We start from the raw sequence: 218,922 nt of genomic DNA on the forward strand, positions 1-218,922 counted from the left end.
CGCCACCTTACGGACAAGACGGTCTTTAGGCACGAGTTGTTCGAGACTTATCATCTCGAGCTCATATTGGGGAGAGGTGGTATTTTTGAGCATAGGCATTTCCTTTTTTGAGATGCCTATTAGATCAAACCTCTAGAAAGATGTCTAGAGGTTTGTCAATGGTCTGAGATAAACCGCACTTTTAAAGTGCGGTTTATTTTTTATGTTTTTATGAAACTCGAAATTAGTAGAGGCTAAAGGCTTTAATATAAGGTAGTTTTCCTCTTTTAAGCATATCCTCTATACCACTTTTGTGGTCTGTTGGGGATAGACCACGTAATTCAAAGTTGACACTAAAGCTATTATCATAAAGTACTTCATCGGCACTTTGATTAGCTTTACTTGTTACATATCGTCTAGCGCCAACACCAACAGACCAACAGCAAGTGTTGTATTGAACACCTAAGTATTGCTCAACTGGTTTTTTGAGAGCCAAGTCTTGGTAATAACGACCCACTACAGCCCAATTATTATTTAATTCCCAAGCCGCAGCTATTCCTAACTGTTTGATGCTTTGACCATAAGTGTTTTTGCCAGCCAGGTTTTGATCAATATAATCTTGGCTTACATAACGATAACTTAGTTGTACTAAGTTATTATTTTCTGGATTATATTCTAGAACAGTATTTGCCAAAGAAGTTTTGTTTAAGCGAGTATCATATTGATAGCTTCCACGCCAGTTCCATTTCTTATTAATTCGCCAGTTACTTTCTAATGCCCAAGATGATGAGCTTCCTTGTGTACTATTTTGTTGGTTATTATCGATACGTGAATTTGTGATGTAATAGATCTGACCAATGGATAAATTGAAACGTTCGTTACTCTTTTCATCATAGAATCTGGTTGTTCCCCCAATGGTAAATTGATTAGCAGATGCAATACGATCTAAACCACTATAGCGACGATCACGGAATAACGAGAAGTAATCCTGTTGTAATAAGGTTGAGTCATAACCAAAACCTAAATAATCATTATTATTTTGTTTTATACCTATATCTGATTGATCTTTATAAGGGCGGTATAAATATTGAAGTCTTGGCTCTAATGTTTGTGTATAGCCATCGATAAAGCTCTGTTTATTGGCTAAGACAGTTTGAAAATCAAGTTTAACTTGTGGTAGTACACGATTAACTTTTTTCTTCACATCTTCTGCATTCTCGCCCTTACCGCGTTTTTGCTGATAGCGAGTAGCATAAAGTTTAGTTTCAATATTTAAACTACCATAGCGATTAGCAAGTGGTAAGGATAAGCTTGGTTCTATATGGAAACGCCAAGCAGTAGGCATTAATGCACTGTCATTATCAAAATGAACGGCTTGTGAAAATAGACTAAAGTCAATTGGGCTATTCAGTATTTCATTGCGATGATAATTAAAGTCAATTTGTGGTAATGCACGATAAGGTCCAACATCTACTTCATCAAAAACTTGGAATTGTTTTACTGCAATAGAAATATTGTAGTTAGGCTGGTAATAAGCAATACGTGCATTTTGATCTGCATAGCCATCTGTACTATTCCCATATCTAGAGTCAAAATCATTGAAGTAACGTTTATCGCTTACTTTCGTATAGTTTACATTTAAACGCCAATCTTTTAGGAAACTAGAATTATGCTCCCAGTACAATAGATGACGATCTCTATCTGTCTCTAAATAATCGGAATAGCGATCCGTGTTTAAATATTCAGCTGCGATTTTACCTTCAACAATACGAGTTAAATAACGCGTTTCTGCATTTAATTGCCAGCCACGATGAGACATATATTTTGGCGTAAATGTAGCATCAAAGTTCGGTGCAATATTCCAATAAAATGGTTGAGCATACCAATAGCCATCACGACTAGAAATTCCTGCATTTGGAATAAGCAATCCAGAACGACGGCGATCGCCTATTGGTAATTGTAAATAAGGTGTGTAGAAAACAGGAACACCAGCGATTTTAAAGCGAGCATGCCACATTTCAGCGTACTCTTCTTTGATATATTGGCGCATTTCTTTGGCATCAATAGACCAAGAATTATCATTTGGTAAACAAGATGTGAAAGTGGCATTTTTCATTAAACGATAATTTTCTCGTAACTCAACTTCTTTTGCAGTACCTCGACCTTGTCGTCCAACTAATTGATAGTTTGCATCTTGAATATTGGCATCTTTACTATTTAGATGGATCTTCGCATTGTTTCCATCTAAATTAATTAAATTGTCTTTATAGTCAAAGCCATTTTTTGCATAAGCATAACGTTGAGTGCTTTTGTCTTTACCTGCTTGCTCAATTTCAATCATACCTGCTGTTAGATGACGATTGCCTTGTTTTACATTTACATCGCCTTCGTAGCGAGCTACGCTCGATTGTTCGAGCTCAGCCTTATCAGCTTCAATATAAACAGGCAAATCATTGGGATTGCCCTGAATGATTTCACCATTGAAATGAGGCACGCCTACTAAGCATTGTTGTTGTAAACTTGCTTGGGAAGATAAGCTATAAAGTGCGGTAAAAATTGAGAGAGAAAGTAGGGTATAAGTCTTTTTCATTGTTGTGCTATTTTGTTTGCCGAAAATTAGCCAAGATTATAAATAAAATTGCGCTAAAAAGCATTATAAATAAGGCGAAGAATGTGCTTATTCTTATTTTAAACTCTGCTTTTAAAATCAAAATAATGATTTCATAATTTCCAAGATATGCTATTGTATGCCAGTTCAATTCTGTATAGATAAACAAAAGGAAAAACTATGACAACACAATTAGATGCTTTACGCGAAATGACAGTAGTCGTTGCAGATACAGGTGATATTGAAGCAATTAAAAAATATCAACCACAAGATGCAACCACAAATCCATCTCTAATTTTAAGTGCATCATCATTACCACAATATGCATCGTTAATTGATGAGGCAATTGCGTATGCAAAAGCAAAAAGTGCGGATAAAGCACAGCAACTAATTGATGCTGAAGATAAATTAGCGGTAAATATTGGTTTAGAAATTTTAAAAATTGTACCGGGACGTATTTCAACTGAAGTGGATGCGCGCCTTTCTTATAATACACAAGCTACTGTAGAAAAAGCACGTAAACTTATCGCACTGTATAACGAAGCAGGTATTAGTAATGATCGTATTTTGATCAAAATCGCATCAACTTGGCAAGGTATTCGCGCAGCAGAAATTTTGGAAAAAGAGGGCATTAATTGTAACTTAACCTTGTTATTCTCCGAAGCTCAGGCTCGTGCTTGTGCAGAAGCTGGCGTTTACTTAATTTCTCCTTTCGTTGGTCGTATTCTTGACTGGTACAAAGCAAATAGCGATAAGAAAGAATATGCACCAGCTGAAGATCCGGGCGTGATTTCTGTAACGAAAATCTATAATTACTACAAACAATATGGTTATAACACCGTGGTAATGGGCGCAAGTTTCCGTAATGTTGGCGAAATTACTGAGTTAGCAGGTTGCGATCGTTTAACTATTGCTCCAGCGCTATTAAAAGAATTACAAGAAAATACCACCGCACTTGTGCGCAAATTGGAATTCAAAGGCGAGGTTCAAGAAAAACCACAAGCATTAACTGAAAGTGAATTCTATTGGCAACACAATAGCGATCCAATGGCAGTGGAAAAATTAGCAGACGGTATCCGTAAATTTGCCGCTGACCAAGAAAAATTAGAAGCGATGTTGCTAGCAAAATTCTAGTTTAGTATTAAATAAAATTAAGGACGAAAATTTTCGTCCTTATTTTTTGAGCTTAATTTGTTGTTCACAATTGTATTGAATTTATTATCCCCTTGGATGAAATCTTGCATGTAAATGTTTTAATCGCTCTTTTGCCACATGAGTATAAATTTGCGTAGTGGATAAATCGCTGTGTCCCAACAACATTTGCACCACACGCAAATCTGCGCCGTGATTGACTAAATGGGTGGCAAAGGCATGGCGTAAAACATGGGGCGAAAGTGCGGCGGTATCAATTTCAGCCAATACCGCATAATATTTCACTCGATGCCAAAAAGTTTGGCGGGTCATTTGTGTACCTCGGCGACTTGGAAAGACCACATCAGAACTTTGCCCATCTAACAGAAAAGCACGCCCATATAAGACAAATTGGCGAACCCAATAGCTCGCCTCCTCTCCCATAGGCACAATACGCTCTTTATTGCCTTTACCGATAACTCGTACAACACCCTGATTGATATTGATACTATCAATAGTCAAGCTGACCAATTCTGTGACACGCAAACCCGTAGCGTACAATAATTCCAACATGGCTTTATCTCTTAACTCTAAGGGAATTTCTGTGTTTGGCGTATTGAGCAAGTCGGTTACCTGTTGTTCCGTGAGATATTTGGGTAAGCGACTTGGTAATTTAGGCGAACTTAGCACCGCACTTGGATCATCTATACGATATTTTTCCCGATACAAATATTGAAACAGTTTGCGCAAGGCGCTTAACATTCTGGCGGTGCTGGTAGCTTTATAACCTTGAACTAAACGCTCGCCTAAAAATGTTTGTAAATCCACTGCATCAAGGGTTTCAAAGCCCAGCCCTTGAGGTTCTAGCCATTGCGAAAGTGCGGTCAGATCCAAGCGATAAGATTGGATTGTATTTTCAGATAATCCCTTTTCTAACCATAATTCATTTAAGAAAAGCTCGATTAATGCGTTGTCTTTCATTCTTCAACTCTAGTGATAACGGTTTGACGAAATGCACTGATATTTCTTGGAATAATCGGGATAGCCAGCACTGCAATAAGCATCATAGTTAAGAAAGTATAAAACGGCGAAATTGGGTAAATTAAGCTCGATAGTCCAGCTAACAAACCAATCGCAATACAGGCTGCCAGACTGTTATATAAGCCTTGTAACTTGGCAATAGCTTGATGCGGCTGAGTTGAAATATAGCGGATCATGGCATAATGACTAGTGGCAAAAGTGATGCTATGTAAAAGTTGGATAAAAGCAATCATGGCGATATTGTCCGCAATACTTAAACCGCCCCAGCGCACAACCGCCCCTACAGCAGCGAGGTAAAATAATGAGCTTACTTTCCAATTACTAAACCATTTGGACGAAAAGAAAAAGAGTACAATTTCTGCCACAATACTTAATGCCCAAAGGCTGCCAATGGCTTGTAGCGGAATATTCAATTCTTGCCAGTATAAAACGCTGTAAGAATAATAAGCCGCATGAGAACCATGAATAAGTGAAATGGCAATAAGCAAGCGTAATGTTACTTTGTTTTTTAGTAATTGCGCAAAACTAAAATGGGCATTTTCTATATCTGTATTTTCTTGTTGGGTTGGCTTAATCGGATCCACTGGTGGATGGGTTGGAATTGCCATTTGCCCCAATGCATAAAGGACTAAAAGTGCGGTCAAAATCCACACAATATTTTCCGCATCAATCATTTCAATCACATAGCCGAAAATCACCACACCAGCGGCAAAAGCAATGGAGCCAATCATACGTGCTTTACCATAATCAACGCCTTGTTGTTGCTGCCAAGTGGTAGAAAGGGTATCCATTAAAGGTATGCCCCCTGAATTTGCCATGGAAAAAAGCCCGACTAAGATACAAAGTAACCAAAAATGCGGTGCAATAAAGCCTGCGATAAACATCAAAGCACAAGTTGCCCAAGCTAAATAGCGTAAACCGCTAATGAGTTGCGAAGGAAGTTTAACTAAAGAAGAAAACCAAATTCCGCCTAAGGCACGGAAAAAGTAAGCGCTAGCTAAGATTAAACCAATGGTGGTTTCATCGTATGACTGAGATTTTAGCCACACGGGAAAATAAGGCACAAAAACGCCGTAAGCAAAGAAATAGCCAAATAAACAAATAGCCAACCAGCTAAAAGGTGAAACTCTCATTAAAATAAACTCTCCATTTCTTGTGAACGTTGCACGCAGGCTTGCATTGCTTGCTTGATTGTTTGTGTCATATTTTTTTGCTCAAAAACCGCTAAGGCAGCCGCGGTTGTTCCGCCTTTTGATGTGACATTTTCTCTCAGAGCTGATAAGGCTGTCTGTGGATTGTCAATCACCATTTGTGCTGCCCCTAATGCAGATTGTTGTACTAATAAGCGAGCGGTTTGCGGATCTAGATCCATTTCTACTAAGGCTTGTTGCATAGCTTCCATAAATAAAAAGAAATAAGCTGGGCTACTTCCTGAGCCTGCGGTCACTGAGTGCATGTCTTGCTCTTGTTCAAGCCAACAGATTTTTCCTACCGCACTTAATAAGTCTTGAGCAAATTGTTTTAATGCGGTTGGTACTTGCTCCGTAGCAAATAAGCCAGCCATGCCTTGTGAAACTAATGCTGGCGTATTTGGCATAACACGAATAATATTTTTTGCGCTTGGTAAAAGCGCAGTTAATCTTGCGGTAGAAATCCCTGCCGCAATGGAAATCACTAATTTATTGGAAAAATCCACCGCACTTAATGGCGCACAAACGTCAGCCATAATTTGCGGTTTGACTGCGAGTAAAATAACTTCAGCATCTTGTATGGCTTTAACATTATCATCACTCACTTGTGTTCCTTGCGCACTGAATAAATCTCGGCGATGCTGGTTTGGATCACAAACACAAATAAGCTCGGCAGGATAGCCCTGTTTTAATAAGCCAAAAACAATAGCTTGCGCCATATTTCCGCCACCAATAAAGCTAATTAATTTATGTTGCATATTTTTATCTCGAATAAGTTACAATAACGCCATATTGTACATGAAAACCCTTGAGGAAGAACGATGTTTTGGTTTAAAAATGCCCTAGTTTATCGCTTGACGAAATCTCTTGATTGGTCAGCAGAAAATTTACAATCCCAGTTGCTACAATGTGCATATCATCCTTGCCAGCAATCCGATATGAGTAAATTTGGTTGGTCTGAGCCTTTGCGTGAAAGTGAGTTATTATATTTTTCTGTTGGCAAGCAAATATTGCTCGTTGCGCATAAAGAAGAAAAGATTTTGCCCGCACAAGTCATTAAACGTGAGTTGGATGAACGTATTGAGCAACTTGAACAAAAAGAAAATCGAAAGCTGAAAAAAATTGAAAAGCAGGCATTAAAAGATGATGTGATAGCCACTTTATTGCCACGGGCATTTAGTAAAAATCAGCACACTGCTATGTGGATTGATGCGGAAAAAAACTTAATTTACATTGATACCGCCTCAAGCAAACGAGCCGAAGATTGTTTAGCTTTGCTGAGAAAATCTCTAGGTTCTTTGCCTGTTGTTCCTTTGGCTTTTGCTAATGAACCAAGTTTGATTATGACCGATTGGGTCAAGGGAAATGAACCTCAATGGCTGACCGTATTGGAAGATGCAGAATTGCAAGGCAGTCAAGATCAAGCGGTAATTCGTTGTAAACAGCAAACCCTTGATAGTGAAGAAATTTTAGGCTTATTAAATTCAGGCAAATATGTGACCAAATTATCACTGGATTGGGACGAGCATTTGAGTTTTACCCTGAATGAAGATGCAAGTTTAAAACGCTTAAAATTTGCTGATCAAATTCGTGAACAAAATGATGATATTTTGAAAGAAGATTTTGCTCAACGCTTTGATGCGGATTTTGTCTTGATGACGGGCATACTGGCTAAATTAACCGACAATCTTTTAGATGAATTTGGTGGAGAAAAAGAGCGGTTGTAAAAGAGAAAATTTTGCTCTAAAAAAACGGCGTAACTAAAAATTACGCCGTTTTGTCATTTATAGGTTGATATAACTTAAATGAAACTCATGGGATAAAATCCGTTTTGTCCTACAGTTTCGTAATAGTGACGAGCTATTACTGATTATATTCAACGTTCATATACAAAAGGGTATCCGTATATGAAAAACAATGATAAAAAATAATAATAAAAATAAAATGAGGAACTGGATTATAACTTCTTTTTACCAATTGCGATACAATTTTTCACATATTACCTGCCCTACAGTATATAGTGGCGAGTGTTTTGCTATTGCTGTTGGTTGCGTTGGTTGTGCTTGTTTTATTGTCGATAAACCCTCTCCCCAAAATTCAGAATAAAAAGTTTGTTGATTGTGAATCAAAATATAATTTTCACAGTTAAGTGTTTTATGCTTACGGAGAGATTTTGCGTAGGTATCAGGTTGCTCTTTGTAAACAAAAGCTGCTGTTGATAAATTCGTTACAACATCGAGATGAACTAAGCGTTTATTTGATTTATCTACCTGTACTGAATTTGTATCAATATATTCTTGGCTATTTTGATATAAAGGAATAAGGCCAGATTTAATTATATCTGGAGGGGATAATTTGAGATCATTTGTCGTTTGTTGGGCGCAAGCCGATAATAAAATAGCGCTAAAAATAAGGCCTAGTTTTTTCACTTTTAACTCCTTGAATTTTGGATACTTTAGCGACGAATTATTTTGTCACAATTTTTCTTGAAGATCTAATTCCATCATAAAAATAAATGAAATAAAATTTCTTTATAAAATCTATCGCAAACGATTGCGTGAGCGTGTTACAATAGCGCCCGTTTTCATTAACAATACTAATTTTTAGGATACAATCGTGAGTAAACAATCATTAAGTTATAAAGACGCAGGTGTAGATATCAATGCTGGAAATGCATTAGTGGAACGCATTAAATCTGATGTAAAGCGCACAACTAGACCAGAGGTTATTGGTGGTTTAGGCGGTTTTGGTGCTTTGTGTGCTTTGCCAACGAAATATAAAGAGCCTGTGCTTGTGTCTGGCACTGATGGTGTTGGGACTAAATTACGTCTTGCGATTGACTTGAAAAAACATGACACCATTGGGATTGATTTAGTGGCTATGTGCGTAAATGATCTTGTGGTGCAAGGTGCAGAACCGTTATTTTTCTTAGATTACTATGCAACAGGAAAATTAGAAGTGGATGTTGCCGCTGATGTGATTAAAGGGATTGCCGATGGTTGCGTACAATCTGGTTGTGCCCTAGTTGGTGGTGAAACTGCAGAAATGCCGGGAATGTATCATGCTGGAGATTATGATTTAGCTGGTTTCTGTGTCGGTGTTGTTGAGAAATCCGAAATTATTGATGGCTCCAACGTTAAAGTGGGAGATGCGTTAATTGCCCTCGCTTCAAGTGGACCTCATTCTAATGGTTATTCCCTAATTCGCAAAGTGATTGATGTGGCTGGAATTGATCCTGCAACAGAACAATTAGCTGGTCGCCCATTAGCAGAGCAAGCCCTTGCGCCAACCAAAATTTATGTGAAATCCGTTTTACAATTAATTAAGCATGCTGATGTTCATGCTATTTGTCATTTAACCGGTGGCGGTTTCTGGGAAAATATCCCTCGTGTGTTACCAGCTTCGGTTAAGGCTGTGATTGATGAGAAAAGTTGGGAATGGCAGCCTATTTTTAAATGGTTGCAAGAGCAAGGCAATATTGACCGTCATGAAATGTATAGAACCTTTAACTGCGGTGTCGGTATGATTATTGCTCTTCCACAAGAAGATGTGGAAACAGCATTAGCATTATTGCAGCAAGCCGGTGAAACCGCATGGGTAATTGGTAAAATTGAGCATGCTAATGCCGATGAAGAACAAGTTGTGATTGGCTAATGAAAAAGATCGTTGTTTTAATTTCTGGTGAAGGATTGACATTACAGGCATTGATTGATGCCTGTAAGTGCGGTCGCATTTCAGCTGAAATTTGCGCCGTAATAAGTAATAAATCCTCTGCATTTGGTTTACAAAGAGCAAAACTAGAAAATATTCCTACCCAAACATTCTTACGCAAAAATTTTGTCGATAATCAGGCAATGGATCAAGCGATTGGCGATTATATCCAATCGATTAATGCTGATTTAATTGTTTTGGCTGGTTATATGAAAATTCTAACTGCAGAATTTACTCAGCGTTTTGTGGGGAAAATTTTGAATATTCATCCTTCTTTGTTGCCTAAATTTCCTGGTTTAAATACTTATCAACAGGCATTGGATGCTGGTGAAACTGAGCATGGTACAACCGTGCATTTTGTGAATGAAGAAGTTGACGCAGGTGCGGTGGTATTACAAGCTAAAGTACCTGTTTTCCCTGCAGATACTGTGACAGATATTGAGCAACGAGTGAAAACGCAAGAATTACGCATTTATCCTTTAGTGGTGCAATGGTTTGTCAGTGATAGGCTCAAATTAATTAACGGAAGTGCTTATTTAGACGGAGAACAATTACCATCACATGGCGCAAGTTATTGATTCAAGGGGCTTTCGCCCCTTTAAACTAAAGAGAATTGATAAAAATAACTAAGATAATGATAGGGATAATATACTTCACATAGTTAAACCAAATATTAGTGAATTTTTCACCTGCTCCTAATTCTTTTTTCGCTTCATCTTTTAATACAAATCCAACGAAAATAGCGCTACCAAGTGCGGTTAAAATAAATAAAATATTTCCACTCACATAATCGAAAGCATCGAAAATACTCATTCCCATAATAGAGACATTGCGCCAAACGTTATCTCCTAAAGTAGAGGGGACATTGCCTAATATAAAGATTGCGCCCAGAGTTAACGCAATAGCTTGTTTACGGTTTAGTTTGGTTTTTTCTTGTAATGCTGTGATTAACACTTCATAAATAGTCAAGGACGTTGTTAAGGCTGCAATCACTAATAAACTAAAGAAAATCGTCGCAAAAACACCACCAGCCCACATATGTGAAAACACAATAGGTAAGCTTTGGAATACAAGAGTTGGTCCTGAGTTTGGTGATACATTGAAAGTAAATAATGATGGGAAAATCATAAAGCCTGCTGCTAAAGCAATCAGCGTATTGACAACGCCTGTAATAGTTGCTGTTTTGACTAAATTCTCTTTTTTATCTAAATAACTAGACAATGTGATTAAAACACCGAAACCTAAGCTTAATGCAAAGAAAACTTGACCTAATACAAAGACAAAAAGCTTACCTGTGATTTTTGAAAAATCAGGAATCAGGTAGAATTTAATTCCTTCCATTGCTCCCGGTAAAGTTATATTTCTAACGATCATCACTAATAGAAATATAAATAATAATGGCATCAAATATTTAACCGATCGTTCAATTCCATTGACAACGCCTTTGACCAAAATAATGTAGTTTGCTAACACAAAAAGTGCGGTATAAATCAGAATAAGCGTCGGGTTATTTTGAATATTGTCAGTAAAAAATTGTGATGTTGTATCAATTGTTACAGGATTAGAAAGATCAAGATTACCAGAAATAAGACTACCGATATAGGTTAATACCCAACCCCCTAGAACCATGTAATAAGCAAGAATACCAAAAGATCCTAGTAGTCCCATGTAACCAAGAAGTTTCCAAGTACGGTTGATTTTTTTGCCATTTGCACTCCCTCCAAAAGCATCCACGCTATTGATTTGCATACGACGACCAATCACATTTTCTACCAAAATCATGGGGATACCAATAACGATCATGGCAAGGCAAAACAGTAAAACATATGCCCCACCACCATTTTCTCCCACGAGATAAGGGAATCGCCAAGTTGCACCAAAACCAATCGTCGCACCAGCTACAGTAAGAACATAAGCCAGTCGACTTGACCAAGACTGTCGTTTTTCTTTTGTTGTCATAATTACCTCAGAATAGTTAAGCACAATCTTGCTAAAACCCTTCTAGGCTTTAGCAAGATTTAGTGGGTGGATAATACTGAAAAAGAAACCATTAAGCTAGTACAACTTCAGGTGGGGTATATTCTAGTCCAAATGCTTCGCTTACACCTTTGAAAGTACATTTACCATTATAAGTATTTAAACCTTGCAATAGTGCTGGATCTGATAAACATGCTTCTTTTACACCTAGTTTAGCGATTTTAAGTCCATAACTGAGCGTTGAATCTGTAAGTCCTAATGTTGATGTACGAGCAACACAACCGGGCATATTGGCAACACAGTAATGGATGACTCCATCGATTTCATAAGTAGGATTATTGTGTGTGGTTGGCTTTGAAGTTTCAAAACAGCCACCTTGATCAATAGCAACATCCACCAAAACAGAACCTTTTTTCATCAATTTTAGGTCTTCACGGCGTAATAAGTGCGGTGCTTTTGCGCCAGGGATTAATACTGCACCAATTACAACATCTGCTTCAGGTAATAAATCTAAGATATTACCTCTTGAACTAGTGCGAGTTTTAATTTTCATTCCGAAGATTTGATCTATATAAGCTAGGCGTTCCGCATTAATGTCTAGAATAGTTACATCTGCGCCAATGCCAACGGCAACTTGTGCCGCATTCAATCCTACCACACCAGCACCAAGAATCACGATTTTGGCTTTAGGTGTGCCAGCGGTTCCACTCAATAATATACCCGCTCCACCAAAAGTTTTTTGGATATATTTTGCTGATTCAAGAGTCGCTAAGCGACCTGCAATAGCGCTCATTGGTGCTAGGCAAGGTAAGCCAGTTGGGGTTTTAATGGTTTCGTAAGCAATGGATTGAATTTTTTTATTCAGAAGCATTTCAGTGAGAGGTTTATCTGCAGCAAGATGAAGATAAGTATAAAGTGATTGGTTTTCTCGGAAATAATGGTATTCTTCCTCAATAGGCTCCTTAACCTTAATAATTAAATCACTTTTAGCAAAAAGTGTTTCTTTGTCTGCAATAAGCGCACCAGCCTTTTGATAGGCTTCATCGCTAAAACCAATTTCTGCACCAGCATGGGTTTCAATATAAACAGTATGCCCAGCCTCCACATAGGATTGAACATTGGCAGGAGTTAGACCTACACGATACTCTTGAACTTTAATTTCTTTTGGACAACCAATAATCATTTTATTTTCTCCTGAGTATGTTTGAATTGACCATTTTTGTAACCAAAAATGATGTAAATTGTTACAATATATTTCAAATGTTAACAACTTATTAACATTGTATTGTTTTTAAAAGATTAAAAATGCGAAATGCTTCACACTTTTAGCAAAAATATCTAGTTGTTCGAAATGGTGACATTTACATTGCACTTTCTTTTACAAAAAGTGCGGTAATTTTTCTGCGAGTTTTTAGATTTGTTTGCTATAGTAAGCACAATTTTTTGATGAGCGTTTTAGGATAAAAAATGGCAGAAAAAATCATTATTGCTGAAAGTCAATTCATGCGCACAATTTCTCGCATTTCCCATGAAATTATTGAAAAGCATCAATCTTTAGATGATGTGATAATTGTTGGGATTAAGCGTAGAGGTGCTGAAATCGCAGAATTACTAAAGCGAAGAATTGCTGAGTTGAGTAACATTGAGTTGCCTTCTATTGATTTGGATATTACTTTTTATCGTGATGATTTAGAGTATGCAGACCAACAACACCAATTGCCCGTTTATAGTGGCGCATCAAATTATATTAATATCCAAAATAAAACCTTGATTTTAGTGGATGATGTATTGTTTACGGGGCGCACAATTCGCGCCGCACTTGATGCTTTGGTTGATTTTGGTCGGGCTGCGAAAGTGGAGCTAGTGATTTTTGTTGATCGTGGGCACAGAGAATTACCTATTCGAGCCGATTATGTTGGGAAAAATATTCCAACCAGTCGCAGTGAACAAGTGCAAGTTCGCACAATGCAATTTGATGGGCGTTACGAAGTAGCATTATTGACAAAATAAGGTTTGTGAACCTTTTGTAAAATTGCTACTCTAAGGAACGGTTTTACAAACTTATCGTGGAATAACAAAGCGGAATAAAAAATGAAAGTATTCAATTTAAAAACAGTTTTATTTTCAATCGTTGGATTATTTAGTGTTGCAACAACTGCACAAGCACGTGAAAGAGTTGTGGCTGCAGTGGATGGCAATCCAATTTTAGAAAGCCAAGTGAAAAGAGCATTGGGCAAACGTGCAAATAACGAAGCTAATCGTCAAGCAGCTTTAGAGAGCGTCATTGATGATTTATTGGTACAAAAAGCGATTCAGCAATCAGCTGTAAAGGTAAGCCAAGCTCATATTGACCAAATTATTGAAGGGATTGCTGCTCAAAATGGCTTAACTTTCGGACAGCTTCTTGATGCTTTAGATTATCAAGGCATTAATTATCAGGCTTATCGCAAACAAATTGCTAATCAAATCATCATGGGTGAAGTTCGTAATCAAGCAATTGGAAGCAGCGTTGATGTCACTCGTGAAGAAGTTCAGGCTCTAGGAAAACAGCTACTTGAGCAAGCTAAGTCACAAGGAAAAGAGAAAAAAGTAACCGCACCTGAATACAATGTGCGCCATATTTTATTGAAATTAAATCCGTTGTTAAATGATGCACAAGCGAAAGCACAATTGACACAAATTCGCTCAGATATTTTGGCAAACAAAATTTCTTTTGCGGATGCTGCGTTAAAATATTCTAAAGATTACCTTTCTGGTGCAAATGGTGGAAGTTTAGGTTTTATGTTCCCTGATGCGTATGCGCCACAATTTGCAAAAACTATCCAATCTACTAAAAAAGGCGTGATTTCTGCACCATTTAAAACTGAGTTCGGTTGGCATATTTTAGAAGTGACAGATGTGCGTGATGGCGATAGAACTCAAGATGCTTATATGCAAGAAGCATATCAGCAAATTGTCAATCAACAATTAAAAGAAGCATCTGGCGACTGGGTAAAAGCCCTACGTAAACGTGCTAATATTCAATATTTCAATTAATCATCAGATCCCGGCGCAAAGTCGGGATTTTTGTTTTATAATACCGCCAATTTTTACCATTCAAATTTTCACTTATGAATTCAAAAAAACATTTAGGACATACCGCGCGTAAGCGTTTTGGGCAAAATTTCTTGCATGATAATAATGTTATCCAAAATATTGTGATGGCAATTTATCCACAAAAAGATCAATTTTTACTTGAGATTGGACCGGGTTTAGGGGCATTGACAGAACCAGTGGCAGAAAAAGTAGAGCGCTTAACTGTTGTTGAACTGGATCGTGATCTTGCTGAACGTTTACGTCATCATCCATTTTTACATCAAAAGCTCAATGTCATTGAACATGATGCGATGCAATTTAATTTTGAACAGCTTTATATTGATGAAAAACTCGCTGAGAAAAATCAGAAATTGCGTGTTTTTGGTAACTTGCCTTACAACATTTCCACACCTTTAATGTTTCATTTATTCAAGTACCATGCAATTATTCAAGATATGCACTTTATGTTGCAAAAAGAAGTGGTAAAACGCCTTTGTGCTGCTCCTAATAGTAAAGCCTATGGACGCTTAACTATTATGGCGCAATATTTTTGCCAAGTATTACCAGTGTTAGAAGTGCCACCAAGTGCCTTTAAACCAGCGCCTAAAGTGGATTCAGCGGTTGTACGTCTTGTGCCACATAAAGAATTGCCACATCCTGTAAAAGATTTGTATTGGTTAAATCGAGTGACTACCCAAGCCTTTAACCAGCGCCGAAAAACCTTACGCAATGCCTTATCAACTTTATTTTCCGCTGAACAATTGACCACACTTGATATTGATTTAAATGCACGAGCAGAAAACCTCTCTATTGCTGATTATGCAAAATTGGCTAATTATCTCGCTGATAATCCGCCAGCAGACAAGCAAGAGATAGGCGAAGATGAGATTTTGTTAGATTTAGAATAACCAATAAATAGCAACATTATGGCAACTTATTTAGTCGGTGATTTACAAGGCTGCTATGACGAATTACAGCTTTTATTAGAGCAAGTTCAATTCAATCCTAAACAAGATAAGCTTTATCTGGTAGGCGATTTAGTTGCTCGTGGGGATAAATCTTTGGACTGTTTGCGCTTGGTAAAATCCTTAGGAACATCAGCACAAACTGTTTTAGGCAACCATGATTTGCATTTAATTTCCACCGCACTTGGTATCAAAAAAATTAAGCCTAAAGATCGGGTCGATGAGATTTTTGCTGCCCCAGATTTTGCCGAACTTATTGATTGGTTGCGTCAGCAGCCATTACTGGTTCATGATGAAAAATGTGATTTTGTCATGACTCACGCAGGCATTTCGCCAGATTGGGATTTAGCTACTGCGAAAGCTTGTGCTAAAGAAGTAGAAAATGAATTACAAAATGGCGATTATCATTATTTAATCAGTAATATGTATGACAATCAGCCTGATCGTTGGTCTACGGATTTACAAGGATTAGCACGCTTACGTTATAGCATTAATGCTTTTACGCGTATGCGTTTTTGCTATTGGGATCATCGTTTAGATTTTGATTGCAAAGCTCCTGTGGATCAAGCACCACAAGAACTTACTCCTTGGTTTAATTTGAATAATCCATTATTTAAAACACAAAATCTCGTTTTTGGGCATTGGGCGAGTTTAGTGGATACGCCAACACCTAGCAATATTTATGCGCTCGATACGGGCTGTGTTTGGGGCAATCGTATGACAATGTTGCGTTGGGAAGATAAGCAATATTTTGTACAAAGAGCGGTAAAAAATTATGCTGAATAGTAAGGTACAACTTATTGCACCTTACAATCTATTGATTAAAGATAATGACTGCGAAAGTCTTCAATTTGTTTTCCTATATTTTCAAAATGTGTTTTATCTAGGCGTTGAAGACAGCGAACAATGAGTTTTTTTCCTTCTGTGACTGCTAAAGCGTAGTTATCAGCTTGCCATTGCTCTTTAGTAAAGCCGCTCACTTCTTCTTGACACTGAAAATCAGTATTTTGAAAATAGAATTGGGAGCTGTCTTTCAAATTGTCCTTTTGGAAACGTACAGCAATAGCGAATTGTACCGCTAATTTATAATGCTCATTATCATAAACAAGATAATTATCGCCATGAACGAAATAGAGTGGAATTTGACTGTAATTTATTGGCTTACTGAAAACAATATTTTGCTTTAATAATTCCTTATATTTTGGATAAGCATAGCTGATACTGATATTTTGAATTGGCGTAATTTCGCCCATTAAATCTTCTTTTGAATGAGTATAAATCTTGGCTCTACAAGCTCCAATTAAGTTAAAAAGTGAGAAAGGGTTACAAAGAATTGTTTCCGCAACATCGCCAGCTACCGCACTTGCATTATGCCCTCTTGTAATAATGCGAAGATTTTCGACTCGTTTTGGTTTAAGTTTCAATGATGTTAATTGAAATGTACTGTGATTAGCCAAAGTAATGGTATCTTCAATACCAACAACTTCCTTTGAACTTGATGAACAAGCGGTTAAAACAACCGTTGCTAACATTGTCAAAAATATATTTTTTGCCATTTAGATTATCCTTTAATAAAGTTGATATCCTTGTTTTTGCAATGCATCAACTTTTTCTTGCCATGCTTTTTTGTCTTCTGGATAAACTTGCCAGCGGAAACCATCAGCGATCATACAGCTATGGATTAATGAGATTTCCCCTGAGGGATCAACTTTATTCATTCCAACATCATATTTGCATTTTGCCAATTTTGTGCTTGCATCTCGTGCGGTTGCTCCTTCTTTATACCAGTATGGCTCAGGTTGAGGAGGATAAGGTCGCATCATTAAGCAGCCAGCTAAGCGAAAAGATAGGCTAAGTAGTACAAATCTTTTCATTTTAATTCCCTTTTGAGTTGTAAATTATAGTTGATACTCATTAGTTGAGTATATTTTGAAATATACAACATCAAAACAATCAACTCAAGAGTATAAATGGGAAAAATATCATTCATTGAATATTTTTACGGGTAAGAGAATGAGTAGATTTGTTGCTGTTGAAGTAGATGTTGCTATTGGAAGAAAAATTCAACAAAGAAGAAAAGAATTAGGTTTAACCGCAGAAAATTTAGCAGAGCAAATTGGCGTTTCTCAACAACAATTTTCGCGTTATGAACGTGGTGCGACAAAAATTAATGTTGCTCATTTGGTCAATATTGCCGTGATTTTGGATACCCCAATTAGCTGGTTTTTTGCAGATAGCAAAGCAGATAATTTAACTTTTTCTTCGCAAGAAACCTATGTTCCATTAAGGAATGACGCACTAAAATCTAGATTGGATTATCATTGGGCAAAACTATCTAATGAACAACGTAGAAATTTAATTAATTTTTTAGACGTAATGAATAAATAATTCACTGACGAGTTCCATTGAGTCAACAGTGTTATCAATAATTTTCCTATCAATTTTAGCCATTTTCGGCTATCCTATACCACATTTTCTATCTTCAATTTAGACCGCACTTTTTACTTCTTTTGAGGCATTCCACACCAAAAGTGCGGTAGGTTTTCATATAAAAGGTAATATTATGCAAGAACAATACCGTCCTGATCTTATTGAATCAGAAGTACAAAAATATTGGGCTGAAAATAAAACATTCAAAGCTATCAAAGATCCTTCCAAAGAAAAATATTATTGTCTCTCGATGTTCCCTTATCCCTCTGGTCGTTTACACATGGGACACGTTCGTAACTATACCATTGGCGATGTAATCTCTCGTTATCAACGTATGAATGGTAAAAACGTGTTACAACCAATGGGGTGGGATGCTTTTGGTTTGCCTGCGGAAGGGGCTGCGGTGAAGAATAAAACTGCACCAGCAAAATGGACTTATGAAAATATCGAATACATGAAAAATCAGCTCAAAATTTTGGGTTTTGGTTTTGATTGGGATCGTGAAATTGCAACTTGCAAACCTGAATATTATAAATGGGAACAATGGTTCTTTACTGAGTTGTACAAAAAAGATTTAGTGTATAAAAAAACCTCAACAGTAAACTGGTGTCCGAATGATGAAACTGTATTAGCGAATGAGCAAGTTCATGAAGGTTGCTGCTGGCGTTGTGATACACCTGTGGAACAAAAAGAAATCCCTCAATGGTTTATTAAAATTACCGATTATGCGGAACAATTATTAGGTGGCTTAGACCAACTTCCTGAATGGCCAGATATGGTAAAAACCATGCAACGTAACTGGATTGGTCGTTCTGAAGGGGTTGAGATTACTTTTAAAGTCGATAACTCAGACCAAAACTTAACTGTTTACACCACTCGTCCAGATACATTCTATGGTGTTTCTTATCTAGCGGTTGCCGCTGCACACCCATTAGCTGAAAGTGTGGCTCAAAATAATCCAGAATTAGCAGCCTTTATTCAAGAGGCTAAAAATACCAAAGTGGCTGAAGCTGAACTTGCTACCATGGAGAAAAAAGGCATGGCAACAGGTTTGTATGCTGTTCATCCAATTACGGGAAAATTGTTGCCGATTTGGGTGGCAAACTTCGTATTAATGCATTACGGCACAGGTGCAGTAATGGCAGTTCCAGCTCATGACCAACGTGATTATGAATTTGCACAAAAATATCAATTGCCTTTATTCCCTGTGATTAAACCAGCGGATAATTCTGAATTAGATCTTTCTAAACAAGCTTATACTGAATATGGCATTACGATTAACTCAGGTGAATTTGATGGTCTAGATTTTGACCGCACTTTTAATGGCATTGCCGATAAACTTGAGCAAATGGGCGTAGGAAAACGCCAAGTCAATTATCGTTTGCGTGACTGGGGGGTTTCTCGTCAACGTTATTGGGGAGCACCAATTCCAATGTTGACCTTAGAAAATGGCGATGTGGTGCCAGCACCATTACAAGATTTGCCAATTGTATTACCTGAAGATGTGGTCATGGACGGTGTGAAAAGTCCAATTAAAGCCGATCCTGAATGGGCAAAAACCACTTATAACGGTCAACCAGCACTAAAAGAAACGGATACTTTTGATACCTTTATGGAATCTTCTTGGTATTACGCTCGCTATACTTCGCCACAATTCCAACAAGGTATGTTAGATGCTGACGAAGCAAATTATTGGTTGCCAGTGGATCAATATATCGGCGGAATTGAGCATGCAACCATGCACTTATTGTATTTCCGCTTCTTCCACAAATTGTTGCGTGATGCAGGCTTTGTGACTTCTGATGAGCCAAGCAAAAAATTGTTGTGTCAAGGAATGGTGCTTGCAGATGCATTCTATTACACCAGTCCAACTAATGAACGTATTTGGGTATCGCCAACCAAAGTGACTTTAGAACGTGATGAAAAAGGGCGTATTATCAAAGCTGTTGATGATGAAGGGCATGAGCTTGTACATAGCGGTATGACCAAAATGTCTAAATCTAAAAACAACGGTATTGACCCACAAGAAATGGTGGAAAAATATGGTGCGGATACCGTGCGTTTATTTATGATGTTCGCTTCGCCAGCAGAAATGACCTTGGAATGGCAAGAATCTGGCGTTGAAGGGGCAAACCGTTTCTTACGCCGTTTATGGAATTTAGTGTTTGAATACAATAAAAATCCAGCGGAAACTGCCCTAAATCCAACCGCACTTTCAGCAGCACAAAAGGCTTTACGCCGTGATGTACACAAAACTATTGCTAAAGTGAGTGATGATATTGGCCGCCGTCAAACCTTCAACACTGCGATTGCGGCTGTGATGGAGTTAATGAACAAACTGACTAAAGCACCGCTTGCGGAAGAACAAGACCGTGCAATTATGGCAGAGGCATTGAGTGCAGTTGTGCGTATGCTTTACCCAATTACACCACACATTTGTTTCCAACTTTGGCAAGATTTAGGCAACGAAGGTGCTATTGATTTCGCCCCTTGGGTTGTAGCTGATGCAGATGCAATGATCGAAAATGAAAAATTAGTGGTGGTGCAAGTGAATGGTAAAGTTCGCAGTAAAATTACCGTACCTGCTGATATGGCTGAAGAAGACATTAAGCAAGTGGCTTTAGCTGAAGAAAATGTACAAAAATTCTTAAATGGTTTAACCGTCGTTAAAACCATTTATGTACCGGGTAAATTATTTAGCTTTGTGGCGAAATAAGATAAAAATACAACCGCACTTGTAAAAGTGCGGTTCAATTTAAGGGAATTTTTATGTTCAAAAAAATTAAAACGGTTTTACTTGGTGCAAGTATTTTGGCTATTAGCGCCTGTGGATTTCATTTTCAAAATGGTGAGTTAATCCCAAATGAACTCAGAACACTTGTGTTAGAAAGTAGCGATCCTCATAGCGATATGTCAATTGCACTACGTCGCCAATTACAAGCTAATAACGTGAATATTGTTGAAAGCCAATCGAATATCACTGTTTTACGCTTAAATAGCACTAAAATGAGCGATCAAGTTGTGTCTATTTTCAAACGAGGTCATGAGGCAGAGAAAATTTTAATGTTAGAAGTGCAGGCGACAGTACGTTTGCCAAACAAACAAAGTTATCCAATTAGTGCAAATGTGAACCACACTTTCTTTGATAACTCTCGTGCTGCATTAGCAAAATCTGTGGAAAAAGAGGTTATTTGGAATGATATGCGTGAACAAGCAGCACGCCAATTAATCAGCCAAATGATTGCATTACAAGCGCAGTTACAAGGTAAATAATGAACCGTATTTTTACGGAGCAACTTCCAACGTCACTCAGTAAAAACTTGTCTTCCATTTATTATTTAGTAGGGCAAGATCCTTTGTTGCTGGTGGAAAGCCGTGATGCCGTTGTACAAGCAGCAGCATCACAAGGATTTGACGAAAAGTTAGAAATCAATGTAGATAATTCTACTGACTGGGAAGCTATTCTAGAACAAGCTCAATCCATGGGCTTGTTTTTTCAACGCCAAATCTTAGTGCTAAATTTACCTGAAAATCTGACCGCACTTATCCAAAAAAACTTACAAGAACTTATCTCTTTACTTCATTCTGACCTGCTTTTGATTTTACAATTAGCCAAACTCACTAAACCAATGGAAAAGCAGGCTTGGTTTGAGTTAGCTAATCAACAAAATCCTCATGCTGTGTTAGTGAATTGCCAGACCCCAACCCTTGAGCAATTGCCTCGTTGGATAACACAACGGGCGTACAATATGAAATTAGAGATTGCGCCAGAAGCAATAAATTTACTTTGTTATAGCTATGAAAATAATTTGCTTGCGCTAAAACAGGTGTTGCAATTGCTGGATTTGCTTTATCCAGATCATAAGTTGACCTTAAATCGAGTAAATTCTGTGGTTGAGCAGTCTTCTGTTTTCACTGTATTTCAATGGGTAGATGCCTTATTAGAAGGAAAATTAGGACGAGCAGAGCGAATTTTACAAGGCTTAAAAGCTGAGGACGTACAACCCATCATCTTATTACGCACCTTGCAACGAGAGCTGCTGACTATCTTGCAACTGACCCAGCAACAGCAGCGTATTGAGAATATTGATATTCCCTTACCAAGTGCGCAATTAAAAGATCAATTTGATCGCCTCAAAGTATGGCAAAACCGCCGCACTTTTTTTGTGCAAGCGATACAGCGCATGACTTACCGAAAATTATATTCAATTATTCAACAACTTGCCGATCTTGAGCGCATGGTTAAATTAGAATTTAGTGATAATGTTTGGGATAAATTGACAGACTTATCAGCAAAAATTTGCCACTAAGATTTTTTCTCAGTGGCAATTTTTCGATATTATATAGCAATGTATTTGTAGGGACGCCACGCTGGCGTCCGAATAAAGATTTTAAAATTCTCTGTAAAATCAAGCAATTGTACTGATATTTAAAACGGATGCCAGCGTGGCGTCCCTACTTTTCTTATCTCTTTAAGGTTTTGTGCATTTGCTACATAATGTCGCAATTTTTTATCTTAATTTTTCCCTTAATTCTTCCGCACTTTGACAAGTTTTAATGTGTTCAAAAAGTGCGGTGGCTTCTGAGTATTCTTTTTTCAAATATTGTAGCCATTGTTTAATTCGAGCGATGTGATAAAAACCACTATCGAATTCGTTTTCAACATAAGCATATTTATACAAAATTGGCATTACGCCTTGTTGCCAATCAAGTTTTTCAGCATTGAATTTGATCACATGGCTTAAATTAGGAATATTTAACGCTCCTCGCCCGATCATTAAATCTTGGCAACCCGTAATCGCTAAACAATTTTGCCCATCTTGCCAATGCCAAATTTCACCATTAGCGATCACAGGAATACGCAATTTCTTTCTCACTTCAGCGATTTTATGCCAATTAATCCGATCTGCACGATAACCATCCATTTTGGTACGTCCATGAATAGTGATTTCCGTCGCGCCTCCTTGTTGCACAGCGTCCGCAATTTCAAAGGCTTGTTCAACATTGTCCCAACCTAACCGCACTTTTACGCTAACAGGCTGCGCCTTAGGAACCGCTTGGCGAATAGCTTTAGTGGCTTGATAGATCAGCTCTGGTTGTTTTAATAAAGAAGCGCCGCCATGACTTCCATTGACGGTTTTGGAAGGACAACCACAATTCAAATCAACCCCCTGAGAACCTAATTCAATGGCGCGTTGTGCATTTTCTGCAAGCCATTGTGGATATTGTCCCAAAAGTTGTACACGAACAGGCGTACCAGAAGAAGTAAAGCCCTGATTGTGCAATTCAGGGCATAAACGATAAAAAACTTTGCTTGGTAGAAGTTGATCAACAACGCGTACAAACTCAGAAATACAGAGGTCGTATTCATTGACCTCTGTTAACAATTGACGCACAAAAGGATCAAGCACGCCTTGCATTGGCGCTAAAATAACTCGCATTAGGTTATTTCCAGCCTTTCGCTTTGCAAATTAAATCATAAGCGGCTTGAATTTGTTGTGCTTTTTCTTTTGCCATTTCGAGCATTTCGGGTGGTAAGCCTTTAGAAACCAATTTATCTGGATGATTTTCGTTCATCAAACGGCGATAGGCACGTTTGACGGTTTGTTGCTCATCAGTGGCAGACACACCAAGGACTTTATAAGCATCATCTAAAGTTGGGCCTGATTGCTGATAGCTATTTTGATATTGTCCTTGCTGTTGGTAGCCTTGATAGCTCCCTTGTTGATAAGAACCACTTTGTTGATAAAAACCACCACGACTAAAGTGGCGAGCAGCTAATTCCATAGCGAGCATTTGCTCAAATTGGAAACGAGATAATCCCAATTCTTCTGCGACAATTTGTAAGACCTCTTTTTCTGCCATTTGCAGTTCATTGTCCATAAAAGCTGCTTTGACTTGTACGCTTAAAAACATGCGTAATAGATCCGCTCTTTGTCCACAGCCTAAACGGAATTCACGAATAACTTGGCGTAAAGGGAAATCCGCTTGTTTACCACGATTAAAGGCTTCTTGTGCTAAACGTCTGCCAGCATCATCGAGATTGAGCTGTTGCATGAGGCTTGTAGCTAATGCAATATCGTCTTCAGTAACTCGCCCTTTGGCTTTGCTTAGATGGCCTAATACCGCAAAAGTGGTTTGCATAAAGAGTGATTGGCGAGTCAGTTTATTTTTGAAAAAAGTGGAGTTCACACTGCCTAGCTCATAGAGCTTTTTATCGGCAAGGTGCCCTAAAATTAAACCAGCAATGGCGCCAAAAAAACCGCCAAAACGCCAGCCAACAATAAAACCGATCATTTTTCCGAAAAAGTTCATTTTAGCTCCTGTAGTTAAACACCATATTCATCACGATATTGCTGCATGGCAGGAATATATTGATTGTATTGGGGATCTTGCTTGATAAATTGCATGAGGTCATCTAAATCAATAATGGATAAAACGTGGCATTGATAATCTCGTTCCACTTCCTGAATTGCAGAAAGTTCACTTCTTCCACGCTCTTTACGATTTAACGCAATAACCACCGCACTTAATTGGGCGTTATTAGCTGAAATCAAGTCCATTGCCTCACGAATAGCCGTCCCAGCGGTAATCACATCATCTACAAGTAATACTTTATTTTGCAATGGGCTACCAATTAAATTTCCACCTTCGCCATGATCTTTGACTTCTTTGCGATTAAAACAAACTGGCTTATCTAAGTTAAAACGGTTAAATAGGGCAATTGATACCGCACTTCCAATTGGAATGCCTTTGTACGCAGGGCCAAATATCACATCATAATCCAGTTGATTGGCTTGAATGGCTTGCGCATAAAAATCGCCTAAACGTGCTAAATCTGCTCCCGTATTAAACAGCCCTGCATTGAAAAAATAAGGGCTTTTACGGCCTGATTTTAGAGTGAACTCACCGAATTTTAGCACTCCGCGACTAAGTGCAAATTGAATAAATTCAATTTTGTAATCTTGCATAAATGCTCCTTATTCCGCTAATGCGGCACGTTGCGCTACAAATATTTGTTCACAACCTTGTTTAGCCAGATCTAATAAAGTCAGTAGTTCTGCGTGACTAAATGGTTCGCCTTCTGCGGTGCCTTGTACTTCAATCATGCGACCATCTTCCATCATCACCACATTCATGTCGGTTTCCGCAGCACTGTCTTCGACATATTCTAAATCACATACCGCTTCGCCATTGACGATGCCAACAGAAATCGCCGCAACTAATGATTTAATTGGATTGGTTTTCAATGTACCGTTTTGCATTAGCACATTAATTGCATCAATTAATGCCACACAAGCACCTGTGATTGATGCAGTTCTTGTTCCGCCATCCGCTTGAATAACATCGCAGTCTAAAGTAATTGCACGCTCGCCTAAGGCATCAAGATCAACCATCGCACGCAATGAACGAGCGATTAAGCGTTGAATTTCCATCGTGCGACCGCCTTGTTTGCCTTTTGCTGCTTCACGTTGCATACGACTATGAGTTGAACGAGGAAGCATGCCATATTCCGCAGTTACCCAGCCTTTGCCTTGACCTTTTAAAAAGCGTGGTACGCTATCTTCAACCGTTGCCGTACAGATAACTTTAGTGTCGCCAAACTCCACTAACACTGAACCTTCAGCATGTTTGGTGTAATGGCGAGTGATTTTAATTGGGCGTGGTTGGTTGATTGCTCTTGCATTTGGACGCATGACATATTCCTTCAAATTAAGTTAAAAAAGTGCGGTCATTTTATCACGCAAACTGACATAAACGAAATTTAACAGTACAATAGCGGCGGTAAATTGATATAGAAGATGAGGATAAAAATATGATTTACAGTATGACTGCTTTCGCTCGTGTTGAAATTAAAAAAGAATGGGGCGATGCTGTATGGGAAATTCGTTCCGTTAATCAGCGTTATTTAGAAAATTTTTTTCGTTTGCCTGAGCAATTTCGCGGCTTAGAAAATACCTTGCGTGAGAAATTAAGACAAAAGCTCACCCGTGGCAAAATTGAATGTAGTTTGCGTATTGATACAAAAAAACAAACGGCAACGAGCTTAAATCTTAATCAAGAGTTAGCCAAACAAGTGATCCAATCTTTGCAATGGGTCAAAGAGCAAGCGGGCGAAGGCGAAATCAATCTTATGGATATTTTGCGCTATCCAGGCGTTGTAGAAACGCCAGAGCAAGATTTAGATAGTATTAGCCAAGATTTATTACAAGCATTTGATGATTTACTTGTTGAATTTATTGCGATGCGTGCGCGTGAAGGTGCAAAAGTACAGGAGTTAATTGAACAACGCCTTGTGGCAATTGCTACCGAAGAGCAAAAAGTGCGGTCTTATATGCCAGAGGTTTTACAATGGCAACGTGATCGTTTGCGACAGCGTTTTGATGAAATTCAATTACAAGCGGATCCACAACGTCTTGAACAAGAAATGGTGCTGTTAGCACAACGTATTGATGTGGCGGAAGAATTAGATCGTTTGCAATTACACGTCAAAGAAACCCAAGCTATTTTACGCAAAGGCGGAGCGGTTGGGCGCAAACTTGATTTTATGATGCAAGAACTTAATCGTGAGAGTAATACCCTTGCTTCCAAATCGATCAATGCCGATATTACTGCATCTGCTGTTGAGTTAAAGGTGTTAATTGAACAAATGCGTGAGCAAATTCAAAATCTTGAATAAGGACAAAACATGTTAATTAATCTTCAACAATATCGCCTTGTTTGTGTAGAGGGCGTTGATGCCGAGAAATTCTTACAGGGGCAATTAACCTGTGATGTGACTAAATTAGCCATTGGCGCATCAACTTTAACCGCACATTGTGATCCGAAAGGCAAGGTCAATTCCCTATTCCGTTTATTCCGCCAAGCGGAGCAACAATTTTATCTCTTAATCCGCCAAGATTTAGTTGAAAACGGTTTAGCTCAGTTAAAAAAATATGCGGTGTTCTCTAAAGTCACTTTTAGCGAAAAAAATTGGACAATTGTCGGTGTGGCTGAAAATGCACTTGAAAAGTGCGGTGCAATTTCGCCACAAATTCGCATGGATTTAGGCGAACGCCAGATTTTATGTTTGGAACAAAATGTTGAGTTGGACTATACGCAAAGTGCGCAATATTGGGATTACTTGGATATGCAACAAGGTTTACCCATTTTAAGTGCAGCAGGACAGGGCGAATTTATTCCACAAGCACTGAATTTACAAGACATCGAACAAGCGATTTCTTTCCAAAAGGGTTGTTACATCGGACAAGAAACCGTTGCTAGAGCCAAATATCGTGGTATCAATAAACGAGCGATGTATTTATTACAGGCAAACACCACTGCACTTGTGGAAATCGGCACTGAAATTGAAATGCAATTAGAAAATACTTGGCGTAAAACGGGCCATGTTTTAAGTGCGGTCAATTTTGGCGAAGTTTTATATTTGCAAGTTGTGATGAGCAATCAGTTAGAAGAAAATCAACGCTTTAGATTGCCTGTTGAAGAAAGTGAGTTGGTGATTATATAAGCCGAGTTTTTCACTTTTGTATTTGAACAACAATGTTTGAGAATTAAAAATATTATAAAAAAGGACGCCAAAGTGGCGTCCTGACAATCTTTAGATTTTATTGTTTAAAGAATATCCAACAATTCCACTTCAAATACTAATGTGCTAAATGGTGGAATTGATGCGCCAGCACCACGTTCGCCATAAGCTAAGTTATGTGGGATAGTTAATTTCCATTTTGAGCCAACCGGCATCATAGATAATGCTTCAACCCAACCAGCAATTACACCACTTACTGGGAATTCCGCAGGTTGTCCACGTTTTACTGAGCTATCAAATACAGTACCGTCAATTAAAGTACCTGTATAATGAACTCGCACTTGGTCTTGGCGAGTTGGAACTGCACCAGTTCCCTCTGCTAATACTTCATATTGCAAGCCTGTTTCAGTGACTTTTACGCCTTCTTTTTGCGCATTTTCTGCAAGGTATTTTTTGCCTTCTTCTTCAATTTGTTTAAATTGAGCTTGTGCTGCTTCCGCAGCTTGTTGCTGTAATTCTTGTAATGCTTGCGCAACTTCATTTAACTCTAACGCAGGTGGATTTTGATTAAGCGCATCATAAATCCCTTTGGCAACAGCTTCAGCTTTTACTGCTAATTTGCTATCAACTAATTGTTTACCAATTTGTAAACCAATCCCGTAACTGCCTTTCGCAGAAACATCATCTAATGCAATTTGTTCAAAAAATTGTTTTGTCATTGTTTTTCCTTTGTTTTGGTTGAAAATTATTTTTTATAAGCTAACACTTCGCCAACACGCACAGGCACATCAACGGCTAAATGGCTAGCAAGCTCGACTTTATTTGCTGGGAATAAATTAATCACAGTCGAACCTAGTTGGAAAGCGCCCATTTCTTGTCCTTTGCGTAATTGCACCGCACTTTCGCCACTATAAGTCCATTCTTTTACTTCTTTGCTACGAGGTGGATTAATCACGCCAGCCCAAACTGTGCTCATACTTGCGGTAATGGTTGCGCCTACTAAAATCTGCACCATAGTGCCAAATTCTGTGTCAAACACACAAATCACTCGTTCATTGCGTGCCAATAAGTTTGGGATATGTTCATTTAAAAATGGATTAACGGAAAATAAATCGCCCGGTACATAAATCATCTTACGCAATGTGGCATCGCAAGGCATATGCACACGATGATAATCACGCGGGGAAAGATAAGTAGTGGCAAATTCGCCATTTTCAAATTCTTTGGCTAATTCCACATCGCCAGCTAATAAATCCACTAGGCTAAAACTATGGCCTTTGGCTTGTAACAAGGTTTGTTGTTCAATATGGCCACATTGGCTAATCCGCCCGTCCGCAGGCAAGCAAAGTGCGGTAGGATTTTCATCAATTTTTCTCGCTTCCGCTTTTAATGGACGAATAAAAAACTCATTAAAACTAGCGTAATCTTTAAATTCTGTTTTCTCCGCTTCTTGCATATTCACATTATATTTTTTGGCAAAAAGTTTGATGATGAAATGGGTTACTACGCCCCATTGTTGCTTCGCCAGCCAGCCAGCCGCTAAGGTTAAATAAAGTTGCGGCATCGCATATTGAAAAGCAATTTTCAAACGTTGCCAATAAGTTGGTTGTTTCTTTTCAGAATTGTACATAACACTTTCCTTTATAAAAATTGAGCGAAGGATTATAGCAAGTTATTTGGGTTGTGTAATCAGCAGATCTTTTTTAGTTGCCATTCTGGAGCCATTCCATTTCTATTTTGGTTTATACAAATAATATAGAACAGCAACTTAAGAAAGGATATGAAGTGACTTAAAGGCGACTACTACACAACTTGTGTCATATTTAATCCTATTGTGGAATAAGCTCATATAATAGCTTAGTTAACGGTCGGGTATATTTGTTATGTTAAGCATGCGAGCGCTAAAAGTCCTTACTCAAGGAAATATAGAGTCTCAATTTAATTTAGTTTTGATGTACGACAAAAGGAGAGGTTATTCCTCAAAATATTGGAAAAGCAAAATGAGGTTTAACAAAGCTTGTTATGAAGTTTTTCAGTAGGATTGTGATATATCATCAATTGTATTCAAAGGCTAAAAGGCGGTGTTTCCACCGCTTTTTTGTTAGCATTAGAAAATAATACGATCTCGATTTTTTTCTAATGTTGCTTTGCCAATTCCTTTGACTTCAAGCAACTGCTCAGCGGACGTGAAATTGCCGAATTTCTCACGATATTCAACAATTGCCTCTGCTTTTTTACTACCAATTCCCACTAAAGCCTGTTTAATTTCCTCCGCTGTTGCCGTATTAATATTGAGTTTATCGCTAATAATCACTGGCTCCACTTGTTGCGTAGCTTGGGGTGGGGTGGTAGGTTGCGTTGGCGTTTCAGCCAAGGCATTAAAGGCGCTGAGCGCCGTACTTAACATCAACAAAGATTTGAAAAAAGAGGTTAATTTTTTCATTTTGTTTTCCTTACATTAAATTACACTAAGAGTTGAATAATTGAGCTAAACTGTTGAACTTGAGTCAACAATGGCTATTTTGCCAAAACAAGGAAAACTCTTGAAAAAATCACCGCACTTTTACGATCAAGATCGCAAAAATAATAAAATGTTTGAGTAAAAGGGGAGTTTTTTCAATGAAAAAACGAGTATCAACCCAAAAGCTCATACTTGTTTAAAATTAGTAATTATTTACGCACAGCAATAGCTTCGATTTCAATACCCACATCTTTTGGTAAACGAGCCACTTCAACACAAGAACGTGCAGGGAAATTTGGATGATTGTTTTCAACAAAGAAACGTTCATATTCAGCATTAACTGTAGCAAATTGATTTAAGTCTTTGACAAAAACCGTTGTTTTCACAATATCCGCAACTGTTAAACCCGCTTGTTCAAGAATTGCTTTCACATTTTCTAAAGATTGGCGAGCTTGTGCCACAATATCAGCTGGCACTTCACCTGTTGCAGGATTTACTGGAATTTGACCTGAAGTTAACACCAAGTTGCCTAAATCTACAGCTTGAACATAAGGGCCAATTGCTGCAGGTGCTTTTTCTGTGTGAATAATTTTTGTCATTTTTTTCTCCTTATTCAGTGACATTATCACGCCAAATATTGTACGCCTTTAAAAATAAACTTAAAGCCCATTCATTGCATTTATCAAACGAATTTCTTCATATTGCGCGAGATCATCGAATAAAATTTCCCTTGCGATAATTTTCTTTTCTAACAGTAGTTTCGCTCGTTGAGTCCCTTCTAATAAAGGCTCAATTGGCGTGAACCATTGATTATTTTGCCGAAAAATTAAATTACCAATGGAGCAATCTGTTACTTTACCTTGACGAATAATCATAATCTCATCACATTCGGCTTTTTGTTCCAATAGCTGATTGAGCAAAGTGCGGTCTGTAAATTTCAAACTGTAATCAATATGGTCACAAAAAACGGGCTGAAAAGTTCGATAGATTTTACGTTGGTAAGGAAAACATTGGATAGCATAATTTTGCTGATCATAGTCAATACGGCAACGAATTAACGGCTCTGAGGTGTAAAGTGCGGTATGTTTTGCCAAAATTTCCGCCAAGTTAAATGTTGTTACCTTTAAATGAGGATAAAACTTCAACAGTGTTTTTTCATAACGTTGTTGGTGATAAGACAAATTTTTAGCCAATCCTTTCTCCACGCAAATGGTTTCAAATAAAGGGAATTGCTGCATTTCATTCACCTATTTGATTAGAGGTAAATACACTTTGGCACAAAGTTCATCATATTCATCTTGCACATCACTTTGAATGGTAATGCCGCCACCACTACGAAAATAATAGTTATCGCCTTGTTTTTCAATAAAACGAATAGCCACCGCACTTTGTAATGTTTCGCCATTAAAAATACCAAAGATCCCTGTATAGTAACCCCGAGGTTGTTGTTCTGCTTGCTGAATAATTTCCACCGTTTTTTCTTTTGGTGCACCACTAATTGAACCTGCTGGCAACAGTGCAGCTAAAATATCCCCAATATTACTTTGCCAATTTTCTGCCAACTCCCCACAAATCTCTGAGCTAGTTTGTAAAATTGCCCCTTTTTCTGTGTGAATTTTTTCAACATAGCGAAAACGCTTCACTTCAATATTTTTAGCCACAATTGCCAAATCATTACGCATTAAATCGACAATAGTGTAATGTTCACGCAGTTCTTTTTGTGAATTGAGTAATGTTTGCTCAGCATTTTCTATATTCGCATCTATCGTGCCTTTCATTGGATAGGTATAAATTTTATTCTCATAAATTTGAATAAAAGACTCAGGAGAAAAACAAACAAATTCATTCTTAAACAATAACTTATAACTGGCTTTCGTTTGTTGAAATAATTGCATTAAATTGTAATTTGTTTGAATTTTACTTGGATAAGTGAGATTTAATAAATAGGAATTGCCCTTTTGTAATTCATCCTTAACCAAATTAAATCCTCGTTGATAATCCTCGAATTTCATCGGTTCAGAAGAAAAATGGCAATTTTCTGTTGGTAAATTAACAGACCAATTTACATTACTTTTAGTACCTTGCGGTTGCGAAATTGCAAAAAAGATCTGTTCTTTTTCAGCTTGTTCAATAGGCAAAATAATTGGCTTTTGCTGCTCAAAATCAATGAGAAAGAAAAAAGGTTCTTTATGTTGACCAAAATGATTTGCTTGCTGGATAAAATCGAGGAATTGGCTTGGGTTATTCAATGACATCATGATGAGAAATCTAGTAATATATGCAATCCGCTGATTTTAGCCTAAGATGAAATATGAATACAAATTTATTGATTATCAATAATCATGACTCTTTTACTTATAACCTTGTGGATCTTATTCGACGTTTAGACGTTAACTTTACAGTGATTAATGTTGAAGATTTATCTCATGTGGAAATCGAACATTTTTCTCATCTGCTCATTTCTCCCGGCCCTGATGTTCCTGAAGCCTATCCCCAACTTTTTGCCATGCTAGAAAAATATCATCAATCTAAATCTATTTTAGGAGTTTGTTTGGGACATCAAACGTTATGCCAATTTTTTGGTGGCAAACTATATAACTTGCCAAAGGTTCGCCATGGGCAAGCAAAACAATTAAAAGTGCGGTCGAATTCAAAATTATTTCACAACTTACCCTCCAGTTTTCAAATTGGGCTTTATCATTCTTGGGCTGTTAGCTTAGAACACTTTCCTGAATGTCTTGAAATTACAGCAGTTTGTGAGGATGAAGTCATTATGGCAATGCAACATAAAACCTTGCCTATTTACAGCGTACAATTCCACCCTGAATCTTATATTTCAGAGTTTGGTAAGCAGCTCATACAAAACTGGCTAAGCTAATTGATAATAATTTTCAATTTGGAAAATCTATCAAGATTTATGTTTTAATAGTTTTTAACGATTGATTTTATCAAAAATATCCATTTTATTTGTACGGGATTTTTGTTTATCATATAACCAACAAAAACATCAACAAACATAAATAGGAGAAAACGTATGACTACAACTATTGGCTTAGATCGCAATACATCAGAACAATTAGCAACAGAATTAAATAATTTATTAGCGACTTATCAAGTATTCTATATGAATGTGCGTGGTTATCATTGGAATATTAAAGGAGTTAACTTCTTTGAGTTACATGCCAAATTTGAAGAAATTTATGATGACTTAGTTGTAAAAGTAGATGAAATTGCAGAACGTATTTTAACTTTAGGTTACACCCCAAGTAATGCCTTCAGTGAATATTTGAAAAAATCGTTAATTCAAGAACATGTTAATGCCACTAAAGCACAAGATTGTTTAAATGGCACATTACAAGGCTTTAAAACCCTATTAAAACAACAACGTGATATTCTTGCGATTGCCTCAGATGCAAATGATGAAGGTACTGCATCACAAATGAGTGATTATATTAAAGAACAAGAAAAATTAATTTGGATGTTCAGCGCTGCTTGTGAAACTTGCCACGCTTAATTTATTTAAATATTTAATAATTTTTTAACCTAAGGAACTAACAAAAAACCTCTAGCACTCACTAGAGGTTTTTTATTGGTCAAAATTCAGTAATATTTTTACTTACCAATACAGAAAGAACTGAAAATATTGCCTAACAAATCATCGGAAGTAAACTGTCCAGTAATTTCGCTGAGATGATTTTGTACCATACGTAATTCTTCAGCAAGTAATTCTCCAGCATAAAACTCTGTTAATTGAATTAACCCAGCTTGTAAATGAATATCAGCTTGTTCTAAGGCCTCTAAATGCCGGCGGCGAGCTAAAAATCCGCCTTCAGTTCCAGCTTGATAGCCCATAGATGCTTTTAAATGTTCACGTAATAAATCAACGCCTTTTTGTGTTTTGGCAGATAAAGAAATCACTGTTAAACCATTTTGTTCATTAAGAACTTCAGCCTCGCCACTTAAATCCGCTTTATTTCTGACAATAGTTAAAGGAATATTGGTTGGTAATTTTGCCATAAATTCAGACCGCACTTTTTCCAATTCAGTAGGCTCTTCTGTACTGTCCAACATTAATAAAATTCGATCCGCTTGTTCAATTTCATCCCAAGCACGACGAATACCTATCTTCTCAACTTCATCCGTTGCATCTCGTAAACCTGCCGTATCAATAATATGCAAAGGCATGCCATCAATATGAATATGTTCACGTAAAACATCACGAGTTGTACCAGCAATGTCAGTAACAATTGCAGCTTCACGTCCAGCTAGCGCATTTAGCAAACTTGATTTTCCAGCGTTTGGGCGGCCAGCAATAACAACCTTCATTCCTTCACGCAAAATCGAACCTTGTTTTGCTTCGCTTTTTACTTTTGCCAATTGCGCAATAATATCACGCAAGTGAGTTTCTATTTTGCCATCTGCCAGAAAATCAATTTCTTCGTCAGGAAAGTCAATTGCTGCCTCTACATAAGTACGCAAATAAATAACTGAATCTACTAATTGATTGATTTTATTTGAAAATTCACCTTGTAAAGATTTTAATGCGGAACGTGCAGCCTGTTCAGAACTTGCATCAATTAAATCTGCAATAGCCTCAGCTTGAGCCAAATCTAGTTTATCATTAAGAAAAGCTTGTTCAGAAAATTCTCCTGGTCTAGCTAAACGTACTCCATCAACTTGCAGAATTCGTTTGAGCAAGAGATCCAGAATAATTTGCCCACCATGTCCCTGTAACTCCAGCACATCTTCACCAGTAAAGGAATTTGGCGCTTTAAAATAGAGCGCAATACCTTGATCTAAAACAGTCCCATCAAGATCTTTAAACGGAAGATAATTTGCCATTCTAGGCGTTAATGTTTTGCCGAGCACTTGTTCAGCTACTTGTTGAGCTAAAGGCCCTGACACACGTAAAATTCCAACGCCACCGCGCCCGATAGGTGTGGCTTGAGCGACAATAGTATCTTTAATCATAATTTGTTCCCAAAAGTGCGGTCAAAAATTGCGGAGAATTATAACAAAAAAGGCATCATTGAAGATGCCTTTCTTTTTTATTTATTAAGGGTTATTTTTTCACTCTGGTATGTAAGCCTTTCTTCTCTAAGCCACGGTAAATCAACCATTGTTGTGCAATAGTAATAAGGTTAGACACTAACCAATATAGCACTAGACCAGCCGGGAAGAATAAGAAGAACACCATGAAAATTAATGGCATAAATGTCATAACTTTTTGTTGCATTGGGTCTGCAACTGGGGTTGGTGACATTTTTTGCAACAAGAACATGGAAGCGCCCATTAAGATCGGTAAAATGAAATACGGATCTTGAGCAGATAAGTCTTGTACCCAACCGAAGAATGGCGCATGACGTAATTCAACCGCTTCCATGAAAGTCCAATATAAAGCGATGAAAATTGGCATTTGTAGAAGAATTGGTAAACAACCACCAAGTGGGTTTACTTTTTCTTCTTTATACAGTTTCATCATTTCTTGGCTCATACGTTGACGATCTTCGCCAAAACGCTCACGCATTTCTTGCAATTTCGGTTGCAACATACGCATTTTCGCCATTGAAGTGTATTGTGCTTTTGTTAATGGATATAAAATTGCTTTTACGACTAAAGTTACCCCAATAATTGCTAGACCCCAGTTTTGTACTAGAGATTGAATTAAAGTAAGTAATTTAAATAGCGGTTTTGCAATAAACCAAGCCCAGCCATAATCAACAGTTAAATCTAAGTGATTAGCAACTTCTGCCATTTGATCCTGTAATTTAGGACCAGTCCATAATTGAGTATGAATAGTTTCACTTGCACCACTTGCCACCATCACTGGAGCAGAACGATAACCAATAGAACCTAAACGTTTTTTAGTATCAGTTAAGGTATATAGTGTATTATCTCCATCTTGGTTAGGAACCCAAGCAGAAACGAAATAATGTTGTAATAGAGCCACCCAACCAGCTTTAGTATTAATATCTAAATTTGCTTTTTCCATATCTTCAAAACTATATTTTTTGTAGTTTGTTTCTGAAGAAGAATAAGCACCACCAGTATAAGTTGGCATCGCCATGCTACCTGAGCTTTCAACTAAGGTGTGAGTTAATTGCGCATAAGGGGCAACTTCAACCGCTTGTGAACTTTGGTTATCAATTTCAAAGTTTACATCTAATGCATAAGAACCTGCTTTTAACACAAAGACTTTACGATAGATCACACCATCTTGTTCAAAAGTTAAAGGTACGCGTAATTCTTGTTGACCTTCTGCTAACTTAAATACATCGCCTTCCACTTGGTAATTTGCACGACCAGCACGGCTATCAATACCATTTTTTCCGACCAAGCCACTTTGTGCAATATACACTTTATCCGCACTATTCTGTAACAATGCGAAAGGTGTTGAAGAATTTAATTCTGCATCATATTTCAATAATTCAGAACTAATCACATCGCCGCCTAATGTATCTACTTTCAAACGAAATACATCATTTTCTAAAGTAATAACACGGCCTTTAACTTGTGTGTCATTAGCGATAGCTGATGTTGCTGAAAGTGCGGTTGATTGTACGTCTGAAACTTGAGCTTGTTCAGTTACTTCTGGCTTAGGCGTGTTATAGTCTAATTGCCATTGTTGATAAACAAGAAAGGAAATGAAAAGAAGTGCCATAAATAATAGGCTGCGTTTAGAATCCATTATTCGTTCTCTTTGTTGTTATTAATCTTTGGGGGTACAGGATCGTATCCACCCGCATTCAAAGGGTGACATTTTAATATACGTTTCACTGTAAGCCAACTACCTTTTACTGCACCATGGGTTTTTAATGCTTGAATACCATAACTAGAACAGGTTGGTGTAAAGCGACAACGAGGTCCAATCAATGGGCTAATAAAAAGTTGATAAAACCTAATTGCACCAATTAGGATTTTTGCGCTAAACGAATGTGGCGTTTCCATAGCTTATCCAAAGTTTGAAATAACTGTGCGTTATCTAAATTACCAATCCCTTTTTTTGCCACTATGACAAAATCATAGTTAGGTAATTGTGCCTGTAACAAACGGAAACTTTCACGAGAAATACGCTTAATGCGATTACGATCATGGGCTCGTTTTAAATGTTTTTTAGCAACAGTTAAACCAAGGCGAGAGTGTTCAAGGTTATTTTTGCGAGCAAGAATGGTAATTTCAGGGGTGCTAGCACATAGCGGGTCTTGAAAAACGTATTTGAAATGAATGGGAGTTAACAGACGTAACTCCCTAGAAAAGCCTAGCTTAATCACAGCAAATGGCTGGATTATGCTGATAAACTTTTACGACCTTTAGCACGACGACGAGCTAAAACTTGACGGCCGTTTTTAGTTGCCATACGAGCACGGAAACCATGAGTACGGCTACGTTTTAATACAGAAGGTTGAAATGTACGTTTCATTATAATCTACCTAAATCAAAAATTGTTACATCATTGCTTCTACAAAGCTGAAAAACAACGATCATTCAAACAAGGGTTACCAAAATAAGGAACGGAATTGTAATCTTAAATTCAACGTTCGTCAAACGAGAATAGGCAAAATTGAAGAATAAATCTTCTTTTTCCCAGTCAAAGAGCATAAAAGCGGTTCGGATTATACGTTTTTTTACAAAAATCTCAAGCAACCTTTTTCAGTTTTTTTGATCCTTTTCTAAAGATCTTTAAGACAGTTTATTGTAAAATTACCCCTCAATTTCTTACCGCACTTTTTAGATTATTTTTCAATTACTTGATTTATAAAAGATAAATAAAATGAGATCCACTATTTCAACCCTTTGGCAAGATTGCCTCTTACAATTACAAGATCAAGTATCTTCAAACGACTTTACGACTTGGCTACGCCCATTACAAGATGATGTTATTGATAACACCATGATCCTTTATGCGCCTAATGTCTTTATTAAAAGCTGGGTCGAAAATCATTATCTTGAACAAATAATGAAACTAAGCCAACAATTGTTAGGAAATGATCAGTTTGTGGTAAAAATACAAGAAGGGATTAGATCTTCTACTAATAGAACGGTAGAAAAAAATAAGAGTATTGTAAGAAATGAAACTTTCAGTGGCGCTGATGAAAATAACAATGATGAAATAAACTCTCAGCAAAACTACCGCACTTATCTTAACACAAACCATATTTTTGATAACTTTGTTGAGGGTAAATCAAATCAGCTTGCAAGAGCGGTAGCACAAAAAGTAGCGAAAAACCCAGGGGAGCAGAGTGCTAACCCATTGTTTTTATATGGAGGAACTGGTCTAGGTAAAACTCACTTATTACATGCCGTAGGAAATGGTATTTTGGCCAATAATCCTAATGCAAAAGTGATTTATATGCACGCAGAGCGCTTTATGCAATCTTATGTCAAAGCCTTAAAATCTGACAAAATGGATAGTTTCAAACGATTTTATCGTGCGGTTGATGCTTTACTTATTGATGATATTCAATTTTTTGCTGGTAAAGATGGTACACAGGAAGAATTTTTCCATATTTTTAATTCTTTGTTTGAACGTGGTCGCCAAATTATTTTAACCTCAGATCGCTATCCGAAAGAAATTGAAAAGATTGAGGATCGTTTGAAATCTCGTTTTGGTTGGGGAATAAGCGTTGCTATTGAACCACCAGAATTAGAAACAAGAGTGGCTATTTTGCTCAAAAAAGCAGAAGAAAAAAATATGCTTTTACCGCAAGAAGTGGCTTTATTTATCGGACAAAAACTCAGAACTAATGTTCGAGAGTTAGAGGGGGCGCTAAACCGAGTTCATGCGCATGCTGAATTTACCGGAAAAGCGATCACAATTGATTTTGTACGAGAAACCTTAAAAGATATGCTTGCACTGCAAGACAAGTTAGTAACGATTGAAAATATTCAAAAACTTGTTGCCGACTATTACCGCATTAAAGTATCAGACTTAAAATCCAAAAGTCGTTCACGCAATGTAACTAGACCTCGCCAACTAGCTATGGCGTTGGCAAAAGAACTGACTAATCGCAGCTTGCCAGAGATTGGTAAAAATTTTGGTGATCGTGATCACACAACGGTTCTGCACGCATGTAAAGCCATAGCAAAACTCAGAGAAGAAGATAATAGTATCCAAGAAGATTGGTCAAATTTAATCCGCACATTATCTGTATAAGGGAGCAGACTATGCAATTTATTGTTTCAAGAGAACATCTATTAAAACCATTACAACAAGTTTGTGGTGTATTAAGTAGTCGCCCAAATTTTCCTGTATTTAGCAATGTATTATTGCAAATTCAAGGCAATACTTTGCGTATTACAGGGACAGATCTTGAGGTTGAACTTTCAACTCAAGCACAATTAATTCAGTCTTCGCAAGACGGTAGCTATACTATTCCAGCAAAAAAATTCTTGGATATTTGCCGCAGTTTTCCTGATGATGCAGAAATTACTGTTACTTTTGAAGAAGAACGTGCTTTTGTGAGATCGGGACGCAGTAAATTTAATTTAACGACGTTACCAGCAGAGGAATATCCTAATTTAGCTGACTGGCAATCAGAAGTTGATTTTACTTTAGCCCAAAGCACATTACGTCGTTTAATTGACGCAACGCAATTTTCTATGGCAAATCAAGATGCCCGTTATTTCCTCAATGGCATGAAGTTTGAAACTGAGGGTAATTTACTACGAACAGTGGCAACCGATGGACATCGACTTGCAGTTTGTACAATTCCACTAGAACAAGATTTACACACACATTCCGTTATATTGCCACGAAAAGGTGTATTGGAATTAGCCAGATTACTAGAAAATAGCGATCACTCAGCCCAAGTGCAGATTGGTATAAATAATTTACGCATTGATCTAGGCCATATTGTCTTTACCTCAAAATTAATTGACGGACGTTTCCCTGATTACCGCAGAGTGCTACCAAGAAACGCAACACATATTATGGAAGGCAATTGGGAATTGCTCAAACAAGCCTTTGCTCGTATGGCGATCTTATCCAGTGACAAAGTTAAAACTGTCCGTTTGCAATTAACCACAAATCAGCTAACCATTACTGCAAGCAACCCAGAGCAAGAAGTTGCTGAAGAGATTTTAGATGTAGTGTATAACGGTGCTGATATGGAAATAGGTTTTAATGTCAGCTACATTTTAGATGTTCTGAATGCCTTGAAATGCCAACAAGTGCGGTTACGTCTTACAGATGCCTCATCAAGTTGCTTATTAGAAGATATTGATGATGAAAGTGCAGAATATGTCATCATGCCAATGCGTCTCTAAATAATGGCAATTTCACGCTTAATCATTGAAAATTTCCGCAATTTAACAGCCGTAGATCTTGAATTTGATCACGGCTTTAACTTTATTATTGGCAATAATGGAAGCGGCAAAACCAGCTTACTCGAAGCTATTTTTTATCTAGGTCATGGGCGCTCTTTTAAAAGTGCGGTAGCAAATAGAATAATTTCTTATGAGCAACCGCACTTTGTCTTGCATGGAAAAATTCAAGAGCAACAACATCAATGGTCAGTTGGCTTACAAAAACAGCGCCAAGGTAATACCCTGATGAAAATAAATGGCGAGGATGCGAATAAAATTTCTGACCTTGCTCATTTATTGCCAATGCAAATCATTACCCCTGAAGGTTTAACTCTATTAAATGGTGGCCCGAGTTATCGACGATCTTATTTAGATTGGGGATTATTTCATCATCATCCCTCTTTTTATAATGCTTGGAGTAATTTAAATCGCCTACTTAAACAACGAAACTCCGCTTTACAACAAGTACATTCTTATGCAGAATTGAAAATTTGGGATATTGAATTAACTAAATTAGCTTACCAAGTGAGCCAATGGCGAGAAGAATATGCGGAAGCCTTACGCCCAGAAATAGAACAAACTTGCCAGCTATTTTTACCTGAATTAGACATTTCTGTTAGCTTTCATCAAGGCTGGGATAAAAATACAGATTATGCCGACCTCTTACAGCAAAATTTTGAACGTGATCGTGCCTTAGGTTATACCTTTTCAGGTCCGCAAAAAGCGGATTTCCGTTTTAAAGCTAATAGTTTACCTGTTGAAGATATTTTATCTCGTGGACAATTAAAATTATTAATGTGTGCATTACGCTTGGCTCAAGGTGAGCATTTGATGCAACAAAAAAATCGTCATTGTATCTTTCTTATCGATGATTTTGCTTCCGAATTGGATCAATATAAACGTGCATTACTTGCAGAACGCTTACAAAAAAATGGCTCTCAAGTTTTTGTTACTGCAATAACGCAAGAGCAATTACAGCAAATGCAACCAGAAAAGCACCGCTCTTTTTATATAGAAAATGGTGTCATAAAATAATAGATAAAAAATAAGCCTGACGATTGTCAGGCTTATTGTAATTTAGTCTGCAACTACCTTGTTCCATATACAACAATGGTTTTTCCATGGGCAGAAATCAAATGCTGATCTTCTAACATCTTCAAAATACGTCCCACAGTTTCACGTGAGCAACCCACCATTTGACCAATTTCCTGACGGGTAATTTTAATTTGCATACCGTCTGGATGTGTCATTGCATCTGGCATTTTAGCTAAGTTTAATAACGTCTGAGCAATACGCCCTGTGACATCTAAAAATGCAAGATTACTCACTTGCTTAGAGGTATTTTGTAAGCGGCGTGCTAATTGTCCTGTCAGATACATCAAAATTTCTGGATTAACCTGAATTAATTGGCGAAATTTTTTATAAGAGATTTCAGCAATTTCACAAGATGTTTTAGCTTTAACCCAAGCTGAACGAGGTTGTGTTTCATCAAACAAACCAGCTTCGCCAAAGAAATCGCCTTGACTTAAATAGGTCAAAATCATTTCTTTGCCTTCCTCATCTTTTACCATTACAGCCACAGATCCCTTAATTAAGTAGTATAGGGTTTCAGCCTTTTCTCCGGCATGAATAAGGGAACTTTTCGCTGGGTATTTGTGAATATGGCAATGAGATAGGAACCACTCCAATGTCGGATCCATAGGTTGTGATTGCTGTCCTTGTTGTTCTAACATAAAATCCCCCGATTATTTTCCATTAAAAAAATCCATTTTATCTTTAATATCAATGGATTGATGTAACTCAGACCAAACGAGCACCGCCTTCCCTTGACGAATACTGTTGAATAGATTTTCTCTTTTTTCTGCTAAAGAAAGTTCAGTACTGCCATAATCTGTACCTTCACGCAAAATAAAACTTTCCAAAATATTAAATAAGGTTTGCTTTTCTAATTTTTCCCATGGAATAAGCATTTCAAATTTGCCCGATCTTACCTAAAATTTTTTATTATGCAAATAAACTTTCAATCAGTTTCCATTGCTGCTCAAAGCCTTGATTTGGTATATGTCTAAAATTAGTTCTCACATAACGCATAAACTGCCCTTCGCACATAGTGACTAAATGAGAAGCGATAATTTTTTCATCAAGATTAAAAGCTCGCCCTTCTCTTAATTTACGCATTTGTAGAATATTCACAAATTGTAATTCTAAACGATCAAAAAATTGAGCCACTCGTGCTTGTAATTGGCTATCTTCAAACATTAAAGCATGACCGGTTAAAATTCGAGTAAGCCCTGGATTTTTTCTCGCAAAATCAAAAATAGTTTGCAAAATATCTCGCACACGATTCATCGTATTAGTTTCGTTTTTAATCGAATGATTAATTCGACTGAACAAGGTACTCTCGATATTATCCAATAATGCTTCAAACATTTTGGTTTTACTCGGAAAATAGCGATAAAGTGCGGCTTCAGACACGCCCACTTCTTGTGCTAAACGAGCTGTTGTCATACGCTCCATTCCTCTTTCAGAATGTAACATATGAGTTAACACCGTTAAAACTTGCTGACGGCGCTCTTTTACTGTACGTTTTTCAATTTTTGGCGTTTTTTGTGTAGATTCCACAATCTCTACATCGCCAATATCTAATTGCTGTTGTTCCATTATTTCTTGCCCGAGTGCCCAAAACCACCTTCACCACGATCTGTCTGCACAAATTCTTCTACAATATTAAATTCAGCTTGTACCACTGGCACAAAAACCAACTGTGCAATACGATCACCCACTTCAATTTTAAAAGGCTTATCGCTTCTATTCCAAAGAGAAACCATAAGAGGCCCTTGGTAGTCTGAGTCGATTAACCCCACTAAATTTCCTAGCACAATCCCATTTTTATGACCTAAACCTGATCTTGGTAAAATTACCGCTGCTAAATTGGGATCAGCGATATAAATAGATAATCCCGTTGGAATAAGTTTGGTTTCGCCCGGCTGAACTTCAAATCCTTCTTCAACCAAAGCGCGTAAATCCAGTCCTGCTGAGCCTGTAGTTGCATAGTTTGGCAATGGAAATTCTGTTCCAATACGCTTATCTAAAATTTTAACATCGATTTTTTTCATTTTCTTTTCCTTCCAATTTCCATTTATAACGTCCAATGATTTTATCTACTAATTGCTTCGCTAAATCATGTTTCTGACTTAAGGCTAAACTATCTTGCCCATCTCGCCAAAACAGTTGTAAAGCATTTTGTTCCGCATTAAAGACTTGCTCACCTGAAACATCATTGGCACAGATCATATCCAAATTTTTACGCTGTAATTTGTCTTGTGCATATTGAGCTAAATTTTGTGTTTCCGCAGCAAAGCCTACAACAAAAGGGCGATTTTCCGTTAAATTAGCGACACTTGCAATAATGTCTGGATTTTTGACCAATTTTAATGTCATCTCATCCTTATCTGCGGTTTTCTTGATTTTTTGTTCGGCAATTTGCTCCACACGATAATCCGCCACCGCAGCACAGCCAATAAAAATCTGATTTTGTACCGCACTTTGCATAGCTTGCTCATACATTTCCTGAGCAGAAACCACATCAATACGTTGTACATTCTTTGGGGTCGCTAAATTAACAGGTCCACTAATTAAGGTTACTTTTGCACCTCGTTGAGCAAAAGCATCGGCAATAGCAAAGCCCATTTTACCTGAGCTGTGGTTACTAATATAACGTACAGGATCAATGGCTTCTCTGGTTGGTCCTGCGGTAATCACAACGCTTAAATCAAGCAGATCTTGTGAACGTAAAAAATACTGGCAAAGTGCGGTGACAATTTCGCTTGGTTCAGACATTCGCCCTGCGCCCACATCGCCACAAGCCTGTTCTCCGCTATTTGGACCGATGAATTGAATACCTCGAGCAATAAGTGCGGTGATATTTTGCTGAGTTATTTGTTGTGCATACATTTGTTGATTCATTGCGGGTGCAAGAAAAATCGGTGCGTTGGTAGTTAAACAGATAGTGGATAATAAGTCATTTGCCATACCTACTGTGATACGAGCCATGAAGTCCGCACTCGCTGGTGCAATCACAATAAGATCTGCCCATTTCGCCAGTTCAATATGCCCCATGGCTAATTCAGCTTGTGGATCTAATAAAGATTGTGATACGGCATTACCTGAAATGGCTTGCAAAGTTAGGGGAGTGACAAATTCCGCTGCCGCACTTGTGAGTACAACTCGAACTTCAGCTTGTGCTTTGCGCAATAAACGAATTAATTCAATGGTTTTGTATGCGGCAATACCACCAGTAATTCCAACGACAATACGTTTTCCTTGAACAAGATTTTGCATTGTTAGTCCTTAATCACAACAAAAAGTGCGGTCATTTTACTGCAATTTTTCAGAAGAAAAAGTTTTATTTTTCGATCTTGCTCGCAAATTAAAAAATATCGCATTCCAAATTTCAAGAAATTACTTCATCTTTATCGCAAGTGATTTTTCCGTCGTTAAAAATAGCCCTATGACAAAACAAAATTCGACTTTGATGCCAAGAGAAAAACTACTGCAATATGGCGCATCATCCCTTGACGATAAAGAACTTTTAGCCATTTTCTTACGTACAGGTATAAAAAATTGCCCTGTGATGCAATTGTCTGAGCAAGTACTTTCGCATTTTTCATCATTACGAGGCTTAATCAATGCTGATCAAGAGCACTTTTGCCAAATGAAAGGCTTAGGTATTACCCAATTTGTACAATTACAAGCCTGTACTGAAATGACTAAGCGTTATTTATTACAAGAATTACAGTTTGCTCAAGAATTTACCAGTCCTGACACGGTAAGAATGTATTTACAAACCGAATTAGAAAATAAGGATCGAGAAATTTTTATGGTGCTGTTTTTAGATAATCAGCATCGCTTAATCAAAAAAGAAGAAATGTTTTTAGGGACCATTAATCAGGCTAGCGTTTATCCCCGTGAAATTATTAAAACAGCATTGTTTTGTAATGCCGCCGCACTTATTCTTGCACATAATCATCCCTCTGGTGTTTCAACCCCAAGCGCATCAGATCGAAAACTCACAGATAATATCAAACAGTTGTCGGAATTAATGGAAATTCGAGTTTTAGATCACTTTGTGATTGGCAAAGGCAACTATTTTTCCTTTGCTGAGCAAGGTTGGATCTAGGATCCAGCAATAAATTTTTTGCATTATTTGCTTAATTTTTTATCATTTATTGAGGGAATTTATTTATTTAGGCTTGAGAATAAGAGATAAAGGTCGTATAATTCACGACCTTTAATATAGCGGGTCGGCTATGCGACCTGACGAGGTAGCCTTCAAAGTCCTTGATTTTGAAGTAGTCCGAACCCTAAGCTCGAGCTTATATTTTTTATTGGAGATTAATATGTCTAGAGTCTGTCAAGTAACAGGCAAGCGTCCAGCAGTTGGTAACAACCGTTCGCACGCATTGAATGCGACTCGTCGTCGTTTTCTTCCTAACTTACACACTCACCGTTTTTGGGTTGAGAGTGAAAACCGTTTCGTAACTTTACGCTTAACAGCGAAAGGTATGCGTATTATTGATAAAAAAGGCATTGATGCAGTATTAGCTGATATCCGTGCTCGTGGCGAGAAAATCTAAGGAGCTAAAAAATGGCAGCTAAAGGTGCTCGTGAAAAAATCCGTTTAGTATCAAGTGCTGAAACAGGTCACTTCTATACTACAACTAAAAACAAACGTAATATGCCAGAAAAAATGGAAATCAAAAAATTTGATCCAGTTGTGCGTAAACACGTTATCTATAAAGAAGCTAAAATCAAATAATTTAGTTTTCAATAAAAAAGCCCGACTTGTTCGGGTTTTTTTATTTCTCAAATATTACTTTTTACCATAAGATAGCCAAAGGAATTAATCTAGGAAAAAAGAAAAATATGCCTGAATTACCAGAAGTTGAAACAGCCCTAAAAGGTGTAAGTCCTTATTTAAAAGAATTTATCATTGAAAAAATTGTGGTGCGTAATCCTAAATTGCGTTGGGAAGTTAGCCCTGAACTTACCACATTTGAACAAGTTAAAATTATTGATTTAACTCGCCGTGCGAAATATCTCATTATCCACACAGAACAAGGCTACATTATCGGGCATTTAGGTATGTCTGGCTCAGTGCGTATTGTTCCACATGATAGCCCTATCGATAAACATGATCATCTCGATATTGTGATGAACAATGGTAAATTACTACGCTATAACGATCCTCGCCGCTTTGGTGCTTGGTTGTGGACAAATAATCTGAATGAATTTCATCTTTTTCTTAAGTTGGGGCCAGAGCCTTTATCGGAAGAATTTAACGCCACTTATTTATTTAAAAAATCTCGCCAAAAAACCACCGCACTTAAAACCTTCTTAATGGATAATTCTGTGGTTGTGGGTGTTGGCAATATTTACGCCAATGAAACGCTATTTCTCTGCGGGCTTCACCCACAAAAAAGAGCAAAAACCTTAACTAAGGCACAGGCAGAACAAGTTGTAGCAACAATTAAACAAGTGCTTACTACTGCGATTGCACAAGGTGGCACAACCCTTAAAGATTTCTTACAACCTGATGGGCGCCCAGGGTATTTTGCACAAGAGCTTTTAGTCTATGGCAACAAAGATAAACCTTGTTCAAAGTGCGGTAGTAAAATAGAAAGTATTATTATTGGACAAAGAAATAGCTTTTATTGTCCAACGTGCCAAAAAAAGTAAAAATAATTGCTTTTCTTTTCAAAAAAATATGCTATATCTCAATAAGTCTTTTTATTTTAACAATAAGCAAACACAAAGGAATATTTAATGAATGGAGCAAATTTAGTCGTAGAATGCTTAAAAGCTCACGGAGTGACTTCCTTATTTGGCTATCCCGGTGGGGCGATAATGCCAGTTTATGATGCAATTTATGATTCGGGTTTAGATCATTTGCTATGCCGTAATGAACAAGGTGTGGCAATGGCTGCTATTGGATATGCAAGATCAACGAATAAAGTGGGCGTCTGTATTGCCACTTCTGGACCGGGTGCAACAAACTTGGTGACAGGTTTAGGCGATGCCTTAATGGACTCTATTCCAATTGTCGCTATTACAGGGCAAGTTGCATCAAATTTTATTGGTACAGATGCTTTCCAAGAAGCTGATGTTTTGGGCTTATCTCTTGCTTGTACCAAACATAGTTTCATTGTGCAAAATATTGATGAATTGCCAGAAATCATTGGCAAAGCCTTCCAAATTGCACAAAGCGGTCGCCCAGGTCCAGTACTAGTGGATATACCAAAAGATGTACAATTTGCACCAACCTCATTAAAACCTGTTGTCTATCCAAAAGTTGCAGTTTCTCCACAAAATCCAACCGCACTTGAGCAAGCCAAAACGCTACTTTCTCAAGCGAAACGCCCTGTGCTTTATGTTGGTGGAGGTGTAGGCATGGCGCATGCGGTAAATGGTGTACAAGCAGTTCGTACTTTCCTCGACATCACCAATATACCCTCTGTATCCACATTAAAGGGCTTAGGCACAATTCCACCAAAACACCCTCTTTATATGGGCATGATTGGTATGCACGGTACAAAAGCGGCAAACTATGCGGTGCAAGAATGTGATTTACTTATCGCTTGTGGCGCAAGATTTGACGACCGAGTTACAGGGAAGTTAGATACTTTTGCACCACATGCCAAAGTCATTCATATTGACATTGATATTGCTGAAATTAATAAATTGCGCAAAGCAGATGTAGGCTTGCAAGGAGATCTAGCACAAGCAATCGCTAGCCTTGCGCAGCCATTAGATATTGATCCTTGGCGCAAAGATGTTGAGCAATTAAAAGTAAGTTTCGATTTCAGCTATGTTGAAAATAGTGAAGATAAAGAAATCGATCCATGGGCATTGCTTCATACTTTATCAGAACGCAAGCCAGAAAATGCGGTTGTCACAACAGATGTAGGACAACATCAAATGTGGTCAGCACAACATATGCAACATTATGCACCAGAAAATTACATTACTTCCGCAGGTTTCGGCACCATGGGATTTGGTTTGCCAGCTGCTGTTGGTGTTGCAAAAGCTCGTCCACAAGATCCTGTGATTTTAGTGACTGGCGACGGTTCATTAATGATGAACATTCAAGAGTTTGGTTCCATTAAACGTGGAAACTTGCCAATCAAAATTTTACTACTTGATAACCAACGTTTAGGGATGGTTCGTCAATGGCAATCACTCTTTTTCCATGGTCGCCACAGTCAAACCATTTTGGACGATAACCCTGATTTCGTCACTCTTGCTTCTGCCTTTGGTATTGCAGGTGAACGTATTGAAAAGGCTTGCGAAGTTTCCGATGCTATTGACCGCTTGTTAAATGCAAAAGATGCGTACTTGCTGCACGTTTGTATTCCTGATGAAGAAAATGTCTGGCCACTCGTACCACCAAATGCATGCAACAGCGATATGATTGAAGAAGATATTGGGGTGTAACAATGAAAACTTATTATTTAACTATTCAAGCCAACAAACGCCCTGAAACTTTAGAGCGTTTATTAAGAGTTATCCGCCATCGTGGCTTTGAAGCCATTGCATTAAATAGCGAAACCAAAGGCGATGTGATTGAGCTAAAAGCCACAGTTCAGAGTGAACGAGCCATTGAATTGTTGGTTCATCAGCTTGTGAAATTGCCTGATGTAGTTGAATTAAAGTAACAATCAATGCGTAGGGTGGCTTTAGCCCCCTACCATTTGTAAATGAGTTTATTAGTAGTAAGGCGACAGCCCATTGCCGTTTTTTGATACCGCACAACTTCACACTCAATTTGCGACTAACTTTATTCTTGGTAATTAATAACTTGTAATGAAGGCAAAACTATCCACTGTGCGGATAGAATTGGACTAAAAAATAAAAATTTTTAATAAGTGACTTATCTTTTAGGTGAAAATGAAAAATAAATTTTTTGAAATCAATCAATTAGCTGATATTGAAATACTGGTTGAATGTGAAGAAATTGAATTTAAACTTGCTTCAGGGAAAGAGGGGCAAGGGGAATTACCGAAAGATTTTTGGAAAACTTATTCAGCTATGGCAAATAGCAAAGGCGGTTGGGTTATTCTTGGTATTAAAGAAGAAAATAATCAATTTAAGATAGCTGGCATTAGTAACATTGAAAAAGTTAAACAAGATTTATTTAATTTATTAAATAACCGAGATCATATTAGCTGTAATTTACTTGTTTCAGAAGAGCATATTCAGTCGCTAATTATTGATGATAAAAATGTACTGGCAATCTATATTCCTGCTGCAACGCGTAAACAGAAACCTGTTCATTTGACTAAAAATCCCTTTGGACACACTTATTTTCGCTTATATGATGGTGATCGTTTGTGTGATGATGAACTAGTAAAGAAAATGTTAGCAGAACAAATCACGGATAGCTTTGATAACGAAATATTATCACCACATTTTACCTTTGATGATGATATTGAATTAGATAGTTTGAAAGCCTACCGAAATCGACTTTCGGCCCACAAACCGCATCACCCTTATTTAGATCTCGATCTCTTTTCTTTCTTTAAGAAAATTGGTGGTTGGAAAAAAGATCGAAGCTCTGGTAAAGAAGGGATAACAGTGGCGGGTTTATTAATGTTCGGCACATTTGACGCTATTATTTCACATTTTCCGCACTATTTTCTTGATTATCGTGAACCCTCTGATAATCGTTGGGAAGAACGCATTGTACCTGATGGCACTTGGTCAGGTAATCTTTATGACTTTTATCGAAAAGTTTACCTTCGTTTAGTAGAAAATTTAAAAATTCCTTTCAACTTAAAAGAAGATCAGCGTATTGATGAAACTGTGGCTCACGAGGCTTTGAGAGAAGCGCTAATCAATACCTTAGCACACGCTGATTATTCAGGTAGGACGCCAATTCTTATAGAAAAACATCCAGACAAGTTTTTATTTCGTAACCCAGGAAATTTACGTTTATCTAAAGACGAAATTTTGGAAGGTGGTGTACATGATTGTCGAAATTCATTGTTACATCAAATGTTTCTTTTAATTGGATTGGGGGAAAAGGCAGGATCTGGAATGCCCAAGATTTTAAAGGGCTGTCATTGGGCACATTGGGCAGAACCTAATCTAGAAGAAAAAGCTGAACTACCTCAGTTTGTTACACTCACAATTTTAACAAGCGCTTTAATTTCTGATGAAATCTATCAGCAGCTCTTACGAATTTATGATGATAAGCTAGAAAAGCTGTCATCTTTAGAGTTAGATATTCTTGCTACCATTTGTTTAGAAAATCAGGTGACTCATAAAAGGTGCAGTGAATTAACGAGTTTACATTCTCGAGATGTTACTCTTGCATTGCAACGGCTTTTGAAAAACGGCTTTATTGAATCCTACGGTGAAATGAAACAGAAAATTTATTTCATTCCTGATCAAATGGGATCAAGTCAGGAGCAAGCTAGGAGTAAGTTGGGACTAAGTCGGGACCAAGTAGGGTCTAAGTCAGAACTAGATTCTCAACAGCTTGATCATTCAGTTGAATTAACACAGGAACAACAACTTATTTTTACTCATTTATTACAAAAGACATTATCTATCACAGAAATGGTTCAACTGGTTGGCAGATCCAACCGCTCAAAATTTAGAGCGAACGTGCTTGCTCCTTTAATTGAATTCGGATTGGTTGAGATGACTATTCCTAATAAGCCGACGAGTTCAAAGCAGCGTTATCGGGTAGTAAAAAAATGATGTATATTTATAACCGCCACTCATTTTTCGGTAGTTTTTTAATCTATGCCACTTAATGACTACCACAAGCGGTCAGATTTTTCCTATTTTTTGCAAAAACAAATGATGAAATTGAATTCAGAACACACCGCCAGTATCGGTTTAGTTATTGGCTGTATTCTTTTTGGCTTAGGTAGTTTGATTGTGGCTTATGTGCCAGTTGGTGCCTATGCTATAGCCTTTTGGCGATTATTGGTGGCGGCAAGTATCTTTTATACCTTAGCTAAAATTTTTAAGCAGTCTTTCCCAAGTAATAAAAAAGCAACAATATATGCCCTCACTTCTGGCGCATTTTTAGGGTTAGATCTTGCCTTATGGCACGAAAGTATTTATGCCGTTGGCCCTAGGATTTCAACATTGCTCAATAGCCTACAGATTTTTTGGCTGTCAGCGATAGGTTTCTTCTGGTTTCACGAAAGACAAACTAAATTACAGATCTGTAGCCTGTGTCTTGCTATTGTTGGTGTTGCCTTAATTGCTAGTCCTGAGTTTGAATATAATAGCAATGCGGGTTGGGGCTTTATTTCAGGGATTGTTTCTAGCTTGATGCTAGCGTTGTCCATGATTTATATTCGCAAAACGCAACAAACCGTAGCAACTCCGATCTTTCCACTGATGTTTAAAATTAGCCTCGGTGGAGTGGCAATTTTAGTGCTTCCTGCCTTGTGGCTAAATAGCCATAATTTATACCCAACTAACTGGGAGCAGATCGGGCTAATCATCCTTTATGGGGCGGTAATGCAATGTTTTGCGTGGGGCTTGATTGCTTATTCTATTCCCTTGTTATCGCTCAGTTTGACAGGGCTTTTATTGCTTTCTGAGCCTGTTGCCGCACTTATAATCGACTATTTACTATTAGATAAGCAAATCAATCTAATGCAATGGATAGGGGCAATTTTAACTATGATAGCGATCTATTTAGGATCATTAAAAACAAAGAAATAAAAAGGATAAATTTATGACAAGTCAACAACAAAGAGCAGAACTCCAACGCCGTATTTGGCAAATCGCTAATGAAGTGCGTGGTAGCGTGGATGGTTGGGATTTTAAACAATATGTCTTAGGTACGCTGTTTTATCGGTTTATCAGTGAGAATTTTTCTGCTTATATTGAAACGGGGGATGAGAGTGTCAATTATGCCCAGTATGCCGATGACGACCCAATTTTGGAACATATTAAAATCGATACCATCAAAACCAAAGGCTATTTTATCTATCCAAGTCAGCTTTTTTCCAATGTTGTTAAAACCGCTAACACCAATGACAAACTAAATACCGATTTAAAAGAGATTTTTACCGCTATTGAAGCGTCCGCCAATGGTTATAAATCAGAACATCGCATCAAAGGCTTATTTGCTGATTTTGATACCACCTCTAGCCGTTTGGGTAATACCGTTACCGATAAAAACAAACGCTTGGCAGCAGTGCTAAAGGGCGTAGCAGAGTTGGATTTTGGGAAGTTTGAAGATAATCAAATTGATCTGTTTGGCGATGCGTATGAGTTTTTGATTTCCAACTATGCCGCCAATGCGGGCAAGTCAGGGGGAGAGTTTTTCACTCCACAAAATGTGTCCAAATTGATCGCCAAACTTGCCTTATATGGGCAAAGTGCGGTCAATAAAATCTACGATCCTGCTTGCGGTTCAGGTTCACTACTGTTACAAGCTAAAAAGCAGTTTGATGATCATATCATTGAAGGAGGTTTCTTCGGGCAAGAAATCAATCACACCACTTACAACCTTGCTCGTATGAATATGTTTTTGCACAATATCAATTATGCCGACTTCAACATTGAACTTGGTGATACCCTAATTGAGCCAAAACTTAAAGATGATAAGCCTTTTGATGCTATTGTTTCCAATCCGCCTTATTCGATTAAATGGATTGGTTCAGATGATCCAACTTTAATCAATGACGACCGTTTTGCCCCTGCTGGCGTACTTGCACCAAAATCTAAGGCGGACTTTGCCTTTATTATGCACACCCTTAATTACTTATCTGCCAAGGGACGAGCTGCTATTGTCACTTTCCCCGGCATTTTTTATCGTGGCGGAGCAGAGCAAAAAATCCGCCAATATCTGATTGATAATAACTATGTGGAAACGGTGATTTCTCTTGCCCCTAATCTATTTTTTGGTACGTCCATTGCGGTGAATATCTTAGTGCTATCAAAATCCAAAGCAGACAACAATACCCAGTTTATTGATGCCAGTGGTATTTTTAAGAAAGAAACCAATAACAACGTGCTGACCGATGAACATATCGCCGAGATTTTGAAACTCTTTGCCGATAAAACCGATGTAGAGCATCTAGTTAAAATGGTGGATAAAGAAACCATTGCAGAAAATGACTACAATCTGGCGGTGAGTTCTTATGTAGAAGCCAAAGACACCAGAGAAGTGATTGATATTGATGTGCTCAATGCCGATATTCGCCAAACTGTCGCCAAAATCGACCGCTTGCGAGCCGAGATTGATGATATCGTGGCGGAGATTGAGGGGTAATAAAAATGAATAAACCACCCAAAAGTATGGTTATTTTTAAATCTATCGATGGGCTAATTTCAGTTAATGTACAATTTGATGAGGATACGGCTTGGCTATCTTTAGATCAGATGGCAAGTTTATTTGATAGAGATAAATCAACGATTTCTCGTCATATTAACAACATTTTTCAAGATGGAGAATTAGAGAGAAATTCAGTTGTTGCAAAATTTGCAACAACTGCAGCAGATGGAAAAACGTATCAAGTTGATTATTTCAACTTAGATGTGATTATTTCTGTGGGTTATCGAGTGAAATCTTTACGTGGCACACAATTTCGTATTTGGGCAACCAAAGTGCTAAAAGAATATATGCTTAAAGGGTTTGCCTTAGACGATGAGCGTTTAAAACAAGGTAATCAGGTTTTTGGTAAGGATTATTTTCGTGAGCTTTTGGATCGAGTACGTTCTATTCGAGCAAGCGAAAGACGTATTTGGCAACAGATTACGGATATCTATGCCGAATGTAGTAGCGATTATGATCCCAATGCTGCGGTTACAAAAGCGTTTTATGCGATGGTGCAAAATAAATTTCATTTTGCAATTACAGGACAAACAGCGGCTGAAATCATTTATACCCACGCAGACCATCATCAGCAAAATATGGGGTTAAAAACGTGGAAAAATGCGCCTGATGGTAGAATTTTGAGCCAAGATGTTATGGTGGCAAAGAATTATTTAAATGAAAAACAAATCCGACAGTTAGAACGTGCCGTTACAGGTTATTTTGACTATATTGAAGACCTAATTGAACGTGAAAACTTATTTGATATGCAGCAGTTTGCCAACAGTGTCGATGAATTTTTGGCATTCCGCCGTTATGATATTTTGCCAGATAAAGGCAAAATTTCGAGTGAAGCAGCTAAAGAAAAAGCTAAAGCAGAATATGCAATTTTTAACCGCACTCAAAAAATTGTCTCTGATTTTGATAAAGTAATTCAGAAATTGAATGAGAAATAAAGATGAAAACCAATATTTTAAAAATGATTGAACAGGCGGAAGTGGAGTGGAAGCCGTTGGGGGAAGTGTGTTCTATGATTACAACGGGAAAATTGAATGCAAACGCAATGGAAGATGATGGTATATACCCCTTTTTTACTTGTAATGAAAACCCGTACAGAATAAATGAATATGCATTTGATATGGAGGCTATTCTTATTTCAGGGAATGGCAGTCAAGTTGGACATATTAATTACTATTCTGGGAAATTTAATGCATATCAGCGAACCTATGTATTAGGTCAGTTTATCTCAGAAATAAATATAATTTATCTAGTACATTATTTTAAATTTTGCTTGAAAGAATATATTTTAGTTAATTCTAAAAAAGGTTCTGTTCCTTATATTACCTTACCTATGCTCCAGAATTTTCAAATCCCAATCCCACCACTCGAATTACAAAAAGAAATTGTAAAAAGACTTGACATTTTGACAGAGCTGGAAGCTGCGCTGGAAGCTGCGCTGGAAGCTGCGCTGGAAGCTGAATTATCCCTGCGGAAAAAACAATATCAATATTATCGAGATTTGCTCTTGACCTTTGATGATATTTCCGATAGGGGGGGGGTACAAGACTAACCCATTCTTCAGCAAAGACGTGGTTTGGAAGAGTTTGGGAGAGGTTGCTAAAATACAACGAGGAGCATCTCCACGACCTATTTCACAATATCTAACAGATGATAAAGATGGAATTCCTTGGATTAAAATTGGTGATGTTGCTGTTGGTGCTAAATATGTGGATAAAACAGAGCAAAGAATAACTTATGAAGGTTCTCTAAAATCAAGAGTTCTTAAAAAAGGCGATTTTATAATGTCAAATTCAATGAGTTATGGCAGACCATATATTTTAAATATTGATGGAGCAATACACGATGGTTGGGCTTCAATTAGTGAATTTCAAGATAAAATAAATTCTGATTTTTTATACTATTATCTTTCATCTGACACAGTGCAGTCCTATTGGGCTGGAAAAATCAATAGTGGCTCAGTAAGTAATTTGAATTCAGATATAATAAAATCTTTATTAATCCCAATCCCCCCACTGGAAACCCAAGCCAAGATTGTCAAAATTTTGGATAAATTTGACCGCTTGACCAATTCCATCAGCGATGGCTTGCCAAAGGAAATTGAATTAAGACGTAAGCAGTATGAGTATTATCGGGAGCTGTTGTTGGGATTTGCTAGGGTCTAAGATGAGGTTTAAATGACGGATTTGATTATTTATAACACAGAAGACGGAAAGTCTAATGTTGCTTTATTGGTTTCTAATGGCGAGGCTTGGCTTACGCAAAATCAACTTGCAGAACTTTTTGACACCTCTGTAGCAAATATCGTCACGCATATAAAAAACATATTACAAGACAATGAGTTAGATGAAAATTCAGTTGTTAAGGATTATTTAATAACTGCCAAAGATGGGAAAAATTATCAAGTTAAACATTATTCTTTGGCGATGATTTTGGCGATTGGTTTTCGAGTTAGAAGCGTTCGTGGGGTACAGTTTCGAAAGTGGGCAAATACGACATTACAAACCTATTTAGAAAAAGGATTTCTGATAGATAGCGATAGATTAAAAAATCCACAAGGGCGGTTAGATTATTTTGATGAGTTACTTGAACAAATTCGAGAAATCCGAGCTAGTGAAATGCGTTTTTACCAGAAAGTTAGAGAGTTGTTTAGCTTGTCTAGCGATTATGATAAGTCTGATAAAGCGACACAGATGTTTTTTGCCGAAACTCAAAATAAATTAATCTATGCAATAACCCAACAAACTGCAGCAGAATTGATCGTTAAACGGGCTAAATCGTCGTTACCTAATATGGGATTAACCTCGTGGAAAGGTAAAGTTGTGCGTAAGGGGGATGTTGTTGTAGCAAAAAATTATCTTAATAATGATGAGCTTGATTCCCTTAATCGTTTGGTGATGATTTTTCTTGAAAGTGCGGAACTAAGAGTCAAAAAGCAAAAAGATTTAACCTTGGCATTTTGGCGAAATAATGTTGATAGCTTATTAGAGTTTAATGGTTTTCCTGTCCTTGAAGGTTTGGGAGATTATTCCCATAAACAAATGGAACAGCTTGCACATCAGGAATATGAACAATTTAATTATTCTCGAAAACAGCTAAAACAAATGCTTGCTGATGCGGAGGATTTGAAAGAGTTGGAGAGGCTAGAAATTAGTCTAAAAAATAACTCATAAAAACTCTAAAATATAGGAGAGAGTCACAATGATTATTGATCTTACTGGTAATGATTTATTCAACTTCAATGAAATCACATTTGACAAAAAAGTTAATTTTATTTTTGGTAAAAATGGTTGTGGGAAATCTACAATCACTAAATTAGTAAAAGAGCAATGCAATAACTATGATGTCAAAATATTTCAAGGATTTGAGAGTGTTGTTAGTGAAAATAATACTCTAGATACTGTTATTCTAGGAGAAGAAAATACTGAAATTAATCAAATAATATCCGAAGAAGAAAGTCGAATAAAGGAAATCGAAAAGAATATAGAATCCATCCAGAATAATCTCATTGATAATGGGACAGAAAATTTATGGAAAGAGCATGAGGTAAAAGAAAAAGATGTAGCAAATATAAAAAATGAGATTGATAATTTTTGTAGGAATAAAGCAAGAGAGATAAAAAATCGTGATTTGAAAATTTCTTCAACATCATATGATATTGGAGCATTTAAAAACGATATAATATGTGCTAAAGGCTTGGAAACACAAGAGATTGAAAAACTTGAATCATTACTGAGGTCTGAAGTCAAGTCAGCTCAAATAATAAATAAGCTAAACATCAATCTAAAAAATGAAGTAACGGATGTTAATACCTTACTTCAACGAAAAGTTGTAGAAAGAACGAGGTTAAGCCGTTTAGATGACAACTCTGCTAAAAGAGATTTTGCCGAAAAAGGATTGGTCCTACATCAAGAAGGAGAACATTGTGCCTTTTGTAATCATATTGTTTCAAAAGAAACATTAGCAGAACTAGAGAATTATTTTTCAGCAGATGAAGTGAGAAATTTTAAATACGAGATAAAAAATAAAATTGGAAAATTAAAATCTTATATCACCGATATTCAAAACATCAGTATAGATAGCTCCAACTTTTATGCTGACTATCAATCTAAAATTGATGAAATCAATCCTACTTTAGAAAATGCAAAAAACGAATATCAAAAATTTTTAAATGAATTAATTTCCAAATTAGAGAATAAGTTGGCTTATCTATTTGAAGAGTGTGAAAAACTCACTCTGTCTTGTACTAATGATATTGATTCCATTATTGATTATTACAATCAGATTGTAGATGACAATAACCGTAGCGACTTAACAAAAAAACAAAATGATGCTCGTGATGCCCTACGTTATCACTTTGTGAAAGAGTATTGTGATGGATTTCAATACGAAGTGAGAAAGTCTAACTTGGAAGTACATCAGAAACTACTTCAAGATTTAAAAAATAAAGTTGATGATGAAAAATCAAAAATTAAAATATATCAAAATAATATTAACCAAATTGAAGAAAATATCAAAAAATTATTGGAAAGTACAAAAAATGAAAAGATTCTGGTTGAGAGAATCAATAAAAAATTAAAGCTTTATGCTAGTTTTGAGCTGATTCATCAGGAGATAAGTAATGATTATCAAATCAAGTGCTTAAGAACTTTAAATATAAGAAGTGTTCAAGAACTATCTACAGGGGAGAAAAATCTGATTGCTTTCTTATATTTTATTGAGAAATTAGATGAATTGAGTGATAACTCTAATTTAAATAAAAAGTGCATTATTTTTGATGATCCAATGAATTCCAATGATGATGCCGTTCAATATTTGATTATTGAAGAATTACAGAGATTAAAAGATAAGAATGTTCGTGATGATGAGAGATTTATTTTACTAACACACAATACTCATTTTTATTTAAATGTAAAATATGCTTGTAATTATAAAGGCAACAATTTTTATCATTTAAGAAAAGTTAAAAATAGTGTTAATTTACTTAAAATAACTAATCCAGAAGATGATTTTAAAACAAACTATGCCGCACTTTGGCAGGAGTTAAAGTTTCTTTTCAATCAAAATAATGTTAGTCCAAGTATGCTTTTAAATCCCATTAGGAGGATTATTGAAACTTATACTAAATTTAATGGATTGCATCAAAGTGATTTTTTTGAAAATATACCTGGTGCAAGAAAGTTATTTAATGTGAATTCCCATTCTATAGATGATTTAGAAGCTGAATTAAATGGAAAATCAAAACAAGAAATTATTGACTTATTTAAACGTTGTTTTGAACAAAATAATGCAATAGCACATTATAAGAAATTTTTCGGAGATAAATGATGAAAAATCAAACTACCCTCATCACCGAAACCAATCATTTTATCATTTTGGATAAATATACGCCCCTTGAGCAATCGGCGAATTATCAAACGGAAAGCGATTTGGAGCGTGAATTTATCCAAGATTTGACCAATCAAGGCTATGAATATCGCACTGATTTAAACAGCCAAGAGAAGCTACTTGCCAATGTGCGTGAGCAGTTGCAAAGGCTAAATCATGTGGTTTTTACCGATGGAGAATGGAGGCGTTTTGTTGAAGAATATTTGGATAAACCATCAGAGAATTTATTGGATAAAACCCGCAAAATTCATAATAACCATATTTATGATTTTGTGTTTGATACGGGGCGTATTCAAAATATTTATTTGCTTGATAAGAAAAATATTGCCAATAATAAATTACAAGTTATTAATCAATTTGAACAAACTGGCATACACGCCAATCGCTATGATGTCACTATTTTGGTCAATGGTTTGCCTTTGGTGCAGGTTGAATTGAAAAAACGTGGGGTGGCAATTCGTGAAGCCTTTAACCAAATTCATCGTTATAGCAAAGAAAGCTTTAATAGCGAAAATTCTTTGTTTAAGTATTTACAAGTTTTTGTCATCTCAAATGGCACAGACACTCGTTATTTTGCCAACACCACCAAGCGGGATAAAAACAGCTTTGATTTTACGATGAACTGGGCGAAATCCGATAACAGCTTGATTAAGGATTTAAAAGATTTTACCGCAACTTTTTTCCAAAAAAATACTTTGCTGAAAATCTTGATTGATTATTCGGTGTTTGATGTCAGCGATACTTTGCTGTTAATGCGTCCTTATCAGATTGCGGCGACCGAACGGATTTTATGGAAAATTCAAAGTGCTTATCTGAATAAAAACTGGAGCAATGTGGAGAGCGGTGGTTTTATTTGGCATACCACAGGTTCGGGCAAAACTTTAACCAGTTTTAAAGTGGCTCGTTTGGCGACCGAATTGCCTTTTATTGATAAGGTGTTTTTTGTGGTGGATAGAAAAGATTTGGACTATCAAACGATGAAAGAATATCAGCGTTTTTCCCCAGACAGCGTCAATGGTTCAGAAAGCACTGCAGGCTTAAAGCGTAATTTGGACAAAGAAGATAACAAAATCATTGTTACCACTATTCAAAAGCTCAACAATTTGATGAAATCGGAAGAGAATTTATCGATTTATCAAAAACAGGTGGTGTTTATTTTTGATGAATGTCATCGCTCTCAGTTTGGCGAAGCTCAAAAAAATCTCAAGAAAAAGTTTAAAAAGTTCTGCCAATTTGGTTTTACGGGGACACCAATTTTCCCTGAAAATGCTTTAGGCTCAGAAACTACTGCCAGCGTCTTTGGGCGAGAATTACATTCTTATGTGATTACCGATGCGATTCGTGATGAAAAAGTGCTGAAATTTAAGGTGGATTACAATGATGTACGTCCAACCTTTAAAGACATTGAGCAAGAAAAAGATTTAGAAAAACTGACCGCACTTGAAGCCAAACAAGCCTTTTCACACCCTGAGCGTATTCGAGAAATTACCCAATATATCTTGGATAATTTCAAATACAAAACTCACCGTATCAATGGGGGAAAGGGCTTTAATGCCATGTTTGCAGTCTCTAGTGTGGAAGCCGCTAAGCTGTATTACCAAGCCTTTAAACGACTACAGCAAGGGGTAGAAAAACCACTAAAAGTTGCCACTATTTTCTCGTTTACCGCCAATGAAGAGCAAAATGCGGTGGGCGATATTATCGATGAAAGTTTTGATACTGATGCCATGGACTTGACGGCTAAAGAGTTCTTGGCGCAAGCGATGGTAGATTATAACCAGCATTTTAAAAGTAACTTTGGCATTGAAAAATTCCAAGAATATTATCGTGATTTAGCTAAACGAGTGAAAAATCAAGAGATTGATTTACTGATTGTGGTGGGAATGTTTTTGACAGGCTTTGATGCCCCAAGATTGAACACGCTATTTGTGGATAAAAATTTGCGTTATCACGGCTTGCTACAAGCCTATTCTCGCACCAACCGTATTTTTGATGCGACTAAAACCTTTGGCAATATCGTTACTTTCCGAGATTTAGAGCAAGACACCATTGATGCCATTACCTTGTTCGGCAATAAAAACACCAAAAATGTGGTGCTAGAAAAAAGCTATCAAGAATATATGCAGGGCTATGAGGACAAACTAACTGGCGAATTTTGTCGAGGTTATTTGGCGGTGGTGAAAGAATTGCAGGAAAAATTCCCTGACCCAGCGAATATTGAAACCGAAAAAGACAAAAAAGCCTTTGTTAAACTTTTTGGCGAATATCTGCGTATTGATAATGTGCTACAAAATTATGATGAATATACCGAGCTAAAAAAACAGGTGGAAAACATACCGCACAATCAAGCTCAAGAACAAGCTGGGGAGTATAACGCCAAACCTATTTTAACCGAGCATAAAGTGCAGGATTATCGTTCAACCTATAATGATATTCGTGAATGGCTACGCCAACAAAAAGCAGGAAATGAGCCTAAAAAACTAACGATTGATTGGGATGATGTGGTGTTTGAGGTGGATCTTTTGAAATCTCAAGAGATCAACTTAGACTATATTTTAGAACTAATTTTTGAACAGAATAAAAAATCCAATAATAAAGAAGCTTTGATTGCAGATATTCGCCGCACCGTTCGGGCAAGCCTTGGTAATCGTGCCAAAGAAAGCTTAATTGTAGAATTTATTGAGCAAACGGATCTTAATCAATTTGAACATAAAGCGGATATTATCGAAGCCTTTTTCAAATATGCTCAAAACAAGCTACAAACAGAAGCCAACGCTTTGATTGATGAAGAAAAATTGAATGTGGAGGCCGCTAGACGATATATTAGCAATTCTTTAAAACGGGAATACGCTAGCGAAAATGGTACAGAGTTAAACGATATTCTGCCGAAAATGAGCCCACTTAATCCAAAATATTTAACCTTAAAACAAAGTGTTTTCCAAAAAGTGTCGGCTTTTGTGGAGAAGTTTAAGGGAATTGGACGTAATTTATAATTCTTTTAATATGCAGTTAAATTTCTATGGAAATTTGCAAAATTTTCTGAAAAACTAACCGCTCTTATAACAAACACAACATTATTTACTTGGAGAGATTATGCCTAAATTACGTTCAGCGACCAGCACACAAGGTCGTAATATGGCAGGCGCACGTGCTTTATGGCGTGCAACAGGAATGAAAGAAAATGATTTCGGTAAGCCGATTATTGCGGTGGTGAATTCATTTACCCAATTTGTACCGGGGCACGTTCACTTAAAAGATATGGGGCAATTAGTTGCTGCAGAAATTGAAAAAGCGGGTGGGGTGGCGAAAGAATTTAATACCATTGCCGTTGATGATGGCATTGCCATGGGGCATGGTGGCATGCTCTATTCTTTGCCAAGCCGTGATTTAATTGCCGATAGCGTGGAATATATGGTCAATGCACATTGTGCTGATGCCATGGTGTGTATTTCTAACTGTGACAAAATAACCCCGGGAATGTTAATGGCTGCATTGCGTTTGAACATTCCAACGGTGTTTGTGTCAGGTGGACCGATGGAAGCGGGCAAAACCAAGTTATCCGATCAAATCATCAAATTAGACTTGGTTGATGCGATGATCCAAGGGGCAAATCCGAATGTTTCAGACGAAGTAAGCCAACAAATTGAGCGTTCTGCTTGCCCAACTTGTGGTTCTTGCTCAGGTATGTTTACCGCTAACTCAATGAACTGTTTAACGGAAGCCCTTGGCTTGAGTTTACCGGGCAATGGGTCTTGCTTAGCCACCCACGCTGACCGCAAACAGCTTTTCTTAGATGCTGGCAAACAGATTGTTGAGCTGTGCAAACGTTATTATGAGCAAGATGATGCTTCTGTATTACCACGCTCAATTGCGACTAAAGACGCTTTCGACAATGCCATGAGTTTGGATATTGCTATGGGCGGTTCAACCAACACCGTTCTGCATTTATTAGCAGCCGCACAAGAAGCAGAAGTCGATTTCACTATGGCAGATATTGATCGCCTTTCTCGTGTTATGCCTTGCTTGAGTAAAGTGGCCCCAAATACGCAAAAATACCACATGGAAGATGTGCATCGTGCTGGCGGTATTATGGCGATTTTGGGTGAGTTAGATCGTGCAGGCTTGTTGAATAACCAAACTCGCACCATTTTAGGGATGAGTATTGGCGAACAGATTGCCAAATACGATATTAAATTGACTCAAGACGAAGCCGTTCACAAATTCTTCCGTGCTGGCCCTGCGGGTATTCGCACTACGCAAGCCTTCTCGCAAGATTGCCGTTGGGATAGCGTTGATGATGATCGTGAAAATGGTTGTATTCGTAGCAAAGAATTTGCTTATAGCCAAGACGGTGGCTTAGCCATGTTATCGGGCAATATCGCTTTAGATGGTTGTATCGTAAAAACTGCTGGGGTTGATGAAAGTATCTTAAAATTCAGCGGTAAAGCCATTGTGTTTGAAAGCCAAGAAGATGCCGTAGCTGGTATTTTAGGTGGCAAAGTACAAGCAGGGCACGTTGTGGTTATTCGCTACGAAGGTCCAAAAGGCGGACCAGGTATGCAAGAAATGCTCTATCCAACCAGTTATCTAAAATCTATGGGCTTAGGCAAAGCCTGTGCGTTATTGACAGATGGACGTTTCTCTGGTGGCACATCGGGTTTATCTATCGGACACTGCTCACCAGAAGCAGCCGCAGGTGGTTTAATTGGCGTGGTCAAAGACGGCGATACCATTGAGATCGATATTCCAAATCGTAAAATTGAATTGGTCGTGCCTGAAGCCGAATTAGCACAACGTCGGGCAGAGCAAGATAAGCGGGGTTGGAAACCTGCAAACCGTCAGCGTGAAGTTTCCTTTGCCTTAAAAGTTTATGGACATTTCGCCACTTCAGCGGACAAAGGGGCGGTAAGGGATAAAACGAAAATCTAAAGATGAAAAGTGCGGTGGTTTTTTACAGAGTTTTCTTTAAAATGCAAAACAATGATAAAAACAACCGCACTTTTGTTTATGGTGAATAATATGATGAATAACTTAACCAATCAGCCCACAGGCGCTGAATATCTTAAAGCAATTTTAAGCTCAAAAATCTATGAACTAGCGCAAGTCACTCCCTTGCAACCTATGGTCAAACTTTCCGAACGTTTGGGCAATACTGTTTTAGTTAAACGTGAAGATCGCCAGTTAGTACATAGTTTTAAATTACGTGGTGCCTATGCCATGATTGCTGGCCTTAGCCAAGCACAAAAAGATGCTGGTGTGATTACCGCATCGGCTGGAAATCATGCACAAGGGGTTGCACTCTCTGCGAAAAATCTAGGGCTTAAAGCCTTGATCGTGATGCCACAAAATACGCCGCGCATTAAAGTTGATGCCGTGCGTGGCTATGGTGGAGAAGTGCTTTTACATGGTGCAAATTTTGATGAAGCAAAGGCGAAAGCGATCGAACTTTCCGAAAACAAAAATATGACCTTTATTCCGCCTTTCGATCACCCCGCAGTGATTGCTGGTCAAGGTTCTTTAGCTATGGAACTCTTGCAGCAAAACAGTCACATTGATCGCATTTTCGTTCCCGTTGGTGGTGGCGGTCTTGCAGCTGGTGTAGCAGTTTTAATTAAGCAATTAATGCCTGAAATCAAAGTTATCGCCGTTGAAAGTAAAGATTCTGCTTGTTTGCATGCTGCCTTAAATGCAGGTCAGCCTGTGGATTTAGAGCGAGTGGGTTTATTTGCCGATGGTGTTGCGGTAAAACGTATTGGCAACGAAACTTTCCGTGTTTGTCAGCAATATATTGATGATGTTGTACTAGTGGATAGTGACGAAGTTTGTGCTGCAATGAAAGATATGTTTGAAAATGTGCGTGCTATTGCAGAGCCTTCTGGGGCGGTTTCATTAGCTGGTTTGAAAAAATATGTGAAAGAGCACAATATTCAAGGCGAAACTCTAGTGAATATTTTGTCTGGTGCAAATTTAAACTTCCATACCTTACGTTATGTTTCCGAACGTTGCGAAATTGGGGAAAAACATGAGGCTATTTTTGCGGTGACTATTCCTGAAGAAAAAGGCAGTTTCTTGCGTTTCTGTCATTTATTAGGGGAGCGTCCTGTAACCGAATTTAACTATCGCTATGCGGATAAAGAACAAGCCTGTATTTTTGTAGGTGTGAGAATTGGTAGCGAAGAGGAAAAATTAGAAATTATCCAACAGCTTGAGAAAAATAATTATAAAGTGATGGACCTCTCGGATGATGAAATAGCCAAAACCCATATTCGCTATATGATTGGTGGGCGTACTACGAGTAACAGCAAAGAGCGGTTATATAGTTTCGAGTTTCCTGAGCAAAAAGGCGCACTATTAAAATTCTTGATGATGTTAGGTACGCATTGGAATATTTCCTTATTCCATTATCGTGCTCATGGTGCAGATTACGGCAATGTTTTAGCTGGTTTCCAACTCGATGAACATGATGAAATTCGTTTCAATGGACACTTAGAGGAACTGGCTTATACTTATCAAGATGTGACAAATAGCCCTGCTTATAAATATTTCTTAGGATAATCATAAAATAGGATAATCATAAAAAATGCCACATCAACATGTGGCATTTTCTCTATTCAACCTCTTTAATTCGTAGCTCTTTCGGCACTTCAAAAACTGTATTTTCTTCGCAACCTTCAAGTTCTTCCACCTCATCAACGCCTAACTCTTTTAAGCGGGTAATTACCGATTGAACTAGCACTTCTGGCGCAGATGCACCAGCGGTTAAGCCAATAACTTTAACATTCTCTAACCAGCTCACATCAATATCATTAGCATCATCAATTAATTTCGCCGTCACTCCCATTCTGGAAGCTAATTCAGCTAAACGATTGGAATTAGAGGAATTTTTTGAACCTACAACAATCACTAAATCCGATTGTTCTGCTAGTTCACGAACTGCCTGTTGACGGTTAGTTGTGGCATAACAAATATCGTTTTTGCGAGGCCCTTGAATAGCAGGATATTTTTGTTTCAATGCCTCAATGACATCAGCCGTATCATCAATAGATAACGTGGTTTGAGTCATAAACGTAATATCTTCATCATCTCGCAAAGCAAGTTTGGCAATATCTTCCACATCTTCTACCAAATAAATACCGCCCTCATTGTTATCATATTGCCCCATTGTGCCAATCACTTCAGGGTGACCTTCATGGCCAATAAGAATAGCTTTGGTTCCTTTACGACTTGCACGAGCGACTTGCATGTGCACTTTGGTTACTAAAGGACAAGTGGCATCAAAGACTTTCAAATTACGATCTTTGGCTTCTTGGCGAACAGCTTGAGATACACCATGGGCAGAGAAAATCACAATAGCCCCGTTTGGTACTTCATCTAATTCCTCCACAAAAACCGCCCCACGCTCACGTAAACCGTTCACGACAAAACGATTATGTACGACTTCATGGCGGACATAAATTGGTGCGCCATGAATTTCTAAGGCAAGCTCCACAATGCTGATCGCACGATCTACACCAGCACAAAAACCACGTGGATTGGCTAAAATTATTTTCATATTAATTTAGATTCATCACTCATAAGCATCGCATAATAATTAGCGATTTTGTTTTTTAGGATCATTTTTGAAAGCATCTATTGCTAATAAAGTTGCACCAATACAAATAGCAATATCTGCAACATTAAAGATTGGATAATGCCAATCCTTCCAATAAAAATCAAAAAAATCTACTACAAATCCATGATAAGCACGATCTGCTGCATTGGCTAATGCCCCACCAATAATCATTGCATAAGCCGTATTTTGTAAACGTTGCACTATATTATTTTTGTATAGCGAATAAATGAGAAAGACAGAAATAAGTAAGGCTAAAACAATAAAAAAGTACTTCTGCCAGCCTGCATGATCGGCTAAAAAGCTAAATGCCGCACCAGTATTACGAGCATAGGTTAAGTTAAAGAAAGGTAAAATATTAATACTTTCGTATAAAGAAAAGTTTTGCACTACCACAAATTTAGTTGCTAAATCAACTAAAAAAGCCACCGCACTTATCCAAAGAAATGAAAGTCCTGTTTTTGATAAATTCATAGGGTTTCCAATAGATGAAAAATGGGCGTAGTATAACGCCCTATTTGAGTGAATAACAGTAAAATTCAAAAAATAACTGATCCATAAATTCTATAAAAAATTGGGGTTACTTTAGTAAAACTACTGCAATTTTGTTTTAATCAAGTGATAAACCATTTCTAATACCTGTTCAAAAGATTTATCACTATTTTTCAGCAATAAGTCTGCCAAATTATGATAAGAGCTTAATGCTCGGATAATGGCTTTTTTTACTGCATCAGGCAATTTACCATATTTCGCTATTTCAAAAGAGTTTGCTTTAATTTGAGCTAAAAGCTCGGCATCTTGCTCTAATTGTTCCACTAAATGATTGATAAATTGCACAATATCATCTTCAGGGGCAATATCCCCAAAAGTGGCTGATATTTGTTTAATAATTTCTCGCAAATAATCCAAATGTGTTGGCTCGCCCTGAATATTACTCTCTGGCAACGGACGAATAGGTTTCGGTTCTTCCACTTTATCATCAGGCTTAGCAATAGGCTCCGTTGGATATTTGTTGATCCTATAACCGCTCAATACTAAGCCTGAAATATCCACCTCATCAGGCGGCACGCTATCCAACAGTTTTGCCAATAATTTACTGAAAGAGGCAAAATTCTCTAGTTCACCATCATTAAAATCAATGAGTTGAGCAATATAAGAATAGATACGACTAAACTTAGCTAAATTAGATTTAAACTGAATTAATGTTTTTAACTGAATATCCGCTTCAACACGGTTGAGCTCTGCCAAATTTTTACCATTTTCATCATTAAAACTGACCGCTCTTTCATATTCATTTTCCCAATATTTAACGTCTTTTTTTAATTGCTCTAAACGTTGATTAAATCTATTTTTAGGTGCTTGCATGACCTGATATAAAGCTTCATGCTGTTGAATGTTATAGCGGTTTTTTTGCAATAAAAGCTGCGTATCAAATTTTGCTTTTTTATATTTAGCTAAATCTTGCGCATCATAAATTTCTACTTTGTCTAATTCATCTCGTAAGTTATAGACAATGTTTGGATCTTGAATATTCTCAATCACCGCTCCCTGATCATATTTCAAAAAAGCCGCCTTAACGACTTCTGGCTTATTGACAAAATCTACAATAAAAATCTGATCTTTTCCTGCAAAAGTGCGGTTTAATCTGGAATAAGTTTGCACAATTTCTACTTCATTAGCGATTTTCTTATCCACATACATCGCACAAAGTTTAGGTTGGTCAAAACCTGTTTGGAATTTATTCGCCACCACCATCACACGATATTCATTGCGATCAAAAACCTTACGTAAATCATTGTGAGGCAAATTCAAATTCATCGAACTTTCTGAAAACTCTGTTTCATCTGAAAAATCAAACAACTCTGGCATATTATGATCATCATTATGGCGAACTTCTGAGCCTGTCAATTTGCCAGAAAAAGCGACTAAAGTGCGGTAGTTTTTGTATTCATTGTTTCCCTCTAGCAACTTATCTAACGCCAATTTATAACGCACCGCAGCAGGACGAGAACTCGTCACTATCATCGCTTTTGCCTCGCCATTTAACAAATGTGCCACGTTATGATGAAAATGCTCCACAATAAACCGCACTTTTTGTGTCACATTGGTAGCGTGTAAATTTGCCCAACGAGCCAAAGTGCGTCTTGCTTGCTTCGCATTAACACGATGAGAGTTATCAACTTGATCACCACTTAATTTATAAGCGGTTTCATAAGGTAAGTAACCTTTCAACACATCTAAAATAAAGCCTTCTTCAATAGCTTGTCGCATAGTGTATTTATGGAAAGGTTGTGGTTTACCTTCTGAATCAGGACGACCAAATAAAGAATAAGTAGAATGTTTTGGTGTCGCAGTAAAGGCAAAATGGCTGATATTTTTTGATTGCACTCGAGATTGCTGAATTTTTTCCAATAATTGCTCAACAGTAAGATTTTCCATTTCCTCATAAGATTGCATCGAAAGTGTCGCTTGCAATTTAGAGGCAGTAGAACCTGTTTGCGAGTTATGGGCTTCATCAATAATCACGGCAAAGCGACGTTGTTGTAAACTCGTATTAGTTAAAATCGCTTCCATTACAAAAGGAAAAGTTTGAATAGTCACAATAATAATCGGGCTTGCCCCCAATAATGCCTCTTCAAGTTGCAAGCTTTTCGATTTACCCGCCTGTTCTTTATCTTCACGATTAATCGCCGCAATTAATCCTTGCTGATGATCTAATTGCTTAATGGCATCTTGTAGTTGAGCATCTAGCACTGTGCGATCTGTCACTACAATTGCCGAGTGGAAATAAGGCTCACCATTGGGATAACGTAATCGCACTAAACTATGTGCTGTCCAAGCAATGGTTGAGGTTTTGCCCGAGCCTGCACTATGTTCAAACAAATAATTTTTTCCCACACCTTGCAAACGACAATCTTCCAACATCTTAGTCACCGCATCAAACTGATGATAACGAGGAAAAATCAGGCGTTTCACCTTGGTATAACGGGAAAGACTATCCACTTTTTGTTTTTCCTCCCAATAAACAAAGGAATGGAAAATACGCAACCAATTTTTTGGCTTACAAACATATTGCCAAAAGTAAGCGGTAGGATATGGCTGATTTTCTGCAAAAGTCGGATTGCCTTTATGCCCATTATTGCCCTGATTAAACGGCAAGAAAAAGGTATTGTTACCGTCTAATTTTGTGGTCATCTCAATTTCTTCTTCCGTCATCGCAAAATGCACGATAGCCCCACGTTTTTCCGTAAGCAAAGGCTCCCGATGACGAGCTTTATCCACAGGCAAACGAGTTTGTCTATATTGCTGTTTTGCATCTTCCAAACTTTGGGTAAAAACGGATTTTAATTCCACTGTCGCAACGGGCAAACCATTGATAAAGAACACCAAATCAATACGATTTAACGCCTGATTATCAGCAAAGTGCGGTGCGTTTTCTGCGGTTTTTACTGAATACACCAACTCAGGCACAACAGTTAAGCGATTTGCCTTAAAATCAGCACAAACTTTCTCATTTCGTTCATCTTCAGGCTCCGCCTGACTTACCGTAATATTACCCACGCCTGCGAAATTGAAGCCTTTGCGTAAAATCTCCAAGGTGCCTTTATTTTCTAATTCCGCATCTAAACGTTTCAACACATCTTCATGCCAATTCGCCCCACGGCTTTGCAATCGGTTCCATTTATCCGCTTGTGTTGTTTCAATCCAAGCCCAAAAATCAGGCTCATAAATCGCAAACTTCTTATTGTACTCACTGCTTTTCCCCACAAGCCAACCTTGCTTTTTCAACTGTTCAACAATATGAAATTGGAAATCTTTTTCTTGAGGATCTGATTGCATAGCCATAGTTTCTTCCTTAACTGATTAAATGACGCACATCAATTTTTCCCGTTACGGCATGAGAAATAATGGAACTTCGATATTCTTTCAACTTTTCAATAAGTGCGGTTTGTTTTTGGATTAATTGATCAATTTTTTTATTTTCTGTTTCAATAAAATTGATGATTTGTTGTTGTTCTGATTTTTCTGGAACTAAAATTAACATTCTATTTAATTCGCTCATCTTTAATGATTGTCTCATTCCATCGCCCATAGAATAAAATACTTTCATTAAGTCATAAGTCCTAAATAAATAAGCATAATAATTCATATCAAGATTATCTGTTTTACTACTTACACTAATATATGCAGAAGTAATAATACCTTTAAACTTTGAAATAGCACTTCTTAAACTTCTTTTATCATTTTGTAAATCAGTAAATCTAAAAACAATATCATTAGGATAAATTATTTGGTACGTTTCAAAATTCTCAGGAACAAGACCTTTTACATTATGAATATCTTTTTCAATAATCTTTCCGTAACTTAGCGATAATAGATTATCTGAAAGCATTCCTTTATTTTTTCTTTTGTTTTCTATGAAAATGGAAGAAAACCTATGAATACCCCAATGCTCAGGCACTTCCCCCAACCATTCCACACCACTGTCTTTCATTTTCGCATGAGGATCAATGCCCTTTGTTACCGCATGAGAAATAATGGATTTACGTTGCTCTTCCAATAATTCAATCAACTTTTCTTGCTTCAAAATTAAATTATCGATCTTTTGCGTTTCTTGATCGAGATAAGTAGCGATTTGGGTTTGTTCAGCAATATTAGGGAATGGAATATTCACTTTTTTTAATAAATGAAATTTTATTTGTCGTTGAATTGTTCCAACACTTAAGGAACAGTTCATAAATTCACCTACAATATATTTATCTCTTAATAAATAGTTTAAATACTTTGGCATTAATTTATAGTGATCAGGAGTAAATACAAGATATGCAGGACTAACTATTCCTCGATATTTAGATATACCAACCGAGCCTCTCCAAGCTTGTTGATTATTCATTACAAAATCATTAACTTCTACTAATTGATATTTTTCTAGGCTTTCTGATGGTTTATGGACGAGCCCGCCTCCTTCAGAATAAGGAATAACACCTCTATCTAAATATACGGAGAGTAGTTTCTCTTGAGGGCAATTTGCTATTTCTTTCTTAGTAAATAGTCTGTTGAACTCTAATTCATTCCAATGGACAGGTATGTCAATATGACCAATATTTTTATATTTTTGGTAGGGTTTAAACATCTGTAAAAATCTCTTAAAATCCGACCGCTCTTTATTCAAAGTGATCGTAGGGACGCCATGCTGGCGTCCGCAAAAAATTTGTAAAAATTAATGAAAAATCAACCGCTTGTGCTGATATTTAAAATGGACGCCAGCGTGGCGTCCCTACTGTTCAGGTTGAACTAAAATTCTGTAAAATTTTAAATTCCCCCACTCAAAAAAACTTGCTTATTTTCCCTTAAAACTTGCTTAATAAAACAATATATTTATAAATCAATAGGTTATAAAAATATCTTAGCCTTGCTTAGCAAGGGGGAAAACTTGCTTAATCTTTCTTTAAAGAATATTTGGCATTGAGATCACGCTGTTTATCACTATGACGCTCGATGATTCCTTTATCCATAAAGCCATTTATATAGGATCTCACAGAATTTTTATTAATTTGTATGTGTTCTGTAAGATCAGTAATGGTTGCAGAACCATTAATAAATAGATAATTTAAAATGGCTTTCTGAGTATCATTAAAGTCCAACCAATTATCTTCAATATATAGCATAAGATCTGCTGATATGGTTTTTTCATGTGAACTTACTCGGTTACGCAAAGTAAGATAAACATTTCCATTCTGTTCACGATATTCTGGTTTTGCCAACAGCGACTTTTCCATTGACTCATAAATACGTGAGACACCTTCATTTAGCTGGCGGACATAGCCTAAGTCTTCTAGCACTCTGGCAATACGAGGATTACGAGCAAAACGTTCAGTTTTAATATTCTCTACGGTAACTTGGGCTGGCAAAGGTCCGCTATTACTAATTTCTAAGCGATCATCAAATTGCTTGATATAAATGACATTACCTTGAACATTATAAGAGCGGTGACAAAGTGCATTTACAATTCCCTCAAGCCATGCCTCTTCAGGATATTCTGGCACTTTTTTAAATTTACCTTGTTGAATATCCAGAAAATAATAATCACGCAATGATGCTCTAAGGAAATAACTCAGTTCTTCAATCAAACGAGGAATATTATTCTCAAATCTTTGATCTTTAACGACATTATGTTCTACACCTGTTTTTGCTGTAATCCCTTCATAGCGTACATAACGTACTGATGCAGAGGGAATATAACGTTCGGGATCTTGGGAGAAAAGTAAAATAGCAGATTTCTTAAATTTGTATTCATCACCCTGCTTAGCAATTAAGTTGCGTTTATATAACAAAGACAAAATATCATCTGATTTAAAATTTAGTTTTTGTTTGTAGCTATTTAATAAATCCTGATCTAGATCGAGAGGATCGAAATCTTCAACAACTTCATCTTCAAATAAACGAATATTTTTATCATATTCTAGCTTTTTTATTTGTTCACGATTTAATTTTCTATTGCTATCTGCAACACGTAAAAAAACTTCTTCATTATCTTTACGAGAGAATATTCTTTCTAAATCTTGTTCCACATGAAAAAGAAAAATTAACTTTCCATCAATAAAAATTTCTTCTAGCTGAATATGGCAAGGGGGAGTTATAAATTCAAATATCAATGTTCGATATGAATTAAGCTTATCAGAAATAAGATTAAGATCTTGAATTTCCCCTTTATCTGAAACACCAAAAACTAAAACACCACCATCGGCATTTAACATACCTATTAATTCTTCTGCAATTTTACTTGCTTTTATGTCTTTATCTCCTAAACCTTTACGCTCAAAATATTGATTTTCAGGTTGGTTTTGTAAATAAGACTTGGTAATTATTGTGTTAATTGTAGATACAGGCGTATTCATTATATTTCCTTGCTTATTTCTCTATAAAACTTGCTTAATAAAATTATATCTTCATAAATCAATAATTTATAAAAACTTCTTAGCCTTGCTTAACAAGGGGAAAAACTTGCTTATTTTCCCCTAAAACTTGCTTATTAAAATTATCTCTTTATAAATCAATAGATTATAAAAATTTCTTAGCCTTGCTTAACAAGGAGGAAAACTTGCTTAAGTTTTTCTATTCTAGCTTAAAGTATTAAATTTCCCCTAATAGCTCTGCCACTTCTGCGGATAATACTTTAATTTCCGCAAGGATTTCGTTCGGGTGGCGAGGTTGTTCAAACTGGTAGAAATATCGATTGAAATTAATTTCATAGCCTACCTTGCCTAACTCACCGTCTTTTGCATCTTTTTCTGTTGGGTCAATGATTGCATCTGCGGCATGAGGTAGCACTTCTGTGGCAAAGTAATCTTGCACATCTTGGAGTAATGGCACTCGTTCAAAGTCGGCTAATTCAGGATCAAATAAAACCTCGCCATCAAGTACCGTTGGCGGAGCCGTAGGATCTTTTACGCCAAAGGTTTTAATGAGTAAATTTTTTAACCCTTTGCTCATTCTTGGCACTGGTAATAAAGCCACAATTTGCGATAAGAATGTTTCAAAACTGTATTCACCAAAATGGGAAATTAAGTAATTTTCTACCGCACTTTGCACTTCCACTGCTAATTTTTGAAACTCTTTGCTTGCTTGAAATTGCTCAAGTGCGGTTGGATTTAGTTGCATTTTATAGCGTAATGGGCGTTGGATTTTGATTTTACGGTAGCCAAATTGTTGATAATCAAAAATTTTGCTGATGTCATTTGTTTCAAAATCTACATAAATTTGGCAAATGCGATGAATGGAATCATCATCAATAAATTTTGATTTTTTCCCTTCGTTTTTACGCATTGATGATGCCATTGATGTGGCATCAATAAGCTGAACTTTGCCTTTACGTTGCTGTTCTTTGCGGTTAGAAATAAGCCAAATATAAGTGCCGATACCTGTGCGGAAGAAAATATCGGTAGGTAAAGCTACGATGGCTTCAAGCAAGTCATTTTCTAGAATAAAACGACGAATTTCACTTTCACCAGAGCCAGCATCACCATTAAATAAAGGGGAGCCTGAAAGTACAATCGCACCACGCCCACCGCCATTTTCGACTCGTTCTAATTTGGCAACTAAATTTTGTAAAAATAACATTGAGCCATCGCCCACATTGGGTAAACCAGCTGAGAAACGTTGACCTTCGGCAGTTTCTTTTTGTACTGCTTCCGCATCTTTGCCCCAACTCATACCAAAAGGAGGATTTGAGCATTGATAATGAAAACGTTGGTTAGCAAATTGGTCATTAGATAATGTGCTGCCTAGCTTGATATTGGCGGATAAATCTTGATCTGGATTACTTTCAACTTTCTTTAATAGCATACTGCCTAATGCAACGGCATAGGTTTCTGGTTGTAATTCTTGCCCGTGAGGAACTAAAGTTGGTGCAATTTTATCTTGCTGTTTAAAACTATTTACATAGTTCATCATATCAGTGAGAAAGCCTGCGGTTCCGCAAGTTTGGTCATATAGGGTGCGAACTAGCCCTTGTTCTTGGCTAAATAGTTGATCATCAGGTGAAAGCAATAAAGTTGCCGCAAGATGAACCACATCACGAGGAGTCATAAAATCTTCTGCACCAGTACCTACTTCTGAACCGAATTTAGCAATCAAATGTTCATACACATTACTCATTGTGCGGTCTGGCACAACATTGGGGTGTAAATCAATGTTGGCGAAATTTTGGCAGATTTGAAATAAAAGATTGGCTTTATCAAGTCGAGCAATAATGTTATTAAATTCAAAATGGGTAAAAATCTCTCTCGCATTTTCTGAAAATTTACTGATGTAATCTTCTAAATTGGATAAGGTCTGGGTTGCCCCTAAATTCGCAAGGCTGTATTGAGAGAGGTTATAAAAAGGGTTTTGACTCGCTTCTTTGAGTTGAACAGTACGATATTCATCTGGCAATGAGTTCACTTTTTCATCTGATGCTGTATCCAGCACTGCTTGACGAGTTGGCTCAAGCACACATTCTAAACGACGTAAAACTGTGAAAGGTAAAATAATCTTCCCCATATCGGTATGTGGAAAATCACCCCATAGATCATTTGCATTTTTCCAAATAAAACTTGCAAGTGTGCTTTCGTTACTACTTGATTTTTGCTCCATTTTCTCCCTCCTTTATAACCTTATTACCCTTGTAAAATAATGCTTTTGTTGATTTCGCTTTTCTTCATAAACTTTTAGCTCATACAAAAGTGCGGTGAAAAATCACCGCACTTTTTAACTTTATGGCTAAAAGATTAAGCAAATTGACGAACTTCACCAATGCCTGTCACGTTTTCAACACAACGTCCGCAGATATGTGAGTGCTCTGCATTTGTGCCAATATCTGTAGAGAAATGCCAGCAACGTGGGCATTTTTCGCCTTCAGTACGTTCTACTTTCACCGCTAATCCTACTAATTCGCCCTCGACAACATCAGCTTCTGATAATGGTTTCACAATAGCTTGCGAAGTAATTAACACGAAGCGTAACTCATTGCCAAGTTGCTCAAGTAATGGGCGAATTTCATCGTTGGCATAAACGGTTACTTTCGCTTCAAGACCAGCGCCGATTAACTTGTCGTTACGAGCTTGCTCTAAAACACGATTCACTTCCGCACGCACTTTGAGCAACTGTTGCCAGTACGCATCGTCTAATTTATCGCTGTCGCCTAATTCGAATAAGCCATCATAAAATTCTTCGGTAAAGACAAACTCGGCTCGATTATCTAGCTTCGGCAAGTAACCCCAAATTTCATCGGCAGTGAAAGATAAAATTGGTGCAATCCAACGCACAAGGGCTTCTGAGATATGCCATAAAGCTGTTTGACAGCTACGGCGAGCAAGGCTATCCGCTTTAGTTGTGTATTGGCGGTCTTTGATAATATCTAAATAGAATGAGCCCATTTCGATAGAACAGAAACGCATTAAACGTTGCACAACCGTATGGAATTGGTAGTTATCGTAGGCTTCTTTAATTTCGTTTTGTGCATCTAAGGCACAGCTTACCGCCCAACGATCAAGAGAAATCATCTCTTCTGGTTTAACCAAGTTTAGTTTTGGATCAAAACCGTTTAAGTTTGCTAATAAGAAACGTGCGGTGTTACGGATACGGCGATAAGTGTCGCCTGCACTGTTTAAAATTTTATGCGAAACAGCAATTTCACCTGTGTAGTCCGTTGAAGCTACCCATAAACGTAAAATATCAGCACCATTTTTGTTCCAAACTTCACTTGGTACAATCACATTACCAAGGGATTTTGACATTTTGCGACCTTTTTCATCAACGGTGAAACCATGAGTAAGCACTTGATTATAAGGTGCTTTATTGTTGGTTGCAGTAGATAACATTAATGAAGACATAAACCAGCCACGATGTTGGTCTGAACCTTCTAAATACATATCCGCAGACTTACCGTTAAATTCAGGGCGTTGTTCCACGACAGACGCATAGGTTGATCCCGAATCGAACCATACATCTAAGGTATCTGGCACTTTATGGTAGGTTTTTGCATCTTCGCCAAGTAATTCAGCAGGATCAAGATCCCACCAAGCCTGAATACCTGCTTTCTCAATGCGTTTTGCCACTTCTTCAAGAAGCTCTAAAGTGCGTGGGTGCAGTTCTTCTGTTTCGTTATGCACGAACATGGTCATCGGCACGCCCCAAGTACGTTGGCGAGAGATACACCAGTCTGGGCGGTTTGCCACCATTTTATCAATACGTGCTTCGCCCCAGCTTGGGATCCAGCGTACTGATTTAATTTCACTTAATGCTTGTGGACGTAAACCTTGCGTTTCCATGCCGATAAACCATTGTGGCGTAGCACGGAAAATAATCGGGGTTTTGTGGCGCCAGCAATGTGGATAGCTATGTTTGATACGCTCTAATTTAAGCAATGCACCTGTTTCTTTTAATTTTTCGAGCACTAAATCATTGGCTTCAAACACGCCTTTGCCAGCAAAGAATGGCGTTGATGAGATAAATTTACCGTCATTTGCCACTAATCCAGCCATTTCTAAGCCATATTTTTTTGATACCACAAAGTCGTCTTGACCATGATCTGGTGCGGTATGTACTAAACCTGTACCACCATCAACAGTAACGTGATCGCCTAAAATCACAGGCACAGAAAAATCGTAGAATGGGTGGTTAAAACGAATAAGTTCTAAATCTTGACCTTTTGCCGCCCCTAAAATTTCTACATTTTCAATTTTTAACGCATTTTGCACCGCTTGTACTAATTCCGCAGCTAAAATCACACGCTCATCGCCAAGTTGAACAAGTTGATATTCTAACTCTGCATTGACTGCAATAGCTCGGTTAGATGGTAATGTCCAAGGGGTTGTTGTCCAAATCACAGCTGAAAGCGAACCTTGACCTTTACCAACTGCATTGAATTTCGCTTCCACTTCAGCCGTATCCACAGCGGTAAAACGCACATAAATTGAAGGTGAAATTTTATCCTCATATTCCACTTCGGCTTCTGCTAAAGATGAGCCGCAATCTAAGCACCAATGCACTGGTTTTGAACCTTTGTAAAGGTGACCATTTTTAATCACTTTACCTAAAGTGCGGATAATTTCTGCTTCGGTATCGAAGTTCATTGTCAGGTAAGGATTATCCCAATCCCCTAACACGCCCATACGGATAAAGTCCGCTTTCTGCCCTTCAACTTGTTCTTTCGCATAATCACGACAAGCCTGACGGAATTCCGCCGCTGAAATTTTCTCGTTTGGCTTACCCACTAAGCCTTCCACTTTTAGCTCAATCGGCAAACCATGGCAGTCCCAACCCGGCACATAAGGCGTATCAAAGCCAAGTGCGGTCTTGGATTTCATAATAATATCTTTCAGGATTTTATTAACCGCGTGACCAAGGTGGAGCGTACCGTTCGCATAAGGAGGGCCATCGTGCAAAATAAAGGTTTTCTTACCTTTAGATGCTTCACGTACTTTTTGGTATAAATTTTTGTCATACCAATTTTTCAACATATCAGGTTCACGCTTGGCAAGATCACCGCGCATTGGGAAACCTGTTTCAGGAAGGTTTAGGGTGTTTTTGTAGTCTGTCATATTTATTTCTCAATTTTATAATGAATCTAAGATGGTTTTAGAGTTGGAATATACGAGGAGAATCCATTGATTTAGTGAATGAACTAAACGGATCTGTCCGTTTAAAAATTCCACCATCCAATGATCTGTAAAGTCAACATTACATGCTTGATTTGCTCTCTCATAATCTGCACCACATACTAATTTAGTAGGGTTTCCATATTTTTGCGCTAAGCCATTTAAAATATCTTTTACTTCCTGTACTTCATGGGGAAGCGGCTTTCTCTCTTGGTTGTAACTTAAAATATCAATGGCAATACTATTAAATGCTTGGCCATTAAAATAAGCATTTGCTTCACGTGGACTACCATTAAATAAAAACTGCTTACATTTGTAAGAATTTAGCGGTTGGTAATATTCCCAAGAACTACATAATTTAGAATTGGAGATCTGTTGATAAGTCATTCCAAATTTAAGATCTTTATAACCATCTAAAGCCACGCTTTGAGCGAAACTCAAAAATGGAAAAAATGAACTTAAAATTAATAGCAGTTTTTGTAATTTTTTCATGAAATATCCTAACAAAATTATTCTGCATCAAGGCGCGTTATTTGCCTTAAACAAATAAACAAAGCGACTTAGCATTATACGCATAAATCCTTAGCGGTCAAAGGGTTGCGGCTTGTTGAAAATACTTTTTAGCCACTAAAACATCATTCTCAATTTGTTTTTTCAGTTCATCAAAGGAAGGGAATTTAATTTCATTGCGAATTTTATGGCAAAACTCAATTTGCAAGCTTTTTCCATATAGATCTCGATTAAAATCAAACAAATGCACCTCCAACAGTTGTTTTACTCCATTAATTGTTGGGCGCTTACCAATGTTAGCGACACCTTGAAAAATTTCCTCATTTTTTAACCGCACTTTTACTGCATAAACTCCTTTAACAGGATTAACTTGGCGGTGTAAATGAATATTTGCGGTTGGAAAACCAATTGTACGTCCAAGCTTGTTACCATGAGCAACTCGTCCATAAATTCGATATGGCTTACCTAATAGTGTTTCGGCTAAGACTAAATTATCTTCAGCTAAGGCTTGGCGAATAGCGGTGCTACTAATACGTTGATTATCTAATTGCAAACTACAGTTATCTTCGACTACAAAACCTTGTTGCTTTGCCATTTTTTGCAACAGTTGGAAATCGCCTGCTCGATTTACGCCAAAACGAAAGTCATCGCCAATGCTTAAAAACTTCACATTCAGATGCTTAACTAAATAATCTGTCACAAATTGCTCGGCACTTAATTGGGCAAAAGTGCGGTTGAATTTAACATAGAAAACGTAATCAACCTCTAATTCAGCTAGATAGGCAAGTTTATCTCGTAGGCGCATTAATCTTGCTGGAGCATTTTCTCCTTGAAAATATTCGCAAGGTTGGGCTTCAAATAACATCACTACGACAGGTAAATTCAAGGCTTGTGCTTTTGTTTTTAGGTGTTGCAAAACGGCTTGATGCCCTAAATGAACACCATCAAAATTACCAATGGTTAAAGCACAACCTTGTTGTTTTAAATGCGGGGGTAAATTATGAAAACCACGAATAAGTCGCATGAAATTGCCTAAAAATAAAAATTGCTAAAAAAAGTGGCGCACATTATACGCATAAATATGCAATGGTAAAAGGATGCGTCCTCTGCTTATTTATGCTTGCTTTCTGCTTAAAATTAAAAAACGACAGTCATAGGGATTTTTGTCATCGGCAAGGCGATGTTGCTCAAATTCGATCCTCCACTCTTGCCAATTAAACTGTGGAAAAAAAGTATCGCCTTCAAGTTCAGTTTGGATTTCTGTTAAATATAATTTATCTGCTTGAGAAAAGTATTGTTTAAACAGCTCGCCACCCCCAATCAGCATAATTTCTTCGTGATTTTCTTGCACAAAATCCACCGCACTTTGCATACTCTCTTTCCAAATTACGCCCTCATGTTCATAAGGTGAGCGAGACAACACAATGTTAATTCTATTCGGCAAAGGGCGACCGATACTTTCAAAAGTTTTTCGCCCCATAATCACTGGTTTTCCGCTGGTATTCTGGCGAAACCACGCAAGATCTGCTGGTAAATGCCAAGGCATTTGGTTGTCCTTACCAATTACATGATTTTTTGTCATTGCAACAATTAAACTTAATCCCATTCAGTTTCCTTTTTTGTTAATACACAGCGTTATCCGCAAAGTTGTCTATACTACAGGTTTGTGACGATAAAACAATAAGCCCGGCAAAGCTAAACCAAAAACAAGTGCACCGATAATAAAGCCTGTTTTAAGAAAATATTCTGTCATTTGTGCTACACGTTGTTCATTAAAACCATAATGATGTAAATGCACAATGGCAATCATCGCTTTATAAGCAAATACGCCTGGAATCATGGGAATGATGGCAGCGACGGTAAATACTTTTGGGTGAGCTAAATAACGATGAGATAAATGCACGCCTATAAAACCGATAACACTAGCGGCTACAAAGGTTGAAAAGACTAGTGGAATATCGAAATGCACTAAGAAAGTTCTTGTACCATGCCCCAATGCGCCCAAAATTGCACAATATTTTAAGGCGCTTTTAGGTACGTTAAATACAAGCGCAAATCCCACTGCGGGAATAGACGCAAAAAACATATCATCTAATAAATTTACGATAAGATCCATGATTAACGCCCCCAACTCGCAATATGTAAAAGACTCAAGGCAAAAACAATTCCCAAACAAGCACCAAAAGTCAGTACTGTTGCTAATGTCCAACGAGCAATCCCCATGTTGATATGCCCTTTTAAAATATCAGCGAGAGAATTAATGAGTGGAAAACCTGGAACTAGTAACAACACGCTTGATGCCAAGGCAATTTGTGGGTCATTACCTAATTCATATTTAATTGCTAAACCTGAAACCATAGAAGCAACAAAGGCTGTGATAGCAAAAACAATAAGGGGATTATAATGACGTACTGCCAAACTTTGACGAATAAACATGGCAATAGAAGAGGCAAGGAATGTAATTAAAGCAATAACCGTATCTCCACCAGATAAATGTGCAAAGCAAGCACAAGAAAGTCCGATCATTGCAACTACTAAATAGCGATTATATTTTAAAGGCTTGATGTTATCTAATTTATCCCGAATATGGTGTAAATCGTAAATCCCTTTTTCTGCCATAATGACTAAGCGTTGAACCTCGGTGACCACTTGCATATTAATGCCTTTATCAAGGTTTTTTCGCACGGTAGTAATACAATTGTGATTGCATAATGTGGTAATGATAACGGCATTTGGTGTTAATGCACATTCCACGCTATCAACTCCCAATGCAAAGCCTAGACGTTGGGCCATTTGTACAATCAATGTACTTTCTGCACCATGTTGCAATAACATTTGAGCAACTTGTACACAAGTCCTTGTTATTTCTCGTTGCCGGAATGAATTATTATCCTCCGTAGTATCCATAAAACACCTCATAATAATAAAAAAATAAACTGCACTTATTATATTACCTTCTTATATATTGACTTTGTTTTAAATCATGAAATAGCGATGGAAATCACATGATTTTTCTCTACTTTAATGGTAATTTATGGAAAATTTTTTTCAGGTAAAAATAGCTATGGAAACACAAAAACCAAATAAAACTATTGTTGTCAAATTTGGCACCAGTACTTTAACGCAAGGATCGCCAAAATTAAATCGTCCACATATGATGGAAATCGTGCGTCAAATCACTCAATTGCATCAGGCAGGTTTCCGCGTGATTATCGTAACATCTGGAGCAATGGCAGCAGGGCGACATTATCTCAATCATCCGCAATTGCCACCTACTATCGCCTCAAAACAATTACTTGCAGCCGTTGGACAAAGCCAGCTTATTCAAACTTGGGAACAACTTTTTGCTATTTATGATATTCATATTGGCCAAATTCTTTTGACGAGAGCAGATATAGAAGATCGTGAACGTTTTCTCAATGCAAGAGATACACTACACGCTTTATTGGATAATCAAATTATTCCAGTCATTAATGAAAATGATGCCGTTGCTACCGCAGAAATTAAAGTGGGGGATAACGACAATCTTTCCGCATTAGTCGCTATTTTGGCACAGGCAGAACAACTCTATTTGTTAACGGATCAACAAGGATTATTTGATAGCGATCCCCGCAAAAATCCTCAAGCAAAACTTATTCCAGTGGTGGATAAAATTACTGATCATATTCGTTCTATTGCAGGCGGTAGTGGCACCACATTAGGCACTGGCGGAATGTCAACCAAAATTACTGCTGCAGATGTAGCAACTCGCTCTGGCGTAGAAACAATTATTGCCCCAGGAAATCGTGAAAATGTGATTGTTGACTTAGCTTATGGCAAAGAAATCGGTACTAAATTTATTGTACAAACAGATCGTTTAGAAAGTCGTAAACAATGGCTTTTTGCCGCACCAGCAGCAGGCATGATAACCATTGATGAAGGCGCAGAAAGTGCGGTCTTAATTCAACACAAATCTTTATTACCGGCTGGCATTATTAAAGTTGAGGGACGTTTCTCTCGTGGTGAAGTGGTTAAAATTTGTAGCGCCAATGGCAAAAAAATCGCTTTAGGCGTTCCTCGTTATAACAGCGATGCCCTTGAACAAATAAAAGGAAAAAAATCACAAGATATTGAACAGATCCTAGGTTATGAATATGGCTCTGTTGCTATTCATCGTGACGATATGATCGTCTATTGATTGGAAAATTAAGATAATGAAGTTGTTTCAATTTAGCTTAATTTTAAGCGGTATATTATTAGTCGCTTGCAACAATATGAATAAAATAAATTCATCTGAAAAAAGGACGATGTTTAATGTTAATCAACAAAATAAAAGGATTAATACGGCAGAATGCCAAGATATTGATGATTGGTATTTAGATGGTTTTCGGATTGGTAAATCATTCCCTGAATATAAGCAAAAAATGTTACAACAACGCATTGCGTTTTGTGAAAACTTCACTGCTATGAAGGTATCTAATACGTTGATTAATTCTTGGGAAGATGGGTTTAATAACAATAAATCCAATAGAATAAAATAAAACAGGCATCTGAATGATGCCTATCTTATTCACCTGAAAAACAAGGCGGTTATAAAACCGCCTTATTTCTATTATTGATTATTTTGAACGTAATCAATTGCTGCTTGAACTGTTGTAATTTTTTCAGCTTCTTCATCTGGAATTTCAATATCAAATTCTTCTTCTAAAGCCATTACTAATTCAACTGTGTCTAAAGAATCTGCACCTAAATCTTCAATAAATGAAGCTTCAGATTTAACATCTTCTTCTTTAACACCTAATTGTTCAACAACAATTTTCTTTACGCGTTCTTCAATGCTCATTTTGCTTTTTCCTATTATAGTTAGCGACAAAAATAATGGTGATAGTGTATGTATTTTTTACTAAGTTTCAACCTATTTTTACAAGGTCAAACCACAATTACAATCAAACTTAAATACATAATATAAATGAGTTACGTTAATCTGTTAACGCAACAGCCAACGTAACTCGCTTATTCCATAGCTACATTGCTAGTCGGGGATTTTAGCATTAAGACATCTTTTTGGCTAGCCAAAAATCCCTATTAGCCCTAAGCTAAATACATTCCACCATTCACATGTAATGTAGTACCTGTAATATATGCAGCATCATCAGAGGCTAAAAAAGCAACAGCTTTCGCAATCTCTTGTGGTTGACCTAAGCGACCAGCAGGTACTGCAGCTAAAATATTGGCTTTTTGCTCATCAGTTAAAATATCCGTCATATCCGTTGCAATAAAACCAGGTGCTACAACATTCACAGTTACGCCACGAGCAGCAACTTCTTTTGCTAAAGATTTGGTAAAACCTACTACACCTGCTTTAGCTGCACAGTAGTTAGTTTGCCCTGGATTGCCCATTGAACCAACCACTGAACCAATATTAATAATACGGCCACCTTTTTTCATCATTGGACGTAACACAGCTTTGGATAAACGATAAATCGACGTCAAATTAGTTTGCATAATATCAAACCAATCTTCGTCTTTCATACGCATTAACAACCCATCACGAGTAATGCCAGCGTTATTCACTAAAATTTCAACATCGCCAAATTCAGCTTTAATTGTCGCTAATACGCTTTCAATAGACTCTTGATCTGCTACATCTAATACCAAACCTTTACCTTGTTCAGCTAAATAAGCCGAGATACTTTCTGCACCTTTTTCACTTGTTGCAGTACCAATAACAAAAGCGCCTTTTGCAGCTAATTCTTCTGCAATCGCACGACCAATCCCACGTGTAGCGCCTGTTACTAATGCAATTTTTCCTTGCATAATAAACTCCTAAATAAAAAATGGGCTATTCAGTACTAGCACATTATCATAAATATTAAACTAAACTTTCTTCCACCATATTCAATGAAGATAAATCATTGACTGATTTCGCACTCAATTCTTTAACAATGCGACTTGTTAAACCTGTGAGCACTTTATTAGGTCCGATTTCAAGTAAAAGTTCAATCCCATTTTGTGCCATTTTCTCAACGGTTTCTGTCCAACGTACTGGACTATAAAGTTGACGTACAAGTGCGGTACGAATTTCAGCAGTTTCATTCTCCGCTGTCACATCAACGTTATTTATGACAGGAACTTGTGGTGCTTTAAAAGTGATATTTTCTAAGGCTACTGCTAATTCTTCAGCAGCGGGTTTCATTAATGCACAATGAGAAGGCACACTTACAGCTAAAGGTAATGCACGTTTTGCTCCAGCCTCTTTACAAGCAACTGCCGCTCGTTCTACTGCCGCTTTAGCGCCAGCAATAACTACTTGCCCAGGTGAATTAAAGTTCACAGCAGAAACCACCTCGCCTTGTTCTGCCTCTTTGCAAGCTTTAATGATACTCTCGTTATCTAAGCCAATAATGGCGTACATCGCACCAGTGCCTTCTGGCACGGCTTGTTGCATAAGTTTGCCACGAAGTTCGACCAATTTGATAGCATCTTGGAAATCAATCACGCCAGCACAAACCAATGCAGAATATTCCCCTAAACTATGTCCAGCCATGACTTCAGGTTTTAGTTCTGGGTATTTTTGCTGCCACACTCGGTAAATAGCCACAGATGCCGCTAAAAGTGCGGGTTGAGTTTGCCAAGTTTTATTTAACTCTTCCGCTGGACCTTGTTGCACTAATTGCCACAAGTCGTAACCCAAAACAGATGAGGCTTGCTGAAAAGTTTCTTCAACAACAGGATATTCTGTTGCTGACTCTGCTAACATACCAACAGCTTGTGAACCTTGTCCTGGAAAAACCATTGCAAATTTTTTCATTTATATTTCCTACTCAATAATTATATTTAATCGTTTTGTTAAAAATTAGAAACGGACTAATGCAGAGCCCCAAGTCCAACCACCACCGAATGCTTCTAATAATAAGAGTTGTCCACGTTTAATACGACCATCACGCACAGCTTCATCTAATGCCACTGGCACGGTTGCCGCACTTGTATTGCCATATTTATCTAAAGTAATCACCACTTGATCCAAAGACATATTCAATTTTTCTGCCGTTGCGGTAATGATGCGTAAATTCGCTTGATGAGGTACTAGCCAATCTAAATCCGCTTTATCCAAATTATTTTCACGCAATGTTTCTTCTACTACATTAGATAATTCTCTGACTGCAAGTTTGAAAGTAGCGTTACCTTGCATTTGAATATAGCCAGATTGCGCTTCGCCACGCTGTGCCTGTGGAAGAACTAAAGCATTGCCTTTATCTGCAGCAGCATGTAAATGAGTAGAAATCACGCCTTCAGTTTCACTATTTTCTAAAATGACAGCACCAGCACCATCACCAAATAAAATAACTGTACTGCGATCAGTTTCGTCTAATTTACGAGAGTTAAGATCCGCACCAATGACTAACGCTTTTTTTACTTTACCAGTTTTAATAAATTGATCAGCAACACTTAACGCATAAATAAATCCAGTACAAGCCGCTGCTAAATCAAAAGAAATGGCATCATCAATATCTAACATCCCTTGAATTTGGCAAGCAGCGCTAGGATAAGCATGAGAATGGCTCGTTGTTGCAACCAAAATTAAATCAATGTCGTTAGGATTAAGATTAGCTAACTCAAGGACATTTTTTGCTGCTTCAAATCCCATTGTGGCAACTGTTTCATACTCGCCAGCAATACGGCGCTTTTTAATACCAGAGCGAGTAGTAATCCATTCATCAGATGTATCTACCATTTTTTCTAAATCAGCATTCGTTCTGATATTAGCCGGTTTATAACTACCGGTTGCTAAAATTCTACTATACATAATTATCTCATTAATTCACTTCTTAATATTTATCTAAGCCTGCAAGTATTTTCTGTGGAATTTCTTGGCGAGCTTGTAATGCCGCATCTTCTATTGCATAAGCGAAACCATCAATATTCGCTGAGCCATGGCTTTTGACCACCACTGCGGTTAATCCAATTAAAGATGCACCATTATATTGATCTGGATTAATTTGTTTTAGGCGTTGAAAACTCCCCTTGAGGAATAATTTTTTGACTAACCACGCTAACAAAGGCTTACAAATATGGTTAGTTTTATTTAAAGTTGCATTACCTTTGACTAAAGAAATCACATTTTTGGCAGCACCTTCAAGGGTTTTTAATGCAACATTACCCGCAAAACCATCATTTACAATCACATCGGCTTTGCCATTTAATAATAAGTCGCCTTCAATAAATCCAATGTAATTAAGTGCGGTATTTTTTTTCAATAATTGTGCCGCATCTCGAATGGATTTATGGCCTTTGATTTCTTCAATCCCAATATTTAAAAGGGCAATTCGTGGATAGACTAAACCTAACTGATATTCAGCAAAAATAGATCCCATCAGTGCAAACTGATACAAATTTTCAGCACTGCAATCAATGTTTGCGCCTAAATCTAGCATGACACTACGTTCACCAGTCATGGTCGGAATAACAGAAATCAGGGCGGGACGTTCGATGCCATGTAAGGGTTGCAAGATAATTTTTGCCAATCCCATTAACGCTGCCGTATTTCCAGCGCTGACACAAGCTTGAGCCTCGCCTTTTTGCACTGCCTCAATAGCTAAACGCATTGATGTACCTTTGCTATGACGTAAGGCATAAGATAGCCCCTGTGTATTTTCAATAACACGAGAACAATGACAAACAGTTAAACGATTTTGAATATCGGTAGGAAGATTTTGTAGTAAGGGGAGAATTTGTTGGCTATCACCGAACAATAATAAGGAGAGCATTGGATCTTTTTCCAACGCTTTTATTGATGCGGGGATAGTAATACGGGGACCTATGTCCCCGCCCATCACATCTAACGCAAGAGTTAGACGACTCAAGTGATTACCTTAAATAATCAATAATATTTATTAATCACTTTACGACCACGATAGTAACCATCTGCAGTTACGTGGTGACGTAAATGAGTTTCACCAGTTGTTTTGTCAACTGATACTGCAGCAGTAGTTAACGCATCATGTGAACGACGCATATCACGACGTGAACGAGATTTTTTATTTTGTTGAACAGCCATTGGCTATACTCCTAAATTTACTTTTTCTTTAAACTAGCTAATACAGCGAACGGGTTCGGTTTTTTTGCCAGTTCTTCTGGCAATTCGCCAAAAACCTGTTCAGCCACGGACACTTCACAGTGTTCAGATGAATGCATCGGAACAATTGGGAGAGCAACAATAAGTTCATCTTCAATTGTACCAATTAAATCTATTTCCCCGAATTGATTAAACTCTATCGGTTCATAAATCTCTGGTAATTCATCGATCTTATCTAAATTAGACACTGGGCTATAAGTGAACTCACATTCCAATGTTTGCTTGAAAGTTTCACCACAACGCTGACATTCTAATTCAACATCAACGCTCGCTTTTCCTTTCATTACAGTTAATTTTTGTGGATCAATGAAAAACGATAATGTTACCTGCGCATCGCTGAGCACTTTGACTACTGACTCCGCTAAACGAGTAAGCTGATCAGCGGCATAATAGCCTTGATAATCTAATCTGCGTTGAGCGTCTTTTACTGGGTCAGTAGTGAGGGGTAGTTTTACCTTTTGCATAGGGCGGCAATATTACCTTTTGATCGTCAATTAGTCAAAGGAAATTATCACTTTTTATGCTAAAAGTTATCAATAAACTGACAAAGCCAACTAATCAATAATTGATAAGATTTCAAATTGTGCATCAGGAAAATGCTCGGCTAAATATTGTTGCAAATAGCGTTCCGTTTCTCTGTTGATAATTTCATCGCCAAGAGGATAGCGATTATAAATAAGGCTATGTAATGGAATCCCATTCTGCTTACAAGCTGCCAAACTTAACAAAGTATGATTAATACTACCTAACTTTCCCGAAGTCACTAAAATCAAAGGATAGCCACAATCTTTCAGATAATCTAAAGTTGTATACTGTTCATCATAGGGAACACATAATCCGCCAGCCCCCTCTAACAAAACATAATCATATTTTTGTGCTAACTCTGTGGTTTTTTGTTGAATAAGTGCGGTGGAAATTTGACGATTTTCCAAACGAGCGGCTAAATGAGGCGAGCAAGGATAGCTAAAAACATAAGGGCAAGTTAAGCCTTGGTGATCCTCTTCAGTGAGATCTATTTGCATTATTTTGCGATGTTGCACAATATCTTCCGCCATGCCTTTACAGCCCGTTTGCACCATTTTTTGCGTAATCACCTTAAAGCCTTGTGCCATTAATTGCTTGGCATAAATGCCTGTTGCAATAGTTTTGCCTACATCTGTATCTATGCCTGATACAAATAAAATCTGTCCTGCCATAATTAAGTTCTCTTTCTTGCCAAAATAAAAATTGGCTGATAAGTCAACCGCACTTTGCCTTGTCCCAAAGCATAAAGACGCTGATAATCGCCAATAAATCGCTGTAATTTTGCCTTATTCCAATGCCCTTGGCTTAATGCAGTTACACCTGTTTGTTTCAAATGCTGCAACACTTGCAGGGGGGAATTAAACGCCAGTTCAATTTGTTGCTGATGCAAATGTAAAATCTCAAAATCCCTATGTAATGTCTGTTGCCATTGTGCCAAGTTGGGATAATTTAAGCCTACGCCTGTTAATTGACGAATTTCCAATAAATTTTCTGGGGCGAAAGTAGCGAGCAACAAATAGCCTTGAGAATTCAATTTGTCCGCAGATCTTTGCACGAAGCCAAGTGGATCATTAAACCATTGCAATGTGGAAGCGGAAACAATGAGATCATATTTAGTGGGGAAATGATGATATTCCGCATCAACTTGAAAAAAATCATAGGATTTGCCAGCCAAAATCTCACCAATCTTTTCTTTAACATCACAAAGATCATTCAAATACCAATGAGCAATGTTTAAATGTTGTGCTAATAAACTGGTTAGCTGTCCTGTGCCACAACCAATTTCCAACACATCAGAAAAATCTACTTTCCCTTGTTTTACTAACAAAGCGACTAAGTATTCATTAATTTGTTGTTGAGCAAAGGCTTGTTGATCGTAGGTGGTTAAGGCTTGTGAAAAGCAATGGGCAACTCGCTGTTTATTTATCTCTTGCACACCAATCCCCCTTTAGTTAAAGAGAAAATAATTCTTCCCAACAGCTAAAAGCAGCAAAGGGATAATGAGGTAAGGATTTTTGCACAATTTTATCTTGTTGTTGCGCAAAATAATCTTGCCAATAGGCATTTTGATTTTCTATGGGAAAAATGCGATCTTGTTGTCCAATAATGGCTTTTGTCCATTGAATTTTTTGCTGAGGCTGTTTTTGCATTTGCTGATAAAGAAAAGCTAATTCTCGGTGATTTTCCACCGCACTTCGTTGCCCATCAAGCTGTTGATATTGAGTAAAAAGCTGTTTATCGCCACAGATCCTACGCTGAAATTTAGCTAAATTAGCTTCGTCTAAATTTTGCAAGGTACCAACAAAAATAGCCTGAGGAATACCAAACACATCATCGCAAGGCTTGCCTGTGCCATTAATGGCAACAGCAGAACTCAATTGAAGATGAGGGAAATCTTGCATCACTTGATCCGCCACCCAAACGCCCATTGACCAAGCCACTAAATGAATTTGCTGGTAAGAGGAAAAATCGAACTCAAGCTGTAAATTCTGATAGTTATAACAAATCAACAAATCTTCATTTGGCGATAATGCTAAATGTTCTACCGCACTTGTAGGACTGCCCCAGCCTGCAAAATACAGTACTAAATTTTCCCCTTGATTATTAATCCATTTTGTTTGCATAAAAATCCTATTTATCAAAAATGCTATTTCTTAAACAGTCCACAAAAGCCGCCAATTCTTGCATATTCATATCTGCCGTTAAGGACAAACGAATTCTTGCTGTATGTTGCGGCACTGTGGGTGGACGAATGGGTAAGCAATAATAGCCCTGTTGTTGCAAGTTCAATGCTAATTCTACGGTTTTTTGGTTATCGCCAATAATATAGGGTTGAATACAACTTTGGCTAAGATGAGCTTGTCCACACATAGCAAGTTGCTCACGCATATAATCTGTAATCTGAGCTAAATATTGACGGCGAGCTTGGAAGGTCGGCAATTTTTCAAATAAAAATGTTGTCCACGCAATATTCAGTGGCGGAAGTGCGGTGGAAAAAATCAGCGGACGCATAGTGTTGACTAAATAATCTTTAATCACTTGATCACAAACTAAATAAGCACCCATAGAAGCCAAGGCTTTGCCAAAAGTCCCCACTAAAAAATCAATATCGTCAAGACATTGCTGTTGTTCGGCAATGCCTAAACCGGTTTCGCCATAAGCACCTATGGCATGTGCCTCGTCAACATAAAGGAACACATTATCAAATTGTTGCTTTAACGTCACCAAAGCCTTGAGATCCACAATATCCCCGTCCATGCTAAACAGGCTTTCTGTCACAATAATAAACCGCTGATATTTGCCCTGATGTTTTTTCAACAAGCTCAATAAATGTTCATGATCATTATGGCGATAACGCACAAAATCAGCACCACTTAAACGAATACCGTCAATCATGCTGGCATGAACTAATTTATCCGCCAGAATTAAAGTTTGTTTATCGGCTAAAGCAGGCAAAATACCAATATTAGCGTGATAGCCGCTATTAAATAACAAGGCGTTTTCACGTTGAAAACGCTGAGCCAAAAGATGTTCTAATTGTTCATATTCAGGAAATGAACCTGTTAATAAGCGTGATGAAGAAGAAGTGAATGGAGGAAAAGCGCTAAAGTGCGGTGCTTTTTCGCTATATTTTTGCCAAAATTCTTGCTGTAAATCCAAATCGCTCGCCAAGCCTAAATAATCGTTGGAAGACATATTCAGCATAAGTCGTCTATCTTTTTCAATATATTTGCCATGATGTATTAATTGTGGCAAGGTGCGAAATTGTCCTATTTGCTTTAAATTCGTTAAATGCTCGGTAAAGTTAGCAAATTTATTCACCATAAACCTCCTTGATAACTGCTAAGGTAGCTGACGTTAATTGAGATAACTGTGCAGGCTCAATAATAAAAGGTGGCATCATATAAATTAATTTTGCGAAAGGGCGTAACCAGATACCCTTTTCCACAAACTTAGGCTGTAACAATTTGAGATCCACACTTTCTTTCATTTCAATGACACCAATCGCCCCTAAAACTCGCACATTTTGCACCGCACTTAGCTCTGCGGCAGGGGCAAGCTCTCGTTTTAATTGTTGCTCGATTTGCTTCACTTTATGTTGCCAATCGCTCGCCAATAATAAGTCAATAGAGGCACAGGCAATGGCACAAGCCAGCGGATTTGCCATAAAAGTTGGACCGTGCATAAAACATTTTGCCTCGCCAGAACAAATAGTTTGGGCAATATGAGCGTTGGTAATAGTGGCAGATAAGGTTAAATAACCGCCCGTCAATGCCTTACCCAAACAAATAATATCAGGCTTAATATTGGTGTATTCCGTAGCAAATAATTTTCCCGTCCGTCCAAATCCTGTGGCAATTTCATCAAAGATCAACAGTACGCCATATTGATCGCAAAGCTTTCTCGCCTTTTGCAAATAAATAGGCGAATAAAAATACATACCGCCAGCCCCTTGCACCACAGGCTCTAAAATTAATCCCGCAATCTCACCGCTCTTTTCTGCCAACAAAGATTTTAACGGCTGAATATCTTCCTCTTGCCAAGGCTCGCCAAAAGCGGTTTTGGGTTGAGGGAGAAAATATTGTAAAGGCAAACGTTGAGCGAATAAATTATGCATACCAGTAATAGGATCACAAACAGACATCGCATGCCAAGTATCACCATGATAGCCAGATCTGATGCTGGCGAATTTAGTACGCTGACTTTCGCCTTTGGCTTGCTGATATTGAATAGCCATTTTCATCGCCACTTCCACCGCAACAGATCCACTATCGGCAAAAAAGATCTTATCCAAACCATCAGGCAATAATCGCACTAAACGTTGAGCCAGCTCCGCTGCAGGATCATGCGTAAAGCCACCAAACATAATATGGCTCATTTTATCCAACTGTGCTTTTGCCGCTTGGTTAAGAACTGGGTGATTATAACCATGCAAAGCCGCCCACCAAGAAGACATGCCATCAATTAAAGTGCGGTCGTTTTTTAAGGTAATTTCCACCCCCTCCGCACGCTCCACCGCATACATCGGCATATCAGAATTAATCGCCGCATAAGGATGCCAAATATGCTGTTTATCTAATTCAAGTAAAGTCTGCTCGTTCATTTTTACTCCCACTAAAATATATTACTTGAAATAAGCAACATTCCACCTAAAACACATAATAATACGCCGATACAACGATTTACTATCATTTGCTTGGCTAACAATTTTTGACGAATTTGCGGACTGGAAAGTAGTGTAGCAACAATGGCGAACCAAACTAAATGAGCTAAGGAAATAAAAGCACCATAACCTGTTTGTATGATTAAAGACGTATCGGGTTGGACAATTTGCGTAAAGGTGCTGAGAATAAATAGAGTTGTTTTCGGGTTAAGGGCATTAGCAAAAAAGCCTGTTTTAAAAGCGGATAAAGCTCGAAGTTGAACTTGGCTTTCTTGTAAATCCATTTTAATTTCTTTATGGCGATAAGTTTCGATACCAATATAGATTAAATAGCAAGCACCAAAAATTTTAATGATGTGAAATAACATTGGAAATTGAATTAACAACATACTTACACCCAAAAGCGTATAAATAATATGAATCCATACCGCACTTGCAATCCCTAACGCCGTCCAAATTCCAGCTTGTTTTCCATAAAGATAGCTATTTCTTGTGACCATCGCAAAATCGCCACTGGGACTAATCACTGCCAGTAAAGTAATGCTCATTACGGCAATTAGTTCATTCATTTTTTCTCCTTTAATATTAAGTTTCCGCATATTATGCTTACCGAGATGAATGATTCAAGATTTATATCTATTTTATGGAAAACAATAAAAAGTACATACTTACTTGAGCGTAGTTTATGTGGAGCGCTTTGTTGTATGCCTTGTTATTATCCAATTTTCATACTTTGTTCTTTCCACAATATAAATTAAAGGTTTGTAATAGGTCTGATATAATCGCAGAATTATCAGTAAAAGGGTCGATAAAAGACTTATTCACAGAGAAAGGAGCAATGATGAAACAGAAAATTGTGCTTGCCACTGGCAATCAAGGCAAAGTAAGAGAAATGGCGGATGTGCTAGCTGAATTTGGCTTTGAGGTCGTCGCACAAACGGATTTAGGCATTGATAGTCCTGAGGAAACAGGTTTAACTTTTGTAGAAAATGCCATTTTAAAAGCACGTTACGCTGCTCAAAAGTCAGGATTGCCTGCGATTGCAGATGATAGTGGTTTAGTTGTTTCAGCCCTTAACGGCGCACCAGGATTATATTCTGCGCGTTATGCTGGAATTGAAGGGGAACATGCTGATGCAAAAAATCGAGAAAAATTATTAGCAGAATTAGTGAATGTGCCAGTCAATGAACGTCATGCTAAATTTGTTAGTTGCATTGTTATGTTGCAACATGAAACGGATCCATCGCCAATTATTGCTGAGGGCGAATGTCATGGCACAATCGCTTTTTCCGAAAGTGGAGCCAATGGTTTTGGTTATGACAGTTTATTTTTCTATCCTGAAACAAGTTGCACTTTTGCCGAACTAGAAACCTCGGAGAAAAAGAAAATTTCACATCGTGCTAGAGCGCTTGCTGTATTAAAAGAGCGGTTGAAATAATGACTGAATTTTCTGCCGTACAATTATCTGCCATTCAGCTACCGCCATTAAGTTTGTATATTCATATTCCTTGGTGTGTACAAAAATGCCCTTATTGTGATTTCAACTCTCATGCACAGAAAGGGTTTATTCCTGAGGTGGAATACATCACGCATTTACTCGCTGACTTAAAGCAAGATTTACTTCGTTATCATTCATCAATAGCCAAGCGAAAATTACATTCGATTTTTATTGGTGGTGGGACACCGAGCTTATTTTCTGCACAAAACATTGATTATTTATTAAATCAAATTAAGCAGCTTATTCCCTTTGAGAAAGACATTGAAATTACTCTTGAGGCTAATCCTAGTACCGCTGAAAGTGAGCGTTTTATGGGGTATGTTCAGGCCGGCGTAAATCGCATTTCAATGGGTATTCAAAGTTTTAGCGATGAAAAATTACAAAAGCTAGGACGTATTCACAATGCTATTGAAGCGAAAAGTGCGGTGGTATTTGCGAGACATTCTGTATTAAATAGCTTTAATTTAGATTTAATGCATGGTTTGCCTAATCAATCTTTAGCGCAAGCCTTAGATGATTTGCAACAAGCCATTGAGTTAGCACCTCCACATCTTTCTTGGTATCAACTTACGATTGAGCCAAATACCATGTTTGCCTATCGTCCGCCAAAATTACCTGATGATGACGAGCTTTGGGATATTTTTGAGCAGGGTCATCAATTGCTCACAAAAGCGGGCTATCAGCAATATGAAACTTCCGCTTATGCAAAAGAGGGGTTTCAATGTCGGCATAATTTGAACTATTGGCGTTTTGGCGATTATCTCGCTATTGGTTGTGGTGCGCATGGCAAGCTGAGTTTTACTGATGGGCGGATTGTACGTTTTTCCAAAACTAAGCACCCTAAAGGTTATATGCGAGGTGAATATTTGTATGAGGAAAAAAATATTCCTGTTGCAGAACGACCCTTTGAATTTTTTATGAACCGTTTTCGCTTGCTAGAACCAGTTGAGAAACAACAATTTGAGTTTTTGACTGGGTTGGCACAAAGTGCGGTGCAAAAACAAATAGATTGGGCATTGGAGAAAAAATATTTGTCAGAAACACACCGCACTTGGCAAATTACTGAACAAGGCAAACTTTTCCTCAATGAATTATTAACAGAGTTTTTACCTGAATAACTTGTTTATTTGGGCGAATAGTTTTAAAGTAACGAGCTTATACGCAAACGTTTACTTGATGTTAAATAAGTAGAAAATTATAGACAAAGGATAAAAAAATGGATCAATTAAGCATGAAAAAAATGGCCGCACAAGCTGCTCTACAATATGTTAAACCTTACAGTATCGTCGGCGTAGGCAGTGGCTCAACGGTGAATTGTTTTATTGAGGCATTAGGTATAATCAAAGATCAGATCAAAGGCGCAGTTGCTGCATCAAAAGCCTCAGAAGAATTATTACGCAAACAAGGCATCGAAGTTTTTAGTGCAAATGATGTATCAGGTTTGGATATTTATGTTGATGGTGCAGATGAAATTAATCCACAAAAAATGATGATTAAAGGTGGTGGTGCGGCATTAACACGTGAAAAAATTGTGGCTGCATTAGCAAAAAATTTCATATGCATAGTGGATAGTTCTAAACAAGTTGATGTGTTAGGCTCAACATTCGCCTTACCCGTTGAAGTTATTCCAATGGCTCGCTCACAAGTCGCTCGTAAATTAGTCGCTTTGGGTGGTTCGCCTGAATATCGTGAATCCGTGATAACAGATAATGGCAATGTCATTTTAGATGTTTATAACTTCAAAATCATGAACCCAGTAGAAATGGAAAAAGAATTGAATAATGTTGCTGGTGTAGTAACAAACGGTATTTTCGCTTTACGTTCTGCGGATATTGTGATTGTTGGTACACCAGAGGGTGCCAAAATTATTGAATAATTATTTAAAATAAAAATACACAGGAGAGCAAATATGACAACAAAAGTATCACTGGATAAATCAAAAATTAAGTTTTTGCTTTTAGAAGGTGTGCACCAAAATGCACTAGATGTATTAAAAGCTGCAGGTTATACCAATATTGAATATCATCAAAAGGCTTTAGAGCCTGATGAATTAAAAGCGGCTATCAAAGATGCACATTTTATTGGTATTCGTTCCCGCACTTTTTTAACGGAAGATGTGTTGGCGGAAGCAACTAAGTTAATTGCCATTGGTTGTTTTTGTATTGGCACAAACCAAGTTGATTTAGATGCAGCGAAAGCGCGCGGTATTCCTGTTTTTAATGCGCCATTTTCTAATACCAGATCTGTGGCTGAATTAGTGCTTGGTGAAATTTTGTTACTAATGCGCAACGTGCCACAAGCGAATGCGGATGTACATCGTGGACTATGGAATAAATCAGCCGCTGGTTCTTATGAAGTGCGTGGCAAACGTTTAGGCATTGTAGGCTATGGTCATATTGGTTCTCAGTTAAGCATTATTGCTGAGGCGCTAGGTATGAACGTGTATTTCTATGATATTGAAACAAAATTGCCTTTAGGTAATGCGCAACAAATCAACAGTTTAGAAGAATTATTACGCACGAGTGATGTGGTTTCTTTACATTTGCCTGAAAATGCCTCAACTAAAAATTTAATGAATGCACAGCGTATCGCTCAATTAAAACCAGATTGTGTATTTATTAATGCAGCTCGTGGCACAGTGGTGGATATTGATGCTTTAGCACAAGCTTTGGAAAGCAAAAAAATTCGTGGTGCGGCAATTGATGTATTCCCAGAAGAACCAGCTTCAATTGAAGAAGAGTTTATTTCGCCATTGCGTGCCTTTGACAATGTTATTTTAACTCCACATATTGGTGGTTCAACCGCTGAGGCACAAGAAAATATTGGAACAGAAGTAGCCAATAAATTTGTTAAATATTCCGATAATGGTTCAACCCTTTCTGCTGTGAATTTCCCTGAAGTTTCTTTACCAGAACATAGTGGCACCAAACGTTTGTTACATATTCACCATAATCGCCCAGGTATTTTAACCAAAATCAACCAAGTGTTTGTGGAGCAAAATATCAATATTGCAGCTGAATATTTACAAACTGATGCCCAAATTGGTTATGTGGTAATTGATATTGAAACTGAAGACACTGCGCCATTATTGGCTAAACTTAAACAAATCGATGGCACTATTCGTGCAAGAGTATTGTTCTAATCTGATATTGACAAGCAAAGGGCTGATAATTCAGCCCTTTTCAGTTTTGTGTTATGCGTAATTTTATTTTTAATATAAAACTTCTGATTCTGTTATTGCTGCCAAGTTTTCTCTCTTTATCTACTCAAGCTAAAGATTGCATGAAAACGTATTCAAAAAATGACTATATTCACATCAGCCAGATTAACTTATCTTGTAAAAACATTGAGCTAGTTACTACAAATCCAAAAGATCAAGGGTTAACCGTTTCGGAATTTGCAGAAAAGTATCAAAGTGCGGTGGCAATTAACGGTAGTTTTTTTCGTAAAGACGGTTCGCCCATTGGTATGAACATTAGTCAATATAGACCATGGAGGAATGCTAGAGATACAAGATCTCGCTCCTTCTTGGCTTGTGACAAAGATAACAAATGTATTATTGATCCAAAGAATCATGCGGCAAAAATCAATCCTAAATGGCAGTTAGCTATTGCTGGTTGGCATTACTATGATCATAAATCCAAAAAATTTAGTTGTGCCCCACAAGATAAAGTTGGTTGCAGCCAATCTATTTTCAGTGATAAACATCCTCGCACCATGGTTGGTTTAGATGAAGGCCAGAACTTACTTTATTTAGTCGTGGTGGAGGGCAGACAACTTACTTATCGTGGTATGACTTTAGATGAACTTGCGGATCTCGCCACAGACTTAAAATTAACGAAAGCAATTAATTTAGATGGTGGTGGTAGTTCGGTCATGGTTGTGGATCAAAAACGTATTTCTGATTTACCTCTGTTGCAAGGAAATGAAAGGAAGGTCGGAAACCATTTTGGTGTTAGAGTGAAATAATTTTATCTCGTACAGAAAAGTAGTTTTGTGGACAATGCTATTATCGAGGCGTAAAATGCCCTCAATTTGACTAAGGTTTCTCAGTTTAATTCACGTCAGAAACTTTTTATCTAAATTAACTAAATATTAAGTGGAAATAACATGAAAAATAGAAGTTTTTATCTTGGATTAGGTTTCATAGCTTTATTAACCACCATTGTAAGTTGGTTAGCAAGTACACAATTTGCACATCAAGCTAAAATCAGTGCATTAACCATAGCCATTTTGCTCGGTATTTTTATTGGCAACACATTTTATCCCGCACTTTCAAGCAAATTAGACAAAGGGGTGCTATTTGCGAAAGGAACATTGTTACGCATCGGAATTGTGCTATATGGCTTTCGTTTGACTTTACAAGATATTAGTCATGTAGGCGTTAATGCTATTGTGAGCGATGCCATTATGCTCACTTCTACCTTTTTTCTCGCCATTGCCTTAGGCATTTATTGGCTGAAAATGGATAAGCAGACAGTATATTTAACCGCTGGTGGTTGTAGTATTTGTGGAGCAGCAGCCGTCATGGCAATGGAGCCAGTGACTAAAGCTGAATCCCATAAAGTCTCTGTTGCAGTTGCGGTTGTAGTAATTTTCGGCACCATTGCCATGTTCTTATACCCGATCAGCTACAATTATTTACAACATTGGCTAACTGATCATCAATTTGGTATTTATATTGGCTCGACCGTTCACGAAGTGGCTCAAGTCTATGCCGCAGGCGGCAATATTAGCCCGACAGTTGCGGATACAGCAGTCATCACCAAAATGATTAGAGTGATGATGCTTGCTCCTTTTTTATTAATTTTATCTTGGGCGTTATCCAAACAAAAATCAGATAAAAGCAAAATCAATATTCCTTGGTTTGCCTTTTTATTTATCCTAATGGCAGTGTTCAATTCCTTCGATATTTTGCCAAAAAGTGCGGTTAAATTTATCGTAGATTTAGACGGTTTATTGCTAATCGCTGCTATGACAGCTTTAGGACTAACTACTCATGTCAGCGCCATAAAAAAAGCAGGGGTAAAACCCTTGTTGTTAGGAGTAATGCTTTTTGTTTGGTTGGTTTTTGGCGGATTAGCAGTTAATTTATTTATGCAAAGTATTTGATAGATGAAATTACATTAAAATATGTGACTAGGGATATCAATCTTAAGTTTATGAGCTGATTACAAAACAACTATCGAATTAACACCCTATTATTGATAATCATCTTTACTTTTATCTACCTAATAATTAGTATACCGCGAGGTAGAAATTGTCTACCTAATTTTTTATTTTATTATTACTACAAATGGAATGTGATTATGAAAATTAACAAACTATTTTTAACTGTGTTATCGGTTTTACCTGCTTTCGCAATTGCTCAAACTAGTGGGTTTAATTTTTATGGTAAGGCTGGGATTGATTTAACTTCTCGTTTTGAGTCATTCCAAATCATTGGTGATAAAGATATTAACGCACCAAATGGACCATATATTCCAACTCCATCGAAAAAGAATACCTTTTCTCCAAGTGTATTTTTAGAGACTACCTATAATGTTTTTCCAAAAACAGAGCTTGGTCTTGGTATTGGTTATATTAAACGGAAAGGATTTAAAACTACCACAATTTATGATGGAAATAGTCAAGGTGAATATCAACCAAATGTTCATGAATCTACTATAGTTGGAACTTACAACGTCAATCGTTATTCCTCTCTACCCGTCTATTTAATTCTTAAACAAAATTATCCTCTTAATCAAAATACGAATCTTTATTTTAAAGGGAATTTAGGTTATTCATTTAATAAAATTCGTGATACACAATATGATCATTTTACTGATCAAATGCAAAGAGGGACTTTAAGAAAAGAAGATGGAAGTAGCTACCTTAGTGATCTTAAAACTAAAAACGGTCTTTATTTAGGTTTGGGGATTGGGATTGAATATAAATCTTTCTTAGTAGAACTAGGTTATTATCATACTAATTCAAAAATCACTTACCAAAACTCTACTAAACAAGGATTACGTTATACAAGTACTTCATATAATAATGATGCATTACGTCTCTCCGTTGGTTTTAAATTCTAATAAATAATATTTGATCAAAGCCGCTTGATAGCGGCTTTTTTATGTCTGGAATTTAATATATAAAACGTATGTGACAAAACTATTATCCTAGCTTGAAAATAACTTCTCGAATAAAAAATCTACCCAATAATCAGTTGCAAAACTAACAAAATAGACTCTATCATGATTATTCATTTTATATTTCCTATTCATACTCATTCTCCTTTTTAAAATAAAGAAATTTTCGATATTATGTAGCAGTTGCACAACGATTAAATAGCAGAGTATTTGTAGGGACGCCACGCTGGCGTCCGTTTCAAATACCAGCGTAATTGTTTAATTTTAAAAAGAATTTAAAAATTTTTATTCGGACGCCAGCGTGGCGTCCCTACAATCACATTAATTGAGAGAGAAGATGAAAACCAATATTTTAACAATGATTGAACAAGCGGAAGTGGAGTGGAAGCCGTTGGGGGAGGTTGTTGATGTTAAAACTGGTCAATCTATTAATAAACAAAAAATAGAAAATAACCAAGGTATCTATCCAGTGATAAATAGTGGTCGTGAACCCTTGGGTTATATTAATGAGTGGAATACTGAAAATGATCCTATTGGTGTTACTACTCGTGGAGCTGGAGTTGGTTCTATTACGTGGCAAGAAGGAAAATATTTTCGTGGGAATTTAAATTATTCTGTTACGATTAAAGATAGTGATGAGTTAGATGTACGCTTTTTATTTCATTTGCTACTACATTTCCAAAAGCAAATTCATAGTCTATGTACTTTTACGGGAATTCCAGCTTTAAATGCAAGTGAATTAAAAACTCTCTTAATCCCCGTACCTAAATTAGAATTACAAAAAGAAATTGTAAAAATACTGGATATTTTGACGGAATTAAACACCGATTTAACAACCGCACTTGAAACTGAACATATCTTGAGAAAAAACAATATCAATACTATCGGGATTTGCTATTGTCTGAAAGTGAATTGGCAAAGGTGGGGTTTGAGTGGAAGACTTTGGGGGAGGTAGCATCTTATTCCAAAAGTCGTATCAGCTTTGAGAAATTAGATGAAAGCAATTATGTTGGTGTGGATAATTTATTACAAAACAGAGCTGGTAAAACCTTATCCAATTATGTACCAACATCAGGCAACTTAACCGAGTTTATCAAAGATGATATTTTGATTGGTAACATTCGACCGTATTTAAAGAAAATTTGGCATGCTGACTGTATGGGTGGCACAAATGGCGATGTTTTAGTTATTCGTGTTATGAGTCAAAAGATTAATCCAAGATATCTTTATCAAGTTTTAGCAGATGATAAGTTTTTTGATTACAACATGAAGCACGCCAAAGGGGCAAAAATGCCAAGGGGAAATAAAGAAGCTATTTTGAACTATCAAATCCCAATCCCATCACTTGAAACTCAAGCCAAGATTGTCGCCATTTTGGATAAATTTGACCGCTTGACCAATTTCATCAGCGATGGCTTGCCAAAGGAAATTGAGTTAAGACGTAAGCAATATGAGTATTATCGGGAGATGTTGTTGAACTTTCCAAATTCGTAGGATGGGTTTAGCCCATACATAAAGAAACTCACGGCAAACTAAAAAGTGCGGTATAAAAACCGCACTTTTGTGCTTTCTTAGAGAACCACCCTCGCATTCCTAAACATTCTCATCCATGCACCATCTTCGTTCCAGTCTTCTGGATACCAAGAGTTACTCACCGCTCTGAATACACGTTCTGGGTGTGGCATCATAATGGCGACACGTCCGTCTGCGTTGCCGATGGCGGTGATGCCAAGAGCTGAGCCGTTAGGGTTAGCAGGGTAGGTTTCCGTTGGTTGGAGATTATTGTCGATATACTGAGCAATGATCAAGTTTTGATCCTGTAAATTGTGAAGTTGCTCACTATTTTTAAATTCTACCTGCCCTTCACCATGAGAAACCGCAATCGGCATATGGCTACCTGCCATGCCTGCGAACCAGTGGTTGTTGGTATCGTTGATACGCACTAAGCCAACACGCGCTTCAAAGCGTTCGGATTTGTTACGGACGAAGCGAGGCCAGTTTTCTGTGCCTGGGATAATTTCCGCTAAGTTAGACACCATTTGGCAACCATTACATACCCCTAATGTAAGTGTGTTCGGGTTAGCGAAGAATTGGCTGAATTGGTCACGCAACATTGGGTTGAATAAGATTGATTTCGCCCAACCGCCGCCTGCACCTAATACGTCGCCGTAAGAGAAGCCGCCACAAGCCACTAGCGCATTGAAATCTTTTAAGTTTCTGCGACCGCTCATTAAGTCGCTCATATGCACGTCAATGCTGTTGAAACCAGCTCTGTCAAAGGCTGCTGCCATTTCGTAATGGCTGTTTACGCCCTGTTCACGTAAGATCGCAATGGTCGGTTTCACGCCTTTATTGATATAAGGTGCCGCAATATCTTCGTTGATGTCGTAAGTTAAATGTACCGATAAGCCTTTGTTATTTGGATCTTTTTTCGTTTCAAACTCTTGGTCTGCACATTCTGGGTTATCACGCAAACGTTGCATTTGGTGGGTTAATTCCGCCCAAATACCACGCAATTCTGAGCGTTTTTCACTGAGTAATTTGCGAGTGCCACGACTAATTTCAAACAGATCGCCTTCAACCACCGCACCAAGTTCTTTGGTGATTGGTAATAGATTATGTGCATTTAAGATCTCACGCACGTTGTTTAATTCGCTGTCGGAAATTTGGATAACTGCCCCTAATTCTTCATTGAATAACACTGCTAAGTCGTTGTCGCCCAAGGCAGAAATATCCACTTCCACACCACAGTTGCCCGCAAATGCCATTTCCGCAAGGGTAGCGATTAAACCACCGTCTGAACGGTCGTGGTATGCCAATAATTTTTGTTGTGCCACAAGGGCTTGCATTGCGTTGAAGAAGTTTTTGAGGGTTTCTACATTCACGACGTCCGCAGGTTTGTCGCCTAGTTGCTTGTAAACCTGGGTAAGTGCGGTTGCACCTAGACGATTTTTGCCTTCGCCTAAGTCGATCAACAATAAGCGAGTTGTACCTTTATCGGTGCGTAATTGTGGGGTAACGGTTTTGCGAACATCTTCCACACGAGCGAAAGCAGAAATCACTAAGGAAAGTGGTGCAGTAACGGCTTTTTGTTCGCCGTTTTCGTTCCAAGTGGTTTTCATCGACATAGAGTCTTTACCCACAGGAATGGTGATGCCTAGGGCTGGGCAAAGCTCTTCACCCACCGCTTTCACTGCTTCGTATAAGCCTGCATCTTCCCCTTCGTGACCTGCTGCGGACATCCAGTTAGCAGAGAGTTTAATACGCTTGATGTCGCCGATATTGGTTGCCGCAATGTTAGTGATGCTTTCTGCAACGGCGAGGCGTGCTGATGCACCGAAGTCAAGCAAGGCAACTGGCGCACGTTCGCCCATGGACATCGCTTCGCCATGGTAGCTATCTAAACTTGCAGTCGTTACCGCACAGTCGGCAACAGGAATTTGCCAAGGACCGACCATTTGATCACGAGCTACCATAGCGGTCACTGAACGGTCGCCGATGGTAATTAAGAAGGTTTTTTCTGCGACGACGGGTAAACGTAGCACACGATGCAAGGCTTCTTTGAGCTGGATTTCATCCTGTGCAAGCGGTGCATTTTCTACCGTTTTTGACAACACATCTCGGGTCATTTTTGGGGTTTTGCCAAGTAACACATTCATCGGCAAATCAATCGGCTTGTTGTCGAAATGGCTGTCGGAAAGGGTTAAATGTTTTTCTTCAGTGGCTTCTCCGATCACTGCAAAAGGGGCACGTTCACGCTCACAAAGTGCGGTAAATAATTCAAGTTTTTCAGGGGCTACTGCTAACACATAGCGCTCTTGCGATTCGTTACACCAAATTTCTAACGGCGACATCCCTTTTTCATCGCATAAAATCGAACGTAAGTCGAACTTACCGCCACGCTCACCGTCGTGAACTAATTCAGGCATTGCATTAGATAAACCGCCTGCACCCACATCGTGAATAAATAAAATCGGGTTGTCTTCGCCTAACTGCCAACAACGGTCGATCACTTCTTGGCAACGGCGTTCCATCTCAGGGTTTTCACGTTGAACAGAAGCAAAATCTAAATCTTCTTTGGATTTACCCGATGCCATTGATGAAGCTGCACCACCGCCTAAGCCGATATTCATCGCAGGGCCACCAAGCACGATTAACTTCGCCCCTACTGGAATTTCACCTTTTTGCACGTGTTCTGCACGAATGTTGCCGATACCACCTGCAAGCATAATTGGCTTGTGGTAGCCACGTACTTCTTCTCCTGCAAAACTGTTTACTTTTTCTTCATAAGTACGGAAATAACCAAGCAAAGCTGGGCGACCAAATTCATTGTTGAACGCTGCCCCACCAAGTGGACCTTCGATCATAATATCTAACGCCGAAGCGATACGGTTTGGCTTAGAAAGCGGATTTTCCCAAGGTTGTTCAAAGTTTGGGATCACAAGGTTAGACACCGAGAAGCCCGTTAAACCTGCTTTTGGTTTTGCCCCACGTCCTGTTGCACCTTCATCACGAATTTCACCGCCCGAACCTGTCGCTGCGCCTGGGAATGGCGAAATGGCAGTTGGGTGGTTGTGAGTTTCCACTTTCATTAAGATGTGGGCATCTTCGTTGTGGTAGCGATATTGCCCGTCTTGATCAGGGAAGAAACGCCCCACTTTTGAGCCTTCCATGACTGCGGCATTATCTTTATAGGCAGAAAGCACATAGTCAGGGGTTTTCTCAAAGGTATTTTTAATCATTTTGAACAGGGATTTATCCTGTTTTTCGCCATCAATCACCCAGTCGGCATTGAAGATTTTATGGCGGCAATGCTCCGAGTTGGCTTGGGCGAACATATACAGCTCAATATCGTTCGGGTTGCGTCCAAGTGCGGTGAAATTTTCCACTAAATAATCAATTTCATCTTCCGCTAATGCTAAACCTAAATTCACATTGGCATCTTCCAAGGCTTTACGTCCTCCGCCTAATACATCAACCGTAGTAAATTCCTTCGGCTGCTGTTGAGCGAAAAGTGCCGCCCCTTCGCCTTCATTGCTTAACACCGTTTCAAGCATACGGTCGTGCAGCAAGCCTTTTAAGGTCGCAAGTTGCTCATCAGTCGGTTGGGCTGAAAATTCAAAATAGTACGCCAAACCACGCTCAATACGGTTGATTTCCGCTAAACCGCAGTTATGAGCAATATCTGTTGCCTTTGAAGACCAAGAGGAAATCGTGCCAAGACGAGGGGTAACAATCAGACAAAAACCTGTTGGGCTGTGTTCTTCAAGGGTTGGACCATAATGCAAGAGGGCTTTGAGCTTGTCTTCCTGCTCCGTTGCAAGCGGTGCATTTAGCTCCACAAAATGCAAATATTCCGCATAAACAGATTGCACAGGCAGTTGATGTTGTTGGAATTTTTGTTGAAGTTGGTTTAAACGAAATTCAGAAAGGGCTGGTGAGCCACGGAAAACTTGTAACATAAACTTTTTGACCTTGGTATATAAATAAAAAATCGGCGCTATTATAAAGTAAATTTTTCAAAACGAAAACGTTTGCGTGAACGCTTGGAGAAGATAAATAAAGAAGTGCGGTAGCTAAAATTAATGTTTTATCTTATTTCGGACTGGATTTTAAAGCTGCACAATAAAGGATTGTAAACAAAGATTTTTATTTTTGGTGTATGAATTGAATTTCCCTTATTCTAGGTTATTATATCGCCCCGATATTATTTGCTATTTTGAAAAATCACATGATCCCTGAACTTGGTTTTATTGCATTACTTATTGCTTTTATTTGTTCCTTATTACTTGCGATTGTGCCACAAATTGGCATTTGGCAAGGTAAGATAAATTTAATGGCAAGCGCTCGTAATTTAAGTTATTTGTTCGCTATTTTTACCACCCTTTCTATCGGTATTCTGGCTTATTCTTTCGCAGTTGATGATTTTTCTTTGGAATATGTTGCAGCCCATTCGAATTCACAATTGCCTATTTTCTTCAAAATTGCAGCTACTTGGGGCGGTCATGAAGGGTCAATGTTGTTCTGGCTATTTGCTTTAAGTTTATGGGCAATGGCATTTGCTTTTTTTAGTCGCAAAATAGATCCTATTATTGCAACGCAAGCTCAAGTTATTTTAGGGCTGATTTGTGCTGGTTTTGCTTTTTTTATTATCTTCTTTTCTAATCCTTTTATTCGTATTTTCCCTGCGCCATTAGAGGGGCGAGATCTTAATCCTATGTTGCAAGATATAGGACTAATTTTTCATCCTCCTTTATTGTATTTGGGCTATGTTGGTTTCGCAGTAAATTTTGCCCTGACCGTTGCAGCTTTAGTAAGTGGACATTTAGATGCGGCTATTGCACGTTGGACAAGATCTTGGGTTCTAGTTTCTTGGTTTTTTTTAACCTTGGGCATTATGTTAGGTTCATGGTGGGCATATTATGAATTAGGCTGGGGTGGCTGGTGGTTTTGGGATCCTGTGGAAAATGCTTCTTTAATGCCATGGTTATTAGGACTTGGCTTATTACATAGCTTGTCTGTCACTGAACAACGGGGCATTTTCAGCTACTGGACGATTTTATTTTCCCTCTTTGCCTTTGCTTTTAGCTTGCTTGGAACATTTATTGTTCGTTCGGGTGTGCTCACTTCCGTACATGCCTTTGCTATGGACGGTGAGAGAGGAATTGCGTTATTAATGCTATTTTTCCTATTAACTGTCAGTTCAATGACTTTATTTGCCTTAAAAGCAAATGTGCAATCAAGTGCGGTACGTTTTCGTTTAGTTTCAAAAGAAAGTGTCATGTTGCTAGCAAATATTTTGTTTACAGTCGCAACGGCGAGTGTTTTCCTCGGCACTTTTTATCCGATGCTATTTAGTACTTTGGGCTGGGGTTCTATTTCTGTTGGTGCGCCTTATTTCAATACTATTTTTATTCCTTTATTAATTATTGCTTTGTTGGCAATGATTTTAGTTTTGGCAACATTTTGGCAAAAAATAAAAGCAACTGCGCTGCGCCGTTCTTTATGGTTGTTATTGCCTGCTTTGATTTTGGCTTACATCATCATTGCCTACACAATTCAACAAAACGATGCTTTGCAATTTGAACCTATTGCCTTGATTTTTATGACCTTGGCTTTATGGCTATTGTTTACAACCTTGTGGACAAATTGGTTCAAGTTATCGCTAAAACATTTTGCCACGATACTAGCCCATGGTGGCGTGGCAATTACTGTTATTGGTGCGACAATGTCGAGCTATTTTGCGAGTGAAATTGGTGTGCGCTTAGCACCAAATGATCGTCAAGAACTCAATGGCTATGAGTTCCATTATTTAGGATTTACCAATGAAATAGGGCCAAATTACACGAGTGAAAAAGCTCATTTTGAGATTTACAAAAATCAGCAAAAAATTACCGCACTTTATCCCGAACGCCGCCATTATGATGTGCGTACAATGAATATGTCTGAAGTTGGTTTGCAATGGGGTTGGTTTGGCGATTTATATATTGTGATGGGCGATAAACTTGGTGTGGGGGAATTTACTTTCCGCTTGCATTATAAACCTTTTGTCCGCTGGCTTTGGGTTGGGGGTATTTTAATGGCACTAGGTGCTTTACTTGCGATGTTTGGAGTGCGTAAAAAATGAGCCGTAAATTAATGTTTATTCCGCTTATTTTGATTTTAGCGGTTTGTGCCATGTTGCTTTTGGGCTTACAACAAGATCCAAAGAAAATCGCATCGGCGTTAATTGGTAAGCCTGTACCCGAATTTTCCCAAGCAGATTTGTTTAATCCGACTAAGCAGTTAAGCAATCAAAACCTTCCCAATGAAGTTTTTCTCATTAATGTATGGGGTTCTTGGTGTGAATATTGTAAACAAGAGCATCCGATTTTAATGGAATTAGCACAGCAGGGCATCAAAATTGTGGGCTTAAATTATCGTGATAAGCCACAAAGTGCGGTTGCAATGCTTGAGAGAATGGGAAATCCTTTTGTATTAGTTGTGAATGATAGTAAAGGTACATTGGCGATGAAGTTAGGTGTCGATGGTGCACCAGAAACTTATATTGTGGATAAACATGGCGTGATTCGTTATCGCCATTCGGGCGCTTTTGATCCTGAGCTTGTGCAAAAAGTGATTTTGCCTGAATTAGCAAAATGGAAATAGAATTGTGAGATGTTGTGAATGAGAAGATTAGTATTATTGTTATGTTTTTTGTCTGCATTTTCTTTTGCGGAAATGGTGGATACTTACCAATTTAAAAATAACGATGATCGCAATCGTGCTGTTGCTTTAGCAAAATCTTTGCGTTGTCCACAATGTCAAAATCAAAATCTGGTGGAGTCAAATTCCCCTATTGCCTATGATTTGCGCCTTGAGGTTTATCAAATGGTCAATGAAGGGAAAAGCAATGAACAAATTGTGGCTACTTTAACGGATCGATTTGGTGATTTTGTGCGCTATGATCCGCCATTCAAAAGCACTACTTTGCTGTTATGGGGATTGCCTTTTGTGTTACTGATTTTGTCAGCTTGTGCTAGTTGGTTTTATCTTAAAAGACGAGATAAGTCAGGCTCACAACTCAATTCGCAACTTAACTCTCAGCTCAGTGTGGAGCAACAAGCTGAGTTAAAAAAATTATTAGAAAAAGTGGAATAAAAAATGACAATATTTATTTTGGGCTTACTGATTTTTAGCATAATTGGCTTGTTGATTTTTGTTCCCTTTGGTCAAAAAATTGATTGGCAAAAGAACTATCGCCAACAAGAAAATATCCGACTTTACCAGCAACAAGTGCAGCATAATATTGCGCCAGAACTTGCCGATGAATTTGCTCAACGTTTATTGGCGGATGAAAAACAGTTACAGAAACAAGATCGTTCTCAATTACTTATGAGTAAAAGTGCGGTCGGTTTTTCCTTTATTTTGTTCTTCCTTTTATTGTTATTGCCGAGCGCTTATTATTTTTCCCTTAATCGTTTTACCCATGCGCAACAAGGCGAACAAATGATTTTGGCTCGAGAGCAAGAATTGGCACAAGCTACCACAGAGCAAAAAAATGATGACTATATTACGCGTATTCAAAATCGTTTAAGACAGGATCCGAATAATATTGAACATTGGGTCGAGCTTGGTAAGGCATATATGTTGAGCAATGAATTTAGCAATGCCTTAATTGCCTATTCTAACGCAGAACGTTTAGGCGGAAGTTCGCCCGCACTTTTAGGTTTGGCGGCTACCGCACTTTATTATCAAAATGGTCAGAAAATGAATGCCGATATTCAGAAATTGATCGATGCTGCTTTACAGCAAGATCCGCAAGAGGTTTCTATTTTATCCTTGCAAGCTGGAGAGGCATTTTTAAAAGCAGATTATGCTTTGGCATTAAGTTTATGGCAGAAAATTTTGGATAGTGGCAAATCTAATGTTGAGCGCCGTAGTATTATTCAAAATATGCAAATGGCAGAAGTATTACAACAGGCAAAAAGCCAATAAAAACAGAGATATACAAGGATATTATTTTGAACAATTTAACTGAAGTTTTTACCCTTGAACCGCAAGATAATGCTCGCTTACAATCCCTTTGTGGCGCATTTGATGAGCACTTACAGCTAATTGAAAGTAGTTTTAATCTGGTTATTTCAAGACGTAATTTTACCTTTACTTTGCAGTCGGCAGAGGAAGAAGAAAAGGCGCATCATGTTTCTTTGCTAAAAAGTGCGGTGCAATTAATTCAGAATTTGTATGCTGATACGGCACAAATTCGTGGCAAAGTGAAAGAACTTGATTTGGAAGATGTTCATTTGGCAATTCAAGAAAGCCGAATGTTATTACAAGACAATCCACAGGCAGAGCGTGAGGAAAGTAAGGTTTATAGCACCACGATCAAAACTAAGCGTGGTCTCATTAAACCGCGAGGTAAAAATCAAATTGAATATCTCCATAATATTTTGACCCATGATATTAGCTTTGGTATTGGCCCTGCAGGAACGGGGAAAACATTCTTAGCAGTGGCTGCAGCAGTTGAAGCATTGGAACGCCAAGAAGTGCGCCGTATTTTGCTGACTCGCCCAGCGGTTGAAGCAGGCGAAAAATTGGGTTTCTTACCCGGTGACTTAGGGCAAAAAATTGAGCCTTATTTACGTCCTCTTTATGATGCGTTATTTGAGATGTTAGGATTTGAGCGTGTGCAAAAGTTAATGGAGCGTAATGTGATTGAAATTGCGCCATTGGCTTATATGCGTGGGCGAACTTTAAATGATAGCTTTATTATTTTAGATGAAAGCCAAAATACCACTGTTGAACAAATGAAAATGTTTTTAACCCGAATTGGCTTTAATTCTAAAGCAGTTGTTACGGGCGATGTGACGCAAATTGACTTACCTCGTAGCCAAAAATCTGGCCTTCGCCATGCTATTGAAGTGTTAGAAAATGTGTCTGAATTAAGTTTTAATTATTTTGATAGCAAGGATATTGTGCGTCATCCTGTTGTGGCAAAAGTGGTACAAGCTTACGATGCGTGGGAAATTCAAGATGAACTTCGCCGCCAGCAATTAGCTGAACAAAAACAAAAAGAGCGGTTAGAAAAAGCGCAAGAACAGGCTCCGAAAATGGAATTGCACGAAATAACTTTATACAAAGGTTAAAAAGGTTAACACCATGAAAAATGTGATTATTGATTTACAAATAGCCAGCGAAAATACAGAAAATTTACCCACAGCAGAGCAAATTCAGCAATGGGCAAATGCAGCAATTCGAGCTGAAAATTTAGAGCCAGAGATGACCGTACGCATTGTTGATGAAGAAGAAAGTCATCATTTGAATTTGACTTATCGTGGTAAAGATAAGCCGACCAACGTGCTTTCTTTTCCTTTTGAATGTCCAGATGAAGTTGAGTTAGCGTTACTGGGCGATTTAGTCATTTGTCGCCAAGTGGTAGAACGAGAGGCAGAAGAGCAAGAAAAGCCTTTAATGGCGCATTGGGCACATATGATTGTGCATGGCAGTTTGCATTTGTTAGGCTATGATCATATTGAAGATGATGAGGCTGAGGAAATGGAAAGTTTAGAAACTGGCATTATGCTTGGGCTCGGTTTTGCGGATCCCTATATTGCCGAGAAATAGCGTAATTAAAATGCTGCCACATCGTCATGTGCAAATTATTATTACCCCGAATTTGCAAGATTTTTCACCGCACTTTTTATCCCCTCATTCACCTAATCAGGATATTCTCTGGTTAGGTTGGGAAAGACCTACCTTTAATATGAATTTTTGCCCTGTGCAAAAAGCAAAAAATTTACTTGGGCAAGAATTTGCCAATGTGATTTTTGATGCTCGTCAGGGCTTTCATTTAGAAAGTTTGGCGATTGTTGCAGGGACATTAAAAGCTGGTGGCACGCTAAATATTCTACTTAATCATTGGCAATTTTTAGCGCAACAAGAGGATATTGATAGTTTACGTTGGGCGGGGGTAGAAAATGTCATTTCAACACCGCACTTTATCCAACATTTCCAACAACTTGTTCAACAATTTCAGTTTGCTATTAGTTATTCCATAGCCCCAATTCTTACGCAAAATAGCCAACCTGATTGCCTTTTTTCAGCTCAACTTTCTACACCAATAGAGGCAAACGAGACACAGCAAAAAATCATTCAGCAAATTTTGCAGCAACAAGCCGATATGTATTTTTTAACGGCAAAACGTGGGCGAGGGAAATCCGCTTTATTAGGTTTACTCTCTCAGCAATTAAAGCAAAAAGTGTATCTCACCGCTGCGAATAAAAGTGCGGTGGATATTTTGCAAAAATTTGCGCATCAAGCTGTTACGTTTATTGCGCCCGATGAATTGGTGCAAAATTTGACAGAAAATCCACTGCAATATGAAGACGCTTGGTTATTGGTGGATGAAGCAGCTATGTTGCCTGTGAGTACGCTCGATTGTTTTAGTGCTCATTTTCAACATATTGTGTTTAGTACCACCATTCATAGCTATGAAGGGACTGGGCGTGGTTTTAGCTTGAAATTTAAGCAACGTATTTTGCAGCAACAACAAAGAAAAAGCCTTGAGTTTGAATTAATTGAGCCGTTGCGCTGGCATAATGATGATAAGTTAGAACCTTTTATTGATGCGCTTTTATTGCTCAATAGCGAAGATGATTTTCCTCAATCAGATTATCAACCAGATAAGCATATTCACATAAAATCACTCAATCAACAGCAATTATCAACGCAATTAGCCGATTTTTACGGCTTACTCTCTTTGGCGCATTATCGTACTTCTCCCGTTGATTTACGCCGTTTATTCGATGCACCAAAACAACGTTTTTACTTGGCGGAAAGCGAAAAGAAATTACTTGGTGGAATATGGGCATTAGAAGAAGGCGGATTATTTGAGCAAGAGCTTATTAGCGCAATTTGTCGAGGGGAACGCAGACCTAAAGGCAATTTAGGTGCGCAATTATTGGCATTTCAATATCTTAATGCACAGGCTTGTGAATTGCGTTCTTTGCGCATTTCTCGTATCGCATTGCAACCAAATTGGCAAAGAAAAGGCATTGGGCAAAAGCTCATTGTTATGATGAAAACAGAAAAGGATATTGATTTTTTATCGGTCAGTTTTGGTTACAGCACTGAATTATCAAATTTTTGGCAAAAGTGCGGTTTTAATTTGGTGTATTTAAGTGAACATAAAGAAAGTAGTAGTGGCGCTTATAATGCGCTGGCGATTTGCCCCTTGACTGAGGAAGGAAAAGTCTTTTCTCAACAATGTATTAACCAATTTAAACGCGATTTTGTTTTGTCTGATCACGCATTGTTAAGTGAAGTTATGCTAAATCAAGTTATTGAGGAAGAATTGACGCCCTTTGATTTATATTCGCTACAAAATTTTGCGTTTTACCACCGCACTTTATTTGCCGCTCGACCTGCTTTATGGCGCTTGTTGAAGAAAGTAAATGCTTCTGATTGCCCAACTTTAAGAAAACATTTCGCAGGAGAAAAGGATTTTTCATTTTGCGCTGGTTATCGCCAAGGTTTAGTTATTTGCCGTCATGAAGTAAAAGAAATGTTGCAAAAATATGAAAATTTTCTATGATAGAGCGATTTTTATACCAGAAGGAGAATTGTAATGTCGGAGCAATCTGAAAAGAAAGGTTTTTTTCGTCGGATGTTAGATGCTTATAATCAATTTTGTGACGAAATGGAAGTAGATCAAGGTGCTTGTAGAAGTTGTGTACCTGTCGTTAAATTTGATGAAGATGCAAAACAAGATACGAAAAAAAGCGGTCAATAAATCAGCATAATTGTGAACTGCTTCACATAATAGAAAAGAAGTGTAACAAATGCATTAACCTTAGTTTACTTAAGTATAACAAACAAATCTCTAAAATATGCCAGCTTTACTTAGGTGAGGCTGGCATATTTTTTTATATTATCCTTAGGTGACTATTATGTTATGGTTTTTCTTTTGTGTGGCTCTATTATCTATTAGTGTTAGGATATTTCACATACGGTAAATTTATTGAGAAAGTATTTGTTATCAATCCAAACAAAACGACTCCAGCCTATTCTATGACAGATGGCGTTGACTATGTTCCAATGTCTAAAAAGAAAATTTGGCTAATTCAATTATTGAATATCGCAGGTACTGGTCCAATTTTTGGTCCTATCATGGGAGCGTTATATGGACCAGTAGCAATGTTATGGATCGTGTTAGGTTGTATTTTTGCTGGTGCAGTACATGATTATTTCTGTGGAATGTTAAGTGTGCGTAATGGTGGAGCTTCAATGCCTACTCTTGCTGGACGTTATTTAGGCGCTCCAGTTAAAGCCTTTATTAACGTTCTTGCGGTAGTTCTGTTATTCCTCGTTGGTATTGTGTTTGTAACCAGTCCAGCGCAATTATTAAGTACGATTACTTTAGATGTTTTTGGTACTGCAAGCACAGTAGCTGCTAATGCTCAAGATGTGGCAAGTGCGGCGCAAAATGTGAGTGAAATTCGTGTTTGGGGTATGGACAAACCAACGGTCGTCGCAGTATGGACTGGAATTATTTTCTTTTATTACATTGTGGCAACATTATTGCCAATTGATAAAATCATTGACCGCATTTACCCATTATTTGGTGGATTATTATTATTCATGTCTGCGGGTATGGTGTATGGCTTAATTTCTAGTCATTTAAATGGCGCAGATCCTATCGAGTTTTTCCGTTCTGTTGATGGCATGAGTTTTGAAAAATTCTTACAAAACTTTGAAACTCGCAAAGAATTACCATTATGGCCATTACTCTTCTTAACAATTTCTTGTGGTGCGCTTTCTGGTTTCCACGCGACTCAAACACCATTGATGGCACGCTGTGCTGAAAATGAAAAAGAAGGTCGTTTCATTTTCTATGGTGCAATGATTACAGAAGGTATTATTGCGTTAGTTTGGTGTGCAGTTGGCTTAAGTTTCTATGATAATTTAGGAGACTTACTCTTGGCTACAGACAAGGGCTCTCCATCTAAAGTTGTATATGATTCTTCAATTTACTTCTTAGGCACCATTGGTGGTATCTTTGCAGTGTTAGGCGTTGTTGTGTTACCTATTACCTCTGGTGATACAGCGTTCCGCTCTGCTCGTTTGATTATTGCTGAATTCTTCAAAATTGAACAACGCACTTTAGCTAAGCGCTTGCTTATTGCGGTACCACTATTTGCAGTCGGTTTCTGGATTATTGCCTCGGATGTTAAGTTTGGTATTTTATGGCGCTACTTTACTTGGGCAAACCAAACAACCGCAATGGTAATGTTATGGACAGCAGCGGCTTATTTATATCGTTATAATAAATTCCACTGGGTTTGTACTGTTCCAGCAGCCTTTATTAGTACAGTATGTTTCACATATTTAGCCTATAATAAAATTGGTTTTGGTTTAGACTATCAAACATCAGTGTATATTGGCTTTGGTTTAACTGTATTATGCTTAGTTGCTTTCTTTACGTTATTGAAACCATTAGGTGCGAAAGATCCTGATGCTTTTGTAAATGATGCTGCATAATTTATAAACAATAGCGAAAAACCGTTTAAGGAAACTTGAACGGTTTTTTATTTGTGAAAATCTTTACTTTTCTTTACATATTATTTGAATAAAAAACTTGCAACCCTGTGTTACTGGTAATACACTTATTTTGTGGTGAAAAGTGGAATTTTGTGGAGAAATCTGTCATAATCTCCCCGATTTACCTACAAGTAATAATTTTTGTGATTAAAGTAAGGAAACAGTATGTTTCGAGGGGCATCGGCGGTTAATCTTGATACTAAGGGAAGAATTGCTATCCCGACACGTTATCGCCCTGAAATTCTTGAAACTAATCAGGGGAAGATGGTTTGTACAGTTGATATCCGTCAACCTTGTTTATTACTTTACCCTTTAGAACAATGGGAAATTATTGAGCAGAGATTATCAAAGCTATCAAATTTCAACCCAGCTGAGCGGAGTTTACAGAGAGTAATGCTTGGTTATGCTACAGAGTGTGAACTTGATAGTTCAGGGCGAATTCTTATTAGTGCGCCTTTACGTCAACATGCTAAATTAGAAAAATCAATCATGTTGGTTGGGCAACTAAATAAATTTGAGATTTGGAGTGAGTCAGAATGGCAAGCTCAAATTGAAAAAGATATGGCGTTAGCTGCGAGCGGACAATTGACAATGTCTGAGGCATTAAGCGCATTATCCCTATAATAAAAAAAGATACGTTGTGATGAGCAACGGTACTAGCAAAGATAAACGGTATATTTTGTTGTTATACCGTTTATTTTCCCTAATTTTACTTATTTTTTCCTAGGTTACTGCAAATGAGTATGCAAGATACATTTTCTTCACCTGAGCACTTCACTGTTTTATTAAAAGAAGCAGTTGATGGTTTGGCGTTGAAAGAAAAAGGTATCTATATTGATGGTACCTTTGGGCGTGGTGGGCATTCTCGTTTTATCCTTTCTCAGCTTTCAAAAGATGGTCAATTAATTGCAATTGATCGTGATCCTCGAGCTATCCAAGTTGCACAAAATATTCAAGACCCTCGCTTTCATATTGAACATAACAGTTTTTCAGCTATCCCAAGTATTTGTGAAAAATTAGGATTAGTAGGCAAGATTGATGGCATTTTGCTTGATCTTGGTGTGTCCTCCCCGCAACTTGATGATGCTGAACGAGGTTTTAGTTTTATGAAAGATGGTCCTTTAGATATGCGTATGGATACTACGCAAGGACTATCAGCAGCAGAATGGTTGCAACAAGTTTCAGAACTGGATTTAGCTTGGGTTTTGAAAACCTTTGGTGAAGAGCGTTTTGCTAAACGCATTGCACAAGCGATTGTGAGTTATAACAAAAGTGCGGTGCAAAATGGAAAAGAACCTTTAAATCGAACTTTACAATTGGCAGAGCTAATTGCTCAGTCGGTGCCTTTCAAAGATAAACATAAACACCCAGCGACAAGAAGTTTCCAAGCTATTCGTATTTTTATTAACTCAGAGTTGGATGAATTAGAGAAGGTTCTGAATGGTGCTTTAAATGTTCTTGCGCCGAAAGGTCGTTTATCCATTATTAGCTTCCATTCTCTAGAAGATCGTATGGTGAAACATTTTATTCGCAAACAAAGTAAAGGCGAGGATTTACCAAAGGGATTACCATTGCGTGAAGATCAAATCCAGCGGACCCAGAAATTAAAAGCTATTGGAAAAGCGATTATGCCAACGGAACAAGAAATAGCGATTAATGCTCGTTCAAGAAGTGCGGTATTACGTATTGCGGAGAGAATGTAATGGCTAGAGATTTTGATCGTTATCCTTTACATAAAGTGATTTTAGAGGATTTAGTTTCGGCAAATAAGTTATTAATTATTTTAATTATACTCGTTGTATTAAGTGCCTTAGGGACGGTTTGGCTTACTCATCAAACTCGAATTTTAATTTCTGAAAAAGGAAATTTAATTCTTGAGAATCAATCACTTGAACAAGAGTATCTAAATTTGAGATTAGAGGAAAAAACTTACAGTCTTCATTCACGAATAGAGTACTTAGCAACTCAAGAGCTCAAAATGAAACTAGTTCCGGCAGAGCAAGAGGTTCTTATCATTGAATAATGAGAGATATTAGGCGGTTGTAATGGCACATAATAAGACAAATCGAAAAAATAAACGAGTAGTTGAAAGCGGAGCAAAACGTAATCAACCTAAAAAAACTTATGAGCATAGTTTTTTAAAATGGCGCTTTCGAGTAGTCGTTAGTTTTATTATTTTGATACTGACAGCGTTAATTGCTAGAGCCGCTTATGTACAAATGATTAATTCAGATATGCTGTCTTATGAAGCCGATAAACGTTCTTTGCGTAAAGAAGAAATTTTATCCATGCGTGGCTCTATTGTTGATCGTAATGGTCAATTACTATCAGTTAGTGTACCTATGTACTATATTTCAGCTGATCCAAGAGATATTTTAAGTAAAGATGGCTTGCAAGATAAAGAACGTTGGAATGCACTCGCTAAAGCATTGGAGATACCTTATAAAGATTTAGTGAAAATAATTGAAAAAAATCCTAAATCTCGTTTTGTCTATTTGGCTCGCCAAGTATCACCGACAATTGCAGAATATGCTAAAGAATTAAAATTATATGGAATCAAAGTAAAAACAGAATCACGTCGTTTTTATCCTAAGACTGAGGAAACAGCACATTTACTTGGTTATACCAACATCGATGGTGAGGGAATTGAAGGGGTTGAGAAAAGTTTTAATTCATTTTTAGTTGGAAAGTCTGGTTCAAGAACATTTCGCAAAGATAAGTATGGCAAGGTTATTGAGGATATCTCCGATCTTAAAAAATATGATCCGCAAAATGTCATATTAAGTATTGATGAAAAATTACAATCCATCGTTTATCGTGAGATCAAAAAAGCCGTAGAGAAACATAATGCGGAATCAGGTACTGCTGTACTTGTTGATATTCGTACAGGTGAAGTGTTAGCAATGGCGAATGCGCCTTCTTATAATCCAAATACACGAACTGGTCTAAAGGCAGAATTTATGCGTAACAGAGCTATTACGGATACTTTCGAACCAGGCTCAACAGTCAAGCCTTTTGTGATTTTAACCGCACTTGAGAGAAAAGTTGTACGACGTGATGAGGTTATTGATACGGGGCGTTTAGTTTTAGATGGGAAAGAGGTGAAGGATGTTGCTCCTAGAGATCGTCAGACATTAGAGCAAATTTTGGAAAACTCCAGTAACCGAGGCGTGAGTCGCTTAGCTTTGCGTATGCCGGCTAGTGCCCTTATGGATACATATAAAAAAGCAGGATTGGGACAGCGAACAGAATTAGGTTTAATTGGGGAGCAAGCAGGTTTATTGAATGCTGATCGCAAAAAATGGTCAGATATTGAAAGAGCTAATGTGTCGTTTGGTTATGGTATTAATGCTACACCATTACAAATAGCAAGAGCTTATGTGACCCTAGGTAGTTTTGGTATTTATCGTCCTTTATCAATTACAAAAGTGGATCCTCCAGTGATTGGACAACGAGTATTTTCCGAGAAAATAACTCGTGATGTGGTTAATATGATGGAGAAGGTTGCGATAAAAAATAAAAGAGCAATGGTTGAGGGCTATCGAGTTGGAATTAAAACAGGGACGGCCAAAAAAATAGAAAATGGTCGCTATGTTGATAAATATATCGCGTATACAGCAGGCATCGCACCAATTAGTAACCCTCGTTATGCTTTAGTCGTCCTAATTAATGATCCAAAAGGTAGTGAGTATTATGGTGGGGTCGTATCAGCACCTATATTTTCCAATATCATGGGCTATGCGCTAAGAGTAAATAATATTCCCCCTGATAGTAGCAATTATACAAAAACGGTCAGACGAACAGTTTATCTCAATGGTCAAGAAAATAACAAAATGAAAGCCAATTAATGCTCAGGTAAATTATGAAAAAATTAACTGCACTTTTGGGTATTGATGAACAATTAGCTCATCTTCACAAAGAAATTGAATTGCAAGAAATGACTTTAGACAGCCGATTAGTAAAGACCGGCTGTCTTTTCGTTGCAATTAAAGGGCATCATGTTGATGGTCGAGAGTTTATTGCACAAGCCATTAAAAATGGAGCAAGTGCGGTTCTATTTGAAGCAGATTTTGCAACTCAACATCTACAAGTCAGTTTCGAGCAAAATATTCCATTGATTGCCTATTATGAATTGAGCAAAGATCTTTCTTTAATTGCAGATCATTTTTATGCCTCACCTTCAAAACGTTTAACACTTGTAGGTGTAACTGGCACCAATGGCAAAACAACCATAGCGCAATTACTTGCACAATGGACGCAAATTTTAGGGTACACAAGTGCGGTTATGGGTACCATTGGAAATGGCTTATTTGGACAAGTCAAAGAGGCTACAAACACCACAGGTTCTGCGATAGAAATTCAGTCTTCCTTAGATAAGTTTATTCAACAAGGTGCAGATTTTGCAGCTATTGAGGTTTCTTCTCATGGCTTAGTGCAACACAGAGTAGATGCATTGAGTTTTCGTGCTGGCATTTTTACTAATCTTAGTCGTGATCACCTTGATTATCATCACACGATGGAAAATTATGCGCAGGCTAAAAAACGCTTGTTTAGTGAACTAAATTGCCAACATAAAATTCTCAATGTTGATGACCCAATTGGTGTGCAATGGCTTAAGGAATTAAGCAAAGAAAACATTGAAGTTGTTGCTGTTAGTTGCCATGCAGATTATCAGCCAAGCACAAAAAATTGGCTAAAAGCCACCGCACTTCATTTCCATAGTAAAGGCGCGACTATCGAATTTGCATCAAGTTGGGGAAATGGTACTTTAAATAGTGCATTAATCGGTGCGTTTAATGTAAGCAACTTATTACTTGTGCTCGCTACCCTTTTATCGCTTGGCTATGAACTAGATAAATTGCTTGTCACAGCGCAACAATTAACGGGTGTCTGTGGGCGCATGGAAATGTTGAGTGTGGAACATAAGGCTACCGCTATTGTTGATTATGCCCATACGCCAGATGCCTTAGAGAAAGCATTACAAGCGGCTCGAATGCATTGTCAGGGAAAACTTTGGTGTATTTTTGGTTGTGGGGGTGATCGTGATAGGGGGAAACGACCTTTAATGGCATCTATTGCAGAACAGTTTGCTGATTATGTGATTGCTACTGATGACAATCCTCGCACAGAAGATCCAGAGCAAATTATACAAGATATTTTAGCCGGCTTTGCGCAACCAAGTGCGGTACAAATTATTCATCAACGTGAGCAAGCTATCCAAGTGGCGTTGCAAAGTGCGGTAGAAAATGACGTCGTTTTGATTGCAGGCAAAGGTCACGAAGATTACCAAATTATTGGTACCACTAAATATCATTTTTCAGATCAGGAAATAGCACGAAAATATTTGGCTACTGAGAAATGATTAAATGAGAAATAAGAATAAAAATGATTAAATTATCAACAAAAGAATTAGCTGATATATTATCCGCACAATTGATCGGTGCGGATAATATTTGGGTGGAAAATGTCAGCACTGATACAAGAAAGCCTTGTTCTGAAGGCTTGTTCTTTGCATTAAAAGGCGAGAATTTTGATGCTCATCATTATTTAGCAAAAGCTGTTGAGCAAGGTTGTGTGGCTGTTGTGGTTGAGCGTGAATGTGATGTTGATGTGCCACAGTTAATTGTCTCAGATACACGTCTTGCTTTAGGACAATTAGGTAAATGGCTAAAAGCCAAAATTAATCCGAAAACGGTAGCGATAACAGGTTCTTCAGGCAAAACCACAGTAAAAGAAATGACCGCCTCAATTTTGCAACAAATGGTGCAGGAACCAGAGGAAGTTTTGTTTACTCATGGCAATTTTAACAATGAGATTGGTGTTCCTTTGACTTTATTACGCCTTGAGCCAAAGCATAAATTTGCGGTGATTGAGCTAGGGGCAAATCATCAAGGCGAAATTGCTTACACGGTAGATTTAGTTCAACCAGATGTAGCTTTAATTAATAATGTTGCCGCAGCACATTTAGAGGGTTTTGGCAGTATTGAAGGCGTTGCACAGGCAAAAGGCGAAATTTATCAAGGCTTAAAAGAGAATGGAATGGCCATTATGGAAAATGCACATTCTGCTCGTTATTGGCAAAAATATTGGCATGCACAAATTGGCAAGGTCAAAACAAGTGTGTTTTCGAGCTCAGAAACTACATCAGATTATTATGCAAAAGACATTGAGTTAACAGAAACTGGATCTCAGTTCAAATTATGCATAGCCGATGTTGGAGGGATAGAGATTAACTTGCCTTATTTAGGGGCGCATAATGTTAGCAATGCAGTTGCAGCTGCTGCTTTGGCTTTCAATGTCGGTGCTAGCCTAGCGCAAATTAAAGCGGGATTAGAACAAAAGTCTCAAGTAAAAGGTCGCTTATTTCCAATTCAAGTGCATGAAAATTTGTTGCTCTTAGATGATACCTATAATGCCAATGTTGGCTCATTACAGTCCGCTATTCATGTGTTGCAGCAATATGATGCATTTCGTATTTTTGCTGTTGGGGATATGGCGGAATTAGGTGAAAATTCTGAATTTTGTCATCAACAAGTCGCCAATTTTGCGCAAGCTGCCAAGTTAGATTTAGTAGTGAGCTTTGGGGCGCAAAGTGCGGTTATTTCTAGCGCTTGTCATGGTAAACATTTTATGGATAAAGCGGAACTTGTAGATTATTTAAGTCCAATTATTCAACAGCAACAAGAAACGCAAAAAGTGGTGTTATTAGCGAAAGGATCGCGCCGTATGCAAATGGAAGACGTAATTAATTTAATAAAGGATAAATTTCAATGTTAGTGTGGTTAGCTGAATATTTACACAAATATTATAGTGGATTTAATGTTTTTTCTTATTTGACAGTCCGTGCAATTCTTGCTCTTTTTACCGCACTTTTATTGTCATTATGGATTGGTCCTAAAGTTATTCGTCGCTTACAAATTTTAAAATTTGGGCAAGAGGTACGTAATGATGGACCAGATAGCCATTTAAGTAAAAAAGGCACGCCAACCATGGGCGGCATTATGATTTTATTTGCTATCAGTGTAAGTACTTTATTATGGGCAAATTTGGCAAATCCTTACATTTGGTTTGGTTTGTTTGTGTTATTGGGTTATGGTGCGGTTGGTTTTGTGGATGATTACCGCAAAATCACTCGCAAAAATACTGATGGTTTGGTGGCTCGCTGGAAATATTTTTGGTTATCACTTATCGCATTAATTGCAGTGTTTGGTATGTACGCTGTAGGCAAAGATACTGATGCAACACGCTTGGTCGTGCCTTTTTTCAAAGATGTGATGCCGCAATTAGGCGTGTTTTATATTGTCCTAGCTTATTTTGTGATCGTCGGCACCAGTAATGCTGTCAATTTGACCGATGGATTAGACGGCTTAGCAATTATGCCAACGGTTTTCGTTGCCGCCGCTTTCGCTTTGATTGCATGGGCAACAGGAAATATTGAATGGTCAAAATATTTATACATTCCATATATTAAGCATACTTCAGAATTAGTCATTTTCTGTACTGCGATTGTAGGGGCAGGTTTAGGTTTCTTGTGGTTCAATACTTATCCAGCCCAACTTTTTATGGGCGATGTTGGCTCATTAGCCTTAGGCGGTGCATTGGGTACAATTGCTGTTTTAGTTCGCCAAGAATTTTTATTAGTCATTATGGGCGGTGTGTTTGTGGTGGAAACCCTATCGGTTATTTTACAAGTGGGCTCTTACAAACTTCGCAACGGTAAACGTATTTTCCGTATGGCGCCAATTCATCATCATTATGAGCTTAAAGGTTGGCCTGAACCTCATGTGATTATCCGCTTTTGGATTATCTCGCTCATGCTCGTGTTAGTCGGATTAATTACCTTGAAATTACGTTAAGGCAAGCTATGAATAATCAATATCAAAACAAAAATATTTGTGTCATTGGATTAGGTAAAACAGGATTATCTTGCGTTGATTTTTTGTTAGCGCAACAAGCAAATGTACGAGTAATAGATACGCGTAAACAACCTGCGGGTGCAGAGCAATTACCTAAGAATGTACCTTTACATACAGGCGGTCTAAACCAACAATGGCTACTTGAGTCTGATTTAATTGTAATCAGTCCAGGGCTTGCAGTGAAAACACCTGAAATTCAGACTGCACTTCAAGCAGGCGTAGAAGTCGTTGGCGATATTGAATTATTTTGTCGTGAAGTGACTAAGCCAATTGTGGCAATTACTGGGTCAAATGGCAAAAGTACGGTTACTACTTTAGTGAATGAAATGGCGAAAGCCGATGGCTTAAAAGTTGGCATGGGCGGCAATATTGGTATTCCAGCCCTTGAGTTATTGCAACAAGATTATGATCTTTATGTTTTAGAACTATCTAGTTTTCAGCTAGAAACCACTTATAGCCTACGAGCAGCAGCGGCAACGATTTTAAATATTAGCGAAGACCATATGGATCGCTACGTTGATCTTGAGGATTATCGCCAAGTTAAATTAAAAATTTATCATAACTGTCAAAGTGCGGTGGTAAATGCAGAAGATCTGTTAACAACAAGCAAAGATTTAGAAGCCATTACTTTCGGCGAAAATCAAGCAGATTACTGGTTAAAAACAGAAAATGGTCAACAGTGTTTAATGGCTGGAGAGCAACTGATTTTGCCTTGTGATCAAATGCAATTAGTGGGACGTCATAATTATATGAACGCACTAGCAGCGACAGCACTTGCTCAATCTGTTGGTATTAGTTTAAGTGCAATTCAGACCGCACTTCGCCAATTTACTGGCTTGCCTCATCGTTTTCAATTAGCACATCAAAGCAATGGTATGCGTTGGATTAATGATTCTAAAGCAACAAATGTGGGGAGTACCGTTGCGGCACTAACTGGTTTGTATGTTGCCAATAAATTACATTTATTACTCGGTGGGGACGGCAAAGCGGCTGATTTTTCTGACTTGGCAGCCTTAATTAATCAGCCACATATTTATTGTTATTGTTTTGGGCAAGATGGTGCACAGCTTGCAGCATTATCAGTGCAAAGTCAGCTATTTGATACTATGGAACAAGCAATTGAAGCTCTTCGCCCAACTTTACAGCCAGGTGATATGGTGCTTTTATCCCCTGCTTGTGCAAGTTTGGATCAATTTAAATCTTTTGAGCATCGTGGCGATGTATTTACTGAGTTAGCTAAGTTGGAACAAGGTTAAAGATAGATAAAAATGGAACAAAATAATCTGAAGCAACATCTTGATCGTTGGTTACGAGTAACGCCAACAACTGCGCTATATGATCGTGCATTGCTATGGTTGTTTATTATTTTATTGTTTGTCGGCTTAATTGGCGTTTCCTCTGCATCCATTCCTATTAGTACTCGGTTATTAAATGAGCCTTTTTTCTTTGTGAAAAGAGATATTTTATATGTCTTTTTATCTTTTGCTGCTTGTGGCTTTTTTATTCGTGTGCCAATGAGTGTTTGGCAAAAATATAATGTTCACTTATTTTGGCTCGCAGTTCTTTTATTATTAATCGTACTTACTGGAATTGGTAAAGATGCTAATGGTGCAAAGCGTTGGATTCCGTTAGGTTTATTTAACTTTCAACCTGCTGAATTTACCAAGCTTGCATTGATTGGTTATTTGTCTTGTTACTTCACTCGTCGCTATGATGAAGTTCGTAGCAAGAAATTGAGTGCATTTAAACCACTTATTGCAATGGGGATTTTTGGTGGATTGCTAATATTGCAACCTGATTTCGGTAGTACGGTTGTTCTGTTTGTGATTACTTTTGGCTTGCTTTTTATTGTCGGTGCAAACTTCTGGCAGTTTGTTGCTTTCGGTGTGTTAGCGCTTTTGCTATGTGCATGGTTGGTTGTATCTGCATCTTACCGTTTGAAACGTTTTACAGGCTTCCTAGAACCTTTTAAAGATCCTTTAGGTTCAGGTTATCAGTTGACGAATTCTTTAATGGCATTTGGTCGAGGTGAATTTTGGGGCGAAGGATTAGGAAATTCTGTACAAAAATTAGAATATTTACCCGAAGCGCATACTGACTTTATCATGGCTGTGATTGGTGAAGAATTTGGATTTGTTGGCATTTTAGTCGTTATTTTACTTTTGGGATTATTGATTTTTAGAGCTATGAAAATAGGTCGAGAGTCACTTCTGTTAGAAGAGCGTTTCAAAGGTTTTTTTGCTTTCGGCATTAGCTTTTGGATTTTTTTCCAAGGATTTGTAAATTTAGGAATGGCGTTGGGTATGCTACCCACTAAAGGATTAACATTTCCACTTGTGAGTTATGGTGGTTCAAGTTTACTTATTATGTCAATTAGTGTCGCAATTTTATTGCGTATAGATTATGAGAATAGAGTTGCTCGAGCTGGTAGTGCTCGATTAAGAGATGATTAGAGGGAAATACTGTGTCACAAAGAAAAAAATTATTAGTGATGGCTGGCGGAACAGGAGGTCATGTTTTTCCTGCTATTGCTGTTGCACAATATTTGCAAAAACAAGGCTGGGATATTTGTTGGTTAGGTACTCAGGATCGTATGGAAGCACAGTTAGTGCCTAAACATGGTATTCCTATTGAATTTATTCAAATTTCTGGTTTACGAGGCAAGGGATTATTAGCTCTATTGAAAGCGCCTTTTGCTATCCTAAGAGCCGTTTTACAGGCAAGAAAAATTATCAAAAAATATCAGCCTGATGCAGTACTTGGCATGGGTGGATATGTTTCTGGACCTGGTGGTATCGCGGCAAAACTTTGTTGTGTACCAGTGATTTTACATGAACAAAATGCTGTTGCAGGTCTAACAAATACATGGTTAGCCAAAATCGCAACAAGAGTATTACAAGCATTTCCAAATGCGTTTCCTGATGCTGAGGTGGTTGGTAATCCTGTGCGTCAAGCGCTTTTTTCTATGCCAGAACCACAAGAACGCTTTGCCAGTGCATACGAAAAACTCAAGGTTTTAGTGGTTGGTGGTAGCCAAGGAGCACGTATATTAAATACTACCTTGCCAGAAGTTATAGCTCAATTACCTGATCGTTTAGAGCTTCGTCATCAAGTTGGTGCAGGTTCTGTGGAAAATGTTACCGCACTTTATAAAAGCAAAGTGAATCTTGAGCAAGAATCAGTACAGATTACCGAGTTTATTGATGATATGGCACAAGCTTATACTTGGGCTGATATTGTGATTTGTCGTTCTGGGGCTTTGACAGTGTGTGAACTCGCTGCTGTTGGTGCTCCAGCCATTTTTGTACCATTTCAACATAAAGATAAACAGCAATATTTAAATGCTAAGTATTTAGCGGATGTTGGAGCCGCTTATATTATTGAGCAAAATGACTTGAGCGCAGAAAAAATCGTTCAATTGTTACAAAACTTAGATAGAACCAAGTTATTAACAATGGCAGAAAAAGCGAAAGCGATGTCAACGCCATTGTCAGCACAACGTGTTGCTGAAGTTATTATGGATATTGTGAAAAGTTAATTGGTTAAGATGAATAGCACATCTTGATATAAAAATGAATGAAGGAATAACCAATGCAAGAATTGAGACAACGAATTAGACAGACTGTACCTGAAATGCGCCGTGTAAAACAAATTCATTTTGTTGGCATTGGTGGTGCTGGAATGGGCGGGATAGCTGAAGTGTTATTAAATGAAGGTTACCAAGTGACAGGTTCAGATATAGCTGAAAGTGCGGTGACAAATCGCTTAATTTCTTTAGGTGCAAAAATTTATTTTTCTCATCAAGCTGAAAATATTGAAGGCGCTAGTGTTGTGGTAGTTTCTAGTGCGATTAAATCGGATAATCTTGAAGTAATTGCTGCACATGAGCAACGTATTCCCGTTATTCAACGTGCACAAATGTTAGCGGAAATTATGCGTTTTCGTCATGGAATTGCAATTGCAGGAACCCATGGTAAAACAACCACGACAGCAATGGTTGCGATGATTTACGCACAAGCTGGCTTAGACCCTACTTTTGTTAATGGCGGTTTAGTGAAGTCTGCGGGTACAAATGCTCATTTAGGTTGTAGCCGTTATTTAATTGCAGAAGCAGATGAAAGCGATGCCTCATTTTTACACTTACAACCCATGGTATCTGTAGTGACCAATATTGAGCCAGATCACATGGATACTTATCACGGGGATTTTGAGGAAATGAAACAAACTTATGTCAATTTCCTACATAATCTACCTTTTTATGGGTTAGCTGTGATGTGTGCAGATGATCCTGTTTTAATGGAGTTATCGCCAAAAGTTGGGCGCCAAGTGATTACTTATGGATTTAGTGCTGATGCGGATTATCGTATAGAAGATTATCAACAAACTGGATTTCAAGGGCATTATACCGTTGTGACCCCAAATGGCGAGCGTATTGATGTTCTGTTAAATGTGCCGGGTAAACACAATGCTTTAAATGCTACTGCTGCTTTAGTTGTTGCAAAAGAAGAAGGCATCGAAAATGATGCGATTTTGACCGCACTTGCTGAATTCCAAGGGGCTGGTCGTCGCTTTGATCAATTAGGTCAATTTATTCGTCCAAATGGCAAAGTGATGTTAGTGGATGATTATGGGCATCATCCTACCGAAGTCGGCGTAACTATTCAGGCGGCTCGACAAGGTTGGGAAAATAAACGTATTGTGATGATTTTCCAACCGCATCGTTATTCGCGTACTCGAGATTTATTTGATGATTTCGTGCAAGTATTATCGCAAGTTGATGCACTTATTATGCTCGATGTGTATGCTGCTGGTGAACAAGCAATTGCTGGTGCAGATAGTCGTTCTTTGTGTCGCTCAATCCGTAATTTAGGCAAAGTGGATCCAATTTTGGTATCAGATCATACGCAATTAGCAGAAATTCTCGATCAAGTTATTCAGGATGGTGATTTAATTTTGGCACAAGGTGCGGGCAATGTGAGCAAACTTTCACGTGAATTAGCTTTAACTTGGAGCAATGCATAATAGCTCTGAGATTTACAAAATAAAAAAGAAGTAGGATATAAAATGACTAAACCATTAAAACAACAAAAAATCGCAGTCTTATTAGGTGGTACTTCAGCGGAGCGTGAAGTATCGTTAAACTCAGGAAACGCCGTATTAAACGCATTACGCAACCAAGGTTTTGATGCCCACCCAATTGATCCAAAAGAATGTTCAGTAGCGACTTTGAAAGAGCAAGGTTTTGACCGCGCCTTCAATATTTTACATGGACGTGGAGGAGAAGATGGTACGATGCAAGGCTTGTTAGAACAAATTGGCTTGCCTTATACCGGTTGTGGTGTGATGGCTTCTGCTTTGACTATGGATAAAATGCGCACAAAAATGTTGTGGAAAGCCTTTGGTTTACCTGTTGCAGATATGGAAGTTGTGACTCGGACTACTTTTTCTCAATTAAATCCACAAAATGTCGTGGAAAAATTGGGCTTACCTTTAATGGTTAAACCTTCTTTAGAAGGCTCAAGCGTAGGTTTAACGAAAGTTAAATCTGTTGATGAGTTAAAAAGTGCGGTCGAATTTGCCCTTAAATATGATGAAACTGTGTTGATAGAAGAATGGCTTGCTGGAGATGAATTGACAGTACCTGTACTGGATAATGAAGTTTTACCTTCAATTAAGATTGTGCCAGAAGGCGAGTTTTATGATTATGAGGCAAAATACATCTCTGATAATACGCAATATTTTTGTCCGTCGGGTTTAAGCGAAGAACGTGAACAAGAGCTCCGTCAATTAGTTAAACAAGCTTATGATGTTGTGGGTTGCCGAGGTTGGAGTCGTATTGATGTCATGATGGATAGCAAAGGTGATTTTCGTTTAGTCGAAGTTAATACTAATCCAGGAATGACAAGCCATAGTTTATTTCCAAAGTCAGCAGCAACAGTTGGTTATTCGTTTGAGCAATTAGTCGTTAAAATTTTGGAGCTAAGTCTTTAAATGATAATAAAGCATAAAGTAACTGAAAGCTTAAAAATGAAGGAGCGGAAAGTCTTTCGCTTTGTCAAAATTAAGTTGGTATTTATGTTATTATTTACTGCAATATTGAGCGTGTTGTTTATTAATCGTCAGGTATTGCTAGAGAAATTAGATAATGGCCCAATTAACTCATTTGCAATTGTGGGAACAACTGATTTCACGGATGATAATGATATTCGTGAGATTTTATCCTCAATGCTAGAGAATGAAGATTTAAAGGGCTTTTTTGGGCAAGATATTAATCTGATCAAACAGCAAATAGAATTGATTCCTTGGATTAAATCTGCTGTTGTGCGCAAAATCTGGCCAAACCGATTAAGTATTTGGATAACAGAGTATTCTCCTATTGCTAGTTGGAATGATACTGAGTTTCTGTCTTCAGAAGGCGTGATATTTCAATTGCCAGTGAATAAGTTGAAGGTATCTGATTTACCTCGTTTAGCAGGACCTAACAACAAAAGTAATCAGGTATTAGAGGCTTGGAATAGAATTTATCTTGATTTAAAGAGAAAGGATTTAACCTTGAAGAAGGTTTCTATTAATGAACGAGGCTCTTGGCAAATTGTATTAGATAATGATGTAATATTGAAATTAGGCCGTGGAGAATGGCAAGAGAAATTAGATCGTTTTGTAACAATTTATCCGCAAATTGAAATACCAGAGAATAAAAAACTATCTTATGTTGATTTGAGATATGGCGTTGGTGCTGCTATTGGTATAGTAGATGCTAACTGAATTTAACTTGAAATATGTGAAGTGACCAAAATGGCTAGAATTATAGAAGATAAGATATTCGTAGGTTTAGAGGTTGGAACCTCAAAAGTCGTTGCAGTGGTAGGTGAACTATTGCCAGATGGTGTCGTCAATGTCTTGGGTGCTGGGAGTTGTCCATCAAAAGGTATTGACAAAGGAAGTATTACCGATCTCAATGCTGTAGTCACCTCAATTCAGCGTGCAATAGATGCAACCGAAGCCGTTGCAGATAGCCAAATATTTAGTGTAACACTAGCTATTACAGGTGAGCATATTCAAAGTTTAAATGAAAATGGATTTGTTCCCATTGCTGAAGGTGAGGTTACTCAAGATGAAATTGAGGCAGCAATGCATACTGCTAGTTCAGTTCGTATTGGCGATGGATTGTCATTATTACATGTCATTCCTCAAGAGTTTGCGGTAGATAAACAAGTAAATATAAAAGATCCGTTAGGATTGCAAGGTGTTCGCCTAACGGCTCAAGCGCATTTAATTGCTTGTCATCAAGATTGGCTAAATAATTTGAAGAAAGCAGTTGAGCGTTGTAAGTTGAAAGTGAATAAAGTTGTTTACTCTGGATATGCATCATCTCAAGCTGTACTAACGGAAGATGAAAAAGAATTAGGCGTTTGCTTAATTGATTTTGGTGCGGGTACCATGGATATTGTAGTTTATACAAATGGATTTATTCGTTTTAGTAAAACTATTCCTTATGCAGGTAACAGAGTAACTGATGATATCGCTTATGCTTGTGCTACTTCAAGAGCAGAGGCAGAAAGTATCAAGGTTTCTTATGGAAGTGCGGTCAATCCACCATTAATTCCTTTAGATAAAAAAATTGAGGTTGCAAGCATTGGCGGTAGAGCTCCGAGAGTTATTGGGAAAGAGCATCTTTCTATTATTACTTCTGCTAGATATACAGAATTACTTGGTGTGGTGAAATCTGAACTAGATCAATTGAAATATGAATTAGAACGCAAACAGATGAAATTTGAACTTATCGCTGGTGTTGTGATTACTGGTGGTGGTGCTCAAATTGAAGGGCTAAGAGAATGTGCAAGCCAAGTTTTTGGTTCTCAAGTTCGGATTGGTAGTCCGCTAAATATTACAGGGCTGACTGATTATGTTAACAAACCGCAATATTCAACTGTTGTTGGTTTATTGCATCATAATAATGAGCTTGAGGATATTTTATCTGATGATGGCACTGAAACTGACGGAGTTGGTAAGAAATTTTGGGGTATTTGCAAGAAAGTTATAAATAAAGTGCGGTCAGAGTTTTGAGAATTTGATTTTTTAATCTACAATAGTCAGAATTTAGGTTTTTATTGATGCTAGGTTAGGATTAGCATTTACGGAGAATAAATATGTTTGAACCAGTTGTTGATTACGATGATATGAGCTCTGGCGCGGTTATCAAGGTCGTTGGTGTCGGTGGTGGTGGCGGTAATGCAGTGAACCACATGGTTTCCAATATGATTAATAATGATATTGGTGACACATTAGGTGTTGATGAATTAGCGCGTCTAGAGAAGAATGAATTAGAATTTCTAGAGATTAATGATCTTAACAACGTTAATGATAGTCATGGAAAAATTCTTTTCTATGCAGTAAATACGGATGCTCAAGCGTTGCGTAAAAGCAAAGTTCGAGAAACAGTGCAAATCGGCCAGCAAATAACAAAAGGGCTAGGGGCTGGAGCTAATCCAAACGTTGGTCGCAAAGCAGCTGAAGAAAATCGTGAATCTATCGAAGCTATGTTAAAGGGCGCAGACATGGTCTTTATTGCAGCTGGTATGGGCGGCGGTACAGGAACTGGCGCAGCTCCAGTTGTTGCTCAGATCGCAAAAGAGTTGAATATTCTTACAGTTGCAGTTGTGACAAAACCATTCTCTTTTGAAGGTAGAAAACGCATGCATTTTGCTGAATTAGGGATTAAAGAGCTATCTAAATATGTAGATTCCCTTATTATCATTCCTAATGAAAAATTATTAAAAGTATTAGGTAAAAATATTAGCTTACTGAATGCTTTTGCTGCCGCAAATGATATTTTACGCAATGCCGTTACTGGTATTTCAGATATGATAACCTCACCAGGTTTGATTAATGTGGACTTTGCTGACGTTCGCACAGTCATGTCTGAAATGGGGCGTGCGATGATGGGATCTGGCGTGTGTCAAGGTACTCCAGCGGATGGGCGAGCTGAAAAAGCAGCTCAAGAGGCAGTTGCAAGTCCATTATTAGAAGATGTTGATTTATCAGGGGCAAGAGGCGTTTTAGTTAACGTAACTGGTGGTGCTGATTTAGGTTTAGAAGAGTTTACAATTGTAGGAGAAACTATTCGCTCATTTGCTTCGGAAGAAGCAACTGTGGTTGTAGGCACAACATATATTCCCGAAATGGAAAATGAAATTCGAGTAACAATTGTGGCAACAGGAATTGGTGATCCTGAGAAACAAGATGTTCAAATTGTGCCAACATCTCCATTAGGAAATCAGGAAACGTCTAATAAACTAGCAGTGAATAATTCAAACCCTCGTTTTGTAGCTGAAGATAAAAATAAAACAAATATTTTAGATACCCCAATTACTGATAGATTAAGGGACTTTAAAACTATAGATCCTACAAGTTTCTCTCGTGATTAATAAATTTATCTTGTTGTTTAACAATAAGGTCAAAAAAAGATGATTAGACAAAGAACATTAAAACAAAGTATAAAAGTGACAGGTGTGGGACTACATAGTGGGAATAAAGTGACATTGACTTTACGCCCAGCTATGCCAAATACTGGTGTGATATATTGCCGAACAGATGTTAATCCTCCAGTCACTTTTCCAGCAAATGCCAATGCTGTACGTGATACTATGCTTTGCACGTGCTTAATTAATGAGGAAGGTGTTCGTATCTCTACTGTTGAGCATTTAAACGCAGCTTTAGCTGGATTAGGTATTGATAATATTATTATTGAAGTAGATGCGCCAGAAATTCCAATTATGGATGGAAGTGCGAGTCCATTTATTTATTTGTTATTAGATGCTGGTATTGAAGAACAAAATGCAGCGAAGAAATTTATTCGTGTTAAAAAAACAATTCGTGTAGAAGATGGTGATAAATGGGCTGAATTTAAACCTTATGATGGTTTCCGTTTAAATTTCACAATTGATTTTGAACATCCAGCGATCAGCAAAGATGTGCGTAATTACGTGATGGATTTTTCAGCTCAAGCTTTTGTGCAGCAAATTAGCCGAGCAAGAACTTTTGGTTTCATGAAAGACATTGAATATTTACAATCTCAAGGTCTTGCCCTTGGCGGAAGTTTAGATAACGCTATCGTTTTAGATGATTACCGCATCTTAAATGAAGACGGTTTGCGCTTTAAAGATGAGCTAGTTCGTCATAAAATGCTTGATGCCATTGGTGATCTTTATATGTGCGGTTATAACATCATCGGGGATTTCAAAGCTTATAAGTCAGGACATGGTTTAAATAATAAACTGTTAAGAGCCTTACTTGAACACCAAGACGCATGGGAATTCGTTAGCTTTGAAGATAAAGAAGAGATCCCACAAGGCTACGTTTCTCCAGCACAAGTTTTTATCTAAATTAAAATATAAAATAAAAAGCTATATTTCTAGTGAAGTATAGCTTTTTTTATAGCTATAATTTTCTACTTGTGCCATATTGCTTACCTACTTAGAAAAATATTTAAGTCATTATAGGAACTTCATATGTCGTTAGATTTAACTGAAATTCGCCAACAAATTACTCAAATTGACCGCAGTTTATTAAAGCTACTGTCAGAGCGCCATCGCTTAGCATTTGATGTGGTGCGTAGTAAAGAAATTACGCAAAAAGCTTTGCGTGATGTGGAACGTGAACAGCAATTATTGAAAGAGTTAGTGCAATTTGCGGAAAATGAAAATTATCAGTTAGAGCCACAATATATTACCCAGATTTTCCAAAAAATAATCGAGGATTCCGTACTCACACAACAAGTATATTTGCAGAAAAAATTAAATGAGCAAAGAGAACAAAATATCCATATTGCTTTTTTAGGGAAAAGAGGTTCGTACTCTCATTTAGCAGCAAGAAATTACGCAACTCGTTATCAAGAGCAATTGATTGAGTTAAGTTGTGACTCATTTGAGGATGTATTTACCAAAGTACAGAATGGCGAAGCGAATTATGGAGTTTTACCCTTAGAAAATACAACTTCTGGGGCGATAAATGAAGTGTATGATTTATTGCAACATACGGATCTTTCTCTAGTAGGTGAGTTGGCATATCCGATTAAACACTGTGTTCTAGTAAATGCTCAAGATGATTTAGATAAGATTGATACTTTATATAGCCATCCGCAAGTTATTCAGCAGTGCAGCCAGTTTATTCGTACATTAGAGAGAGTTCATATTGAATATTGTGAAAGTAGTTCACACGCAATGCAGATTGTCGCCAGCTTAAATAAACCAAATATTGCTGCTTTAGGTAATGAAGATGGTGGTAATTTGTATGGCTTAAGAGTATTAAAGTCTGATATAGCCAATCAAGAAAATAACATCACGAGATTTATTGTGATTGCAAAAAATCCGATTGCAGTATCACCACAAATTCATACGAAAACATTGCTATTAATGAGCACAGAACAAAAGGCTGGGGCGTTGGTTGATGCCTTATTAGTCTTTAAAAAATATAATATCAACATGACAAAGTTAGAGTCTCGCCCAATTTATGGTAAACCATGGGAAGAAATGTTCTATTTGGAAATTGAGGCTAATATAAACAATCCTATCACTCAGCAAGCTTTTGTAGAACTACAAGAGTTTAGTAATTACTTAAAAATTCTAGGTTGTTATCCTAGTGAAATTATAAAGCCTGTAGAGGTGTGACAGTGATGTAATGGACAAAAATCCTATATTTTGTCCATTACACTTATTATTCAAGTTTAGCAAAGACTATGCATCAGAATTCATCATTTCCTTAAAATGCAATCGACATACTGATAGATAACTATCATTTCCACCTATTTGAATTTGTTCGCCATCTTTCACAACTTTACCTTGTTCATTTAAACGTAAAACAAAATTAGCTTTTCGTCCACAATGGCAAATGGTTTTCAGCTCTTCCAATTGATCTGCCCAAGCTAGCAGATATTTACTGCCTTCAAATAATTCAGCTTGAAAGTCTGTACGAAGTCCATAGCATAATACGGGGATATTAAGTTCATCTACAACATTACTCAGCTGATAAACTTGTGCTTTGGTAAGAAATTGCGCTTCATCAACTAAAATACAATGTAATTTTTGTTGTTCAGTATGCTGTGCTATTTCAGCAAAAAGATCTGTATCTTTGTGAAATAAATTGGCTTCCTTATGAATACCAATGCGTGAGCTCACTTTACCAGCACCAAAACGGTCATCAATAGCAGCGGTATAAATCAGCGTATTCATATCACGCTCACGGTAGTTATAATCCGATTGTAATAACGTAGTAGATTTACCTGCATTCATAGTGGAATAATAAAAATAAAGTTTAGCCATTATTTTAATACCCAGCGCCAGAAATAATACATCATTGCTCCACTTAAAGGTGGTAGTGCGGCAACAATAAATACACCAACAGTTGTTCCTTGCCCTACTAATTCACCGATAAAAGTAAGATAATCAATTAGTGTTTGGCTAGGCAAAACAAATGCCATAATGCCAATTAATGCTAATACTATAAAACAAGTTATTCCTGCTGCTCTCATAGCTTGAAGTCTGATTTTCTCCATTTTGTTATCCTAAATTGCATTAAGTTCAGTCATCGCCCAACGAGGCTTAACCTCAATTTCTAAAGGGGAATGTTCGCCTTGTTTTAGACGTAAAAATCCGGTGTACGCAATCATTGCGCCGTTATCTGTACAAAATTGAGGTTGTGGATAAAAAACCTCTCCTTTTAATTGTTGCATCATTCCCGCTAAAGATTGGCGTAATTGTTTATTGGCACTCACACCACCAGCAATGACTAAACGTTTAAAGCCTGTTTCCTTTAGAGCTCTGCGACATTTAATAGCTAAAGTATCAACTACAGCTTGTTGGAAAGCATAGGCGATGTCTGCTTTGGTTTGCTCGGTCAGCTCGCCTTCTTGCTTAATTGCTTGGTTAATAGTGTTAGCGGCAAAGGTTTTTAGTCCTGAAAAACTGAAATCTAACCCAGGACGATCAGTCATTGGACGAGGGAAAACAAAGCGTTCCAGATTGCCTTGTTCTGCTAAACGAGAAAGTGCTGCGCCACCGGGATAATCTAAGCCTAATAATTTGGCTGTTTTATCAAATGCTTCCCCAGCAGCATCATCAATACTTTCACCCAATAATTCATATTGTCCCACGCCATCTACTCGCACCAGCTGAGTATGCCCACCAGATACTAATAGCGCAACAAAAGGAAATTGTGGAGGATTGTCTTCTAACATAGGCGCAAGTAAATGCCCTTCCATGTGGTGTACGCCAATTGCTGGAATATTCCAAGCATAAGCAAGGGAGCGCGCAATAGTTGAGCCGACTAAAAGGGCGCCAACTAAGCCCGGTCCACAAGTGTAAGCAATACCATCAATATCTTCTGCTTGTAAGCCTGCTTGTTGTAAAGCGGCTTGGATTAATGGCGTCGTTTTGCGAATATGATCACGAGATGCTAATTCAGGCACAACGCCACCGTAATCAGCATGTAAGGCAATTTGTGTATAAAGCTGATTGGCAATCAGCCCTTTTTCTTCATCGTAAATGGCAACTCCTGTTTCATCACAAGATGTTTCTATGCCTAGAATACGCATGTTATTTCTCTTCTTGATTAGATTTTTAGTGGCGTAGATTTTACCTTTTTTACTGAGATTAAACTAGGGCATTGATTTGTTATAAGAAAAAGTGCGGTATTTTTTTAGAATTTTTTTATTTTCTCGACTGAGTTCACAAAATGCGTTTCCTTGTCCTCTAAATTGCTGTCCGGCGTATTAAGCTTTATCTATTTAATCAGCGGACAACAGGAAATATATGAATAATCAGAATGAATTGTTATTACGCCTGTTACAAGTGCCCAAATTGGGAGCTTCAGGCATTACTCAGCTTTTATCGCAAATCGACTTACAAATATTAGAAGATTATGATGATGCCGAGTTTCATTATTTGGGCTGGAAACCAGAGCAGATAAATAAATGGTTTCACCCAGATCCTAGATATATTGAGCCTGCATTATTTTGGGCAAGTAAAAAAGGTCATCATCTGCTTAATTTCTATCAAGATAATTATCCTTATTTATTAAAGCAAACCATAGGTGCACCGCCTCTGTTATTTATCAAGGGAAATCCTGACATACTGGCGCAACAACAAGTGGCGATTGTTGGTAGCCGACAATGTTCCCATTACGGTGAGTATTGGGCGAAATATTTCGCAACAGAACTATCACTTGCAGGCTTTGTGGTAACGAGTGGATTAGCTTTAGGTATTGATGGTTTTTGTCATCAAGCGGTTGTCGATATTCAGGGAAAAACTATTGGCGTATTAGGTGGTGGCTTGGAAGAATTATATCCAAAACAACACAAAAAATTAGCACAACAAATGATTGATTGTGGTGGCGCATTAGTTTCAGAATTTTTACCACATCAGCCGCCAAAACCTCAGCATTTTCCGCAACGTAATCGTATTATTAGCGGTTTGTCGAAAGGTGTTTTAGTTATCGAAGCAACAGAAAAGAGCGGTTCACTTATTACGGCACGTTGTGCGTTAGAACAAAACCGAGAGGTTTTTGCCCTACCGGGACAAATTCAAAATGAGTATAGCCAAGGTTGTCATAAGTTAATAAAAGATGGCGCTTGGCTAGTAGAGAATGTGGCAGATATTGTGGAAAATTTGTCGCCTTTTACTCATTACGAACGTCAACTGACATTAAAACAAATTGAAAGCCAATTTCCGCCAGCTTATAAGATACCCGCTACGCCAACTTACCCCGAACTTTATGCACATATCGGTTATACACCTGTAGGACTTGATGAATTGTCGGAAAAAAGCGGGTTAAGTGTAGATACCTTGTTAATACAGCTGTTAGAACTTGAACTACAAGATTTAGTGATTGCCGATCAAGGATTATATCGACGAACCTAAATTTTGATATAAACGATAGCTTACTTGCCCAGTGGTTTTTTCTTTTAATAATTGCCAATTATTAGGCACTGTTAGCAACTTTTCTCGCTCTGTTTCCACATAAATAAGTGCGTCATTATGGAGCCAATTATGTTGTGCTAACAAATGAATTGTCTGTTCAGCAAGATTAAAATGAAAAGGGGGATCAATAAATACCACATCAAAGTGCGGTGTGTTTTGCGCTTGATTTAGATAAGTCAACGTATTTTGGTTAATAACCTGTGCATTTGTGCATTTTAATGTCGTTAAATTTTTATTGAGCTGGCTAGCAATAGTTTTATCTAATTCAAGAAATGTCACAGCTTTAGCTTGGCGTGAAAGCGCCTCAAAACCAAGAGAACCACTGCCCGCAAAACAGTCTAAACAACGAGCGTCAACAATATAAGGCATCAGCCAATTAAATAAGGTTTCTTTTACACGATCACCTGTTGGTCGTAAGCCTTCAGAATTTAACACAGGTAATTTTCTGCCACGCCAAAGCCCTGCAATAATTCTAACTTCGCCTTTGTTTTTCTCTTGTGCACTATGTCTTTGATTTTTTTTCATTAAAAATTAATTATGATAAACTAAACGCCGTTTTGCGATTTTAACAGAAAAATGAGTCATTTATGTCAGAAGAAAAGAAAAAAGGTGGATTTTGGTCTTGGTTAGGATTAGGAAAGAAAAAAGAAGAAACACAAATTAATTCCCTGCCAGAACCACAAGAGCAAGTTATTGCTGAACAAGCGTTTTTAGATGTTGAGCCAGAGATAGAAAGTCCAGAACCACATATTGAAGAAACGCTATCAAGTTCAGTTGAGACTGTTTCAAATGAGGAAGTGATAGAAGAGCTTGCTCATGAACTAGAGCATACAGAAGATACAACGCAAGAAACAGAAAGTGCGGTTGAAATCTCAGAGGTTTCTGAAGAAGAAACAATAGAAATTTCTGTGGAAGAAGCCAATGAACAGTCTCTTGAAAATGAAATTTCTGCCGAACAACAAGAAGATGCAGAGATTAATGAAATTCCAAAAACTGTCGTTCAAGAACAAGAAAAACCAAGCGAAGGTGGTTTTTTTAGCCGTTTAGTGAAAGGGCTATTAAAAACAAAACAAAATATTGGTACGGGGTTTCGTAGTCTATTTTTAGGTAAGAAAATTGATGATGAGTTATTTGAAGAATTAGAAGAACAATTGCTGATTGCAGATATTGGCGTATCTACAACCACAAAAATCATCAATAACTTAACTCAGCACGCAAGCCGCAAGCAATTGCAAGATGCGGACTTACTTTACCAACAACTAAAAGTAGAATTGGCGGATATTCTTAAACCTGTAGAACAACCTTTACAGCTGGATAGCAGTAAAAAACCTTATGTGATTTTAATGGTAGGCGTAAACGGGGTTGGAAAAACCACAACCATTGGTAAATTAGCACATCAATTCCAAGCACAAGGTAAATCGGTGATGTTGGCGGCTGGAGATACATTCCGTGCGGCTGCGGTTGAGCAACTGCAAGTTTGGGGTGAGCGCAATAATATTCCTGTGATTGCACAAAGCACAGGTTCAGATTCGGCGTCTGTTATTTTTGATGCAATGCAATCCGCTGCTGCTCGTAATATTGATGTACTTATTGCTGATACAGCTGGACGCTTGCAAAATAAAAATAACCTTATGGACGAGTTGAAAAAAATTGTGCGAGTGATGAAGAAATATGATGAAACGGCACCTCATGAAATTATGCTCACACTTGATGCTGGAACAGGGCAAAATGCTATTAGCCAAGCAAAATTATTCAATGAGGCTGTGGGATTGACAGGTATTAGCTTAACCAAGTTAGATGGAACTGCAAAGGGCGGTGTTATTTTTGCCATTGCTGATCAATTTAATCTACCAATTCGCTATATTGGTGTTGGTGAGAAAATTGATGATTTACGCCCATTCCAAGCGGATGAATTCATTGATGCGCTTTTTGTGCAAGAGGAAAAATAGACTTGCGCAAGTAATTAGGATTTAATCATAAGTCTAAAAGCTATGTTTGATATTGTATTGAACATAGCTTTTTCTTTTTGTCTTATTCTTGTTAGAAAGATAGATGCTGGAAATAAAAAAGCTGTGCCTTAATAACTTAGAGAGCACAGCTTTAGCCTGTTTAGAAAAATGTAATTTATTCGTTAGTATCAAAATCTTCTAAATCTAAAGGTTCTTGAGAAAGGATAATACCTGTTAGATCAGCATAAACATAATCTTCTGGGAAGAAGGTTACACCGCCAAAATTAACAGGAACATCAGTTTCGCCAATAGTTTGTTCGTCGGCACCAACAGGGATTGGTGCAAGAGCTTGAATACCAATATCTATATTTTCTAATTGTTGTAATTGACGAACAGCACCATATACAATAATGCCTTCCCAGCCGTTATCAGCAGCTAATTGTGCTAAATCTGCATCAATTAATGCGCGGCGAACTGCACCACCACCGTCAATTAATAGTACTCGACCTTCTCCATTTTCTTCTAGTGTTTCACTGATTAATCCATTGTTTTCAAAGCATTTGATCGTGGTAATTTTTCCAAAGAAGGCGCTTTTGCCGCCAAAGCTAGAAAAAATAGGCTCAACAACATCAATTTGATCAAGATAAATATCGCAAAGTTCAGAAGTATCAATATACATAGGATTTCCCTTCTATATTTTAGACATTAGTGGCTAAGTATAACCAATCTTAGTTTACAAGCAAGCCCAAACTAAATAATAGATTAGTGAGCAAAGCAAGTAAGGACATTTGTGCAAGCATTGGACGTAAATTTAGCGGATCTTTATTTTGATAAACAAAATATGCATGTTTAATCAGCAATGGAAAAGCAAGGATAAAGAGGAAATTGGACCAATGAGTAAATGTGTAAAAAGTAAAAATAATGTAGCTTAGTGCACTAGTCGCTAAGAGAATACAATGATAAATACGCGCATTTTCAGCGCCTAAACGTACTACAAGGGTATTTTTCCCAGCTTTTCGATCTTGCTCAATATCCCGCAAATTATTGATATTTAATACCGCAGTTGCCAATAATCCCGTTGCAATAGCTGGTAGAAAAATAAGCCAATTCAGTTGATGAGTTTGTAAATAGTAAGTACCGCCTACACCTAACAAGCCAAAGAAAATAAGCACAGATATATCGCCTAAACCCAAGTAGCCATAGGGTTTTGTGCCAACGGTATAAGTAATAGCAGCAAGAATAGCGAGTAGTCCTAAAAGAGCAAACGCAATTACATCGCTGATAGTTTGGTAAGCGCTGATGATGAGTAATCCGCCAGAAATTAAGCTCAAAAATACAACAAGAATAAGTCCTTGTTTTAATTGTTTGACATTGATTGCACCTTGTTGAATAGCACGCAAAGGACCAATTCGCTCTTGTGTGTCCGAGCCTTTTTGGTGATCACCATAATCATTGGCAAAATTGGATAAGATTTGTAATAGCAAAGTAGTTAATAAACAAAGTAAAGTTGTTGTCCAACTAAATTGTTGCGACCAATAAGCTAATGCTGAGCCTGTAATAATTGAGGCTGCCGCCAAAGGTAAAGTTTTGGGTCTAGCTGTTTCAAACCACATTTTAACGCTATTATTTGTCATAATATCCACATTATAATTGATACAGAAAATACAATTTATGCCCTGCTTGAGCCTAAATTTGCGTTATTCTACTGTTTTATTTATGAGTTTTTAACTGTTTTAAGGAAAATATGTCTGATTTTTCACTTCATCTTACGCCAGTCGCCATTATTCATACGCCGTACAAAGAAAAATTCTCTGTTCCCCGTCAAGCCAATTTAGTGCAAGACGGTACTGGTATTGTTGAGCTTCTTGCGCCATTTAATAGCCCAGAAGCTGTGCGAGGGCTAGAGCAGTTTTCTCATTTATGGCTGATTTTCCAATTTGACAAAGTGCCAACAGGGAAATGGCAGCCCATGGTTCGCCCTCCTCGTTTGGGTGGCAATGAGCGTATCGGTGTGTTCGCCTCTCGAGCAACTCATCGCCCTAATCCTTTAGGTTTATCCAAAGTGGAATTACGCCAAGTCGAATGTAAAAATGGTAAGGTCTTATTGCATCTTGGGGCAGTAGATTTAGTTGATGGCACGCCAATTTTTGATATTAAGCCTTATATTGCTTATGCTGATAATGAACCTAATGCAAGATCAGGCTTTGCTCAAGAAAAGCCTGAGCCAGAGTTACAAGTGGAGTTTAGCTCTGAGGTTCAAATAACTTTAGCAAAACTTGAGAAAAACCGACCGCACTTGAGCCGTTTTATTCGAGAGGTTATTCAACAAGATCCTCGCCCAGCTTATCAGAAAGGCAAGTATATAGATAAAGTTTATGGTATTAGCTTATATGAATTTAATATTTGTTGGAGGATTAAATCTGATGATTTTACAGTGGCTGAGGTCGTGGAAATCCAGTTAATATGATCTTCAATTGAAATAAATTTTTTGATCCACTTCACACTTTTACAGTTTTCTTTTTTCTTTTATGTATTTTTTCCATTAAACTTTTCGCAAATTTCATCGAAACGTTTCGATGAGTAAAAATAAAGATTTACTCTGAATTATTTCAGATAAATATGGAGAAAATTAATATGAAAAAAACAAGATTGTTAAATGCGTCTTTATCCCATCATATTGCAACTTTAGGTCATACAGATAGCTTAACGATTTGTGATGCTGGCTTGCCTATTCCGAATTTTGTTGAGCGTATTGATTTAGCCTTAGAAGCTGGCGTACCGAGTTTTTTACAAACTTTTGATGTTGTGACCGATGAAATGTTTGTTGAACGTGCAGTTTTAGCGGAAGAAATTAAAGAAAAAAATCCACAAATTCATACCGCACTTTTAGCTGCATTAGCAAAATTGTCAGAACAACAAGGTAACAATATTGCTATTGAATATATTACCCATGAAGAATTTAAAGTATTAAGTTTTGACAGCAAAGCTATTGTGCGTACTGGCGAATTTTCTCCGTATGCCAATATTATTTTATATTCTGGTGTGCCGTTTTAATCGAAAGAGAGGTATTTATGCAAGCGGAAACCTTGCTCAAAATTACTGGCGTAGATAAATCTTTCCCAGGCGTGAAAGCACTGAATAATGCTTGTTTATCTGTTTATGCAGGACGAGCAATGGCGCTGATGGGAGAAAATGGCGCCGGTAAATCAACCTTGATGAAAGTGTTAACTGGGATTTATAGCAAAGACAGTGGTTCCATTGAATATTTAGGTAAAGTTGTTAACTTCAAAGGCCCTAAGGATTCTGAAACTGCAGGAATTAGTATTATTCATCAAGAGCTCAATTTAGTCGCTAATTTAACGATTGCCGAAAATATTTTTTTAGGGCGTGAATTTACTACGCCTTGGGGTGCAATTGATTGGAAAAAAATGCACCAAGAAGCAGATAAATTATTGAAGCACTTAGGTGTACCTTTCCGTAGTAATCAACTTTGTTCTGAGTTATCTATTGGCGAGCAACAAATGGTTGAGATTGCCAAAGCACTTAGCTTTAAGTCAAAAGTAATCATCATGGATGAGCCAACAGATGCTTTAACTGATACGGAAACTGAAACCTTATTTAAAGTTATCCGTGAGTTAAAAGAGCAAAATTGTGGCATTGTCTATATTTCACATCGTATCAAAGAGATTTTTGAAATTTGCGATGATGTTACCGTCTTGCGTGATGGGCAATTTATTGGCGAAAGTGCGGTAAAAGATCTGACAGAAGATCGTTTGATTGAAATGATGGTTGGACGTCGTTTAGAAGAACAATATCCACATATTGAACAAGAGCAAGGCTCTATTCGCTTAGAAGTAAATCAGCTCTCAGGTAGTGGCGTGTATGATGTGAGTTTCAAACTATATAGCGGTGAGATTTTAGGTGTGTCAGGGCTAATGGGCGCTGGCAGAACGGAATTAATGAAAGTGCTATATGGTGCATTGCCAAAAGAAAGTGGAGATGTGCGGTTAAATAATCAAGTGATTTCTAACAATTCTGCTCAAGATGGTTTAAGAAATGGCATTGTGTATATTTCCGAAGATCGCAAGGGGGACGGCTTAATTTTAGGCATGTCAGTAAAAGAAAATATGTCTTTGACTGCGTTAGATCATTTATCTAAAGCTGGACGAATTAATCATCAAGCGGAAAAAATGGTGGTAGATGATTTTATTGAGTTATTCAATATCAAAACCCCAAGTCGTGAACAACAAATAGGTTTACTTTCTGGCGGTAACCAACAAAAAGTCGCCATTGCTAAAGGGCTGATGACGCACCCTGATGTGCTTATTTTAGATGAGCCAACTAGAGGTGTTGATGTTGGTGCGAAAAAAGAAATCTATCAGTTGATTAATAAATTTAAGCAAGAAGGCTTAAGTATTATTTTAGTTTCATCTGAAATGCCAGAAGTGCTAGGTATGAGTGATCGTATTTTAGTTATGCATGAAGGTCGAATTAGCGCTGAATTTAGTCGTGAAGAAGCAACACAAGAAAAATTACTTGCTGCGGCTATCGGGAAACATAATTAAGGGGATTATATGAATTCATCATCATTTAAATTAGGTAAATTTTTATTAGAACAACGTTCTATTATTGCGTTGTTGGTACTCATTGCGATTGTGTCAATGATTAACCCTGACTTTTTTAGTATTGATAATATTCTTAATATTTTACGTCAAACATCCGTAAATGCGATTATCGCAGTGGGAATGACCTTTGTAATTTTAATCGCAGGGATCGATTTGTCCGTTGGTTCTATTCTTGCCTTGACTGGTGCTGTAGCAGCATCATTAGTGGGTATGGAATTATCAGTGTTTGTCGTTATTCCGCTAACCTTATTATTTGGTACGTTATTAGGTAGTGTCAGTGGTTTTATTGTGGCGAAAGGTAAAGTTCAAGCCTTTATTGCTACCTTAGTTACCATGACTTTATTGCGTGGTGTCACCATGGTTTATACTGACGGTCGTCCGATTAGTACAGGCTTTTCCGATGCAGCAGATAGTTTTGCTTATTTAGGTACTGGTTATTTATTCGGTATTCCTTTACCTATTTGGTTAATGGCAATGGTGTTTGCTGTAGCTTGGTATGTGTTAAAACATTGCAAAATTGGTCGTTATATTTATGCCTTAGGCGGCAATGAAAATGCTACTCAGCTATCAGGCATCAATGTAACTAAAATCAAAATCTTTGTGTTCGCTGTTAGTGGTTTCTTATCTGCATTAGCTGGTTTGATTGTCACTGCTCGTTTATCTTCAGCACAACCAACTGCGGGGGTATCTTATGAATTAGATGCTATCGCTGCGGTAGTTGTGGGCGGAACCAGCTTAATGGGCGGTAAAGGTCGTGTAATGGGCACATTAATTGGGGCATTAATTATTGGTTTCTTAAATAATGCACTGAATTTATTAGATATTTCATCTTACTATCAAATGATAGCAAAAGCGTTGGTTATCTTAGTTGCTGTTCTTGCGGATAACTATTTAGGCAGTAAAAAAGCATAAACTTACACTTACATCTTTAAGGAGATTAAAAATGAAAAAATTCACAACAATTGCATCAGCAGTAATGTTAAGTCTTGCGTTCAGTGGCGCAGCAATGGCAAAAGATACTATCGCATTAGCAGTATCCACTTTAGATAACCCATTCTTTGTTGCATTGAAAGATGGTGCACAGAAAAAAGCTGATGAATTAGGTTACAAATTAGTTGTTTTAGATTCGCAAAATGACCCTGCAAAAGAACTTGCGAATGTTGAAGATTTAATGGTTCGTGGTGCAAAAGTATTATTAATTAACCCAACTGATAGCGAAGCTGTTGCAAATGCGGTTGCTATTGCTAATCGTAGCAATATTCCTGTTATCACATTAGACCGTGGTGCTGCAAAAGGTAAAGTAGTGAGCCATATTGCATCAGATAACGTTGCTGGTGGTAAAATGGCAGGGGATTTTATTGCGCAAAAATTAGGTGCAAATGCAAAAGTTATTCAACTTGAAGGTATTGCCGGTACATCAGCAGCTCGTGAGCGTGGCGATGGCTTCAAACAAGCGATTGCCGAACATAAATTTGATGTATTAGCAAGCCAACCAGCTGATTTCGACCGCACTAAAGGCTTAAACGTAATGGAAAACTTATTGGCAAGTAAAGCGGCAGTTCAAGCTGTATTCGCGCAAAACGATGAAATGGCATTAGGTGCATTACGTGCAATCAGTGCGGCGAATAAAAAAGTATTAGTAGTTGGTTTCGATGGTACTGATGATGGTGTTAAAGCGGTTAAAAGCGGTAAATTAGGTGCAACTATCGCACAACAACCAGAACTTATCGGTAGCTTAGGTGTTGCTACCGCGGATAAAGTACTTAAAGGCGAAACTGTTGCAGAAAAAATTCCTGTTGACTTAAAAGTTATCGCTGAATAATGAGATTGGGGCACGATGTTGCCCCAATTTCTCTTAATCTATAGATAAATGCAAAGCAAAAAATTATTCTTTTCTAAGTATCCTTTAACTCTTTTTGTTTTTCTGACAAGGATAAATTATGAGTAAAATTCTTACTGTTCTCGGTAGCATTAATGCAGATCATGTGATTTCGGTACCGCACTTTGCTAAACCGGGCGAAACCTTAAGTGGTAAACAATATCACATTGCCTATGGCGGAAAAGGGGCAAATCAAGCTGTAGCTGCCGCTCGTTTAACTGATTTTAGCCAAGACGCAAAAGTAAACTTCATTGGTTGTATTGGCGATGACGATATTGGGCAAGCGATGAAAAAAGCCTTTGCTCAAGACGGTATTAATGTGGCAACAATTACTGAAATCCCAAATGAAATGAGTGGGACTGCAATGATCCAAGTGGCAGATAGTGGCGAAAATAGTATTGTGATTTCTGCTGGGGCAAATGCACATTTAAGCACAGATGTGGTAGAAAAGTTTGCCACTGAAATTGAGCAAGCGGATTATTTGCTGATGCAATTAGAAACGCCACTTGAGGCTATTTTAGCTGCGGCTAAATTAGCAAAACAACAAGGGGTAAAAGTGGTATTAAACCCTGCACCAGCTCGTCAATTACCTGACGAATTGTTAAGTTTATTAGATATGATTACGCCGAATGAAACAGAAACAGAAATTCTCACTGGCGTAAAAGTTATTGATGAACAAAGTGCGGTGCAAGCGGCGAATGTTTTTCATCAAAAAGGCATTGAAACTGTGTTGATCACCTTAGGATCAAAAGGGGTTTATGTAAGCCAAAAATCATCAATGCAAGAACAAGCTACAGGCGAAGTCGTTGCTGGATTTAGAGTAAATGCTGTCGATACAACTGCCGCAGGCGATACTTTTAATGGCGCATTTTTGACCGCACTTTTAGAAGATAAACCACTTGCTGAAGCTATTCGTTTTGCTCATGCGGCTGCGGCGATTAGTGTGACACGCAAAGGTGCTCAACCCTCTATTCCAACTCGTCAAGAAACATTAGACTTTTTGGCTCAACATTAATTGAAACAAGGACGTTAGATATGGCTACAATGAAAGATATTGCTCGAATTGCACAGGTATCAACGTCCACAGTTTCTCATGTGATCAATAACTCACGTTTTGTGAGTGAAGAAATTAGACAAAAAGTGATGGCGGTAGTGGAGCAGCTTAACTATACGCCCTCAGCTCTCGCACGTAGTCTGAAAGTCAAAGAAACCAAAACGATAGGTATGCTGGTTACTACCAGCGATAACCCTTTTTTCGCTGAGGTTGTGGCGAGTGTGGAGCGTTATTGTAGCCAGCATCACTATAATTTAATTTTATGTAATACCAATGATGACAGCGTTTGTTTGCAAGAAAATTTACAAAATTTAATTCGTAAACAAGTTGATGGGCTGTTATTAATGTGTACAGATAGCACTTTCCAAGCAAATCCGCTCAATTTAACTATCCCTACGGTGATCATGGACTGGTGGCCAACAGAGCTAAGTGCGGATAAAATTTTTGAAGATTCTGAGTTAGGTGGATATTTAGCAACAAAAGCCCTTATTGAACATCAGCATCAAGATATTGCGATTATTACGGGGAATTTGAAAAAGCTCCTAGCTCGCAATCGTTTGAAAGGCTATAAGAAAGCCTTGCAAGAATATGGCATGCCGATTAGAGAAGAATGGATTATAGAAAGCCATTTTAATTTTGACGGTGGAATTAAGGGAATGGAGCAATTGTTAGGCTTAAAGAAACGACCAAGTGCGGTGTTTGCTTGCAGTGATACTATTGCGGTTGGCGCCTATCAAGCAGCTTGGCGACAAGGTTTATCTATTCCTGAGGATATTTCGATTATTGGCTATGATAATATTCATTTAGCTCAATATCTTTCGCCGCCACTGAGTACTATTCATCAGCCCAAAGAGGAATTTGCACAGCTGGCAGTGAATACGTTATTACAGCGGATCAAAAATCCCGCTGAAAGTTACCGCACTTTGACGCTAAAACCTGAATTAATATTACGTCAATCTATTCTTACTAAATAACCGTATTACTTGTTCATCCAAAGTGGCAGTTTTATTGTAACTTTTAATCCACCTAAATAGCTTTTACTTGCCCATACAGCACCTTGATGTTCATGTACAACATTATGTACTATGGCTAATCCTAGCCCCGTGCCTCCAGTTTCTCTTGTTCTTGCCTCATCAACACGATAAAAAGGCTGAAAGATTTTTTCATATTCAGTTTCAGGTAAGCCTTCTCCATCATCATCTAAAGCAATAAATAGAAAGTTATCTTTAATATTGATGGTAACTTCAATACTGGATTTAGTGTATTTTAGAGCATTGCGCACAATATTCTCTATCGCACTGGTTAATAAGCTTTTATTTCCATTGATGTATAACTGTTCAAGTTTATTTTGTATATTAATGGATAGATTAAGATTTTTTTGTTCTGCTTCAAATTTCGCATCTTCTAATATATCTTTCCACAGAAATTTTATGGGAAATATATCTCTTTCTCGGTGACTATTTAATTGATGTCGAGCAAGAAGAAGTAAGTCGTTGATCATTTTTTCTAATAAAAGTGTTTCTTTCTGGATTCGGTTTATTTCACTTGTTTCGCCAAATTTGCGGCGTAATAGTGCAAGTGAGAGTTGTAGGCGGGTTAAAGGCGTTCGTAATTCATGTGAAATTGAGGATAATAGTTTCTGTTGATGAGTAAGTAGTTCATTTAATGCTAATGTCATCCGATTAAAGCTTTGCCCAACCTGTCTTAGTTCAATCGTACTTTCTTTTTCTAAATCAGCATTAACTTGAAAATTACCTAGCGCAACAGCATTTGCTGATTTTTGCAGGTTTTTCAGTGGCTTACCTATACTTTGAGCTAACCACCAAAGCAATGGCGTAGAAATTAACATAATCATTGAAATTAACATCCAAGGATTGTTAAAAATTTTCGTCACGATTTCTAATTGTGGGTTTACCTTGCTTATAAAAAATAATTCGTAAGGATCTTTTTCAGAGTCAATAAACGGTGAAAGGGCCTGCAATTTTTGTGTCATAAAAGGTTTTTTTTCTTGGGGCTGAAACATCATGAGATTGTTCACTGAACTTTTGGATATAGTTTTTTTCTTCTTCATGAGCGCCTAAAATGATGCCATTCTTATCGATTAGAACTGGTCGGACACTATCAAACTTATCAAATGTAGTCACTATATTGTTATTGATAATATGAGTAAGTCTATTATGGTGTACCGCATTAGCGATTTCGCCATGATAGGTATTTAATTCGCTTTGTACTAATTCGGAATAAAGTCGAGCGTCTAAAAATGGTAATGAAAGGCTAATCGCTAATAACGAGCTAAAAGATAACCAGAAAAGCGCAAATATGCGGAATGATAGGGTATTAAGGGCAATAGATTTTTTTAGTCGTATCATTAGAGTTTTGTGTCTACATAAGAAAGGGACCTCAGTCCCTCTTGATTGTTTAGTTAATCATTAGCAATAAATAAGTAGCCTTTGCCACGTAATGTTTTGAACCAACTATGTTCATCATCAATAATAGGAAGTTTTTTACGCAAATTTGACATGTGCATATCAATTGCACGATCAAAAGGCGTCATATTTTTGCCTAATACGGTTGTTAAATATTCTCTAGACAAAATCGTTCCTGGATTTTGCATCAATATTTGTAATAAAGAAAACTCGGTTCCAGTTAAGTTGAGATTTTCTCCATTAAAATACGCCTCCATTTTTTCAAGATCTAAAGTCAAACCATAGGCTTCATAGTATGAGGTTTCTTTATCCTGTTTTGTTCTACGCAAAATAGCTCTAATGCGTGCAAGCAATTCTCTGTCGTTAAAAGGCTTTGGCAAATAATCATCCGCCCCTAACTCCAAACCGACCACTCGATCGATATCCTCTCCACGAGCGGTAAGCATAATGACAGGTGTATTGGACTGCTGTCTAATTTTTTTCAAGGTTTCAAAACCATTTAATTTTGGCATCATGACATCAAGTAAGACTAAATCATGAGATTGATCTAGCTTTTCTAGTGCTTCTAGCCCATTCATTGCGGTATCAATATCAAAACCTTCATAAGCGAGTAATTCAGATAATAGATCAACTAACTCTTTATCATCATCAACAATTAGAAGTTTAGTCATCAATACTCCTTAGTTAAAAAAGATTTAGAAAAAGACCGCAAGTGCGGTCTATTATTCATTTATTTATTCCCAAAACTTCCACCAACTTGCTCTTTTGGCTTCAGGGCCTTGGATAATTGCGTTATTAATATATTCTTTTTGTACATCTGGTAACGGTTTATCCAAATTGACGTCTGTTACAATGCCTCGTTGATCGAAGTTAACGACGAATGTATGTTGTTCAGGAGCATTGTAAGCTTTTTGTTGTAAAAAGACGTAATACCAAGTCTGATTATTAAATGGATCTATAAGCATTGGTGTTCCAAGTAAATATTGTACTTGCTGTGCATGCATACCAGCTTTTACTTGTTCTACGGTAGCGGACTCTAAGTAATTTCCTTGTGGAACATCGATACGATAAACGACTTTTTGAACGCTAGAACAAGCTGTAACACTTAATCCTAAAATGATGGCAGGAATAATAGATTTTAGTTGCATATATTGTTTACCTTGAATTGTGCAAATAATGTTAAAGATGATACCTAAAGTTAGTAAAATTGCCAAATTATTCTTTTGTTTGGCGTTGTAGTTGATCTCGTAAATTTGGTGGTAAACCTTTAATAGTTAGACTATCTGTAGCTTCATCCCAAAATATACGGTTATTTAACAGCTCAGCGTCAAAGCTTAAAGTAACTCCTTTTCCTGAACCAGAAAATTTTGTCAGGCCTTTTAGTACTTTACTAACTGGTGGAATATTTTCCTCTAAACCATAATTTTGACTGACCGTAAAATCAGCAAAAGGCTGTTCGTTTAGAGTTGGTATATTTGCAGAAAGTTCCGTGATGGCAATTTCTTCGCCAGCATTTATTTGTCCTTTGCAATAATTAAAAACTTGCTTTTTAACAGATTGCGTTTGCTCTTTACTTAATTCTGCTTGTTGACAATAGTCGCTCACTGCTTGTAATAAACATTGATTTTGTACTTGAGGATTTAAACCTTCCTCTGCGCCTAAAAAATCCATAAAAAAGTCAGCAATTTTGCGCCCAACTCTGCCTTTTATAAAGGTTAAATAACGATTTGATTTAGCATCTAAATGTAACTCAGTTAAATTAATACGGCAGGCGATATCAAATTGGGTAATGTCTAAATAATGTGTTTGTTTTATTTCTAGATTTTCATCTACTAGCATACTATGACGGCTGTCTAATAAGGCAATGAACAAATAATCTGTGGCGAGAAAATTGTATTGACACAAAATCAATGTGCCGTTATTCGCAAAACTGTATTTGCCTAATTCTTGGCATAATAATTCTGTTGATTGATGGCTAAATGCCAAAAAATCAATGTCATTTTCCAACACTCGATTAAGTATTTGGGCAAAATTTGAGGTTTCTTGAAATATACCGTAAGCTTTTGCTTTATTTTGGTAGCCTTGATGTAGTTGTAACATCATTTGCTCTGTTTCAGTAGTAATCGGCAATAACTCATTACGTAAGTGAGTCTTCAGCTGCACTGTATTTTCGTCTTGTGATGTTTTAACCAGTTGATGTAAAACGATTTGACTGACCGTAATACTCATATTGTTTTAATCCTATTTGCGCTAAAAAATTCTCAATATTATAACCGCACTTTTGGGAAAATATGCTAGTATGTGCGCAATTATTCATTCTGTTCATTGTATAAAAATAAAATGGCAACAAATTCAAAATTTCAAGATAAACAAGTTGATGCAATATTAAATGATATGATTTCTGTGCTAGAAAAACATCAGGCACCAGTAGATCTTTCTTTAGTGGTATTAGGTAATATGGTTACTAATTTGCTAAATAGCAGTGTTGGCTTACAACAGCGTATTGCTTTAGCAGAAGCATTTTCCAAGGCTTTAATTAATTCGGTACAAAATAGTAAATAATATGTTTAGCATTAAAACAAGCAAACAATATCGTGACGAATTATCCCGTAAGATTACTTGGGGTCATTGGTTTGCTTTTTTTAATATTCTGTGGGCAATTTTGATTGGTAGTCGTTATGCCTTTATTATTGATTGGCCACATACTTTATTCGGTAAAGTCTATTTCTTTATTAGTTTATTTGGACATTTTAGTTTCATCGTTTTTGCCCTTTATCTATTAATTCTCTTCCCTTTCAGTTTTATCATAAAAAATGAGCGCACTTTTCGTGGTGTTAGCGTTATTTTAACTACTATCGGTGCGACACTATTGCTTGTTGATACGGAGGTTTTTTCTCGTTTCAATTTGCATCTTTCCACGCTAGTTTGGAATTTATTGGTTAATCCAGATAATGGTGAACTCTCTCGTAATTGGCAAATCTTTTTTGCGCCAATGCCTTTTATCCTGTTGGTGCAAATGCTTTTTTCTCGTTGGGCTTGGTATAAATTACGTAGCTTGGAACGGCAAAAATGGATTAAAGGTGTGGCAATATTTTTTGTTTGTACTTTTATCTCTACTCATATTATTTATGCATGGGCGGATGCTTATATCTATCGTCCTATTACCATGCAAAAATCGAATTTCCCACTTTCTTATCCAATGACAGCTCGTTCATTTCTCGAAAAACATGGTTTCTTAGATAAAGCGGAACATGAACAAATGTTGAATGAGCAAGGTCGTCTTGATGCATTAAAAGTAAATTATCCAAAGCAGCAACTGAGTTTTGCGGATGAATTACCAAATACGAATATTGTGTTTATAACAATTAGCGGATTGCGTCATGATGCGATTCAACAAAACACGATGCCAAATTTATTTACATTTGCCGAAAACTCAACAGAATTTACACATCATTACAGTTCTGGAAATGCCCTTAATCAAGGACTAACAGGGTTGTTTTATGGGCTAAATGCGAATTACGCAGATAGCTTACTCAATAATAAAACAGCACCAGTTTTACTTGAGCAACTAAAACAAGGAAAAGTGCGGTATGAATTGGGCGTGTTTAGTCAGAATTTATCTCAGAATGCTTTACTGAAGAAAAGTATTTTTGCTAATGAAAAAATCAAGAATTATGGTAAAACATCTACTCAACATTTTGTGGAGTTTGTGAATAAACAACGCCAACAGCAAAAATTATTTTTTGCTTATTTGAATTATTCCCTAGACCATAATTTAACTATTGAGCAATATTATAAAAAGTTAGCTGAAATTGATGCCGAGATTGGTATTGCGCTTAGTTCAATAGATTTGAGCAATACGCTGGTGATGGTTACTTCTGAATATGGCTATAGTTTTGAAGTTCCTGATGAAAAATCGCAAAAAAATTATTTTGCTAGAGAGTTAATTCAAGTCCCAATGATTATACATTGGAAGGGATTGCCTGTAGGAAAAGTGGATAAATTAACTGGCCATACAGATTTAATACCAGCGCTGATGAAGCATATTTTCAAAGTAAAAAATCCTGTGAGTGATTTTGCTCAAGGTCAAGATTTATTTAATTTAAAAGAAAATCGTAGTTGGGTATTGGCTGGAAATTATCCATGGAATGTGATTATTACCCCTGATGATTCACAGTATCACATTGATCGTCGAGGACATTATCAAAAATATGGTCAAAATTACCAAAAAGTTTCATCAACACAACCTCCATTAGGATTGTTTTTAGACGTGTTCTCACAAGATGCGGCTTTTCTTGAAAAATAAATTTATTTTTTGTTATTAACCTCTTATACTAAGACCTTGCTAGATAAGGACTAGATATAATGTTATTAATTAAAAATCTGAGAATTTTTCATAACATTTTAACTTTCTCAATCAATGTTGTTTCATTGAATATTTTGGCTTTTCTATTAATAACTAAATCCCTTAATTGGGATTTTTTTATATCTATTTTTCCTATCAACTTTTTAGTTTTTAACATATTTAAGCGGAGCCACTATGAGAAATCATGTTCGTAGTTTTAAAACCTATATTCGAGATGAAATTATTAAAAAAGGAGGGTGGGTTAATGCTCACGCCCACGCAGACCGAGCTTTTACAATGACCCCAGAGAAAATAGGAATTTATCATACAAGTAATTTGCAGCAAAAATGGGATTTGGTTGATGAAGTAAAGCGTAACTCGACAATTGAAGATTATTATGCTCGTTTTTGTCAAGCAATTGAATTAATGATCTCTCAAGGTGTAACCGCTTTCGGTACTTTTGTCGATATTGATCCGATTTGTGAAGATCGTGCAATTATTGCCGCACATAAAGCAAGAGAAATGTATAAACATGATATTACGCTTAAATTTGCCAATCAAACTTTAAAAGGAGTTATAGAGCCGACCGCTAAGAAATGGTTTGATATAGGTTCTGAAATGGTCGATATGATAGGGGGATTACCTTATCGAGATGAGCGTGACTACGGAAAAGGAGCTGAGGCAATGGATATTTTGCTCGATAAAGCAAAATCTCTTGGCGTTATGTGTCATGTGCATGTAGATCAATTTAATAGCCCAACGGAAAAGGAAACGGAACAACTTTGTGATAAAACGATTGAGCATGGAATGGAAGGGAGAGTCGTTGCTATTCATGGAATTTCTATTGGGGCACATTCTAAAAAGTATCGTTACAAGCTATATGAAAAAATGCGCCATGCTCAAATGATGATGATTGCTTGTCCTATGGCATGGATTGATAGTAATCGAAAAGAGGATTTAATGCCTTTTCACAATGCTTTAACCCCTGTTGATGAAATGATTCCAGAAGGAATTACAGTAGCGATTGGAACCGACAATATTTGCGATTATATGGTGCCTTTATGTGAAGGAGATATGTGGCAAGAATTGAGCTTATTGGCTGCTGGCTGTCGTTTCCCTGATTTAGATGCGATGGTAAATATCGCTAGTATTAATGGTCGTAAAGTTCTCGGATTAGATTAAGAATATAACTATGCAATTTGGGGAATAATGGCGAGAGCTTTCTCATCATTTTTATCCAATTTAATTCATATAAAAATGTAGCATAACACCAATAAAATACCACGAAATAGGTATAATCTGTAATATTAACAATTATTCTTAATTTTTAGTTAACTTATTGAAATAACATTAATTAGAATACCTCAAAAGAGGTATTAATTGTATATTGAGATGTTATTTATTTGTCCATAAAAGAAAAACATTGATCAAACTCAATAAAGTATAAAATACCCCTGAAAATTACTGGGGTATTTGCTATTTTACTCGCCCGAGTAACTCTCTTTTCATTTATTATCGTATTGTTTTTAATGATAAAAATTCTCATTAAGTCTTATGATGATATTCTCAAGTTTATTTATTTTGTACGTACAAACTATTAGTCTTTTAGTGGAGTAATTATCGTGAACATAGTAAGAAAAACTCTCTTATCTCTAGTTGTTGCAGGATTTGGGCTCTCTGTTGTTCAAACTGCGGTTGCAATTGATAACAGTGTCGCAGAAAAACGTGCGCCAACCAAAGAAGAATTAGCTAAACCAACTAACGTTGTTATTGAAGCAAATAATAGCTTATTTGCAGACAAATACCCTAAGCAATATGAAAGTTGGGCAAGTACAGCTAAATCCACAGAAATTGTTCCTGCAATTGAAGTAGATCCTAGATTGATCGTAATGTGGGGCGGATATGCTTTCTCGAAAGAATACAATAAGCCTCGTGGTCATTTTTATACAGTAACTGATGTGCGCAATATTTTGCGTACGGGCGGTCCTTTAGATGCAAATAGTGGTCCACAGCCAATGGCTTGTTGGACATGTAAAGGTCCAGATGTTCCTCGTTTAATTAATGAGTGGGGTGAAGAAGCTTACTTTACGGGTAAATGGGCAAAAGGCGGGGCTGAAATTGTTAACTCAATTGGCTGTGCAGACTGTCATGACACAACATCAAAAGATTTTGCCGAAGGCAAGCCAGCATTACGTATTGCTCGCCCACATGTTTTACGTGCTTTAGCAAATATTAATAAAGAATTCGCTGGTTTAGATAAAACCGATCAGCGTGCAGCAGTGTGTGCAAATTGCCATGTGGAATATTATTTTGATAAGAAAAATGTAAACAATGTTGTATTCCCTTGGATGAAAGGTGTAGATGTAGATAGTATTGAAAAATATTATGATGAAACTGAATTCTACGATTGGATCCATTCTATTTCTAAAGCTCCAATGCTAAAAGCACAACACCCTGACTATGAAACTTGGTTACAAGGTACTCATGGTAAAAATGGTGTGACCTGTGTGGATTGTCATATGCCGAAAGTACAAGGCGCTGATGGCAAAGTATATACTGATCACAAAATCGGTAACCCATTTGATGCCTTTGAACATACTTGTGCAAATTGTCATGATCAAAGTAAAGAAACTTTACAAAAAGTAGTAGAAGGTCATAAAAAAGACATCAAACAAGTTATGTTAAAACTTGAAGATCAAATTGTGAAAGCACACTTTGAAGCAAAAGCTGCTTGGGATGCAGGTGCAACAGAAAGTGAAATGAAAGAAGCGTTAAAAGCTATTCGTCATGCGCAATGGCGTTGGGATTACTCCGCTGCAGGACATGGCGGTCATATGCACTCACCTGACATTATCTTAAAAGTAATTGCAACTGGTTTAGATCGTATTGCTGATGCTCGTACACAACTGGCAATTATTTTAACTAAACATGGTGTACAACAACCGATTAAATACCCTGATGTTTCAACTGCTGAGAAAGCATGGAAAGTAATGGGCATTGATATTGAAAAAGAACGTGCAGATAAAGAAAAATTCCTCAAAGAAATTATTCCTCAATGGAATAAAGAGGCGATAGAGAAAGGGTTAATTCCAGAAGCTCCGCCAGCAAAATAAAGTGAAAAGTAACCGCACTTTTTGACCAAGCAGATATTAATTTAACCAGAAAGTGCGGTTCATTTTGAACAAGAAATTGAGGTAATTAAAATGAACACTGTATTAAAGAAAATGGCGAAGTTAGTCGGAGTACTGGGCGTTGCGCTATTAGCTTTTTCTGCTCAAGCAAACACTGAACTAACTTATGAACCAAGTTTAGAAAATCAGCGTAATCCAAATGAATATTGTGCTAAATGTCATAAATTAGAGAACAATGGCGAACAAGCTGGTGGAGATTTACATTTTGGTAAATTCCACGGTACGCATTTATCAAAAGTTAATCCAAGCACTGGAAAACCTATTACTTGTGTAAGTTGTCACGGCAATATTACTGAAAATCACCGCCGTGGTGCTAAAGATGTGATGCGTTTCCAAAGTGATATTTTTAGTGATAAGAAACCAATGTATTCTGTGCAAGAACAAAATCAAGTCTGTTTTTCTTGTCACCAACCAGAAAAATTACGTGAAAAGCTCTGGGCACATGATGTTCATGCAATGAAAGCACCTTGTGCTAGCTGCCATACCTTGCATCCTAAACAAGATAAGATGAAAGGTATTGATAAAAAAGCACAAGTTAAACTTTGTGTAGATTGTCATGGTGAACAACAGAAACGTAAAAACCAACAACTTCCTAAAGATCACCCTGTTATTGAGAAGGATAGAAAATGACCGCTTGCTCACGCCGAAATTTTGTTTCTGGCATGGGAGCGTTAATTCTCATGACGGGAACAACAATAAAATCAGTGGCACAGAGTGACAAAAAGCAGAAACCTATTCGCTATGCAATGTTACATGATGAAAGTGCATGTATCGGTTGTACAGCTTGTATGGATGCTTGCCGAGAAACAAACCAAGTGCCAGAAGGAGTTTCACGCCTTGAAATTATCCGTAGCGAACCTTACGGCGATTTCCCAGATGTGAAATACGAATTTTTCCGCCATTCTTGTCAACATTGTACTAATGCACCTTGTGTATCTGTTTGCCCTACTGGCGCTTCTTACATTGATGTATCAACAGGAATTGTTGATGTAAATAAAAATCTTTGTGTGGGTTGTCAGTATTGTATTGCGGTTTGTCCTTATCGTGTTCGTTTTATTCACCCAGTTTATAAATCTGCTGATAAGTGCAACTTCTGTCGTGATACGAACTTGGCAAAAGGAAAACAGCCTGCTTGTGTTGAGGCTTGTCCTACAAAAGCATTAACTTTTGGTGATACCAATGATCCACAAAGCGCGATTTCATTGAAACTGAAAGAAACGCAAACATACCGCACAAAAGTTGAGTTAGGTACAGATCCTAACTTATATCATGTGCCAGCAAGACCAGGGGAGATTAGACGATGAATAGTCCATTCCATTTCCCTTCATTAGTATGGGATCACAGTATTGCAATTTATCTCTTTTTGTTAGGGGTATCTGCTGGCGGTAGTATGTTATCCGTATTATTGAAACGTTCGGGCCTCGCAGGTGAACGCCCTGATGAAAATAATATTTTACGAGTGAATGCATTATTAGCGCCAATAAGCATAACAATCGGCTTGTTATTATTGATTTTTCATTTAACTAAGCCTTGGACATTTTGGTATTTGATGTTTAATTATAGCTCGACATCAATTATGTCCGTAGGGGTTATGTTATTCCAAGTGTATATGGCATCCTTAATATTATGGTTGGTAATTATTTTTAAATCTGTTGTATTAGGTTTACTCAATCGTTTCCTACCAAAACTCGCAGGCTTAGCAGACAAAATTATTCGCATTGCAGCGAAATTTACGAATGTAATTGAGCTAGTTGTTTTATTAACAAGTATTGCATTAGGCGCTTATACAGGCTTTTTATTATCTGCCTTAGTAAGCTATCCAATGTTAAATAATCCAGTATTGCCAATTTTGTTCCTTGCATCAGGGACTTCATCTGGTATTGCAGCACTGATTTTATTTACTTTGCTATGTACAAAAGAAAATACCCATTCAAAATCTTTGGCGTTTTTGCACAGATTTGAAACACCTGTCGTGTTAATTGAAGCCTTTTTACTCTTTGCTTTCTTCTTTGGTTTATACCTTGGTGGTGGGCAAAAAACTGTGGCATTTAAGACCGCACTTTTAGGTGGCTTTTGGTCCAATGTATTTTGGATTGGCGTGGTAGGAATTGGTATTGTGTTACCGCTATTGCTCAATGCAGTTGCAAAAGATGCGCTAAAACATAATAAAGTCTTTATGATGTTAGTGGCTATATTGGGATTAATAGGTGTCTTTAGCTTACGTTATTTTGTTCTTTATGCGGGACAGATGACATTGGCTTAATAGGCAAGAATATTTAAGATTTTAATCTGCACCTAAAGTAACAAATAACGGCTTTAGGTGCATATTATATTTTGAGTGATTAGTTTATCTTGTCGACAATTGGAAAATCATTGTTTCTGCTTGGCAGCTAAACGTAAATTTCGCATCAAGTTGATAGCCACCATTCACTTCTTTAATTTCACTGCTAATTTCGCATGGATCAGTTTCCGCCTCTCTTGCTTTTGCCGTTAAGTAAGCTAAAGCCTCTTGCGCTGCTGTTTCGCTTTCATATACTTGAGAAAAATCTACGCTAAGCTCTGAATTATCTATAATCGTACCTACATCAGCACAACAACATGAACATTCATTGCTTTCTTCTGTATTACATTTTAATGCTTTCTCTGACATGGTCATTTCCTTATTTCTAATAATTAAAAAATTGCCGAGATTTTAGCATTGTTACTATCCTACGCCAAATTTAACCGCACTTTTTATAGGAAAAAAATTAAGCATTGCATGCAAACTTTAATTTTAACTGGTCGGAACACTTGGTATAAATTATAAATTTATTTGCTCATATATTAGCCCTGCATTAGAATTCACACAATTTTTTACTTATAAAAACAAGGTAACCTAATGAAAAAATCTATTTTTACTCAATCCTTAATTGCATCTGCATTAGCATTATCTGCAACTTATGCCAATGCGGCGGCATTCCAATTAGCTGAAATATCAACTTCTGGCTTAGGTCGTGCTTATGCAGGTGAAGCAGCGATTGCTGAAGACGCATCCGTAGTAGCAACTAACCCTGCTTTAATGACGAAATTTAAACAAAATGAATTCTCTGTGGGTGGAATTTTAGTTGATGCTAAAGTGCATTTAGAGGGAGAGACTTTTGTGTATGAAAACGGAAAAGTTCCTGGAAAAGATATGCCCAGAGCTGGAGATTCAGCAGATCAACGTGATGTGATTCCTCGTGCTTTTGTACCTAATTTATATGTGGTAACGCCAATTAATGATCGTTTTGCGATTGGTGGAGGAATGAATGTAAATTTTGGTATGCGAAGTAAATTTGATTCTGATTATAGTGCGGGTATTTATGGGGGAAACACAAAATTAACTGCTGTTAATCTTAATTTAAGTGGCGCATATCGTGTTACTCAGGGGTTAAGTTTTGGTTTGGGATTAAATGCGGTTTATGCAAAAGCAAAATTGGAGCGTAATGTAGGTTTATTAGAGCTAATCCCTCCATTTAAGGACAAGCAGGCTAAAGTTGATACATTAGTAGCTCGTTTACAAGATAATAATGCATGGGGCTTTGGTTGGAATGCTGGTTTAGTGTATGAATTTAATGAAAATAACCGTATTGGTGTAGCTTATCATTCACATGTAGATATTACCTTTAAAGATGGTGCAGCATATACTTTCCCTAGCAAAACTAAAGCGGCTTCTTTAGAATTAAATCTTCCAGCTTATTGGGAAATTTCTGGTTATCATAAAATGACTGAGCGATTTGCCATGAGTTATAGCTTGAAACGTACGCTTTGGAACCGTTTTGAGAAATTACAGGCAACCTTTAATGATGGAGTTCCAGCCTTATATAAACCAGAATATTTCCAAGATAGTACGCGTATTGCCTTAGGCGCAAGCTATGATGTAAATGAGGCTTTAACATTGCGTACTGGTATTGCTTACGATGAAAGCCCAATTGTTGCACCTTATAAATCCGCTTCTATTCCAGATACCGACCGCACTTGGTATAGCTTAGGGGCGACTTATAAAGTGACTCAAAATCTTTCTGTGGATTTAGCCTATACCCATATTAGAGGTAAAACGATTAGTTTCGTTGAACAAGAGCTAGGCAAACCAATTAGAGTGGAATACACTTCAAGATCAAAAGCAAACTTATTCGGTTTAAATCTTAACTACCGTTTCTAATAACTATCTATTATAATCAGGCGTATTTTTTAATACGCCTTTTTGTTTTTTATGCAGCCTATTTTTTATTGCTATTATCATTCACCTATTGGGCGATTATTGATGTTGTCACAAGATAATCAACTCACCAATCTTGATTTTGACATCGAACAGATTAAGCCAAATCCTCGTTGGATTCTTAATCAAAATCTACCGCTCTTTTTACAAGTAAAATCCGCATTAGATCGTTATTTTAGTGGAAAAAAAGAAGATTTTTCCGCTATTCCATTAAATCCACAAGGCACAGAGTTTCAGCAAAAAATATGGCAAGTGTTACGCCATATTCAATATGGGCAATCTAGTAGCTATGGCGAGTTAGCTAACTTAATTGATCACCCTAAGGCGGTAAGAGCGGTTGGTGGTGCGGTAGGACGAAATCCAATTAGCATTATCATTCCTTGTCATCGCATTTTAGGAAAAAATCGTCAACTCACAGGTTTTGGCGGAGGATTGCCAACAAAACGTTATTTATTGCAATTAGAAAAAATTGACTATGTTGACCAAGGCGTTGAATATGTGAAACCCAAATTACTTAAAAAATACAAAATTTAGACCGCACTTATGATTCCCAAAAATGAAACAGAACTGTTGCAACGAGCAAAATCTATCGCAGGATTAACCTTTGCTGAATTGGCAAAAGAACTGCATATGCTTGTTCCGCCTGATTTAAAGCGTGATAAAGGTTGGGTTGGAACGTTAATTGAAACTGCATTAGGAGCAATGGCAGGCAGTAAAGCAGAACAAGATTTTAGCCATTTAGGCATTGAGTTAAAAACAATCCCCATTAATCAACAAGGTTATCCTTTAGAAACGACTTTCGTCAGCCTTGCGCCTCTAACACAAAACAGTGGGGTTACTTGGCAATCATCTCACGTTAAGCATAAACTCTCAAAAGTGCTTTGGATTCCTATTCAAGGAGAACGACAAATTCCCCTTGCAGAACGCTGTATCGGCGCACCAATTTTATGGCAACCTTCGCCTTCACAAGAACAACGCTTACGTCAGGATTGGGAAGAATTAATGGACTACATTGTGCTTGGTAAACTGGATCAAATTACTGCTCGTATTGGTGAAGTCTTGCAACTACGTCCCAAAGGTGCAAATAGTCGCTCTTTAACTAAAGGCATTGGAAAAAGTGGCGAGATCATTGATACCTTGCCTTTAGGTTTTTATTTACGCAAAGAATTTACCGCTGAAATTTTGCAGAATTTTCTAACAGATTAATTGAATTTAACAAAAAACTCGTTAAGATGACGAGCTTTCACTTTTTATATAAGGAACCTTTATATGTTTGAATGGCTATCAAGTCCAGAATCTTGGATTGCATTATTAACTCTAGCATCGTTAGAGATTGTACTAGGTATTGATAACATTATTTTTATTAGTATCTTAATTGGCAGATTACCTAAACAACAACGTCAATCTGGGCGTTTAATCGGTTTAGGATTAGCAATGGGCATGCGTATTTTACTATTGCTTTCATTATCTTGGTTAATGAAATTAACAACCCCTTTATTCACTATTTTAGGCAATGAAATTTCTAGGCGAGATTTAATTTTGTTAATAGGTGGATTATTTTTGGTTGCTAAAAGTACTCATGAAATTCATCATGCTATGATGCCTGCAGAAAGCGAAGAGCAAACTAATGCAAAAGCGGCAAACTTCTTTAGTATTTTAGCCCAGATCGCTATTTTGGATATTGTTTTCTCTTTAGATTCAGTCATTACTGCGGTTGGTATGGCGGATCAAATTGAAGTTATGATAGTTGCTATTATTTTAGCGGTAAGTGTAATGATGATTGCGGCTAAACCTATTGGCGATTTTGTAGAAACTCATCCTACGTTGAAAGTATTAGCGCTATCTTTCTTAATTTTGGTTGGCGTTGCCTTGATTGGCGAAAGTTTAGATTTCCATATTCCGAAAGGTTATATTTATTTCGCTATGGGCTTTTCAGTCGTAGTTGAAATGATCAATATTAGAATGAGAAAAAAATTAATTCGCAAGCCATAAGCAGAAAGAGCGGTTATTTTTATCTCTAAACTTCTTTAAGCAATCGAAAAAAAGGCTGAGTCTAATTAGAACTCAGCCTTACTATTTTAATCTTTTATAGAATTACTTCTTAAACTGATAACTTCCATCAGCTTGGCGGATAAAACGCGCCCCATTAGACAAGCGTAGCTCATTAACACGACCTTGGCTATTTAATGATACTTGTACTTTATCGCCTGGCTTAAAGCTGCTTAATGCGTTACCAGCACCACTTGCTTTTGTCATAGCATTTACATCCGAAATATTTAGATTGTTATTGCGGAATACTTGCATTAATGAAGTTCCTTGTGGCACAACAAGGGTTTTACTCGCTTTATTTGTTTGCGCTACAGGCTTTTGAGATTTTGCTGTGTTAGCTGGCTTAGCATCAATAACTGGTGCACCTTTTTTCTCTATTTTAGATTTTTCGCTATTTTTAGGTTTTTCTACTGGTTTTGTTTTCTCTACAAATTTAGGCTTTTCTACCGCTCTTGGTTTGTTTTGTGCTTTGGGTTGTTCTGCGGCAGTTTCGCTAATTACTTTTGGGGCTGGCTGAACTGTTGCAATATTTTTTTCTTGCTCAACTTTTGTTGGCTCTACTTTTTCTTGCTCAACGATGCTTGGTGTTTGGCTTGGTGCTTTCACATTTGGCATTATTGTTTGAGTAGTAGCTTGCTCCGTTGCTGGAGAAACTATAACATCAGTTTCTTTTGTCTCTGTCGGAGTAGGAGTATTTGTTTCTGTAGTCGTTTCTGACGTCGTTGCAACTTTTGTTTGAGGTTGAGGATTATTTAGTTTATCTAAAATCGTTGGTTCAGCAGGTTGAGATTGATCCAATGATTGAAATTGAGTTGGAATGGTATTGCCCTTAGGCTGTTCAAAAGATTGCACCACATCACTACTTGGTTTTAACCATGAAATGATAAGTAGGACAAGAACAGCAATTAATAAGGCAATAAAAATACGACGATATTTAGGTGGTAGCGCACCTAATACAGACCAATTCTCTGGTTTTGTTAAATTTTCTTGAACCGTTTTTATGGGTTCTTCTGATGTACTTTGAGCTTCATTTTTTTCAGCATCTGTGGTTGTTTTTTGTTCTTGCGTTTCAGGTATCATGATATTTTGTTCGTTTCCAATAGTAATAACAGGAATTGCAGTTTCTTGTGTTTTTTGCTCTGTTTCAATATTTGTTGTTTGGGATGCAATAGTAGGTTCTTTACGCATACTAAAATTTGTTTCATTAGTGCTACTTTTTTTACCTAATCCACTAAAGATGCTTTTGGACTTTTCTAATAAGGTGGGTTTGGGGGTTGGGTGTCTTTTAGGAGTAATGGGTTCCATATCAAGTTCTAATTCTTTCTGTACAGGGGCTTGTCCAGAGCTTTCAATTTTATTTTGTTCAGTTGTCACAATAGTACCTTAGTCTAAAAAAGTGATAGTTAAAGATACGCACAAAGTGCGGTTAAATTTCTGTGTATTCTAAAGGATATTTGTCCTTTTTCCTATGCTGTATATAAAGTTTTGTTGGGTTCTCCGGCAATTTCACGAGCCAATTTAGGCACTAAAAATCCTGAAGTAATGCTTTGTAATTGCTTGTAAATTGCTAGTGCTTTTTCGTCTTCAATATAGAAATGACTTGCACCTTCAACTTTATCCAATAAATGTAAGTAATAAGGCAAGATGCCGATGTGAAATAACTTGTCACTTAATGCTTTCAAAATGAGTGCGTTATCGTTGATGTTTTTGAGTAACACAGATTGATTAAGCAAGGTGACATTAGCTTGTTTTAATTGTTGCATTGCTTTTGCCAAATGATCATCAATTTCATTGGCATGATTAATATGGGTAACAAGGACAATTTGTAAACGAGAGTTTTTGAACATTGTACATAGCTCTGTCGTAATTCTCTGCGGAATAACAACCGGCAGTCTGGTATGAATACGCAAGCGTTGTAAGTGCGGTATGTTTTCCAAATGTTTGATGAGCCAACTTAATTCTTTATCTTTTGCCATTAGCGGATCACCGCCAGAGAAAACAACCTCCTCAATTTCGGAATGTTGTTGAATATAGGCAAGTACTTGTAACCAATTCTCTTTGCTCCCTTTATTTTCCGCATAAGGAAAATGACGGCGAAAGCAATAGCGACAATTAATAGCACAGCTATTTTTTACCATAAATAACAATCGGTTATGGTATTTATGCAAAATATTAGGCGCTGGATTTTTTTGTTCATCTAAAGGATCTTTGCTAAAACCGACCGCACTTATAAACTCTTGTTGCGAAGACATGGCTTGTAAAAATAATGGATCTTGTGGATTACCTTTTTGCATTTTAGTAACAAAAGGAAGTGGAACGCGTAAGGCAAATAATTTGCGTGCCAGAATATCTTCAGCAAAATCTTGTTCAGCTAATTCTAGAATATGAAGGAGTTGTTTTGGATCTGAAATCGCTGTTGCAAGATAATCAATCCAGTCTTCTGTTTGAATTTGTTCTTCTCTAATCGGGATATTTTGAGTTAAAATAGACACTTTTAAAAACAATCTCTTTTATTTTGAGGATAATATGGCTACATATACTACCAGTGATTTCAAACCAGGTCTAAAATTTATGCAAGATGGTGAACCTTGCGTAATCGTTGAAAATGAATTTGTTAAACCAGGCAAAGGTCAGGCTTTTACTCGCACACGTATTCGTAAATTAATTTCAGGTAAAGTATTAGATGTAAACTTTAAATCTGGTACTTCAGTAGAAGCTGCTGATGTAATGGATCTCAACTTAACTTACTCTTACAAAGATGATGCGTTCTGGTATTTTATGCACCCAGAAACATTTGAACAATATTCAGCAGATGCAAAAGCAATTGGTGATGCAGAAAAATGGTTGTTAGATCAAGCTGATTGTATCGTAACTTTATGGAATGGCGCGCCAATTTCTGTAACGCCACCAAACTTTGTGGAATTAGAAATTATTGATACTGATCCAGGCTTAAAAGGTGATACAGCAGGAACAGGCGGTAAACCAGCAACATTAAGCACTGGCGCTGTAGTTAAAGTGCCTTTATTCGTACAAATCGGCGAAGTGATCAAAGTAGATACTCGTTCAGGCGAATATGTTTCTCGTGTGAAATAATGTCTGAATTAAGAAATTAGAAAATGGTGTATAACTCAAAGTTATACGCCATTTTTTATATCTTTTGTTAAAAAGTGCGGTGCTATTTGGCTTTTTTTTCGGGGCTCCCCATTTTTGAGCAAAAGATCCGCTATAATGTGGCGCGAAAAAATAGATCGAATTTGTAGGACAAGAAATGATACGTTTTGAAAATGTAAGTAAAGCCTATTTGGGAGGGAAGCCAGCGTTACAGGGGCTAAATTTTCATTTGCCCATAGGTAGCATGACTTATGTCGTGGGGCATTCTGGCGCAGGGAAAAGTACCTTATTGAAATTAATTATGGGCATGGAACGGGCAAATGGCGGGCAAATTTGGTTCAATGGGCATAATATTACTCGCTTATCAAAATATGAAATCCCTTTTCTACGCCGTCAAATTGGTATGGTGCATCAGGATTATCGCTTAATTACTGAGCGTACTATTGCGGAAAATGTGGCTCTTCCTTTGATTATTGCTGGTATTCATCCGAAAGAAGCAGAAACAAGAGCATTTGCAGCATTAGATCGTGTGGGTTTGCGTGAGCGTGCGAAACATTTCCCTATTCACTTATCTGGCGGAGAACAACAACGCGTAGATATTGCTCGTGCTATTGTACATAAGCCTCAATTATTATTAGCCGATGAACCTACGGGAAATTTAGACGGTAAATTATCTTTAGGGATTTTTAATTTATTTGAAGAGCTTAATCAGTTGGGTATGACGGTACTAATTGCGACCCATGATCTAACTCTTGTTCAACAAAAACCAAAACCTTGTTTAGTTTTGGAGAATGGTTATTTACGTTAAGGAAAGATTATGGCACATCGTCCTATTTACGCCTCTTGGGCTGTGCAAGTAAGTTATGTACTCAAAGCTGTTTGGGCTGATTTACTCAAGAAAAAATATTCAACTTTAATTACGATTTTGGTTATTGCTGTTTCGTTGACTATTCCTACGACGAGTTATTTACTGTGGAAGAATTTACATCATGCTACCACACAGTTTTATCCTGAAACTGAATTCACTTTATATTTGCATAAAAACTTATCGGAGGCTGATGCGAATATTGTGGTGGAAAAAATTCGCCAGCAAGAAGGAATAGAAAGTTTAAATTATATTTCTCGCAAAGAAAGTTTGAACGAGTTTCGTCATTGGTCTGGTTTTTCGGAAGGATTAGATATTTTAGATGATAACCCACTTCCAGCTGTCGTGATGATTAAACCAACAAAAGAATACAACGAAAATACGAAACGTCATCAACTTCGTGAAAATCTGTTGAATATCAAAGGGGTTGAGGAAGTGCGTTTAGATAATGAATGGTTAGAAAAACTGACCGCACTTTCTTGGCTGATTGCACATATTGCACTCTTTTGTACGGTATTAATGGTGTTTTCCGTATTTTTAGTCATTGGCAATAGTATTCGCTCCGATGTGTATAGTAGTCAAGGGAATATTGAAATCATGAAATTATTAGGTGCAACGGATCAATTTATTTTACGTCCTTATCTTTATACCGGCATGATTTATGCCTTACTTGGTGCATTCTTTGCGAGCATATTTAGTGCGGCATTAATTGCCTATTTTACAAGTGCGGTCAAATATGTAACTGAGATTTTTGCAGTAAATTTTGACTTGCAAGGTATCACTCTCGCAGAGTTATTATTTTTACTGGCTTGTTGCACATTAATGGGCTATTTAGGGGCCTGGCTTTCAGCAAATCGTTATATTAATTTGCTCAATAAAAAATAATTAGATAAAACAGCGAAGAAATTAAAATTCTTCGCTTTTTTATTAAAAAAACTTGATTTTATTGAATTGTTCTGTAATTAATTAAAACATTCTTTTTTACAATTCAACACAACATTAACTAATAAGGAAAATTATATGCAAAATGTAGGTTTTATCGGTTGGCGTGGCATGGTTGGTTCTGTGCTAATGGATCGTATGGTGCAAGAAAATGATTTTGCAAATATTAATCCAGTATTTTTTACAACCTCACAAGCAGGTCAAAAAGCCCCTGTATTTGCAGGTAAAGATGCTGGCGAATTAAAAAATGCTTTTGATATTGCAGAGCTACAAAAACTCGACATTATCGTTACTTGCCAAGGTGGCGACTACACCAACGAAGTCTATCCAAAATTAAAAGCAACGGGCTGGAATGGCTATTGGATCGATGCAGCTTCAGCGTTACGCATGAAAGATGATGCAATCATTGTGCTTGACCCTGTAAACCAACATGTCATTAGCGAGGGCTTACAAAAAGGTATCAAAACTTTTGTGGGCGGAAACTGTACCGTTAGCTTAATGTTAATGGCAATCGGTGGTTTATTTGAACGTGATTTAGTTGAATGGGTTTCTGTTGCCACCTATCAAGCAGCTTCTGGTGCGGGAGCAAAAAATATGCGTGAGCTACTTGTACAAATGGGACAATTAGAAGACAGCGTGAAAGAAGAGCTCGCAAATCCAGCATCATCAATTCTTGATATCGAACGCAAAGTCACTGCAAAAATGCGTGCGGAAGATTTCCCAACAGATAATTTTGGTGCTGCGTTAGCTGGTAGCTTAATCCCTTGGATCGATAAATTATTACCAGAAACAGGACAAACTAAAGAAGAATGGAAAGGTTATGCAGAAACCAACAAAATTTTAGGTTTAAGCGATAATCCAATTCCAGTGGATGGATTATGTGTGCGTATCGGTGCATTACGTTGCCACAGCCAAGCCTTCACTATCAAACTGAAAAAAGACTTGCCATTAGAAGAAATTGAACAAATTATCGCAAGCCACAATGAATGGGTGAAAGTGATTCCAAACGACAAAGAAACTACATTGCGTGAATTAACACCAGCAAAAGTGACTGGTACATTAAGTATCCCAGTGGGACGCTTACGCAAATTAGCTATGGGTCCTGAGTACTTAGCAGCGTTCACCGTTGGCGACCAATTGTTATGGGGGGCCGCAGAGCCAGTTCGCCGTATTTTAGTTCAATTGACTAAATAGATTTGAATGAAGAGCGGTTAAATTTTTATAAATTTCAACAATCAACAGATATTTTTTATCCGTTGATTGTTTTTACTAATTGAATGCCTACTAATCAGAACTGGGTAGTAAGATCGGTTAACCAATCTGGACTTATTTGAATTAGCCAAATCTCAAGTTGTTTATCAAATCCTGTTAGAACTAGCAAGCCAACGACCAATAAACTGTATCCCATAATACGTCGCCCTTTTGTTCCTGCGTTAGCAAGTTTTTCCCTTTTTTCTCTGAAAAATTGTCTAGAAATTAAGCCAATAATAATGAGCGGAATAATTGCACCGAAACTGAAAACAATCATGACGAGAGCAACACTGAATAAGGCTTCTCCTTGGCTTGCTAATGCGATAGCAGCACCTAATGTTGGTCCAATACAAGGTGCCCATACAACGCCTAGTAATAATCCAACGAAAAATTGTCCTAGTGCAGACTCAGGGCTAAATTGACTTAACCATGCATCTCCCTTGCTACTTAAACGAGAGGTATATTTATTCACTTGTTCTTGCAAACGACTACTTAATAACCAAATTGCTACAAATAACATCATGATCGCCGCAATGTAGCGTAAATATTGGCTATCTAGACCTAAAGCTAAACCAATAGAGGCAACAATTGTGCCAATGAAAGTAAAGGAAATTGCCATGCCTAAAGCAAGCGTAAAAAGACCGATTTTTCTCTTTGCCATTGCTGATGAGGCAACAATTGGAAGGATAGGCAACACACAAGGAGATAAAGTTGTCAATAGTCCAGCTAATGTACTTAATGCTAAGATGGTAATACTAATATCCATAAATGTAATCCTTAAAATGAGAGAAATTGTTGTAATTTTTCTCGGTTTGTGATTCCTGTTGCTCTACGTATCTCCTTGCCGTTATAGAATAAAATTAAGGTACTTTGGTGTTTTACATTAAATTGATTGAGTGTTTTTCTATCGCCATCGAAATCAACTTTGAAAACTGATAAACTCGCATTACGAGGCTCTTTGAGTAACGTATTTAATTCTTTAGCTTGTTTACGACAGACAGGGCACCAATCTGCATGAATATGAATAAGAACTGCTTCATTATTGTTCACAAGTTGTTCAAATTTTGATTGTTCAAAAGGCTGAATTTCTTGTGCTAAAATGGCTTGAGAAAATCCCAACATAGCAAATAAAGCAAAAATTTTTACTAATAATGTTTTCATATAAAACTCTCCATATGGATTAAAATAGTGGTTTTAATTAGGCGTTTTGAGAAGAATATTCTTACAAAAAATTTTAAAATTTTTAATGCTTTTGTTAGAACGATAGCATTTTTTATTAAAAATATGTGTTGATAAGTACACATCTTTAATTACAGCAATGAAACAGTTTATTTTTTAATGATCGATAACATTGCTTTCAGATCTCATAGATATCTTCTTGCAACATTAATAATTTGAGGTAGCAATCATTTTTTTGCTTTATAATAACATTCCATTGTTGAGCAAAAGTGCGGTAAAATTCACCGCACTTTTTTATCCCTAACCTATAAAATTTCATGAACCGACAAACCGATTTTTCTTCTTTTGTATTAAATAAATTACAACCTTTTATTGAAAAAGTTCCTATTCAATATATTGATAGCAAGAGAAATTGTCGGTTGGCGTATCGTCATTTTCGGCAAGACTTGGTAACGGATAAGTTGGTGGTTTTGGTGAATGGTCGAGCGGAGAATTTGTTGAAATGGACGGAACTTGCCTATGATTTTTATCAACAGGGTTATGATGTTCTCGTCTTCGATCATCGTGGGCAAGGTTATTCACAGCGTTTATTAAAGGACAGGGAAAAAGGCTATATTGATGAGTTTCGTTTTTATGCGGAGGATATGGATAAGCTGATTTCTACTGTAACAACACAATTTTCTTATCAGCATCAATATTTATTAGCACATTCTATGGGGGCGTTGGTTAGTAGCTATTATCTTGCTAATTACGATCATCAGATAAAAAGAGCGGTGTTTTCTGCGCCTTTTTTTGCTGTGCCAACAGACAATCCCATGCGGGATGAGTTATTGGTGAATTTGATGATGTTGTTGGGGCAAGGTTCTCGCTATGTTTTTGGCAAGTCTGCTTATCAACCAGCAAATTTGCTTAGTAATAAACTGAGTTCTTGCAAAGTGCGTATGAAATGGATGAATAGAATTAATAAGTTAAATCCTGAATTACGTTTGGGAGGCCCGACATTCCGTTGGTTACATTTGTGCTGGAAGGCTATTCAAGGTTTAGCTAAGATTTTGCCACGCATTGAAATTCCCGTTTTGATTTTGCAAGCAGAGCAAGAGCAAATTGTGAACAATAAAAACTTGTTAAAATTGAACCGCACTTTGCCACAAGGTCAGCATTGTGAAATCCCACAGGCAAAGCATGAGATTTTATTTGAGCGAGATGAAATTAGAGATTTTGCTTTAGGTAAGATTTTTACTTTCTTTGAGGATAAATAAAGAGAATAAAAAAGACGGAAAATTCCGTCTATTTTTTAGTCAAATCTGATTTGATGTAAGAATGCTTTGGTGCGTTCATGTTGTGGATTTTCAAAAAGTTCTTTTGGCGAGCCTTGTTCCACAATCACACCTTTGTCCATAACGACCACTAAATCCGCTACATCTAAGGCGAATTTAATTTCATGAGTAACCACAACCATTGTCCAGCCTTCATTTGCCAGTTCTTTCATGGTATTTAGCACATCTTGCACTAATTCAGGATCAAGCGCTGAAGTAGGTTCATCAAATAGCATCAATTCTGGTTGAATGGCTAATGCACGAGCAATTCCCACACGTTGCTGCTGTCCACCAGAAAGTTGGTGCGGATAAAGGTTTGCTTTGTCTGTTAGCCCTACCTTACATAGCAAGGTTTCAGCCTCTTTACGCACTTCGTCAGGATTGCGTTGTTGTACTTGAACAGGTCCTTCCATCACATTTTCTAAAGCAGTTTTATGCGGAAATAAATTATATTGTTGGAATACCATTCCCGATTTTTTGCGTAGCGGTAAAATTTCTTTGCGAATATTTTTGCTAGCAAAATCTACATAAAGCGGATTTTCTTTGTGAAACTCGATAGTGCCTTGCTCTGGTAATTCAAGTGCATTTAAACAACGCAAAAATGTAGTTTTACCTGAGCCAGAAGGACCTAAAATAACCACTACTTGCCCTTTTTCAATATCTAAATCAATACCGCGTAAAACAGGATTGTTATCGAAGGTTTTATGAATATTACGAATTTTAATCATCATTTATCCTTTCTTATCTTGTGACATAACGATCAAGGCGTTTTTCAATGCGAGCTTGTAGTAAGAACAACACGAAACAGAAACACCAATAAATTAACGCTGCTTCAATATAAACTGGCAAGAAATCATAAGACATATTTGCTACTTGTTGTGCTACTCGGAACATTTCTGTCACCGTCACCACTGATGCCAAAGAGGTATCTTTAAATAAACCAATAAAGGTATTACTTAACGGCGGTACAGCTACACGGAAGGCTTGCGGTGCAATAATGCGGCGGAAAGTCTGCATATAAGTCATTCCAATGGTATAGCCAGCTTCCCATTGCCCTTTTGGGACAGATTGAATTGCCGCTCGTACTGTTTCAGAACCATAAGCACCAATATTTAATGAAAATCCAATAATCGCCGCTGGAATAGGATCAATAAAAATGCCTAATGCGGGTAATCCATAAAACACAATGGATATTTGCACTAACATCGGTGTGCCACGAATAATGGAAATATAAATTTTCGCAATCACTAAAAAGATGCGATGAATAATACTATGGCTTGGTGTAACACGAAGTAAGGCTACGGCAACGGCAATGAACATGCCAAGTATAAAGGACACAATAGCAAGCGGTATTGAAATCAATACCGCCGCTTTAACCATAGGAAGAAAACCGCTTATGACCAATTCTGCTCTTGCATCAGTCATAAAGGGTAATGATGCAAGAAAATTATTTAACACTGATATCTCTACCAAAGAATTGTTCACCTAATTGTTTTAATGTGCCATCGTTACGTAATTCTTCGATAGCTGCGCTGATTTTTGCTAGCGCTTCTTCATTGTTTTTATTAACAATAAGACCAGCACCTGCTTTATTTTCAGCTTTCCAAACTGGTTTTAAACCTGAATTTGGATGTTTTTTCAAATAATCCAACAATGCTAGAGCGTCATTAAAAGTAATATCAGCACGTTTTTGTTGAATTAATAATAATCCTTGTGCCATGCCGTCAATTGGCACAATTTTAGCTTGGTATTTCTGTGCTAACTCACCGTAGTTTGAGCTAAGAGTTTGTGCTGCTTTTAAGCCTTTTACATCTTCAACTTGGTTAATACGAGTTTCATCATTGCGAGCAATTAACATTGCACCAGACCAGCTATAAGGTTCAGATTTGTCAAAAGTAGCTTGGCGTTCTGGTGTTGTTAAAGCCACTTGGTTTGCCACAAGATCGAAACGCCCTGCTTTCAATCCAGCAAGCATTGCATCCCATTGAGTTTCTTTAAACTCAACTGTAACGCCTAATTTTTTGGCTACGGCACGAGTCACTTCAACATCATATCCGGTCAATTTTCCATTTGCATCATGATAAGTAAAAGGCGCATAAGTTCCTCCTGTACCAACAGTAATAGTCCCTTTGCTGTTAATACGTTCTAATAAATCACCTTGTGCTAAGGCTTGTGTGCTAGTTGCAATTGCCAAAACAGAGGCAAATAAAAATGTTATTTTTTTCAACATATAAAGTTCCTCACTATAAGTAAAAATTGAATTTGAGAAAAATGAGTGCGGGAATTGTAAAAGAAAAGTTAAAGTTTACAAATAACTTTCAGGAATATGTTATAAGCAAAGGCTATGTTTATTAAAAGTTAGCTCGAAGAGTAAATAATTAGATTGGAAAGTGCGGTAATTTTTTGAGGACTTTTGCTCATAAAAATGAGCTTTAATAAGTGAATTTACACTTAGAAAAGCTCATATCAATTATATTGAAAAAGTTATAGCCAGAATAAGTAAGCAAATGTGCCGATAATAAACACACAAAGGATATTCAACACGACACCCACTCGAACCATTTCTTTTTGCTTAATTTCGCCCGTACCAAAGACGATAGCATTTGGTGGTGTGGCAACTGGTAACATAAATGCACAAGATGCGCCTAAACCGATGATCAATGCTAATCCTAGCTCTGGCATTCCCAGAGATTGTGCAATAGAAATAAAGATTGGTACTAATAGTGCTGCACTTGCTGTATTTGAAGTAAATTCAGTTAAGAAAATAATAAAGGCTGCAACTAATAAGCCGATGAGATAGAAATAGAAATGCCCACCATCAATTATAAATACAATGCCATCTGCTAAGATTTTGCTTGCGCCAGAATCTTTTAGCACCGCACTTAATGTCAAACCACCCCCGAAAAGCATTAATACGCCCCAGTCGGTATTGTCTTGTAATTGTTTCCAAGAAATTACGCCTGTTACACAGACCGCAATAGCTGCAAGTAAGGCAATAACGGTGTCAAAACTCGCAATATTTTTTTCTAAGCCTAAGAATGAGGAAAGAATAGGATTGAGTTTAGCACTGAAAATCCAACCAAGCGCAATGGCTACGAAGATGATTAAGGTAATAATGCGTTGATTATTCATCTCAACTTTTTCAAAGTTTTGGCTGAATTTAATATTTAGTTTTGGCTTAAGAGAGATGTACAGTGTACCGATCATAATTGGCATAAGAATGAACATAATTGGTAAGCCAAAATAGAGCCAATCTGAGAATGTTAATTTTAATTGAGAAGCCACAATCGCATTTGGTGGGCTACCAATTAAGGTTCCCATGCCGCCGATACTTGCACTATAAGCAATCCCTAATAATACGAAAACATAAGTATTATGTTCTTTTGTTCTATCTAATTGGCTAAGAATACCCATAGCTAATGGCAACATCATTGCTGCTGTTGCGGTATTACTCATCCACATCGAAAGGAATGCTGTAATTGAGAACAAATAAATCACACCAACAAAAAGATTACCACCAGCTAGAGCCATAATCTTATTGGCGATCATTTTATCCAATTTTTGAATATGCAAAGCAGTAGCAAGGGCAAATCCACCAAAGAACAGGAAAATAGTTGGTGCAGAATAAGAGGCTAGGGCAGTTTTAGTTGTCACCAAGCCAAGCGCAATTGCTACAAATGGTACTATTAGGGCAGTTACTGTGACATGTAATGCTTCAGTTAGCCATAACACTGCAATAAACACTAACAAAGCTAAACCTTTATTTGCTTTGTCATCAAAAGGTAAAACATGAAGTAAGACAAAAAAGACGATAACATCAAGGATGAAAATTAACGCATTTTTGTTAAAAATTGATTGAGAAACAGTTTTGCTCATAATGTTATCCTTTCAAAGATACAATTTTGGATTATCCCTAATTTTAGTTAGGAATTTGGTGGGAAGTTATCAAATTGTTAAAAAAATGCAATGATCTTTTGTTGTTTTTGTGAGCTGTGTCTAAAAAAATACTAAAAGTGCGGTGTGTTTTAGCCAAGAAAAATCTGCACCTTAACAAGCTGGCTTTACTAACCTTGCTTATTAAGGTGCAGATTAACATTTTAACCGCACTTTTTTTCTGCTTAATTTATTTCACAAGCCCACCACTTGCTTGTAAATCAGCATGATAAGAAGAACGTACAAAAGGTCCACAAGCGGCATGCTCAAAGCCCATTTTTTCTGCTTTAGCACGGAAATCATCAAATTCCTCAGGTGGCACATAGCGTGCAACAGGTAAGTGATGACGACTTGGCTGCAAATATTGACCTAGGGTTAACATGGTTACGCCATGATCACGTAAGTCTTGCATTACTTGCAAAATCTCTTCGTTTGTTTCTCCCAAGCCAACCATAATGCCAGATTTAGTCGGAATATGTGGGAACATTGCTTTGAAATCTTTGAGTAATTTCAATGACCACTTGTAGTCAGCGCCCGGGCGAATTTCACGATATAAGCGTGGAACATTTTCTAAATTATGGTTAAAGACATCAGGTGGATTGTCTTTTAATTTTTCTAATGATTGTTCAATTCGACCACGAAAATCTGGCACTAAAATTTCGATTTTAATACCCGGATTAAGCTTACGAATTTCTTTTACACATTCGGCAAAATGTCCAGCACCACGATCTGGCAAATCATCGCGATCCACAGAAGTAATTACCACATAGCGTAATTTCATATCTTGAATAGTTTCTGCCAGTTTTTTAGGTTCATCTGGGTCTGGTGGCAATGGTTTACCATGGGCAACATCACAAAACGGGCAACGGCGGGTACAAATTGCACCCAAAATCATAAAGGTTGCTGTTCCGTGATTAAAACATTCATGTAAGTTTGGACATGAGGCTTCTTCACATACAGAATGTAGTCCATGACGGCGCATACCGTTTTTAATGCTATCAATTTTTGCTGAATTTGCTGGAAGCTTAATTTTCATCCACTCAGGCTTTTTCAGTAATTCCTGATTTGGATCGATATTTTTAACTGGAATAATCGAAGTTTTCGCAGCATCACGATATTTGACACCACGTTCCATTTTAAAAGGGGTTGTCATTAACAGATCCTAATTTTGTTAACAAATTGTTACGTCATTATAGCCCAATAATTGTGTAAAGTGTGTAACTAATTTCGGCGCAACTTTGTCACATTGAGCTTGTTCAGTCGGGATAAAGTCTGCCATTTGGCACATTTCTAACCCCACATAGCCACAAGGATTAATTTGTCTAAATGGCGATAAGTCCATGTTGATATTTAGGGCTAATCCATGAAAAGAACAGCCTTTGCGAATACGCAAACCAAGTGAACAGATTTTTTGTCCATTGACATAGACACCCGGCGCATCCGCTTTTGGATAGCTTTCAATCCCATAATCCGCCAGGGTTTTAACTACCGATTGCTCAAGTGCGGTCACTAATTGGCGTACATTTAGTTCGCTACCATTTGCTTTGTGACGCTTAATATCAATGAGCACATACATAACTTGCTGGCCTAATCCATGGTAGGTAATTTGACCGCCACGATCCGATTGAACTACTGGAATATTACTTGGATTGAGCAAGTGCTCAGGTTTACCTGCTTGCCCTTGAGTAAAAACGGCTGGATGTTGAACCAACCAAATTTCATCAGGTGTTTGGCTACCTCTTGAGTCGGTAAAATCTTGCATTTGTTGCCAAACTTGTTGGTAATCTTGAATACCAAGTTGGCGCACTATCAAGGTTGGAGTTGTCATTTGTTATCCTAAAGTACCATTCTTACGCCGTCGATTTTGGCGAGTTCCGCATAGAGTGTTTCTACTTGTTCAATATTTTCCGCAATAATATCAATGGAAACTGAATTATAAGTGCCTTTGCTGCTGATATTTTGGCGAGGATTATAATCCCCTTTTGCATATTTTTGTGTCACCATTACTACATCATCAATTAAATCTGTTCTATTAGTTCCCACTACTTTGAACGTAAAAGGGCAAGGGAACTCTAATAAATCTTTTAATTGTTTTTGTGGAATATCGTTAAGTTTTACGGTTTTATCTGTCATAAATTTTCCTTAAAGTGAAACCGCACTAGAAAGTGCGGTCTAATTTTTCATTATTTTTTAGCTAAATAAACTTTTTACTGTTAATACTAGCCAGTCCCAAATTTTGCTGAAAAATCCGCCTTCTTGCACATCAGACATTGTTTGTAAGTTTGCACTTGCAATATCACGACCGTCTAATTGGTAAATGATTTTACCGACGACTTGTCCTTTTGCCAGTGGTGCTTCTAACATTTTATGATCGAGCTCATATCTTGTTTTTACATCATTTTGGCGACCTTTTGGCAAAGTCACATAAGCATCATTGAGAACTCCAAGTTGTACTTTGCTAGTATCGCCATAGTAAACTTTTTCTTCCGCAATAGATTGGTTGGCATTTAAAGATTTAAAGGTTTCAAAGTTTGCAAAGCCCCATTGCAATAATTTTTTGCTTTCAATTTCACGACCTTTATATGTGGAAACGCCCATTACAACGGAAATTAAACGCATATTTCCACTATTTACTGCAGAGGCAACAAGATTATAACCTGCTTTATCTGTATGTCCGGTTTTCATTCCGTCAACATTCAGGGATTTATCCCAAAGTAAGCCATTGCGGTTAGGTTGCTTGATTTTATTGAAAGTAAATTCTTTTTCTGCGTAGATTTTATATTCTTCAGGTAAGTCATGGATAATATGACGACCAATAACCGCCATATCTCGTGCAGATGAATATTGATTTTCATCATCTAGCCCATGAACTGTTGTGAAGTTTGTGTTTTTCAGACCAAATTGAGCTACATATTTATTCATTAATTCAATGAAATTGCGTTCTGAACCAGCTACATGTTCAGCCATAGCTACACAGGCATCATTACCAGATACAATCACAATCCCACGATTTAAATCAGCCACTGATACTTGTTGATTTAAATTTAAGAACATTTTTGAAGAGCCAGGGAAGTTTTTACCCCAAGCGCTTTCGCCGATAGTGACAGTATCCGTTAAACTAATTTTACCTTGTTTAATGGCATCGCCCACAACATAGCTAGTCATCATTTTAGTCAATGACGCAGGGTATTGGCGTTGGTCTGGATTAAGTGCGGCAAGCACTGCACCAGAGTTGTAATCCATCAGAATATAGCTTTGTGCATTTAATTCAGGTGTTGCAATCCCATATTGCATATCTTGTGAAAGCACAGGGAAAGAAATTAATCCTGCGATGAGGGCAATTTGTGTTTTTTTCATAGCTTTTTTTAACATTTTACATCCTTTAAAAATTATTTCTCATTATAAGAGATGACGATAAATTGGTGTGAGTGGCTGAGTTTTTGTAACTTGTCTTTAAGTTCTTTAATTTGTTGTTTGTTTTCCAAGGGACCAAATATGATGTCATATTTATTTCCCTTGCTTTCAAGCTCAAATGCAATATTAGACTGTTTTAAATTACTAATTAATTTTTCAGCTTCTTGCTTGCTGGCAAGATTTAACATTTTTAATTTATAGCCCGAGAAAACAGTTTTTATCAGAGGTTCAGTTGGTAAACTTAGACTTAATTGCTCGCGCGCACGGTCATTTTTGCTTGTTTTCGCTAACGTTTTTGTTGCTGGCCCAGATATTTTTCCTTGAGAGTTAACATGTAAGAATTCAATTTTCACTTTTCCTGTTCCAGCACGAATAATTCCTAGCTCTTTTGCTGCTGCTCTGGATAAATCAATAATTCGTCCTTTACTGAAAGGTCCTCTATCATTAATTCTTACGATCACTTTACGATTATTGCGTAAATTAGTAACCAGAACATAAGAATTTAGCGGTAAGGTTTTATGTGCAGCAGTATAAGCATTGTTATTAAAAATTTCCCCATTGGCGGTTTTACGCCCATGAAATTTGTTGTGATAAAAGCTCGCTATTCCTTCTTTTGAGTAGTTTTTAGCTTTATTATGAGTCTTTGTTGTATATTTTACACCTTTCACCACATAGATATGGGATGTATCAGCAGGTTTTTGATAGGTTAATTGAGGTCCTTCAATTCCATAGAGTTTCTTTGTATTGGCTTGTGTTGACAGTGATAATACAGCCATAAAAAGTGCGGTAGATAATTTAAATGTTTTGTTTGATTTCATCATAATTTATTTTAATGTTAATCGCCCTATCTAAGATAAGTAAATATTTATTTAGTTCCTTTAAAAAAGTGGGCTTTATGTGTGTGAATGGACATGATTAAGCCAAATCCAGCCATAAGTGTAACAAAAGATGTGCCACCGTAGCTAATTAAAGGCAAAGGAACCCCAACCACTGGGAGAATTCCACTTACCATACCAATATTCACAAATACATAAACAAAGAAAATTAAGGTTAATGCACCAGTTAAAATTCTGCCAAAAGAGTTTTGTGCATTGGCACCGATAATAAGACCTCTTGCGACAATAAATAGATAGATCAGCATTAAGATCATAAATCCTATCATGCCATGTTCTTCACTGAGTACTGCAAAAATAAAGTCGGTATGTGGTTCGGGTAGAAATTCCAGTTGTGATTGCGTACCTTGCATCCAGCCTTTACCCCAAATCCCACCAGAACCAATGGCGATTTTGGATTGCAAAATATGATAACCTGCACCTAAAGGATCTTTTTCTGGGTCTAACAGAGTTAATACCCTTGTACGTTGGTAATCATGCATTAAATAAAGCCACATAATCGGGATAAATGCCGCTAAACCCACAACAGCAATTAAGATTAACCACCAACTCATTCCTGCTAAAAATACAACAAAAATCCCCGAGGCGCTGACTAAAATTGAGGTGCCTAAATCTGGTTGAATCGCCACTAATAAAGTTGGCACTATGATTAAAAAGAGCGCAATAAAAGTTTCACTTAATTTAGGCGGTAATGAACGATTTCCTAAATAGGTTGCCACCATTAATGGTACAGATAATTTTACAATTTCAGAAGGCTGAAAACGGAATAGTCCTAGGTCTAACCAACGCTGTGCACCTTTGCTTGTAGTACCAAAAAGATCTACTAATAACAGTAATACAACACCAATCGCAAAACCATAAGGCGCGATACGTTGATAAAATCTGGGTGAAAACTGTGCCATGACAAACATAACAGTAAAACCGAGTGCTACTTGAATAATACGGTTTTGGAACATTTTTTCACTTCCGCCAGATGCGCTGTAAAGTACTAGTAGTCCATAAGCAGAAACAATGACTAATCCGAGGAAAAGCCAAAAATCAATATGTAAACGGCGCCACAAGGTTAGCCAAAGATTTTTTTTCTCCATCAATTTGTTCCTTTTTCGCCTTGTAATTGAACCTGTGGCAAGCGGACATTTAAATAATAATCCATAATTTGTCGCACAACAGGACCTGCATTGCTTCCACCGCCACCCGCATTTTCTAAAATCACAGCAACAACCATTTTAGGATCGTTATAAGGCGCGTATCCAATAAACCAAGCGTGATCGTGGAACTTATTATCCAGTTCACTTGCATTATAAGTTTGATTTTCCTTCAGGCTAAAAACTTGTGCTGTGCCTGATTTCCCAGCCGCTCGGTAATTTGCATCAGCAAAAGGTTTTCGCCCCGTGCCATTAGGTGCGTGTATAACGTTATACATACCTCGTTTTGCAGCTTCCCAAAACGCTGCTCGAGGTTCAGTAATATCTTCATATAAATGAGGATCTTGATAAGGTTGAATCTCTGACCCTTCAATCGCTTTCATTAAGTGCGGTGTGTTTACCTTACCATTATTAATTAAAACCGCTGTTGCTTTAGCAACTTGTAATGGTGTTGCTGTCCAATAACCCTGACCAATGCCAACAGAAATCGTATCACCTTGTACCCATTGTCTTTTATAGCGTTTTTGTTTCCATTCTCGGCTTGGCATAATCGCTGCAGTTTCTTCTTGAATATCTATACCCGTTGGTACCCCGAACCCGAAGCGCTTCATCCATTGAGATAAGCGGTCAATCCCCATGTTGTAAGCTAACTGATAAAAATAAGTATCAGAAGATTCCACAATAGCCTTATTCAAATCCGTATAGCCATGACCTGATTTTTTCCAATCGCGGAAACGTTTTGTGGTATTTGGTAACATCCAATAGCCCGGATCAAATATAGTTGTACTGGTGGTAATCAAATTTTCTTGTAATCCAGCCGTAGCAATAAAAGGTTTTACAGTTGAGGCTGGTGGATAAGCGCCTTGAGTCACGCGGCTGTACAAAGGGCGATTAGGATCTTCTAATAATCGTTTGTAATCAGCCCCTGAAATCCCACCCACAAAAAGATTGTTATCATAGCTCGGTGTTGACACCATGGCTAAAATACCACTGTCTTTAGGGTCTAAAACCACCACTGCTGCACGGCGATTGCCTAATAAATCCGTGATGTAACGCTGCAATGCTAAATCAATAGTTAAGCGAATACTTTTTCCCGCAATTGCTGGCTGTTCTCTTAACTTGCGAATAACTTTGCCTCGATTATTTACTTCTACTTCTTCAAAGCCTACAGTGCCATGTAATTCATCTTCGTAATAACGTTCAATGCCGAGCTTACCAATATCATGAGAACCTGCATAATTTGGATATTTTTCGTTTTTCTTTAAGCGCTCCACATCTCTGTCATTAATCTTCGCAACATAGCCTAAAATATGGGTCAATGGTTCGCCATATAAGTAATGGCGTTTAAAATAAGGACGTACATCCAAGCTTGGATAGTTGTATTGATTTACTGCAAAACGTGCGATTTGTTCTTCACTTAAATCGCCTTTAAGCAGAATTGGGGTGTAGCGAGATGAACGACGCCGCTCCTTTTTGAAATTTTCAATATCATCATCAGTTAAGCCAACGATATAGCGTAGTTCTTCAAAAGTGCGGTCTAAATTCTCTACTTTTTCTGGCACAATATATAAGCCGAAGAAAGTGATATTTTCCGCTAATAACTCGCCATAACGATCGTAAATCAATCCTCGAGTTGGTGGTAATGGTAGTAATTTAATTCGGTTACCATTCGATCTTGTTTGATAAGTTTCATAATTAACAATTTGTAAATGATACAAATTGGTAAATAAAATTGCTGATAAGCCTAAAACGCCTAAAAAAGAGATAAGTGCGCGGCGAGCAAATAGATTGCGCTCGGCTTTTTTATCTCGAATAGGTGTTTGTGTAGGTTGTGAAAGCAATTTTTTTAAATTCATAGAAAACAGACCGCACTTACTCTCGGTGATAAGGATGGTTTGTGCTCAATGACCAAGCACGGTATAAACTTTCCGCCACCACAACACGCACTAATGGATGAGGTAAGGTTAAAGGAGAGAGTGACCAACTTTGTTCTGCCGCCGCCTTACATTCTGGCGATAATCCTTCAGGTCCGCCAATTAAAAGCGCAACATCTCGCCCATCATTTTTCCAGCCTTCTAATTGTTGTGCTAATTGCTCCGTTGTCCAAGGCTTACCGGGAATATCTAAGGTAACAATGCGATGTTTCTGACAAACAGATAACATAGCTTTACCTTCTTGCTCTAGAATACGTTTAATATCAGCATTTTTTCCACGTTTCCCAGCAGGGATTTCGATCAATTCAAAAGGCATATCTTTGGGGAAACGGCGTTGATATTCCTCAAAACCTTTTGTTACCCAGTCGGGCATTTTTGTACCAACAGCAATTAATTGAATTTTCATAGGCTAAAGTGCGGTTATTATCCCCAAAGTTTTTCCAATTGATACATTTCACGGCTATCCGCTTGCATAATATGTACAATGGCTTGTCCGAAATCAACGACGACCCAATCAGCCGTTGCTTTACCTTCTTCGCCAAAAGTTTCAACGCCAGCTTGTTTGCTTTCATCAATTAATTTTTGCGCTAAGGACATAACATGGCGACTTGAAGTTCCTGTACATAAAATCATGTGATCGGTAATGGAAGATTTACCACGGACATCAAGAGTTAAAATATCGGTACCTTTTAAATCATCTAATTTATTGACTAAAAAATCGACTAAATTCATTTTGTTCTCAGTTTGGGAATGCGTTAATTAAAAGTGCGCAATTTTAGCACGAGTTGCGACATTGAGGAATATTGTTAGGGGATTACTTGGCAATTAATGTATGAGTTTGGCTTGTGCTGTGAGAATAAATATTGGAATAGAAAACAACCGCACTTTGTACGATCTAAAAGTGCGGTTGTTTTTTGATTATTTTTGTTCTGGTAAGAAACCAGATTGCACGTCTTTCATATTAGGTAATTGGTGAGCAATACCTTTATGGCAATCAATACAGGTTTTACCTTGTTCTTGTGCCATCGCATGCATTTTTTGTGCCACTGTTTTTTGCTGAGTGCTGTCCATGTCATTGAAATTATGGCAGTTACGGCACTCTTGTGAATCATTGGCTTTCATACGCGCCCATTCACGTTGTGCCATTTCTAAGCGATGTGCCTCGAATTTTTCTTTGGTGTCCACTTTGCCAGTAATATGTGCATAAACTTCTTTTGCAGCTTCGATTTTACGCGTCCATTTTGGAATAAATTCATGCGGTAAGTGACAATCAGCACAAGTGGCTTTGACACCACTACGGTTCATATAATGTACAGAATGGCGATATTCAGGTACAACATCATTCATGTGGCAACTAGAACAAAATTCTTCTGTATTCGTATATTCAAGTGCGGTGTTAAATCCGCCCCAAAAAATAATACCCGCAATAAAGGATAATGTGATCAATACGCCAACAGCAATACGGCTAGGCTTGCTGAACCATTGCCAAAAGCCTTTGATTAAGCGCACAATGATATTTGATTTTTTTTCATTTGCCATACATCTATCCTTAATTAGTTACCATAGCCTTTCATTGGTTTAAATTCATTTGGCACAATAGGCTCAACGTCTGCTTGTGGCACATGGCAATGTAAACAGAAATAACGGCGTGGTGCAGTTTGACCTGTTACATTCCCGTTGCGATCAGTAAAGTGTGTTGGACTTATTCTCGTTGCCCCTGTAATTCTGGCATTTTCTGGGCTATGACAAGTTAAACATTGGTTTGTGTTTTTAGTTACCTGATAGTTGGCAACACTATGTGGAATCATTGGTGGCTGATTAACATAGTTTAATGCTGGCGTTTCACTTTCTTTAACATGATTGTGAAATGCGGCTGGTACATTTTCCGCAGCATCTTGGTAGTTTTTGCCAACGTCTTGTGTGGCAAACGCAGAAGAAACTAAAAGTGCGGTAGCTAATAATATGGTTTTTTTCATCATTTTTGATCACTCCCAGAATGATTAAATCTATTGCTAAATATAAATACTTTTTCAGCACAAACATCAATACAACGTCCGCAACTGATACAATCTTTTGAAAGCACAAGCTGGCTTTCGTTGTTTTTACCATGTAATGGTGCTCGTAAAACTTGTGGCTCAGGACAAACGTTGTAGCAATCCATACAGTTGTCACATTTTTTTCGGTCAATCACTTTAATACGCAATAAACTCTTGGCACCAATGACACCATAGCTTGCGCCAATTGGACAAAGATGACCGCACCAACCATGTTCCACAATAAATAAGTCAAATAAGAAAACGGCTAAGATCAACCAAGTTGTTGCACCAAGCCCGTAAATTAATGCTCTTCCCAAGGCTGCAACGGGATTTATCCATTCCCATAACAGCACGCCACTGATTGCGCTGCCAATTAAAATCATCAGCAAAATGCCATAACGTAAGTTGCGAGGAATTTTAGCACTTTGGCGAATACCTAATTTACGTCTTAGCCAAGCGGCACAATCTGTCACTACATTCAGTGGGCAAACCCAAGCACAAAAAACTTTGCTACCCAATAAGGCATATATTGCTACCACAATAATGGTACCAATAATGGTTAAGCTATTGGGCAAATAACCTGTTGCTAGACTTTCGGCAGTAATAAGCGGATCTGTTAGCGGAATGGTATCTAGTAACAAACTGCCACTGTAATTGCCTTTTAATATCCAAAAGTTCAGATAAGGTCCGCTTAAGAACATGGCGAGAATACTAAATTGGCTTAATCGGCGCCAAATGAGAAAACGATTGGCATACCAAAAACCTAATTTTTCTCGCACTTCTTTACCAGCGTATTTAGGAGCATTTGCCATTATTTACTCTCCGGTTGACGAACAGGTAAGGAAATTAAACCTTCAGGTGCAAGAGAATGCCCCGCCTTATCTTTCTCTTCCCAACCTAAGCGATAATGCTCGCCCAACATGCCTTTTGCTAGGGCATTTGGCAGAACCTTAATAGCCGCTTCTTCCAGTACACAAGCCTCTTCACATTTACCACAACCAGTACAAGCATGAGAATGAACAGTGGGGATAAAAACAGCATGTTTTCCTGTTCTTTCATTGCGATGTTTTTCCAAGGTAATTGCTTTATCAATTAAAGGGCAAACACGATAACAAACATCACAGCGCAATCCTTGCCAGTTTAAGCAAGTTTCATGGTCGAGCAGAACAGCAAGTCCCATTTTTGCTTGGCTAATATCATCCAGTTGGTTATCTAGTGCACCTGTTGGACAAGCCTTGGCACAAGGAATATCCTCACACATTTCACAAGGTTTCTCACGAGCAACAAAATAAGGCGTACCAGCTTCCATTGAAGATAACAATGAGGCTAAATGTAGCATTTCATAAGGGCAAGCCTGAACACATTGACCACAGCGAATACAAGCCGCAGTAAAATCTTTATCATCTGCTAATGCACCAGGTGGACGTAATGCCACACCTTGTCTAGCGAGACTTTGATTTTGTTGCAAGCCAAGTAATAAACCTAAACCAGCCAATCCGCCACAAGTGCGAGCTGTATCTCGGAAAAATTTTCGGCGTTCTGGTGTAAAAGCAATTTTCTTCATGATTATTCACCGCACTTTAATAAGTAAAGTGCGGTGCCTTTTATTGAGTTTTACGCTTTCACCACTTTAACTGCACATTTTTTAAAGTCCGTTTCTTTTGAAATTGGATCTGTTGCATCTAATGTCAGTTTGTTTGCTAACTGTCCAGCGTCAAAGAATGTAGTGAATACCAATCCTTCAGGGCATTTATTACGGCCACGAGTATCTAAATAAGAGGTAATTTCGCCACGACGAGAAATCACTTTAATCTTATCTCCGTGTTTTAAACCACGTTTTTTCGCATCATTTGGATTCATCCAAACAAGGTTGTTCGGGAAAGAACGGTGTAATTCAGGTACACGGCGTGTCATGGAGCCTGTATGCCAATGTTCAAGCACACGACCGGTACTTAACCATAAATCGTATTCTGCATCTGGAGCTTCTGCTGGTGGCTCATAAGGCACGGCTAAAATGACCGCTCTTTTATCTGGATTACCATAGAATGCAACGCCTTCCCCAGCTTTCACATAAGGATCGTAGCCTTCACGGTAACGCCATAAGGTTTCTTTACCGCCAACTACTGGCCAACGTAAGCCACGAGCTTGATGGTAGGTATCGAAATCCGCTAAATCATGGCCATGTCCACGCCCGAAACTTGCATATTCTTCAAATAAACCTTTTTGTAAATAGAAACCAAAGTGGTATGCCTCATCATTTAGGCGACCTTTTAATTCATCATTTGAATACTGGTTCACTTGTCCATTGAGGTAAAGCACTTCATAAAGTGTTTTGCCTTTGTATTCTGGGTTTTTCGCTAAAATTTCTGCTGGCCATACTTCATCAGTAGTGAAATATTTAGAAAACTCAACTAATTGCCATAAGTCAGATTTTGCTTCGCCTGGTGCTTTAACTTGTTGACGCCAGAATTGCGTACGGCGTTCTGCATTACCATAAGCCCCTTCTTTTTCAACCCACATTGCTGTTGGTAACATCAAGTCAGCTGAAAGTGCGGATACGGTTGGATATGGATCTGAAACCACAATAAAGTTATCTGGATTACGCCAGCCAGGGAAAGTTTCTTCATTGATATTTGGACCAGCTTGCATATTGTTATTACACATTTGCCATAACACTTGCATTTTGCCATCTTTTAAGGCACGACTTTGTGCAACCGCATGGAAACCTAATTTATCTGAAATTAAGCCTTCTGGAAGTTTCCAGATTTTCTCTGCAATTTTGCGATGTTCTGGTTTAGTCACCACTAAATCGGCCGGTAAACGATGAATAAATGTACCTACTTCACGCGCTGTACCACAAGCAGATGGTTGACCTGTTAATGAGAATGGTCCACAGCCAGGTAAGGAAATTTTTCCAGTTAATAAGTGAATGTTATAAATTAAATGGTTTGCCCATACGCCACGGGTATGTTGGTTAAAGCCCATTGTCCAATAGGAAACAATTTTTTTATTTGGATCCGCATAAAGTTTTGCTAATTTTTCCAATTGATCTTTTGGTACACCAGAAATTTCATGGGCTTTTTCTAAAGTGTATGGTGCGACTAATTTCTTAAATTCTTCAAGGCTACTATCGTGCATTTTGCCTGCAGTTTTCACATTTTTAGCCGCTTGTTCACGCGGATCTTCTGGACGTAAGCCGTAACCAATATCTGTTTCACCACGTTTAAATTTAGTGTGTTTTTCGATGAATTCTTGATTAATTGCATTATGCTCAATGAGGTAGTTAGCAATATAGTTCAGAATAGCTAAATCTGATTGAGGTTTGAAAAGAATGCCTAAATCTGCCAGTTCAAAAGAGCGGTGTTCAAATGTAGAAAGCACATTTACCGTAACGCTATCTGGGTTCGCTAAACGGCGATCGGAAATGCGTGACCATAAAATTGGGTGCATTTCTGCCATATTTGAGCCCCAAAGGACAAAGGCATCAGCATGTTCAATATCGTTGTAACAGCCCATAGGTTCATCCATACCAAAGGTACGCATGAAAGCAACCGCTGCAGATGCCATACAGTGACGAGCATTTGGGTCGATATTATTTGAGAGTAAGCCTGCTTTGAATAATTTGGATTTAGCGACACCTTCAAAAATAGTTGATTGTCCAGAAGTGAACATACCTACACCATTTGGACCTTTAGCTTTTAATGCTGCTTTAAATTTGTCAGCCATGGTTTTAAAGGCAAAATCCCAAGTGACTGGTGTGAAATCCCCTTCTTTATCGTATTGACCGTTTTTCATACGCAACATAGGTTGAGTTAAACGATCTTTCCCGTACATGATTTTTGGTAGGAAATAACCTTTGATACAGTTTAACCCACGGTTTACTTCTGCATCTGGATCCCCTTGTGATGCAACAACACGTCCATCTTTTGTTCCCACTAATACAGCACAACCCGTACCACAAAAGCGACATACGGCTTTATCCCAAGTGATGCTAGAGTCGCTAGCATTAACATTTTTAACTGGAATAGTTAATCCAGCCACTGATGCCGCCGCTAAGGCTGCATTTGTTTTCATAAAGTCACGACGACTTAAATTCATAGTGTCCCCCCACTATTAGTTTTTAATTATTTATCAATATTGTCATCTTGTTGATGATAAATTAAAGACAGATCAATCACGCCATCAATATTGCGTGAGTTTTCCATATTATTGAGTAAAACTTGCGGATCATCTGATTGCATTACCACAACCAATTTCCCTTTTTCATCTTCTGCAGGAATTTCCGTATGTGGAATAGCTAAAAGAGCGGTCTTAACTTGTGCTACTTTTTGTGGATTGGCTTGAACAACTAAACCACAAACATGCCACTCTTCCGAATTGTTCATTACTGTATTATTTTCTTTCATATTATTTCTTATACTGGATTTATTATATTTATTGCCGACACTGGGCAGCTTTTAATGCAAGCGCCGCAACCGTTGCAATTCGCCAAATCTAATATAGGTTGTGCAACTGTATTGAGTTGTGGGCGAAAGCGAATTGCTCGCATTTCACAACTATCTTGGCAACTACGACATTCTACTTGCTGTTGAGTAAGGCAGGCGGATGTCATTTCAATTTTGTGTTGCCATGGCGTTTCATCAACTGAGCGAAAAATAGGTTGCTGACAAATCTCGACACATTTTTGACAAAAAGTACATTCGCCTTCAGAAAATCGTACTTCGGGATAATCTCCCTCGCCTTTTACTAAAATTTTTGTTTCGCAAATAGCAATGCAATCACCACAACGGTTACAACCCTGTAAAAAATCAGCAACATCAATTGACCACGGTGGTCTTATCGCCGAAAACCCTTGCGTTTTTTCTGTTTCTGATTTTAACGTGTTGAAAAACTTTGCTCGTAAAAAATGTCGGCGCGATAAATTTTCTTCTGTCACTGCAAAGTTAATCCTAGATCATGGCTATTCTCTTTTTGGGCGTATATTGTCTGAGTGTTGTGGTTAATTTTTAATAACCCCGAATGAGTATTTATAAGCATGAAGAACGAGTTTATTGAGTTAGATCAAATTTAAAATACGAAGATATGAAAATAGATGAGAACTATTCTTAAATAATGCTTGTTGTGATAAATAAAGTGTAGCAGTATTTAGTGCATTCTGTTGTATTATAGCGAGCAATTTTTTGTTTAAAGACCTTTGTATGAATATAAAAAATAATTCTGTTTCTACTAAAATTGCTAATTATTTATTGCTGATTATTATTTTTGTATCCTTAATTAGCATAATGAGTTTAGCGATTATGCAAAGTAATAAATCTGATGCTGAATTAATTAACGTTTCAGGTTCCTTACGTATGCAAAGTTACCGCTTATTTTATGAAATGGAACATGAACCAGAAAATGTTGAACAAGCCTTAAGACAGTATCGTTTGAGCTTACATTCAGATGCTTTGATTAAAATTAATCATCAATTTTTAGTACCTGAAGATGTGCGTCAATCTTACCGTGATTTGATTAAGCGCTGGGAAATCATGGAAAAGCACGCTCGAGAAAACAATAAAGAAGCTTATCGAGCTGAAATCGCCAGCTATGTGAACCAAGTAGATCAATTTGTAAACACATTACAATATTTTGCAGAACTCAAATTGAAAATTGCTGTGCTCAGTATTCTTGCTGCAATGCTGGTTATCTTGATTATGGTGTCCTATGTGATTTACTTCACTCATAAACGTGTTGTAAATCCATTGGAAAAACTGGCATTAGCAAGTTCTCAAGTGCAAATTGGGCAGTTTAACCATATTCCGTTAGATACGAAAAGCGATGATGAAATAGGTCGGTTAGCGCTGGTGTTTACCCAAATGGCAAGTGAGTTAAAAAAGCTGTATTCGACGTTGGAAGACAAGGTAAATGAAAAAACACAAAAGTTAAGTCAAGTGAACCGCTCTTTAACCATGCTTTATCATTGTTCTCAGCTTGTGACCACAAAAGCTATTGAGCCTAAGTTATTTAGACAGATGTTAGAGCAGGTGATGATTAATGAACATTTGCGCTATTTAGAATTAATCGTACATGGCGCGGAACATTGGCATATTTATTTAGGCTCAAAACAAGAAAACATTGATTTACAAAGCATGGAATTGGAAATTGAAAATAATCAACTTGGCGTTATTCGTTGGCAAGCTGGTTTACCTTGTCCTGATTTACGTACGATGCGTAATGTGGCACAAATGTTAAGTCGCACTTTATATTTTTACCAAATGCAACGACAACAACAGCATTTATTACTGATGGAAGAGCGGTCGATTATTGCAAGAGAATTACATGACTCTTTAGCGCAAGTATTGTCTTATTTGAAAATTCAGCTCACATTATTAAAGCATAATTTACAACGAGATACTGTTGATGCTAAGCAGAAAAGCCAAGGGATTATCCAAGATTTTGAACAAGCAGTTACGGACGGTTATGTGCAATTAAGGGAACTTCTGGCTACATTCCGCTTAACTGTACAAGAGGCAAATTTGCAAGTGGCTTTGGAGCAAGTAATAGATTCATTACGCAATCAAACATCAATGAAAATGCGAGTTGATTGTTCTTTACCTTCACAAACTTTTAATGCACAACAATTGGTTCATGCGTTACAAATTGTGCGGGAGGCTACATTAAATGCAATCAAACATTCACAAGGCACCGAAATTGAAGTGTTAGCTTATACGAATGAGGACGGGGAATATGAACTTGCTGTGCGTGATAATGGCGTGGGCATACCAAGTTTAGAGGAACCTGAAGAGCATTATGGGCTGAATATTATGCTAGAACGTAGTAATCAATTAAATGCGCGCCTGTCTATTCAAAATCGTGCAACAGGTGGTACCGAAGTGAAATTTACTTTACAGAATACATTTTAAGGAAGATTAATGGAAAACTTACAAGCATTTCATACATTTCACATTCTAGCTCAAGCAAAAAAAGTGATAAAAATCACCGCACTTTCTCAGCTCATTGAGCAATGGAAATTAGCTAACGAAGCTGGATTGCCAATCTTATTTTTAGGGCAAGGTAGCAATGTATTATTTGTGGAAGATTTTAACGGCGTTATTTTTGTTAATCAGTTAATGGGTATTGAGCATCAACAAGATGAGGATTTTCATTATTTGCATGTGAATGGTGGCGAGAATTGGCATGATTTAGTGCAATGGTCTTTGGCTCAAGGTATTTATGGTTTAGAAAATCTGGCATTAATTCCTGGTTGTGCGGGTTCTGCACCTATTCAAAATATTGGTGCTTATGGTGTGGAATTTAAAGATGTTTGTGATTATGTGGATGTGCTGGATTTACAAAAAAACGAAATCTTCCGTTTAAGTAATGAAGAATGTGCTTTTGCTTATCGTGAAAGCGTGTTTAAAGGGCAGTATAAAGACGGTTATGTGATTATCGCCATTGGACTCAAATTAGCGAAAAATTGGCAACCCGTTTTAAAATATGGCACTTTAACGAAGTTTGGTGAAAATGTAAGCGCACAAGAAATTTTTACCGAGGTTTGTCATATTCGCCAAAGTAAATTGCCTAATCCAGAGGAATTTGGAAATGCAGGCAGTTTTTTCAAAAATCCAGTGATTTCAGCACAGGAATTTGCTCATTTACAACAAGCATATCCAGACATACCTTCTTTTCCACAGGCAGATGGTTCAGTTAAACTAGCAGCAGGCTGGCTAATTGATCAAGCTGGGTTAAAAGGTTATCAAATTGGAGGTGCAGCAGTGCATCAACAGCAAGCCCTTGTTATTATCAATAAAGATAATGCAACAAGTTCAGATGTTGTGGAGTTGGCTCGCTATATTCGTCAAACTGTTGCACTGAAATTTAATGTTTATTTACAACCAGAAGTGCGTTTTATTGCTGCGAATGGCGAAGTAGATAGCACGGCTTATATTGCATAATTGATATTTTTGTAACGGAGGAACAAAATGGATTTCAAAACAATTTTAGAGGGATTACCTAGTATTGAGCATTTGTCAGGCTTAGATGTTTTAGAGAACAAGCAAGTCATTCATCATATTCCAGCCATACAAGGTAAGTTAGGCTCTTTGCGTGTCTATCATGCGTTAGCACAAGAATTTAACGGAAAATTAGACCGCACTTGTGCTGAAAAAGGTTTAGCATTATTCGCAGAACATACTTTAGATGCTAAAACAAATCCAGGTAAGCATCCAAATATTGATTTATTATTGCAAGTTATTGAGCAAGGTTTAGAATATAGCCTTGTGCCGATTGTTAAATAACATGAGAACTTTTAAATTTATTTATGGTCGAAACTATCAGAATTTGAGATATTGATTGATTAAAACGATTAAAAGTCTTAAAGTATAGTGAGAAATAAATAATTTATACAACAGAAAGGAATAGAATGAATAAAGAAACACAAGCAATGATGTTAGTTCCGCAAGGCAGTATTGAAGGCTATATCCGAGCAGCATATGAATATCCAATGTTGACGGCTGAAGAAGAAAAGGAATTGGCGGAACGTTTGTACTATCACGAAGATTTAGATGCGGCAAAACAATTGATTTTGTCTCATTTGCGCTTTGTTATTCATGTGGCTCGTGGCTATTCTGGTTATGGTTTGCCACAAGCGGATCTTATTCAAGAAGGTAATATCGGCTTGATGAAAGCGGTAAAACGTTTTAATCCAGAAGTTGGTGTTCGTCTTGTTTCTTTTGCGGTGCATTGGATTAAGGCTGAAATCCATGAATATGTATTGCGTAACTGGCGTATTGTCAAAGTTGCCACAACGAAAGCACAACGCAAGTTATTCTTTAATCTACGCAAAACTAAACAACGTTTAGGTTGGTTTAGCGATAACGAAGTCGATATGGTAGCGAACGAGTTAGGCGTATCCAAAGAAGATGTGATTGAAATGGAAAGCCGAATGACAGGATCTGATGTAGGCTTTGATTTACCTGTTGATGATGACGAAAGCTATGCACCAGCCTTGTATTTAGAAGATAAAAGTTCAAACTTTGCTGCTGAGTTAGAAAATGAAAATTTTGAAACTCAAGCCGCAGATCAAGTTGCAAATGCATTAGCAGAACTTGATGAGCGTAGCCAAGACATTATTAAATCACGTTGGTTAGATGATGATAAAGCCACATTACATGATCTTGCGGCAAAATATAATATTTCCGCAGAACGTGTGCGCCAACTTGAAACAAACGCATTGAAAAAACTAAAAAGTGCGGTAAGTTTTTAAAAAGTTTTGAGATATAAATGATAAAAGGTGAAATAGTTAGTATTTCACCTTTTTTGTACATTTTGTCTACTATACAGTCCATTACTCAGACAAAAATAAAGGTGCAGCTCAACGAACTGCACCTTTAATATTTTATGAAAAAGACATGTATTTATTAAGCGAGATCAAATACTAAAAACTCGACATCATTTGAAGGTTCAATGCTTGCTAAAGTTTCTTTGCTAATTGCAATACCGTCACTAGTTTCAACTGATTGACCATTGATTGAGAAATTGCCTTTTACAACTTGTAACCAGTAATTACGGTTTATATCTAATTCAATATCAGTTTTATTGCCAGCACTCAACTGATAGCGCCATAATTTCATATCTTGGTAGATTTTGAATGAGTCGTTTTCTGCTGTTGGCGATAAAATTAAAGTTGCCCCTTCTTTATCTTCAAATGCTTTTTGATCATAGCGAGGTTTGATGTTGAACTCATTCGGTTGGATCCAAATTTGGTAAAAATGTAAATTTTCAGTATTGCTTGGATTGAATTCTGAGTGAGTTACACCTGTGCCCGCTGACATAATTTGGAATTCCCCAGCTTTTAATTCTTTCACATTTCCCATGCTATCTTTATGTGCAATAGTTCCCTCTAGTACGTAAGAAAGAATTTCCATATTGTCATGTGGGTGAGTACCGAAACCAAAACCAGCTTTTACACGGTCTTCATTGATTACACGTAATGATGAAAATCCCATAAATTTTGGATCATAATAGCTTGCGAATGAGAAAGTATGGTTGCTATCTAACCAACCATGATTTGCATGACCACGTTCGTTTGCTTTTCTGATATATAACATAATTTTTCCTTTGTTGAATGTTCATTTGATTTGTTGATGCGTATTCTAATTATATTGCTCTTTAAGATAAATAGCTGTTTTGTTGATTATTTGTTTCCTATGAGTAAATAATCTAATGCTTTGTCTTTATTATTCACCAGAAAATAAAATCCCTTGCTGTTTTCGAGCTGTTTCTGTAATTTCACAAACAATCTCACTTACTTCGAGCATTTGATTTGCTCTTTGGTAATCTTTTTGTTGAATGATTTCGATAAAAGCTAAAAACTCATGTAGCATACGGTGGGATTTATCAAAATGGTATTGTGTTGTTTCTGATTTATTGAATGTTAGGGCGTATTCTGTCATTGCATTTGCTGGCATAGGGACAGTAATACAGCCTTGCTCTCCTTGGATAGATAAGATAACTGGTGCTTGACAATCTTTAGCGCCAATACAACAAGCCTGAAAATCGCCATAATTAAGTAATAGAATACCGCTAGTATCTATGCCTTTATTGATATTTGCTTGGTAAATACAACTTTTCGGTTTGCCAAATAAACCAACTGCAAAATGAATGTTATACACATTCAGATCCATTAATGCGCCTCCTGATTTTTGAGGATCAAAGGCAGGCAATATTTCGCCTTGCTTAAAGCGATCATAACGAGAAGAATATTGGCTGTAATTTAGGTTAAGAATTTTGATTTCACCCAATTTAGCAATTTCTTGTTTTAACGCTATATAAGCTGGAAGATAATGTACAGTGACTGCCTCAAGCAGAAAACATTGATTGGTTTTGGCTAGCTGCTTTAGCTCTTTGAATTCCACCAAATTAGATGTAATAGGTTTTTCTAAGATGACATTTTTACCAGCTTGTAAGGCTTGTTTAGCAAAGGAAAAATGTAAGTGGTTTGGTAATGCAATATAAAAGGTATCAAACTCACTGTTGAGTAATTCATCATAATCAGTGAAAGCTTGAGATAGTCCATGCTCTGTGAGAAGCTTGAAGACTTTTTCTTGATCTCTGCCATAAATTGCACATTGCTTCAACGGTAACTGGCTTTAAATTTGTAAAAATTCATGGACTATCATGCCAGTGCCGATAATTGCTAATTTCATTGTTTATGCCTTTTATCAATTTAAGTATTTAACTACATTTATTTTAAGTAATTGACGATTTTACAGTCCTCAACATTTCCAGATGAGTGATGTTGAAGATTTAATAATATTGTTTTGATTTCATTGAGATGCTCTATTTTCTGATTGATTTTATCTAAGTGCTGATTAACTAAATTGTCTATATTTTTACAACTATCAATACTCTGTGCTTTTAGGTATTTTAATTGTTTTATTTCATCTAAGCTAAAACCTAAAGCCCTACATTTTTGGATAAAACGTAATTCTTCCAAATGTTTTTCTGTATATAAACGATACCCATTGCTTGCTCTTGAAGGGGACAGGATTAATTCTATTCTTTCATAAAAGCGTAATGTTTCAGAATTTATTCCTAACAATTTACTTAATTCATTCCGTTTAAAAAATTTCTGCATTATTTGTCTCTTTTATCACAGTTAGCTATTGACCTTGTAGTAAATACAGGGTTTATCTTTGCTGTATTGTTTGTATTTAAAAAGGAAAAAGTATGTCAAATCTAAATTTAGCTTCTTATAGCAATCACAACCATGATCACTCATTACCAAAGGATAAAAAAATACTGACTCGCAGTTTTTTCTTTATTTTAATGTTCATGTTTGTTGAATGGTTCGGGGGTTATTACGTCAATAGTCTTGCTCTGTTAGCCGATGCTGGACATATGGCAAATGATGCATTTTCAATTGGACTATCTTTACTTGCCTTGTTGTTATCTTATAAAAATCCAAAATTTAATAGTTTTTTTGCTCTAATTAATGGCATTTCACTTGTACTGATTGCAATCTATATTGTTTATGAATGTGTAGAACGTTTTCAAAACCCTACCGAAATAATATCACTACCTATGATCTTTATTGCCACTATAGGACTTATCGTGAATGTGATCGTTGCACGAATGATATTAAAAGCTAACATGAATAACTTAAATATCAAAGCCACTTACTTCCACATATTAACTGACTTATTTGGATCGGTTATTGCAATTTCAGTGGGCATCACAAATTATCTGTTTAATTGGATTTGGATTGATCCATTAGCCAGTTTATTGCTAAGTCTATTAGTGTTTAAAAGTGGTATACATATCTGTTACGAGGCAATTCTTATGTTAAAAAACCGACGTTGACATAAAGTGCGGTTATATTTTGTTTTTTTCTCACAAAAATGGCTGTTTAAGAAATTAAATAGCCATTAATTTAATGCTATTTACAAAATAAAACGACTTAAATCTTCATTTTCAACCACATCACCCAAAGCTTTAGCAACATAATCACCATCAATAATCACTTCCTGTCCATACATTTCACTCGCATTAAAAGAAATATTATCCATTAAGCGTTCCATGACAGTGTGTAAACGGCGAGCACCAATATTTTCTGTTTTTTCATTGACACGGAATGAAGCTTCTGCAATTTTCTTAATTGCATCTGAAGTAAATTTAACATTTACTCCTTCAGTTTCCATAAGTGCTTGATATTGTTGAGTTAGTGATGCATTTGGTTCAGTCAAAATACGCTCAAAATCATTTGCTGTAAGTGCGGATAATTCCACGCGAATAGGCAAGCGACCTTGCAATTCAGGAATTAAATCTGATGGACGAGCAACTTGGAAAGCACCTGATGCAATAAATAAAATATGATCAGTTTTGACCATACCATGTTTTGTGTTAACTGTTGAACCTTCCACTAATGGCAATAGATCACGTTGTACCCCTTCACGAGATACATCTGCACCACTGTATTCGCCTTTTTTACAGATTTTGTCAATTTCATCAATAAACACGATACCGTTCTGTTCAACTGCATCAATGGCTTTTTGTTTTAGCTCTTCTGGATTAATGAGTTTTGCCGCTTCTTCATCAATTAATACTTTTAGCGCATCTTTGATTTTTAGTTTGCGTGTTTTGGTTTTCCCTGAAGATAAATTCTGGAACATGGATTGCAATTGGCTGGTCATTTCTTCCATACCTGGAGGCGCCATAATTTCAACGCCCATGCTTGGTGCAGTCACATCAATGTCTATTTCACGATCATCTAGCTGACCTTCACGTAATTTTTTGCGGAAAATTTGGCGTGTGTTGCTATTGGTATCACGTTCTTCGATTTGTCCCCATTGATCTTTGGCTGGTGGTAACAGTGCATCTAAAACTCGTTCTTCTGCCATTTCTTCAGCACGAAAACGGTTTTTTTCGATTTCTGTTTGGCGTACAAGTTTCATCGCACTATCAGTTAAATCACGGATAATCGAATCTACTTCTTTACCAACATAGCCAACTTCAGTGAATTTTGTTGCTTCAACTTTGATAAATGGTGCATTAGCTAATTTTGCTAGACGGCGAGCAATTTCGGTTTTACCTACACCAGTTGGACCAATCATTAAAATATTTTTAGGGGTAACTTCATGACGCAATGGTTCTTGTAATTGCATTCTGCGCCAGCGATTTCTTAAGGCAATTGCCACCGCTCTTTTGGCATCAGCTTGACCAATAATGTGTTGATCTAATTCGGAAACAATTTCACGTGGGGTCATTTCAGACATATTCTTCTCTCTTATTTCTTAAATTTTAATGTGATGCTAGTTTTAAAACTATTACACCACTGATAATCATTAATGCACCAAGTGTACGCCAAAATGTGAGTGCATCATTATAAAATAAAACACCAACAATAAAGGCACCAGCTGCACCAATGCCTGTCCAAACTGCATAGGCGGTTCCCATTGGAATGGATCTTTGTGCTAACCATAACATCGTGCCGCTGCCTGCCATAAAGGTAAGGGCAATAATAATGCCTAACCAGCGTGTTTCAGTTTGAGCCGCCATTTTTAACCCTATTGGCCAACCAATTTCTAATAAGCCAGCAAGAGTTAGATAAATCCAAGCCATTTTATCTCTAGCCTAATTCTTCTATTGTGTGAGTTAAATTAGTGAATACACAAATATCGCCTGCAATTTTTAATGATTTCTCAACGATTTCACGTGCAGATAAATCGGTATTGTCTACTAATGCACGAGCTGCGGATAAGGCATAATTTCCGCCTGATCCAATGGCTAGAATTTGATCTTCCTCTGGTTGTACAACATCGCCATTACCTGTGATGATTAAAGACTCGGTATGATCTGCAACGATAAGCATGGCTTCTAAACGGCGTAATGCTCTATCTGTACGCCATTCTTTCGCTAATTCCACCGCACTTTTTAATAAATGCCCTTGATGCATTTCCAATTTTCGCTCAAACAGTTCAAATAACGTAAAGGCATCGGCAGTACCTCCAGCAAATCCAGCGAGGACTTTGCCATTATATAAACGGCGGACTTTACGAGCATTGCCTTTCATTACGGTATTACCTAATGAAACTTGCCCATCACCACCAACCACAACTTGCCCTTTACGGCGAACACTGACAATAGTCGTCATTTTTTATTCCTTATCGTTTTCCTTTATTTTGACCGCTGCTATATGAGGACTGAATTCGATCTTTCAAGGATATTCACAAAATAAAATTTTACCCTTTATAATATTTCTATGGCTTTATTGAATAAATAGGGAAGGGATAATGATGCAAAAGATCAATATCAACGATCAGGGGTTCTGGTTATTAACCAAGGGATCAAATATTCACTTAATTAATCATCAACTACCGAAAGGCAATGCTGAGGATTTTGCTGTGCAAGGTAAGAGCGGTATGATTATTGGCTATATTGAAAATCAGCCTTTATGGTTAGTGGAAGAATTAGATGATGAAAGAGCCTATTTTTCCTTACGAGATCAACTTTATTTACCCGAAGAGCTTTTTTATTTGCTTTGTAGAGGCGTAGAGTTAAACCATTTTTTTAACACACATCAATTTTGTGGAAAGTGCGGTAGCAAAATGCAAATTGCTGAAGATGAATGGGCAGTACAATGTCGCAATGAGAGTTGTCACTATCGGACTTACCCTGTTATTTGCCCATCAATTATTGTCGCAGTTCGGCGAGACGATCACATTCTGCTTGCTAACCATGTACGTCATAAAGGCGGTATATATACGACTATTGCTGGCTTTGTTGAGGTTGGGGAAACCTTTGAGCAAGCTGTTGCGCGAGAAGTGTTTGAAGAAACAGGGATAAAGGTAAAAAACATTCGTTATGTGGGTAGTCAGCCTTGGGCATTTCCAAATTCACAAATGGTTGGGTTCTTAGCAGATTATGAAAGTGGCGAAATTTGTCTGCAAGAAGAGGAAATTCATGATGCAAAATGGTTTGCTTACAATCAGCCTTTACCTGAGTTACCACCCAAAGGTACTATTGCATTAAAGTTGATTGAGCAAACCTTAGAATTATGTAAACAATCGGCGGGATCAATTCGCTAAATATACAAAATCCCTTTATAATGACCACACTTTTACCGCAAGTGCGGTTTCTTTTTACTATTTTTTAAGACCGATGGAAATGACGGTATTACTTTATTTACTAAAGGTTGCAGCTTGTGGTTAGAAACTATGGCAAATACAGGTTGTGATGCACTAGGTTTAGATTGGACAATCAATTTGGTGGAAGCAAAAGTGCGTGTAGGGCATAAAGTAGCATTACAAGGAAACATGGATCCTTCCGTGTTATATGCTTCTCCAGAACGTATTGAACAAGAAGTACAACAAATTTTGGCGGATTTTGGGCAAGGTAGTGGACATGTGTTTAACTTAGGGCATGGTATTCACCAAGATGTACCAGAAATTAGCCCGAAAGTATTTGTCGATGCTATTCATCAATATTCAAAACCTTATCATCAATAAAAGTGCGGTAACAATTATGCGAAATCCTATTCATAAACGTTTAGAAAAATTTGAGAGTTGGCAAAATATCACATTTATGGTGTGCTTATGTGAGCGTATGTATCCTAATTTTCATTTGTTTTGTCAAATGACGGAACAAGCCGATAAAGCCAAAATTTATCAGAATATTTTGAGTTTAGTTTGGGAATATTTAACGGTTAAAAATGCCAAAATTAATTTTGAAAATCAGTTAGAAAAATTAGAAGACATTATTCCTGATGTGAATAGCTACGACTTTTTCGGCGTTGTACCTGCATTAGATGCTTGCGAAGGATTATCTGAACTATTGCATGCGATTATTGCTGGCGAAACTTTAGGACAAGCAATAAAACTCAGCCAATTATCTTTGCAAACTGTTGCCACTTTATTAGAAACCCAACAAAACAAAGCTCTGTCTGAAACTGAGTTAAAGCAAAGTGAAGAAATTGAGTTAGAATTAGACGTGCAATGGCAAATTTATCGCACTCTGAATGAGTGTGAGGAAAGAGATATTGCACTCATTTTGGACTTAAAAAAGGAATTAAGAGATACAGGAGTATCCAATATCGGTATAGAAATTGCTCAATAATGTGATTTAGTTAGCAATTTTGACAGATATTGCTTTTTTTTCGATGAAACTTAGATTATGCTTGGCATCGCTGTGATTACAGTGATTGTGACTGCTAAAAAGGTAGATAATCTTTCTAAGTGCGGTCAAGAATTTTAATAAAAAGAGAGAAGGTACTAATTTATGAATAAAACAGATTTAATTGATGCGATTGCAAGCGCAGCAGAATTAAATAAAAAACAAGCAAAAGCAGCATTAGAAGCAACTTTAGAAGCGATTGCTGGTAGCTTAAAAGCAGGTCAACCTGTACAGTTAATCGGTTTTGGTACATTTAAAGTTAATGAGCGTAAGGCTCGTACTGGTCGTAACCCACAAACTGGTGCAGAAATCCAAATTGCAGCTTCAAAAGTACCTGCATTTGTTGCTGGTAAAGCGTTAAAAGATTCAGTAAATAGCTAATTTTTTCTATCTACTTTGAACCTCGCAAATGCGGGGTTTTTTGTTATTTATGTTTCTTATTTTCCTTTCTCACTAAAAAACTCATTTACAATTGTTTTTTTTTATATAAAATTCGGAACGAAATTTGAATCGCTGGATTTTTTATGAAACGAAACTTTCATCCTAGAAATACACAACAGCGTCGCCATACGATTATGCAACTTTTGCAAGAAAAAGGTGAAATAAGTGTTGAGCAATTAGTGCAACATTTTGATACGTCTGAAGTGACTATTCGCAAAGATCTCAGTGCATTGGAAAGCACGGGGCTTTTATTGCGCAAATATGGTGGTGCAATTTTAATGCCACAAGAATTATTAGAAGAAAATCAAGAAGAATTACTTTCTAATCGAAAGTTAGCCATTGCGAAAGCGGCTGCAGATCGTATTGCTGATCATAATCGAATTATTGTTGATAGTGGTAGTACAACGGCAGCACTTATCAAGCAATTAAATAGAAAGCAAGGCTTAGTGGTGATGACGAATTCTTTGGCTGTTGCCACTGAATTACGCTGTTTAGAAAATGAACCGACATTATTAATGACCGGTGGAACTTGGGATACGAGATCTGAGTCCTTTCAAGGCAAAGTAGCGGAGCAAGTATTACGCTCCTATAACTTTGACCAATTATTTATCGGGGCAGATGGGATTGATTTAAATCGTGGCACAACAACGTTTAATGAACTTGTTGGGCTAAGTCAAGTGATGGCAGAAGTCGCTCGTGAAGTAATTGTGATGGTGGAGTCACAAAAAATCGATCGCAAAATGCCTAATTTAGAATTAACTTGGCAGCAAATTGATGTACTGATAACGGACGATCTATTGGGCGATGAAGTTAAAAAACAAATTGAATTACTTGGCGTAGAAGTTATTTGCGTAAGTGCGGTCTAAATTTTTTATTTTAAGGAAAAACTATGTGTGGAATTGTTGGTGCAGTGGCACAACGTGATGTAGCAGAAATTTTAGTTGATGGATTACATCGTTTAGAGTATCGCGGCTATGATTCAGCTGGTGTGGCAATATTAAATGAGCAAAATCATCTACAAATTGTGCGTAGAGTTGGGAAAGTTCAAGCGTTAGATGAGGCAATGGAAAAGCAGCCATTATTTGGCGGAACAGGCATTGCACATACTCGTTGGGCAACTCATGGAGAACCTTCGGAAATCAATGCTCACCCTCATTGCTCAGGAAAAATTGCGGTTGTACATAATGGTATTATTGAGAATTACCAAGAGTTACGAGAAATTTTGCAGCAGAGAGGCTATATTTTTCAATCGCAAACAGATACAGAAGTTATTGCGCATTTGGTTGAATGGGAATTGCGTAATGCCGCGACTTTATTAGAAGCTGTGCAAAAGGCAATTGTTCAATTGCGTGGAGCCTATGGCACAGTGGTAATGAACCAAGATGAGCCAGAACATTTAATTGTTGCCCGTTCTGGTAGCCCATTAGTTATTGGCTTAGGTATTGGTGAAAATTTCTTGGCTTCAGATCCGCTGGCGCTATTAAATGTTACACGCCGTTTTATTTATCTTGAAGAAGGCGATGTTGCTGAAATCACACGTCATAGCGTAGATATTTTTGATCTTAATGGTCAGCAAGTAGAACGAGTAGTTCATGAAGGTAATTTCGAAGCCGATGCTGCTGATAAAGGTCATTACCGTCACTATATGCAAAAAGAAATTTTTGAGCAGCCAGTGGCAATCATGAATACCTTAGAAGGGCGTATTGTTAATGGGCAAGTCAATATTGAAGCGATAGCACCCAATGCGGAGAAAATTTTACAACAAGTAGAACATATCCAAATTGTTGCTTGTGGAACCTCTTATAACGCAGGTATGGTAGCTCGTTATTGGTTTGAGTCTATTGCTGGTGTAAGTTGTGATGTAGAAATTGCCTCTGAGTTTCGTTATCGTAAATCTGTAACGAGACCAAATAGCTTGCTTATTACCCTTTCTCAATCTGGCGAAACCGCTGATACATTAGCCGCATTACGTTTAGCAAAACAATCGGGCTATATGTCAGCAATGACTATCTGCAATGTAGCAAGTTCTTCTCTGGTAAGAGAGTCTGATTTTGCTTTTATGACAAGAGCAGGCGTTGAAATTGGTGTGGCTTCGACAAAAGCATTTACTACACAATTAACTTGTTTACTTTTGTTAAATGTGGCACTTGGTCGAATTAAAGGTTCAATCAATGCAGAACAAGAACGTAACATTATTCAGGCATTACAACGTTTACCAGCACAAATTGAGAGTGCTTTGGTATTTGATAAGCAAATCGAGAAATTATCAGAAGATTTTGCCGAAAAACACCATACTTTATTTTTAGGGCGTGGTGAGTATTATCCCATAGCGATGGAATCTGCATTAAAATTGAAGGAAATTTCTTATATTCATGCAGAGGCTTATGCGGCTGGTGAATTAAAGCATGGTCCGCTAGCCTTAATTGATAGCGACATGCCAGTTATTGTTGTGGCTCCAGAAAATGATTTATTAGAAAAAGTGAAATCTAATATTGAAGAAGTTCGTGCTCGTGGTGGTCAGTTATATATTTTTGCAGATCATGAAGCGGGTTTTAGTAATAGTGATGGCTTTAAAACTGTTGTATTACCAAAAATCGATGAAGTTACTGCACCTATTTTTTATACGGTACCTCTACAATTATTGTCCTATCACATCGCCTTAATTAAAGGCACTGATGTGGATCAACCTCGTAATTTGGCAAAAGCGGTTACAGTTGAATAGGAATATGCAAAAAGTGCGGTAGAATTTACCGCACTTTTTGTTTGCCAAATTTATTAAAACGCTCTAAACTAGCTGCGATTTTTTAATCATCCCTTCCTTAAATACTTTAAAAGCTACCCGTGAGTAGCAAAAGGACATCTTATGACAGACAAAGTAAATAGTTATGGCTGGAAAGCCTTAGTTGGTTCCGCTGTTGGTTATGCAATGGACGGATTTGATCTTCTTATTCTTGGTTTCATGCTTACTGCGATTTCAGCAGATCTTGCTTTAACACCAGCGCAATCAGGGTCTTTGGTAACTTGGACATTAATCGGTGCGGTTGCTGGTGGCATTATTTTTGGTGCATTAAGTGATCGTTATGGACGAGTGAGAGTATTAACTTGGACAATCGTTCTCTTTGCCGTATTCACGGGGTTATGTGCATTCGCTCAAGGGTATTGGGATCTATTAATTTATCGCACTATTGCTGGTATTGGACTTGGTGGTGAGTTCGGTATCGGTATGGCGCTTGCTACTGAGGCTTGGCCTGCACGCCATCGCGCAAAAGCTGCCTCTTATGTTGCGCTAGGTTGGCAAGTAGGCGTATTAGGTGCGGCTTTATTAACGCCATTATTACTACCACATATTGGTTGGCGAGGCATGTTTATCCTAGGTATTTTCCCCGCATTTGTTGCTTGGTTTTTACGCGCAAGACTACATGAACCAGATGTTTTTGTGCAAAAACAGACCGCACTTCAAGAGGAAGATAACAAGCCTACAAAACTAGAGGCTTTCCGTTTGCTAGTCAAAGATAAAGCCACAACAAAAATCAGTGCTGGTATTGTGGTTCTCACATCAGTACAGAATTTTGGTTATTACGGCATTATGATTTGGATGCCAAATTTTTTATCTAAGCAATTAGGTTTTAGCTTAACAAAATCTGGGCTTTGGACTGCGGTAACCGTATGTGGCATGATGCTCGGCATTTGGGTGTTTGGCTATCTAGCGGATCGATTTGGACGCAAACCAAGTTTCTTATTATTCCAAGCTGGTGCAGTTGTTAGCATTACCCTTTATTCTCAACTCACAGACCCAACCGCTATGTTAATTGCTGGCGCATTCTTGGGTATGTTTGTCAATGGTATGATGGGTGGATATGGCGCGTTAATGGCAGAGGCTTATCCAACTGCAGCTCGTGCAACTGCACAAAATGTACTCTTTAATATCGGACGTGCTGTAGGTGGATTTGGACCTGTAGTTGTGGGTGCGGTCGTTTCAGCGTACTCTTTCTCACTTGCGATTGCATTTTTAGCCTTAATTTATGTGATTGATATGGTCGCAACTATTTTCCTTATCCCAGAGTTAAAAGGCAAAGCATTAGAATAATTATGATTAGATAAAAGAAAATCCCCAAACCTTAAAGTAGGTTTGGGGATTTGTTTTATATTTTATTTGTTAAAAATTACCAGCCTTTTGCAACACCGTCTTTAAAGTGTTTGTATGCTTCTTGGTAAACTTCTTCTGTTTGGTATGCTTTTACAAAGTTTTGTACTTCTGCACTGTCTTTATTATCTTTACGAGCAACAATAATGTTCACATAAGGAGAATCTTTATCTTCTGCAAAGATGCCGTGTTCTGCACTATTTAAGCCAACTTGACCAGCATAAGTATTGTTAACAACAGCTAAAGCCACATCATCTAAGGCACGAGCGGCAACAGATGTATCTACTTCTTTGATCTCTAAGTTTTTAGGATTTTCGATAATATCTAATGAAGTAGAGAACAAGTTAGTGTTGTCTTTTAATTTAATTAAGCCTTGTTTTTCCAATAAGATTAAGGCACGAGCAAGGTTACTTGGATCATTTGGTACTGCAACTGCATCGCCATCTTTTAATTCATTGATGTTCTTAATTTTTTTAGAATAACCAGCAAGTGGATAAACAAATGTATTACCAACAATTTCTAAATTTGTGATGTTTTTAGATTGTGTATCTTTATCTAAATAAGGTTTATGTTGCATTGCGTTAATATCTAAATCGCCTTTTGATACCGCAGTATTAGGTAATGCGTAATCATTGAAAGTAACAAATTCAACTTCTAAGTTGTATTTTTCTTTCGCAATTTGCGCAGCTTTTTCTGCAACTTGATGCTCAGGCCCCGCCATTACGCCAACTTTGATTTTTGCTGGTTTATCTTGAGTAGCTGTGGTTTCTGCTTTTTTATCATCTTTACAAGCTGTTAAAGCAACAGTTGAAGCGATAGCAAGAGTAGTGAAAAGTTTGTTTAATTTCATAAGATTTCCTCTTAAGTTGTTGTGTTTGAAATAAATTAGCGATGATCCACTTTTTTAGCTAAATCATCACCTAGTTTTTGGCTAATAATGACAAATAACACGATGATAATGGTTGAAATCCAAGTGATGAATCCCATGCCACGATGTACACCGTAGTTAATAGCTAAACTTCCTAAACCGCCACCACCTTGGGTTCCTGCCATTGCAGTGTAGCCGATTAAGGTGACAAAGGTTAATGTAATCCCATTAATGAGTGACGGAAGTGCCTCTGGTAAATAGAATTTAGTAATAATTTGCCAATTCGTTGCACCTAATGCTTTTGCAGTTTCAGTTAAGCCAGTCGGAATTTCAAATAGTGCGTTGCTAGTTAAGCGGGCAAAAAATGGAATAGCCGCCACACTTAAAGAAACAATTGCCGCATTAGTTCCCAATGATGAGCCAACGATATAGCTCGTTACAGGAATTAAGATCAATAACAAAATAATATAAGGAATAGAACGTCCAATATTAATAATGACATTGAAAATTTTGTTTGCCTTGCTATTTTCTAGGATTTGTTTTTTGCCAGTTAAAAAAGTAGCACAGCCAATTGGTAGACCAACAACCACAGCAATAAAAGTAGAGGCAATAGTCATGTAAACCGTTTCCCAAGTGGAAATAGCAATTTTGCTCCACATTTCAGGTGTTAATTGCTGATGAAATGCAATCAGTAGATTATCCAACATAGCCTAATACCTCCACGCGGACATTGTTTTCCATTAAATAAATTTTAGTTTGTGTTATGGCATCTTCTTCACCTTCTACTTCTGCAATAACAAAGCCGAATTTGACTCCGCCAGCATAATCTATTTGTGAGCTTAAAATGCTGAGGTCAACACCAAAGTGCTTGGAGGCTTGAGATAATAATGGTGCATCAACAGAACGACCAGTAAATTCAAATTTAATAATTGGATAAGATTTAGCATGTTTTGGCGTCGCTGATAAATTCTCCATATATTCCTCTGGCAAGCTAATATGGAAAGTCGAATGAATAAATTCTTGCGCAAGAGGCGTTTTCGGATTAGAGAAAATATCGCTTACCGAACCTTGCTCAATCAATTGACCTTTATCAATAACCGCCACCTGATCGCAAATACGTTTCACCACATCCATTTCGTGTGTAATCAGCAAAATGGTAATACCTAAAGTGCGGTTGATTTCTTTTAATAATTTTAAGATTGATTGCGTTGTTGCTGGGTCTAATGCACTGGTTGCTTCATCACAAAGTAACACTTTCGGATCATTCGCGAGCGCACGAGCAATAGCAACACGCTGTTTTTGCCCACCAGATAAATTCGCTGGATAAGCATCTTTTTTATCGCTTAAGCCCACTAAATTCAAAAGCTCATCAACTTTTTGCTTAATTTTATTTTTATCTGCTTTTTCTAATTCTAATGGCAATGCAACATTATCAAAAACTGTTCTAGAGCTTAATAAATTAAAGTGCTGGAAAATCATGCCAATATGGCGGCGAGCATGAATTAATTCATTGTCTGAAAGTTGGGTTAAATCTACATTATCGACAATAACAGCGCCTGAAGTTGGGCGCTCTAATAAATTGATGCAACGAATAAGTGTACTCTTACCTGCGCCAGAGGCACCAATTACGCCACAAATCTGTCCTTGTGGCACTTCGAGGCTGACATTATCAAGTGCGGTCAGATTTTTGCCTGAAACGCTAAACACTTTACTTATATTTTTTAGCTTAATCATATAAGCCCTTTTCTATTGAGTTAAAATTAAAAGTATTTGGTATTTTAGACGTCTAGATTGCTATGTCAACATTTATTCAGTAGATTTTTATGGGGATCTCTTATTTATTGAGGCTATAATAAGGAAACTTTGTCTTTATAGAGGTTTATTTTATGAATAAAGCAATTTTTTTAGATCGAGATGGCACATTAAATATTGATCATGGCTATGTGTATGAAATTGATAATTTCCAATTTATAGAAGGAAGTATAGAAGCCCTGCAAGCATTAAAAAAAATGGGCTATTTGCTAATTTTAGTCACTAATCAATCTGGCATCGCACGTGGCTATTTTTCCGAAGATCAATTTTTACAACTCACCGAATGGATGGATTGGTCATTAGCGGATCGAGGCGTGGATTTAGACGGTATTTATTATTGCCCGCATCATATCAACGGCATCGGCGAATATAAACAAGATTGCGACTGCCGCAAACCTAAAGCTGGTATGTTGCTGCAAGCAATCAAAGAGCTAAACATTGATCCTAATTTGTCTTTTATGGTGGGCGATAAAAAAGAAGACCTTTTAGCTGGAAAAAGTGCGGGCGTAAAAACCAATATTTTAGTTAGAACAGGCAAAGAAATTACCGAAGACGGATTGGCACTTGCTGATTACGTATTAGACAGCATTGCGGATTTACCTGAGTTGATAAAAGGTATAAAAATCTGACCGCACTTTCTTTAACCTAGAATGAATAAAGCCCCTCTTAAGTAGGGGTAAATTTTGCAACAACCTTAAATATCTTCATATAAAGCCAATCCAGCCCCTCTCTTTATTTTTGACATTTTTCTTATCTTTATCCTTTTATCCACCTCAAAAGCTTAGAAATTTCCAATGAGTATACTCATTGTTGGCTTTCCTTTACAGCAAAGCCAACATCATCCTGCTAAACAATATTTTATTTCGGAGTTTGCTATGAACAATGACTATATACTCGAACGAATGGGCAAGATCAAAGAGATTTGGGCTGAAAAATTGCATCCGCAGTTATCTCAATTGCGTTCTTTAGATAAAGAATTATTAAAAGAGGTTCGCCGTAAAATTTTGACATCATTGCCTCAGGATTTTGAGAAATTGGAATCTATTTATTCATTAATGGGAGATATTCAAGCTATTTTAGATGGTCGAGAAGACTTAGCTCAATATCTCACCATCGAAGAAAATCTACGTGAAATTTTAGCGATTCAATAACACTTTTGTTCAATCTTAATAAGGTATAAAAAATGAAAAAATTCAAAACATTACTCGCCACCGCTCTACTTGCCGCCTCTACTTCAACTTTGGTTTATGCCAACAGTGCTGAACAGCAATTTCAGCAAGGTAATGGAGAATTTAAAGATCACTTTGATAGTGTTAAATTGGAGGCAGAGGCGGGGAATGCGATATTTCAAACACTCTTGGCGGAGTTTTATTTCTATGGAGACGGAGTTAAACAAGATTATCAGCAAGCCTTTAAATGGTTTGAAAAGGCCGCAGAGCAGGGAGTTGCAGAGGCTCAACTTAATTTGGGGGAGATGTATTTCGGAGGAGAAGGCGTTAAACAAGATTATCATCAAGCGGTGAAATGGTCTCAAAAAGCCGCAGAGCAGGGATATCCATTTGCTCAATATAATTTGGGGGTGAGGTATCACAAAGGACAAGGCGTTAAACAAGATTATCATCAAGCGGTGAAATGGTATCAAAAAGCCGCAGAGCAAGGACTTGCATGGGCTCAAAATAATTTGGGGGTGATGTATGAAAACGGACAAGGCGTTAAACAAGATTATCATCAAGCGGTGAAATGGTATCAAAAAGCCGCAGAGCAGGGAGATGCAAAGGCTCAAAATAATTTGGGGGTGATGTATTACAATGGATATGGCGTTAAACAAGATTATCATCAAGCTTTCAAATGGTATCAAAAAGCCGCAGAGCAGGGATATGCAGATGCTCAATCTCATTTAGGATTGATGTATGCCAAAGGAGAAGGTATTAAACAAGATTATCATCAAGCTTTCAAATGGTATCAAAAAGCGGCAGAGCAGGGAGATGCATATGCTCAAGCTCTTTTAGGGGCACTGTATGAGTATGGAAGCGGTGTAAGACAAGATAAAACGAAAGCGAAATATTACTATGGATTAGCTTGTGATAATGGTATGCAGATTGGATGTGATTACTATCGTAAATTGAATAGTGAGAGATAACAGTGATAATAAATAAAAATTGTTGCTATCTTATTTATGCTTTGTCCGTGCTATTGGGGCTTGCCCTTTTGTCTTTTTCGATAAGTTTTTTGATAAAAAGCTATGAAGTCACACGCTTATGGGACATTAGCCTTTGGGTGTTTGCCCTGCTTGGGGTGTTAATCACGGCAGGGGCGGCAGTGCCCGTTATTTCGGCAATATTTACTTATCAATCTTTTATCAAAGAGAGTGAAAATGCACAAAAAAACTTAGATGAACTCAACAAACAGCAGGCATCGTTAAAGAAGGAAATAGACACTGCTTTAGCGAATTTAAAGCAGAAAATAGATGCGTCTTTACCAAATTTGGAGCAGAAGTTTGCGAGTGTAACCGCATTATTACAACAAGATGAGGCGAAAAAGTGGGCTTATAAATGGGCAAGAAAGGGCAGGGAACTCACCCAACAGGAGCGAGAAGAAAGGTTTAATCGCATAGATTTTTTATATTCTCAGCTTTCCGATTGTTCTATTTATCAACTTATTGTTCTAAAACAGCACGAAATTGAGCAATTTGAAGGCGAAATTGCCCAAAATGAAGCCCAATATGGCGAAGTGCGATTATATGATTATGAAATGCGGTTAGACAGTCTAAATCAAGAGATGGCAGAACTTTATCACATTGCGTCACTCAGCGATAAGGATTTTAAACCGCTCTATTTACAACAATTAATCCACATTTGGCAAAATTTAGCGGATAGAAAAGAAGCTGTGCAACAAGCAACAGAGCAAGAAAAGGTAGATAAAGAAGCTAAAGAAAAATATCTCACCGAGCAGATGAAAGCCATTTTACTGCGTTTTATTCAATTCAATGAAAATAATGCTACACATATTCAAGTAAATGAAAAAGTAGGTAAAAGATTAATTGAATTTGCTAAAACTCATTTATCTCTACAAGAAATAGAAAAATGGATTAATCCTTATAAATCATCGGGAACTAAGTTTTCCAACCTTATTAGATAGTGTTACTGGTAAAGTTATTATTGAAACAAGCGGTCAATTCTTCGCAAACATTTGCAAATGGCAAAAATCTGTGAAAAATTGACCGCTCTTTTATATTAAGGATGAACAATGAAAAAGTTTTTGTTATTTTTAAGTTTAGTTATCCCCCTTGCCTTGGCGGAAAATTTGGTATTTCTGACAATTCCTCAACTCACTGAAAAAGCCGAACAAGGCGATGCAATCGCACAAACGACGTTGGGCACTGCTTATTATTTCGGGAGAAAAAAAGAACAAGTAGAAAAAGATTACGTCAAAGCCTTGTATTGGTATAAAAAAGCTGCTGAGCAAAACCAGCCGATTGCTCTTTATCGATTAGGTGTGATGTATGAGTTAGGTCAGGGAGTGGAAAAAGATGAAAAGGAAGCCTTTAAGTGGTATCTAAAAAGTGCAAAGTTAGGAAAAACAGATGCACAAAGCACAGTGGCATTTGCTTATTATAAAGGCGAATGGGTAGCAAAAGATGATAAACAAGCTTTCTATTGGCTTAAGAAAGCTGCAGAGAAAGGGGGATATTACAACATTCTCGGTGCTTTTTATTTTCATGGTATAGGCACAGAGCAAAACGTTGAAAAAGCCTTTGAGAATTTTATCAAAGCCCACCAACTACAACCTAAAGATGCGAGTATCCAAGAACAATTAGGCATTATGTATGAATTTGGCTTAGGTACAAACGTAGATGCTTACCGAGCTTTTGATTTTTATCTCAAAGCAGCTGATCAAGGTAAGTCTTATTCACAATATCGCATAGCCTATTTTTATGATGTGGGTAAAGTTGACAGTCAAAATAAAGAAAGAGCTGTGATCTATTACAGACTAGCTTGTAAAAATGGCGAGCAGCAGGCTTGTAAGGTACTCGGCTGGTAAATTTGCTTAATAAAACTTACAAAAATCTCACCGCACTTTTTAACGATAAACAAAGCCCCAATTAAAAGTAAAAGGGGCTTTGTTCGTTTTAGCGATTTTGCTGTGCCAGTTGGTACATTCTCGCTACGTTTTGTGCGGTAGATTCTAGATTTTTTCTGCCTTGTGCCAAAATCTCGGGCAAGTCGCCTAATTGACGAATAATTGGGAAGACGGCATCAATGCCATGTTCGTAAACCACATCATAGTCTTCTCGCAAGCAACCTGTAATGGCAATCACAGGTTTGTTCGCCTGTTTAGCGGTTTTAGCGACACCAATCGGGGTTTTACCATGAATGGTTTGCGAATCCATTCTGCCCTCGCCAGTAATCACTAAATCCGCATCTTTGATAATCTCGGCTAAATTGACCGTATCAATCACAATTTGTACGCCTGATTTCAGTTGGACTTTTGGCAAGAGCAACAAGCCACCGCCCATACCGCCAGCCGCACCGGAACCAGCCTGATTGGCAATTTGTTTGCCACAATCTCTTTCTACTATTTGACTAAAATGTAAGAGAGATTGATCTAGCTGTTGTACCATTTCTGGCGTTGCGCCTTTTTGTGGGGCAAAGGTAGCGGAAGCGCCTTTTTCTCCACATAAAGGATTATTGACATCGCAAGCCACATTAAATTGAACTTGGGCTAAGCGTGCATCTAAATTTGCGGCATCAATATGATCGATTTGTTGTAAGGCTAAGCCGCCGAAGCCAATTTCTTTTCCTTGCGCATCTTTGAAAGAAATACCAAGCGCTTGCAACATACCAACACCGCCATCGTTAGTCGCACTACCGCCGATGCCAAGGATAATTTGATTTACGCCAAGATCTAATGCGGCTTTAATCAATTCGCCTGTACCATAGCTGGTGGTGTAATAAGGGTTACGTTTTTCCATTGGCACTAAATGCAAGCCAGATGCTGAAGCCATTTCAATAATGGCAGTTTTTCCATCACCAGATAAGGCAAATTCAGCCTGTGTTTTATTGCCTAAAGGCGCTGTGACTTCCACGGAAATCAGCTTGCCTTGCAATGCGTCAGCAAGGGATTGCACAGTTCCCTCACCGCCGTCAGCCATAGGTACTTTTACATAATCTGCATTGGGATAGACTTTTTTGAAGCCATTTTCGATAGCTTGCGCCACTTCAAGTGCGGTTAAACTTTCTTTAAAAGAATCTGGGGCAATGACGATTTTCATGTTACTTCTCCTATTCAATATTGCTTAAAATAATTGCAATACACCAAAAATCAGCGTTGAAACAATCGTCATAATTAAGCCCACTGCGGTTTCATAAGGGATTAATTTTAAACGCTCTTTAATATCCATATAGACACTACCACCAGTGGCATGGAAGAAGGAACCATGAGGCATGTGATCGAAGACTGTTGCACCAGCATGGATCATTGCAGCACCAGCAATTCCACTCACGCCTAGCTCAATTAAAGTAGAGCCGAATACTTGAGATGCAACTGCTGTGCCTGCTGTGGTAGAAGCTGTAGCAAGTGACATTAATGCCCCTGAAATTGGTGCTAATAAATAAGAAGGTAATCCAGAAGCGGTTAATCCTTCAATTAAGAGATTTTTCAAGCCTGAATTAGCAATAACGCCAGCCAATGTTCCTGTTCCCAATAACATTACTGCCACTGGTGCCATTTTTCCTAAACCAACAATAGCGTATTGATTTAAGTTGCGTGCTTTACCCATGCAAATTGCACCAACAATACCACCAAGAGGTAGGGCGATAAGTGGATCAATTTTGATACCGAATAGTGGGCGAAGTGCGAGTAAAACAATAGTAAAGAGCGGTGCAATAATTGCTGGTAAGAATTTTGGTAATTCACCCGTAATTTCAACCACTTCTTTTTCGCTAACTTTTGAGCCTTTATTGATCAAATGTTTAGCGAGGAAATAAGTGAGGATTAAACCAAAAATCGCAGGGATAATGCCTGCAGCCATCACAGAAGTGAGGGGAATATTGAAAGCATCAGATGCAGCGATGGCATTTGGATTTGGCGACATAATATTGCCTGCTTTACCGCCACCAATCATTGCTAACAAAATTGCCATTTTAGAAAGGTTACTACGTTTCGCGAGTGCTAAAGCGATTGGTGCCACTGTAATTACAGCAACATCAATAAATACGCCCACCGCTGTTAATAACATGGTAGCGAGAATAAGTGCTAATAAGGCTCTGGATTCGCCTAATTTTTTGACGATAGTTTCAGCAATTGTATTTGCCGCACCAGATTCAATAAGCACTCCAGCGAGTACGCCCGCAGCTAAAATTCGCATTACAGCAGTGGTAATGCCTTGAGCGCCACCAATCATCAATGCGACAGTTTGACTTAGATCGGCTCCGCCAACTAAACCACCCACGAGTGCACCAATAATCATGCCGTAAGCAGGTGGGACTTTTTTCAAAATCAAAATAATTGCAGTAAACAGGGCAACAATTGCCCCAAGAGCAGTGACAGTTGTCATAGTTTTTTCCTCATGTATCAATAAAAAATGAATGTTGCGTATTATTAAATGTATGAGGTCAAAAAATCTTTGTTTGTTAATACAAAAAATATCAGGTTAACAAAATTCTTTTTGTGTTTTTGTACAATCTAATGGTTAAGTAATGTACTAAGGTAAAGTATGAATTTTTCATCTATCTTATTGAAAGATAAGCTTGTTATCTTCTCGATCTTATTTAAGCGATACCTCAATGTGTTGATATGAATAAAAAGTTGTTGAGAAGTGAGGGCAAGATCACAATTTGCTAAAAAATATTGTTGCAATGTCTTTTCTAAAAGCCGGTTTTCATCTTGTTGATATAAAGTATCAAGAGGTTTAAGTAATTCTTTGCTTTGCCAAGAGTTGCGTAAGTTATCCAATAATGCAGGTAACTTATATTGATTAAAAGAATAGACTGATTTTTTCGGAAAATAGGTTTGCCCATAATTTAGAGTGCTAAGTGCGGTCTGAAATGAAAGAGAAATATCTTTATAGGTTTCAACCTCAGCGCCAATTGCGATTTTTATTGCCTTTAACCCTGAAGGTAGGAGATGAGATGGAAATAATTTCGGTAACTCTTTTGACTTGAGTAAATTTTGTAGCTCGTTACTAGGTTGTATCAATGCGATTTTGTTATGAGACAATATTGCGAAGTGGGGATATTTGGCTGATTGTTCTAAATAGCCAACAAGCTGCTGTAATTTTTCGGCAGTAGGTTGCAAAATTTGGATAATAACGACCGCACTTTTAGGCTCTAGCGCCAAGCTGAAAAAGGCACTTTGTTGTTCAATTTCTATTTCATCAAGTTTGCCCTTTAATAAACTTAGAATAAATTCCTCTTTATATCGTTTGTCCCAACGTTCTTTTTCAAGTAAAAAATGTTGTTCAATCATCAGCTCCGCAGTCATCTTAACCAGTTCGCCATAGGATCGAACTGTTTCTGGATCCCCAGAAATACCCACAACACCTAAAATCTCTCCTAAATAGCTTATTGGAAGATTAATCCCTGGTTGCACCTCGAACTGCCATTGCTCAGCTAATTCCTGATTGATTTCAATAGGTTGATTACGGCGAATAGCCAACACTGCGCCTGTATGTTTTTGTTGTAGGCGGTTTGGATTAGTTGAAGCAATGATTATGCCGTTTTCATTCATTACGTTGATCGGCTTATGCAAAATACGATTTGTACGTTGTACAATGTTTTGAGCTAAAGAGAGATTTAATTTCATATTCAATAGTGCTGAGGTTGGCTAGATTGATTGCAATTATAATAGGATAGACATTCCTTTAGAAAACATAAAAAGTATAAAATTTCGGCATGCGAAAATTTTTTTGCAAAAAGT

At 37.5% G+C, this 218,922-nt stretch carries 214 protein-coding genes and 3 pseudogenes; 115 read left to right on the plus strand and 102 right to left on the minus strand.

The window, feature by feature from the left end:
- Positions 1 to 223: 223 nt before the first annotated feature.
- On the minus strand, positions 224 to 2,569 hold the full coding sequence (gene lptD / locus B0186_RS02840) for an LPS assembly protein LptD (protein WP_078217888.1): 2,346 nt from the start codon (positions 2,567 to 2,569) through the stop codon (positions 224 to 226).
- A gap of 198 nt (positions 2,570 to 2,767) precedes the next feature.
- Here lptD and tal point away from each other — a divergent pair, with 198 nt between their 5' ends.
- Positions 2,768 to 3,721 (plus strand): transaldolase, encoded by a 954-nt coding sequence (tal, locus tag B0186_RS02845; protein ID WP_078217889.1) that lies wholly within the window; start codon positions 2,768 to 2,770, stop codon positions 3,719 to 3,721.
- Positions 3,722 to 3,805: 84 nt separating this feature from the next.
- On the opposite strand, the gene xerD is transcribed toward tal, so the two are convergent.
- The 3 genes from xerD to proC are packed head-to-tail and all read right to left on the minus strand — an operon-like array spanning position 3,806 to position 6,707.
- Entirely contained in the window at positions 3,806 to 4,699 is an 894-nt protein-coding gene (gene xerD / locus B0186_RS02850; RefSeq protein ID WP_078217890.1) for a site-specific tyrosine recombinase XerD, read from the minus strand.
- Positions 4,696 to 5,892 carry a 3-phenylpropionate MFS transporter gene (locus B0186_RS02855; RefSeq protein WP_078217891.1) on the minus strand — a complete coding sequence of 399 codons (1,197 nt, stop codon included), beginning with the start codon at positions 5,890 to 5,892 and terminating at the stop codon, positions 4,696 to 4,698. Before B0186_RS02855 ends, xerD begins: the two co-directional genes overlap by 4 nt.
- The gene (gene proC, locus B0186_RS02860) at positions 5,892 to 6,707 is read right to left on the minus strand and encodes a pyrroline-5-carboxylate reductase (RefSeq protein WP_078217892.1); all 816 of its coding nucleotides are present in this window, start codon (positions 6,705 to 6,707) and stop codon (positions 5,892 to 5,894) included. Before proC ends, B0186_RS02855 begins: the two co-directional genes overlap by 1 nt.
- Before the next feature lie 63 nt (positions 6,708 to 6,770).
- Here proC and rdgC point away from each other — a divergent pair, with 63 nt between their 5' ends.
- On the plus strand, positions 6,771 to 7,676 hold the full coding sequence (rdgC, locus tag B0186_RS02865; protein WP_078217893.1) for a recombination-associated protein RdgC: 906 nt from the start codon (positions 6,771 to 6,773) through the stop codon (positions 7,674 to 7,676).
- A gap of 243 nt (positions 7,677 to 7,919) precedes the next feature.
- On the opposite strand, the gene B0186_RS02870 is transcribed toward rdgC, so the two are convergent.
- Entirely contained in the window at positions 7,920 to 8,378 is a 459-nt protein-coding gene (locus B0186_RS02870) for a surface-adhesin E family protein (RefSeq protein WP_078217894.1), read from the minus strand.
- A gap of 187 nt (positions 8,379 to 8,565) precedes the next feature.
- Between B0186_RS02870 and purM the strand changes: the two genes are divergently transcribed.
- The gene (gene purM, locus B0186_RS02875; RefSeq protein WP_078217895.1) at positions 8,566 to 9,603 is read left to right on the plus strand and encodes a phosphoribosylformylglycinamidine cyclo-ligase; all 1,038 of its coding nucleotides are present in this window, start codon (positions 8,566 to 8,568) and stop codon (positions 9,601 to 9,603) included.
- Positions 9,603 to 10,238, plus strand: coding sequence for a phosphoribosylglycinamide formyltransferase (purN, locus tag B0186_RS02880; RefSeq protein WP_078217896.1), 636 nt, complete (start codon positions 9,603 to 9,605; stop codon positions 10,236 to 10,238). Before purM ends, purN begins: the two co-directional genes overlap by 1 nt.
- Before the next feature lie 25 nt (positions 10,239 to 10,263).
- Here purN and B0186_RS02885 read toward each other — a convergent pair whose 3' ends face one another.
- Together B0186_RS02885 and ald are read right to left on the minus strand one after the other, a co-directional pair.
- Positions 10,264 to 11,619, minus strand: a complete 1,356-nt coding sequence (locus B0186_RS02885) for a sodium-dependent transporter (protein WP_078217897.1) — start codon at positions 11,617 to 11,619, stop codon at positions 10,264 to 10,266.
- Between the two features lie 91 nt (positions 11,620 to 11,710).
- Entirely contained in the window at positions 11,711 to 12,820 is a 1,110-nt protein-coding gene (gene ald / locus B0186_RS02890) for an alanine dehydrogenase (protein WP_078217898.1), read from the minus strand.
- 284 nt (positions 12,821 to 13,104) lie between these two features.
- Here ald and pyrR point away from each other — a divergent pair, with 284 nt between their 5' ends.
- The 4 genes from pyrR (at position 13,105) to apaH (ending at position 16,463) form a co-directional block, all read left to right on the plus strand.
- Positions 13,105 to 13,647, plus strand: a complete 543-nt coding sequence (gene pyrR, locus B0186_RS02895) for a bifunctional pyr operon transcriptional regulator/uracil phosphoribosyltransferase PyrR (protein WP_078217899.1) — start codon at positions 13,105 to 13,107, stop codon at positions 13,645 to 13,647.
- Between the two features lie 81 nt (positions 13,648 to 13,728).
- Positions 13,729 to 14,673, plus strand: coding sequence for a peptidylprolyl isomerase (locus tag B0186_RS02900; protein WP_078217900.1), 945 nt, complete (start codon positions 13,729 to 13,731; stop codon positions 14,671 to 14,673).
- 74 nt (positions 14,674 to 14,747) lie between these two features.
- Positions 14,748 to 15,620 (plus strand): 16S rRNA (adenine(1518)-N(6)/adenine(1519)-N(6))-dimethyltransferase RsmA, encoded by an 873-nt coding sequence (gene rsmA / locus B0186_RS02905; RefSeq protein WP_078217901.1) that lies wholly within the window; start codon positions 14,748 to 14,750, stop codon positions 15,618 to 15,620.
- 18 nt (positions 15,621 to 15,638) lie between these two features.
- On the plus strand, positions 15,639 to 16,463 hold the full coding sequence (gene apaH, locus B0186_RS02910) for a bis(5'-nucleosyl)-tetraphosphatase (symmetrical) ApaH (RefSeq protein ID WP_078217902.1): 825 nt from the start codon (positions 15,639 to 15,641) through the stop codon (positions 16,461 to 16,463).
- Positions 16,464 to 16,498: 35 nt separating this feature from the next.
- Here apaH and B0186_RS02915 read toward each other — a convergent pair whose 3' ends face one another.
- Positions 16,499 to 17,233, minus strand: a complete 735-nt coding sequence (locus tag B0186_RS02915) for a hypothetical protein (protein WP_078217903.1) — start codon at positions 17,231 to 17,233, stop codon at positions 16,499 to 16,501.
- A gap of 12 nt (positions 17,234 to 17,245) precedes the next feature.
- Positions 17,246 to 17,551: a hypothetical protein gene (locus B0186_RS02920; protein ID WP_078217904.1), complete on the minus strand. Its 306-nt coding sequence runs from the start codon at positions 17,549 to 17,551 to the stop codon at positions 17,246 to 17,248.
- Positions 17,552 to 17,690: 139 nt separating this feature from the next.
- Between B0186_RS02920 and B0186_RS02925 the strand changes: the two genes are divergently transcribed.
- The 4 genes from B0186_RS02925 (at position 17,691) to holA (ending at position 22,417) form a co-directional block, all read left to right on the plus strand.
- Positions 17,691 to 18,065, plus strand: a complete 375-nt coding sequence (locus tag B0186_RS02925; RefSeq protein ID WP_078217905.1) for a helix-turn-helix domain-containing protein — start codon at positions 17,691 to 17,693, stop codon at positions 18,063 to 18,065.
- A 175-nt stretch (positions 18,066 to 18,240) separates the two neighbouring features.
- Positions 18,241 to 20,823: a leucine--tRNA ligase gene (gene leuS / locus B0186_RS02930; protein ID WP_078217906.1), complete on the plus strand. Its 2,583-nt coding sequence runs from the start codon at positions 18,241 to 18,243 to the stop codon at positions 20,821 to 20,823.
- 53 nt (positions 20,824 to 20,876) lie between these two features.
- Positions 20,877 to 21,380: an LPS-assembly lipoprotein LptE gene (locus tag B0186_RS02935; RefSeq protein ID WP_078217907.1), complete on the plus strand. Its 504-nt coding sequence runs from the start codon at positions 20,877 to 20,879 to the stop codon at positions 21,378 to 21,380.
- The gene (gene holA, locus B0186_RS02940; RefSeq protein WP_078217908.1) at positions 21,380 to 22,417 is read left to right on the plus strand and encodes a DNA polymerase III subunit delta; all 1,038 of its coding nucleotides are present in this window, start codon (positions 21,380 to 21,382) and stop codon (positions 22,415 to 22,417) included. The genes B0186_RS02935 and holA overlap by 1 nt, the downstream gene beginning before the upstream one ends.
- Positions 22,418 to 22,618: 201 nt before the next feature.
- On the opposite strand, the gene dusC is transcribed toward holA, so the two are convergent.
- From dusC to rph, 4 genes are read right to left on the minus strand one after another with little or no spacing between them, the layout of a single operon-like run.
- Positions 22,619 to 23,548, minus strand: a complete 930-nt coding sequence (gene dusC / locus B0186_RS02945) for a tRNA dihydrouridine(16) synthase DusC (RefSeq protein WP_078217909.1) — start codon at positions 23,546 to 23,548, stop codon at positions 22,619 to 22,621.
- 4 nt (positions 23,549 to 23,552) lie between these two features.
- Positions 23,553 to 24,422 carry a co-chaperone DjlA gene (gene djlA, locus B0186_RS02950; protein ID WP_078217910.1) on the minus strand — a complete coding sequence of 290 codons (870 nt, stop codon included), beginning with the start codon at positions 24,420 to 24,422 and terminating at the stop codon, positions 23,553 to 23,555.
- 14 nt (positions 24,423 to 24,436) lie between these two features.
- On the minus strand, positions 24,437 to 25,078 hold the full coding sequence (pyrE, locus tag B0186_RS02955) for an orotate phosphoribosyltransferase (protein ID WP_078217911.1): 642 nt from the start codon (positions 25,076 to 25,078) through the stop codon (positions 24,437 to 24,439).
- A gap of 9 nt (positions 25,079 to 25,087) precedes the next feature.
- Positions 25,088 to 25,804, minus strand: a complete 717-nt coding sequence (rph, locus tag B0186_RS02960; RefSeq protein WP_078217912.1) for a ribonuclease PH — start codon at positions 25,802 to 25,804, stop codon at positions 25,088 to 25,090.
- A gap of 119 nt (positions 25,805 to 25,923) precedes the next feature.
- Between rph and B0186_RS02965 the strand changes: the two genes are divergently transcribed.
- Positions 25,924 to 26,787: a YicC/YloC family endoribonuclease gene (locus tag B0186_RS02965; protein ID WP_078217913.1), complete on the plus strand. Its 864-nt coding sequence runs from the start codon at positions 25,924 to 25,926 to the stop codon at positions 26,785 to 26,787.
- A 9-nt stretch (positions 26,788 to 26,796) separates the two neighbouring features.
- Positions 26,797 to 27,615 carry a CAF17-like 4Fe-4S cluster assembly/insertion protein YgfZ gene (gene ygfZ, locus B0186_RS02970; RefSeq protein ID WP_078217914.1) on the plus strand — a complete coding sequence of 273 codons (819 nt, stop codon included), beginning with the start codon at positions 26,797 to 26,799 and terminating at the stop codon, positions 27,613 to 27,615.
- Between the two features lie 104 nt (positions 27,616 to 27,719).
- Here ygfZ and B0186_RS02975 read toward each other — a convergent pair whose 3' ends face one another.
- From B0186_RS02975 to B0186_RS03000, 6 genes are all read right to left on the minus strand, one after another.
- Positions 27,720 to 28,352, minus strand: coding sequence for an FKBP-type peptidyl-prolyl cis-trans isomerase (locus B0186_RS02975; protein WP_078217915.1), 633 nt, complete (start codon positions 28,350 to 28,352; stop codon positions 27,720 to 27,722).
- Positions 28,353 to 28,378: 26 nt separating this feature from the next.
- Entirely contained in the window at positions 28,379 to 29,263 is an 885-nt protein-coding gene (gene asd / locus B0186_RS02980; RefSeq protein WP_078217916.1) for an archaetidylserine decarboxylase, read from the minus strand.
- Between the two features lie 477 nt (positions 29,264 to 29,740).
- A complete protein-coding gene (locus B0186_RS02985) occupies positions 29,741 to 30,076 on the minus strand; it encodes a ComEA family DNA-binding protein (protein ID WP_078217917.1) in 336 nt (111 codons plus the stop codon).
- A gap of 227 nt (positions 30,077 to 30,303) precedes the next feature.
- Complete coding sequence (locus B0186_RS02990) at positions 30,304 to 30,693, minus strand: RidA family protein (RefSeq protein ID WP_078217918.1); 390 nt, start codon at positions 30,691 to 30,693, stop codon at positions 30,304 to 30,306.
- A gap of 60 nt (positions 30,694 to 30,753) precedes the next feature.
- A complete protein-coding gene (locus B0186_RS02995) occupies positions 30,754 to 31,332 on the minus strand; it encodes an aminotransferase class IV family protein (protein WP_078217919.1) in 579 nt (192 codons plus the stop codon).
- 9 nt (positions 31,333 to 31,341) lie between these two features.
- Positions 31,342 to 32,349, minus strand: coding sequence for an aminodeoxychorismate synthase component I (locus B0186_RS03000; protein WP_078217920.1), 1,008 nt, complete (start codon positions 32,347 to 32,349; stop codon positions 31,342 to 31,344).
- Positions 32,350 to 32,405: 56 nt separating this feature from the next.
- On the opposite strand from B0186_RS03000, the gene B0186_RS03005 reads away from it, so the two are divergent.
- Positions 32,406 to 32,972, plus strand: coding sequence for an anthranilate synthase component II (locus tag B0186_RS03005; protein WP_078217921.1), 567 nt, complete (start codon positions 32,406 to 32,408; stop codon positions 32,970 to 32,972).
- Between the two features lie 156 nt (positions 32,973 to 33,128).
- On the plus strand, positions 33,129 to 33,608 hold the full coding sequence (locus tag B0186_RS03010; RefSeq protein WP_078217922.1) for a Dps family protein: 480 nt from the start codon (positions 33,129 to 33,131) through the stop codon (positions 33,606 to 33,608).
- A 98-nt stretch (positions 33,609 to 33,706) separates the two neighbouring features.
- On the opposite strand, the gene mnmE is transcribed toward B0186_RS03010, so the two are convergent.
- The 5 genes from mnmE to rpmH form a co-directional block, all read right to left on the minus strand.
- On the minus strand, positions 33,707 to 35,065 hold the full coding sequence (mnmE, locus tag B0186_RS03015) for a tRNA uridine-5-carboxymethylaminomethyl(34) synthesis GTPase MnmE (RefSeq protein ID WP_078217923.1): 1,359 nt from the start codon (positions 35,063 to 35,065) through the stop codon (positions 33,707 to 33,709).
- Positions 35,066 to 35,156: 91 nt separating this feature from the next.
- Positions 35,157 to 36,782 (minus strand): membrane protein insertase YidC, encoded by a 1,626-nt coding sequence (gene yidC, locus B0186_RS03020; protein WP_078217924.1) that lies wholly within the window; start codon positions 36,780 to 36,782, stop codon positions 35,157 to 35,159.
- Positions 36,782 to 37,042 carry a membrane protein insertion efficiency factor YidD gene (yidD, locus tag B0186_RS03025; RefSeq protein ID WP_078217925.1) on the minus strand — a complete coding sequence of 87 codons (261 nt, stop codon included), beginning with the start codon at positions 37,040 to 37,042 and terminating at the stop codon, positions 36,782 to 36,784. Before yidD ends, yidC begins: the two co-directional genes overlap by 1 nt.
- Entirely contained in the window at positions 37,006 to 37,365 is a 360-nt protein-coding gene (rnpA, locus tag B0186_RS03030) for a ribonuclease P protein component (RefSeq protein WP_078217926.1), read from the minus strand. Before rnpA ends, yidD begins: the two co-directional genes overlap by 37 nt.
- Positions 37,366 to 37,379: 14 nt before the next feature.
- A complete protein-coding gene (rpmH, locus tag B0186_RS03035; RefSeq protein WP_005539760.1) occupies positions 37,380 to 37,514 on the minus strand; it encodes a 50S ribosomal protein L34 in 135 nt (44 codons plus the stop codon).
- Positions 37,515 to 37,865: 351 nt separating this feature from the next.
- Between rpmH and dnaA the strand changes: the two genes are divergently transcribed.
- The 3 genes from dnaA to recF are packed head-to-tail and all read left to right on the plus strand — an operon-like array spanning position 37,866 to position 41,434.
- On the plus strand, positions 37,866 to 39,248 hold the full coding sequence (gene dnaA / locus B0186_RS03040) for a chromosomal replication initiator protein DnaA (protein WP_078217927.1): 1,383 nt from the start codon (positions 37,866 to 37,868) through the stop codon (positions 39,246 to 39,248).
- Positions 39,249 to 39,259: 11 nt separating this feature from the next.
- On the plus strand, positions 39,260 to 40,360 hold the full coding sequence (dnaN, locus tag B0186_RS03045; RefSeq protein ID WP_078217928.1) for a DNA polymerase III subunit beta: 1,101 nt from the start codon (positions 39,260 to 39,262) through the stop codon (positions 40,358 to 40,360).
- A gap of 3 nt (positions 40,361 to 40,363) precedes the next feature.
- A complete protein-coding gene (gene recF, locus B0186_RS03050; RefSeq protein ID WP_078217929.1) occupies positions 40,364 to 41,434 on the plus strand; it encodes a DNA replication/repair protein RecF in 1,071 nt (356 codons plus the stop codon).
- A 53-nt stretch (positions 41,435 to 41,487) separates the two neighbouring features.
- Here the strand turns inward: recF and crp are convergent, their stop codons facing one another.
- From crp to coaBC, 5 genes are read right to left on the minus strand one after another with little or no spacing between them, the layout of a single operon-like run.
- Complete coding sequence (gene crp, locus B0186_RS03055; protein ID WP_078217930.1) at positions 41,488 to 42,132, minus strand: cAMP-activated global transcriptional regulator CRP; 645 nt, start codon at positions 42,130 to 42,132, stop codon at positions 41,488 to 41,490.
- 12 nt (positions 42,133 to 42,144) lie between these two features.
- On the minus strand, positions 42,145 to 42,369 hold the full coding sequence (locus B0186_RS03060; protein WP_078217931.1) for a YheU family protein: 225 nt from the start codon (positions 42,367 to 42,369) through the stop codon (positions 42,145 to 42,147).
- 34 nt (positions 42,370 to 42,403) lie between these two features.
- Entirely contained in the window at positions 42,404 to 43,060 is a 657-nt protein-coding gene (gene slmA, locus B0186_RS03065) for a nucleoid occlusion factor SlmA (protein WP_078217932.1), read from the minus strand.
- Positions 43,060 to 43,515, minus strand: coding sequence for a dUTP diphosphatase (dut, locus tag B0186_RS03070; RefSeq protein WP_078217933.1), 456 nt, complete (start codon positions 43,513 to 43,515; stop codon positions 43,060 to 43,062). The genes slmA and dut overlap by 1 nt, the downstream gene beginning before the upstream one ends.
- On the minus strand, positions 43,496 to 44,740 hold the full coding sequence (gene coaBC / locus B0186_RS03075) for a bifunctional phosphopantothenoylcysteine decarboxylase/phosphopantothenate--cysteine ligase CoaBC (RefSeq protein WP_078217934.1): 1,245 nt from the start codon (positions 44,738 to 44,740) through the stop codon (positions 43,496 to 43,498). The genes dut and coaBC overlap by 20 nt, the downstream gene beginning before the upstream one ends.
- Positions 44,741 to 44,909: 169 nt before the next feature.
- On the opposite strand from coaBC, the gene radC reads away from it, so the two are divergent.
- From radC to ilvA, 17 genes are all read left to right on the plus strand, one after another.
- Positions 44,910 to 45,578, plus strand: coding sequence for a RadC family protein (gene radC / locus B0186_RS03080; RefSeq protein ID WP_078218084.1), 669 nt, complete (start codon positions 44,910 to 44,912; stop codon positions 45,576 to 45,578).
- 220 nt (positions 45,579 to 45,798) lie between these two features.
- A complete protein-coding gene (rpmB, locus tag B0186_RS03085; RefSeq protein WP_011201102.1) occupies positions 45,799 to 46,035 on the plus strand; it encodes a 50S ribosomal protein L28 in 237 nt (78 codons plus the stop codon).
- A gap of 11 nt (positions 46,036 to 46,046) precedes the next feature.
- Positions 46,047 to 46,217 (plus strand): 50S ribosomal protein L33, encoded by a 171-nt coding sequence (gene rpmG / locus B0186_RS03090; RefSeq protein WP_047977607.1) that lies wholly within the window; start codon positions 46,047 to 46,049, stop codon positions 46,215 to 46,217.
- A gap of 107 nt (positions 46,218 to 46,324) precedes the next feature.
- The gene (gene mutM, locus B0186_RS03095; RefSeq protein WP_078217935.1) at positions 46,325 to 47,137 is read left to right on the plus strand and encodes a bifunctional DNA-formamidopyrimidine glycosylase/DNA-(apurinic or apyrimidinic site) lyase; all 813 of its coding nucleotides are present in this window, start codon (positions 46,325 to 46,327) and stop codon (positions 47,135 to 47,137) included.
- Positions 47,138 to 47,224: 87 nt separating this feature from the next.
- On the plus strand, positions 47,225 to 48,892 hold the full coding sequence (ilvG, locus tag B0186_RS03100; RefSeq protein WP_078217936.1) for an acetolactate synthase 2 catalytic subunit: 1,668 nt from the start codon (positions 47,225 to 47,227) through the stop codon (positions 48,890 to 48,892).
- Between the two features lie 2 nt (positions 48,893 to 48,894).
- Positions 48,895 to 49,113 carry an acetolactate synthase 2 small subunit gene (gene ilvM / locus B0186_RS03105; protein ID WP_078217937.1) on the plus strand — a complete coding sequence of 73 codons (219 nt, stop codon included), beginning with the start codon at positions 48,895 to 48,897 and terminating at the stop codon, positions 49,111 to 49,113.
- A gap of 232 nt (positions 49,114 to 49,345) precedes the next feature.
- The gene (locus tag B0186_RS03110) at positions 49,346 to 51,163 is read left to right on the plus strand and encodes an RNA-binding domain-containing protein (RefSeq protein WP_078217938.1); all 1,818 of its coding nucleotides are present in this window, start codon (positions 49,346 to 49,348) and stop codon (positions 51,161 to 51,163) included.
- A 111-nt stretch (positions 51,164 to 51,274) separates the two neighbouring features.
- Positions 51,275 to 52,147, plus strand: coding sequence for a DMT family transporter (locus B0186_RS03115; protein ID WP_407919729.1), 873 nt, complete (start codon positions 51,275 to 51,277; stop codon positions 52,145 to 52,147).
- Between the two features lie 13 nt (positions 52,148 to 52,160).
- Positions 52,161 to 53,705, plus strand: coding sequence for a type I restriction-modification system subunit M (locus tag B0186_RS03120; RefSeq protein WP_078217939.1), 1,545 nt, complete (start codon positions 52,161 to 52,163; stop codon positions 53,703 to 53,705).
- 5 nt (positions 53,706 to 53,710) lie between these two features.
- Entirely contained in the window at positions 53,711 to 54,703 is a 993-nt protein-coding gene (locus tag B0186_RS03125; RefSeq protein ID WP_078217940.1) for a virulence RhuM family protein, read from the plus strand.
- Positions 54,704 to 54,705: 2 nt separating this feature from the next.
- Entirely contained in the window at positions 54,706 to 55,317 is a 612-nt protein-coding gene (locus tag B0186_RS03130) for a restriction endonuclease subunit S (RefSeq protein ID WP_078217941.1), read from the plus strand.
- Complete coding sequence (locus B0186_RS03135) at positions 55,283 to 55,930, plus strand: restriction endonuclease subunit S (RefSeq protein WP_078217942.1); 648 nt, start codon at positions 55,283 to 55,285, stop codon at positions 55,928 to 55,930. Before B0186_RS03130 ends, B0186_RS03135 begins: the two co-directional genes overlap by 35 nt.
- 12 nt (positions 55,931 to 55,942) lie before the next feature.
- Entirely contained in the window at positions 55,943 to 56,938 is a 996-nt protein-coding gene (locus B0186_RS03140; protein WP_078217943.1) for a virulence RhuM family protein, read from the plus strand.
- A 28-nt stretch (positions 56,939 to 56,966) separates the two neighbouring features.
- Positions 56,967 to 59,093 carry an AAA family ATPase gene (locus B0186_RS03145; RefSeq protein ID WP_078217944.1) on the plus strand — a complete coding sequence of 709 codons (2,127 nt, stop codon included), beginning with the start codon at positions 56,967 to 56,969 and terminating at the stop codon, positions 59,091 to 59,093.
- Positions 59,090 to 62,146 (plus strand): type I restriction endonuclease subunit R, encoded by a 3,057-nt coding sequence (locus B0186_RS03150; protein WP_078217945.1) that lies wholly within the window; start codon positions 59,090 to 59,092, stop codon positions 62,144 to 62,146. Before B0186_RS03145 ends, B0186_RS03150 begins: the two co-directional genes overlap by 4 nt.
- A gap of 100 nt (positions 62,147 to 62,246) precedes the next feature.
- Positions 62,247 to 64,082 carry a dihydroxy-acid dehydratase gene (gene ilvD, locus B0186_RS03155; protein WP_078217946.1) on the plus strand — a complete coding sequence of 612 codons (1,836 nt, stop codon included), beginning with the start codon at positions 62,247 to 62,249 and terminating at the stop codon, positions 64,080 to 64,082.
- Positions 64,083 to 64,172: 90 nt separating this feature from the next.
- Positions 64,173 to 65,708, plus strand: coding sequence for a threonine ammonia-lyase, biosynthetic (gene ilvA / locus B0186_RS03160; RefSeq protein WP_078217947.1), 1,536 nt, complete (start codon positions 64,173 to 64,175; stop codon positions 65,706 to 65,708).
- 52 nt (positions 65,709 to 65,760) lie between these two features.
- On the opposite strand, the gene ispH is transcribed toward ilvA, so the two are convergent.
- The 12 genes from ispH to B0186_RS03220 all read right to left on the minus strand — a co-directional run bounded on the left by ispH (position 65,761) and on the right by B0186_RS03220 (position 82,319).
- Entirely contained in the window at positions 65,761 to 66,705 is a 945-nt protein-coding gene (gene ispH / locus B0186_RS03165) for a 4-hydroxy-3-methylbut-2-enyl diphosphate reductase (protein ID WP_078217948.1), read from the minus strand.
- 39 nt (positions 66,706 to 66,744) lie between these two features.
- Positions 66,745 to 67,236 carry a signal peptidase II gene (gene lspA, locus B0186_RS03170; protein ID WP_078217949.1) on the minus strand — a complete coding sequence of 164 codons (492 nt, stop codon included), beginning with the start codon at positions 67,234 to 67,236 and terminating at the stop codon, positions 66,745 to 66,747.
- A 120-nt stretch (positions 67,237 to 67,356) separates the two neighbouring features.
- On the minus strand, positions 67,357 to 70,608 hold the full coding sequence (locus B0186_RS03175) for a type I restriction endonuclease subunit R (protein WP_078217950.1): 3,252 nt from the start codon (positions 70,606 to 70,608) through the stop codon (positions 67,357 to 67,359).
- Positions 70,609 to 70,618: 10 nt separating this feature from the next.
- Positions 70,619 to 71,896 (minus strand): restriction endonuclease subunit S, encoded by a 1,278-nt coding sequence (locus B0186_RS03180; RefSeq protein WP_078217951.1) that lies wholly within the window; start codon positions 71,894 to 71,896, stop codon positions 70,619 to 70,621.
- Positions 71,897 to 72,200: 304 nt separating this feature from the next.
- Positions 72,201 to 73,661 (minus strand): ATP-binding protein, encoded by a 1,461-nt coding sequence (locus B0186_RS03185; RefSeq protein ID WP_078217952.1) that lies wholly within the window; start codon positions 73,659 to 73,661, stop codon positions 72,201 to 72,203.
- Between the two features lie 235 nt (positions 73,662 to 73,896).
- On the minus strand, positions 73,897 to 75,897 hold the full coding sequence (locus tag B0186_RS03190) for a type I restriction-modification system subunit M (protein ID WP_078217953.1): 2,001 nt from the start codon (positions 75,895 to 75,897) through the stop codon (positions 73,897 to 73,899).
- Between the two features lie 134 nt (positions 75,898 to 76,031).
- Positions 76,032 to 78,845: an isoleucine--tRNA ligase gene (gene ileS, locus B0186_RS03195; RefSeq protein WP_078217954.1), complete on the minus strand. Its 2,814-nt coding sequence runs from the start codon at positions 78,843 to 78,845 to the stop codon at positions 76,032 to 76,034.
- Positions 78,846 to 78,860: 15 nt separating this feature from the next.
- Complete coding sequence (locus B0186_RS03200) at positions 78,861 to 79,394, minus strand: hypothetical protein (RefSeq protein WP_078217955.1); 534 nt, start codon at positions 79,392 to 79,394, stop codon at positions 78,861 to 78,863.
- 97 nt (positions 79,395 to 79,491) lie between these two features.
- A complete protein-coding gene (gene ribF / locus B0186_RS03205; protein WP_078217956.1) occupies positions 79,492 to 80,436 on the minus strand; it encodes a bifunctional riboflavin kinase/FAD synthetase in 945 nt (314 codons plus the stop codon).
- 90 nt (positions 80,437 to 80,526) lie between these two features.
- Positions 80,527 to 81,018 carry a type 3 dihydrofolate reductase gene (gene folA / locus B0186_RS03210; protein WP_078217957.1) on the minus strand — a complete coding sequence of 164 codons (492 nt, stop codon included), beginning with the start codon at positions 81,016 to 81,018 and terminating at the stop codon, positions 80,527 to 80,529.
- A gap of 45 nt (positions 81,019 to 81,063) precedes the next feature.
- Positions 81,064 to 81,528, minus strand: coding sequence for a threonine/serine exporter family protein (locus tag B0186_RS03215; RefSeq protein WP_078217958.1), 465 nt, complete (start codon positions 81,526 to 81,528; stop codon positions 81,064 to 81,066).
- Between the two features lie 2 nt (positions 81,529 to 81,530).
- Positions 81,531 to 82,319: a threonine/serine exporter family protein gene (locus tag B0186_RS03220; protein WP_078217959.1), complete on the minus strand. Its 789-nt coding sequence runs from the start codon at positions 82,317 to 82,319 to the stop codon at positions 81,531 to 81,533.
- A gap of 157 nt (positions 82,320 to 82,476) precedes the next feature.
- Between B0186_RS03220 and proB the strand changes: the two genes are divergently transcribed.
- Positions 82,477 to 83,589, plus strand: a complete 1,113-nt coding sequence (gene proB / locus B0186_RS03225; RefSeq protein WP_078218086.1) for a glutamate 5-kinase — start codon at positions 82,477 to 82,479, stop codon at positions 83,587 to 83,589.
- 109 nt (positions 83,590 to 83,698) lie between these two features.
- The gene (locus tag B0186_RS03230; RefSeq protein WP_158077949.1) at positions 83,699 to 83,932 is read left to right on the plus strand and encodes a hypothetical protein; all 234 of its coding nucleotides are present in this window, start codon (positions 83,699 to 83,701) and stop codon (positions 83,930 to 83,932) included.
- 71 nt (positions 83,933 to 84,003) lie between these two features.
- On the opposite strand, the gene acpP is transcribed toward B0186_RS03230, so the two are convergent.
- From acpP to B0186_RS03295, 13 genes are all read right to left on the minus strand, one after another.
- Positions 84,004 to 84,234 (minus strand): acyl carrier protein, encoded by a 231-nt coding sequence (gene acpP, locus B0186_RS03235; RefSeq protein ID WP_078217960.1) that lies wholly within the window; start codon positions 84,232 to 84,234, stop codon positions 84,004 to 84,006.
- A 248-nt stretch (positions 84,235 to 84,482) separates the two neighbouring features.
- Entirely contained in the window at positions 84,483 to 85,208 is a 726-nt protein-coding gene (fabG, locus tag B0186_RS03240) for a 3-oxoacyl-ACP reductase FabG (protein ID WP_078217961.1), read from the minus strand.
- 55 nt (positions 85,209 to 85,263) lie between these two features.
- Complete coding sequence (gene fabD / locus B0186_RS03245) at positions 85,264 to 86,202, minus strand: ACP S-malonyltransferase (RefSeq protein ID WP_078217962.1); 939 nt, start codon at positions 86,200 to 86,202, stop codon at positions 85,264 to 85,266.
- A 45-nt stretch (positions 86,203 to 86,247) separates the two neighbouring features.
- Positions 86,248 to 87,198, minus strand: a complete 951-nt coding sequence (locus B0186_RS03250) for a beta-ketoacyl-ACP synthase III (RefSeq protein WP_078217963.1) — start codon at positions 87,196 to 87,198, stop codon at positions 86,248 to 86,250.
- 22 nt (positions 87,199 to 87,220) lie between these two features.
- Positions 87,221 to 88,255 carry a phosphate acyltransferase PlsX gene (plsX, locus tag B0186_RS03255; RefSeq protein WP_078217964.1) on the minus strand — a complete coding sequence of 345 codons (1,035 nt, stop codon included), beginning with the start codon at positions 88,253 to 88,255 and terminating at the stop codon, positions 87,221 to 87,223.
- A gap of 17 nt (positions 88,256 to 88,272) precedes the next feature.
- Positions 88,273 to 88,449 (minus strand): 50S ribosomal protein L32, encoded by a 177-nt coding sequence (rpmF, locus tag B0186_RS03260; RefSeq protein WP_078217965.1) that lies wholly within the window; start codon positions 88,447 to 88,449, stop codon positions 88,273 to 88,275.
- Between the two features lie 17 nt (positions 88,450 to 88,466).
- Positions 88,467 to 88,991, minus strand: a complete 525-nt coding sequence (gene yceD, locus B0186_RS03265; RefSeq protein WP_078217966.1) for a 23S rRNA accumulation protein YceD — start codon at positions 88,989 to 88,991, stop codon at positions 88,467 to 88,469.
- Between the two features lie 90 nt (positions 88,992 to 89,081).
- A complete protein-coding gene (bioD, locus tag B0186_RS03270; protein ID WP_078217967.1) occupies positions 89,082 to 89,723 on the minus strand; it encodes a dethiobiotin synthase in 642 nt (213 codons plus the stop codon).
- A 2-nt stretch (positions 89,724 to 89,725) separates the two neighbouring features.
- Positions 89,726 to 90,487 carry a malonyl-ACP O-methyltransferase BioC gene (bioC, locus tag B0186_RS03275; RefSeq protein ID WP_328587424.1) on the minus strand — a complete coding sequence of 254 codons (762 nt, stop codon included), beginning with the start codon at positions 90,485 to 90,487 and terminating at the stop codon, positions 89,726 to 89,728.
- Between the two features lie 16 nt (positions 90,488 to 90,503).
- On the minus strand, positions 90,504 to 91,175 hold the full coding sequence (locus B0186_RS03280; RefSeq protein WP_078217969.1) for a DUF452 family protein: 672 nt from the start codon (positions 91,173 to 91,175) through the stop codon (positions 90,504 to 90,506).
- Between the two features lie 7 nt (positions 91,176 to 91,182).
- Positions 91,183 to 92,376, minus strand: coding sequence for an 8-amino-7-oxononanoate synthase (locus B0186_RS03285; RefSeq protein ID WP_078217970.1), 1,194 nt, complete (start codon positions 92,374 to 92,376; stop codon positions 91,183 to 91,185).
- Positions 92,366 to 93,655 carry an adenosylmethionine--8-amino-7-oxononanoate transaminase gene (bioA, locus tag B0186_RS03290; protein ID WP_078217971.1) on the minus strand — a complete coding sequence of 430 codons (1,290 nt, stop codon included), beginning with the start codon at positions 93,653 to 93,655 and terminating at the stop codon, positions 92,366 to 92,368. The genes B0186_RS03285 and bioA overlap by 11 nt, the downstream gene beginning before the upstream one ends.
- Before the next feature lie 11 nt (positions 93,656 to 93,666).
- Positions 93,667 to 94,284 (minus strand): LysE family translocator, encoded by a 618-nt coding sequence (locus B0186_RS03295; RefSeq protein ID WP_078217972.1) that lies wholly within the window; start codon positions 94,282 to 94,284, stop codon positions 93,667 to 93,669.
- Between the two features lie 272 nt (positions 94,285 to 94,556).
- Between B0186_RS03295 and rdgB the strand changes: the two genes are divergently transcribed.
- From rdgB to B0186_RS11970, 9 genes are all read left to right on the plus strand, one after another.
- The gene (gene rdgB / locus B0186_RS03300) at positions 94,557 to 95,153 is read left to right on the plus strand and encodes an RdgB/HAM1 family non-canonical purine NTP pyrophosphatase (RefSeq protein ID WP_078217973.1); all 597 of its coding nucleotides are present in this window, start codon (positions 94,557 to 94,559) and stop codon (positions 95,151 to 95,153) included.
- A complete protein-coding gene (hemW, locus tag B0186_RS03305) occupies positions 95,153 to 96,331 on the plus strand; it encodes a radical SAM family heme chaperone HemW (RefSeq protein ID WP_078217974.1) in 1,179 nt (392 codons plus the stop codon). Before rdgB ends, hemW begins: the two co-directional genes overlap by 1 nt.
- Positions 96,332 to 96,429: 98 nt before the next feature.
- Positions 96,430 to 97,089: a ribose-5-phosphate isomerase RpiA gene (gene rpiA, locus B0186_RS03310; RefSeq protein ID WP_078217975.1), complete on the plus strand. Its 660-nt coding sequence runs from the start codon at positions 96,430 to 96,432 to the stop codon at positions 97,087 to 97,089.
- 33 nt (positions 97,090 to 97,122) lie between these two features.
- Complete coding sequence (gene serA, locus B0186_RS03315) at positions 97,123 to 98,355, plus strand: phosphoglycerate dehydrogenase (protein WP_078217976.1); 1,233 nt, start codon at positions 97,123 to 97,125, stop codon at positions 98,353 to 98,355.
- Between the two features lie 140 nt (positions 98,356 to 98,495).
- Positions 98,496 to 99,182 (plus strand): phosphodiester glycosidase family protein, encoded by a 687-nt coding sequence (locus tag B0186_RS03320; RefSeq protein ID WP_158077950.1) that lies wholly within the window; start codon positions 98,496 to 98,498, stop codon positions 99,180 to 99,182.
- A gap of 141 nt (positions 99,183 to 99,323) precedes the next feature.
- Complete coding sequence (locus B0186_RS03325) at positions 99,324 to 100,325, plus strand: YeiH family putative sulfate export transporter (protein ID WP_078217978.1); 1,002 nt, start codon at positions 99,324 to 99,326, stop codon at positions 100,323 to 100,325.
- 197 nt (positions 100,326 to 100,522) lie between these two features.
- Entirely contained in the window at positions 100,523 to 101,287 is a 765-nt protein-coding gene (locus B0186_RS03330; protein WP_078217979.1) for a hypothetical protein, read from the plus strand.
- A gap of 394 nt (positions 101,288 to 101,681) precedes the next feature.
- A complete protein-coding gene (locus B0186_RS11965) occupies positions 101,682 to 102,299 on the plus strand; it encodes a restriction endonuclease subunit S (RefSeq protein ID WP_169832915.1) in 618 nt (205 codons plus the stop codon).
- The gene (locus B0186_RS11970) at positions 102,266 to 102,838 is read left to right on the plus strand and encodes a restriction endonuclease subunit S (protein ID WP_407919730.1); all 573 of its coding nucleotides are present in this window, start codon (positions 102,266 to 102,268) and stop codon (positions 102,836 to 102,838) included. The genes B0186_RS11965 and B0186_RS11970 overlap by 34 nt, the downstream gene beginning before the upstream one ends.
- Positions 102,839 to 102,915: 77 nt before the next feature.
- Here B0186_RS11970 and purL read toward each other — a convergent pair whose 3' ends face one another.
- Entirely contained in the window at positions 102,916 to 106,806 is a 3,891-nt protein-coding gene (gene purL, locus B0186_RS03340; protein ID WP_078217980.1) for a phosphoribosylformylglycinamidine synthase, read from the minus strand.
- A 269-nt stretch (positions 106,807 to 107,075) separates the two neighbouring features.
- On the opposite strand from purL, the gene nrfE reads away from it, so the two are divergent.
- The 26 genes and pseudogenes from nrfE to pheA all read left to right on the plus strand — a co-directional run bounded on the left by nrfE (position 107,076) and on the right by pheA (position 136,010).
- On the plus strand, positions 107,076 to 108,971 hold the full coding sequence (nrfE, locus tag B0186_RS03345; RefSeq protein ID WP_078217981.1) for a heme lyase NrfEFG subunit NrfE: 1,896 nt from the start codon (positions 107,076 to 107,078) through the stop codon (positions 108,969 to 108,971).
- On the plus strand, positions 108,968 to 109,492 hold the full coding sequence (locus B0186_RS03350) for a DsbE family thiol:disulfide interchange protein (RefSeq protein ID WP_078217982.1): 525 nt from the start codon (positions 108,968 to 108,970) through the stop codon (positions 109,490 to 109,492). The genes nrfE and B0186_RS03350 overlap by 4 nt, the downstream gene beginning before the upstream one ends.
- Before the next feature lie 18 nt (positions 109,493 to 109,510).
- Complete coding sequence (nrfF, locus tag B0186_RS03355; protein WP_078217983.1) at positions 109,511 to 109,984, plus strand: heme lyase NrfEFG subunit NrfF; 474 nt, start codon at positions 109,511 to 109,513, stop codon at positions 109,982 to 109,984.
- 3 nt (positions 109,985 to 109,987) lie between these two features.
- On the plus strand, positions 109,988 to 110,821 hold the full coding sequence (locus B0186_RS03360; RefSeq protein ID WP_078217984.1) for a tetratricopeptide repeat protein: 834 nt from the start codon (positions 109,988 to 109,990) through the stop codon (positions 110,819 to 110,821).
- Positions 110,822 to 110,847: 26 nt separating this feature from the next.
- The gene (locus tag B0186_RS03365) at positions 110,848 to 111,972 is read left to right on the plus strand and encodes a PhoH family protein (RefSeq protein WP_078217985.1); all 1,125 of its coding nucleotides are present in this window, start codon (positions 110,848 to 110,850) and stop codon (positions 111,970 to 111,972) included.
- 13 nt (positions 111,973 to 111,985) lie between these two features.
- Positions 111,986 to 112,450, plus strand: coding sequence for an rRNA maturation RNase YbeY (gene ybeY / locus B0186_RS03370; RefSeq protein WP_078217986.1), 465 nt, complete (start codon positions 111,986 to 111,988; stop codon positions 112,448 to 112,450).
- A gap of 10 nt (positions 112,451 to 112,460) precedes the next feature.
- Positions 112,461 to 114,419, plus strand: a complete 1,959-nt coding sequence (locus B0186_RS03375; RefSeq protein WP_078217987.1) for a tRNA(Met) cytidine acetyltransferase TmcA — start codon at positions 112,461 to 112,463, stop codon at positions 114,417 to 114,419.
- A 33-nt stretch (positions 114,420 to 114,452) separates the two neighbouring features.
- A complete protein-coding gene (locus B0186_RS11610; protein ID WP_158077951.1) occupies positions 114,453 to 114,617 on the plus strand; it encodes a DUF5363 domain-containing protein in 165 nt (54 codons plus the stop codon).
- Between the two features lie 157 nt (positions 114,618 to 114,774).
- Positions 114,775 to 116,365 (plus strand): annotated as a pseudogene (locus tag B0186_RS03380) (carbon starvation CstA family protein).
- A gap of 225 nt (positions 116,366 to 116,590) precedes the next feature.
- Positions 116,591 to 117,049, plus strand: coding sequence for a division/cell wall cluster transcriptional repressor MraZ (mraZ, locus tag B0186_RS03385; protein WP_078217988.1), 459 nt, complete (start codon positions 116,591 to 116,593; stop codon positions 117,047 to 117,049).
- Positions 117,050 to 117,162: 113 nt separating this feature from the next.
- A complete protein-coding gene (rsmH, locus tag B0186_RS03390) occupies positions 117,163 to 118,128 on the plus strand; it encodes a 16S rRNA (cytosine(1402)-N(4))-methyltransferase RsmH (protein WP_078217989.1) in 966 nt (321 codons plus the stop codon).
- Positions 118,128 to 118,448: a cell division protein FtsL gene (gene ftsL / locus B0186_RS03395; protein WP_078217990.1), complete on the plus strand. Its 321-nt coding sequence runs from the start codon at positions 118,128 to 118,130 to the stop codon at positions 118,446 to 118,448. The genes rsmH and ftsL overlap by 1 nt, the downstream gene beginning before the upstream one ends.
- A 22-nt stretch (positions 118,449 to 118,470) precedes the next feature.
- Positions 118,471 to 120,273, plus strand: a complete 1,803-nt coding sequence (ftsI, locus tag B0186_RS03400; RefSeq protein WP_078217991.1) for a peptidoglycan glycosyltransferase FtsI — start codon at positions 118,471 to 118,473, stop codon at positions 120,271 to 120,273.
- Positions 120,274 to 120,287: 14 nt separating this feature from the next.
- The gene (gene murE / locus B0186_RS03405; RefSeq protein WP_078217992.1) at positions 120,288 to 121,787 is read left to right on the plus strand and encodes a UDP-N-acetylmuramoyl-L-alanyl-D-glutamate--2,6-diaminopimelate ligase; all 1,500 of its coding nucleotides are present in this window, start codon (positions 120,288 to 120,290) and stop codon (positions 121,785 to 121,787) included.
- Between the two features lie 23 nt (positions 121,788 to 121,810).
- Positions 121,811 to 123,202, plus strand: coding sequence for a UDP-N-acetylmuramoyl-tripeptide--D-alanyl-D-alanine ligase (gene murF, locus B0186_RS03410; RefSeq protein ID WP_078217993.1), 1,392 nt, complete (start codon positions 121,811 to 121,813; stop codon positions 123,200 to 123,202).
- A complete protein-coding gene (gene mraY / locus B0186_RS03415) occupies positions 123,196 to 124,281 on the plus strand; it encodes a phospho-N-acetylmuramoyl-pentapeptide-transferase (RefSeq protein ID WP_078217994.1) in 1,086 nt (361 codons plus the stop codon). The genes murF and mraY overlap by 7 nt, the downstream gene beginning before the upstream one ends.
- Positions 124,282 to 124,289: 8 nt before the next feature.
- Positions 124,290 to 125,597 carry a UDP-N-acetylmuramoyl-L-alanine--D-glutamate ligase gene (gene murD / locus B0186_RS03420; protein WP_078217995.1) on the plus strand — a complete coding sequence of 436 codons (1,308 nt, stop codon included), beginning with the start codon at positions 124,290 to 124,292 and terminating at the stop codon, positions 125,595 to 125,597.
- A gap of 12 nt (positions 125,598 to 125,609) precedes the next feature.
- Complete coding sequence (gene ftsW, locus B0186_RS03425; protein ID WP_078217996.1) at positions 125,610 to 126,794, plus strand: putative lipid II flippase FtsW; 1,185 nt, start codon at positions 125,610 to 125,612, stop codon at positions 126,792 to 126,794.
- Positions 126,795 to 126,805: 11 nt separating this feature from the next.
- Entirely contained in the window at positions 126,806 to 127,879 is a 1,074-nt protein-coding gene (murG, locus tag B0186_RS03430; RefSeq protein WP_078217997.1) for an undecaprenyldiphospho-muramoylpentapeptide beta-N-acetylglucosaminyltransferase, read from the plus strand.
- 53 nt (positions 127,880 to 127,932) lie between these two features.
- Positions 127,933 to 129,363, plus strand: coding sequence for a UDP-N-acetylmuramate--L-alanine ligase (murC, locus tag B0186_RS03435; RefSeq protein ID WP_078217998.1), 1,431 nt, complete (start codon positions 127,933 to 127,935; stop codon positions 129,361 to 129,363).
- A 42-nt stretch (positions 129,364 to 129,405) separates the two neighbouring features.
- Positions 129,406 to 130,332, plus strand: a complete 927-nt coding sequence (locus B0186_RS03440; protein WP_078217999.1) for a D-alanine--D-alanine ligase — start codon at positions 129,406 to 129,408, stop codon at positions 130,330 to 130,332.
- The gene (locus tag B0186_RS03445; RefSeq protein ID WP_078218000.1) at positions 130,333 to 131,106 is read left to right on the plus strand and encodes a cell division protein FtsQ/DivIB; all 774 of its coding nucleotides are present in this window, start codon (positions 130,333 to 130,335) and stop codon (positions 131,104 to 131,106) included. It abuts the gene before it with no gap.
- 30 nt (positions 131,107 to 131,136) lie between these two features.
- Positions 131,137 to 132,408, plus strand: coding sequence for a cell division protein FtsA (gene ftsA, locus B0186_RS03450; RefSeq protein ID WP_078218001.1), 1,272 nt, complete (start codon positions 131,137 to 131,139; stop codon positions 132,406 to 132,408).
- Between the two features lie 83 nt (positions 132,409 to 132,491).
- Positions 132,492 to 133,769 carry a cell division protein FtsZ gene (gene ftsZ, locus B0186_RS03455; RefSeq protein ID WP_078218002.1) on the plus strand — a complete coding sequence of 426 codons (1,278 nt, stop codon included), beginning with the start codon at positions 132,492 to 132,494 and terminating at the stop codon, positions 133,767 to 133,769.
- A gap of 39 nt (positions 133,770 to 133,808) precedes the next feature.
- Positions 133,809 to 134,726, plus strand: a complete 918-nt coding sequence (gene lpxC / locus B0186_RS03460; protein ID WP_078218003.1) for a UDP-3-O-acyl-N-acetylglucosamine deacetylase — start codon at positions 133,809 to 133,811, stop codon at positions 134,724 to 134,726.
- 126 nt (positions 134,727 to 134,852) lie between these two features.
- Positions 134,853 to 136,010, plus strand: coding sequence for a prephenate dehydratase (pheA, locus tag B0186_RS03465; protein ID WP_078218004.1), 1,158 nt, complete (start codon positions 134,853 to 134,855; stop codon positions 136,008 to 136,010).
- Between the two features lie 66 nt (positions 136,011 to 136,076).
- Here pheA and B0186_RS03470 read toward each other — a convergent pair whose 3' ends face one another.
- The 3 genes from B0186_RS03470 to tsaD are packed head-to-tail and all read right to left on the minus strand — an operon-like array spanning position 136,077 to position 137,932.
- Entirely contained in the window at positions 136,077 to 136,661 is a 585-nt protein-coding gene (locus B0186_RS03470) for a thymidine kinase (protein ID WP_078218005.1), read from the minus strand.
- A complete protein-coding gene (locus B0186_RS03475; protein WP_078218006.1) occupies positions 136,661 to 136,894 on the minus strand; it encodes a hypothetical protein in 234 nt (77 codons plus the stop codon). Before B0186_RS03475 ends, B0186_RS03470 begins: the two co-directional genes overlap by 1 nt.
- 9 nt (positions 136,895 to 136,903) lie before the next feature.
- Positions 136,904 to 137,932 (minus strand): tRNA (adenosine(37)-N6)-threonylcarbamoyltransferase complex transferase subunit TsaD, encoded by a 1,029-nt coding sequence (tsaD, locus tag B0186_RS03480; protein WP_078218007.1) that lies wholly within the window; start codon positions 137,930 to 137,932, stop codon positions 136,904 to 136,906.
- A 217-nt stretch (positions 137,933 to 138,149) separates the two neighbouring features.
- Between tsaD and dprA the strand changes: the two genes are divergently transcribed.
- A complete protein-coding gene (gene dprA, locus B0186_RS03485; protein WP_078218008.1) occupies positions 138,150 to 139,256 on the plus strand; it encodes a DNA-processing protein DprA in 1,107 nt (368 codons plus the stop codon).
- Here the strand turns inward: dprA and rsmD are convergent.
- Positions 139,239 to 139,841, minus strand: a complete 603-nt coding sequence (gene rsmD, locus B0186_RS03490) for a 16S rRNA (guanine(966)-N(2))-methyltransferase RsmD (protein WP_078218009.1) — start codon at positions 139,839 to 139,841, stop codon at positions 139,239 to 139,241. The two genes, dprA and rsmD, sit on opposite strands and share 18 nt — an antisense overlap.
- A gap of 62 nt (positions 139,842 to 139,903) precedes the next feature.
- Between rsmD and ftsY the strand changes: the two genes are divergently transcribed.
- Positions 139,904 to 141,265: a signal recognition particle-docking protein FtsY gene (gene ftsY, locus B0186_RS03495; protein ID WP_078218010.1), complete on the plus strand. Its 1,362-nt coding sequence runs from the start codon at positions 139,904 to 139,906 to the stop codon at positions 141,263 to 141,265.
- A gap of 175 nt (positions 141,266 to 141,440) precedes the next feature.
- On the opposite strand, the gene rraA is transcribed toward ftsY, so the two are convergent.
- Together rraA and B0186_RS03505 are read right to left on the minus strand one after the other, a co-directional pair.
- Positions 141,441 to 141,944: a ribonuclease E activity regulator RraA gene (rraA, locus tag B0186_RS03500; protein WP_078218011.1), complete on the minus strand. Its 504-nt coding sequence runs from the start codon at positions 141,942 to 141,944 to the stop codon at positions 141,441 to 141,443.
- Between the two features lie 49 nt (positions 141,945 to 141,993).
- Positions 141,994 to 142,899: a 1,4-dihydroxy-2-naphthoate polyprenyltransferase gene (locus B0186_RS03505; protein ID WP_078218012.1), complete on the minus strand. Its 906-nt coding sequence runs from the start codon at positions 142,897 to 142,899 to the stop codon at positions 141,994 to 141,996.
- 110 nt (positions 142,900 to 143,009) lie between these two features.
- On the opposite strand from B0186_RS03505, the gene tsaA reads away from it, so the two are divergent.
- From tsaA to B0186_RS03540, 7 genes are all read left to right on the plus strand, one after another.
- The gene (tsaA, locus tag B0186_RS03510; RefSeq protein ID WP_078218013.1) at positions 143,010 to 143,732 is read left to right on the plus strand and encodes a tRNA (N6-threonylcarbamoyladenosine(37)-N6)-methyltransferase TrmO; all 723 of its coding nucleotides are present in this window, start codon (positions 143,010 to 143,012) and stop codon (positions 143,730 to 143,732) included.
- Positions 143,733 to 143,899: 167 nt separating this feature from the next.
- Complete coding sequence (gene rbsD, locus B0186_RS03515) at positions 143,900 to 144,319, plus strand: D-ribose pyranase (RefSeq protein ID WP_078218014.1); 420 nt, start codon at positions 143,900 to 143,902, stop codon at positions 144,317 to 144,319.
- 17 nt (positions 144,320 to 144,336) lie between these two features.
- Positions 144,337 to 145,830 carry a ribose ABC transporter ATP-binding protein RbsA gene (rbsA, locus tag B0186_RS03520; protein ID WP_078218015.1) on the plus strand — a complete coding sequence of 498 codons (1,494 nt, stop codon included), beginning with the start codon at positions 144,337 to 144,339 and terminating at the stop codon, positions 145,828 to 145,830.
- Positions 145,831 to 145,839: 9 nt separating this feature from the next.
- The gene (rbsC, locus tag B0186_RS03525) at positions 145,840 to 146,802 is read left to right on the plus strand and encodes a ribose ABC transporter permease (protein WP_078218016.1); all 963 of its coding nucleotides are present in this window, start codon (positions 145,840 to 145,842) and stop codon (positions 146,800 to 146,802) included.
- Positions 146,803 to 146,833: 31 nt separating this feature from the next.
- Positions 146,834 to 147,712 carry a ribose ABC transporter substrate-binding protein RbsB gene (gene rbsB / locus B0186_RS03530; protein WP_078218017.1) on the plus strand — a complete coding sequence of 293 codons (879 nt, stop codon included), beginning with the start codon at positions 146,834 to 146,836 and terminating at the stop codon, positions 147,710 to 147,712.
- A 118-nt stretch (positions 147,713 to 147,830) separates the two neighbouring features.
- Positions 147,831 to 148,784, plus strand: a complete 954-nt coding sequence (gene rbsK, locus B0186_RS03535; protein WP_078218018.1) for a ribokinase — start codon at positions 147,831 to 147,833, stop codon at positions 148,782 to 148,784.
- 20 nt (positions 148,785 to 148,804) lie between these two features.
- Positions 148,805 to 149,797 carry a substrate-binding domain-containing protein gene (locus B0186_RS03540; protein WP_078218019.1) on the plus strand — a complete coding sequence of 331 codons (993 nt, stop codon included), beginning with the start codon at positions 148,805 to 148,807 and terminating at the stop codon, positions 149,795 to 149,797.
- A 5-nt stretch (positions 149,798 to 149,802) separates the two neighbouring features.
- Here B0186_RS03540 and cpxA read toward each other — a convergent pair.
- The 4 genes and pseudogenes from cpxA to yejK all read right to left on the minus strand — a co-directional run bounded on the left by cpxA (position 149,803) and on the right by yejK (position 153,478).
- A pseudogene (gene cpxA, locus B0186_RS03545) lies at positions 149,803 to 151,189 on the minus strand (envelope stress sensor histidine kinase CpxA).
- A 56-nt stretch (positions 151,190 to 151,245) separates the two neighbouring features.
- Positions 151,246 to 151,920 carry a response regulator gene (locus B0186_RS03550; protein WP_078218020.1) on the minus strand — a complete coding sequence of 225 codons (675 nt, stop codon included), beginning with the start codon at positions 151,918 to 151,920 and terminating at the stop codon, positions 151,246 to 151,248.
- 63 nt (positions 151,921 to 151,983) lie between these two features.
- Positions 151,984 to 152,397, minus strand: coding sequence for an outer membrane protein assembly factor BamE (gene bamE, locus B0186_RS03555; RefSeq protein WP_078218088.1), 414 nt, complete (start codon positions 152,395 to 152,397; stop codon positions 151,984 to 151,986).
- Between the two features lie 67 nt (positions 152,398 to 152,464).
- A complete protein-coding gene (yejK, locus tag B0186_RS03560) occupies positions 152,465 to 153,478 on the minus strand; it encodes a nucleoid-associated protein YejK (RefSeq protein WP_078218021.1) in 1,014 nt (337 codons plus the stop codon).
- A gap of 111 nt (positions 153,479 to 153,589) precedes the next feature.
- Here yejK and B0186_RS03565 point away from each other — a divergent pair, with 111 nt between their 5' ends.
- From B0186_RS03565 to nrfD, 7 genes are all read left to right on the plus strand, one after another.
- Positions 153,590 to 153,811, plus strand: a complete 222-nt coding sequence (locus B0186_RS03565; RefSeq protein WP_078218022.1) for a YejL family protein — start codon at positions 153,590 to 153,592, stop codon at positions 153,809 to 153,811.
- Between the two features lies 1 nt (position 153,812).
- Positions 153,813 to 155,555 carry a DUF3413 domain-containing protein gene (locus B0186_RS03570; RefSeq protein WP_078218023.1) on the plus strand — a complete coding sequence of 581 codons (1,743 nt, stop codon included), beginning with the start codon at positions 153,813 to 153,815 and terminating at the stop codon, positions 155,553 to 155,555.
- Between the two features lie 234 nt (positions 155,556 to 155,789).
- The gene (locus B0186_RS03575; protein WP_078218024.1) at positions 155,790 to 156,776 is read left to right on the plus strand and encodes an amidohydrolase family protein; all 987 of its coding nucleotides are present in this window, start codon (positions 155,790 to 155,792) and stop codon (positions 156,774 to 156,776) included.
- Positions 156,777 to 157,210: 434 nt separating this feature from the next.
- On the plus strand, positions 157,211 to 158,707 hold the full coding sequence (nrfA, locus tag B0186_RS03580) for an ammonia-forming nitrite reductase cytochrome c552 subunit (protein WP_407919731.1): 1,497 nt from the start codon (positions 157,211 to 157,213) through the stop codon (positions 158,705 to 158,707).
- A gap of 90 nt (positions 158,708 to 158,797) precedes the next feature.
- Positions 158,798 to 159,415 carry a cytochrome c nitrite reductase pentaheme subunit gene (gene nrfB / locus B0186_RS03585; protein ID WP_115072466.1) on the plus strand — a complete coding sequence of 206 codons (618 nt, stop codon included), beginning with the start codon at positions 158,798 to 158,800 and terminating at the stop codon, positions 159,413 to 159,415.
- Positions 159,412 to 160,089 (plus strand): cytochrome c nitrite reductase Fe-S protein, encoded by a 678-nt coding sequence (nrfC, locus tag B0186_RS03590; protein ID WP_078218027.1) that lies wholly within the window; start codon positions 159,412 to 159,414, stop codon positions 160,087 to 160,089. Before nrfB ends, nrfC begins: the two co-directional genes overlap by 4 nt.
- Positions 160,086 to 161,048, plus strand: coding sequence for a cytochrome c nitrite reductase subunit NrfD (gene nrfD / locus B0186_RS03595; RefSeq protein WP_078218028.1), 963 nt, complete (start codon positions 160,086 to 160,088; stop codon positions 161,046 to 161,048). The genes nrfC and nrfD overlap by 4 nt, the downstream gene beginning before the upstream one ends.
- Positions 161,049 to 161,132: 84 nt before the next feature.
- Here nrfD and B0186_RS03600 read toward each other — a convergent pair whose 3' ends face one another.
- Positions 161,133 to 161,435 (minus strand): YfcZ/YiiS family protein, encoded by a 303-nt coding sequence (locus B0186_RS03600; protein ID WP_078218029.1) that lies wholly within the window; start codon positions 161,433 to 161,435, stop codon positions 161,133 to 161,135.
- Positions 161,436 to 161,663: 228 nt separating this feature from the next.
- On the opposite strand from B0186_RS03600, the gene B0186_RS03605 reads away from it, so the two are divergent.
- From B0186_RS03605 to B0186_RS03620, 4 genes are all read left to right on the plus strand, one after another.
- Positions 161,664 to 162,965 carry a porin gene (locus B0186_RS03605; RefSeq protein WP_078218030.1) on the plus strand — a complete coding sequence of 434 codons (1,302 nt, stop codon included), beginning with the start codon at positions 161,664 to 161,666 and terminating at the stop codon, positions 162,963 to 162,965.
- Between the two features lie 51 nt (positions 162,966 to 163,016).
- The gene (locus tag B0186_RS03610; protein ID WP_078218031.1) at positions 163,017 to 163,556 is read left to right on the plus strand and encodes a methylated-DNA--[protein]-cysteine S-methyltransferase; all 540 of its coding nucleotides are present in this window, start codon (positions 163,017 to 163,019) and stop codon (positions 163,554 to 163,556) included.
- 9 nt (positions 163,557 to 163,565) lie between these two features.
- Entirely contained in the window at positions 163,566 to 164,228 is a 663-nt protein-coding gene (gene mutH, locus B0186_RS03615; RefSeq protein ID WP_078218032.1) for a DNA mismatch repair endonuclease MutH, read from the plus strand.
- Positions 164,229 to 164,291: 63 nt separating this feature from the next.
- Entirely contained in the window at positions 164,292 to 165,014 is a 723-nt protein-coding gene (locus B0186_RS03620; protein ID WP_078218033.1) for a TerC family protein, read from the plus strand.
- Positions 165,015 to 165,116: 102 nt separating this feature from the next.
- Here B0186_RS03620 and oapA read toward each other — a convergent pair whose 3' ends face one another.
- On the minus strand, positions 165,117 to 166,445 hold the full coding sequence (gene oapA / locus B0186_RS03625; protein WP_158077952.1) for an opacity-associated protein OapA: 1,329 nt from the start codon (positions 166,443 to 166,445) through the stop codon (positions 165,117 to 165,119).
- A 92-nt stretch (positions 166,446 to 166,537) separates the two neighbouring features.
- Entirely contained in the window at positions 166,538 to 167,563 is a 1,026-nt protein-coding gene (gene epmB / locus B0186_RS03630) for an EF-P beta-lysylation protein EpmB (protein ID WP_078218034.1), read from the minus strand.
- 34 nt (positions 167,564 to 167,597) lie between these two features.
- Between epmB and efp the strand changes: the two genes are divergently transcribed.
- From efp to asd (B0186_RS03650), 4 genes are all read left to right on the plus strand, one after another.
- On the plus strand, positions 167,598 to 168,164 hold the full coding sequence (gene efp, locus B0186_RS03635; protein WP_005719907.1) for an elongation factor P: 567 nt from the start codon (positions 167,598 to 167,600) through the stop codon (positions 168,162 to 168,164).
- A 175-nt stretch (positions 168,165 to 168,339) separates the two neighbouring features.
- Positions 168,340 to 168,990 (plus strand): cell division ATP-binding protein FtsE, encoded by a 651-nt coding sequence (ftsE, locus tag B0186_RS03640; RefSeq protein ID WP_078218035.1) that lies wholly within the window; start codon positions 168,340 to 168,342, stop codon positions 168,988 to 168,990.
- A 9-nt stretch (positions 168,991 to 168,999) separates the two neighbouring features.
- The gene (gene ftsX / locus B0186_RS03645; RefSeq protein ID WP_078218036.1) at positions 169,000 to 169,932 is read left to right on the plus strand and encodes a permease-like cell division protein FtsX; all 933 of its coding nucleotides are present in this window, start codon (positions 169,000 to 169,002) and stop codon (positions 169,930 to 169,932) included.
- Positions 169,933 to 170,067: 135 nt separating this feature from the next.
- Positions 170,068 to 171,183, plus strand: a complete 1,116-nt coding sequence (asd, locus tag B0186_RS03650; protein ID WP_078218037.1) for an aspartate-semialdehyde dehydrogenase — start codon at positions 170,068 to 170,070, stop codon at positions 171,181 to 171,183.
- Positions 171,184 to 171,277: 94 nt separating this feature from the next.
- Here asd (B0186_RS03650) and B0186_RS03655 read toward each other — a convergent pair whose 3' ends face one another.
- Together B0186_RS03655 and B0186_RS03660 are read right to left on the minus strand one after the other, a co-directional pair.
- Positions 171,278 to 172,006 (minus strand): cytochrome c biogenesis CcdA family protein, encoded by a 729-nt coding sequence (locus B0186_RS03655; protein ID WP_078218038.1) that lies wholly within the window; start codon positions 172,004 to 172,006, stop codon positions 171,278 to 171,280.
- An 11-nt stretch (positions 172,007 to 172,017) separates the two neighbouring features.
- The gene (locus B0186_RS03660; protein ID WP_078218039.1) at positions 172,018 to 172,401 is read right to left on the minus strand and encodes a thioredoxin family protein; all 384 of its coding nucleotides are present in this window, start codon (positions 172,399 to 172,401) and stop codon (positions 172,018 to 172,020) included.
- A gap of 335 nt (positions 172,402 to 172,736) precedes the next feature.
- On the opposite strand from B0186_RS03660, the gene B0186_RS03665 reads away from it, so the two are divergent.
- Complete coding sequence (locus tag B0186_RS03665; RefSeq protein WP_078218040.1) at positions 172,737 to 173,678, plus strand: alpha/beta fold hydrolase; 942 nt, start codon at positions 172,737 to 172,739, stop codon at positions 173,676 to 173,678.
- 35 nt (positions 173,679 to 173,713) lie between these two features.
- On the opposite strand, the gene B0186_RS03670 is transcribed toward B0186_RS03665, so the two are convergent.
- The 20 genes from B0186_RS03670 to napF all read right to left on the minus strand — a co-directional run bounded on the left by B0186_RS03670 (position 173,714) and on the right by napF (position 192,026).
- Positions 173,714 to 174,463, minus strand: a complete 750-nt coding sequence (locus B0186_RS03670; RefSeq protein ID WP_078218041.1) for an amino acid ABC transporter ATP-binding protein — start codon at positions 174,461 to 174,463, stop codon at positions 173,714 to 173,716.
- A 13-nt stretch (positions 174,464 to 174,476) separates the two neighbouring features.
- Positions 174,477 to 175,160 (minus strand): amino acid ABC transporter permease, encoded by a 684-nt coding sequence (locus B0186_RS03675; protein ID WP_407919732.1) that lies wholly within the window; start codon positions 175,158 to 175,160, stop codon positions 174,477 to 174,479.
- A gap of 22 nt (positions 175,161 to 175,182) precedes the next feature.
- A complete protein-coding gene (locus B0186_RS03680) occupies positions 175,183 to 175,965 on the minus strand; it encodes an amino acid ABC transporter substrate-binding protein (protein ID WP_078218043.1) in 783 nt (260 codons plus the stop codon).
- Between the two features lie 254 nt (positions 175,966 to 176,219).
- Positions 176,220 to 177,611, minus strand: coding sequence for a DASS family sodium-coupled anion symporter (locus tag B0186_RS03685; protein WP_078218044.1), 1,392 nt, complete (start codon positions 177,609 to 177,611; stop codon positions 176,220 to 176,222).
- Positions 177,612 to 177,858: 247 nt separating this feature from the next.
- Positions 177,859 to 178,821, minus strand: a complete 963-nt coding sequence (gene lipA, locus B0186_RS03690; RefSeq protein ID WP_078218045.1) for a lipoyl synthase — start codon at positions 178,819 to 178,821, stop codon at positions 177,859 to 177,861.
- Positions 178,822 to 178,839: 18 nt separating this feature from the next.
- A complete protein-coding gene (gene lipB, locus B0186_RS03695; RefSeq protein WP_078218046.1) occupies positions 178,840 to 179,496 on the minus strand; it encodes a lipoyl(octanoyl) transferase LipB in 657 nt (218 codons plus the stop codon).
- Positions 179,497 to 179,504: 8 nt separating this feature from the next.
- On the minus strand, positions 179,505 to 179,801 hold the full coding sequence (gene ybeD / locus B0186_RS03700; RefSeq protein ID WP_078218047.1) for a DUF493 family protein YbeD: 297 nt from the start codon (positions 179,799 to 179,801) through the stop codon (positions 179,505 to 179,507).
- Between the two features lie 57 nt (positions 179,802 to 179,858).
- Complete coding sequence (locus B0186_RS03705; RefSeq protein ID WP_078218048.1) at positions 179,859 to 181,040, minus strand: serine hydrolase; 1,182 nt, start codon at positions 181,038 to 181,040, stop codon at positions 179,859 to 179,861.
- A 17-nt stretch (positions 181,041 to 181,057) separates the two neighbouring features.
- Positions 181,058 to 181,900 carry a septal ring lytic transglycosylase RlpA family protein gene (locus B0186_RS03710; RefSeq protein ID WP_078218090.1) on the minus strand — a complete coding sequence of 281 codons (843 nt, stop codon included), beginning with the start codon at positions 181,898 to 181,900 and terminating at the stop codon, positions 181,058 to 181,060.
- Between the two features lie 47 nt (positions 181,901 to 181,947).
- Positions 181,948 to 183,063: a rod shape-determining protein RodA gene (rodA, locus tag B0186_RS03715; RefSeq protein WP_078218049.1), complete on the minus strand. Its 1,116-nt coding sequence runs from the start codon at positions 183,061 to 183,063 to the stop codon at positions 181,948 to 181,950.
- Positions 183,063 to 184,976, minus strand: a complete 1,914-nt coding sequence (gene mrdA, locus B0186_RS03720; RefSeq protein ID WP_078218050.1) for a penicillin-binding protein 2 — start codon at positions 184,974 to 184,976, stop codon at positions 183,063 to 183,065. Before mrdA ends, rodA begins: the two co-directional genes overlap by 1 nt.
- Positions 184,977 to 184,992: 16 nt before the next feature.
- Positions 184,993 to 185,460, minus strand: a complete 468-nt coding sequence (gene rlmH, locus B0186_RS03725) for a 23S rRNA (pseudouridine(1915)-N(3))-methyltransferase RlmH (RefSeq protein WP_078218051.1) — start codon at positions 185,458 to 185,460, stop codon at positions 184,993 to 184,995.
- 17 nt (positions 185,461 to 185,477) lie between these two features.
- Positions 185,478 to 185,786 carry a ribosome silencing factor gene (gene rsfS, locus B0186_RS03730; protein WP_078218052.1) on the minus strand — a complete coding sequence of 103 codons (309 nt, stop codon included), beginning with the start codon at positions 185,784 to 185,786 and terminating at the stop codon, positions 185,478 to 185,480.
- 186 nt (positions 185,787 to 185,972) lie between these two features.
- Positions 185,973 to 186,593: a cytochrome c3 family protein gene (locus B0186_RS03735; RefSeq protein ID WP_078218053.1), complete on the minus strand. Its 621-nt coding sequence runs from the start codon at positions 186,591 to 186,593 to the stop codon at positions 185,973 to 185,975.
- Between the two features lie 14 nt (positions 186,594 to 186,607).
- Positions 186,608 to 187,030 (minus strand): nitrate reductase cytochrome c-type subunit, encoded by a 423-nt coding sequence (locus B0186_RS03740; RefSeq protein ID WP_078218091.1) that lies wholly within the window; start codon positions 187,028 to 187,030, stop codon positions 186,608 to 186,610.
- Positions 187,030 to 187,902 carry a quinol dehydrogenase ferredoxin subunit NapH gene (gene napH, locus B0186_RS03745; protein WP_078218054.1) on the minus strand — a complete coding sequence of 291 codons (873 nt, stop codon included), beginning with the start codon at positions 187,900 to 187,902 and terminating at the stop codon, positions 187,030 to 187,032. The genes B0186_RS03740 and napH overlap by 1 nt, the downstream gene beginning before the upstream one ends.
- Positions 187,902 to 188,654: a ferredoxin-type protein NapG gene (gene napG / locus B0186_RS03750; RefSeq protein WP_078218055.1), complete on the minus strand. Its 753-nt coding sequence runs from the start codon at positions 188,652 to 188,654 to the stop codon at positions 187,902 to 187,904. The genes napH and napG overlap by 1 nt, the downstream gene beginning before the upstream one ends.
- A 50-nt stretch (positions 188,655 to 188,704) precedes the next feature.
- The gene (gene napA, locus B0186_RS03755; protein WP_078218056.1) at positions 188,705 to 191,188 is read right to left on the minus strand and encodes a nitrate reductase catalytic subunit NapA; all 2,484 of its coding nucleotides are present in this window, start codon (positions 191,186 to 191,188) and stop codon (positions 188,705 to 188,707) included.
- Positions 191,189 to 191,214: 26 nt separating this feature from the next.
- The gene (locus B0186_RS03760; protein ID WP_078218057.1) at positions 191,215 to 191,496 is read right to left on the minus strand and encodes a chaperone NapD; all 282 of its coding nucleotides are present in this window, start codon (positions 191,494 to 191,496) and stop codon (positions 191,215 to 191,217) included.
- Positions 191,497 to 191,504: 8 nt separating this feature from the next.
- On the minus strand, positions 191,505 to 192,026 hold the full coding sequence (gene napF, locus B0186_RS03765) for a ferredoxin-type protein NapF (protein WP_078218058.1): 522 nt from the start codon (positions 192,024 to 192,026) through the stop codon (positions 191,505 to 191,507).
- 262 nt (positions 192,027 to 192,288) lie between these two features.
- Between napF and narQ the strand changes: the two genes are divergently transcribed.
- The 4 genes from narQ (at position 192,289) to rpoH (ending at position 196,334) form a co-directional block, all read left to right on the plus strand.
- Complete coding sequence (narQ, locus tag B0186_RS03770) at positions 192,289 to 193,992, plus strand: nitrate/nitrite two-component system sensor histidine kinase NarQ (RefSeq protein WP_078218059.1); 1,704 nt, start codon at positions 192,289 to 192,291, stop codon at positions 193,990 to 193,992.
- A gap of 9 nt (positions 193,993 to 194,001) precedes the next feature.
- Positions 194,002 to 195,024, plus strand: coding sequence for a UDP-N-acetylmuramate dehydrogenase (murB, locus tag B0186_RS03775; RefSeq protein ID WP_078218060.1), 1,023 nt, complete (start codon positions 194,002 to 194,004; stop codon positions 195,022 to 195,024).
- Positions 195,025 to 195,051: 27 nt separating this feature from the next.
- Positions 195,052 to 195,366 (plus strand): DUF2322 family protein, encoded by a 315-nt coding sequence (locus B0186_RS03780; RefSeq protein WP_078218061.1) that lies wholly within the window; start codon positions 195,052 to 195,054, stop codon positions 195,364 to 195,366.
- A gap of 125 nt (positions 195,367 to 195,491) precedes the next feature.
- On the plus strand, positions 195,492 to 196,334 hold the full coding sequence (gene rpoH / locus B0186_RS03785) for an RNA polymerase sigma factor RpoH (protein ID WP_078218062.1): 843 nt from the start codon (positions 195,492 to 195,494) through the stop codon (positions 196,332 to 196,334).
- A gap of 154 nt (positions 196,335 to 196,488) precedes the next feature.
- Here the strand turns inward: rpoH and B0186_RS03790 are convergent, their stop codons facing one another.
- The 3 genes from B0186_RS03790 to B0186_RS03800 all read right to left on the minus strand — a co-directional run bounded on the left by B0186_RS03790 (position 196,489) and on the right by B0186_RS03800 (position 198,707).
- Positions 196,489 to 197,178, minus strand: coding sequence for a pirin family protein (locus B0186_RS03790; protein WP_078218063.1), 690 nt, complete (start codon positions 197,176 to 197,178; stop codon positions 196,489 to 196,491).
- 129 nt (positions 197,179 to 197,307) lie between these two features.
- The gene (locus B0186_RS03795; RefSeq protein ID WP_235817166.1) at positions 197,308 to 198,207 is read right to left on the minus strand and encodes a Gfo/Idh/MocA family protein; all 900 of its coding nucleotides are present in this window, start codon (positions 198,205 to 198,207) and stop codon (positions 197,308 to 197,310) included.
- Between the two features lie 107 nt (positions 198,208 to 198,314).
- A complete protein-coding gene (locus B0186_RS03800; RefSeq protein ID WP_078218064.1) occupies positions 198,315 to 198,707 on the minus strand; it encodes a MerR family transcriptional regulator in 393 nt (130 codons plus the stop codon).
- 92 nt (positions 198,708 to 198,799) lie between these two features.
- Between B0186_RS03800 and B0186_RS03805 the strand changes: the two genes are divergently transcribed.
- The gene (locus B0186_RS03805; RefSeq protein ID WP_078218065.1) at positions 198,800 to 199,432 is read left to right on the plus strand and encodes a cation diffusion facilitator family transporter; all 633 of its coding nucleotides are present in this window, start codon (positions 198,800 to 198,802) and stop codon (positions 199,430 to 199,432) included.
- 80 nt (positions 199,433 to 199,512) lie between these two features.
- Here the strand turns inward: B0186_RS03805 and hslU are convergent, their stop codons facing one another.
- The 3 genes from hslU to hslV are packed head-to-tail and all read right to left on the minus strand — an operon-like array spanning position 199,513 to position 201,722.
- The gene (gene hslU, locus B0186_RS03810) at positions 199,513 to 200,844 is read right to left on the minus strand and encodes an HslU--HslV peptidase ATPase subunit (protein WP_078218066.1); all 1,332 of its coding nucleotides are present in this window, start codon (positions 200,842 to 200,844) and stop codon (positions 199,513 to 199,515) included.
- A gap of 25 nt (positions 200,845 to 200,869) precedes the next feature.
- Positions 200,870 to 201,190, minus strand: coding sequence for a DMT family transporter (locus B0186_RS03815; protein WP_078218067.1), 321 nt, complete (start codon positions 201,188 to 201,190; stop codon positions 200,870 to 200,872).
- A 7-nt stretch (positions 201,191 to 201,197) separates the two neighbouring features.
- A complete protein-coding gene (hslV, locus tag B0186_RS03820) occupies positions 201,198 to 201,722 on the minus strand; it encodes an ATP-dependent protease subunit HslV (protein WP_078218068.1) in 525 nt (174 codons plus the stop codon).
- A gap of 142 nt (positions 201,723 to 201,864) precedes the next feature.
- Here hslV and nudC point away from each other — a divergent pair, with 142 nt between their 5' ends.
- The 7 genes and pseudogenes from nudC to B0186_RS03855 all read left to right on the plus strand — a co-directional run bounded on the left by nudC (position 201,865) and on the right by B0186_RS03855 (position 208,268).
- Positions 201,865 to 202,656, plus strand: a complete 792-nt coding sequence (gene nudC / locus B0186_RS03825; RefSeq protein WP_078218092.1) for an NAD(+) diphosphatase — start codon at positions 201,865 to 201,867, stop codon at positions 202,654 to 202,656.
- A gap of 87 nt (positions 202,657 to 202,743) precedes the next feature.
- Positions 202,744 to 203,076: pseudogene (locus B0186_RS03830) on the plus strand (uroporphyrinogen decarboxylase family protein); the annotation flags it as partial.
- A gap of 16 nt (positions 203,077 to 203,092) precedes the next feature.
- Positions 203,093 to 203,683, plus strand: a complete 591-nt coding sequence (locus tag B0186_RS03835; RefSeq protein WP_078218093.1) for a YjaG family protein — start codon at positions 203,093 to 203,095, stop codon at positions 203,681 to 203,683.
- Positions 203,684 to 203,845: 162 nt separating this feature from the next.
- Positions 203,846 to 204,121: an HU family DNA-binding protein gene (locus B0186_RS03840; protein ID WP_078218069.1), complete on the plus strand. Its 276-nt coding sequence runs from the start codon at positions 203,846 to 203,848 to the stop codon at positions 204,119 to 204,121.
- Positions 204,122 to 204,264: 143 nt separating this feature from the next.
- Entirely contained in the window at positions 204,265 to 205,047 is a 783-nt protein-coding gene (locus B0186_RS03845; protein ID WP_078218070.1) for a DeoR/GlpR family DNA-binding transcription regulator, read from the plus strand.
- Positions 205,048 to 205,070: 23 nt separating this feature from the next.
- Positions 205,071 to 206,903 carry a glutamine--fructose-6-phosphate transaminase (isomerizing) gene (glmS, locus tag B0186_RS03850; protein WP_078218071.1) on the plus strand — a complete coding sequence of 611 codons (1,833 nt, stop codon included), beginning with the start codon at positions 205,071 to 205,073 and terminating at the stop codon, positions 206,901 to 206,903.
- Between the two features lie 141 nt (positions 206,904 to 207,044).
- Complete coding sequence (locus B0186_RS03855; RefSeq protein WP_078218072.1) at positions 207,045 to 208,268, plus strand: MFS transporter; 1,224 nt, start codon at positions 207,045 to 207,047, stop codon at positions 208,266 to 208,268.
- Between the two features lie 76 nt (positions 208,269 to 208,344).
- On the opposite strand, the gene B0186_RS03860 is transcribed toward B0186_RS03855, so the two are convergent.
- Genes B0186_RS03860 through metN form a run of 3 tightly spaced genes read right to left on the minus strand, consistent with a single transcriptional unit; the run spans position 208,345 to position 210,927 of the window.
- Positions 208,345 to 209,175, minus strand: coding sequence for a MetQ/NlpA family lipoprotein (locus B0186_RS03860; RefSeq protein WP_078218073.1), 831 nt, complete (start codon positions 209,173 to 209,175; stop codon positions 208,345 to 208,347).
- A 35-nt stretch (positions 209,176 to 209,210) separates the two neighbouring features.
- A complete protein-coding gene (locus tag B0186_RS03865; RefSeq protein WP_078218074.1) occupies positions 209,211 to 209,900 on the minus strand; it encodes a methionine ABC transporter permease in 690 nt (229 codons plus the stop codon).
- Positions 209,890 to 210,927, minus strand: a complete 1,038-nt coding sequence (gene metN / locus B0186_RS03870) for a methionine ABC transporter ATP-binding protein MetN (protein WP_078218075.1) — start codon at positions 210,925 to 210,927, stop codon at positions 209,890 to 209,892. Before metN ends, B0186_RS03865 begins: the two co-directional genes overlap by 11 nt.
- 152 nt (positions 210,928 to 211,079) lie before the next feature.
- On the opposite strand from metN, the gene gmhB reads away from it, so the two are divergent.
- The 5 genes from gmhB to B0186_RS03895 all read left to right on the plus strand — a co-directional run bounded on the left by gmhB (position 211,080) and on the right by B0186_RS03895 (position 215,046).
- Positions 211,080 to 211,634, plus strand: coding sequence for a D-glycero-beta-D-manno-heptose 1,7-bisphosphate 7-phosphatase (gmhB, locus tag B0186_RS03875; protein WP_078218076.1), 555 nt, complete (start codon positions 211,080 to 211,082; stop codon positions 211,632 to 211,634).
- Between the two features lie 165 nt (positions 211,635 to 211,799).
- A complete protein-coding gene (locus B0186_RS03880) occupies positions 211,800 to 212,156 on the plus strand; it encodes a hypothetical protein (RefSeq protein ID WP_078218077.1) in 357 nt (118 codons plus the stop codon).
- Between the two features lie 32 nt (positions 212,157 to 212,188).
- Positions 212,189 to 213,145, plus strand: coding sequence for an SEL1-like repeat protein (locus B0186_RS03885; protein ID WP_078218078.1), 957 nt, complete (start codon positions 212,189 to 212,191; stop codon positions 213,143 to 213,145).
- Positions 213,146 to 213,234: 89 nt separating this feature from the next.
- Complete coding sequence (locus tag B0186_RS03890; protein ID WP_078218079.1) at positions 213,235 to 214,143, plus strand: hypothetical protein; 909 nt, start codon at positions 213,235 to 213,237, stop codon at positions 214,141 to 214,143.
- 108 nt (positions 214,144 to 214,251) lie between these two features.
- Positions 214,252 to 215,046: an SEL1-like repeat protein gene (locus B0186_RS03895; protein WP_078218080.1), complete on the plus strand. Its 795-nt coding sequence runs from the start codon at positions 214,252 to 214,254 to the stop codon at positions 215,044 to 215,046.
- Between the two features lie 88 nt (positions 215,047 to 215,134).
- On the opposite strand, the gene B0186_RS03900 is transcribed toward B0186_RS03895, so the two are convergent.
- The 3 genes from B0186_RS03900 to B0186_RS03910 form a co-directional block, all read right to left on the minus strand.
- Positions 215,135 to 216,277: a glycerate kinase gene (locus B0186_RS03900; RefSeq protein ID WP_078218081.1), complete on the minus strand. Its 1,143-nt coding sequence runs from the start codon at positions 216,275 to 216,277 to the stop codon at positions 215,135 to 215,137.
- A 24-nt stretch (positions 216,278 to 216,301) separates the two neighbouring features.
- The gene (locus tag B0186_RS03905; protein WP_078218082.1) at positions 216,302 to 217,561 is read right to left on the minus strand and encodes a GntP family permease; all 1,260 of its coding nucleotides are present in this window, start codon (positions 217,559 to 217,561) and stop codon (positions 216,302 to 216,304) included.
- Positions 217,562 to 217,689: 128 nt separating this feature from the next.
- Entirely contained in the window at positions 217,690 to 218,808 is a 1,119-nt protein-coding gene (locus B0186_RS03910; RefSeq protein ID WP_172459653.1) for a sugar diacid recognition domain-containing protein, read from the minus strand.
- Positions 218,809 to 218,922 lie beyond the last annotated feature (114 nt).

Source organism: Canicola haemoglobinophilus, from assembly GCF_002015075.1.
In the GTDB taxonomy this organism is placed as follows: domain Bacteria; phylum Pseudomonadota; class Gammaproteobacteria; order Enterobacterales; family Pasteurellaceae; genus Canicola; species Canicola haemoglobinophilus.

What these genes read in the sequence shown, in the direction of transcription:
- lptD (WP_078217888.1), bottom strand. Translation starts at nt 2,569, where the DNA reads ATGAAAAAGACTTATACCCTACTTTCTCTCTCAATTTTTACCGCACTT.
- tal (WP_078217889.1), top strand. Translation starts at nt 2,768, where the DNA reads ATGACAACACAATTAGATGCTTTACGCGAAATGACAGTAGTCGTTGCA.
- xerD (WP_078217890.1), bottom strand. Translation starts at nt 4,699, where the DNA reads ATGAAAGACAACGCATTAATCGAGCTTTTCTTAAATGAATTATGGTTA.
- B0186_RS02855 (WP_078217891.1), bottom strand. Translation starts at nt 5,892, where the DNA reads ATGAGAGTTTCACCTTTTAGCTGGTTGGCTATTTGTTTATTTGGCTAT.
- proC (WP_078217892.1), bottom strand. Translation starts at nt 6,707, where the DNA reads ATGCAACATAAATTAATTAGCTTTATTGGTGGCGGAAATATGGCGCAA.
- rdgC (WP_078217893.1), top strand. Translation starts at nt 6,771, where the DNA reads ATGTTTTGGTTTAAAAATGCCCTAGTTTATCGCTTGACGAAATCTCTT.
- purN (WP_078217896.1), top strand. Translation starts at nt 9,603, where the DNA reads ATGAAAAAGATCGTTGTTTTAATTTCTGGTGAAGGATTGACATTACAG.
- B0186_RS02885 (WP_078217897.1), bottom strand. Translation starts at nt 11,619, where the DNA reads ATGACAACAAAAGAAAAACGACAGTCTTGGTCAAGTCGACTGGCTTAT.
- ald (WP_078217898.1), bottom strand. Translation starts at nt 12,820, where the DNA reads ATGATTATTGGTTGTCCAAAAGAAATTAAAGTTCAAGAGTATCGTGTA.
- pyrR (WP_078217899.1), top strand. Translation starts at nt 13,105, where the DNA reads ATGGCAGAAAAAATCATTATTGCTGAAAGTCAATTCATGCGCACAATT.
- B0186_RS02900 (WP_078217900.1), top strand. Translation starts at nt 13,729, where the DNA reads ATGAAAGTATTCAATTTAAAAACAGTTTTATTTTCAATCGTTGGATTA.
- rsmA (WP_078217901.1), top strand. Translation starts at nt 14,748, where the DNA reads ATGAATTCAAAAAAACATTTAGGACATACCGCGCGTAAGCGTTTTGGG.
- apaH (WP_078217902.1), top strand. Translation starts at nt 15,639, where the DNA reads ATGGCAACTTATTTAGTCGGTGATTTACAAGGCTGCTATGACGAATTA.
- B0186_RS02915 (WP_078217903.1), bottom strand. Translation starts at nt 17,233, where the DNA reads ATGGCAAAAAATATATTTTTGACAATGTTAGCAACGGTTGTTTTAACC.
- B0186_RS02920 (WP_078217904.1), bottom strand. Translation starts at nt 17,551, where the DNA reads ATGAAAAGATTTGTACTACTTAGCCTATCTTTTCGCTTAGCTGGCTGC.
- B0186_RS02925 (WP_078217905.1), top strand. Translation starts at nt 17,691, where the DNA reads ATGAGTAGATTTGTTGCTGTTGAAGTAGATGTTGCTATTGGAAGAAAA.
- leuS (WP_078217906.1), top strand. Translation starts at nt 18,241, where the DNA reads ATGCAAGAACAATACCGTCCTGATCTTATTGAATCAGAAGTACAAAAA.
- B0186_RS02935 (WP_078217907.1), top strand. Translation starts at nt 20,877, where the DNA reads ATGTTCAAAAAAATTAAAACGGTTTTACTTGGTGCAAGTATTTTGGCT.
- holA (WP_078217908.1), top strand. Translation starts at nt 21,380, where the DNA reads ATGAACCGTATTTTTACGGAGCAACTTCCAACGTCACTCAGTAAAAAC.
- dusC (WP_078217909.1), bottom strand. Translation starts at nt 23,548, where the DNA reads ATGCGAGTTATTTTAGCGCCAATGCAAGGCGTGCTTGATCCTTTTGTG.
- djlA (WP_078217910.1), bottom strand. Translation starts at nt 24,422, where the DNA reads ATGAACTTTTTCGGAAAAATGATCGGTTTTATTGTTGGCTGGCGTTTT.
- pyrE (WP_078217911.1), bottom strand. Translation starts at nt 25,078, where the DNA reads ATGCAAGATTACAAAATTGAATTTATTCAATTTGCACTTAGTCGCGGA.
- rph (WP_078217912.1), bottom strand. Translation starts at nt 25,804, where the DNA reads ATGCGTCCAAATGCAAGAGCAATCAACCAACCACGCCCAATTAAAATC.
- B0186_RS02965 (WP_078217913.1), top strand. Translation starts at nt 25,924, where the DNA reads ATGATTTACAGTATGACTGCTTTCGCTCGTGTTGAAATTAAAAAAGAA.
- ygfZ (WP_078217914.1), top strand. Translation starts at nt 26,797, where the DNA reads ATGTTAATTAATCTTCAACAATATCGCCTTGTTTGTGTAGAGGGCGTT.
- B0186_RS02975 (WP_078217915.1), bottom strand. Translation starts at nt 28,352, where the DNA reads ATGACAAAACAATTTTTTGAACAAATTGCATTAGATGATGTTTCTGCG.
- asd (WP_078217916.1), bottom strand. Translation starts at nt 29,263, where the DNA reads ATGTACAATTCTGAAAAGAAACAACCAACTTATTGGCAACGTTTGAAA.
- B0186_RS02985 (WP_078217917.1), bottom strand. Translation starts at nt 30,076, where the DNA reads ATGAAAAAATTAACCTCTTTTTTCAAATCTTTGTTGATGTTAAGTACG.
- B0186_RS02990 (WP_078217918.1), bottom strand. Translation starts at nt 30,693, where the DNA reads ATGACAAAAATTATTCACACAGAAAAAGCACCTGCAGCAATTGGCCCT.
- B0186_RS02995 (WP_078217919.1), bottom strand. Translation starts at nt 31,332, where the DNA reads ATGCAGCAATTCCCTTTATTTGAAACCATTTGCGTGGAGAAAGGATTG.
- B0186_RS03000 (WP_078217920.1), bottom strand. Translation starts at nt 32,349, where the DNA reads ATGTCATTGAATAACCCAAGCCAATTCCTCGATTTTATCCAGCAAGCA.
- B0186_RS03005 (WP_078217921.1), top strand. Translation starts at nt 32,406, where the DNA reads ATGAATACAAATTTATTGATTATCAATAATCATGACTCTTTTACTTAT.
- B0186_RS03010 (WP_078217922.1), top strand. Translation starts at nt 33,129, where the DNA reads ATGACTACAACTATTGGCTTAGATCGCAATACATCAGAACAATTAGCA.
- mnmE (WP_078217923.1), bottom strand. Translation starts at nt 35,065, where the DNA reads ATGATTAAAGATACTATTGTCGCTCAAGCCACACCTATCGGGCGCGGT.
- yidC (WP_078217924.1), bottom strand. Translation starts at nt 36,782, where the DNA reads ATGGATTCTAAACGCAGCCTATTATTTATGGCACTTCTTTTCATTTCC.
- yidD (WP_078217925.1), bottom strand. Translation starts at nt 37,042, where the DNA reads ATGGAAACGCCACATTCGTTTAGCGCAAAAATCCTAATTGGTGCAATT.
- rpmH (WP_005539760.1), bottom strand. Translation starts at nt 37,514, where the DNA reads ATGAAACGTACATTTCAACCTTCTGTATTAAAACGTAGCCGTACTCAT.
- dnaA (WP_078217927.1), top strand. Translation starts at nt 37,866, where the DNA reads ATGAGATCCACTATTTCAACCCTTTGGCAAGATTGCCTCTTACAATTA.
- dnaN (WP_078217928.1), top strand. Translation starts at nt 39,260, where the DNA reads ATGCAATTTATTGTTTCAAGAGAACATCTATTAAAACCATTACAACAA.
- recF (WP_078217929.1), top strand. Translation starts at nt 40,364, where the DNA reads ATGGCAATTTCACGCTTAATCATTGAAAATTTCCGCAATTTAACAGCC.
- crp (WP_078217930.1), bottom strand. Translation starts at nt 42,132, where the DNA reads ATGTTAGAACAACAAGGACAGCAATCACAACCTATGGATCCGACATTG.
- B0186_RS03060 (WP_078217931.1), bottom strand. Translation starts at nt 42,369, where the DNA reads ATGCTTATTCCATGGGAAAAATTAGAAAAGCAAACCTTATTTAATATT.
- slmA (WP_078217932.1), bottom strand. Translation starts at nt 43,060, where the DNA reads ATGGAACAACAGCAATTAGATATTGGCGATGTAGAGATTGTGGAATCT.
- dut (WP_078217933.1), bottom strand. Translation starts at nt 43,515, where the DNA reads ATGAAAAAAATCGATGTTAAAATTTTAGATAAGCGTATTGGAACAGAA.
- coaBC (WP_078217934.1), bottom strand. Translation starts at nt 44,740, where the DNA reads ATGCAAAATCTTGTTCAAGGAAAACGTATTGTCGTTGGAATTACTGGT.
- radC (WP_078218084.1), top strand. Translation starts at nt 44,910, where the DNA reads ATGACAAAACAAAATTCGACTTTGATGCCAAGAGAAAAACTACTGCAA.
- rpmB (WP_011201102.1), top strand. Translation starts at nt 45,799, where the DNA reads ATGTCTAGAGTCTGTCAAGTAACAGGCAAGCGTCCAGCAGTTGGTAAC.
- rpmG (WP_047977607.1), top strand. Translation starts at nt 46,047, where the DNA reads ATGGCAGCTAAAGGTGCTCGTGAAAAAATCCGTTTAGTATCAAGTGCT.
- mutM (WP_078217935.1), top strand. Translation starts at nt 46,325, where the DNA reads ATGCCTGAATTACCAGAAGTTGAAACAGCCCTAAAAGGTGTAAGTCCT.
- ilvG (WP_078217936.1), top strand. Translation starts at nt 47,225, where the DNA reads ATGAATGGAGCAAATTTAGTCGTAGAATGCTTAAAAGCTCACGGAGTG.
- ilvM (WP_078217937.1), top strand. Translation starts at nt 48,895, where the DNA reads ATGAAAACTTATTATTTAACTATTCAAGCCAACAAACGCCCTGAAACT.
- B0186_RS03110 (WP_078217938.1), top strand. Translation starts at nt 49,346, where the DNA reads ATGAAAAATAAATTTTTTGAAATCAATCAATTAGCTGATATTGAAATA.
- B0186_RS03120 (WP_078217939.1), top strand. Translation starts at nt 52,161, where the DNA reads ATGACAAGTCAACAACAAAGAGCAGAACTCCAACGCCGTATTTGGCAA.
- B0186_RS03125 (WP_078217940.1), top strand. Translation starts at nt 53,711, where the DNA reads ATGAATAAACCACCCAAAAGTATGGTTATTTTTAAATCTATCGATGGG.
- B0186_RS03130 (WP_078217941.1), top strand. Translation starts at nt 54,706, where the DNA reads ATGAAAACCAATATTTTAAAAATGATTGAACAGGCGGAAGTGGAGTGG.
- B0186_RS03135 (WP_078217942.1), top strand. Translation starts at nt 55,283, where the DNA reads ATGATATTTCCGATAGGGGGGGGGTACAAGACTAACCCATTCTTCAGC.
- B0186_RS03140 (WP_078217943.1), top strand. Translation starts at nt 55,943, where the DNA reads ATGACGGATTTGATTATTTATAACACAGAAGACGGAAAGTCTAATGTT.
- B0186_RS03145 (WP_078217944.1), top strand. Translation starts at nt 56,967, where the DNA reads ATGATTATTGATCTTACTGGTAATGATTTATTCAACTTCAATGAAATC.
- B0186_RS03150 (WP_078217945.1), top strand. Translation starts at nt 59,090, where the DNA reads ATGATGAAAAATCAAACTACCCTCATCACCGAAACCAATCATTTTATC.
- ilvD (WP_078217946.1), top strand. Translation starts at nt 62,247, where the DNA reads ATGCCTAAATTACGTTCAGCGACCAGCACACAAGGTCGTAATATGGCA.
- ilvA (WP_078217947.1), top strand. Translation starts at nt 64,173, where the DNA reads ATGATGAATAACTTAACCAATCAGCCCACAGGCGCTGAATATCTTAAA.
- ispH (WP_078217948.1), bottom strand. Translation starts at nt 66,705, where the DNA reads ATGAAAATAATTTTAGCCAATCCACGTGGTTTTTGTGCTGGTGTAGAT.
- lspA (WP_078217949.1), bottom strand. Translation starts at nt 67,236, where the DNA reads ATGAATTTATCAAAAACAGGACTTTCATTTCTTTGGATAAGTGCGGTG.
- B0186_RS03175 (WP_078217950.1), bottom strand. Translation starts at nt 70,608, where the DNA reads ATGGCTATGCAATCAGATCCTCAAGAAAAAGATTTCCAATTTCATATT.
- B0186_RS03180 (WP_078217951.1), bottom strand. Translation starts at nt 71,896, where the DNA reads ATGTTTAAACCCTACCAAAAATATAAAAATATTGGTCATATTGACATA.
- B0186_RS03185 (WP_078217952.1), bottom strand. Translation starts at nt 73,661, where the DNA reads ATGAATACGCCTGTATCTACAATTAACACAATAATTACCAAGTCTTAT.
- B0186_RS03190 (WP_078217953.1), bottom strand. Translation starts at nt 75,897, where the DNA reads ATGGAGCAAAAATCAAGTAGTAACGAAAGCACACTTGCAAGTTTTATT.
- ileS (WP_078217954.1), bottom strand. Translation starts at nt 78,845, where the DNA reads ATGACAGACTACAAAAACACCCTAAACCTTCCTGAAACAGGTTTCCCA.
- B0186_RS03200 (WP_078217955.1), bottom strand. Translation starts at nt 79,394, where the DNA reads ATGAAAAAATTACAAAAACTGCTATTAATTTTAAGTTCATTTTTTCCA.
- ribF (WP_078217956.1), bottom strand. Translation starts at nt 80,436, where the DNA reads ATGCGACTTATTCGTGGTTTTCATAATTTACCCCCGCATTTAAAACAA.
- folA (WP_078217957.1), bottom strand. Translation starts at nt 81,018, where the DNA reads ATGGGATTAAGTTTAATTGTTGCAATGACAAAAAATCATGTAATTGGT.
- B0186_RS03215 (WP_078217958.1), bottom strand. Translation starts at nt 81,528, where the DNA reads ATGGATCTTATCGTAAATTTATTAGATGATATGTTTTTTGCGTCTATT.
- B0186_RS03220 (WP_078217959.1), bottom strand. Translation starts at nt 82,319, where the DNA reads ATGGATACTACGGAGGATAATAATTCATTCCGGCAACGAGAAATAACA.
- proB (WP_078218086.1), top strand. Translation starts at nt 82,477, where the DNA reads ATGGAAACACAAAAACCAAATAAAACTATTGTTGTCAAATTTGGCACC.
- B0186_RS03230 (WP_158077949.1), top strand. Translation starts at nt 83,699, where the DNA reads ATGTTTAATGTTAATCAACAAAATAAAAGGATTAATACGGCAGAATGC.
- acpP (WP_078217960.1), bottom strand. Translation starts at nt 84,234, where the DNA reads ATGAGCATTGAAGAACGCGTAAAGAAAATTGTTGTTGAACAATTAGGT.
- fabG (WP_078217961.1), bottom strand. Translation starts at nt 85,208, where the DNA reads ATGCAAGGAAAAATTGCATTAGTAACAGGCGCTACACGTGGGATTGGT.
- fabD (WP_078217962.1), bottom strand. Translation starts at nt 86,202, where the DNA reads ATGAAAAAATTTGCAATGGTTTTTCCAGGACAAGGTTCACAAGCTGTT.
- B0186_RS03250 (WP_078217963.1), bottom strand. Translation starts at nt 87,198, where the DNA reads ATGTATAGTAGAATTTTAGCAACCGGTAGTTATAAACCGGCTAATATC.
- rpmF (WP_078217965.1), bottom strand. Translation starts at nt 88,449, where the DNA reads ATGGCTGTTCAACAAAATAAAAAATCTCGTTCACGTCGTGATATGCGT.
- yceD (WP_078217966.1), bottom strand. Translation starts at nt 88,991, where the DNA reads ATGCAAAAGGTAAAACTACCCCTCACTACTGACCCAGTAAAAGACGCT.
- bioD (WP_078217967.1), bottom strand. Translation starts at nt 89,723, where the DNA reads ATGGCAGGACAGATTTTATTTGTATCAGGCATAGATACAGATGTAGGC.
- B0186_RS03280 (WP_078217969.1), bottom strand. Translation starts at nt 91,175, where the DNA reads ATGCAAACAAAATGGATTAATAATCAAGGGGAAAATTTAGTACTGTAT.
- B0186_RS03285 (WP_078217970.1), bottom strand. Translation starts at nt 92,376, where the DNA reads ATGGTGAATAAATTTGCTAACTTTACCGAGCATTTAACGAATTTAAAG.
- bioA (WP_078217971.1), bottom strand. Translation starts at nt 93,655, where the DNA reads ATGAACGAGCAGACTTTACTTGAATTAGATAAACAGCATATTTGGCAT.
- B0186_RS03295 (WP_078217972.1), bottom strand. Translation starts at nt 94,284, where the DNA reads ATGAATGAACTAATTGCCGTAATGAGCATTACTTTACTGGCAGTGATT.
- rdgB (WP_078217973.1), top strand. Translation starts at nt 94,557, where the DNA reads ATGAAACAGAAAATTGTGCTTGCCACTGGCAATCAAGGCAAAGTAAGA.
- hemW (WP_078217974.1), top strand. Translation starts at nt 95,153, where the DNA reads ATGACTGAATTTTCTGCCGTACAATTATCTGCCATTCAGCTACCGCCA.
- rpiA (WP_078217975.1), top strand. Translation starts at nt 96,430, where the DNA reads ATGGATCAATTAAGCATGAAAAAAATGGCCGCACAAGCTGCTCTACAA.
- serA (WP_078217976.1), top strand. Translation starts at nt 97,123, where the DNA reads ATGACAACAAAAGTATCACTGGATAAATCAAAAATTAAGTTTTTGCTT.
- B0186_RS03320 (WP_158077950.1), top strand. Translation starts at nt 98,496, where the DNA reads ATGAAAACGTATTCAAAAAATGACTATATTCACATCAGCCAGATTAAC.
- B0186_RS03325 (WP_078217978.1), top strand. Translation starts at nt 99,324, where the DNA reads ATGAAAAATAGAAGTTTTTATCTTGGATTAGGTTTCATAGCTTTATTA.
- B0186_RS03330 (WP_078217979.1), top strand. Translation starts at nt 100,523, where the DNA reads ATGAAAATTAACAAACTATTTTTAACTGTGTTATCGGTTTTACCTGCT.
- B0186_RS11965 (WP_169832915.1), top strand. Translation starts at nt 101,682, where the DNA reads ATGAAAACCAATATTTTAACAATGATTGAACAAGCGGAAGTGGAGTGG.
- purL (WP_078217980.1), bottom strand. Translation starts at nt 106,806, where the DNA reads ATGTTACAAGTTTTCCGTGGCTCACCAGCCCTTTCTGAATTTCGTTTA.
- nrfE (WP_078217981.1), top strand. Translation starts at nt 107,076, where the DNA reads ATGATCCCTGAACTTGGTTTTATTGCATTACTTATTGCTTTTATTTGT.
- B0186_RS03350 (WP_078217982.1), top strand. Translation starts at nt 108,968, where the DNA reads ATGAGCCGTAAATTAATGTTTATTCCGCTTATTTTGATTTTAGCGGTT.
- nrfF (WP_078217983.1), top strand. Translation starts at nt 109,511, where the DNA reads ATGAGAAGATTAGTATTATTGTTATGTTTTTTGTCTGCATTTTCTTTT.
- B0186_RS03360 (WP_078217984.1), top strand. Translation starts at nt 109,988, where the DNA reads ATGACAATATTTATTTTGGGCTTACTGATTTTTAGCATAATTGGCTTG.
- ybeY (WP_078217986.1), top strand. Translation starts at nt 111,986, where the DNA reads ATGAAAAATGTGATTATTGATTTACAAATAGCCAGCGAAAATACAGAA.
- B0186_RS03375 (WP_078217987.1), top strand. Translation starts at nt 112,461, where the DNA reads ATGCTGCCACATCGTCATGTGCAAATTATTATTACCCCGAATTTGCAA.
- B0186_RS11610 (WP_158077951.1), top strand. Translation starts at nt 114,453, where the DNA reads ATGTCGGAGCAATCTGAAAAGAAAGGTTTTTTTCGTCGGATGTTAGAT.
- mraZ (WP_078217988.1), top strand. Translation starts at nt 116,591, where the DNA reads ATGTTTCGAGGGGCATCGGCGGTTAATCTTGATACTAAGGGAAGAATT.
- rsmH (WP_078217989.1), top strand. Translation starts at nt 117,163, where the DNA reads ATGAGTATGCAAGATACATTTTCTTCACCTGAGCACTTCACTGTTTTA.
- ftsL (WP_078217990.1), top strand. Translation starts at nt 118,128, where the DNA reads ATGGCTAGAGATTTTGATCGTTATCCTTTACATAAAGTGATTTTAGAG.
- ftsI (WP_078217991.1), top strand. Translation starts at nt 118,471, where the DNA reads ATGGCACATAATAAGACAAATCGAAAAAATAAACGAGTAGTTGAAAGC.
- murE (WP_078217992.1), top strand. Translation starts at nt 120,288, where the DNA reads ATGAAAAAATTAACTGCACTTTTGGGTATTGATGAACAATTAGCTCAT.
- murF (WP_078217993.1), top strand. Translation starts at nt 121,811, where the DNA reads ATGATTAAATTATCAACAAAAGAATTAGCTGATATATTATCCGCACAA.
- mraY (WP_078217994.1), top strand. Translation starts at nt 123,196, where the DNA reads ATGTTAGTGTGGTTAGCTGAATATTTACACAAATATTATAGTGGATTT.
- murD (WP_078217995.1), top strand. Translation starts at nt 124,290, where the DNA reads ATGAATAATCAATATCAAAACAAAAATATTTGTGTCATTGGATTAGGT.
- ftsW (WP_078217996.1), top strand. Translation starts at nt 125,610, where the DNA reads ATGGAACAAAATAATCTGAAGCAACATCTTGATCGTTGGTTACGAGTA.
- murC (WP_078217998.1), top strand. Translation starts at nt 127,933, where the DNA reads ATGCAAGAATTGAGACAACGAATTAGACAGACTGTACCTGAAATGCGC.
- B0186_RS03440 (WP_078217999.1), top strand. Translation starts at nt 129,406, where the DNA reads ATGACTAAACCATTAAAACAACAAAAAATCGCAGTCTTATTAGGTGGT.
- B0186_RS03445 (WP_078218000.1), top strand. Translation starts at nt 130,333, where the DNA reads ATGATAATAAAGCATAAAGTAACTGAAAGCTTAAAAATGAAGGAGCGG.
- ftsA (WP_078218001.1), top strand. Translation starts at nt 131,137, where the DNA reads ATGGCTAGAATTATAGAAGATAAGATATTCGTAGGTTTAGAGGTTGGA.
- ftsZ (WP_078218002.1), top strand. Translation starts at nt 132,492, where the DNA reads ATGTTTGAACCAGTTGTTGATTACGATGATATGAGCTCTGGCGCGGTT.
- lpxC (WP_078218003.1), top strand. Translation starts at nt 133,809, where the DNA reads ATGATTAGACAAAGAACATTAAAACAAAGTATAAAAGTGACAGGTGTG.
- pheA (WP_078218004.1), top strand. Translation starts at nt 134,853, where the DNA reads ATGTCGTTAGATTTAACTGAAATTCGCCAACAAATTACTCAAATTGAC.
- B0186_RS03470 (WP_078218005.1), bottom strand. Translation starts at nt 136,661, where the DNA reads ATGGCTAAACTTTATTTTTATTATTCCACTATGAATGCAGGTAAATCT.
- B0186_RS03475 (WP_078218006.1), bottom strand. Translation starts at nt 136,894, where the DNA reads ATGGAGAAAATCAGACTTCAAGCTATGAGAGCAGCAGGAATAACTTGT.
- tsaD (WP_078218007.1), bottom strand. Translation starts at nt 137,932, where the DNA reads ATGCGTATTCTAGGCATAGAAACATCTTGTGATGAAACAGGAGTTGCC.
- dprA (WP_078218008.1), top strand. Translation starts at nt 138,150, where the DNA reads ATGAATAATCAGAATGAATTGTTATTACGCCTGTTACAAGTGCCCAAA.
- rsmD (WP_078218009.1), bottom strand. Translation starts at nt 139,841, where the DNA reads ATGAAAAAAAATCAAAGACATAGTGCACAAGAGAAAAACAAAGGCGAA.
- ftsY (WP_078218010.1), top strand. Translation starts at nt 139,904, where the DNA reads ATGTCAGAAGAAAAGAAAAAAGGTGGATTTTGGTCTTGGTTAGGATTA.
- rraA (WP_078218011.1), bottom strand. Translation starts at nt 141,944, where the DNA reads ATGTATATTGATACTTCTGAACTTTGCGATATTTATCTTGATCAAATT.
- B0186_RS03505 (WP_078218012.1), bottom strand. Translation starts at nt 142,899, where the DNA reads ATGACAAATAATAGCGTTAAAATGTGGTTTGAAACAGCTAGACCCAAA.
- tsaA (WP_078218013.1), top strand. Translation starts at nt 143,010, where the DNA reads ATGTCTGATTTTTCACTTCATCTTACGCCAGTCGCCATTATTCATACG.
- rbsD (WP_078218014.1), top strand. Translation starts at nt 143,900, where the DNA reads ATGAAAAAAACAAGATTGTTAAATGCGTCTTTATCCCATCATATTGCA.
- rbsA (WP_078218015.1), top strand. Translation starts at nt 144,337, where the DNA reads ATGCAAGCGGAAACCTTGCTCAAAATTACTGGCGTAGATAAATCTTTC.
- rbsC (WP_078218016.1), top strand. Translation starts at nt 145,840, where the DNA reads ATGAATTCATCATCATTTAAATTAGGTAAATTTTTATTAGAACAACGT.
- rbsB (WP_078218017.1), top strand. Translation starts at nt 146,834, where the DNA reads ATGAAAAAATTCACAACAATTGCATCAGCAGTAATGTTAAGTCTTGCG.
- rbsK (WP_078218018.1), top strand. Translation starts at nt 147,831, where the DNA reads ATGAGTAAAATTCTTACTGTTCTCGGTAGCATTAATGCAGATCATGTG.
- B0186_RS03540 (WP_078218019.1), top strand. Translation starts at nt 148,805, where the DNA reads ATGGCTACAATGAAAGATATTGCTCGAATTGCACAGGTATCAACGTCC.
- B0186_RS03550 (WP_078218020.1), bottom strand. Translation starts at nt 151,920, where the DNA reads ATGACTAAACTTCTAATTGTTGATGATGATAAAGAGTTAGTTGATCTA.
- bamE (WP_078218088.1), bottom strand. Translation starts at nt 152,397, where the DNA reads ATGCAACTAAAATCTATTATTCCTGCCATCATTTTAGGATTAAGTGTT.
- yejK (WP_078218021.1), bottom strand. Translation starts at nt 153,478, where the DNA reads ATGAGTATTACGGTCAGTCAAATCGTTTTACATCAACTGGTTAAAACA.
- B0186_RS03565 (WP_078218022.1), top strand. Translation starts at nt 153,590, where the DNA reads ATGGCAACAAATTCAAAATTTCAAGATAAACAAGTTGATGCAATATTA.
- B0186_RS03570 (WP_078218023.1), top strand. Translation starts at nt 153,813, where the DNA reads ATGTTTAGCATTAAAACAAGCAAACAATATCGTGACGAATTATCCCGT.
- B0186_RS03575 (WP_078218024.1), top strand. Translation starts at nt 155,790, where the DNA reads ATGAGAAATCATGTTCGTAGTTTTAAAACCTATATTCGAGATGAAATT.
- nrfB (WP_115072466.1), top strand. Translation starts at nt 158,798, where the DNA reads ATGAACACTGTATTAAAGAAAATGGCGAAGTTAGTCGGAGTACTGGGC.
- nrfC (WP_078218027.1), top strand. Translation starts at nt 159,412, where the DNA reads ATGACCGCTTGCTCACGCCGAAATTTTGTTTCTGGCATGGGAGCGTTA.
- nrfD (WP_078218028.1), top strand. Translation starts at nt 160,086, where the DNA reads ATGAATAGTCCATTCCATTTCCCTTCATTAGTATGGGATCACAGTATT.
- B0186_RS03600 (WP_078218029.1), bottom strand. Translation starts at nt 161,435, where the DNA reads ATGTCAGAGAAAGCATTAAAATGTAATACAGAAGAAAGCAATGAATGT.
- B0186_RS03605 (WP_078218030.1), top strand. Translation starts at nt 161,664, where the DNA reads ATGAAAAAATCTATTTTTACTCAATCCTTAATTGCATCTGCATTAGCA.
- B0186_RS03610 (WP_078218031.1), top strand. Translation starts at nt 163,017, where the DNA reads ATGCAGCCTATTTTTTATTGCTATTATCATTCACCTATTGGGCGATTA.
- mutH (WP_078218032.1), top strand. Translation starts at nt 163,566, where the DNA reads ATGATTCCCAAAAATGAAACAGAACTGTTGCAACGAGCAAAATCTATC.
- B0186_RS03620 (WP_078218033.1), top strand. Translation starts at nt 164,292, where the DNA reads ATGTTTGAATGGCTATCAAGTCCAGAATCTTGGATTGCATTATTAACT.
- efp (WP_005719907.1), top strand. Translation starts at nt 167,598, where the DNA reads ATGGCTACATATACTACCAGTGATTTCAAACCAGGTCTAAAATTTATG.
- ftsE (WP_078218035.1), top strand. Translation starts at nt 168,340, where the DNA reads ATGATACGTTTTGAAAATGTAAGTAAAGCCTATTTGGGAGGGAAGCCA.
- ftsX (WP_078218036.1), top strand. Translation starts at nt 169,000, where the DNA reads ATGGCACATCGTCCTATTTACGCCTCTTGGGCTGTGCAAGTAAGTTAT.
- asd (WP_078218037.1), top strand. Translation starts at nt 170,068, where the DNA reads ATGCAAAATGTAGGTTTTATCGGTTGGCGTGGCATGGTTGGTTCTGTG.
- B0186_RS03655 (WP_078218038.1), bottom strand. Translation starts at nt 172,006, where the DNA reads ATGGATATTAGTATTACCATCTTAGCATTAAGTACATTAGCTGGACTA.
- B0186_RS03660 (WP_078218039.1), bottom strand. Translation starts at nt 172,401, where the DNA reads ATGAAAACATTATTAGTAAAAATTTTTGCTTTATTTGCTATGTTGGGA.
- B0186_RS03665 (WP_078218040.1), top strand. Translation starts at nt 172,737, where the DNA reads ATGAACCGACAAACCGATTTTTCTTCTTTTGTATTAAATAAATTACAA.
- B0186_RS03670 (WP_078218041.1), bottom strand. Translation starts at nt 174,463, where the DNA reads ATGATTAAAATTCGTAATATTCATAAAACCTTCGATAACAATCCTGTT.
- B0186_RS03675 (WP_407919732.1), bottom strand. Translation starts at nt 175,160, where the DNA reads ATGACTGATGCAAGAGCAGAATTGGTCATAAGCGGTTTTCTTCCTATG.
- B0186_RS03680 (WP_078218043.1), bottom strand. Translation starts at nt 175,965, where the DNA reads ATGTTGAAAAAAATAACATTTTTATTTGCCTCTGTTTTGGCAATTGCA.
- B0186_RS03685 (WP_078218044.1), bottom strand. Translation starts at nt 177,611, where the DNA reads ATGAGCAAAACTGTTTCTCAATCAATTTTTAACAAAAATGCGTTAATT.
- lipA (WP_078218045.1), bottom strand. Translation starts at nt 178,821, where the DNA reads ATGACAACCCCTTTTAAAATGGAACGTGGTGTCAAATATCGTGATGCT.
- lipB (WP_078218046.1), bottom strand. Translation starts at nt 179,496, where the DNA reads ATGACAACTCCAACCTTGATAGTGCGCCAACTTGGTATTCAAGATTAC.
- ybeD (WP_078218047.1), bottom strand. Translation starts at nt 179,801, where the DNA reads ATGACAGATAAAACCGTAAAACTTAACGATATTCCACAAAAACAATTA.
- B0186_RS03705 (WP_078218048.1), bottom strand. Translation starts at nt 181,040, where the DNA reads ATGTTAAAAAAAGCTATGAAAAAAACACAAATTGCCCTCATCGCAGGA.
- B0186_RS03710 (WP_078218090.1), bottom strand. Translation starts at nt 181,900, where the DNA reads ATGAAATCAAACAAAACATTTAAATTATCTACCGCACTTTTTATGGCT.
- rodA (WP_078218049.1), bottom strand. Translation starts at nt 183,063, where the DNA reads ATGGAGAAAAAAAATCTTTGGCTAACCTTGTGGCGCCGTTTACATATT.
- mrdA (WP_078218050.1), bottom strand. Translation starts at nt 184,976, where the DNA reads ATGAATTTAAAAAAATTGCTTTCACAACCTACACAAACACCTATTCGA.
- rlmH (WP_078218051.1), bottom strand. Translation starts at nt 185,460, where the DNA reads ATGAAAATTCAATTAATTGCTGTTGGTACAAAAATGCCCGACTGGGTA.
- rsfS (WP_078218052.1), bottom strand. Translation starts at nt 185,786, where the DNA reads ATGAATTTAGTCGATTTTTTAGTCAATAAATTAGATGATTTAAAAGGT.
- B0186_RS03735 (WP_078218053.1), bottom strand. Translation starts at nt 186,593, where the DNA reads ATGGCAAATGAAAAAAAATCAAATATCATTGTGCGCTTAATCAAAGGC.
- B0186_RS03740 (WP_078218091.1), bottom strand. Translation starts at nt 187,030, where the DNA reads ATGAAAAAAACCATATTATTAGCTACCGCACTTTTAGTTTCTTCTGCG.
- napH (WP_078218054.1), bottom strand. Translation starts at nt 187,902, where the DNA reads ATGGCAAATGCTCCTAAATACGCTGGTAAAGAAGTGCGAGAAAAATTA.
- napG (WP_078218055.1), bottom strand. Translation starts at nt 188,654, where the DNA reads ATGAAGAAAATTGCTTTTACACCAGAACGCCGAAAATTTTTCCGAGAT.
- napA (WP_078218056.1), bottom strand. Translation starts at nt 191,188, where the DNA reads ATGAATTTAAGTCGTCGTGACTTTATGAAAACAAATGCAGCCTTAGCG.
- B0186_RS03760 (WP_078218057.1), bottom strand. Translation starts at nt 191,496, where the DNA reads ATGAAAGAAAATAATACAGTAATGAACAATTCGGAAGAGTGGCATGTT.
- narQ (WP_078218059.1), top strand. Translation starts at nt 192,289, where the DNA reads ATGAATATAAAAAATAATTCTGTTTCTACTAAAATTGCTAATTATTTA.
- murB (WP_078218060.1), top strand. Translation starts at nt 194,002, where the DNA reads ATGGAAAACTTACAAGCATTTCATACATTTCACATTCTAGCTCAAGCA.
- B0186_RS03780 (WP_078218061.1), top strand. Translation starts at nt 195,052, where the DNA reads ATGGATTTCAAAACAATTTTAGAGGGATTACCTAGTATTGAGCATTTG.
- rpoH (WP_078218062.1), top strand. Translation starts at nt 195,492, where the DNA reads ATGAATAAAGAAACACAAGCAATGATGTTAGTTCCGCAAGGCAGTATT.
- B0186_RS03790 (WP_078218063.1), bottom strand. Translation starts at nt 197,178, where the DNA reads ATGTTATATATCAGAAAAGCAAACGAACGTGGTCATGCAAATCATGGT.
- B0186_RS03800 (WP_078218064.1), bottom strand. Translation starts at nt 198,707, where the DNA reads ATGCAGAAATTTTTTAAACGGAATGAATTAAGTAAATTGTTAGGAATA.
- B0186_RS03805 (WP_078218065.1), top strand. Translation starts at nt 198,800, where the DNA reads ATGTCAAATCTAAATTTAGCTTCTTATAGCAATCACAACCATGATCAC.
- hslU (WP_078218066.1), bottom strand. Translation starts at nt 200,844, where the DNA reads ATGTCTGAAATGACCCCACGTGAAATTGTTTCCGAATTAGATCAACAC.
- B0186_RS03815 (WP_078218067.1), bottom strand. Translation starts at nt 201,190, where the DNA reads ATGGCTTGGATTTATCTAACTCTTGCTGGCTTATTAGAAATTGGTTGG.
- hslV (WP_078218068.1), bottom strand. Translation starts at nt 201,722, where the DNA reads ATGACGACTATTGTCAGTGTTCGCCGTAAAGGGCAAGTTGTGGTTGGT.
- nudC (WP_078218092.1), top strand. Translation starts at nt 201,865, where the DNA reads ATGCAAAAGATCAATATCAACGATCAGGGGTTCTGGTTATTAACCAAG.
- B0186_RS03835 (WP_078218093.1), top strand. Translation starts at nt 203,093, where the DNA reads ATGCGAAATCCTATTCATAAACGTTTAGAAAAATTTGAGAGTTGGCAA.
- B0186_RS03840 (WP_078218069.1), top strand. Translation starts at nt 203,846, where the DNA reads ATGAATAAAACAGATTTAATTGATGCGATTGCAAGCGCAGCAGAATTA.
- B0186_RS03845 (WP_078218070.1), top strand. Translation starts at nt 204,265, where the DNA reads ATGAAACGAAACTTTCATCCTAGAAATACACAACAGCGTCGCCATACG.
- glmS (WP_078218071.1), top strand. Translation starts at nt 205,071, where the DNA reads ATGTGTGGAATTGTTGGTGCAGTGGCACAACGTGATGTAGCAGAAATT.
- B0186_RS03855 (WP_078218072.1), top strand. Translation starts at nt 207,045, where the DNA reads ATGACAGACAAAGTAAATAGTTATGGCTGGAAAGCCTTAGTTGGTTCC.
- B0186_RS03860 (WP_078218073.1), bottom strand. Translation starts at nt 209,175, where the DNA reads ATGAAATTAAACAAACTTTTCACTACTCTTGCTATCGCTTCAACTGTT.
- B0186_RS03865 (WP_078218074.1), bottom strand. Translation starts at nt 209,900, where the DNA reads ATGTTGGATAATCTACTGATTGCATTTCATCAGCAATTAACACCTGAA.
- metN (WP_078218075.1), bottom strand. Translation starts at nt 210,927, where the DNA reads ATGATTAAGCTAAAAAATATAAGTAAAGTGTTTAGCGTTTCAGGCAAA.
- gmhB (WP_078218076.1), top strand. Translation starts at nt 211,080, where the DNA reads ATGAATAAAGCAATTTTTTTAGATCGAGATGGCACATTAAATATTGAT.
- B0186_RS03880 (WP_078218077.1), top strand. Translation starts at nt 211,800, where the DNA reads ATGAGTATACTCATTGTTGGCTTTCCTTTACAGCAAAGCCAACATCAT.
- B0186_RS03885 (WP_078218078.1), top strand. Translation starts at nt 212,189, where the DNA reads ATGAAAAAATTCAAAACATTACTCGCCACCGCTCTACTTGCCGCCTCT.
- B0186_RS03895 (WP_078218080.1), top strand. Translation starts at nt 214,252, where the DNA reads ATGAAAAAGTTTTTGTTATTTTTAAGTTTAGTTATCCCCCTTGCCTTG.
- B0186_RS03900 (WP_078218081.1), bottom strand. Translation starts at nt 216,277, where the DNA reads ATGAAAATCGTCATTGCCCCAGATTCTTTTAAAGAAAGTTTAACCGCA.
- B0186_RS03905 (WP_078218082.1), bottom strand. Translation starts at nt 217,561, where the DNA reads ATGACAACTGTCACTGCTCTTGGGGCAATTGTTGCCCTGTTTACTGCA.
- B0186_RS03910 (WP_172459653.1), bottom strand. Translation starts at nt 218,808, where the DNA reads ATGAAATTAAATCTCTCTTTAGCTCAAAACATTGTACAACGTACAAAT.